Source organism: Pseudomonas sp. ASL4 (assembly GCF_056680395.1).
This window is the reverse complement of the sequence record NZ_CM155280.1, coordinates 6,153,194-6,378,050: the sequence shown is the minus strand read 5'-3', so window position 1 is coordinate 6,378,050 and position 224,857 is coordinate 6,153,194. Positions and strand designations below refer to the sequence as shown.

The window sequence follows — 224,857 nt, the reverse complement described above, 5'->3', positions numbered from 1 at the left end:
TAGTCCTCCCTGACAAACCGAGAAAAAGTGGCAGGCACGACCGGCCGGATCGTACCTGCCGGGATGTCTTACAGAGGCCACATCGCTGTGCCGAACGGAACAATCGCGTCGGCTTGCATCATTTCAACGGCGGCGTCATGGGTCGGCGCTTCAAACCAATCGTCCAGTTGCAGTTCAGTTTCCAAGTCTTTTTCAATTACTTGCATTGTGAATCTCCTAGATGACTTTTGAGTAAGAACAGCGGCGTGCTTTTCAATCAGTGAATAACCCGCCAACTTGCCGGTCGATGCGGCTCGGCAAGTCGCTGAAAACCTAGTTCATCGATTTTTAAAATGCAAAAAAATAATTAAATTAGATTTGTTTGAACTTTTTATTCTGTTTTTTAAAGAGCGAATTCTTATTTAAAAACAAAAAACTAACTCGGCCTTTTCGTTAGGAAGCTTCCTACCGTCAATTTGCAGTCATCCTGCGGCGGGATCTGATCTGGCAAATTTGCGTTACGGGATGTAAAGGAATGTTGACGAAATAGGCTGCAAAACCCATTGGATTGAGTCCTTCCCGGATGCTGTAAGGAAATTCTTCCGACAACCCGCTCAGTCGCCGTCCCACAGGGCTCTGGCGCGCTTGTTTCAGCGGCGTTTGAAGGGTGAGATGCGCCCCATGCCTGTCGTGCAGGTGCATAACAAGAAGGAGGCGCAATGAACGCCGTGACTCATCTCCATCTCTCCCCGTGGGCGGATTGTTTGATCCCCTGCGTCGATGACCTGCAAAGGTCTGACTTCCTTTTTGCAGCCGCCCGAGACCCTCGACGCGGACACAGGCAATCCCGGCAACCGACGCGCTGATCCAGCAGTGTCTGGCAGCAGGGGGTTAGCGGTGTACAATGCGCCGCGTTTTAACTGTGACCTCCTGCGCATCTGCGCAAACTTCAAGGCTACCCGTCTTGTTCATTCCGCCGCGCCACAAGCGTGTCGGGTTCGATTTCGTCACAGATAAAAACAAACAGGTGACGCATGACCGTTGTAAATACGCTGAACTCCTGGTGCTTGCGCTGGGGTTTGATCGGCGCTGCTTGAAATTGCAAATGAGCAGCAACGTCTACTGAACATCATCAAACCTTGCGTGAGACCCTTTTCATGAGTGGACAAAACTCGCATTCAGGCGAGCTTAAACGCGGCCTGAAAAATCGCCACATTCAACTGATCGCTCTCGGTGGCGCGATCGGTACCGGGTTGTTCCTCGGCTCGGCCGGGGTGCTGAAATCCGCCGGCCCGTCGATGATCCTCGGCTACGCTATCTGCGGCTTCATTGCCTTCATGATCATGCGCCAGTTGGGCGAAATGATCGTCGAAGAGCCGGTGGCCGGCTCCTTCAGCCACTTCGCGCACAAATACTGGGGCGGGTTTGCCGGTTTTCTGTCGGGCTGGAACTGCTGGATTTTGTACATTCTGGTGGGCATGTCGGAGCTGACCGCGGTCGGCAAGTACATCCACTATTGGGCGCCGGACATCCCGACCTGGGTCTCGGCTGCCGGTTTCTTCGTGCTGATCAACCTGATCAACCTGGCCAACGTCAAAGTGTTTGGCGAGGCCGAGTTCTGGTTCGCGATCATCAAGGTCGTGGCGATTGTCGGCATGATTGCCCTGGGCAGCTATTTGCTGGTCAGCGGTAACGGCGGCCCGCAAGCCTCGGTGAGCAACCTGTGGTCCCACGGCGGCTTCTTCCCGAACGGTGTCAGTGGTTTGGTCATGGCGATGGCGATCATCATGTTCTCCTTCGGCGGCCTGGAAATGCTCGGTTTCACCGCAGCCGAAGCCGACAAGCCGAAAACCGTGATCCCGAAAGCCATCAACCAGGTGATCTACCGGATCCTGATTTTCTACATCGGCGCCCTGATCATTCTGCTGTCGCTGACACCATGGGACAGCCTGTTGGCCACCCTGAACGCTTCCGGCGATTCCTACAGCGGTAGCCCGTTCGTGCAAGTGTTCTCGATGCTCGGCAGCAGCACCGCGGCGCACATCCTCAACTTTGTGGTCCTGACGGCGGCATTGTCGGTGTACAACAGCGGCACCTACTGCAACAGTCGCATGCTGCTGGGCATGGCCGAGCAAGGCGATGCGCCGAAGGCTTTGGCGAAGATCGACAAGCGCGGCGTGCCGGTGCGTTCGATCCTGGCGTCGGCCGCGGTGACGTTGATCGCTGTGTTGCTGAACTACCTGATCCCGCAAAACGCGCTGGAACTGTTGATGTCGCTGGTGGTGGCTACCCTGGTGATCAACTGGGCGATGATCAGCTTCTCGCACTTCAAGTTCCGCCAGCACATGAACAAGACTAACCAGACGCCGCTGTTCAAGGCCCTGTGGTACCCGTACGGGAACTACATCTGCCTGGCGTTCGTGGCGTTCATCCTGTGTGTGATGCTGTTGATCCCGGGGATCCAGATCTCGGTGTATGCGATCCCGGTGTGGGTCGCGTTCATGTGGATCTGCTACGGCATCAAGAACAAGCGCCGTGCCCAGCACGCGCTCCAGACCGCGGTGAAATAACGCAGCCTGCTGAAACAACAAACCCGGCCATGTGCCGGGTTTGTTGTTTTCTGGGTTCATACAAAACCCTGTGGGAGTGAGCTTGCTCACGAAGGGGCCATAACATTCAACATCATCGCTGAATGTCACACCGTCTTCGCGGGCAAGCCTCGCTCCTACACGGGATCAGTGTTGAACCGGGGATTTGTGATCGACACAAAACCACTGTGGGAGCGTGGCTTGCCCGCGAAGAGGCCAGCACATCCAACAGACATGCTGGCTGACACACCGCTTTCGCGATCAGGCTCGCCCCACATTAAATCGGCGTCAGGCCTTATTTCTGGTCCAGAAAGCTCTGCACCGACGCATTGAAAAATTCCGGGTCCTGGATAAAGGCGAAATGGCTGACATTGGGCAAGATCAGCAGGCCGGCACCGGGGATGGCCGACGCCATGTATTCGGTGTGTTCGCGTTTGATGGCTTCGTCATGGTCGCCGTCAACGATCAAGACCGGGCTTTTGATTTTCGCCAGGTCCTCGGTTGTCCAGTTTGGCTGGCTCGCCCACATATGGCTGATTTGCTCGACGAACGCATCGTACTCTTTGGGGGTAGGTGACAGCTTCGTGTACTCCTTGCCGGCGCGTTCGATGTAGGCGGCGAACGTCGGGTTCTTCTCGACCCCTTCCTTGACACCCGAAGTCTGAGTATTGGCGGCGAAGGCGAACACCTTGCCAACGCGCTGCGGATATCGCATCGCCAAATCAAGCCCAAGAATGGCGCCGTCACTCCAGCCCACGAAGTCGGCCCGTTGGATCTTCAGTTTATCGAGCACCGCGATGACGTCATCTGCCATCAGGTCATAACCGTAAGGTCGCGCATCTCGCGAACTGCGACCGTGGCCTCGGCTGTCGAGGGTGATGACGGTGTGCTTCGCCGCGAGGGCCTTGACCTGATGGCCCCAATAATCGGAGTTGGCCAGACCGCCGTGCAACAGCACGACAGGAGAGCCGTGACCGGTGATCGAGTAGTAAAGCTTGATGCCGTTGACGTCGGCACGGCCGGTTTTTGCACTGGTGATCGGCGCGGGGGTCGCCGGTAATGTTTCCCAGCGTTCTACGGCATGAGCCGCGTTGAATGACAGCAGCAGGCAGAAAGCAGCAAGCAAGCGATGGGGCATGGGTCTCTCCATTAAAAAGGCCTGATCGGCGTGATCCGGACTCTTTAGCGTAGAATCCAACTGTTAGAAGGCCAGGCGTCGCTAGTCGTGGTAACTGCGGCAAGGTTCATGCAAACCTTGTGGGAGCGAGCCTGCTCGCGAAGGGAGCATTACATCCAACATTGATTTCGACTGACACACCGCTCGCTCCTACAGGGTATTCTGGCGACTCTGAATAAGGACGCTTTTTTCCATGCTGGTGATTTCCAACAACGTGCATCTGCCGGATGCCGAGATCGAATTGACCGCCATTCGTGCGCAAGGCGCGGGTGGGCAGAACGTCAACAAGGTCTCCAGCGCGATGCACCTGCGCTTCGACATTCCGGCCTCGTCCTTGCCCGAGTTCTACAAGGAACGGTTGCTGGCGCTGCGTGATAGTCGCATCACCAGCGAAGGCGTGCTGATCATCAAGGCCCAGCAATACCGCACGCAGGAAGCCAACCGTGCTGATGCGCTGGAACGGCTGACCGAGCTGATTCTTAGCGCCACCAAAGTGGAAAAGAAGCGCCGCCCGACCAAGCCGACCCTCGGTTCGAAGAAGCGTCGGCTCGAATCCAAGACCAAGCGCGGCAGCATCAAGGCTGGGCGCGGCAAGGTCGACTTTTAGCGGGCGTTGCGTTCTTCGCGATACTTTGGCGCCTGGCGGTACAAGTAAACGCTCAAAGCCAAACCGCTCAGGGCAGCGAGGGCGGCAAACAGGAAGATCGAAGCAAAACCAAACCCCGCCGCAATCGCACCGGCCAATGGCCCGGTAATCCCCAGCGACAAATCGATGAACAGCGAATAAGCCCCGACCGCCGCGCCACGGCTTGAGGCCGGCACCAGGTTGACCGCTTCCACGCCCAGCGCCGGGAACACCAGCGAGAAGCCGAAGCCGCTCAGCGCCGCACCAGCCAGTGCCCAATGGGCATCCGGTGCCAGCCACAACAGCAGCAACCCCAAGGTTTCTACCGACAGGCAGGCAATCGCCACGCGAAACCCGCCGAGGCGGTTGATCAGGTTGCCGAATAGCAGCCGAGCGCCAATGAAACTGGCACCGAACAGGCTCAAACAGAGCACCGCGTTCGACCAATGCTGCGTGGCGTAATACAGGGTGATGAAGGTGGCAATGGTGCCAAAACCGATGGAGCCCAATGCCAGGCCGCAACCGTGCGGCAGCACCCGACCCAGCACGTGCATGAACGGCAGCCGTTCACCGACGACAATTGGTGCGGCGGTTTTCGGCCAGGCCAGCGCCAGGCCCAGCACGGCCAGCAGCACGATACTGACGCCCATGCTCCACAAGCCCAATTCATTGACTAGCAACACGCCCAGCGGCGCGCCGATGGCGATGGCACCGTAGCTGGCGATGCCGTTCCAAGAGATGACTTTGGCGGTGTTCGCCGCGCCGACCCGGCCGATGCCCCAGCCGATCGAGCCCGAGCCCACCAGACTTTCCGCGCTACCGAGTACCAGTCGGCCGATCAACAAGCTGATCAGGCTGAGCATCGGCAGGCTTTGGGTCCAGGCCGAAATCAGCATGAACACACCACTCAAACCGCAGCCGGCGAGGCCGTACATCACCGCCAGTTTGCTGCCCTTGTTGTCGATGATTCGCCCGGCGTACGGGCGGCTGAGCAGGGTGGCCAGGTATTGCACGCTGATCACCAACCCGGCGATCACCGCGCCGAAGCCCAGGTCGCTGTGGACGTAGCCCGGTAGTACGGCCAGGGGAATGCCGATATTCAGGTAGCCGATGAAGGTGAACAGGACGATGGACACAACTTGCAGCGTGACCGCCAAGGGGCGCTGGTTTTCTGACATGGGTAAAGGTCCACGGGGCAGCAGGATAGATAGGCTGCTTATGATAACGGCGCAACGGGCTGGCGGTCGTGAAAAAGTAAAACTAATTGTTCGGCGGGATGAGTCAGGATTTGGTCGGGGCGACCAATTGCGTGGTGACCAGGGCGGCCAGCGCGTTTTCTTCGCTGCCGAAACGGGCGAGCAGGGCGGCTTGTTTTTCGGGGGAGAGGCGATTCCAGATCTCGATCATTTTCTCGGCAGTGCCGATCAGGACGCTGGCCTGGGTGTCGCTGAAGTCGTCGGTCATGGAGGGAGGCTCGGGTTTCAGGCGGTGTGGAAAGCGCATGTTAGCGCTTTCCACACGGTCTGGCATTGCAGGTGTTTCAGTCTTCGCTGTCAGCCTTGCGACTGTCAGTGGCTTCTTTCGGCACAGGCTGTTGGGCACTGGCTTGTTGCGGGGTTGTCTGCTCAGTTTCGTGCAGGCTTGGGAAGGGGAGATTAGGAATCTCGTGCATGTTTCGCGCTCCTCGCAAAGTCTGGTGATAGATCTGGTAGATCCGCGCTTTTTCAAAGCTTGGGCAGGATACAGCAGGAGAAATGACAAAAAGACTTTTATCTGGGATTTCTGCGACCAATGGCCGCAGGGAGCTTAAAGACGGACATAAAACAAATGTGGGAGCGGGCTTGCTCGCGAAAGCGGAGTGTCAGTCAATATTGATGTCGACTGATACTCCGCTTTCGCGAGCAAGCCCGCTCCCACAGGGGGGATGTGCAGGTGCTTGAGGTTATTTGCAGACTTCTGCGATGGCCTCGGCCAACAGGTCCAGACGCGTCGCATCAATCCCCGCCACGTTCGCCCGGCCCGAGCTGACCATGTACACGCTGTGGTGATCACGCAGCTGTTTAACCTGTTCCGGCGTCAAACCGGTGTAGGAGAACATCCCGCGTTGCACGCCAACGTGCGCAAATCGCTCGCGCAAGCCGTGCGGCTCAAGGGCTTCCACCAGACCGCTGCGCAGCTGGGCGATGCGCAAGCGCATGGCTTCTACTTCGTCGGCCCAAAGGCTTTTCAGCTCCGGGTCGCCAAGGATGGTCGCGACCACGGCGGCGCCGTGATCTGGCGGCGTCGACCACAGGTTGCGGGCGATGTTCGCCAGTTGACTGCGGATATCCACCAGCTTCTCGGCAGTTTTCGCGCAGACAATCAGCGCGCCAGTGCGGTCGCGGTACAGGCCGAAGTTCTTCGAGCAGGAGCTGGTGATCAACACTTCCGGCAGCGCATCGGCGAACAACCGGGTCGACCAGGCGTCCTGTTCCAGGCCATCGCCAAAACCTTGATAGGCGAAGTCGATCAGCGGCAACAGCTCACGGCGGCGAACCACATCCAGCACCCGGCGCCAATCGTCATGGGACAAATCGAAACCGGTCGGGTTGTGGCAGCAGGCGTGCAGCAATACGACGTCGCCCTTGGGGGCTTCATTCAGTACCGCCAGCATCGCTTCGACATCGAGACGGTTGTCGCTGCCCACATACGGGTAGTGACTGACCTTGACCCCGGCCGCGGCGAAAATCGTTTCGTGAATCGGCCAGGTCGGGTTGCTCAGCCAGACGCCACGACCCGGCAACATTTGGGCAATAAAATCGGCGCTCAAACGCAGTGCGCCAGTGCCGCCCGGAGTTTGGGTGACGCCGGCCCGTTGCTCGCTGATCAGCACGGAATCGGCGCCGAGCACCAATTCGTTCATGACCTTGCCGAACGCCGGTTCGCCGTGACCACCGATGTAGGTCTTGGTGGTCTGGCGATCTACCAGGCGCGCCTCGGCGAGTTTCACCGACTGAGGAATCGGCGTCAGGCCCTGGGCGTCTTTGTAGACACCCACGCCCAGATCGAACTTGCGCGGGTTAGGGTCCTGCGCATAGGCCTCCATCAGGCCGAGAATCGGATCGCCGGGGACTCGGCCGATGGCGTCGAAATGCATTATTTGCGGCCCTCGGCGTCTTTGGCTACGTCGTCAGTGCGCGCGGCCATGATGAAATCGTTGCGGTGCAGGCCTTTGATGGAGTGGCTCCACCAGGTCACGGTGACTTTACCCCACTCGGTCAGCAGGCCCGGGTGGTGACCTTCGGCCTCGGAGATTTCACCGACAGCGTTGGTGAACGCCAGGGCGTGCTTGAAATTCTTGAACAGGAAAACCTTTTCCAACTGCATCACGCTGTCGCGCACTTCGATGTTCCAGTCAGGAATCTGCTTGATCAGTACCGGCAGTTCTTCGTCGCTGACCTGAGGGGCGCCGGCTTGGCAGGCTTCGCAGTGGGCTTGGTTCAATGTGGACATGGTCTGTTTCCCGATTCGATTCTTGTTAGACGTTACTATTTTTCAGCGCGTACCGCGACTGCCGGTGCACTCAGGCCGCTTTTGGCTTTGGCGCAAATTTCGGTGCGTGCAAGCCCAACTGCATGCCTTGCTTGACCATGCCCATGATGTCTTCATGAGCGACGTCGAACAGGCGCTTGAGGTTGGGCAGCACAAAGTACAGCGGTTGCAGGATGTCGATGCGATACGGCGTGCGCATGCATTCCAGCGGATCGAAGGCCTGGTGTTCCGGCTCGTCCGACATGCAATAAACGGTTTCTTTAGGCGAGGACAGAATGCCGCCGCCGTAGATGCGCCGGCCCTGCGGGGTGTCGACCATGCCGAACTCGATGGTCATCCAGTACAGGCGTGCGAGGTAGACGCGTTCTTCCTTGGTGGCCTGTAGCCCAAGTTTGCCGTAGGTATGGGTAAATTCGGCAAACCAGGGGTTGGTCAGCAGCGGACAGTGGCCAAAGATCTCGTGGAAAATGTCCGGCTCTTGCAGGTAATCCAGTTCTTCGCGGGTACGAATAAACGTTGCCACTGGAAACTGCTTGTTGGCGAGCAATTCAAAAAAGGTCTGGAAGGGGATCAGTGCCGGGACACGGGCCACTTGCCAACCAGTGGTTTCACCGAGGACCTTGTTGATCTCGCCGAGTTGCGGAATGCGGTCGTGGGGCAGACCGAGTTTTTCGATACCGTCCAGGTATTCCTGGCACGCACGACCTTCGATCACTTTCAGTTGGCGAGTGATCAGCGTGTTCCACACCGCGTGTTCTTCGGCGGGGTAGTCGATAAAACCTTGCGCATCGGGCTCGCGAGCCACGTATTGCGTCTGCTTCATGCTGCTCTCCTGCTAGGGGAATTCGTTCTTGTTATGTCCAGCTATGGACCTAGAAATACCCCAAGGTGTGGGTTGATGCAGCAGGTGGTTCGGGTCGTGCGTAGGAAAAATCTGCGGTTTTCGTAAAGTTTTCGTTACGGAATCGGCGATATGGCGCAGGTATTGAGATTTCCCGGTTTGAAAAGCCTTCCAGCTGTCACATAATCTTGACGACTAACTTTGCGCCTCCGCAGAAAAATCCGTCCGAAGGCACTGCAATACCCATGTGGGAGCGGGCTTGCTCGCGAAGGCGGTCTGTCTGACACATTGATGTTGGATGAACCGACGCTTTCGCGAGCAAGCCCGCTCCCACAGGTTGCGCGCCAGGCATCTATCCCATTCACCGCTTTTTGGGCCTTTTATATGCGTATCAAAGTCCACTGCCAAAACCGCATCGGCATCCTGCGCGACATTCTCAACCTGCTGGTGGAATACGGGATCAACGTCGCTCGCGGCGAGGTAGGCGGTGAGCATGGCAACGCGATTTACCTGCACTGCCCGAACCTGATCAACATTCAGTTCCAGGCGCTGCGTCCGAAATTCGAGGCGATTGGTGGGGTATTTGGCGTCAAGCGTGTAGGGCTGATGCCCAGCGAGCGTCGGCACATGGAGCTCAATGCCTTGCTCGGCGCCCTGGAGTTTCCGGTGCTGTCGATCGACATGGGTGGCTCCATCGTCGCGGCCAACCGTGCGGCGGCGCAGTTGCTCGGGGTGCGGGTGGACGAGGTGCCGGGGATTCCGTTGTCGCGGTATGCCGAGGATTTCGATTTGCCGGAGTTGGTGCGGGCCAATAAGTCGCGGATCAACGGCTTGCGGGTGAAGGTGAAGGGTGACGTGTTTCTTGCCGATATCGCGCCGCTGCAATCGGAGCATGACGACAGCGAGGCCATGGCCGGTGCCGTGTTGACGTTGCACCGTGCGGACCGGGTCGGTGAGCGGATCTATAACGTGCGCAAACAGGAATTGCGCGGCTTCGACAGTATTTTCCAGAGCTCGAAAGTCATGGCAGCGGTGGTGCGTGAGGCTCGACGCATGGCGCCGCTGGATGCGCCGCTATTGATAGAGGGTGAAACCGGCACTGGCAAAGAGCTGCTGGCGCGGGCTTGTCACTTGGCCAGTCCGCGAGGGCAGTCGCCACTGATGGCCCTCAACTGCGCCGGCCTGCCGGAATCCATGGCCGAGACCGAATTGTTTGGCTACGGCCCTGGCGCGTTCGCAGGCGCGCGGGCCGAAGGCAAGCTCGGGCTGCTGGAGTTGACGGCCGGCGGTACGCTGTTTCTCGATGGTGTCGGCGAAATGAGCCCGCGCTTGCAGGTGAAGTTGCTGCGCTTTCTGCAGGACGGCTGCTTCCGGCGTGTAGGCAGTGATGAAGAGGTCTATCTGGATGTGCGGGTGATCTGCGCGACGCAAGTGGACCTGTCCGAGTTATGTGCCCGAGGCGAGTTTCGCCAGGATCTGTATCACCGCTTGAATGTGCTGTCATTGCACATCCCGCCGCTGCGCGAATGCCTCGACGGGCTGACGCCGCTGGTGGAGCATTTCCTCGATCAGGCCAGTCGGCAGATCGGTTGCCCGCTGCCGAAACTGGCGCCAGCAGCGATGGAGCGGCTCAGTCATTACCATTGGCCGGGCAATGTCCGGCAGTTGGAAAACGTGTTGTTCCAGGCGGTTTCCCTGTGCGAGGGCGGGACAGTCAAGGCTGAACACATTCGCCTGCCGGATTACGGCGTGCGTCAGCCCCTTGGCGATTTCTCGCTGGAGGGCGGGCTGGATGCGATTGTCGGGCGCTTCGAGAAAGCGGTGCTGGAGCGCTTGTATTCCGAGCACCCGAGCAGTCGGCAGTTGGGTAAGCGGTTGGGGGTTTCGCATACCACCATTGCCAACAAACTGCGCGAATACGATGTCGGCAAAGAGCCTGGTTCCTGAGTCACAGCACGGGTGTTGTGGCGAGGGAGCTTGCTCCCGCTCGGGCTCGAAGCGGCCGCAAAACCATCCTGCGCGATCTGTCTGTCAGATATCGGCAGTCCTTTTTGGGGCTGCTTCGCTGTCCAGCGGGAGCAAGCTCCCTCGCCACAGGGTACAGCGTCGTCCATGAAGGCTGACACTTGCCACTTACCGGCATAACACCGCCGGTTTTTCGACTTCGACACAATTCCCTCATCCCCTCTAAATCCTTCAAGTCCTTTGTTTGCCGGGCCTCGGGCCGCCAGAAAAAAGTTGGTCTGCAAATTGCTTGAGGCTCAGCAGTACAGCGGTGGGCGGCAAACGTCCGGCATGCAGAGGAAAGAGTGTGGACAAGTACCTTTATGTGGCAATGACCGGCGCCAGCCAGAATGCACTGGCGCAGAAGGCTCATGCGAACAACCTGGCGAACATCTCCACCAACGGTTTTCAGAAGGACCTGGAGCAGGCCCGTTCGATGCCGGTGTTTGGTGACAGCTTTCCGGCGCGTGCCTATGCCATGACCGAGCGTCCGGCCACCGACTTCTCGCCAGGATCGATGGTGGAAACCGGCCGTGATCTCGATGTGGCGGTGACCGGCGACGGCTGGATTGCCGTGCAAAGCCCCGACGGCAGCGAAAGTTACGTGCGCACCGGCAGCCTGAACGTTGACGCCTTGGGCGTGTTGCGCGCCGGCAATGGTATGCCGGTGATGGGCAATGGCGGGCCGATTGCCGTGCCGCCCGAGCAGAAAATCGAAGTAGGTGAGGACGGCACCATCAGCATTCGTTCGATGGGTGAAGGCCCGCGGGTGATTGCTCAAATCGACCGTATCAAACTGGTCAACCCTGACCTGAAGAACATGACCAAAGGCCTGGATGGTTCGATCCACACCATGGACGGCAAGCCGGCGCAAGCCGATGCGGGCGTCAAACTGGTGTCTGGGTTCCTTCAGTCGAGCAACGTCAATGCCGTGGAAGAAATGACCTCGGTGCTGGCGTTGTCGAAGCAATTCGAGCTGCACATCAAGATGATGAACACCGCCAAAGACGATGACCAGGCCATGGCTCAGGTCTTGCAGATCAGCTAATTATCAGAACGTCGCGCCGTAAAACAGGCGCACGAGGAGAATCGAAATGCTTCCGGCTCTATGGGTTGCCAAAACAGGTCTGTCCGCTCAGGACACCAACCTGACCACCATCTCCAACAACCTGGCGAACGTATCGACCACGGGCTTCAAACGTGACCGCGCCGAGTTCCAGGACTTGCTGTACCAGATCAAACGCCAGCCTGGCGCCCAGTCGACCCAGGACAGCGCGCTGCCGTCCGGTCTGCAATTGGGTACGGGTGTGCGCATCGTCGGCACCCAGAAAAACTTCACCGCCGGCAGCCTGCAAACCACCGAGCAGCCGTTGGACCTGGCCGTCGACGGCCGCGGTTTCTTCCAGATTCTGCAGCCGGACGGCACCACGTCTTACACCCGTGACGGCACCTTCCACCTCGACTCCAACGGCCAGATCGTGAACGCCAGCGGTTTCGCTCTGGAACCTGCGATCGTCATCCCGAACAACGCCCAGAGCTTCACGGTCGGTACGGACGGCACGGTGTCCATCACCGTTCCCGGCAACGCTGCCTCTCAAGTGATCGGCAACCTGCAAACCGCCGACTTCATCAACCCGGCCGGTCTGCAAGCAGTCGGTAACAACCTGTTCCTGGAAACCGCCGCCAGCGGCGCGCCGCAAGTCGGCACCCCGGGCCTGAACGGTTTTGGCACCACGCTGCAGAACACCTTGGAAGGGTCCAACGTCAGCACCGTTGAAGAGATGGTCAACATGATCACCACTCAGCGCGCTTACGAGATGAACTCCAAGGTGATCTCCACCGCCGACCAGATGCTCTCGTTCGTAACGCAGAATCTGTAATCAAGTCTATGAGGCGGCATGAAGCCGCCTGCAACACCGTGAGGTAGGGTCATGAATCGCTTTGTATCTGTTCTGGCACTGAGTGGGGTGGTCTCGCTCGCGGGCTGCGTCGCACCGACGCCCAAGCCCAATGACCCTTATTACGCCCCGGTGTTGCCGCGAACGCCGCTGCCGGCTGCCGCCAACAATGGCTCGATCTACCAGGCCGGTTTCGAACAAAACCTGTACGGCGACCGCAAGGCGTTCCGGGTCGGTGACATCATTACCATCACCCTGAACGAGAAGACTCAGGCCAGCAAGGGTGCCAACTCGCAGATCGACAAGACCAGCAAGACCAGCATCGGTCTGACGTCGCTGTTCGGTGGCGGCCTGACCACCAATAACCCGGTGGGCAGTGGTGACCTGAGCCTCAACGCCGGTTACAGCGGCGACCGTGCCACCAACGGGGCCAGCAAGTCCGGGCAGAGCAACAGCCTGACCGGTTCGATCACCGTGACCGTCGCCGATGTATTGCCCAACGGCATCATTGCCGTGCGTGGCGAGAAGTGGATGACCCTCAACTCGGGTGATGAGCTGGTGCGGATTGCCGGCCTGGTTCGCGCCGATGACATCGCCACTGACAATACCGTGTCGTCGACTCGCGTCGCCGATGCACGTATCACCTATTCGGGCACCGGTGCGTTTGCCGATGCGAGTCAGCCTGGCTGGTTCGACCGTTTCTTCCTCAGCCCGCTGTTCCCTTTCTAGGTGGCTACGTTGAATCTTAAACACCTGATGGTGGCCGCCCTGTTGCTGTCCGCAGCCTTCAACGCTCAAGCCGAGCGGCTGAAAGACATCGCCAGCATTTCCGGCGTGCGGACCAACCAATTGATCGGTTACGGCCTGGTGGTCGGGCTTAACGGCACCGGTGACCAGACGACGCAGACCCCGTTCACCCTGCAGACCTTCAACAACATGCTCTCGCAGTTCGGCATCAAGGTGCCGGCGGGTTCGGGCAACGTGCAGTTGAAGAACGTCGCGGCGGTGTCGATCAGTGCCGATTTGCCGGCGTTCGCCAAGCCGGGTCAGTTGGTGGATATCACGGTTTCGTCCATCGGTAACTCCAAGAGCCTGCGCGGCGGCACCTTGCTGCTGACGCCACTCAAAGGTATCGACGGCAACGTCTACGCCATCGCCCAGGGCAACCTGGTGGTCGGTGGTTTCGATGCTGAAGGTCGTGACGGTTCCAAGATCACCGTTAACGTTCCGTCGGCCGGTCGTATCCCGGGTGGTGCGTCGGTTGAACGTTCGGTGCCGAGCGGCTTCAACCAGGGCAACAGCCTGACCCTGAACCTCAACCGTTCGGACTTCACCACCGCCAAGCGCGTGGTCGACAAGATCAACGACATGCTCGGCCCTGGCGTTGCCCAGGCTATCGACGGCGGTTCGATTCGCGTCTCGGCACCTTTGGACCCGAGCCAGCGTGTCGACTACTTGTCGATCCTTGAAAACCTTGAAGTCGATCCGGGTCAAGCGGTGGCGAAAGTCATCATCAACTCCCGTACCGGCACCATCGTGATCGGCCAAAACGTCAAGGTTTCCCCGGCCGCCGTAACCCACGGCAGCCTGACCGTGACCATCACCGAAGACCCGATCGTCAGCCAGCCCGGCCCTTTGTCCAACGGGCAGACGGCGGTCGTGCCGCGCTCGCGGATCAACGCCCAGCAAGAGGCCAAGCCGATGTTTAAATTCGGCCCGGGCACCACCCTCGACGAAATCGTGCGTGCGGTGAACCAGGTCGGCGCGGCGCCGGGAGACTTGATGGCCATCCTCGAAGCACTGAAACAGGCCGGCGCGCTGCAAGCCGACCTGATCGTGATCTGAGGACGGCGACCATGGTGGATATGCGCAATGGCAATACCGTCGGCACCAGTGATTCGGGTTCTTACTCGGACCTCAATCGCCTGAACCAGCTCAAGGTCGGTGACAAGAACAGCGACGCCAACATGCGCAAGGTGGCGCAGGAGTTCGAGTCGCTGTTCCTCGGTGAAATGCTCAAGTCCATGCGCTCGGCCACCGAAACGCTAGGCAAGGACAATCCGCTCAACACGCCAGCTGCCAAGCAGTACCAGGAAATGTACGACCAGCAGTTGGCCGTTTCCATGTCTCGCCAGGGCGGTGGTATCGGTCTGGCCGACGTGTTGATGCGCCAGATGTCGAAGAACAAACCGCTGGCACCGGGTGAGGCTGCGGCTGCATCTGCGGCCAAGCAGGAAGCGGCGAAAGCGGCCGTGCCAACCCCGATAGCCGCTGGCACGACGGCCACCAATGGTCCGTTGTCGCGCCTCAATGGCCAGCGTCCGTTGTGGGCGTCGCGCTCGGGCAGGGTGCCGGCGCACGCCGCCGATCACACGAATGACGTGGCAATGCTCAATCAGCGCCGCCTGGCTCTGCCGACGAAACTGGCGGACCGCTTGCTCGCCGGGCTGGTGCCGTCGGTCACGAATACCGCAGCCACTGCCGCGACCGCGCAGAACAAAATCCAGGTTCCGCAGAACGGCAAGACCGGTGCTGGCCCGCTGTACAACGGCGATTGGCTGGCCTCGCAGACGGACACGTCGTCAAACGGGCAGATGCAGATTTACGGTCGCGCCATGGCGCAGATTCCTCTGGCGCCGGCGAAGAAAGCTTTCAGTTCCGCCGACGAATTCGTCAACACCATGCTGCCGATGGCCAAAGAAGCCGCCGCTCGCATCGGTGTCGATCCGCGTTACCTGGTGGCCCAGGCCGCCCTGGAAACCGGTTGGGGCAAATCGGTCATGCGCGCCCAGGATGGCAGCAGCAGTCACAACTTGTTTGGCATCAAGACCGGCAGCAGTTGGACCGGCGATTCGGCGCGGGCAATCACCAGCGAGTTCAAGGATGGCGCAATGGTCAAGGAGACGGCTGAGTTCCGTTCCTATGCCTCTTACAAGGACAGCTTCCACGACCTTGTAACTTTGCTGCAAACCAATAATCGCTATCAAGATGTGGTGAAGTCGGCCGATAACCCAGAACAGTTTGTACGCGAGTTGCAAAAGGCCGGTTATGCAACCGACCCGAACTACGCGAACAAGATTTCGCAAATAGCCAAGCAGATGACGAGTTACCAAAACTACGCTGCGGCGGGCGTTTCCACCACGCCTCTATAGGCACAAGGCATAAGGTCTGAACCATGAGTTTGCTCAATATCGGGATGTCGGGGCTAGCGGCTAGCTCATCCTCTTTGGCTGTGACGGGCAACAACATTGCCAACGTCGACACCGCCGGTTATTCACGTCAGCAAACGGTGCAGACCACCAACTCCTCACAGCAGGTCGGTAACGTGTTTATCGGCACCGGGACGACCCTGGCCGATGTGCGCCGGGTGTACAACTCCTACCTCGATGCACAGTTGCGCACCGCCACTTCGCTTGACAGTGAAGCTTCGTCGTACCTGGCTCAGGCTACGCCGCTTGACGCTACGCTGTCCGACACCAACACCGGTTTGACCGGCGTGTTGCAGAAATTTTTCACCTCGATGCAGGGCGTTTCGACCTCGGCAACTGACGACACTTCGCGTCAAGGAGTGCTGACCGGTGCCCAGGCGCTGACCAGCCGCTTCAACACCATCGCCCAGCAGTTGAACGATCAGAACACCACGCTCAACGGCAGCCTTGGCGACATGGCGTCCCAGGTGAATAAACTGGCCACCACGATTGCCAACCTCAACCAGAAAATTGGTGAGGTCTCCACCAGCGGTGGCCAACCAAACGACATGCTCGACTCCCGTAACGAAGCGGTGCGTCAGTTGTCCCAACTGGTCGGCGCTCAAGTGGTCGAGCGCGGCTCCAGCTATGACATCTACGTCGGCAGCGGCCAGCCGTTGGTGATCGGCAACACCACCAACACCCTGGGCACTGTGCCGAGCAAAGACGATCCGTCGCGCATGGCGCTGCAGTTGGATCGTGGCTCCAGCACTATCGACATTACCTCGGTGGTCAGCGGCGGCTCGATCGGTGGTTTGCTGAACTATCGCAAAGATGTGCTCGACCCTTCGCTCAATGAGCTGGGGCGTGTGGCGCTGGTCATGGCTGACCAAGTGAACAGCCAACAGGCCCAGGGCATCGACAAGAACGGTGATTTCGGCGCGGCGATTTTCAACAACATCAACAGTGCCGCCCTGATCAGTCAGCGCAGCATTGCCAACGCGGGCAACAGCACCGGTTCCGGCAACCTGAACGTCACCATCAAGGACACAGGCCAGCTGACCACCAGTGATTATCAGGTGACGTTCACCAGCCCGACCGACTACAGCGTCAAGCGCTCCGACGGCACCGACATGGGGTCGTTCAGCACCACCACGACGCCACCGCCGGTGATCGATGGTTTCACCATGGCGCTGGATGGCAGCGGCCCGATGAGCGCTGGCGACAGCTTCAAGGTGACGCCGACCCGTGGCGCGGCGGCGAGCATTCAGACCGTGCTCACCGACCCGAAAAAAATCGCGGCGGCAGCGCCGTTGACCGGCGTGACCAGTGCCAACAACACCGGCACCTACACCCAGCCAACGCTGACCAGCACCATCGACATCTACAACCCGGCTTCCCAGGCGCAAATGCAGACCGGGCTCAAGTACTCGACGCCGGTCAAGATCATTTTCGGTGACGCAGCCGGTGGCAGCCAGCCCTATACCCTGGTTGATGCCAAGGGTGGTCTGCTGAGTTCGGGCAATATCGTGCCGGGTCAGAGCAATACCCTGAACCTGACAGTGCCGATGGTCGATGCCAGTGGTAACCCGATCACCGACGGCGGCACCCCGCCAGTCCAGCAATCGTTCACGATGCAGACCACGGTCGGTGGCTCTCCGGCCAAGAACGAAAGCTTCAGCATTTCGCTGACGGGTGCCGCGTCTTCGGATAACCGTAACGCACAAGCGCTGACGGCGCTGCAAACCAAGCAGACAGTGGATACCGGCACGGCGAGCAAGGGCATCAGCCTGGTCGACGCTTACGGCACACTGGTGACCAATGTCGGCGCGAAGGCTGCGCAGGGCAAATCGGACAGCGACGCCACCACGGCGATCCTGACCCAGGCCACAGGCGCCCGTGATTCGAACTCCGGGGTCAACCTGGATGAAGAAACCGGCAACCTGGTCAAATACCAGCAGTACTACACCGCGTCTTCGCAGATCATCAAGGCTGCGCAGGAAACTTTCACTACGCTGATCAATGCCCTTTAAGGAGTCGTAATTCATGCGCATTTCTACAAGCCAGTATTACGATACAACCGCTGCCAACTATCAGCGTAACTTCAACCAGGCGATCGCAACCAGCGCTGAAGCCAGCAGCATGACGCGCATCAACACCGCCGCCGATGATCCGATCGGTGCCGGGCGTCTGCTCAAGCTCGGCCAGCAGAGTGCGGCGCTTGATCAGTACAGCACCAACATCGACAGCACCAAGAGCTCGTTGAGCCTGCAGGAAACCACGCTGGATTCCATCAACACGGCTTTGCAGCGCGCCAAGGAAATCGCCTTGAGCGCCTCGAGTGGCAATGCCACCGACGCAGACCGTAAAGCTTATGGGGCGGAATTGACTCAGCTCCAGCAGCAGGTCGTTGGACTTATGAATTCCAAGGATTCGAACGGGAGCTATTTGTTTTCCGGTTCGAAAACCGACACTGCGCCCTACTCGCAGAACTCCGATGGTACCTTCACCTACAACGGTGATCAGACCAGCATCAACCTGGCCGTTGGCGATGGTCAGTCGATGGCTACCAACACCACGGGTTGGGATGCCTTTCAGCAGAGCATCAATACCAGCCGCACCCAGGTCAGCATGACGGCTCCGGCAGTGGATGACGGTCGGGTCACCCTGTCAAATGGCGAAGTCTCAAGCAGTACGACTTACAACGCCAAATTTGCCGCAGGCCAACCGTATACCGTGAGTTTCGTTAGCAGCACTCAGCTGAAAATTACCGATTCTCTGGGTAACGACGTGACAGCTGAAGCGAGTCAGGGCGGGGTTGTCAGCAACAGCAACGGTGCAAACCAGTCGGTCAGCTTCCGTGGCATCGACATGAATCTGAACATCAACCTCCAGTCTGGTGATGTCCCGGATACGGTGATTGCCGGTCATAGCTTCCAGTTGACGGCCAAACCGGACACCTTCAACACCGCGCGCAGTCCAGGCAACCCTTCGACAGCGGTGATCACCGGATCGACCGTCACCGATCCGGTGGCCTATAACAATGCATTTCCGGCCGGCGGGGCCGTTCTCAAGTTCACCAGCGCCACCAACTTTGATCTATACGCCGCCCCGATCACTTCGGACAGCAGGCCGGTGTCTTCAGGCACCATGGCTGGCGGCAACGCGACCGCCGCTGGCGTTACATTTGCGGTGGGCGGGACACCGGCAGCCGGCGACCAGTTCACGGCGCAGTCCAACAACCACCAGACCCAGAATGTCCTCGACACGCTGGGCCAGATGGTTAGTGCCATGAACGTGCCGATCGATGCCGATCCGGTGGCCAAACAGAAGTTTCAGGCTGCGATGGATTCCGGGGTCAACAACCTGACCAGTGCCACCGATCAATTGGGCACGGCAATAACCTCAATCGGTGCGCGGGGCAGTTCGCTTGATGATCAGTCCTCCACCAACCAGAGCCTGAGCCTGGCGAACACCACGACCCAGTCGTCGATTCGCGACTCCGATCCTGCCGAGGTAATGACCCGCCTGACGTTGCAGCAAACCATGTTGCAAGCTGCACAACTGGCGTTCAGCAAGATCACGTCGCTGGGCCTGTTCAACAAGATCTGACAGTAGCCGGGCGCCCAGGCGCCCGGTGACTGCTGACCCTCCAATACCTACTGTCTTTTTCCGCGGTTCAAAGGGCTCGCTTTCCTGGGCGAGCTCTCGCCGCCTGCGAGTCCGCCGTGAATTCACTTCCTCTTGTCAGCCTTGTCATTCCCGCCTTCAACCCACGCTTTTTCGACCGGGCGTTGCGCAGTGCCGTGACTCAGGGTTATGGCAATCTCGAGATCATTGTGTGCGACGACAGTCGTGGCACTGAAATCGAAGAAATGGTGGGTTCGCTGGACGGGCAGACCGATGTTGTCGTGCGTTACGTGCGCAACCCGCGGACCCTTGGGCTGGTCGGTAACCTGCAAGCCTGTCTGGAGGAAGCGCAAGGCGAGTTCATCAAGTTTCTTTGTGATGATGACCAATTGTTCGCCACGTGCGTTGAGCGCCAGGCGCAAGTACTCATCGATCGTAAAGACGTCAACCTGGTATTGGCCCAGCGGTTGTTCTGGGATGCCGACGATCTGCCGCTGCCTTCGCGGCTCGAGAACACACCGCTTTCCCCGGTGTGCGGGCTGTTCAAGGGGGAGGACCTGCTGGCGATTTTCGAGAATTTTCCGGTCAATATCCTTGGCGGTTTCAGCAATGCGATGTTCCGTCGTGCCGATGTGTTGGAGTTGTTTCCAGCCTTGACCCAACCCGGTCACTGTTTTGTCGCGACCCTCGATTTCGCCTTGTATGTGTGCCTGCTGCGCCGTGGCAACCTGGTGGTGTCCAACCATGTGCTCAGTGTCGAACGTTTGTATCCGGAGCGTTTGAGCGCCCAGCAATCGATGAAGGATGCGGTCGAGGCCGAACGGCAATGGCTGTTGCAGATGCTCAAGGCCCGCAGCGGCGAATCTGCGCCAGCGCCGGGCTGGGTTCGCTACTTGCCGGTGACCCGTGCCGATGAGCTGCCGCGCGTCTGGGAAGAGTTGCCCTTGAGCCGCACCCTGGGCACCAAACAGACCACTCAGCATTGGCACGTCGGTATCGCCAGTGTCAGCTTTGCCGAGCTTTACGCACAGTGGCTCGCGTGCCGCAGCCTCACTGAGGGGCAGCGCGAACTGTTGCCGGACACACTGGAGAGCTGGCCGCGCAGGCCGAAAATCGTTCCCATTGTTATTGATGAACAGGGCAGCCGGTCAGCGCTGGAACTCACGCTGCAAACCCTCGCCGAACAAGATTACGCGCCTGAACTGACGTTGGTGTTGTCCGCATCGTGTCTGGAGGCCGAGCTGGATGAGCGGGTTTTCCGTTTGCCGCTGCAAGATGACTGGCAGCAGCAGGTCAATGACCTGTTGCCACAACTGGACGGGGCTGACTGGTTCTACTTGCTGCAAGCCGGCGATCGACTGGTAGCGCCGGCCTTGCTGGTGATGGCGGAGCGGATTGCCCTCTCGCGCACGCTCAAGTGCCTTTACAGCGACGAAGGTGGCTTGCGCCAGGGCGAGTCAGCCGAGCCCGCGTTCAAGCCAGACTTCAACCTGGACCTGATGCGCAGCTATCCCTACGTGGGACGGGCCTTGGCGTTTGAGCGCGAAGGTTTTCTGGCGCTGGGCGGTTTCGATTCGGTCTATGGAGAGTTGGGCCCTCACGATGTGCTCTGGCGCCTGGTCGAGAGTGATGGCCCCCAAGTGATCGGGCACATCGCCGAGATTTTGCTGGAGTCTACGTTTGACCTGGCCAAGTGGCTGTCCCAGCCAGAGGTGGTGGAGAACAATCCGCTGGTGGTACAGGCGCACTTGCAACGTATGGGCGTTGCCCATGACATCCGCAACGCCGGTTCGACACTGCTCAACCGTGTTGACTATTACCATGAGGATCGTCCATTAGTGTCGATCGTCATCGTCAGCAAGGACCAGACTAACGCCTTGCAGCGCTGCGTCGAAAGCCTGCTGGAAAAAACCGCTTACGGTGAGTATGAGCTGCTGCTTGTCGACAACGGCAGCGAAAGCGCCGAGGCCCGTGCCTGGCTGGCCGGTATGGCAGCGTTGGGCAGCGAGCGGATTCGCGTGTTGACGTATCCGCAACAAGGCAATAGCGCTGCCGTGCGCAACTTCGCGGTGAAGCAGGCCAGCGGCGACTACGTGCTGATGCTCAATCCTTACACCGTCATCACCCAGAGTGACTGGCTGGATGAGTTGCTCAATCACGCGCAACGACCGGAAGTCGGCGTGGTCGGCGCGAAGCTGTTCAACCCGGATGGTCGGGTGCTGCATGCGGGACTTATTCTTGGTTTGCAAGGGCCGGCAGGCGTGCCGTTTTATGGCGAGTCCCTGAATGCTGCGGGCTATATGTACCGGTTGCAGGTGGCTCACGACTTGAGTGCTGTCGGCGCTGATTGCCTGATGGTGCGCAAAGCGGTGTTTGAGGCGGTCGGCGGTCTTGATGAGCAGAACCTGGCCCAGACGCTGAACGAGGTGGACCTGTGCCTGCGCGTTGGCCAGGACGGCTACCTGGTGGTCTGGACGCCTTATGCCAAATTGGCCCTGGGCGCCCAACCGACGGCCGTGATGCAAGAGGCTGAACAGGCCTTGCGCGCGCAGGAACAGGAAGTGTTCTACAAGCGCTGGCTGCCCATCGTTGCCCGTGACCCGGCCTACAACGTCAACTTGTCGCTGCACGGGTTGGGTGGTTCGAGCTTCAGTCTTGAGCCAGGTCTGCGTGCTGGCTGGAGCCCGTTCTCAAAGGCTCAACTGCCGAAAATCCTCGCACTGCCGGTCAATGCCTCGGCCATCGGTCACTACCGTGTGACGCAGCCGTTGATCGAACTGGAGGCCGCGGGCAGGGCCCACGGACGTATTCACTACAACCTGCCGTCGATCATTGAGGTCGAGCGGCAGTCGCCCGACGTTATCGTCCTGCAAGGGCGTTACTCCGAAGGGCCGATCAATGAGATCCCTGGCCTGAAAACCTATTCCAATGCCCGGCGGATTTACGAGCTGGATGACTACGTCATCAACGTCCCCCATCGCAACGCGCATATCCGCAACATGCCGGGCAAGGATGAGATGGAGAAACTGGTGCGGCGTGCGATCGGTATGTGCGATCGCGTGGTGGTCTCCACCGAGGCACTGGGTAACGCCTTGTCAGATATGCACAACGACATTCGCGTGGTGCCGAACATGCTGGCCAAACACCTGTGGAGCGATATGCGCAGCCAGCGCCGCACCTCGAAAAAGCCACGCGTCGGCTGGGGCGGCGGCACCAGTCACCACGGTGACCTGGCGGTGATTGCCGATGTGGTCCGTGAACTAGCCAATGAAGTCGACTGGGTGTTCTTCGGCATGTGCCCGGATGACTTGCGCCCGTACATGCATGAATTCCACGGTGTGATCGGGCTGGACGTCTACCCGGCAAAACTGGCCAGTCTGAACCTGGACCTGGCATTGGCGCCGCTGGAGTTCCACATCTTCAACGACTGCAAAAGTAACCTGCGCCTCCTCGAATACGGGGCTTGCGGCTATCCGGTGATCTGCACCGACACCGAGGCTTATCAGGGTTATTTGCCTGCCACCCGGATCAAGACCAACACCACCGATGAATGGCTGCAAGCCATCCGTATGCACCTTGCCGACCCGGATGCCAGCTACCGCCTGGGCGATGAATTGCGTCAGGTGGTTCTGCGCGATTACGTGTTGCGTGGCGATAACCTGCGTTACTGGGAAAACGGCTGGCTCGCCGACTGATCTTTTTACGCACCCACAAAAACAGGCGACCTTGAGTCGCCTTTTTTTTGCCTTTTGTTTCATGTGTTCTCGATAGTTTTTCGATGCTGCTAAAGCTTCTGGTTTTGTCGGTCGATAGTTGCCCAAGGATTTTGTTTTTTCACAACAAGGCAAGGAAGAAGACATGGCAGTTATTAACGGAACAAACGGCATGGATACGCTGACGGGTACCCGTGAGGATGACGAAATCAATGGCTTGCGCGGCAATGATGTTTTGATGAGCAGCGCCGGCGCGGACAAGTTCGACGGCGGCGCGGGCTTCGATACGGTGGATTACTCCCTTTCCTCGGCCGCGATAAGCGTTGACCTTCGTAGTGGCGTGAGCAAACCAGGGATTGGTGGCGATGCCGAAGGCGATACGCTGAAAAGCATCGAGAAAGTCATCGGCAGCGAATTCGATGACACCTTTACCACTTCGCTGGCTGGCCGGACCTTTGAAGGCGGATGGGGCAACGACACGTACATCATCAATGCCGTGGGCAGCAAAATCATTGAACAGGACGGTTGGGCGGGCGGCTATGACGACCAGGTTCTTACCAGCCTGAGCCACTACAAGCTGGACGAAAACATCGAACGCCTGAGCTATACCGGGACCGGCAAGTTCACCGGTTACGGCAATGCCAGCGGGAATGTGATCACTGGCGGTGCCGGTAATGATGTGCTGCTGGGCGGCGGCGGTGCCGACCATCTGATCGGCGGCGCAGGTTGGGACACGGCGAGCTACACCGACAGCACTGAGGGCCTGACTTTCGATCTCAAGTACGGTTCCAACACTTCCGGCATCGCGGTCGGCGATACCTATACCGATATCGAAGCGATCCGTGGCTCGAACCACGACGACGTGTTTATGAACGTAGGGGGCTTCAAGTCCCTGGACGGTGCCGATGGTTTTGACACGGTGGATTACTCGATGTCGGAACAGGGCATCACCCTCGATATCCGCAACGGCATGGGCAAGCCTGGCATTGGCGGCGATGCCGAAGGCGTTACGCTGAAAAACATCGAGCACGTCGTTGGCACCATCTGGGATGACGTCTACGTTATCAACACTCGCGGTATCACGATCTCCGAGCTCAACATCCCTGTGGGCAACGACGAGATCCGCACCAGCCTGGCTTCCTACACCCTGGACGCCAACATCGAAGCGCTGACTTACACCGGGAAAGCCTCGTTCACCGGTTACGGCAATGCTGGCAATAACACCATCACCGGTGGCGCCGGCAACGATGTGTTGATCGGTGGCGAGGGTGCGGACCATTTGATCGGTGGTGCCGGCCTGGACACTGCGAGCTATGCCGACAGCACTGAAGGTGTAACCGTTGACCTGATGACCGGCCAGCGGAGCACGGGCGTAGCGCTGGGCGATAGCTACTCCGGTATCGAGCTTATCCGTGGCTCGAACTACGATGACCATTTCTGGGCCAATGACCTGCCGATCGGTTTCGACGGCGGGGACGGCTTCGATACCGTGGACTATTCCTGGTCCAATGGTGCGGTGAACATCGACATCCGCGAAGGTGTCGGTAAGCCGGGCAGTGGTGCTGATGCTGAAGGCGACACGTTGACCAATGTGGAAAAAGTCATCGGTACGTATGGCGCCGACACCTTCAGCAGCAGCGTCGGTGGCGTGACTTTCGAAGGCGGCCAGGGCGATGACGTTTTTAACGTCAGTGCCGAGGGTGTGACAATCATCGAGTTGGACAACGGTGGCAACGATGAGGTGCGTACCAGTCTGTCGGTGGTCACCCTGGACCCGTTCGTCGAGAAGCTGACGTACACCGGCACCGGTGATTTCATCGGTTATGGCAATGACACGTACAACACCATTACCGGCGGTGCCGGCAACGACTTGCTGTTCGGCGGCGATGGCGCGGATGTCTTCATTGGTGGTGATGGCATCGATGTTGTGAGTTATGGCGACAGCAGCGTCGGCGTCACCATCAATCCGTTTGCGTGGGACAGTTCCGGGATCGCCATGGGGGACCAATATCAGGGCATTGAAATCGTGCGGGGCAGTCATTTCAACGACACGCTCACAGGCAATATCGGCGACGACTACTTTGAGGGTGGTCTGGGGGATGACGTGCTTTACGGTAGTTGGGGCGCCGATCACCTCTACGGCGGGTTGGGACCATCGAACGGGCGCACCACTGAGGTCGATACCGGCAGTGTTCCTCAAGCTGACCTGTTGTATGGCGGCGAGGGGGACGACGTTATTGTCACCGCCGTCGATGATCGGGGCAGCTTCGCCTATGGCGAAGGTGGCAATGACACCATCACGGTGGCCAGCGGTACGGCCGATGGCGGTGGAGGCGAAGATGTCTTGACGGGCACGGGCAGTAATTACGTGTTACTGGGCGGTGAGAGCAATGATCAGTTGTTCTTGAACGCCGGTGGTTTCGCCAACGGCGGAGAGGGCGACGACACCTATACCGTCAACACCAGCAATCTGGTAACGATCCGTGATGACGGCCAGGGTATTTTCACCAATGACACACTGATACTGAACAACGTCGCTTCCGCCGCCGACTTGAATCTCATGCGGGTTGGCGATGATCTTTATCTCTACAGTCGCTTTGATAAGCAGGCCGTGGTGCCCGACCACGGGGTGAAACTGCAGGATTGGTACGCAGGCGCCAACACCATCGAAAGTTTCAAGGCTGCCAATGGAGACATCCTGCCGGTTAGCGCGGATGCGTTCAGTATGTTTGGCTAACATCCTCGGCCATTCACCTTCAATGCTTCGTGCTGTTGTAGGTATTTGAGCCGTTACAAGGGGGGAATCCGGTCGTGACTGATCCGGGTTCCCCTTTTTCGTTTTGGCCTGAGTGCCAGGCTGTTTCTTGTCATGGGTTTGCCTTGTACCTGCGCAGTCCTTGGACTCGTGGAGCTGGCGCGTTTCCTGCAAGACCCCTTCATATCGCCATAAAACGAGCACTTGCAGCGTAGCGGGCAGTGCACACAGCGGCGTAGAGCGTTTTATCCAGAAGGCCTGCAAAAGCTTGATACAGCTTGGCTGAGCCCTGTGACGAACAAGAGGGGAAGAGGATGAAGGCAGTTATTTTGGCGGGTGGCCTGGGCACGCGCATCAGTGAAGAGTCGCACCTCAAGCCCAAGCCGATGATCGAGATCGGCGGCAAGCCAATTCTCTGGCACATCATGAAGCAGTACTCCGCGCACGGAATTCATGATTTCGTGATCTGCCTGGGCTACAAGGGCTATGCGATCAAGGACTTCTTCGCCAACTACTTCCTGCACACCTCCGACGTCACCTTCGACATGTGCAACAACCGCATGGACGTTCACCAGAACTACAGCGAGCCGTGGCGCGTCACGTTGATCGACACCGGCGAAGACACCATGACCGGTGGCCGCTTGCGCCGCGCCGCGCGTTATCTGGAGGGCGAACAAGCCTTCTGCTTTACCTATGGCGATGGTGTTTCAGACCTCAACATCGGCGCGCTGGTGGACTTTCACCTGGCCCACGGCAAGCTCGCTACCGTGACTGCGGTGCAACCACCGGGACGCTACGGCGCCCTGGAGCGCGACGGTGACAGCGTCAAAGGCTTCGTTGAGAAACCGCGCGGTGATGGCGGCTGGATCAATGGCGGCTTCTTTGTGCTGTCGCCCAAGGTGCTGCCATACATCGCTGACGACCAGACTTCCTGGGAGTCCGAGCCCTTGGCGGCATTGGCTAGCGAAGAGCAATTGCAGGCCTATCAGCACGACGGCTTCTGGCATCCGATGGACACCCTGCGTGACAAGAATCACCTCGAAGCACTGTGGCTGAGCGGGGAGGCCCCATGGAAACAATGGGACTGAGTCCGGAATTCTGGCGCGGCAAGCGGGTTCTGGTCACCGGGCACACCGGTTTCAAGGGCAGTTGGCTGACGTTGTGGCTGCAAAGCCTGGGCGCTGAAGTCAGCGGGTTCGCGCTTGATCCGTCCACCGAGCCGAGCCTGTTTGAACTGGCGCGGGTGCACGAAGGCATCAACGATCAGCGCGGCGACCTGCGTGACCTGGGCGCCTTGCTTGAAGTCATCGCCGACACCGAGCCGGAGATCGTCCTCCACCTGGCGGCGCAACCGCTGGTGCGTGAAGGTTATCGCGATCCGCTGGGCACCTACTCCAGCAACGTCATGGGCACCCTGAATCTGCTGGAAGCGATCCGTCAGGTTGGCTGCGTCCGTGCCTGTGTGCTGGTGACCACCGACAAGGTCTACGCCAACAAGGAATGGCTGTGGCCGTACCGCGAAGACGAAGCCTTAGGTGGCCACGACCCTTACAGCAGCAGCAAGGCCTGCTGCGAATTGCTGGCGCAGTCTTACGCCGCCTCGTTCTTCCCGGCCGCCAAGCATGACGAACATGGCCTGGCCTTGGCCACGGCCCGCGCCGGCAACGTGCTGGGCGGTGGCGACTTTGCTCCGGAACGTCTGATCCCGGACGTGCTCAAGGCCTGGTCGGCAGACGAGCCAGTGACCCTGCGTTACCCGCAAGCCGTGCGCCCTTGGCAGCACGCGCTGGAGCCGCTGGCCGGCTATCTGCAACTGGCTGCGGGCCTCTACGAACAAGGCCCGGAATACGCCGGGGCATGGAACTTCGGCCCGAGCGAAGCCGACATGTGCAGCGTCGGTGAAGTGGTCGAACTGCTCGCCAGCCGCTGGCCGCAAGCCCGTGGTTTGCGCATCGAGCCGAGCGAGTTGCATGAGGCCGGTCTGTTGCGTCTGGACAGCAGCCGCGCCCGTCAATTGCTCGGCTGGCAGCCGCGCTGGTCGTTGCAGCAATGCCTGACCCAGACCCTCGACTGGCACTTGGCGTGGCAAAACGGCGCCGATATGCGCGCCGTCACCCTCGGTCAATTGAACCTGTACCGAGGCGCGCTGTGAGCGAGTTTTTAGTAACAGCGTTGCCGCTGAACGGCTTGTTCAGCGTGCAGCACAAACGCTTCGAAGACGATCGCGGGCACTTCGCCCGGCTGTTCTGCGAAGGCAGCCTGAGCGCGTTCGGCCAGGCGTTTCATATTCGCCAGATCAACCATTCCTGCACCCGTGCACGCGGCAGTGTGCGCGGTTTGCATTATCAAAACGCCGATGCGCCGGAAGCCAAGTTGATCACTTGCCTGCGCGGTGAAGTCTGGGATGTAGCGGTGGATTTGCGCCCCGACTCCGAGACGTTCCTGCACTGGCACGCCGAACACCTGCGGGCCGGCGACGGGCGCAGCTTGCTGATCCCGGCCGGGTTCGCCCACGGTTTCCAGACCCTCACCGATGACGCCGAGTTGCTCTACCTGCACAGCGCCGATTACGCGCCTGCGCATGAAGGTGGTTTGTCGGTGAACGATCCACGGCTGGCGATTGCCTGGCCGTTGCCTGTCAATAATCTGTCAGCCCGGGACGCCAGCCATCCCTTGCTCGACGAACACTTCGCTGGAGTGCGTCTATGAACTGCCGTGGTTGCGCTACGCCGCTGGCCTTGCCGCTGATCGACCTCGGCACCTCGCCGCCGTCCAACGCTTACGTGCGCGCTGATCAGCTAGAACAAGCCGAGCAGTGGGTGCCGTTGAAAGTGGCGGTGTGTCAGCGGTGCTGGCTGGTGCAGACCGAGGACTACACCAGCGCCGACAGCCTGTTCGACGCCGAGTACGCCTACTTCAGTTCGTTCTCCAGCACCTGGCTGGCCCATGCCGAGCGCTATGTGGCCGAGATGGTCGAGCGCTTCGGCCTGACAGCCGACAGCCGTGTGGTGGAAATCGCCGCCAATGACGGTTACCTGTTGCAGTACGTCGCCGGGCGCGGCATTCCTTGCCTGGGCGTCGAGCCAACCCGCAGCACCGCGCAAGCGGCCCGGGAAAAAGGCCTGGAGATTCGTGAACTGTTCTTCGGTCGCGAGACTGCGTTGCAACTGGTCAGTGACGGCTGGTCCGCCGACCTGATGGCCGCCAATAATGTGCTGGCCCACGTCCCGGACATCAATGATTTCCTCGGCGGTTTTGCGACCCTGCTCAAACCGACAGGCGTGGCGACCTTCGAGTTTCCGCAACTGCTGACGCTGATGGCCGGCCAGCAGTTCGACACGCTGTATCACGAGCACTATTCCTACCTGTCCCTGACCGCTGTGCAGACGTTGTGCGCGCGCAATGGCCTGGAAGTGTTCGATGTCAGTCAGTTGTCGACCCACGGAGGTTCGCTGCGGGTGTTCGTTCAGCGTGCCGATGGCGAGCGTCGCGACATACAGCCAGCCGTTCAGCAACAGTTGCAAGCCGAACTGACCGCAGGCGTGAAAACCCCCGAGTACTACGCGACCCTGGCGTCGGCCGCCGAACGCATCAAGCACGAACTGCTGCGCTTCCTGTTGCAGGCCAAGGCCGACGGCAAACGCGTGGTCGGTTACGGCGCCGCCGCCAAGGGCAACACCTTGCTCAACTACGCCGGGGTCAAGCCAGACCTGTTGGCCTGGGTCGCCGATGCCAACCCACACAAGCAGGGCAAGTATTTGCCGGGCAGCCGCATTCCGATTGTCTCGCCGGCGCAGATCGACCTCGAAAAGCCGGATTACGTGCTGGTCCTGCCGTGGAACCTGTTGCACGAAGTCAGTCAGCAACTGGCTCAGGTTCGCGAGTGGGATGGCCGCTTCGTGATCGCCGTGCCCGAGTTGACCGTCCTGTGAAGGTGCTGGTCACCGGAGCGACCGGGTTTGTCTGCCGGCATCTGGTTGCCGCGTTGCTCGCCCGTGGCTGCGAAGTCCGCGCCGTGGCGCGCAATGCCGAGACCGCTGCGACGTTGCCGTGGATCAATGACGTGGAGTTCATCGCGGCGGATATTCACGCCGCTGACCTGGACATCGCAGCGATGACCGCTGGCGTCGACGCCTTGGCGCATCTGGCGTGGCCCGGTTTGCCGAATTATCAGGCGCTGTTCCATTTCGAGCACAACCTGATGGCCGACTACCGGTTCATCAAGGGTGCGGTCGAGGCGGGCGTGTCGCAGGTGCTGGTCACCGGCACATGCTTCGAATATGGCATGCAAAGCGGTCCGCTCACTGAGCAGACGTCGCCGCAGCCGAGCAATCCATACGGGTTGGCGAAAAATACCCTGCGACTGTTCCTGGAAAATTTGCAGCGGCTTCAGCCGTTCACTCTGCAATGGGCGCGGCTGTTTTACCTGCATGGCGAGGGCCAGAACCCCAACAGTTTGCTGGCGGCGCTGGACCGGGCGATCGATGCCGGAGACGACACGTTCAACATGTCGGCCGGCGAACAGCTGCGCGATTACCTGGCCATCGACACCGCCGCCGGGTACCTGGCAGCGATCCTGCAACAGCGGGATTTCGATGGGCTGGTCAATTGTTCCAGCGGCCAGCCGATATCGGTCAGGACACTGGTGGAACAGCGATTGCGCGAACGCGGCGCTTCCATCGGTTTGAACCTTGGCCATTACCCATATCCGACCCACGAACCGATGGCGTTCTGGGGCGTGGCGGACCGTTTGCAACAGCTGCTGGGAGGCAATCATGAAGCATGAGTTGTATCGGGTCGCTGACCTGCCGGTGCTGCAAAACCGCACCTTCGCCGACCCGGAATCGGCGCGGGCCTCCGCCAGTGCCGACATGGTGCTGGTGCAGGACGAGCAGAGCGGGTTGATCTTCAACCAGGCCTTCGATGCCGACAAGCTCAGCTACGACGCCGATTACCAGAACGAGCAGGCCCATTCCGGTCAGTTCCAGCAGCACCTGAGCGATGTGGAAGGGATCATTGCCCGCCACTTCAAGGGCCAGGAGCTGATCGAAGTCGGCTGTGGCAAAGGTTACTTCCTGGAACTTCTGAAAGGTCTGGGCTATGCCATCACCGGCATCGACCCGGCCTACGAAGGCAGCAATGCCGATGTGATCAAGGCCCCGTTCACTCGCGGCCTGGGCCTGGCGGCGGACGCCATCGTGCTGCGCCATGTGCTGGAGCATATTCAGGACCCGGTGAGCTTTCTCACCGAAATGGCCAACGCCAATCAGGGCGGGCAGATCTACATCGAAGTGCCGTGCTTCGACTGGATTCTGGAACACCGCGCCTGGTTCGACCTGTTCTACGAGCACGTCAATTATTTCCGCCTCGATGACCTGCGCCGGATGTTCGGCACCGTGCATGAGGCCGGTCACCTGTTCGGTGGCCAATACCTGTACATCGTCGCCGACCTGTCGACCTTGCGCCTGAGCCCGGAACAACCGGTACCACGCCTGGAACTGCCACAGAACTTCACCAGCAGCCTTGAACGTGCGGTGCAGATTATTCAGGCGAATCCAGAGCAGGGCTCGGCGATCTGGGGCGCGTCGTCCAAAGGCGTGATCTATTCGCTGTTCCTGCAACGCGCCGGGGTAGCGGTGGATCGCGTGGTAGACATCAACCCGGCCAAGCAGGGGCGTTATCTGCCTCTGAGTGGCGTGCGGGTGTCCTCGCCGCAAGAGGCCATGGATGCGTTGCCCGAAGGCGCCAACCTGTTTGTGATGAACTCCAATTACCTCGAAGAAATCAAGCGGATGACCGGTGGACGCTACGTCTATCACGCCGTCGACAGCGCTTCGTTCCAGTGACTATTGAGACTTTTAACATGACCGACAACACCATCAATAAAGCCTTCGAAGCCGAGTGCCAGGCAGAAATCGCGCGTCAGGGCGATGACCAGAAACTGACCGGTCTGGCCCGGGATTTCTTCAACGAATCGGCCAAGCACAAGTACAGCTACCACTTCTCGTGGATGGGCCGCCCGATCATCCAGTTGCCGCAAGACATGATGGCGATGCAAGAGATCATCTGGCAGGTCAAGCCAGACCTGGTGATCGAATGCGGCATCGCCCACGGCGGCTCGATCATCTACTACGCGTCCCTGCTGGAACTGCAAGGCCACGGCGAAGTACTGGGCATCGACCTGGACATCCGCCCGCACAACCGCGAAGCCATCGAAAGCCACCCGATGAGCAAGCGCATCAAGATGATCGAAGGTTCGAGCATCGATCCGGCGATCGCCTCTCAGGTTCGTGCTGCGGCCGAAGGCAAGAAAGTCATTCTGGTGCTCGATTCCAACCACACCCACGATCACGTACTGGAAGAACTGCGCCTCTACGCACCACTGGTGTCGGTCGACAGCTACTGCGTGGTGATGGACACCGTGGTTGAAGACATGCCGGCCGACTTCTTCCCGGACCGTCCATGGGGCCCAGGCGACAACCCGAAAACCGCCGTGTGGAAGTACCTGGAAGAGAACCAGAACTTCGAAATCGACCAGCAGATGCAAAACAAACTGCTGCTCACCGTTGCACCGGACGGCTACCTGCGTCGCGTTCGTTAATTCGGCACCATCATTAAGCGTTAATCAGGCGTTTCGCCGGTTGTGGGGAGAAGTTATGCAAGGCAAGTCCGTTTCTGAGCACACGTTGCCACTCAATGAGCTGCTGACGGTGGTGTTGATTTCTCACAACCGTCCGGCTTTTTTGCGCAGGGCGATGAAGTTTTACGGTGCCTTGCCTTGCAAAGTCCTGGTGCTCGACTCCGCTACCGAGCACTTCAAGGGCGAAATCCCTGAAGTCGATTACCGGCACGTGCCGCAATTTGCCTACAGTGGCTTCCAGGCGAAGCTGGCCTATGGCGTGGAGCAAGTCACCACGCCTTACATGGTGCTGGCCGCCGACGATGATTTCATCGTGCATGAAGCGCTGATGGAGTCGGTGGACTTCCTCGAAGAAAACCGCGACTACGGCATGTGCCACGGCTATTGCCTGATGTACCTGACCCTCGGCGGCAGCGTCAGCTACTACCGTCGCGACAAGAAGGTCTGCGAGGACTATTCGTCCGAGCGGCCACAGGATCGCGTGGTCGACTACATGCGTCAGTACCTGCCGCCGTTCTATGCGGTGACCCGTACCGCGCTGATGAAATCCTGGTATGCGCTGTTGCCGCCGGGCACCAGTTTCCAGTGGCAGGAAATCGGCCACGTGTATTACATGCTGGCGTGCGCCAAGGCGCGAATCCTGCCGACTGCGTATGTGGTGCGTGAGATCAACTATGGCAACTCCGAACACAACACCGAGGTGTATCACTCGCTGACTTACACCGATGCCAAATCGGTGACCGAGCGTAATGACTTCGCCGAGTTCCTGGCCTCGTTGCCAACCGGTATCCAGGGTCTCGATCCGGCGCAGGGCAAAGCGTTCGTCATGGAAAGTTTCGATGCCATGATCGACAGCTTGCAAACCGGCCGTGCGCTGACGGCAGAGCTCATTTTCCAGTCCATCTGGAACAATGCCCTGAAGGCGCCTGATCGTCGTTTCGGACCACAGCAGTACGTTGAAATGCCATTCTACAATCAGGCATTTTTCGATCAGTTGACGCAATTCGAATTCATGCTTCACGGCATGCCGGCCGGTCGTCTTCAGCTCGAAGTGCTTGAAGGCGTGTGGACTCGCCAGGAACACTTGCTGAGCCCGCGCAACAACGATACGCCGGAAAGTGTGGTCGACCGTTTGTGGCAGGCCTACGACGCCAACGCGTTCAACCGCACGGTGGTCAAGCGTCTGGCGGCGCAACTGGAGGTGCTGGGCGAGGACGAAGAAGCTCAGTCGATGCAGGAGTGGAGCGCACGCCTTGATGCATTGTCGGTCGAGGATCATCACTCGACGTTCGACCGCATGCGCTCGGGTCGCCTGCTCAAATGGCTGGAAAACCGTCAGCCGGACATTGAACAGGCCGAGTCGATTGCCCGGCACCTGGCAGCCAATGACGGTGGCCCGCAGTTCGGCATTCTCTTGCTGGACCTGGATAACAACGTCGACAAATTGCAGATCACCCTCGACAGCTTGCTCGAAGGTCACAGCAAGGCGTTCAAAGTCGTGGTCTTCACCACCGGCGAAGCACCGGCGGCGACCACGGCGCAAAACACCTTGCACTTTGTCCGGGTCACGCCGAGCAATTTTGTCGACAAACTGAACCAGAGTGCCCGTCAGTCGCCGTGCGACTGGCTGTTGCTGGCCGAGGCCGGTGACGAGTTCACCGCCGGCGGCTTGTTGCGTGCCAGTCTGGAACTGTTGTCTGCCGCCGACTGCCGCGCCGTGGCCACCGATGAAATCCAGCGCAACGACCACGGCGCGCTGGTGGATGTATTCCATCCCGGCTTCAACCTTGACCTGCTGCAAAGCCTCCCGGCCTTGATGGCGCGGCACTGGCTGATCCGTCGAGACGTGTTGATCGAGGCCGGTGGTTATCAGCCCGATTTCAGCAAGGCCCTGGAGTTCGACCTGCTGCTGCGCATCATCGAGGAGGGTGGCCTGAATGGCCTGGCCCATCTGGACGAGCCACTGCTGATCACCCAGGCACCGGCGCTGGAAGAAAATGCCCACGAGCGACTGGCGCTGATGCGTCATCTGGGTAACCGTGGCTACAAGGCCAAAATCACCTCGGCAACGCCGGGCACTTATCAGATCGACTACCGCCATACCGAGCGTCCACTGGTCTCGATCATCATCCCGGCCGGTGACGACCTGGCCCTGCTGCAACAGTGTCTGCAAGGCGTATTGCTGCGTACCCGCTACACCCGCTACGAAGTGCTGATCGCGGTTAACCCGAATCAGTCGGCCGAGATCAACGATTGGCTCGGCGTTTACCAGCATGCCAAGGTGCGTGTCCTGCACGCCGACCAGCCGCTGAGCAACGTGGCGTTGTACAACGCCGCCAGTCAGCAAGCGCATGGCGAATACCTGGTGCTGCTGGCCGCGAGCGGCGAAGTGGTCAATCCGAACTGGATCGAGTCGCTGCTCAACCATGCCCAGCGTCCTGAAGTGGGCATCGTTGGCGCCAAGCTGGTTGATCGTGAAGGCAAGGTCACGCAAGCCGGTCTGATTCTGGGGATGAATGGCGGCGTCGGTTCGGCTTTTGTCGGCGATCGCTATGACGCCAGCCACAGCTACCTGCAACGGTTGGTGCTGGAGCAGAACTACTCGGCAGTGTCGAAGGTGTGCCTGATGGTTCGCAAAGAACTGTTCGACGCCCTGGGTGGCCTGGACGACGTGGCATTTGCCGAAGGCTTGAGCGATGTCGATCTTTGCCTCAAGGCAGGGCAAGCCGGTTACCTCACCGTGTGGACGCCGCTGGTCCAGGTCATTCATCCAGGCGTAGTGTCGCAGGCACCACAAGCCCTCGATGCGCTGCGCGAAAAATGGGCCGCTGCCTTCGCTCAGGACCGGGCCTACAACGCTAACCTTGCCTTGACCGGCAAAGGGTTCGCCTTGGGTGAAAGTACCCCGATCAACTGGGCGCAGCTGCTCGCATAAACCTGGCTGACAGGCAAAAGGATTCACGGCATGTTCAACGGTAAATCGATTTTCATCTCCGGCGGCACCGGTTCGTTCGGGCGCAATTTCATCCGTCGTTTGCTGGAGCAGTACCAGCCCAAGCGGGTGGTAGTGTTCTCCCGCGATGAGCTCAAACAGTACGAGATGCAGCAGACGTTCAACGCACCGTGCATGCGCTACTTCCTGGGTGATGTGCGCGATGCCGAGCGTTTGCGCCAGGCCATGCGCGGCATCGATTACGTGGTGCATGCCGCGGCCCTCAAACAAGTGCCGGCCGCCGAATACAACCCGACCGAATGCATTCGGACCAACGTCAACGGCGCGGAAAACATCATCGCTGCCGCCATCGACAATGGCGTCAAGCAAGTCGTCGCGCTGTCCACCGATAAGGCGGCCAGCCCGATTAACTTGTACGGCGCGACCAAGTTGCTGTCGGACAAACTGTTCGTGGCCGCCAACAACATTGCCGGTGAACAACAAACCCGCTTTGCCGTGGTGCGCTACGGCAACGTCGCCGGTTCGCGAGGCTCGGTGGTGCCGTTCTTCAGCAAGTTGATCAACGAAGGCGCGACCGAACTGCCGATCACCGATGAACGCATGACGCGCTTCTGGATCACCCTCGATCACGGTGTGCAGTTCGTGCTCGACAGTTTTGCCCGGATGCACGGCGGTGAAGTGTTCGTACCGAAGATCCCGTCGATTCGCATCGTCGATCTGGCGCTGGGCATGGCCGAGCACTTGCCGCACAAAACGGTCGGGATTCGTCCGGGGGAAAAGCTCCATGAACTGATGGTGCCGCTGGACGATGCGCGCATGACCCTGGAATTCGCCGATCACTACACCATCCAGCCGTCGATCCGCTTTACCAGCGTCGACGTGGATTTTGCCGTGGACAAGTTGGGCGAGCAGGGCAGGCCGGTCAGCGAAGACTTCGAGTACCGCTCCGACACCAACCCGCATTTCCTCTCGGTTGGCCAGATCGCTGATCTACACGCGGAGCTGTCGGCATGATTCCCTATGGTCGGCAGAGCGTCGATCAGGTCGACATCGATGCGGTGGTTGCCGTGTTGCAGTCTGACTGGCTGACTCAGGGGCCGACCATCGAGCGTTTCGAACAGGCCATGGTCGAACGTTGCCAGGCTGATTTCGCAGTGGCGGTGTGTAACGCCACGGCGGCGCTGCACATCGCTTGCCTGGCCGCAGGGCTCGGGCCGGGCGATCGGTTGTGGACCACGCCGAACACCTTTTTGGCCTCGGCCAATTGCGGTCGTTACTGCGGCGCCGAGGTGGACTTCGTCGACATCGATCCGCTGACCTGGAACCTCGATGCCTACGCGCTGAAGGCCAAGCTGGAAGCGGCGGAAGACAACGGCACGCTGCCCAAAGTGTTGGTGGCGGTGGCCTTCGCCGGGCAGAGTTGCGACATGCGCATGCTCGCCGAACTGGCCGAGCGCTACGGTTTCACGATCATTGAAGATGCCTCTCACGCGGTCGGCGCGTCCTATGCCGGCCGGCCGGTGGGCTGCGGTGATTTCGCGGCGATGACGGTGTTTAGCTTTCATCCGGTGAAAATCATCACCAGCGCCGAAGGTGGCATGGTGCTGACCAATCGCCGGGACTTGGCCGAGCGCCTGCAACGCTTGCGCAGCCATGGGATGACCCGCGATCCCGCGCAGATGACCGAACCCAGCCACGGCCCGTGGTATTACCAGCAAGTGGAACTGGGCTTCAATTACCGCATCACCGATTTGCAAGCGGCCCTCGGGCTGTCGCAACTGAACAAGCTCGATGACTTTATCGCACGCCGACGTGAACTGGTGGCCCGCTACGACCGCTTGCTGGCGTACTTGCCGCTGACTTTGCCGAGCGCTCAGCCCGAGGCCGAGTCGGCGTGGCACCTGTATGTGGTGCGCTTGCAGCTTGATCGCATCAGCATCAGCCATCGGCAGGTGTTCGAAGGCTTGCGAGCGGCCGGGATCGGGGTGAATCTGCACTACATTCCGGTGCATTTGCAGCCGTACTATCGTGACCTGGGTTTCGCTGAAGGCGATTTCCCGGAAGCTGAACGTTATTACGCCGAGGCGATCAGCCTGCCGCTGTTTCCGTTGCTCAGCGACGAGCAACAGGACTACGTGGTCGAGCAACTGCGACGGCTGACCGAGTAGCCGCTGCAATCCCTGTGGGCGCGAGCTAATGTGGCGAGGGGGCTTTGCCCCCGTTCGGCTGCGAAGCAGTCGTAAAACCATTACACGCGGTGTTCCTGATACATCGCGTTGGTAGGCTTTGGGGCCGCTACGCGACCCAACGGGGGCAAGCCCCCTCGCCACAGAGCCCGCTCCCACAGGTTCAGTGCTTTAAATGAGAGAGTGCAATGCGTGAACTGAGTGAACAGGAAAAATTCTGGCAGGGCGACTTCGGTAACCAGTACGTCGACCGCAACGTCGGGCAACCGCTGGTAGCGGCCAACCTGGCGTTGTTTGCCAAGGCCTTGACCCGCGCCGGGCGAATCGAAAGCCTGGTGGAGCTGGGCACCAATGCCGGCAACAATTTGCAGGCGCTGCGTCAGCTGTTGCCGCAATGTGAACTGTTCGGCGTGGAGATCAACGAAAGCGCTTGCGCCCAGGCCCAGGGACTGGAGATTGCCCAGATCTGGCACGGCTCGCTGTTCGATTTTCCCCGCGAGCGCACCTTCGACCTGACCCTGAGCAAAGGCGTGCTGATTCATCTGGCGCCGGAGTTGCTGGCGGCCGCGTATGAACAGTTGTATGCGTTGAGCCAGCGTTACATCCTGATCGCCGAGTACTACAACCCGGCGCCGGTCGAGGTGTCGTATCGCGGCAACAGCAGCAAGTTGTTCAAGCGTGATTTTGCCGGTGAAATGCTCGATCGTTATGCTGACCTGCAACTGCTGGATTACGGTTTCGGTTACCACCGTGACCCGCAATTCCCGGTGGACGACATCACCTGGTTCCTGTTGGAAAAACGCCCTTGAACAACGTCGCAATCATCCCGGCCCGCGGTGGCAGCAAACGTATACCGCGCAAGAACCTCAAGCCGTTCGACGGCGTGCCGATGATTGCCCGTTCAATTAAAACCGCCCTTGATTCGGGACTGTTCGCTCAGGTGGTGGTCAGCACCGATGACGAGGAAATCGCCGAGTTGGCTCGGGCTTGCGGTGCGCAAGTGCCATTCATGCGCCCAGCAGCGTTGGCGGATGATTTCACCGGCACGGCGGCGGTGATTGCACATGCCCTGGAAGAACTGCAACGACAGGGCCGCGACTTTGATTTCGCCTGTTGTATCTATGCCACGGCGCCGCTGCTGCAAGCGCGATTTTTGCAAGAGGGTTTGAGCCTGTTGCAGCAGCATCCGGACAGGTCGTTTGCATTCTCGGTGTGTGATTTCGGTTTCCCGGTGCAGCGTGCGTTGATCCTTGATGATCAGGGTGCATTGACCGCTTTGTATCCAGAGTTTCGTCAGACGCGTTCCCAGGATCTGCCGCCGGCTTATCAGGACGCCGGGCAGTTTTACTGGGGCCGTAGCAGTGCCTGGTTGCGTGGCGAGGTGTTGTATTCAAGCCAAAGCCTGCCGGTGATCCTGCCACGTTACCTGGTGCAGGACATCGATACGCTCGAAGACTGGAAACGCGCCGAATATCTTTACGCCGCGTTGAAGGCTGGTGGTGAGTTGCAATGAGAGTGCTGATCCGTGCTGACGCCTCGCCGATCATCGGCAGTGGTCACATCGCTCGCTGCCTGACCCTGGCCAGGGTGTTGCGCCTGCAGGGCGTGCACGTGGCGTTTGCCTGTCGCCGTTTGCCGGGCCATCGGCTCGACAGTCTCGTCGCCGAGGGTTTTGAAACCTTCGCGCTGCCGGAGCGTTACCCCGATGAAGACCCGCAACAGGCCATCGAAGCCATGCTGCCATGGCAGGCAGATATTGCTGCGTTAGGCCAGGCGCTGGAACAGCATCCGGCCTTCGACTGGATCATCGTCGACCACTACGGCCTCGATCATCACTGGCAGACGGCGGCTCGCCGCTGGGCGCCACGGATCGCGGCGGTGGATGATCTGGCGACGCGCACTTACAGCGTCGACTTGCTACTCAATCAGAATCTGTCGGGCACGTCAGCGGCTTACGCTTCGTTGCTTACACCGGATTGCCAGACCTTGCTCGGACCACGCTTCGCCATGTTGCGCGATGAATTCTGCTGCCCAGCGATTGAAATCAAGCCTCAGGCCAAACGTGTGCTGGTGAATTTCGGCGGCTTTGATGCGGCGATGCAAACCCATCACGCGATGTTGGCGCTGGCGGATTTTGATGCGCTGGAAGTCGACTTCGTCGCCGGCGCCGACAACCCTGCCTGGGACAAGATGCAGGCGCTGGCGGTCAATCGTCCGAATTGGCGTTTGCACAGTTTTGTCAGCGACTTTTACCGATTGATGACCGAGGCCGACCTGTTTATCGGCGCCGGTGGCGGTACGAGTTGGGAGCGGGCCGCCATGGGCCTGCCGACGATCTGCATTGCGGTGTCGAATAATCAGCAGGCCAACGGCGAGATCATGGCGACTTCGGGCGCTCATGTGTTCCTCGGGGCGCGTGAGCAGGTCAGCGTCGAGCAGTTGCGCCAGGCCATCGGTTTTGTCGCGGCCAATCAGGGTTTGCGTCAAAGCTTGGCCGAGCGTTCCCGGCAATTGGTCGATGGTCGTGGCGCGCAGCGCGTGGCAGCCGCGTTGGTCGGTGCGGTGTTGCCGTTGCGCGAGGCGACGCTGGACGATGCGCGATTGTTGTTTGATGGGCGCAATGCCGAGGCGGTGCGGCGTTGGTCACTGGATAGTTGCCTGATTGATTGGCCCGCGCATCAGGCCTGGCTGGCCGCCAGCCTGGGCAATCCGCTGCGGTTGCTGCTGATTGCCGACGCGGGCGATGGTCCGGTCGGTGCGCTGCGTTATGACCTTCACGGGTTGAGCGCCGAGGTCTCGATTTATCTGTTCGAAGGCCGTTTCGGCCTGGGCTGGGGCAGGGCGCTGCTGGCTCGTGGCGAAGCCTTTGTGAGCGCCCACTGGCCGCAACTGCAAAGCATCACCGCTCAGGTACTGCCGGCCAACCAGCCGTCGCTGAGTCTTTTTCGCGACGCCGGTTTCACCCAGAGTGCTTGCGCGTTCACCCGCGTTTTAAAGGATCATAGCAATGACTAGCTTCAAGATAGGCGAGCGTTTGATCGGTGCCGATGCGCCACCGTTCATCATTGCAGAAATGAGCGGCAACCATAACCAGTCGCTGGAAGTGGCCCTGCAAATCGTCGAAGCCGCGGCCAAGGCCGGCGCTCACGCCTTGAAGCTGCAAACCTATACCGCCGAGACCATGACCCTGGACCTCGATGAAGGCGCGTTTTTCATCAAGGACCCCAACAGTCTCTGGGCCGGATCTTCGTTGTACGCGTTGTACGAGAAGGCCCACACACCGTGGGAATGGCATGCGCCGATTTTCGCTCGGGCCAAAGAGTTGGGCATGTTGGCGTTCTCCACGCCGTTCGACGACACCGCCGTGGACTTTCTCGAAAGCCTCGACGTACCGGCCTACAAGATCGCCAGTTTTGAAAACACCGACCTGCCGCTGATTCGCCGGGTCGCCGCCACCGGCAAGCCGCTGATCATCTCCACTGGCATGGCCAGCATCGCCGAACTCGACGAAACCGTGCGCGCCGCCCGCGAGGCTGGTTGCAAGGATCTGGTGCTGCTCAAGTGCACCAGCACTTACCCGGCGACGCCGACCAACAGCAATGTGCGGACCATCCCGCATTTGCGCGAATTGTTTGGCTGTGAAGTCGGGCTGTCTGATCACTCCATGGGCGTTGGCGTTTCTGTCGCTGCAGTGGCACTCGGCGCAACGGTAGTGGAAAAACATTTCACCCTCGACCGTGCCGCTGGTGGCGTCGACGCCAGTTTCTCCCTGGAACCGGCAGAACTGGCCAGCCTGGTGATCGAAACCGAGCGCGCCTGGCAGGCGATGGGGCAGGTGCATTACGGCGTTACCGAGGCCGAGCGCAAGTCGCTGGTGTACCGGCGATCGCTTTACGTCACCCAGGACATGGCCGCCGGTGAACCCTTCACCGCTGCCAATCTGCGGGCCATCCGCCCGGGTCTGGGCTTGGCCCCCAAGCACGCTGAAACCCTGCTGGGCCGCCGCGCTCGCCAGGCCATCAAGCGCGGAACAGCGCTGGACTGGTCGTTGGTCGAATAACCCTTGTAGGGCTGATTCGGCAAAATAGCGTGACCTGTGAGTCATAACGCGCATCTTCACTGTATTGTATTGACCGGGAAGATGGCGCCTGACCCTTTATCGGGTCCAGTGATAGCCCTTTACGCTTCCCGCTGTCGCCCGTTGCGGGCGGCTGAAAATCTCTGTTTGTCGGCGCCCCTCGAATCCTTGCGAGCGGTGGTATTGGGCTGTTTATTATTGGGAAGCCGTAATGATTGGCATAAAAAGCATTGCGAGCTACGTTCCTGTAGCCGGCGTGGACAATTACGCACAAGGTGCAAAATTCGAAAAGGATGAAGAATTCATCCTGGGCAAGATCGGTTCGGCCTTCCTGCCGCGCAAAGACGCCGGGCAAGAAACTTCGGACCTGTGTGTCGAAGCAGTCAACGCGCTGTTCGCCAACAACCCGGCTTTGAAACGTGAATCTATCGATGTGCTGATCGTCGTCACCCAGAACGGTGACGAAGAAGGCCTGCCGCACACCGCTGCGATCGTTCAGGACAAACTGGGCCTGCCGACCACCGTGGCAGCGTTCGATATCTCCCTGGGCTGCTCGGGCTACGTCTACGGCATCTACGCGATCAAGGGCTTCATGGAAGCCACAGGCCTGAAGAACGGCTTGTTGGTGACTGCCGACCCGTACTCCAAGATCGTCGATCCGGAAGACCGCAACACCACCATGCTGTTCGGCGACGCCGCCACCGCGACCTGGATGGGCGAAGACGCGCCATGGCAACTGGGCAAGGCCAAGTTCGGCACCGACGGTTCCGGCGCGCCACACTTGAAGGTCACCGATGGCGTGTTCTATATGAACGGTCGTCAGGTCTTCAACTTTGCGCTGCTCAAAGTCCCGGCGCATTTGCATGAGTTGCTCGATGAGTCTGGCCTGAAGGCCGACGATATCGATGCCTTCTGCATCCACCAGGGCAGTGCGGCGATTGTCGATGCGGTGGCCCGTCGGTTCGAAGGCGAGCCGGAGAAGTTCATCAAGGACATGGTCGAAACCGGTAATACCGTGTCGTCGAGTATTCCGCTGCTGTTGGAAAAACACGTGCTGGATTCCAGCTGGAAGCGTGTCGCGTTGAGCGGTTTTGGTGTGGGGCTGTCGTGGGGCTCGGCGATTATCTATCGTCCTTGAACCAGGCTCTTTGATCAGAAGAAGCCCATACAAAAAAAGCGTTCAAGGGTTTACCTTGAACGCTATTTTTTTGCCTGTATGAAAGCGAGGCAGCATGAGCGAATGCTTTGATGACAATGCTCAGGTGATTGAACGTCGCTGGCCGGCGTTGCATACGCGGTTGATGCTGGAAGACAGCACGTCGGTCCAGGCCGAGTTGTCCGAGGGCTTGGGCTCGACGCTGAGCATTGGTGGCATTCAGCTCACCAGTCGGCATGATCGCGTCCACGAAGCCCGGGTGCAGGCCGCCAGTTTGCCGACGGGCAAGGCGCAGTTGCATGTCTACGGCACCGGCCTTGGGGATTTGCCAACGGTCTTGCTGGAGCGTGCCGAGCTTGAGCGGCTGTACGTGCATATCCTCAACGGCGCGCTGTTTGCATTGGTGCTGCAACTGCTTGATCAGCGGCAATGGCTCGACGACCCGCGAGTAGAGTTGCTGTATGCCGGGGATCAAGCGGATATCTACACGCCATTTTTTGCGCTGCCCTCCGAAATGGTGCTGGCGGACGACTTCAACGCGAAGATTCGTGATCGATTGGTCAGCGAAGTCCATTTGAATTTCAACAACCGTGATTTCGACCCACAGTCACCGGCCATTCTGCAGCGTTTACAGGACAGTCTTGAGGTCCTGCTCGCCGATGACGATGTCGCGACGTTATTCGGTAGCTGTGCGGGCCGGGAGATTTATGTCATTGGCACCGGGCCGAGCCTCGAAAGCCATTTCGAACAGTTGGCGGCGGTGCGCAAGCAGGCGCAGCGGCCTCTGTTCATTTGTGTCGACACCGCTTATCGACCGCTGCGTGAGCACGGGATCAAGCCTGATCTGGTGGTGAGCATCGATCAGCGCATCAGCTTCCGGCATTTGCCCTTCGAGGAATCCGACGGTATCCCGCTGGTATACCTGCCCATGAGCGATCCACAGGTGCTGAAGGCCTGGAAGGGCAAGCGCTACGGCGGTTACTCGGCAAGCCCGATCTACGCCTCGTTACGTCGTCAGCACGCCAGGGCGGAGCTGTACGTGGGCGGCAGCGTGATTCATCCCGCGGTGGACCTGGCCGTGAAGATGGGGGCTGAGCGCATTACCTTGTTCGGCGCCGATTTTGCCTTCCCGATGAACAAGACCCATGCCGGCTGGGGTGATGGTGATCTGGGGCCTGGTGTAAATCTGGCGCGGCACTGGGTGCGTGACGGGCATGGCGAGTGGGTCCGGACGCAGCTGAATTTTCGCAGCTACTTGTGTGAGCTGGAGCGTTATATCGCCGGGCATCCCGAGGTGCGTTTCTTTAACAGCAGTCGGGCGGGCGCGATGATCGTTGGTGCGCAGTTCAATCAGGAGTTTGTGCAGTGAGTGCGCTTTTGCAATGCCTCAACGAATGCCGGCAGTGTGCCGGGTTGTTCCGTCTGGGCCGGGACGTAGAAGCCGCGTTGACCATGGTGGATGTGTTCGATGAAGCGCAGCGGCTGTTATTGACGGCGCCTCAAGACGTGCAGCTCAAATGGACACAGGTGCTCACGCACATGCTGGCCTGTCAGGAGCGTCAGGATTGGCTGGGGCTTGCCGACTTTATGGAATACGAGTTGATTGATTTGCTGGAAAACGTTCAGACCGAGGGCGAATAACCGCTCTGGTTGGGGTGTTTGAATGTCGGTCGGTTTTATGGCGTCATTTTTCGGTTAGGGCGGGGCGCTAAGCCCTTGTTTTCTGGGGGATGGCAGGGTGATGGCAATTTTTTTTAAAAAAGCCCTCAAGCAACCTGCTAACCCGACGATAACTATTACGAAGGTTCTCTAGGCCATACCCGGCGGTTGCCAGGGCCGGAAGCCGCAGTACCCAACCAACGAGGAATTCGTCATGGCTTTAACAGTAAACACCAACGTAACGTCTCTGGCTGTTCAGAAAAACCTGAACAATGCTGCTGATGCGCTCTCCACCTCGATGAGCCGTCTGTCTTCCGGCCTGAAAATCAACAGCGCTAAAGACGACGCTGCCGGCCTGCAGATCGCTACTCGTATGAGCAGCCAGATCCGTGGTCAGAACGTTGCGGTTAAAAACGCCAACGACGGTATCTCGATGGCTCAGACCGCTGAAGGCGCACTGCAAGAATCGACCAACATTCTGCAACGTATGCGTGAACTGGCTGTTCAAGCACGTAACGGCACCAACGGCACTGCTGACCAGACCGCAACCAACGCTGAATTCGCTCAGATGTCTGACGAACTGACTCGTATCTCGGCTTCGACCAACCTGAACGGCAAAAACCTGCTGGACGGTTCGGCTGGCACCATGACCCTGCAAGTTGGCGCCAACACTGGTACTGCCAACCACATCGACCTGACCCTGAGCTCCAAGTTCGACGCCGTCAGCCTGTCGGTAGGTAGCGGTACTGTTGTTCTGACCGGTGCTACCAGCGCTGCTGCCGCATCGAACATCGATAACGCGATTACCGCGATCGACGCTGCAATCGCTGCAATCGGTGCAACCCGTGCAAACCTGGGTGCTTCGCAAAACCGTCTGACCAGCACCATCTCCAACCTGCAAAACATCACTGAAAACGTTACTGCTGCTCAAGGTCGCGTACAAGATACCGACTTCGCCGCAGAAACCGCTAACCTGACCAAACAGCAAACTCTGCAACAAGCTTCCACCGCTGTTCTGGCCCAGGCTAACCAGCTGCCATCCGCTGTACTGAAACTGCTTCAGTAATATCGGCTCGGGTTTTGGCGGGGGAGTGCGCTTGCGTGCTCTCTCGCTTTTTACTTTCTAAGAGGTGATGGTCATGGACATGAGCGTTAAGCTGAATTTGTCTTACCCTGCCGCAAAACCGGCGGTCAATGCTACCGATGCGTCGACCGACGTGCCTGGCGTGCAAGATGCCAAGGCGGCCTCTAAGACAAGTGATGCTTCAGATTCGGATAACTCGGATAAGTTGAAGATGGCCGTTCAGGAGATCGAAAAGTTCGTTCAGTCGGTCAAGCGTAATCTGGAGTTTTCCATTGATGAAACGTCTGGCCAGGTCGTCGTCAAAGTCATCGCCAGCGAGTCTGGTGAAGTAGTTAGACAGATTCCGTCGGCAGAAGCCTTGAAGTTGGCTGAAAGCCTTCACAACGCCAGCAACGTTTTGTTCGATGCCAAAGCCTGAGACTGGCATGAAACGTGTTTGTACGATCATTGATCGCTGATAGTGGTCAAAAGACCGGCGACACACAGAAAGGGAGATGCACATGGCAAGTCCAATTTTACCGGGTACGGGTCTGGGTTCCGGCCTCGACATCGGTTCTATCGTCACGGCGCTGGTCAACTCCGATAAGTCGGCCAAGCAGAGCCAGATCACCGATCAGACGACTGTCACAACCGCCAAGATCTCTGCGACGGGTGCAGTGAAGTCGGCTTTGGTGGCTTTCCAGGCGGCCCTGACCACGCTTGGCAGCACGACCACACCGGCTTTTTCGGGCTTTGCAGCGACCTCGGGCACGCCGACATCCCTGACTGTGACTTCAGACAACACTGCGGTTAACGGCAGTTACAATGTCAAGATTGATCATCTTGCCTCTAGCTCGAAAGTAGCTACTGCTGCCTTTTCCGGCGGCACCAGCAGTGCCATTCCGACTGGTACCTTGACCATCAGTCAAAATGGTATTGCCTACCCGGTCACCATTGCATCCGGCGCGACCTTGCAGTCGACCCGTGATGCGATTAACAGCACGCTGCAAGCCAAGGGTATTACCGCCAACATCGTGACCGACGCGAACGGTTCACGGTTAGTCGTGGGTTCGACCACCACAGGTGCAGGCTCTGACATTTCCATGAGCGGTATCGCCGGGCTTGAAGTCAATGGCGCCACCCAGATGGACGGTACGGCGACCGGTGCCGGCTATATCAATGGCTTGGCCCAGGATGCAGCGTATAGCGTTGATGGTCTGAGTATGACCAGCAAAAGCAATACGATCAGCGGCGCAGTCGGTGGTATTAGCATGACCCTGCTGGCTGCAAGTCCAACGGTTCCAATCGTCGTCACGGTGGGCACTAACAGCAGTGGCCTGCAAACCAGTCTTCAGAGTTTTATTGATGCCTACAACAAGGTAATCAGCACGCTGAGCTCCTATACGACGCCAAGCCTGGACAGTGATGGCAATCCCACTGTTTCCAACGCGATGACCGGCGACTCGTTGCCGCGTAACCTGATTCAAGCCATGCGCGATCAACTGACCACCGTTCCCTCCGATGCTGGCGGTAGCCCATTGGCGGTACTGGCACAGTTGGGTATCACGACGGATCAGAAAGCCGGTACCTTGAGTCTCGACACCACCAAATTCAACACCGCGATGACGACTCAGGGGATGAGTGGTCAGGTGCAGGCGCTGTTCAGCGGCACCACAAGCACCAATGGTTTGCTCGCACGCATGAATAGTGCTGTCGATCCTTACGCTCAGACCGGCGGTATTCTGGATCAGCGTACTACCAGTCTGAACGTGAACCAGAAGGACCTGACCAATCAGCAAGCGGATCTGGACCTGCGTGTCACCAACTTGACCGCCTCCCTGACCGCCAAGTACAACGCGATGGACCTGCTGGTCGGCCAGATGAAGGCCACTGCTGCCAACATCACCGGCTTCTTTGCGTCGTTGAATGCTCAGAAGTCCAGCTAGTCATGAGTCGGCGACAAAAACCCGGCTACGCTTTTCGGCGTGCGCCGGGTTTTTGTCTTCTGATCTAAAGTTTTCGGGCTCGCGGGCGATACACTGGTCATACGAGTCATTGTGGCAATGAGGTAAAACATGAATCCAATGTTAGCCCTTCGGCAATATCAGAAGGTAGGCGCCCAGGCGCAGACGTCCGAAGCCAGCCCGCACCGTCTGGTGCAGATGCTGATGGAAGGCGGCCTGGATCGCATCGCCCAGGCCAAAGGCGCCATGGAACGCAACGACATTCCCGGCAAGGGAGCGTCGATCAGCAAGGCTATCGGCATCGTCGGTGGCTTGCGTGAAGGTCTGGATCTGGAAAAGTCCGCCGAAACCGTTGGCGAACTCGACCGTCTGTACTCGTACATGATGAAGCGCCTCGCCGAGGCGAACATCAAGAGCGACCCGCGGATTCTCGATGAAGTCGCTGGTTTGCTGCGCACGGTAAAAGAAGGCTGGGATGCCATCGCCGCGCCAGGTCCGCAGTTTTAAGGAGATCACCATGAGTCTTGTATTGCAGCGAATCGAACAAACCCGTGAAGCGCTGGTCGGTGCCCTGGCCGAGCGCAACTGGGAGGTGATCGGTCAATTGGATCTGGATTGCCGTTCCTGCATGGAAGACGTCTTGAGTGAGGCTTCGCTGGACGAGGTGGCGTTGCGCGATAATCTTGAGGAGCTGCTGCATGTTTACAAGCAGCTGCTTGAGGTGGCGATGGGGGAGAGGCAGGCGATAGTCGACGAGATGTCTCAGATCCAGCAAGCACGAAGTGCCGCAAAGGTTTACCATCTGTTTGGTTAATCCCCGGTTAATCCAAACATAGTGCGCCATAAATTTGACTGTGCACGGTTTTTTGACTTAACTAGTGGCTGGTTCCAGATTTCAGGCGTCTACAGGCATAACGTGCCTGCAAGCGTCTAGCTTGCCCCTTCATTTCGGGCATTGAGTTGACTAGGGAAGTTGCTATTGCATGTGGCGTGAAACCAAAATTCTGCTGATTGATGACGATAGCGTCCGTCGCCGCGATTTAGCGGTGATTTTAAATTTTCTCGGTGAAGAAAATTTACCCTGCGGTAGCCATGACTGGCAGCAGGCGGTCGGCTCGTTGTCATCAAGTCGTGAAGTCATTTGTGTGCTGATCGGGACGGTTAGTGCTCCTGGTGCACTTCTGGGCTTGTTAAAGACACTCTCGACCTGGGATGAGTTCCTTCCGGTTTTGTTAATGGGCGATAATTCTTCCGTTGACCTGCCGGATGACCAGCGTCGCCGGGTGCTTTCGACCCTCGAAATGCCGCCCAGCTACAGCAAGTTGCTCGACTCCCTGCACCGTGCCCAGGTCTATCGCGAGATGTATGACCAGGCCCGCGAGCGCGGTCGTCATCGTGAACCCAATCTGTTTCGCAGCCTTGTCGGCACCAGCCGGGCGATTCAACACGTCCGTCAGATGATGCAGCAAGTGGCCGACACCGATGCCAGCGTGCTGATCCTCGGCGAGTCCGGCACCGGCAAGGAAGTGGTCGCGCGCAACCTGCACTACCATTCCAAGCGTCGTGATGCGCCGTTCGTTCCAGTCAACTGCGGGGCGATCCCGGCCGAGTTGCTGGAAAGCGAACTGTTCGGCCATGAGAAGGGCGCGTTCACCGGGGCGATCACCAGTCGCGCCGGGCGTTTCGAACTGGCCAACGGCGGCACGCTGTTCCTCGACGAAATCGGCGACATGCCGTTGCCGATGCAGGTCAAGCTGCTGCGCGTCCTGCAGGAGCGCACCTTCGAGCGCGTGGGCAGCAACAAGACCCAGAGCGTCGATGTGCGGATCATCGCAGCGACCCACAAGAATCTCGAAAGCATGATCGAGATCGGCACCTTCCGCGAAGACTTGTACTATCGCCTGAACGTGTTCCCGATCGAGATGGCGCCACTGCGCGAGCGCGTTGAAGACATTCCGTTGCTGATGAACGAGTTGATCTCGCGCATGGAGCACGAGAAGCGCGGTTCGATCCGATTCAATTCGGCGGCGATCATGTCCCTGTGCCGTCACGGCTGGCCGGGCAACGTTCGTGAGCTGGCCAATCTGGTGGAGCGCATGGCGATCATGCATCCGTACGGGGTGATCGGTGTGGTCGAGTTGCCGAAGAAATTCCGCTATGTCGATGACGAAGACGAACAACTGGTCGACAGCCTGCGCAGCGATCTTGAAGAGCGGGTGGCCATCAACGGTCATACCCCGGACTTCAGCGCCAATGCGCTGCTGCCACCGGAAGGCCTGGACCTGAAGGACTACCTCGGTGGTCTGGAGCAAGGGCTGATTCAGCAGGCGCTGGATGATGCCAATGGCATCGTGGCGCGTGCCGCCGAACGTCTGCGCATTCGTCGTACCACCCTGGTGGAGAAGATGCGCAAGTACGGTATGAGTCGTCGTGAGGGTGATGAACAGGCGGATGATTGACGCCTGTTTTTCAAGTCCTTCATTTGTAGGCGGTTTTTTTTAGGCACGGGTATTGCTACATCTCTTGCAACGTTCCGTTTCACTGACGGTCAGCCAAGCGAGAGAGCACGATGCCCCAAGCCGCCCAGATGTCTCCTGTCCCTGACGCTTCGGGGCAACCGTCGTCCGTAGAGCAGGCAAGCCGGCTTGGCCTTGAGCAGGCGTTCGCCCTGTTCAACCAGATGTCGAGCCAATTGACTGACTCCTACAGCATGCTCGAAGCCCGGGTCACCGAGCTCAAGGGCGAGTTGGCGGTGGTCAGCGCTCAACGCATGCAGGAACTGGCGGAAAAAGAACGCCTGGCCAACCGCCTGCAAAACCTCCTCGACCTGTTACCCGGTGGCGTCATCGTCATTGATGCCCAGGGCATGGTGCGCGAAGCCAATCCGGCGGCCTGCGAGTTGCTCGGCCTGCCGCTCGAAGGTGAGCTGTGGCGTCACGTCATTGCTCGTTGCTTTGCGCCCCGTGAAGACGACGGTCATGAAATCTCCCTGAAGGACGGCCGGCGCCTGTCGATCGCCACTCGCTCGCTGGATGCCGAGCCCGGTCAGTTGGTGTTGCTCAACGACCTGACTGAAACCCGTCACCTGCAAGGTCAACTGGCTCGCCATGAACGCTTGTCTTCCCTGGGACGAATGGTTGCCTCGCTGGCCCATCAGATTCGTACACCGCTCTCGGCCGCTTTGCTCTACGCCAGTCATTTGACTGAGCAGGAATTGCCGGTCGCCACCCAGCAACGATTCGCCGGTCGCTTGAAAGAGCGCCTGCACGAGTTGGAGCATCAGGTGCGCGACATGCTGGTGTTTGCTCGTGGCGAGTTGCCGCTGACCAATCGCGTGACGCCAAAGGAGCTGATGCAATCGCTGCAAGCCGCAGCCCTGACTCATGTTCAGGAGCTGCCAATCCGCTGGCAGTGCGACAGCCATGCCGGGGAGTTGCTGTGCAATCGCGACACCTTGGTCGGTGCGATTCTGAATTTGATCGAGAACGCGATCCAGGCCAGTAACGGTGCTGTGCGCCTCAAGGTCCACCTGTATACCCGTGGCAACAACCTGCGCCTGTGCATCAGCGACAGCGGCAGCGGGATCGATGAGGCGGTGCTGGCGCGTCTGGGCGAACCTTTTTTCACCACCAAAACCACCGGCACTGGCCTGGGTCTGACCGTGGTCAAGGCAGTGGCCCGTGCTCATCAGGGAGAATTGCACTTGCGCTCGCGGCTCGGTCGCGGCACGTGTGCGCTGGTGACCCTGCCGTTGTTTTCCAGCGCATCGGATGCGGAGTGAAGGACATGGCAATCAAGGTTTTACTGGTCGAGGATGACCGTGCGCTGCGCGAAGCGCTGGCCGATACGCTGTTGCTCGCGGGGCACGATTTCAAGGCTGTCGGTTCCGCGGAAGAAGCGCTGGCGGCGGTCGGTGGCGAGGCGTTCAATCTTGTCGTCAGCGACGTCAATATGCCGGGCATGGACGGCCACCAATTGCTCGGCTTGCTGCGCGCTCGCCAGCCACAATTGCCGGTGCTATTGATGACGGCGCACGGCGCAGTGGAGCGGGCGGTCGATGCCATGCGTCAGGGCGCGGCGGATTATCTGGTCAAGCCGTTCGAGCCCAAGGCTTTGCTCGATCTGGTGGCGCGCCACGCGCTGGGCAGTCTCGGTGCCACTGACGGCGAAGGGCCGATCGCGTTCGAGCCGGCCAGTGCGCAACTGCTGGAGCTGGCCGCACGAGTGGCGCGCAGTGATTCCACGGTATTGATCTCCGGCGAGTCCGGCACCGGCAAGGAAGTGCTGGCGCGTTACATTCACCAGCATTCCCATCGTGCCAGCCAGCCGTTCATTGCCATCAACTGCGCGGCGATCCCCGACAACATGCTCGAGGCCACGCTGTTCGGCCACGAGAAAGGCTCGTTCACTGGCGCCATCGCAGCTCAGGCCGGTAAGTTCGAACAAGCTGACGGCGGGACCATCCTGCTCGACGAAATTTCTGAAATGCCCATGGGCCTGCAGGCCAAGTTGCTGCGTGTATTGCAAGAGCGCGAAGTCGAACGGGTCGGCGCGCGCAAGCCGATCAGCCTGGACATTCGTGTCGTGGCGACCACTAACCGTGATCTGGCCGGTGAAGTGGCGGCGGGGCGTTTTCGTGAGGATCTTTATTATCGGCTGTCGGTTTTTCCGCTGGCCTGGCGTCCGTTGCGCGAGCGCACCGCCGACATCCTGCCGCTGGCCGAGCGCTTGTTGGCCAAACACGTCAATAAAATGAAGCATGCGGCGGCCAGGTTGTCGCCCGAGGCTCAGGCGTGTCTGATCGGTTATCCGTGGCCGGGCAATGTTCGCGAGCTGGATAACGCCATCCAGCGCGCGCTGATTTTGCAGCAGGGCGGGTTGATTCAGCCGCAGGATTTCTGCCTGTCAGGGCCGGTCGCTTGTGCGCCGCTGCCCGCGTTGATGCCGGTGCGTGCCGTGGAGGTCGAGACCGAATCGGCTAGCGCCTTGGGCGACGACCTGCGCCGTCATGAGTTCCAGATGATCATCGACACCTTGCGTTCCGAGCGTGGCCGCCGCAAAGAGGCCGCCGAGCGCCTGGGCATCAGCCCGCGCACGTTGCGCTACAAACTGGCGCAAATGCGCGACGCCGGAATGGACGTGGAAGCTTATTTGTTTGCCACCTGAAAGTTGACGCACCCGATCCAAATGTGGGAGCGGGCTTGCTCGCGAAAGCGGTGTATCAGTCGACATTTATGTATCTGTCGCTCCGCCTTCGCGAGCAAGCCCGCTCCCACAATGGATTTGTGGCCAGCCATGGCTTTTGTGAACTAAGGCCGCGGAGCTGGCACCCTTGTTGCTAACACCTCACTACCCGCCGAGTGAGTGTCAAAAAATTGCGGGTCGCCAGAGAGAGTAGACCATGAGCCAAGGTATTGAATTTAATCGATTGATGTTGGACATGCGCTCCATGCAAATGGATGCCATGTCTGCGTCAAAATCGACTGCCGCAGTCCCTGAATTGGGTGGCAGCAGCTTTGCCGACATGCTCGGTCAGGCCGTCAATAAAGTGAACGACACCCAGCAGGCGTCAAATCAGCTGTCCAGTGCCTTTGAAATTGGCAAAAGCGGCGTTGATCTGACGGATGTAATGATTTCCTCGCAGAAGGCCAGCGTGTCTTTTCAAGCGTTGACCCAAGTGCGTAACAAGCTGGTTCAGGCCTACCAAGACATCATGCAGATGCCGGTTTAAGGACGAGATTGAGTCATGGCAGAAGCAGTCGCCGATAATGTTCCGGCCAAGGCCACTCCGATAGACGGTAAACCGCCGCTGTTCGGGTTGTCCTTCCTGGAAAACCTCTCCGAGATGACCATGTTGCGTCAGGTGGGCCTGTTGGTCGGTCTGGCTGCGAGCGTGGCGATTGGCTTTGCCGTGGTGTTGTGGTCGCAGCAGCCGGACTACCGGCCTTTGTACGGCAGTCTTGCCGGTATGGACGCCAAACAGGTTATGGAAACCCTGGCCGCCGCTGACATCCCTTATACCGTTGAACCCAACTCCGGTGCCTTGCTGGTCAAGGCCGATGATGTGTCCCGTGCGCGGCTCAAGCTCGCGGCGGCTGGTGTCACTCCCAGCGACGGCAACATCGGTTTTGAAATCCTCGACAAGGACCAGGGCTTGGGGACCAGCCAGTTCATGGAAGCGACCCGTTATCGTCGCGGCCTCGAAGGTGAATTGGCTCGCACTATCTCCAGCCTGAACAACGTCAAGGGTGCCCGCGTGCACTTGGCGATTCCGAAAAGCTCGGTCTTCGTGCGCGATGAGCGCAAGCCAAGTGCGTCGATTCTGGTTGAACTGTATTCCGGCCGCTCCCTGGAGCCAGGCCAGGTGTTGGCGATCATTAACCTTGTTGCCACTGCCGTTCCCGAACTGAGCAAGTCGCAGATCACCGTCGTCGACCAGAAGGGCAACCTGCTGTCCGATCAGGCGGAGAACTCCGAACTGACCATGGCCGGCAAGCAATTCGATTACAGCCGCCGCATGGAAAGCATGCTGACCCAGCGCGTGCACAACATCCTGCAGCCGGTGCTGGGCAATGACCGCTATAAAGCCGAAGTCTCGGCCGACGTGGATTTCAGCGCCGTTGAATCGACCTCCGAGCAGTTCAACCCGGACCAACCGGCGTTGCGCAGCGAGCAGTCGACTTCTGAACAACGCACCGCCAGCAATGGCCCGCAAGGCGTGCCGGGTGCCCTGAGCAACCAGCCGCCGTCGCCAGCCTCGGCGCCGCAAAAAACCGGTGGCGCTCCCGCGGCGGCGGCCATGGTGCAGCCAGGCCAGCCGTTGCTGGATGCCAATGGTCAGCAAATCATGGACCCGACCACCGGCCAGCCGATGCTTGCACCTTACCCGGCGGACAAGCGTCAACAATCCACCAAAAACTTCGAGCTTGATCGCTCCATCAGTCACACCAAACAGCAACAGGGCCGTTTGAATCGCCTGTCGGTGTCGGTGGTGGTGGATGACCAGATCAAGATCAACGCGGCCAACGGTGAAACCACCCGCGCGCCATGGAGCGCCGATGAATTGGCGCGCTTCACTCGCCTGGTGCAGGACGCCGTCGGTTTCGACGCCAGCCGTGGTGACAGTGTCAGCGTGATCAACATGCCGTTCTCCGCTGAGCGCGGTGAAGTGATTGCCGATATTCCGTTCTACTCCCAGCCCTGGTTCTGGGACGTCGTCAAGCAAGTGCTGGGTGTGTTGTTCATCCTGGTGCTGGTGTTCGGTGTGCTGCGTCCGGTGCTCAACAACATCACCGGTGGCGGCAAAGGCAAGCAACTGGCCGGTCTGGGTAGCGACGTAGAGTTGGGTGGCATGGGCGGCCTGGACGGCGAACTGTCCAACGACCGCGTCAGCCTCGGCGGCCCGCAAAGCATCCTGTTGCCGAGCCCGAGCGAAGGCTATGACGCACAGCTGAACGCAATCAAGAGTTTGGTGGCAGAAGATCCGGGTCGTGTGGCCCAGGTCGTGAAAGAGTGGATTAACGCAGATGAGTGATAACCGAGCCGCTGTCGCCAAACTGTCCCGGGTCGATAAAGCCGCGATTCTGCTGCTGTCCCTGGGTTCGACCGACGCCGCCCAAGTGCTGCGCCACATGGGGCCTAAAGAGGTCCAGCGTGTGGGTGTGGCCATGGCGCAAATGGGTAACGTGCACCGCGAGCAAGTCGAGCAGGTGATGAGCGAGTTCGTCGACATCGTCGGCGACCAGACCAGCCTGGGCGTCGGCTCCGACGACTACGTGCGCAAAATGCTCACCCAAGCCCTGGGCGAAGACAAGGCCAACGGCCTGATCGACCGCATCCTGCTGGGTGGCAACACCAGTGGCCTCGACAGCCTGAAGTGGATGGAACCGCGCGCCGTCGCCGACGTGATCCGTTACGAGCACCCACAGATCCAGGCGATCGTCGTGGCGTACCTCGACCCGGACCAGGCCGGTGAAGTACTCGGCAACTTCGACCACAAAGTACGCTTGGACATCATTCTGCGAGTTTCCTCGCTGAACACCGTGCAGCCAGCAGCCCTGAAAGAACTCAACCAGATTCTCGAGAAGCAGTTCTCCGGCAACTCGAACGCCTCGCGCACCACTTTGGGTGGTATCAAGCGTGCGGCCGACATCATGAACTTCCTCGACAGCTCGATCGAAGGTCAGTTGATGGACTCGATCCGCGAAGTCGACGAAGACCTGTCCGGTCAGATCGAAGACCTCATGTTCGTGTTCAACAACCTGTCCGATGTCGACGACCGCGGGATTCAGGCGTTGCTGCGCGAAGTGTCCTCCGACGTACTGGTGCTGGCCCTCAAGGGCTCGGACGAAGGCGTCAAGGAAAAGATCTTCAAGAACATGTCCAAACGAGCGGCCGAACTGTTGCGCGACGACCTCGAGGCCAAAGGCCCGGTGCGTGTCAGCGACGTGGAAACCGCGCAGAAAGAAATCCTCACCATTGCCCGCCGTATGGCCGAAGCCGGAGAAATCGTTCTCGGCGGGAAGGGCGGCGAAGAGATGATCTAAGGTCACTATGTCGTCCAAACATGATGAGTCCAACACCGACCTGATCCGTGGCAAAGGGGTCCGTGGTTTCGACGTCTGGTCGCTGCCAAGCTTCGATCCGCATGTGCCGGAGCCCGAGCCGGAACCGGAGCCCGAACCGCCGGAAATGGAAGAAGTGCCCCTGGACGAAGTCCAGCCGCTGACCTTGGAAGAACTCGAAAGCATCCGTCAGGAGGCCTACAACGAAGGCTTCGCCACGGGTGAAAAAGAAGGTTTCCACAGCACCACGCTCAGGGTCCGTCAGGAAGCCGAGGTGGCCCTGGCCGCCAAGATTGCTGGCCTTGAGCAGCTGATGAGTCATCTGTTCGAGCCAATCGCCGAGCAGGACACCCAGATCGAAAAGTCGTTGGTTGACCTCGTGCAGCACATTACCAAACAGGTGATTCAGCGCGAGCTGGCGATCGACTCGACGCACATCGAACACGTCATGCGCGAGGCCCTCAAGCTGTTGCCGCTGGGCGTGGGCAATGTGCGGCTGTACATCAATCCGCAGGATTTCGAACAGGTCAAAGCCCTGCGCGAGCGCCATGAAGAAACCTGGCGCATCGTCGAGGACGAGGCATTGTTGCCTGGTGGTTGCCGGGTTGAAACCGAGCACAGTCGGATCGACGCTACTGTCGAAACCCGCGTCGCCCGGGTCATGGACAAGCTGTTCGATCAGTTGCATGAACAAGCGCTGCACCCGGCCGAGCCAGACATGAGCCTTGAACTGCCGGTCGACGCCGCCAAGCCTGCGGTCGAGCCGACCGAGCCAGGTCTGGAGCCAGAGCCGGAAATCCCCGATGCGCCTTGATCGCACCAGTTTCGCCAAGCGCCTTGGTGGTTACACCGAGGCCACGGAACTGGCCGGCGCGCCAATCCTTGAGGGCCGCCTGCTGCGCATGGTCGGCCTGACCCTCGAAGCTGAAGGCTTGCGCGCCGCCATGGGCAGCCGCTGCATGGTCATCAACGACGACAGTTACCACCCGGTGCAGGTTGAAGCCGAAGTCATGGGCTTCTCCGGCAGCAAAGTCTTTCTGATGCCGGTTGGCAGCGTTGCCGGCATCGCGCCGGGTGCGCGCGTGGTGCCAATGGCCGATACCGGTCGTTTGCCGATGGGCATGAGCATGCTCGGTCGGGTGCTTGATGGCGCCGGTCGCGCGCTGGACGGCAAGGGCGGGATGAAAGCCGAAGACTGGGTGCCGATGGACGGCCCGACGATCAACCCACTCAAGCGTGACCCGATCAGCCAGCCGCTGGACGTGGGCATTCGCTGCATCAACGGTTTGTTGACGGTCGGTCGCGGTCAGCGTCTCGGGCTGTTTGCCGGTACTGGCGTCGGTAAGTCTGTGCTGCTGGGCATGATGACCCGCTTCACCGAGGCCGACATTATCGTCGTTGGGCTGATCGGCGAGCGGGGTCGTGAAGTTAAGGAATTCATCGAGCACATCCTCGGTGAAGAAGGCCTCAAGCGTTCGGTGGTCGTTGCCTCGCCGGCGGACGATGCGCCGCTGATGCGCCTGCGCGCCGCGATGTACTGCACGCGCATCGCCGAGTATTTCCGCGACAAGGGCAAGAATGTCCTGTTGCTCATGGATTCGCTGACCCGTTTCGCCCAGGCCCAGCGGGAAATCGCCCTGGCCATCGGCGAACCGCCGGCGACCAAGGGTTATCCGCCGTCGGTGTTCGCCAAATTGCCAAAACTGGTGGAGCGGGCCGGCAACGCCGAGAAGGGCGGCGGTTCGATCACCGCGTTCTACACCGTTCTGTCCGAAGGCGATGACCAGCAGGACCCGATCGCCGACGCCGCGCGAGGTGTGCTCGACGGGCACATCGTGCTGTCCCGGCGCCTGGCTGAAGAAGGTCATTACCCGGCCATCGACATCGAAGCGTCCATCAGCCGGGTCATGCCGTCAGTGGTCACGCCTGAACACATGATGCGCGCCCAGTATTTCAAGCAGTTGTGGTCGCGTTATCAGCAGAGTCGAGACTTGATCAGCGTCGGCGCCTATGTAGCCGGTGGTGATCGGGAAACCGACCTGGCGATTTCCTTGCAGCCGCAGCTGGTCAAGTATCTGCGCCAGGGCCTGAACGACAGCATCAGCCTGGGCGAAAGCGAAGCCTACCTCGGCACGATCTTCGCCCCTGCGGCCGGCGGTTAACCGGCCATGGCCCAGAGTCGAGCAGGGCGTCTGGCACCGGTGGTCGAAATGGCCGAAAAGGTTGAGAAAGCCGCTGTCCAGCGCTTGGGGCACTTTCAGGGACAGGTTCGGCTAGCCGAAAGCAAGCTCGCCGACCTTGAAGCCTTTCGCCTCGATTACCAGGAACAATGGATCATCCGCGGCAGCAGTGGCGTTTCCGGCCAGTGGTTGCTGGGTTATCAGGGCTTTCTGGCGCAACTGGGCACAGCCATCGATCAGCAGCGCCAAAGCCTGGTCTGGCATCAAAACAATCTGAACAAGGCGCGCGAGGCTTGGCAGAAGGCGTTCGCCCGGGTTGAAGGCCTGCGCAAACTGGTTCAACGCTACATGGAAGAGGCGCGCAAGCTCGAAGACCGGCGCGAGCAGAAGTTGCTGGATGAGTTGTCCCAGCGGTTGCCGCGTCAGGATCCGTATTAAGGCTGATAGACCGCGTTATCGTTCATCGCGAGCAAGCCCGCTCCCACAGGGGATCTGTGCCGATCACAACATTGTGATTCAACTCGGTTACCTGTGGGAGCGAGCTTGCTCGCGAAGGGGGCGCCAGATTCACAGAGGATTGACGAACCACTGATACTTCCCGCCTTGCCCCTATCCTCGGCAGGTGCTAAACCTTGTACACACGTTGTTCAATGACAAGGAAGCCGTTAAATGTCAGTCGTTACAGAAGTCTCCCAAAATGGGCAAAAGCTGACGATTTCGATCAAGGGGCGATTCGATTTTGCCAAGCACCAGGAATTTCGCGAGTCCTACGAAAATCGTGAGCCAAAGCCCGAGTCCTTTGAAGTGAACCTGAAGGACGCCACCTACCTCGACAGTTCTGCGCTCGGCATGTTGTTGCTGTTGCGTGATCACGCCGGTGGCGAAAACGCCGAGATCACGTTGACCCACGCCAACGCCGATGTGCGCAAGATTCTGGCCATTTCCAACTTCGAACAAATCTTCGACGTGGCGTGATCGCCATGCAGTCGTTGTTCGAGCCCCTGACGATCCTGATCGCTGAAGACAGCGCGGCTGATCGCATGCTGCTGTCGAGCATCGTCCGGCGCCAGGGTCATCAAGTGTTGACCGCAGCCAACGGGGCCGAGGCGGTCGAAGCGTTCCGTCAGCAGCAGCCACAACTGGTATTGATGGACGCCATGATGCCGGTGATGGACGGTTTCGAGGCGGCGCGGCAGATCAAGGCGCTGGCGGGGGAAACCCTGGTGCCGATCATCTTTCTGACCTCGCTGACTGAAAGCGAAGCCCTGGCCCGCTGCCTGGAGGCTGGCGGTGACGACTTTCTGGCGAAGCCCTACAACCAAGTGATCCTCGGAGCCAAGATCAAGGCGATGGACCGCTTGCGCCGCTTGCAGGCCACCGTGCTTGAACAGCGTGACCAAATCGCCCGGCACCACGACTATTTGCTCAATGAGCAGCGGGTGGCGAAGGCGGTATTCGACAAAATTGCCCACTCCGGCTGCCTGAATGCACCGAATATTCGCTACCTGCAATCGCCCTACGCGCTGTTCAATGGCGATCTGCTGCTGGCCGCGTTTACCCCGGCTGGCGACATGCACGTGCTACTCGGCGATTTCACCGGTCATGGCCTGCCGGCTGCGGTTGGCGCCATGCCTCTGGCGGAAGTGTTTTATGGCATGACCGCCAAGGGCTTCGGCTTGCCGGAAACCCTGCGGGAGATGAATGCCAAGCTCAAGCGCATCCTGCCGGTGGACATGTTCTGTTGCGCGACCCTGATGTGCCTGAGTTTCCAGCGACGTTCGGTTGAGGTCTGGAATGGCGGGATGCCGGACGGTTACCTGCACAGCTCCGCCAGCGGCGAACGTACAGCGCTGACGGCGCGGCACCTGCCACTGGGGGTGCTGAGCCCGCAAACCTTCGATGACCGCACAGAAGTGTTTCCGATGGCAGTTGGCGATCGGGTATTCCTGCTGTCCGATGGGGTGATCGACACCTGTGACGCCAACGAGCAGTTGTTCGGCATCGAGCGATTAGAGCGAGTGTTTGCGGCCAATCGTCAGCCCGAGGTGTTGTTCGAAGAGATCGAACAGGCCCTGCGCGACTTCCGTGGCGAGGCCCGGGATGATGTGAGCATGGTCGAGGTCAGCCTGCTGGAGGCCGCCCAGATCAGCCCGCCGGCACTGGTGTATTCCGACAGTGGTCAGTCCTGTCCGCTGGACTGGTCGGTGAGTTTCGAGTTCCGCGCCGCCACCCTTAAACGTTTCAATCCGCTGCCGTTTCTATTGCAATTGCTGCTGGAGGTCCATGGCCTTAGGGCGCAAAGTGGCGCCTTGTACAGTGTTCTGGCCGAGCTGTATTCCAATGCTCTGGAGCACGGCGTGCTGGGCCTGGATTCGAGTCTCAAGCGCGATGCCTCGGGTTTTGCGCGCTATTATCAGGAGCGCAATGCGCGCCTCGATCAATTGCGCGATGGCTACGTGCGTTTGCATTTGGTCGTAACGCCAGAGGGCGAGGGCGGTCGCCTGACGATTCGAGTCGACGACAGTGGCAAGGGTTTCGATGTGGCGCAGGTGATGGACCGTCCCCTGGATGGCGTCCGCCTGTCGGGACGGGGCGTCAGTCTGGTTCGTCAACTGAGCCGCAAGGCGAGTTGGTCAGACGATGGTCGTAGTGCGCACGTGGAGTTTTACTGGGAGGCTCTGGCATAATCCGCGAATTCTTGATCAAGGAGTGAACAAGTGGCTGGCACACATCTGGATCGCGACGTGCTGAGCGCGTTGCAGGAAGTCATGGAGGATGAGTATCCGACCTTGCTGGATACCTTCATCGCCGATTCCGAGGAGCGTTTGCTCGTCCTGCGAAAGGCTGAAGATGCCGCGCAGCTCATGAATGCTGCCCACAGTTTCAAGGGCAGTAGCAGCAACATGGGCGCCATTCGACTGGCCGAGCTCTGCGATGAGTTGGAGCAGCGGGCCAGGCAGGAAAGCCTGGCGGGCATCGAGAAGCTGGTCGGAGAAATTGATGGCGAGTTCGCCATCGTCCGCCCGCTTTATGAGGCTGAGCGTCAACGTTCCCTGGCGGAATAACGCACCGGTCGGCGTTTTTTAGCGTCGATCCAGCAAAACTGGCTCGACCCTTGCAGCTATCTCCATTGACTGTACCTACGATCCCAGTGCAGCGGAGACCGCGTTATGCCCGTTACCCCCAACTCGCTTCTTCAGGCCGCCGCAAAGGCCAAGCCTCAAGCCGCCTCCGCCAACACCCCGCTGGTGGCTGCGGTGCCTGTGGATAAGGCGTCCAGCTTCGCCAAGGTCTTCGCCAATCAAGCCCAGAACAAGCCTGCCGTTTGGGCTGAAGCGCCGGTCAAACCCGCTCGGGATAAAACCTCGGACAGCCCTGGCAAAAAGGACGTCGGCCACACCAAGGCTGCCGCCTCGGCCCCGACCGTTGCCGATAGCGGCAAAACCTTGCCCGCCGATCATTCGGTGCCGGCGCCTGCCTCGGCAGACGACAAGACCGCCAGCGATAGCAATACCGACACCGCCAATACCCCGGTAGCCGTCGATACGCCGCCGGTCGATCCGACGCTCGATCCTGCCTTGATGCAAGCGGTTCAGCCGGTAGTGCCCGCACCAGCGCCGGAAACGCCACCCGTGGTTGCCACGGCGCAACCGCAAGTCGAGGCTCCTGTGGCTGCTGCCGTTGCTGCAGCGCCGGCCCCGGCAGCCGCCCCGGCGCCCGCCAATACCGATTTCGATCCAGCGGCCGACCCGCTCGACGCGTTGCCGGCCTTGCGCATGGCCATGGAGCAGAGCGGCCACGTGTCCGCTTCCAGCCAGGCACAACCCAAAGCGGCGCCGACCCAGACGCAAGGCGATGGCGACCTGACCTCGGCGCAAAGCTTCGCCGCCGGCATGGCGACCATGCTTGAGGTGCAAACCGACAAGGACAGCACCAGTCAGGGCGGCGACAAGGCGTTCAGTGGTTTGATCAACGAAGGTCTCAAGGACCTGACGTCTTCCAGCAGCGATACCCGTGTCGATGATTTTGCCAGCCGTCTGGCGGCATTAACCCAGGCCGCCACACCGAAAACCGCCAATGCATTGCCAGTACAGGTCAATCAGCCGATTGCCATGCATCAGAGCGGCTGGACTGACGAAGTGGTAAACCGCGTCATGTATCTGTCCAGCGCCAATCTCAAGGCGGCCGACATCCAGTTGCAGCCGGCTGAACTGGGGCGCCTGGATATTCGGGTGAACATGGCGCCGGACCAGCAGACCCAAGTAACCTTCATGAGCGCTCACCCAGCGGTTCGCGAAGCGCTGGACGGTCAAATGCATCGCCTGCGTGACATGTTTGCGGAGCAGGGCATGGGCCAGGTCGACGTCAACGTGTCCGATCAGTCCCGTGGCTGGCAGGGCCAGGGGCAGGATCAGCAGGCGCAGCAAGGGCAAAGCGGTCGCACCAATGCCAGCGGCGGTCGCGTTGATGGCATTGACGATGAAATTGTGCCGACAGTTGCAGAAGTGGCGGCCAGCACCACCAGCGTCATCGGCTCCAGCGCCGTCGACTACTACGCCTGATCCCTCCCCTGTAGGAGCGAGGCTTGCCCGCGAAGAACGATGATGCGGTTTAACTGATAAACCGCAATGCTTTCTTCGCGGGCAAGTCGGATCGCCGCACCGCTCGCTCCTACATTGATTCCCCAGCACCTCAAATTCCCCCTCCGACACTTCTGGCATAACACTTGCTCTTGCCTTGCCGTGCGACTGTGAAAACCTGAATAGTGACGGATTATTGGCATGGCGAAGAGCGAAGCAGCAGCAGCGGTAAAAGACCCTGCAACCAAAGGCAAACTCAAGCTGATCATTGCGATCGTGGTGGCGGTGCTGCTGGCGATCGGCTTGTCCGTGGGGGCGACCTGGTACTTCATGCACAGCGCCGCCAGTAAACCTGCCGTCGTGGCAGACACCGCCCCGGCTGGCAAACAACCGGCGGTCTTCGAACCCATGGCGCCGGCCTTCGTCGCCAACTACAACCAGAACGGTCGTCAGCGCTACATGCAGGTGAGCATCACCATGCAGGGTCGCAACCAGGCCGATCTGGACGCGCTTAAAGTGCACATGCCGGTCATCCGCAATAACCTCGTCATGCTGTTCTCCGGCCAGGACTTCGCCACACTCGCGACCCCGGTCGGCCAAGAAATGCTGCGTCAGAAGGCCACCGCCAGCGTCCAGGAAGTGGCGCAGAAAGAGCTCGGCAAAGTGGTCATCGAACAGTTGCTTTTCACTAATTTCGTACTGCAGTAGGAACACGACATGGCCGTGCAGGACCTGCTGTCCCAGGATGAGATCGATGCGCTGTTGCATGGCGTCGACGATGGTCTGGTACAGACCGATAACGCTGCTGAACCCGGCAGCGTCAAAAGTTACGACCTGACCAGCCAGGATCGGATCGTCCGCGGACGCATGCCGACCCTGGAAATGATTAACGAGCGTTTCGCCCGCTACACCCGCATCAGCATGTTCAACATGCTGCGTCGCTCGGCAGACGTTGCCGTCGGTGGCGTGCAGGTGATGAAGTTCGGCGAATACGTGCACTCGCTGTACGTGCCGACCAGCCTCAACCTGGTCAAGATCAAACCGTTGCGCGGCACTGCTCTGTTTATCCTCGACGCCAAACTGGTGTTCAAACTGGTGGACAACTTCTTCGGCGGCGATGGCCGTCACGCGAAGATCGAAGGGCGTGAATTCACCCCGACCGAGCTGCGTGTGGTGCGCATGGTGCTGGAGCAGGCGTTCGTCGATTTGAAAGAAGCCTGGCAGGCGATCATGGAAGTGAACTTCGAGTACATCAACTCGGAAGTGAACCCGGCCATGGCCAACATCGTCGGCCCGAGCGAAGCGATTGTGGTCTCGACGTTCCACATCGAACTCGATGGCGGTGGCGGCGACCTGCACGTGACCATGCCGTACTCGATGATCGAGCCGGTGCGTGAAATGCTCGACGCCGGCTTCCAGTCGGACCTCGATGACCAGGACGAGCGCTGGGTCAACGCCCTGCGCCAGGACGTGCTCGATGTCGACGTGCCGATTGGCGCCACCGTAGCCCGTCGTCAGTTGCGTCTGCGCGACATCCTGCACATGCAGCCGGGGGACATTATCCCGGTCGAGATGCCGGAAGAAATGATCATGCGCGCCAACGGCGTGCCTGCGTTCAAGGTCAAGATGGGTTCGCACAAAGGCAACCTCGCGTTGCAAGTGATCGAGCCGATCGAGCGCCGTTGATCGGCGCTTAACTCCCCCATTTAACACTGGCCGCTTCGAGTTGAAGAGCGGTCCGCCGAGGACACATGATGAACGACGATATGAACGCCCAGGACGACCAGGCACTGGCTGATGAATGGGCTGCTGCGCTGGAAGAAACCGGTGACGCCGGCCAGGACGATATCGATGCCTTGCTGGCCGCGGATACCGGTGGCTCGGCGTCCAACCGTCTGCAGATGGAAGAGTTCGGCAGCGTGCCGAAGAACAACGAGCCGGTGACCCTCGACGGTCCGAACCTGGACGTGATCCTCGACATCCCGGTGTCGATTTCCATGGAAGTCGGTAGCACCGACATCAACATCCGTAACCTGCTGCAACTCAACCAGGGTTCGGTCATCGAGCTGGATCGCCTGGCCGGTGAGCCGCTGGACGTGCTGGTCAACGGCACGCTGATCGCTCACGGCGAAGTGGTTGTGGTCAACGAGAAGTTCGGCATCCGCCTGACTGACGTGATCAGCCCAAGCGAACGCATCAAGAAGCTGCGCTAAGTGAAAAAGGTTCTGGGTTCTTTGCCGGGAATGCTGCTGGCGTTGCCGTTCAGCGTGATGGCGGCCGAGCCGATTGCGACGGCCACTGCCGCGGTGAATACCGCGACGGCTGCCGTTGCGCCGGCGGTCAGCAGCGGCGTGGCGGGGCAATTGACGCAATTGGTGTTCGGCCTGTTGTTGGTGCTGGGGTTGATCTTCTTCCTCGCCTGGCTGTTGCGTCGGGTCCAGCAGGCCGGGCCGGCCGGCAAGGGGCAGGTGATCGACATCATCGGTTCCCGTGCCCTGGGCCCGCGTGATCGCTTGATGCTGATCCAGGTCGGCAACGAGCAGATCCTGCTTGGCCTGAGCCCCGGCACCATCACCGCGTTGCATGTGCTCAAGGAACCAGTGCAGGTGCCGAGCGGGACTGAAAAATCGACCCCGGAGTTTGCCCAGCGCCTGATGGAGTTGTTGGGCAAGGATCAGAAGGATAAGAAGTAATGGGTGCGCTACGCATCGTCTTGACGCTGGCCCTGATGCTGGCTGCGCCGCTGGCGCTCGCCGCCGATCCGTTGTCGATTCCGGCAATCACCTTGGGCACCAACGCCAACGGGGCTCAGGAATACTCGGTCAGCCTGCAGATTCTGCTGATCATGACCGCGCTGAGTTTCATTCCGGCGTTCGTCATGCTGATGACCAGCTTCACCCGGATCATCATCGTGTTCTCGATCCTGCGTCAGGCTCTTGGCTTGCAGCAGACGCCGTCGAACCAGATCCTCACCGGCATGGCGCTGTTCCTGACCATGTTCATCATGGCGCCGGTGTTCGACCGGGTGAACAACGATGCCTTGCAGCCGTACCTGGCGGAGAAAATGACCGCCCAGGATGCCGTGCTCAAGGCTCAAGTGCCAATCAAGGACTTCATGCTGGCCCAGACCCGCACCAGCGATCTGGAGCTGTTCATGCGTTTGTCCAAGCGCACTGACATCGCCACGCCGGATCAGGCGCCGTTGACCATTCTGGTGCCGGCGTTCGTGACGTCGGAGCTAAAAACCGCGTTCCAGATCGGCTTCATGATCTTCATTCCGTTCCTGATCATCGACCTGGTTGTGGCCAGTGTGCTGATGGCGATGGGTATGATGATGCTCTCGCCGCTGATCATTTCCCTGCCGTTCAAAATCATGCTGTTCGTGCTGGTGGATGGTTGGGCGTTGATTATCGGTACGTTGGCCAGCAGCTTTGGGGGTGTTTCGCCATGACGCCAGAAGTCGCCGTAGATATCTTTCGGGATGCGTTGTGGCTGACCACCATGATGGTTGCGGTGCTGGTGATTCCGAGCCTGCTCGTGGGCCTTTTGGTCGCGATGTTCCAGGCCGCGACCCAGATCAACGAACAGACCTTGAGCTTCCTGCCGCGCCTGCTGGTGATGCTGGTGACGTTGATCGTGGCCGGCCCGTGGCTGGTACAGACGTTCATGGACTACATCCTGCGGTTGTACGGCAATATTCCAATGGTCATTGGCTAAGTCATGTCTCTGCTGCAACTGACCGATACCCAGATCAGCACCTGGGTGGCGACGTTCATGTTGCCGCTGTTTCGCGTCGGCACTTTGCTGATGGTCATGCCGATTTTCGGCACAACCCTGGTGCCCAGGCGCGTGCGGGCGTATTTCGCGCTGGCGATCACGGTGGTCATCACGCCGGCGTTGCCGCCCATGCCGCCGGTCAATCCGCTGGACTTGAGCGGGCTGCTGCTGATCGGTGAGCAGATCATCATTGGCGCCGTGTTGGGCTTCTCCTTGCAGTTGTTCTTCCAGGCGTTCGTGGTGGCGGGGCAGATCGTTGCGATCCAGATGGGCATGGGCTTCGCGTCCATGGTCGACCCCACCAACGGCGTATCGGTGGCGGTGATCGGGCAGTTCTTCACCATGCTGGTGACGCTGTTGTTTCTGTCGATGAACGGCCACCTGGTGGTCTTCGAAGTCCTCACCGAAAGCTTCACCACGTTGCCGGTCGGCAGCGGGTTTATGGTCGATAACTTCTGGCAACTGGCGGGCAAGCTCGGCTGGGTGCTGGGGGCGGCACTGGTGTTGGTTTTGCCGGCGATCACCGCGTTGCTGGTGGTCAACATCGCGTTTGGCGTGATGACCCGGGCGGCGCCGCAACTGAACATCTTCTCCATTGGTTTTCCGCTGACCCTGGTACTCGGGATGTTCATCCTCTGGATCAGCCTGGGTGACATTCTCAACCAGTACCAGCCGATGGCCGTGGAGGCCTTGCAGTTTCTGCGCGAACTGGCACGGGTGCACTGAGCCATGGCTGAGAGCGAAAGCGGTCAAGACAAAACAGAAGACCCCACGGACAAGCGCAAGAAAGACTCCCGCGACAAAGGCGAGGTGGCGCGCTCCAAGGAACTCAATACCCTGGCGATCATGCTCGTCGGCGCTGGCGCACTGCTGATTTTCGGCGGAGTCCTGGCCCAAGACATGATGGAGTTGATGCGCCTTAACTTCTCGTTGCCGCGGGAGGTGATCCTCGATCAGAAATCCATGGGCAACTACCTGATGCACTCGGGTCAGGTTGCCTTGTGGGCCATTCAGCCGATCATGATCTCCCTGCTTCTGGCAGCGCTCATCGGCCCGATTTCTCTGGGCGGCTGGTTGTTCTCCGCGAGCAGCATGGCGCCGAAATTCAGCCGGATGAACCCGCTCAGCGGCCTCAAACGGATGTTTTCCACCAAGGCCCTGGTCGAGCTGCTCAAAGCGTTTGCCAAGTTCACCATCGTCTTGTTTGTGGCGCTGGCGGTGTTGTCCTCGGACATCGCTGACTTGCAGCGCATCGCCCACGAACCCTTGGAGACGGCGATCATCCACAGCATTCAGGTGGTGGGTTGGAGTACGTTGTGGATGGCTTGCGGGTTGATCATCATCGCGGCGGTCGACGTGCCGGTGCAGTTGTGGGAAAGCCACAAGAAGCTGCTGATGACCAAGCAGGAAGTGCGCGACGAGCACAAGGATTCGGAAGGGCGGCCAGAGGTCAAACAGCGAATTCGTCAGCTGCAGCGCGAGATGTCCCAGCGCCGCATGATGGCGGCGATCCCCAATGCCGACGTGGTCATCACCAACCCGACCCACTACGCCGTCGCGCTCAAGTACGACCCGGAGAAGGGCGGGGCGCCGATGTTGATCGCCAAGGGCAGTGACTTCCTGGCGTTGAAGATGCGTGAAATTGCCGTGGCCAACGAAGTACTGCTGCTCGAATCGCCGGCCCTGGCGCGTTCGATTTACTACTCCACAGAACTCGACCAGGAAATCCCTGGCGGCTTGTACCTGGCGGTTGCTCAGGTACTGGCCTACGTCTACCAGATCCGCCAGCACCGCGCCGGCAAGGGCAAGCGCCCGGACCCGCTCAAGGACGACCTGCCGATCCCACCGGATTTGCGCCGCGATTCCTGATCGATCAAAAGCAAAAGATCGCAGCCTTCGGCAGCTCCTACCGTTGACCGTGTCCCCCTGTGGGAGCGGGCTTGCTCGCGAAGAGGTCGTGTCAGTCAATAGAGATGTCGACTGACACACCGCTTTCGCGAGCAAGCCCGCTCTCACAGGGGATTTGCGTTTTGACTCCGGGCTTGCGTTAGCTTTGCGGGTCGACGTTATCCAGCATGCGGTTCACCGCCAATTCCCCGAGCATGATGATCTGTTGCAGTGCCAGCATTTTGCTGCGCTGCGCCCCCATCATGCCGTCTGCAAAATCGCTGGCCATGACGCTGGCCGAGGCCATTGATTCGCAGGCGTTGGCCAGCAGGGTTTCGTGATCGGCGCCGGGGGTGATGCAGAAGAGGGTGCTGGGTTTGCGTGGGGTTTCTTTCAGAGCTGCGGGGTTGAGGTAGTAGTTGAGCGCGCGGTCGGCGGCTTCCTTGAGCTTTTGGGGTCGAGGGCCGGGTCGTGGGGGATTGAATCGGTTGCTGGTGGGTTGGGTGTAATTTTGAACATAGATGAAACTCCAGGTAAGACATAAGGAGCTATCAGCCTCGCTACCAAACGAAGGGTGGGGGCCATACGCAGGTTGGTAGACCGGTTACCTGGAGCAAAAGCCCGGCGCATCCGAGGACGCCCTACGCATGACCACCATAAAAACAGAAGACGAAGAATCTCTGCATTACGTTGCGTTATGCGACAGGTAAAACGGGCTACCAAACCCGATCGCTGTTTTTCAGCGACCCGGAAACGATAGAGCCCGACCCCTAGACGCACAAGCCGGCCGATTCTGGCGCAGCTGTAGGCCGCTACGCAAGAATGCGTAGGGCGAGAGAGTGTCTGAAAGTTTCGTTTAAACATCGCTGTTTAAGTCCCTCTTGTGGCGAGGGGGATTGCCCCCGTTGGGTTGCGAAGCAACCCCAAAAACCAGCCGCCGCAATTCTCCAGATAGACCGCGTTTACCGGTTTTACGACTGCTTCGCAGCCGAACGGGGGCAAGCCCCCTCGCCACAGGTAATCCCCTCTCTGGCCACAGGCTGTTCTATTCCACGCCCCGGCAAAAGTTGGAAGGCTTCTTGCAGTAGCCGCTCTGCGTCTGTTTCAGGCGTCAAAAGTTTGCTTTAAAGGAACGGGGAAAACCGGTGGATCGCTCTCAGTTAATCAACAGTGCTCGCGCTAACGTCGCCGACTTGAGTCGGGGCAATCTGGGTGTGCCGCTGTTGCTGCTGGTCATGCTGGCCATGATGATGTTGCCGGTGCCGCCGTTCCTGCTGGACGTGTTTTTCACGTTCAACATTGCGTTGTCCATCGTCGTGTTGCTGGTCTGCGTCTACGCCTTGCGGCCGCTGGATTTCGCAGTGTTCCCGACCATTTTGCTGGTGGCGACGCTGATGCGCCTGGCGCTGAACGTGGCCTCCACGCGAGTGGTGATGCTCCACGGTCAGGAAGGGCATGCCGCCGCGGGTAAGGTGATCCAGGCCTTCGGTGAGGTGGTGATCGGCGGTAACTACGTGGTCGGTATCGTGGTCTTCGCGATTTTGATGATCATCAACTTCGTCGTAGTGACCAAGGGTGCCGGGCGGATTTCCGAGGTGAGCGCGCGCTTCACCCTCGACGCGATGCCCGGCAAACAGATGGCCATCGACGCCGACCTGAACGCCGGCCTGATCGATCAGAACCAGGCCAAACTGCGCCGGATGGAAGTCGCCCAGGAAGCCGAGTTCTACGGGTCCATGGACGGTGCCAGCAAGTTCGTGCGCGGTGACGCCATCGCCGGCCTGCTGATCCTGTTCATTAACCTGATCGGCGGCATGGCAGTCGGTATTTTCCAGCACGGCATGAGCTTCGGCGACGCTGGCAAGGTTTACGCGCTGTTGACCATCGGTGACGGTTTGGTGGCGCAATTGCCATCACTGTTGTTATCGACAGCGGCTGCGATCATGGTGACCCGTGCTTCCGGCTCGGAAGACATGGGCAAGCAGATCGGTCGCCAGATGTTCGCCTCGCCGAAAGCGTTGGCGGTGGCAGCCGGCCTGATGGCAGTGATGGGCCTGGTGCCCGGCATGCCGCACTTCTCCTTCCTCAGCATGGCGGCCCTGGCGGCCGGCGCTGCGTACCTGTTCTGGAAAAAGCAGAACGTGGTCAAGGTTCAGGCCTTGCAAGAGGTCAAGCGTCAGCAAGAGCTGCTGCCATCCCCGGCCCGCGCCCAGGAAACCAAGGAGCTGGGCTGGGATGACGTGACCCCGATCGACATGATCGGCCTGGAAGTCGGCTATCGCCTGATTCCGCTGGTGGATCGCAATCAGGGTGGTCAGTTGCTCGCGCGGATTAAAGGCGTTCGTAAGAAGCTCTCCCAGGATTTGGGCTTCCTGATGCCGACTGTGCATATCCGTGACAACCTCGACCTGGCGCCAAGCGCTTATCGCCTGACCCTCATGGGCGTGATCCTCGCAGAAGCCGAGATTTACCCGGATCGCGAGCTGGCGATCAATCCGGGGCAGGTCTACGGCACGCTGAATGGCATTACCGCCAAAGATCCGGCTTTTGGTCTGGAGGCGGTCTGGATTGAAGTCAGCCAGCGCGCCCAAGCCCAGTCCCTCGGTTACACCGTGGTCGATGCCAGTACGGTAGTGGCGACCCACTTGAACCAGATTCTGTACAAACACTCCAGTGAGCTGATTGGCCACGAGGAAGTGCAGCAACTCATGCAATTGCTGGCCAAAAGCTCGCCAAAACTGGCAGAAGAGTTGGTGCCGGGCGTTGTTTCGCTGTCGCAGTTGCTCAAAGTCTTGCAGGCGTTGCTCGCCGAACAAGTGCCGGTACGGGACATTCGCAGCATTGCCGAGGCCATCGCCAACAATGCCGCCAAGAGTCAAGATACTGCCGCGCTGGTGGCCGCAGTGCGCGTCGGCGTATCCCGCGCTATCGTCCAAAGCATTGTAGGGACTGAGTCGGAGCTACCAGTTATCACTCTGGAGCCAAGGTTGGAACAGATATTGCTCAATAGTCTTCAGAAGGCAGGACAAGGCTCGGAAGAGGGCGTTCTGCTGGAGCCAAGCATGGCAGAGAAGCTGCAGCGTTCGTTGATCGATGCCGCGCAGCGTCAAGAGATGCAAGGTCAACCGGTGATTCTGCTGGTAGCCGGTCCGGTTCGCGCGATGCTTTCGCGATTCGGCCGACTGGCAGTCCCGGGTTTGCATGTGTTGGCTTACCAGGAAATTCCTGACAACAAGCAAGTGACCATCGTTGCGACAGTAGGGCCCAACGGCTGAGGTAGTGGTTTATGCAAGTTAAGCGTTTTTTCGCCGCCGATATGCGTCAGGCCATGAAACTGGTTCGTGATGAGCTGGGCGCTGATGCGGCCATTATTGGCAACCGCCGGATCGCCGGTGGTGTCGAGCTGACGGCAGCCCTGGATTACAAATTGTCGGCGCTGGCCCCGCGCGTTCCGAACATGGAACTCGAGGATGAGCTGCGCAAGACCCAGTCGCGCATCGTGACTGCCCAGGCCGAACTGAGCCTGCGCGGCGATGGCGAGACCGACGGTGACAAGACCACCAATCGCCAGTTGTTCGCCGGCTTGCCGTTGACCGCTGCCGAGCCATTGGTTGAGCCGACTTACGCCGCGCCGCGTCGTCAGGCACCGGCGCCTGCGCAAGCCTCCGGCGGCGTTGACCCACGGGCCTTCGATTCGATGCGTTTCGAGCTCAACAGCCTGCGCGAACTGATGGAAGTGCAACTCGGCTCCCTGGCCTGGAATCAGTTGCAAGGCAGCCGTCCGGCCCAGGCGAACCTGTGGCGTCGCCTGCAACGCATCGGCTTGTCCGGCCCGTTGTCGCGCGATCTGCTGGCGCTGATTACCGATATTGAAGAACCTCGTCAGGCCTGGCGCATGTTGCTGGCGCACTTGGCGCGGATGATTGCCACACCGGAAGTCGAGCCACTGGAAGAGGGCGGTGTGATTGCCATGGTCGGCCCTGCCGGCATGGGCAAGACCACCACGCTGGCCAAGCTCGCCGCCCGTTACGTGCTCAAGTACGGCGCGCAAAACATCGCGCTGGTGAGCATGGACAGCTACCGTATCGGTGCTCAGGAACAACTCAAGACATTGGGCCGGATTCTTAATGTGTCGGTGACCCACGTCGATCCGGGCCAGTCGCTGGTTCAGGCGCTGGACCCGCTGCTGCGTAAACGCGTGGTGCTGATCGATACTGCCGGCCTTCAGGCCAGCGATCCGGCATTGCGCATGCAGCTCGAAAGCCTGGCCGGTCGTGGCATCAAATCAAAAAATTATCTGGTCCTGGCAACCACCAGCCAAAAACAGGTTCTAACCGCCGCTTATCACAGTTACAAGCGTTGCGGGCTCGCTGGCTGCATCCTGACTAAACTGGATGAAACGGCGAGTCTGGGCGAGGTGTTGAGCCTGGCTATCAGTCATGAATTGCCGGTGGCTTACCTCACCGATGGTCCGCGTATCCCGGATGATTTGCATCTGCCGCGACGTCATCAGTTGGTCAGTCGCGCGGTCAGCGTGCAAATGCAGGAAGAACCCAGCGAAGAAGCCATGGCTGACATGTTCGCTGATATTTACCACAGCCCGACCAAGCAGGTTGGCTGAGGTACTAATGAACAGTTTTTGTACCTACATCGATGGTCTGCCATGCATTGTTCAGTTGATGAACGCGCAGCCAGTAATGTGGCCTCCGTCTATGCAAGACAAGGTAAAGAAATAACATGGGCAGCATGCATCCCGTACAGGTGATCGCGGTGACCGGCGGCAAAGGTGGCGTCGGGAAGACTAACGTGTCAGTGAACTTGTCCCTGGCTCTAGCTGAGCTCGGCCGGCGCGTCATGCTGCTGGATGCCGATCTGGGGCTGGCGAACGTCGACGTTCTGTTGGGACTGACGCCAAAACGTACCCTGGCCGACGTGATCGAAGGCCGCTGCGAGCTGCGCGACGTTCTGTTGCAAGGCCCGGGCGGTATTCGCATCGTCCCGGCCGCTTCCGGTACCCAGAGCATGGTTCATCTGAGCCCGGCCCAACATGCCGGCCTGATCCAGGCCTTCAGCGATATCGGCGACAACCTCGACGTACTCGTGATCGACACAGCTGCCGGTATTGGTGACTCGGTAGTCAGTTTTGTCCGCGCCGCCCAGGAAGTGTTGCTGGTGGTCTGCGATGAGCCGACCTCCATCACCGACGCCTACGCGCTGATCAAACTGCTGAATCGCGATTACGGCATGAACCGCTTCCGCGTCCTGGCCAATATGGCCCAGAGCCCGCAAGAAGGTCGCAACCTGTTCGCCAAGTTGACCAAGGTCACGGACCGCTTCCTCGACGTCGCCTTACAATACGTCGGCGCCGTGCCTTACGACGAAAGCGTGCGCAAGGCCGTGCAGAAGCAACGTGCCGTCTACGAAGCCTTCCCGCGCTCCAAGTGCGCCCTGGCGTTCAAGGCGATTGCACAGAAGGTCGACACCTGGCCACTGCCGGCCAACCCGCGCGGGCATCTGGAATTTTTCGTCGAGCGTCTCGTGCAACAGACCGCAGGACCCGTCCTATGACAGCCAGTGGCTACAACCTCTACAAGAAGTCGGCACGTGACTCGCAGTACGAGCTGATCGAGCGTTACGCGCCACTGGTTAAACGCATTGCTTACCACTTGCTGGCACGTTTGCCGGCCAGTGTTCAGGTGGAAGACCTGATCCAGGCCGGGATGATCGGCCTGCTCGAAGTATCGACCAAATACGACGCCAGCAAAGGCGCGAGTTTCGAGACGTACGCGGGCATTCGAATCCGCGGCGCGATGCTCGATGAAGTACGCAAAGGGGACTGGGCGCCACGTTCGGTCCACCGCAATACCCGCATGGTCAGCGACGCAATTCGCTCGATTGAAGCTAAAACCGGCCGTGACGCTAAAGATCACGAGGTTGCGGCCGAACTCCAATTGAGTCTCGACGATTATTACGGGATTTTGAACGACACCTTGGGCAGCCGCCTGTTCAGTTTCGACGACCTGTTGCAGGACGGCGAACACGAAGGGCTGCATGAGGACGGCGCCAGTGCTCATCTGGAGCCGTCACGCGATCTGGAAGATGAACGTTTCCAGGCTGCGTTGGCGGACGCGATTGCCAATTTGCCGGAGCGTGAGCGACTGGTGTTGGCGCTGTACTACGACGAAGAGCTGAACCTCAAGGAAATCGGTGAGGTCCTGGGGGTCAGCGAATCGCGTGTCAGCCAGTTACACAGCCAGTGCGCGGCCCGTTTGCGGGGGCGTTTGGGGGAGTGGCGAGCGCGCTGAAGGCAGTGTGGGGGCACTGCGAACGAGGCTGGTGTGGTGTTGAACTGCAGCGGTCTCGATCTGTTGTGCTCCAGACAGTCATTTGAGTGCTTTGCCGGATTGATTGAAGTGGCGTGTCCAGGTGCTGGGCGCGTTTAAGACTGCTTGGAGGTCGAATTGGACAAGAACATGAAAATCCTCATCGTTGATGACTTCTCAACGATGCGGCGGATCATTAAAAACCTGTTGCGTGACCTTGGGTTCACCAACACGGTCGAGGCTGACGATGGCATCACTGCCATTCCGGTTCTCAACAGCGGCAGCATCGACTTTCTGGTAACGGACTGGAACATGCCTGGCATGACCGGTATCGATCTGCTGCGCCACGTGCGCGCCGATGAAAGACTCAAGCACCTGCCGGTGCTGATGGTGACTGCTGAAGCCAAGCGCGAGCAAATCATCGAAGCGGCCCAGGCCGGTGTAAACGGCTATGTGGTCAAACCCTTCACGGCCCAGGCGTTGAAAGACAAAATCGAGAAGATTTTCGAACGCATCGGTTGAGAAACTGCGCCACGGGGGAGCTATGGACCATAACGAATCTTCACAGGGCGACTTTGAGTCGACCCTGAAAAAACATGCCCGCGAACTGGTCGACAGCCTTGAAAAAGGCAAGTTTGGCGACGCTGTGCAACTGATCCATGAGCTCAATCAGACCCGTGACCGCGGCCTGTACCAGGAAGTGGGCAAGCTCACTCGTGAGCTGCATAGCGCGATCGTCAATTTTCAGATTGACCCGCACATGCCGCAAGCCGAGGAAGTTTCGCAGATCACGGACGCCACCGAGCGTCTGGGTTATGTGGTCAAGCTGACCGAGGCCGCAGCCAACCGCACCATGGACCTGGTGGAAAACGCCACGCCGCTGGTCAACGGCCTGAGCAATGAAGCCCAGGCGTTGAGCACCGACTGGGGACGGTTCATGCGTCGCGAAGTCGGGGCTGAAGAGTTCCGTGAGCTGGCGCGGCGGGTCGACGGTTTCCTGACACGCAGCAGCGAAGACAATCGCGTGGTGTCGAGCAACCTGAACGACATTCTGCTGGCTCAGGATTACCAGGACCTCACCGGTCAAGTGATCAAGCGCGTGACCCAATTGGTCACCGAAGTTGAAAGTAACCTGCTCAAGCTCGTGCTCATGGCCAGTCAGGTAGACCGCTTTGCGGGTATCGAACATGACCGTGAAGCGATGCTGGCTGAAAAAGATCCGCAAAAACATCTCTCTCAGGGTGAAGGTCCGCAGATTCATGCCGATAAAAGAGAAGATGTTGTGTCCGGTCAGGACGATGTGGACGATTTGTTATCCAGCCTAGGATTTTAGAGTTTTAGAATTTCAGGTTTTTTAGGTTTTTAGACCTTAGGAGCACCCCCTTAATGAGCTTCGGCGCCGATGAAGAGATCCTTCAGGATTTCCTGGTTGAGGCCGGCGAGATTCTAGAGCAGCTGTCCGAACAACTGGTTGAGCTGGAAAGCCGACCGGATGATGCGGACTTGCTCAATGCAATTTTTCGCGGTTTCCACACTGTAAAAGGGGGCGCCGGCTTCCTCCAGCTCAATGAGCTGGTGGAGTGCTGTCACATCGCCGAGAACGTGTTCGACATCCTGCGCAAGGGTGAACGACGCGTCGACTCGGAACTGATGGACGTGGTTCTCGAAGCGCTGGACGCAGTGAACGGCATGTTCACCGAAGTCCGCGAACGCAGTCCGATCACGGCTGCCACTCCAGAATTGCTTGCGGCACTGGCCCGTCTGGCCGAGCCGCAAAGCGCCGATGCAGCGGCTCCGGTTGCTGACGCGGTGGAAGAACCGGCCGCTGAAAGCGAGTCGGGCGACATTACCGATAACGAATTCGAACAACTGCTGGACTCGCTGAATGCCGTCAAGGCTCAGGCCGAGGCCCCGGCGGCTGCTCCTGCACCGGCCGCCGATGCATCGGCCAGCGACGAAATCACCGACGCCGAGTTCGAGTCGTTGCTCGATCAGCTGCATGGCAAAGGCCAGTTCGCGGTCGATGCCGTGGCCGCGCCTGCTGCCCCGGCTGCCCCGAAAGCGCCGGGCGACAGTTCGGACATCACCGACGACGAATTCGAAGCACTGCTCGATCAACTGCACGGCAAGGGCAACTTTGCTGTGGACGCGCTGGAATCGGCCATTGCCTCGGCACCGGCCCCGGCGGCGCCAACCGCTAAAGCGGCCGGCGGTGATCTGATTTCCGATCACGAGTTCGAATCGCTGCTCGACGAGTTACACGGTAAAGGCAAGTTCACCGAAGTCGGCACCGGGGCAGTGGTTTCCGCGCCAGTCGCCAAGGCGCCTGCCGCTGCCGCGAAACCTGCGGCTAAAGCCCCTGAGCCTAAAGCTGAAGCGCCGAAACCGGCGGCTGCGGCTGCTCCGGCACCTGCTCGCGCCGCACCGGCGGCACCGCCACCGGAAAAACCGGCCAGCGAAGCCGAGACCACCGTGCGGGTTGATACTGCGCGGCTGGACGAGATCATGAACATGGTCGGCGAATTGGTACTGGTGCGTAACCGCTTGGTTCGCCTGGGCGCCAACAGTGCCGACGAGGCCATGTCCAAAGCTGTGTCGAACCTCGACGTGGTGACGGCTGACCTGCAAACCGCGGTCATGAAGACCCGGATGCAACCGATCAAGAAAGTCTTCGGGCGCTTCCCGCGCCTGGTTCGAGACCTGGCTCGCCAGCTCAAGAAAGAGATCAACCTGGAACTGGTCGGCGAAGAAACCGACCTCGACAAGAACCTCGTCGAGGCCCTGGCCGACCCGCTGGTCCACTTGGTGCGCAACGCGGTCGACCACGGCATCGAGTCGCCGGAAGAGCGCGAAGCGTCGGGCAAGGCCCGCGGTGGCAAGGTGATCCTGGCCGCTGAACAGGAAGGCGACCACATCCTGCTGTCGATCTCCGATGACGGCAAAGGTATGGACCCGAACGTCCTGCGTGCCATCGCGGTAAAACGCGGTGTGATGGACAAGGACGCGGCCGATCGCTTGAGCGAAACCGAGTGCTACAACCTGATTTTCGCACCGGGCTTCTCGACCAAAACCGAGATCTCCGACGTGTCGGGTCGTGGCGTGGGCATGGACGTGGTGAAAACCAAGATTTCCCAGCTCAACGGTTCGATCAACATCTACTCGACCAAGGGCCTGGGCTCGAAGATCGTCATCAAGGTGCCGTTGACCCTGGCGATCATGCCGACGCTGATGGTCATGCTCGGCAACCAGGCGTTTGCGTTCCCGCTGGTGAACGTCAACGAGATCTTCCACCTCGACCTGTCGCGCACCAACGTGGTGGACGGCCAGGAAGTGGTGATCGTGCGGGATAAGGCCCTGCCCTTGTTCTACCTCAAACGCTGGCTGGTCAGCTCGGCCGCTCACGAAGAGCAGCGCGAAGGCCATGTGGTGATCCTGTCGGTGGGCACGCAGCGGATCGGCTTTGTCGTCGATCAACTGGTGGGCCAGGAAGAAGTGGTCATCAAGCCATTGGGCAAAATGCTTCAGGGAACCCCGGGCATGTCCGGCGCCACCATCACTGGTGACGGCCGCATCGCGCTGATTCTCGATGTCCCGAGCATGCTCAAGCGTTACGCCGCACGGCGTATTTGATTCTGGCGGGGCGGGGCGACTGAGCCTCGCTCCGTCTAATGGAGTGTTTATGGTAGTCAAAGTCCTGGTGGTGGACGATTCGGGGTTTTTCCGCCGCCGCGTCTCGGAAATTCTTTCAGCGGATTCGAACATCCAGGTTGTCGGTACGGCGACCAACGGAAAAGAGGCGATCGATCAGGCGCTGGCCCTCAAGCCAGACGTGATCACCATGGACTACGAGATGCCGATGATGGATGGCATCACGGCGGTGCGGCACATCATGCAGCGCTGTCCGACCCCGGTATTGATGTTCTCCTCGCTGACGCACGAAGGCGCCCGGGTCACCCTGGATGCGCTGGACGCTGGTGCGGTGGATTTCCTGCCGAAGAATTTCGAAGACATCTCCCGCAACCCGGAGAAGGTCAAGCAACTGCTGTGCGAGAAGATTCTCAGCATTTCGCGCAGTAACCGTCGCGCCAACACCTACACCGCCCCGGCCCCGGTCGCCGCGCCAGCCCCGACGCCTGCGCCTTCGAGCGCCAGCAGTTATGGCAGCAGCGCGCCTGTGCGTCCGGCACCGGCACCGATGCCAACTCGCAGCTATGCGCCTGCGTCGTCCAGCCCGTCGTCACCTGCGCCGAAACGCAAAGCCTACAAACTGGTGGCCATCGGCACGTCCACCGGCGGCCCGGTTGCCCTGCAACGGGTCTTGACCCAGTTGCCGGCCAACTTCCCGGCGCCGATCGTGTTGATCCAGCACATGCCGGCGGCCTTCACCAAGGCCTTCGCCGAGCGTTTGGACAAGCTCTGCCGCATCAGCGTCAAGGAAGCCGAGGATGGCGACATCCTGCGTCCTGGCCTGGCGTTGCTGGCGCCCGGTGGCAAGCAAATGATGATCGATGGCCGTGGCGCGGTGAAAATCCTGCCGGGTGACGAACGTCTGAACTACAAGCCGTGCGTGGACATCACGTTCGGTTCGGCAGCCAAGTCCTACGGCGACAAAGTTCTGGCGGTCGTATTGACCGGCATGGGCGCCGATGGTCGCGAAGGCGCACGCCTGCTCAAACAGGGCGGCAGTGCAATCTGGGCCCAGGACGAAGCGAGCTGCGTGATCTACGGCATGCCGATGGCCATCGTCAAAGCTGATCTGGCGGACGCGATTTACAGCCTGGACGACATTGGCAAGCACCTGGTTGAGGCCTGTATCTGATGGATGTACTCAGCCTGATCGGGATCATCATGGCGTTTGTCGCCATCATCGGCGGCAACTACCTTGAAGGCGGTCACCTCGGCGCACTGGCCAACGGCCCGGCGGCGTTGATCGTCATCGGTGGGACCATCGGTGCGGCGTTGTTGCAATCGCCGATGAGCGCTTTCAAGCGCGCCATGCAGATCCTTGCCTGGATCCTGTTTCCACCGCGTGTGGATCTGGCCGGTGGCATCGATCGCGTCGTGAACTGGAGCTTGACCGCCCGCAAGGAAGGTTTGCTGGGGTTGGAAGGAGTGGCGGACGCCGAACCGGATAACTACTCGCGCAAAGGCCTTCAATTGCTGGTGGACGGCGCGGAGCCGGAAGCGATTCGCAGCATCCTGGAAGTGGATTTCTACACCCAGGAAAGCCGCGACATTGAAGCCGCCAAAGTCTTTGAAAGCATGGGCGGCTACGCGCCGACCATCGGCATCATCGGTGCGGTGATGGGCTTGATCCACGTCATGGGCAACCTGGGCGATCCATCGCAACTGGGCAGCGGCATCGCCGTCGCCTTCGTCGCCACCATCTACGGCGTGGCCAGTGCCAACCTGGTGTTGCTGCCGGTCGCGTCCAAGCTCAAGTCCATCGCATTGCGTCAGTCGCGTTATCGCGAAATGTTGTTGGAAGGGATTCTGTCGATCGCCGAAGGTGAAAACCCTCGCTCTATTGAGTTGAAGCTTCAGGGCTTCATGGATTGATGGGAGACATGGACCATGGCACGTCGTCGCCAACCTGAAGAACACGTCAATCACGAACGCTGGCTGGTGTCCTATGCGGACTTCATCACCTTGCTGTTTGCGTTCTTCGTGGTGATGTACTCGATCTCTTCGATCAACGAAGGCAAGTACAAAGTCATTTCGGAAGCGTTGATCGGCGTGTTCACCGACTCGGATCGCGCCGTCAAGCCGATCCCGGTGGGTGAAGAGCGGCCGATGACGGTGACCCCGGCCAAGCCGTTGGTCAAAGACGCCGAACAGATTAATGCCGGCATCGCCGGTGCCAGCGATCCGCTCAAAAGCATTGCCGATGACATCAGCGCTGCGTTTGGCGACCTGATCAGCTCCAACCAGATGACCGTGCGTGGCAACGAACTGTGGGTCGAGATCGAACTCAATTCCAGCCTGTTGTTCGGCAGCGGCGACGCGATGCCCAGCGACATCGCCTTCAACATCATCGACAAGGTCGCGGCGATCCTGAAGCCGTTCGACAACCCGATCCACGTTGAAGGCTTTACCGACGATCAACCGATCCGCACCTCGCAGTACCCGACCAACTGGGAGCTGTCCTCGGCTCGTTCGGCGAGCATCGTGCGCATGCTGGCGATGCAAGGTGTCAACCCTGGCCGCCTGGCGTCGGTGGGTTACGGCGAATTCCAGCCTGTGGCCAACAACGCCACGGCAGAAGGCCGGGCGCGCAACCGTCGGGTGGTGCTGGTGGTGTCGCGAAATCTCGATGTACGCCGCAGCCTCACCGGTACCGGAACCGCCAATGCGAAACCGGATGCCGCGTTGAAGCGTGCTGGCACACAAACTGCACCGACCCCGGTCAAGTCGCCGGGACGAGAGAGCGCCGTCAATTCTCCGTCACCCGCATTAATACGTTGAGCTATTTCTCGGTCGGCGTTATCGACCGGGAGGAATATCCGAATGAGAGTCTGGGCAGTTGCCAATCAAAAGGGTGGTGTTGGTAAAACCACTTCCTCTATCGCTTTAGCCGGTTTGCTGGCCGAGGCGGGGAAACGTGTGGTCATGGTTGATCTCGACCCACACGGCTCGATGACCAGCTATTTCGGCTACGACCCCGACAGCCTGGAACACAGCAGCTACGACCTGTTCCTGCACAAGGGCAGCGTGCCTCAGGGCTTGCCCGGTCAGTTGTTGATGCCCACCAGTCACGAAAATATTTCGCTGTTGCCGTCGAGCACCGCACTGGCGACCCTTGAGCGTCAGTCGCCAGGCCAAAGTGGCCTGGGCCTGGTGATCGCCAAGAGTCTGGCGCAATTGTGGCAAGACTTTGATTACGCCGTGATCGACAGCCCGCCGTTGCTCGGTGTGTTGATGGTCAACGCCTTGGCCGCGAGCCAGCAGTTGGTGATCCCGGTGCAGACCGAGCATCTGGCCGTCAAAGGCCTTGAGCGCATGGTCAACACCCTGGCGATGATCAACCGTTCGCGCAAACAAGCGTTGCCGTTCACCATCGTCCCGACCCTGTTCGATCGCCGGACCCAGGCGTCCCTCGGGACCCTGCGCGTGTTGCGCGACAAATACCCGGAAGAAATTTGGCAAGGTTACATCCCGGTCGATACCCGTCTGCGCGATGCCAGCCGGGCCGGGGTCACGCCTTCGCAATTCGACGGCAAGAGCCGTGGCGTTCTGGCTTACCGCGCACTGCTCAAGCATCTGCTGACCGCACAACTCGTTCCGGCGGTGGCCTGACATGAACCCAATTCGCGTAGGAGCTGCCGCAGGCTGCGATCTTTTGATCCTGCTTTGTGACACCTTCGAATCCGCCAAAAGATCGCAGCCTTCGGCAGCTCCTACACAGGTGCGCGCATGAACCGGCCGGTGAAGGTCACCTCGCGTCCGCAACTGGCGCTCCAGTCTTATCTGGACAGCTTGCTGATGGAGGCGACTGAAGAGTTGCTGCCGGAAGTCGAGGCGGTTTCTGAAGTCGTTGAGGTTGTCGCAGTCGTCGAGGCCGAGGCCGCACTGGACGAGTTCCAGTTGGCGGTGCTCGAAGAACAGGCCCGTGATGCGCGGCCACCGGCGACCGTTGCCGCGCCAGCCGTTGCGCCCGTCGTTGAAAAAGCACCGGTTGCCGTGATCGAAGCCCCGGCACCGATCCTGGCGCCGGTATCGACCATCGCACCGCTGCTACAAGCCTTGGTGCCGCCGGTGGTCGAAGTCCACTTGCCGCCGAGCAACACGCCGCCACCGGTGGAAACCGATGGCCGCCCGTCTTGGGCTGCCGAGCCGTTCGAATGCCTGTTGTTCGATGTCGCCGGGCTGACCCTGGCTGTGCCGCTGGTGTGCCTGGGCTCGATTTATTCCCTGGCCGGCCACGAACTGACGCCCCTGTTTGGTCAGCCGGAATGGTTCCTCGGGATCCTGCCGAGCCAGGCCGGCAACCTGAAAGTGCTGGATACCGCACGCTGGGTCATGCCGGACCGTTACCGCGATGACTTCCGCCAAGGCCTGCAATACGTTATTTCGGTGCAGGGCTACGAGTGGGGGTTGGCGGTGCATCAAGTCAGCCGCTCGTTGCGCCTGGACCCGAACGAAATCAAATGGAGAAGTCATCGAGGTCAGCGGCCATGGCTCGCCGGCACGGTGATTGAGCACATGTGTGCATTGCTGGACGTTTCCGCACTGGCCGAATTGATCGCCAGCGGTGGGGCAAAGCACATGGGCGGCAGTAAGCCGCTACATAAACCGACATAGCAGCCGACATAACAAGTAGGCGACGGCATTGTTGAATGCCGCCACACAGACACACACCGCCAAGCGCGGTTTTCTAGGGGTCAGGTATGAGCAGTCAAGCGACGAATGCAAAAGGTTCTGAAGATCCGATCCTGCAATGGGTAACCTTCAAACTGGACAATGAAACCTACGGCATCAACGTGATGCGCGTTCAGGAAGTCCTGCGTTACACCGAAATCGCCCCGGTCCCGGGTGCCCCGAGCTACGTGCTGGGCATCATCAACCTGCGCGGTAACGTGGTCACCGTGATCGACACCCGTCAGCGCTTTGGCCTGATGAACGCCGAGATCAGCGACAACACCCGTATCGTCATCATCGAAGCCGACAAGCAAGTGGTCGGGATCATGGTCGACAGCGTCGCCGAAGTGGTTTACCTGCGTCAGTCGGAAATCGAGACGGCGCCGAACGTCGGTAACGAAGAATCCGCCAAGTTCATCCAAGGCGTGTGCAACAAGAACAACGAACTGCTGATCCTGGTCGAACTCGACAAGATGATGAGCGAAGAAGAATGGTCGGATCTGGAGAACATCTGATTGATTCTTGAGGTTGCGGTCATTGTCCTGTTCCTGTTTTGGGCAGGCACGCTGGCGATGTTCCTGGCGTACATTCGCGGTCAGCGGCTGATCGCCGCGCAACAGGCCGAGGGCGATGCGCTGCGCGATCAGCGCATCAAGGACCTGGCCAAGCGCGTCGACAACTACCAGAACGGCAACGTGCGCATGGGTGAAGACCTGCACGAACTGCGTGCGGTGGTCGGCCCATTGCCGGACAAACTCGCTCAACTGGAACAGCGCGATCCTTCGAGCCTGTCGTTTGCCCAAGCGGCGCGACTGGTGGGAATGGGCGCGAGCGTCGATGAACTGACTCAGTCGTGTGGCTTGACCCAGGCTGAGGCGGAGTTGATGAGTAAGCTTCACAAGAGCTGACGCCTGTCAGAGCTCGTTCCCACGCTCTGCGTGGGAACGACTCTGGGGACGCTCCGCGTTCCGCTGTTGAATGTGACGCAGAGCGTCACGGGCTGCATCCCCACGCAGAGCGTGGGACCGATCCTGCCATTCGGGACGGATATATTTATCTGTCCCTGCCTTCCTCCCTGACGAATGCTGATGCCAATTAAACAGCGATGTTTAAAAGACATCTCCAGACATTCTCCGCGGCTACACATCCTTGCGCCGCTGCCTACGGCTACGTCAGAATCCGCCGGCTTGTGCGTCTATAGCCCGAGTCTTATCGTTTGCCTGCCACTGCTAATCAGTGGTCGGGTTTCGCAGCCCGGGTTAATCAAGGCGCATAGCGCCACTGTATCCTTTCAGTCGACGCTTTTTTGTCTACTGCATTGCGTTATGGCGGCTGTGTGCGGGAGATCTTCGGGTCTGCCGGGTTCCTTGATTCCCGGTCTGCGAACCCGCGCATAGCTGCCACCTCTCTTCGTTTCGCAGCGAAACGTGGTAGCTCCATTAATCAAGGAGCTCCAAATGTTCAAGATCACCCCCCAATCCGCCAGAAACCGATGACGTTTCCCCGTACGAAACCGCCGATTCCAAAAAACTCAACGACGCCGCCGATCGCGCTCTCGATTACTACCTCAAACCAGTTATTCCCAAAGACGCCCAACGCAAACCCAGCACGCTTTTTTTTGTCGACCCCGACGCGGATGACGAAACGCTGCTGGCCAACACCTGCGAATCCCTGGCGTCGGCAAGTGTGATGCTCAGTGATGCCGCGGGCTTGTTGGAGGGCACGCAACGCAACACCATCCTGGGGATTCAACAGGTGGTGATGCTGGGTGAGTTGGCGGTGAATCGCATGCTGGACAGGCTTGATCCGCAGCCTTAGCGGTAATTGACAGATCGAGCTCCTACATCGGGATGGCGTACATGGTGTAGGAGCTGTCGAGCGAAGCGAGGTTGCGATCTTTTGAATTCAACCCGGAATCAGTAATCATCCCCACGCTCGGTCACATTCTTCTCGAGCACCGGTGCGTTTGGATCATGCCCCGCCGGGAACTTGCCCTTCAGATTCCACGCAAACGCAATAATCTCGGCAATCGTGCGATATAACTCCTGCGGAATACTTTCCCCCAGTTCCATCCGCGCCAGCAGCCTCACCAGTTCGGGGTTCTCATAGATTGGCACTTCGTAGTCGCGGGCAATCTTCAGAATGGCTTCGGCCAGTGCGTCGTCACCCTTGGCCGTGAGGGTCGGGGCGTGGGTGCCGTCGTACTTGAGGGCGATGGCCTGGCGTGGGGTGTTGGGATTGTTCATGCGGTTTCGTCGACCCAGCGTTGTTCGAGGCGGGTTTTGGGGGGCATCTGGCAAGGCACTAATCGGCTTGGCGTGGCAGCTATATTTATGGCGATACGGAAGGTGAAGGTGATGGAAATTCAGATTGGGTACCCGTCCTCAGACCAAGACTACACTGCCTTAGTCCCTTGCCCACAACTTTGTCGGATCCCGCCGACTTGTAATAGTTGTCCGTCGTCGGTAACTTGATAATCCATTGGATTGGTCGGTTCGTCTTAGCTAACTTAGCTAGTAATACGTCTTAAATAAGAGTTTTGTATTGAGTCGTGGCGTTTAAATAATAGGAGGTGGCTTTTTCAGTGAGTTTGTCTGCTTTCTGTTTTAAGCTGAAATTAATATGTAAGTGATATCCATAGCCTCGTATTGAGAAAATAATAAGGGCCGTTATGTATCTCACTAAGATAAAAGAAATCACTGCTAATATACTTTTTTTGGGCTTTGCAGACGATATAAAAGGCGATGCATCATTCGAGGAAATTGGTTTTTCCTCCATTGACTTCATTGGTTTTTGTTATGAGGTCAAGGCGCAGATAGATCCAAGTATTGAGCCGAATGATATATGGCCATTTACGAGGTTGCTGGTCGATCCACAATTTTATGCTGAAGGCTGCTGGACTGAGGCAGGTAGAAAAATTGTAAATGACCTATTAGGTGTGGACGACAGTGTGGTGGTAGATCCCAAGTCGCTGGATCAATACTGGACGCCAGAATTCTGCGCCCGACGAATTGAGACGGTTCTAAATGCCTAATCTATTCATCACCGGCTATGGCATTGAACAGGCAGCGTTGAATCCATATGACTTGGCTCAGTGCCTGACTGAGCGCCCAGACGATTTGCCAGACAACCAGCCAGGAGAGGCAAAGTTGTTAGCGGCTATTGTTCCGCACATCGCTCGCGAAGATCGGGCGATGCTGACCTCTCAAACGATTTGTAGCTTAAATGTTGGTTTCTTGGCCATGAGCATGGCCCAGCAACATGCTGGTTTCACTTTGGATGAAAAGGACGCCATGTGCGTGTACACCACCTATGAAACGGTCCGTGATTTCCATGAAGTAATTTGGCAATTCAAGTCGTCCAGCGAGCACTACACCAACAAAGATTTTCTGTTCGCCAATCTGGGGAAGTTGCCAACGCTGTGCATCCGTTGCGATTGTTTCGCAAGCTGCCTACCAATGGTCTTTACCATTTATCCAAGCTCTTCGGGCTACGCGGCGGCGGTTATCCGTTGCGCAAGATGTCATTGGGTGGGCTTTCCTTGCTGGAGGAAGCTTTTTATAACCTACCTTGCAGTGAGTCCAGCGGGGCGTTGATCTGTGCCTACGGTGATATGTCGAAAGCCGATAACTCCCAGGTGTTCAAAAAAATGGGGTTGATCAATGCCAAGGAACCCCAGCGCTCAAGCGTTAATGGAACCAGTGGCGCGGTGTCGCTGGTTGTCGAAACCGGAGAACGGATTTCTCGGTTGCACGTCCAACCGCTGGCAGAAGTGTTGCTGGCGGTCAGTCGATTCTCCACCAGCATGTTCGCTTCACACCAGGACTGGGTCGAGGCTTACGCACAGTTGGAACCCTGGGTACGTGAAAGTCATCCGGTTGTGGTGCTTTACGACAACGGTGCACCTGGCATTGGCGAGGCGGAAGTGCAGGCGCTGGAGAGCAGTCTGAACACCTTTGAGTTACGTCGTTACAAACCCTGGTCGCGGTATGCAGTGGCAACCAGCGGTCTGGTAGATCTGGTGTGCGCGTTGGCCGACCCGTCCATTGAGCCGGGGCGGGTGATCATCATCCATGGCGAAGGTGCAGGGATGGGCCTGGGTTTGATCGTGTTGCGCAAGTCATCAATGCCATCGCAGAAGGCCTCGTCATGAATCAGCAAAGGGTTGTCATCAGCGGGTTCGGTTGTTGTACACCGTTGGGCGATCACTATGCAGCCATTGAAGAATCGCTGCGAGATGGCCGCTCCGGGGTGAGAAAAATCGCCAAATATGACACCGCTACATTCAAGAGCCATTTTGCCGGGATTCCGGTGTCGGGAAACTTTCCCACACACGACGTGCGGCGGCGGTTCAGTCACGATGAGTTCTATACCCGTACCGCCATGGAAAATCTGCTGGCGTCGGTGTCCTTTGATCCTGGCTCGATCGGTGAGCAGCGCATTGGTTGTTTCCTGGGGGTTGACGAGCCCGTGGTGGACATTCAGCAAACGGTCGACCTGGCCTACGATCTGAACAAGGTGGACGGGCAGTTTGCCAATCTCGACCCGGCACTCGAAAGGCATTTTCGCGTACAGGACTTCATTCGTTACGACCCGACCAATGCGTTGCGCACGGTGCATAAGTTTGTGCCGTTCAAGGGGCCGGCATCGGTGCATCTGGGGCTGTGTTCCGCTTCCCTGCAAGCCATCGGCACCGGTTTTCAAGCCGTAAGGCAAGGGCGCGTGGATGCGGCGATCGTTGGCGGTATCTCGGCCAAGGTCACCGCCGAACATTACATCGGGTTGGAGTCAGTCGATATCATCGCTACCGATGAACGACTCGACGCCACGGCGCTGTCGCGACCCTTCGATGCGCGGCGTTCGGGTTATCTGCCCGCTGAAGGCGCGGTGCTGTTTCTGCTCGAGTCTCTGGACGCATGTCTGAAAGCAGGGCGGGAACCGTTGATGGAACTGGTGGGTTTTGGCACCAGTACCAACGCCAGCCATATCGTCAAACCCGCACCCGACAGCGGCGAGATGAAACTGGCCATGACCCGGGCCTTGAAAAACGCCGGATTGCAGGCGCGCGATATTGGAATGGTCAATGCGCACGGGACTTCGACAATACTCAATGACTTGCACGAGTCCGCCGCCATTTGCGCGGTACTGGGAGAGCAAGTGCCTGTCACCGCCAACAAGTCTTTGCACGGGCACATGATTGCCGCCGCCGGGGCCATGGAAACCCTCAATACCTTGATCAGCCTGCGTTCGGGGTTCATTCCGGGAACGATCAATCTCGAGTCCAGGGACCCTGACTGCCTGGCCAATGTTTCTCCGTTCACCTTGCAGCGTCCAGTGGACTACTGCCTGAAAAACTCCTTCGGCATGGGCGGCCTGGCCGCGTCGATGATATTTAAAAGAATCGGATAATGACTATAAAAAGCCGCACTTCGTTTGATATCGAAAAATTCAACAAGATGATCGGCGAGTACGCCGAACAGGGTTATCCGCTGGATTTGCCAACGGTCACGGGATATGACGATTTCGTGCACAAATACCCGCCATTGAGCAAAAAAGCACTGATGCAGGTCAGCGATACGCTGATTGATGCTGGCAAGCTACAGCATTGCTACGTCATCTCGACCTCGGGCACCACCTCGGCGCCGCTGGTCCTGGCCAGTCGTATCTTCCAGCGTGTCACCGAGGACAGCTACCCTTATCAGGTGCGCGGTTTCATGGCCGAGCATGTGTTTTGTGCCGAGGACACCGTGGTCAATCTGCTGACCGCCGGCTGCCTGGGTTACAACTATGAAGGCATGTGCCGGATGCTTGAGCCGATCGGCTCGACGGTGTTGCCGGTAGGGCGTCCCGACGTGATGAACAACATGCCGTCGTTACTCGCCACCATGAAGCGTTTCAACGCAAACGTATTGGTGGGCTCACCGACCGGGATCATCCAGGTCGCCCAGGCCGCGGAACAGCTTGACGTGGATCTGGCCATCACCAAGATCGTGTTTGTCGGGGAGGCATTTCACCTGGGCAAGCGCGAATTTATCCAGCGCCTGTGGCCCAAGGCGCAATTCCATAGCCTGTACGGGGCCACGGAGCTGGGGTTCGCGGCGGTGAACACGCCGGCCATGGAGCCGCACCAGCACTTGATATTGTCAGACTGGTTCTTCATGGAGCAGACCGATTCCGGCGAGCTACTGGTGACCGACCTGAAGGCCCCGGTGGTGCCGGTCATTCGCTACCGGATTGGTGATGTCGGTGAGCTGACCCTGAGTGAAGACAACCAGTATTACCTCAAGATCGGCCAACGCGTGGCTGAGGAGTTCAGTCTCGGCGGGCACCGCATCAGCCTGACACTGATTGAGCAGGCATTGGTGGCCGCCAAGGTGCCGTCAGAGGCGTTTCAGGTGCGCCTGTCAACCACTGACGCAGGCAAGGACAGCGTTACGGTCCTTGTCGATGTCGAGCCTTCGGTCATCAATGATGCCTGGGGCGTGCGGCTGCAAGAGCAACTCTTGCTGATTCCAAAGTTGAAGGAGGCAGTGACGCGTGGTGTTGCGGTGGTCAAGTGGGCGAACAACGCAGATTTCTCCTATAACCCACGGGGCAGCCTCAATCGTTTGCTCGACCATCGCAATCAACTTTCGGTTGTTGGCTGATCGTCATTGTTTGTCTCAGGCATGTGCAGTGCCAAGGGGTTTTTATACTGGACATTTTGCGCGGTACACCGCTGTGGGTTTATGCGGTTTTTTTCATCGTGACCTATTACGGCGTCATTGCCTGCTTCACGAATAATAAATCAAAACGCTCGTTGCAAATAACGCCGGTGATCTTCGTCGCCATTTCCCTGGCCTCGCTGAAACTCTCCCAGGGGGTCGTGATTCCGCTGTCGGTTTATGCCCTGGGATTGCTCGCGGGATGGGCGCTGGCCTTGCGCTTTTACTCGTATCACAACGTGGAACGTGAGGGCGAGCGGCTGGTACTGGGCGGCACGATCAAGGTGCTGATGGTGTACTGGTGTTTTTTTGCCTGGCGTTACTACAGCGGTTACCAGGCGGCGATGCATCCGGAGTTGGCCGATGACGTGTCGGTGGCGGCCTGGTCGGCGCTGGGGTCCGGGCTGATTAATGGTCTGATTGTCGGCCGAAGCCTCAGGCTGCTGCGTTTTTTCAAGACCGATAACGTGACCGCGGCGCCGTCCAAATGAAGGCTTACCTGGACATGTGCCCTGCGGTCGAGCCGATGGGAGAGGGCTGGAGCAGCCAAGTGAATGAGGGGCGCTTTGAGCGGTATATCGAACGTTATGGCGCGGTCGTCGTGCTGTCCGAATTGCTCAATCAGTTTGCCGTGCGATGCGTACGCGGGGCTAGCGGTACAGCGCCGTCGACCCATTACGTCCCGGCGCTGATTACCGGTTTGCGCGTCTTGAACCCTCGGCGGATCACGCAATTGACGGGGCGAGTCAGTGTGGACGGCGGCGCAGGGCGTGTCGAAGTCTTCGCCACGCTCGGTCCAGATGCCCAGGCTCATGCGTTGGCGACCATCACGGTGTTGAGCCTGAAGGCGCGCCAGCCATGATCAAACTCATGATTCCCTGGTTGTTGTTTCCCTACCTGATTGACTGGTTCGACGGCAATTTTGCGAAGGCCGCCTTGTCGGTAGCCTTTTTGATGTTCGTCTTGTGTTTCGACACGCTTCGAAGGGGCTTCGTCATTGAATGCACGTTGGTCATTTGCCTGCTCGGTATGGCGCTGATGTCCGTGTATTGGCCAGGTCTCTCTACCTTCGAAAACGTCAAGCTCCTGTTGTATGGCGTGTTGACGGTCATCGGCTGGTCGAGTGTATGGCGCGGGCAACCGTTCACCTTGCAGTACGGCAGTGAAGGCGTTGACGAAGATGCCCGCCAGTCCAGTGCGTTTTTCGACATCAACAACACGATCACCAAGACGTGGTGCATGACGTTCTCGATCAACGCGGTGTTAGCGGGGTTGAGCCTGGGTTTTGAAGCGTACTGGCCGGTGTTCCTGATCGGTTCTTACATGAGCATTTTGGTGGCATCGGTCATGACGGAAGTCTTCCCGGATGCCTACTTCAGCAAAAGGATGTCAGCTAATGGCTGATTTGCAGATTTTTCAAATCGACGCCTCCGTGGCCTCGGCCCAACATTTCGACGCTCGCTTGACTGTCAACGAGGCGGCGCCGATTTTCGCAGAGCACTTTCCCGATTATCCGATTGTGCCGGGCGCTTGCATCATTGGCTTCGTCAGTGACTGCATCGCACGGATGAAGGGGGCGGCCGTCGAAGCGTTTACGGTTTCCCGGGTGGCTATTCTCGAACCCATCGTCCCGCGTTTGTCCCTGTGCCTGGTGATCGACAAAAAAACCGCGGGCCAGGACCCTGGCCACCAATACAGTTTCAGGCTCCATCACGAGGCCATTAACTACTGTCGTGGCGTGATTTCGCTGGAAGGAGAGGGCGTATGAGCGGCATTGCGGTGGTAACGGGTGGCACGCGGGGGATCGGTCGTCGTATCGCCGAACAGTTTCTGGGTGCCGGTTATAAAGTGTTCGTCACTTACGCTCGGGACGAACAGGCTGCGGCCAGTTTCATGGCGGATTGTAATCGCGTTTGACCAGACGGCAGAACGCTTGCTGGGCGGGACGGCATTCAGCGAAGACGGCTGGCGCTCGATTCGTCGTACCTATGATGAGTACTTGGTGGGCTGATAGGCAAAGAGGGGGAACGCCGTCTGGGGGGACGGCGTTTTCTATACCGGGCTAGCGTAGAGGCCACTAATAATCATCCCCACGATCCGTCACATCCTTCTCCACCACCGGCGCATTCGGATCCTGCCCCGCCGGGAATTTCCCCTTCAGGTTCCACGCAAACGCAATAATCTCGGCAATCGTGCGATATAACTCCTCCGGAATACTGTCCCCCAGTTCCATCTTCGCCAGCAGCCTTACCAGTTCCGGATTCTCATAGATCGGCACTTCGCATTCGCGGGCAATCTTCAGAATAGCTTCGGCCAGCTCTTCGTCGCCTTTGGCAGTGAGGGTCGGGGCGTGGCTGCCGTCGTATTTAAGGGCGATGGCCTGGCGTGGGGTGTTGGGGTTTTTCATGCGGTTTCGTCGACCCAGCGTTGTTCGAGGCGGGTTTGGCTGCCCTGGGGCGGCGTGCCGAGGTGGCAATCCAGATCGCCGACGTTCAGGCCGGATGCCAGCAAACGCTCACGCAGCGCTGCCAGGTTACTTTCGATCAGGCTTGCGGTGTATGGCCGTTCGGCCCATAGCTGGCTGGACAGGCTGCCCTGGATCAACTGTGCCTGAACCTGCAGCGGGCCAAGCGGTTCGAGGTCGAATGCCAACTCTACCCGCCATAACTGTTGTTTTGGCTCGCGTTCTTCACGGCGTTCGTTTTGCTGCTCTTTTTCCGGGGCTTCTTCGCGCTGGAACTTGACCTGCAACGGGACGATGTCCTGCATATTGCGCATCGGAATTTCAAGCTGCCAGGTGCTCAGCAGCCGCCCATCGTCGGTGACACCGGTCTGTTCCAGGCTCGACAGTTGGTGGCTTTGCAGGCGCGAAACCGCCGCAGCCGCCAGGCGCAGCAAGAGTTCAAGGTCGCCTTCACCCTCCTGGCTTTGCAACAAGCGTTCGGGCAGCGGAAAACTGGTCGGCAGCGGTTTGGCGCTGACCTGACCGAGCATGCCCAGCGCGCTGCGCACAAAGCTTGGCATTGCCTGGGCCAGGGTATTGGCGGCGATGATCGCGGTGAGGTTGGTGTTGGCCGGGGTCAGTTGCGCGATCAGCTTGAGCAGATCGGCTTTCAGGTCCGGGGCCTGTGTCGGGTTTTGGCCGGTGAGCAATTTCGTTTCGAGGAACAGTCCACTGCTGAGCAACGCCTGAGCCAGGCCTTTGGGCGTGCTCAGTTGCTGAACGTCCGGCAGGCTGGCGAGCAACTTGTTCACGGCGGCTTGCAGGTCGTCGGACGTTTCATCGGACTGCGGCAGGTTCTGCAAAGCGCTGAGCAGACCATCGAGCGAACCCTGGCGACTCTGCTGGGTGTTCAACTGCTGCGACACCGCCAACTGGTCCTGGCGATTGCTCAGCGGCAGGAATTTCAAGGTTTGCGTGTCCTGTACCAACGCGCTGAGCAAGGTGCCGATGCGCAGCGGTTGCGGGCTGTCGATGGTCAGCGTGCTGCCGCTCAGTGCGGTGTTGAGCAGACTCACCAGCGAGCGAAACACAGTCGGCTGGCCCGGCGTCTGCGGCAACACCTGAGAAGTCAGTACTTTGCCTTGCAGCAACGTGCCGACCGGCAGTTGCGCGGTGTCGATGCGGGTGAGGGTGGCCACGCTGGAGGCAATCGCCTGTTGCACCGTAATCGCCAGGTTGCTGGCGGACGGCTGGGTGATCGCCAGGTTGGTGCCTGTTGGTAGCGGTTGTGTGCTGGTGGCCTGGACCGTGGTCTGGCGGCCGCTGTCGAGGGTGACTTTGAGCAGCAATTGAAAGGACTGATCCGCTTGCTTGAGCGACAGCACTTCAGCGTTGGCAGTCTGGCCGGGCGTGATCAGGCCCTCCATCGGCGTCAGCAGCTTGAGCAAGTCGCCACTGACCACCAGCGGGCGGGTGACGGCCGGCGTGGTCTGGGGCAGCGGGAGGATGTTCATTTCGCCTGTCATACGCGGTCACAACCTTGGGAAAATGCGCTCTTTAGAGTAAGGCATGGCATGTATAATGCCGGCCGTCTTTCAGGGAGCGGTGAAAACATTGCAATTGTTTTGACGCAGCTCTCTAAAACAGGCCGCCAATGCATCTATGCTGCATCACTTTAGCGGCCGCGCCACTGCCGACTTGAACCGCCGATTTGAAACGCCGATTTGAAACGAAAAGGCCCGTGATCTCTTGAACAGTCCACTCCTGCAAACCGTCGACCTCGCCTGTGAGCGAGACCTTCGGCTGCTCTTCGAAAATCTCGAATTGAGACTGTCCAGTGGCGAAATGGTGCAGGTCAGCGGTCCGAACGGCAGCGGCAAGACCAGTTTGTTGCGTTTACTGTCCGGGCTGATGCAGCCGACCGCCGGTCAGGTGCTGCTCAATGGCCAGCCGCTGAATGAACAACGCAGCGAGTTGGCGCGCAACCTGCTGTGGATCGGCCATGCCGCCGGGATCAAGGATCTGTTGACGCCGGAGGAAAATCTCAGCTGGCTCTGCGCCCTGCATCAACCGGCGACCCACGAGGCGATCTGGCAAGCGCTGGCTGCTGTCGGACTGCGCGGTTTCGAGGATGTTCCCTGCCACAGTTTGTCCGCCGGCCAGCAGCGCCGCGTGGCCCTGGCACGGCTTTACCTCGACAGCCCGCCACTGTGGATCCTCGACGAACCCTTCACCGCGCTCGATAAACAGGGCGTGGCGCAACTAGAAGAACACCTGGCCGGCCACTGCGAACGCGGCGGCATGGTGGTGTTGACCACCCACCACACGCTGACCCGGATGCCGGCCGGCTATCGCGATATTGATCTGGGGAACTGGGCCGTATGAGTGTGTTCGGCCTGTTGGTCGCCCGTGAGGCTCGTCTGTTGTTCCGCCGTCCTGCGGAGCTGGCCAATCCGCTGGTATTCTTCGCCATCGTGGTGTCGATGTTCCCGCTGGCGGTCGGCCCCGAGTCTCAATTGTTGCAAACCTTGTCTCCGGGACTGGTCTGGGTGGCAGCCCTTTTATCGGTTTTGCTCTCGCTGGACGGGCTTTTCCGCAGTGATTTCGAAGACGGATCGCTTGAACAGTGGGTCCTTTCGCCGCACCCCCTGGCTCTTCTGGTTTTGGCCAAGGTACTGGCACACTGGGCCTTCTCTGGCCTGGCACTGGTTTTGCTCGCTCCACTGCTGGCGTTGATGCTCGGTTTGCCTGCCGCTTGTCTGCCGGTGTTGCTGCTTTCTTTATTGCTCGGTACACCGGTACTGAGCCTGCTCGGTGCGGTGGGCGCGGCGCTGACGGTTGGATTGAAGCGCGGCGGCCTGTTGCTGGCGTTGCTGATTCTGCCGCTGTACATCCCGGTGTTGATTCTTGGCAGTGGCGCCTTGCAGGCCGCACTCCAAGGCATGCCGGCGACCGGTTATCTCCTGTGGCTTGGTAGCCTGACCGCCCTGGCGATAACCCTGACACCTTTTGCAATAGCCGCTGGCCTGAAGATCAGCGTCGGCGAATAATGAGGTCTGGTTGTTTTTTAGCCAGTAAAGACCCTTGGCTCTTCTATAGCGAAGAGCAACCGTGATGGAAACAGTAATGACCTGGACCTGGTTTCATAAGCTCGGCTCGCCCAAATGGTTTTACGGCATCAGTGGCAAACTGCTGCCGTGGCTGAGCGTCGCGGCGTTGCTGCTGATTGGTGTCGGCGTGGTCTGGGGCCTGGCCTTCGCGCCACCGGACTACCAGCAAGGCAACAGCTTTCGCATCATCTATATCCATGTTCCGGCCGCCATGTTGGCGCAGTCCTGCTATGTGATGCTGGCGGTGTGCGGCGTGGTCGGGCTGGTCTGGAAGATGAAACTGGCCGACGTCGCCCTGCAATGCGCGGCACCGATCGGCGCCTGGATGACCGCCGTGGCGTTGGTCACCGGGGCGATCTGGGGCAAACCGACCTGGGGCTCGTGGTGGGTCTGGGACGCACGACTTACGTCCATGCTGATTCTGCTGTTTCTGTACTTCGGTCTCATTGCGCTGGGCAACGCCATCAGCAATCGTGACAGCGCGGCCAAGGCCTGTGCGGTGCTGGCGATTGTCGGCGTGATCAACATCCCGATCATCAAATACTCGGTGGAGTGGTGGAACACCCTGCACCAGGGCGCGACGTTCAGCCTCACCGAAAAACCGGCGATGCCTGCCGAGATGTGGCTGCCACTGCTGCTGACGGTGCTGGGCTTCTACTGTTTCTTCGGCGCGGTGCTGTTGCTGCGAATGCGTCTTGAAGTGCTCAAGCGCGAAGCCCGGGCGAGCTGGGTGAAAGCCGAAGTGCAGAACAGTCTGGAGGCGGCTCGATGAGTTTTGCTTCATTCGGCGACTTCCTCGCCATGGGCCATCATGCCCTGTATGTCTGGTCGGCCTATGGCATCTGCCTGGCGGTACTGGCCCTCAACGTGGCGGCGCCAATCCTGGCCCGCAAGCGGTATCTGCAACAAGAGGCGCGTCGTTTGCGCCGGGAGAACGGCAAGTGAATCCGCTGCGCAAAAAGCGTCTTATCATCATTCTCGCGATCCTGGTCGGTGTCGGCGCTGCCGTTGGCCTGGCGCTGAGCGCCCTGAAAGAGAACATCAATCTGTTTTACACCCCGACCCAGATCGCCAACGGCGAAGCCCCGCAAGACACGCGCATCCGCGCTGGCGGCATGGTCGAGAAAGGTTCGCTGCAACGTTCCGGCGATTCCCTGGACGTGAGATTCATCGTCACTGACTTCAACAAGTCCGTGACCATCACCTATCGTGGCATCCTTCCGGACCTGTTCCGCGAAGGGCAGGGCATTGTGGCCCTGGGCAAAATCAACGCCGATGGCGTGGTGGTGGCCGACGAAGTGCTGGCCAAGCACGATGAGAAGTACATGCCGCCAGAAGTGACCAAGGCCCTGAAAGACAGCGGTCAGTCGGCGCCTACCCAAGCCAAAGAGGGTTGATTTGATGACGTCTGCAAATTTTATCCCAGGGCTTTTAATACCAGAGCTGGGCCAGTTGGCGATGATCCTGGCGCTGTGTTTCGCGCTGGTTCAAGCCACCGTGCCGTTGCTCGGCGCCTGGCGCGGTGACCGCCTGTGGATGAGCCTCGCTCAGCCTGCGGCCTGGGGCCAGTTCGCCTTTCTGGTCTTCGCCTTCGGTAGCCTGACCTATGCCTTCATGACCGACGACTTCTCCGTCGCGTATGTGGCCAACAACTCCAACAGTGCGTTGCCGTGGTACTACAAGTTCAGCGCGGTGTGGGGCGCCCACGAAGGGTCGTTGCTGCTGTGGGCCTTGATTCTCGGCGGCTGGACCTTCGCGGTGTCGGTGTTCTCCCGGCAGTTGCCGCAAGTCATGCTCGCCCGCGTCCTGGCGGTGATGGGCATGATCAGCGTTGGTTTCCTGCTGTTCCTGATCCTGACCTCGAACCCGTTCGCGCGGATCCTGCCGCAGATTCCGGCGGACGGTCACGACCTCAACCCGTTGCTGCAAGACATTGGCCTGATCGTTCACCCGCCGATGCTGTACATGGGGTACGTCGGTTTCTCCGTGGCGTTCGCTTTCGCCATCGCCGCGCTGCTGGGTGGCCGACTTGATGCGGCGTGGGCGCGCTGGTCGCGTCCATGGACCATCGTCGCCTGGGCCTTCCTCGGTATCGGCATCACGTTGGGCTCCTGGTGGGCCTACTACGAACTCGGCTGGGGCGGCTGGTGGTTCTGGGACCCGGTGGAAAACGCTTCCTTCATGCCTTGGCTGGTGGGTACGGCGCTGATTCACTCGTTGGCGGTCACGGAAAAACGTGGCGTGTTCAAGAGCTGGACCGTGTTGCTGGCTATTGCGGCATTCTCACTGAGTTTGCTGGGGACCTTCCTGGTGCGTTCCGGCGTACTGACCTCGGTTCACGCCTTTGCGTCCGACCCTGAGCGCGGCGTGTTTATCCTGATCTTCCTGCTGTTTGTGGTCGGTGGTTCGCTGACGTTGTTCGCCCTGCGCGCTCCGGTCGTGAAAAGCCATGTAGGCTTCAACCTCTGGTCTCGAGAAACCCTGCTGCTGGGTAACAACCTGGTGCTGGTGGTTGCCGCTTCGATGATCCTGCTCGGCACCTTGTATCCGCTGATTCTCGATGCGATGACCGGCGCCAAGTTGTCGGTCGGTCCGCCGTACTTCAACGCGTTGTTCATTCCGTTGATGGCGTTGCTGATGGTGGTAATGGCCGTCGGTATGCTGGTGCGCTGGAAAGACACCCCGGTCAAATGGCTGGTGGGCATGTTGACCCCGGTGTTGCTCGGCAGCGCCGCATTGGCCGTGGTGGCCGGCGTCGCTTACGGCGACTTCAACTGGGCGGTGATCGCGACGTTCATGCTCGCTGCGTGGGTATTGCTGGCCGGCGTGCGGGACATCCTCGACAAGACTCGCCACAAGGGGTTGATCAAAGGCCTGCCGACCTTGACCCGCAGCTATTGGGGCATGCAGGTCGCGCATTTGGGCATCGCCGTTTGTGCGCTCGGTGTCGTGCTGTCGAGCCAGAACAGTGCCGAGCGTGATTTGCGCCTGGCGCCTGGCGAGTCCATGGACCTGGCCGGTTACCACTTCGTCTTCGAAGGCGCCAAGCACTTCGAAGGGCCGAACTTCACGTCCGACAAGGGCACCATCCGGGTGATCCGCAGCGGTCAGGAAGTCGCTGTGCTGCACCCGGAAAAACGCCTCTATACCGTGCAGAACTCGATGATGACCGAAGCCGGGATCGACGCCGGTTTCACCCGTGACCTCTACGTTGCCCTCGGCGAACCGCTGGGCGATGGCGCCTGGGCCGTGCGCGTGCACGTCAAACCGTTCGTGCGCTGGATCTGGTTCGGCGGCCTGCTGACAGGTTTCGGCGGGTTGCTGGCGGCGCTGGATCGCCGTTATCGGGTCAAGGTGAAAAGCCGCGTGCGTGAAGCGCTGGGCATGACGGGAGCCACTGCATGAGACGTTGGTTGATGCTGTTGCCACTGGCGATTTTCCTGGTGGTGGCTGTTTTCCTGTATCGCGGTCTGTACCTGGACCCGGCCGAGTTGCCCTCGGCCATGATCAACAAGCCGTTCCCGGAGTTTTCCCTGCCAGCGGTGCAGGATGGCAAGACCCTGACCAAGGCTGACATCGTCGGCAAACCGGCGCTGGTCAACGTCTGGGGCACCTGGTGCATTTCCTGCCGGGTTGAGCACCCGGTGCTGAATAAACTGGCCGAGAAGGGCGTGCTGATCTACGGGATCAACTACAAGGACGTCAACGCCGACGCCTTGAAGTGGCTGGTGGAATTCCACAACCCGTACCAACTCAATGTCCGCGACGACGAAGGCACCCTGGGCCTGAACCTCGGTGTGTATGGCGCTCCGGAAACCTTCTTCATCGACGCCAAGGGCATCATCCGCGACAAGTACGTCGGCGTGATCGACGAACAGGTCTGGCGCGAAAAACTGGCGGCCAAGTATCAGGCGCTGGTCGACGAGGCCAAGCCATGAAGCGCTGGATAGCCGCCGTTGTATTGGGGTTGAGCATGGCCGGCGTGGCACACGCGGCCATCGACACTTACGAGTTCGCCAAAGAAGGCGATCGCGAGCGTTTCCGCGAGTTGACCAAAGAGCTGCGTTGCCCCAAGTGCCAGAATCAGGACATTGCCGATTCCAATGCACCGATTGCCGCTGACCTGCGCAAAGAAATTTTCCGCATGCTCGGCGAGGGTAAGGACAACCAGCAGATCATCGACTTCATGGTGGATCGCTACGGTGATTTCGTCCGCTACAAACCCGCTCTGAACGCCAAGACTGCCTTGCTCTGGTTCGGCCCTGCCGGCCTGTTGCTGGGCGGCTTCGTGGTTATCGCCGTGATCGTCCGCCGTCGTCGCGTGCAACGCGCTGACACCCCGGACGCGCTTTCCGCCGAGGAGCGCGAGCGCCTCGACCACCTGTTGGATAAAAACCAAGAATGATTGATTTCTGGCTCGCTGCAGGTCTGCTACTTCTGGTTGCCCTGAGTTTTCTGTTGATCCCGGTTTTGCGTGTCCGTCGCGCCCAGCTCGAAGAGGATCGTACCGCCCTGAACGTCGCGCTGTATCAAGAGCGCGTGGCTGAGTTGCAGACTCAGCAGGAAGAGGGTGTGCTCGATGCAGCGCAAATGGATAGCGGTCGCGCCGAAGCGGCGCGTGAGTTGCTGGCTGACACTGAAGGCGTCGCGGTGCCGCGAGTGTCTCGTCTGGGTAAATCGCTGCCGTTGCTGGCGGCGATCATGGTGCCGGTGCTGGGCCTTGGGCTCTACCTGCATTTCGGCGCCAGCGATAAGGTCGAGCTGACCCGTGAATTCGCCCAGGCGCCGCAGTCGATGGAAGAAATGACCCGTCGCCTGGAACGCGCGGTCGCTGCTCAACCGGATTCGGCGGAAGGCTTGTACTTCCTCGGTCGCACCTACATGGCTCAGGATCGTCCGGCCGATGCCGCGAAGATTTTCGAGCGCACCGTGAACCTCGCTGGTCGCCAGCCGGAACTGCTCGGGCAATGGGCGCAGGCTCAGTACTTTGCTGATGGCAAGAAGTGGTCCGACAAGATTCAGGCCCTGACCGACGAAGCGCTGAAAGCCGATCCGAAAGAAGTCACCAGCCTTGGCTTGCTCGGCATCGCCGCGTTTGAAGGCGAGCGTTATCAGGACGCCATCGACTACTGGAGTCGCCTGCTGGCGCAACTGCCACCGGAAGACAACTCCCGGGCCGCACTGCAAGGCGGGATTACCCGGGCTACCGAGAAACTCGAAGCCAGCGGCGGCAAAGTTGTCCAGGCGCCTGCCACCAAAGGAGCCTTGCTCAAGGTTCGTGTCGATCTCGCGGCCGACCTGAAAGCCAAGGTTCAACCGGGCGACAGCGTGTTCATCTTCGCCCGCGCCACCTCCGGCCCTCCGGCACCGCTGGCAGCCAAACGCCTGACCGTGGCTGACCTGCCGGCGACCGTCGAGCTGGGCGATGCCGACGCAATGATGCCGCAGTTGAAACTGTCGAACTTCCCTGAAGTCCAACTGGTTGCACGCATCTCCCGCGCCGGCCAACCGACTGCCGGCGAATGGGTCGGTCACAGCCAGCCTCTGGCCAGCAGCACCACCGCGCCACAAAAACTGACCATCGACAGTCCGGATAAATAACAGGAAGCAACGCCATGACCGCCATCGCTCGTATCACCCTGCTCAGTCTGGTTCTGGGGTTAAGTGCTTGTGCGGTCCATCGGCCTCCTGAACATACATTGCCGCCGATTCCGCCATCGCAGCCCAGCCCGACGCCGTCACCCACACCGACGCCAAGTAAACCGGGCATCCCGGCCAAACCCGCCAAACCCATACCCCGCACCTCCGCCAGCTTCGCCCCGCCACCGGGGGGCAACAGCCATTGGGATGCGAAGCTCGGCGTCTACGTCCTCGAAGACCAGCCCAACACCTTCTACCGCCAGCGCACCTACTACCGCTGGAACAACGGCTGGAGCCGCTCGATCAGCCCGAACGGGCCATGGGAAGACACCGACATCCATGGCGTGCCGGGCGGATTGGGCAGGCAATTCGGGGAGTAAGCAGAAACGGCGATCTTCGGATCGCCGTTTTGCTGTCTGGAATTCGAAAAGATCGCAGCCTTCGGCAGCTCCTACAGGATCGCGTACGACGTTGATCCACAGGTGTACGCGGCTTTTGCAGGAGCTGGCGAAGCCTGCGATCTTTTGATCTTGCTCAAAGAATGGCGCGGTATTTGGTGAGTGCCTCGACCGAACGGACCAAGCCTTGGCGCAACAGAAGATCAAGATAAGCACCGACTTCCATCGGCGGCATTTTCAATTGTTTACGTTGCCGCTGAGCCGCCGTGACAACGGCTGCCGGGTCCAGATCAAACAGGTTGTCGACGAACTCGTCAGGGTGCTGTGCCTCGACGCCAAAAGGCTCCAATGATGCGCACGGGAAGTCTTTTTGATTGAAGGTCACGATGACGCTGGCGTTGCAGCGAATGGCAGCGGCCAGGACATGGCGGTCATTTATGTCTGGCAGTGTTAACCCGTCAATAAGCGCTTCATGGCCGCAGACACAGGCATCAGGAATCGCCTGGTCCATCAGCTCTGATGTGCGATCGAGTTGCTCCGGCGTCAGGTCCGGACGGTTTTTCAGCAGGCTTCGTTTCCATTCGTTATGTATCTCCAGTGACCATCGCGCCCGAAAACGTCCTGATAGCGCAAGCCACATCAGGAAGTCTCTCAAGGGAGCGGGGTACAAAACACATGCGTCATATACAGCGGTAAAAGGGGAGTGCCTCACTCGTATCCTGTCCTTAACGCTTGTGCTTGCTCGGCGAGAAGCGTCATTGCTTGCTCGCTGGCGGTGTCGCGCCGGTTTTTATAATCCATCAAATCGGCAAAGCGCACACGTCGGTGCTTGCCGGTTTTGTGGTAGGACAACTCGCCGGACTCCAGTAGTTTGATCAGGTGCGGACGTGAGACGTTGAGCAGGTCGGCGGCTTCCTGGGTGGTCAGTTCCGCGTGAACCGGGACAACCTTGACCGCATTGCCCTCGGCCAATGCGGCCAGGATGTCGAGCAGTAACCGAAGGGCTGATGTGGGCAATTCGACGCTGTGAGCTTCGTTCTGCTCGTCGAAAATCTGGATGCGCTGGGTTTCGAATTGAGTCGCGAGATAGGCGGCGAGGGCGCGCTGGCCTTCAATAGCGGCCTGAACTTCGCGGGCTATGGGCAGGTTGATCGGTGGATGGATGACTAAGGACATGATGGTTTCCAACATTCTGAGCAAGCGATGCTGAAAGGCTATTCGAATCAAACGAAAATCGCAATAAACGAAAAAAGGCCCTGTTTAAGACTCTTTTGCCAGCAAGACCTGGACGTAATCCACAAACGCCCGAGCCTTGGCACTGGCCATCCTCCCCGTCGGAAACACCGCCCATAGGTCCTGATTCGGCAAAACCCAATCGCTCATCACTTCCACGACCGCACCATTGGCCAACTCCGGCGCAAACATCCATTCCGACGCCATGGTCAGCCCTAGATGCGCCAGCACTGATTCACGCAACCCTTCGGCGGCGTTGACGCGGATTCGGCCACTGATGATCACCGGTTGTTCTTCGCCGGCTTTCTTGAACTGCCAATTGGCGCCGCCGCCCTGGCTGTAAACGACGGCTTGGTGTTTGGTCAGGTCGACAGGGCAGGTGGGTTCGCCGTGTTTTTCGAAGTACGCCGGTGTGCCCAGCACCACGCGCCGGCATTCGGCGATCTTGCGGGCGGTCAAGCCGGAATCGCTCAAGATGCCCATGCGCAGGGCAACGTCGACGCCTTCTTCCACCAGATTGATGTTGCGGTCGTCGAGCATCAGGTCGATGTTCAACTCCGGGTTCTGATCAAGAAACGGCCCCAGGTGCGGCACGATGTGTTGCCGGCCGAAGGTGACGGCAGCGCAGATCCGCAGATTGCCGGTCAGCCCCCTGGCGGCACCGCGAGCGGCGTTGTCGGCCTCGTCGGCTTCTTCGATGGCGCGTTTGGCCCTGTCGAAAAACGCCAGCCCGGCTTCGGTCGGGGTCAGGCCGCGGGTCGAGCGCAACAGCAGTCGTACGGCGAGTCGGGTTTCCAGTTGCGCGATGGTTTTCGAGACGGCGGGCTGGCCGATATTCAGGCGCCGGGCTGCCGCGGAAAACGAGCCGGTTTCGACCACGTAGACGAAGGTTTCCATTGCGCCGAGGCGGTCCATCTTGAGTCCTTGTGAAGATCAAATGTGGGGGCGAGCTTGCTCGCGATAGCGGTCTGACATTCAGCATTGATACTGACTGTTATGGTCTCATCGCGAGCAAGCTCGCTCCCACAGTGGATTGATGTTGTCTGAAAAAACTCATCAGAACGCGGCTTTGCCGATCGAAGCGCCACCATCGACAAACAGCGTTTGCCCGGTGATGAACCCACTCTGTTCGGACAACAAAAAGGCAATCGCAGCGGCGATCTCTTCCGGTTGCCCCAACCGACCCATCGGCACGCCGGCCAGATAGCGTGCTTCACCTTCGCTGCCGATCGGGTTGTTGGCGCGGAACAGTTCGGTTTCGGTAGGGCCCGGGGCCACGGCGTTGACCGTGATCCCGGTTTGCGCCAGTTCCAGCGCCCAGGAGCGGGTGAAACTGATCAGCGCCGCTTTCGCCGCCGCATACGCCGTGCGCTGGGTAATCCCGAGCACCGTCAGACTGGAAATGTTCACCACCCGACCCCAGCCTTTGGCGCGCATGTTTGGCAGCAGTGTCTGCGTCGCTTGCAGGGCTGAATGCAGGTTGACCCGCATCACGTCATCGAAGGTGTCGAGGTCGATTTCGCCCAACACCTGCGGGCGAACCAGACCGACGTTGTTCACTAGTCCATCGAACTCATACGTCCTGGCCAGATCCGCCAACACTTCCTGGGTCAGTACTCGGTCGCTCAGGTCCAGTGGAAACAGAATGCCGGGGAATGTCAGGTCCGGTGTGCGGGCAATCCCGACCACGCGATGACCCGCACGGTCCAGATGCTCGGCCACCGCACGACCGATGCCTTTGCTGGCGCCGGTGATGAGAAAGGTACGTCGGGTCATGGGAACTCCTTCAAAGAACATGCCGCGGGTCAGGCGGCACGTGATCGGTTCAGCCGCGAATCGCATCCAGCATCGCTTCCGGCTCTGGTCGCTGAGTGTAATCCGGGTTGACCTCGGCGTAACGAATCACGCCATCCCGACCGATCACATAACGCGCCGGCATCGGCAGGGTCCAGGACGGATCGTCGTTAAACGTCGGCAGGTCATTGCGCAGGTTCTTGTACAACTCGATCAAATAATCCGGCAATTCGAAACGCAGGCCAAAGGCCTCCGCCACGTCGTTGTGGGTGTCGCTCAGAATCGGAAACGCCAGGCCATTGGTGCGCAGCGATTTGCGGCTGTTGGCGGCGATTTGCGGCGAGATTGCCACAAGGTTAGCCCCGGCCTCCTGCAAGGTCGGCAGGAAGGCCTGAAGGGCTTGCAGCTCCATGTTGCAGTACGGGCACCAGACGCCACGGTAAAACGTCAGCACCAACGGACCTTCGGCCAGCAGATCGGCAGAGGACACGGGTTTGCCGTCGGGATCCTTGAGGGTAAACAACGGCGCTTTGTCCCCGACTTTCAGCGCTTTGTCCGCCGCGCCGGACGCAATCAGTTCAGCGGTGGCACGCTCCATGATCGGATGGATTTCGGCCGGAGCGTTGTAGGGCGGTTTCCCGGCCTTGAAATCGGCTTTGAAGGCATCGAGTTTTGCTTGCAGGGTCATGATCGTAATCCTTGGTGGGGAGGCCGGTTAGCTGGGATCGATGGTGACCTTGTGCGGGAGAGGGCGGAACGCGGGTGGGGGGCATAGGATTCATTCTTGGGAAGAATGGCCTGCCCTTAATCACACTCTGTAAAACAACCGGACGTCGTGCTTTCCATTTTTGTGCTTGAGTAAAGATAACTCTGGAGTTACTTTTGTCTGGGTCAAAGCAAGGAGGCTGTTGGTGCAAAGCAGGTTATTGATCAAGGAACTGGAGGAGGCGGGCTGGACACTGGATCGGGTCACTGGCAGTCATCACATTTTCACTCACCGTTATAACCCGTACACGATTCCCGTCCCGCACCCGAAAAAGGATTTACCGATCGGGACGGTTAAAAGCAGCAGGAGGCGAGCCGGGCTGTATTGCCCGCTAGCCAGCTACGCAGGAGATCCATAATGCAATATCCCATCTGTATCGAGTGGGGCGACGAGAACACCGCCATCGGTATTCAGATCCCCGATATTCCAGGCGCGGTAACCGCCGGGGATACGTTTGAAGACGCCTATAACGCGGCAGTCGAGATAGCCCACATCATGCTGCAGGAGATGGCGGCTGATGGGGAGCCGATTCCAATGCCGACTTCCGCGGCCGCGCACCGCGGCAATCCCGAGTTTGCCAACATGGGCTGGGGAATGCTGGAGTTGGACATCGCGCCGTACATGGGCAAAACCGAGAAGGTCAATGTGACGCTGCCGGGGTACGTGATTCAACGCATTGACCGTTATGTGCGTGAGCACAACGTCAAAAGCCGCTCCTCCTTTCTGGCGGATGCGGCGATGGAGAAGTTGGTTCGTCACTGAGAGCCGACAGTCACATCGTATTCGCGGGCAAGCCCCACTCCCGTAGGCGCGAGGCTTGCCCGCGAAGCTTCTAGCGATTTATGCCGTTGCCAGGGAAGGTTCTTTTGAAACGCTCAAGAATCGCAACAACGCCAACAGCGGAAACGCGCTGCCGACAATCACGATCCACAACCAGCCGCCGTGTTCATACACCGCACTGGCCACCGACGAACCGAAGGCGCCGCCGATGAAGATGCTGGTCATGTACAGCGCATTCAAGCGGCTGCGGCTTTTGGCGTCGAGGGCGTAGACCGCGCGTTGGCCCAGGACCATGTTCATCTGCACGCAGAAGTCGAGCACCACGCCGGTGACGGCCAGGCCGATGACGCTGTAGAGCGGGTGGATGAAGGCCGGCAGGAAGCTCAGGCTGGCGAATATCAGGGCCAGCAGTGAGGCTTTGCGGGTGTGCCCGGCGTCGGCCAGTCGACCGGCAATCGGTGCGGCGATGGCACCGATGGCACCGACCAGGGCGAAGATCGCGATCTGGGTTTGGCTCAAACCGTGGTTACGCGCCAGTTCCAGCGGCACCGCGGTCCAGAACAGGCTGAAGGTGGCGAACATGCAACCCTGGTAAAACGCTCGCTGGCGCAAGACTGGTTGTTGACGCAACAGCGTCCACAGCGAGCCGAGCAACTGACCATAAGAAGCGCTGTGATCAGGCTGGCGCTTGGGAATGGTCAACGCCAGCACGATACTGATCGCCGCCATCAACGCTGCCGCAATGATGAACATCGCCCGCCAGCCGAAGTGGTCAGCCACCAAGCTCGACACCGGACGCGCCAACAAAATACCCAGCAGCAAACCGCCCATGATCCCGCCGACCACTCGACCGCGAGACTCTTCCGGCGCCAGGTGTGCGGCCAACGGAATCAGGATCTGCACCGACACCGAACTGAAGCCCACCAGCAACGAGATCAGCAGAAACACATTCGGTTGATCGGTGAACGCTGCACCCAGCAGGCTGGCAATCGCCACCAGCGTGGTGATGATCATCAACTTGCGGTTTTCCAGCAGATCACCCAGCGGCACCAGAAAGAACAGGCCCAGCGCATAACCAATCTGGGTCAGTGACACGATGAAACTGGCCATGGTGCTGGTCAGGCCGATGTCCGGTGCGATCAGGCCGATGATTGGTTGGGCGTAATAGATGTTGGCAACGATGGCGCCGCAGCAGAAGGCGAACAACATCACCATGCCTTTGGTCATTGTCACGGCGCTGTGGGGCGCCTGAGTCGCTGGGTTCATAACGTGTCTCGCTAAACAGGAGGAATGCGCGAAGGCTAAGGGGCTGACCGAAACGGCGGAAGAGGGATTGGAGTGATAGTAATCATTCCGTTGCGGAATGAGTGACGGACGACTGCGATGTCCATCGATGAACCTTGCGTCAAAACAGTGAGGCTGATGATACATTCACTTACATCTTGTTCGATAGCGTGCTTATGTTCTCTCTTCACGTTTCATAACCGGAAGCCACTTCCATGAATGCGATGTTCCGTCACCTGATTCGCAGCGCCTCAGCGATTACGCTGGTCACCTTATTCTCGGCAGGACTGGCTCAGGCGGACGACGCTCCGGGCCTGCGCATCGGGGTGCGCGGCGAGATTACCGGCGTCAATGCCGATACCCTGAAGGTTCACACCAAAAGCGGCGAAAACGTGGTCATCACCCTGACCAAGGACACCAAAGTCCGAGCCGTGACCCTGGCCAATATCGAAGACATCAAACCCGGTAGCTACATCGGCTCGGCCGCCATCCCCCAGGATGACGGCACCCTCAAGGCACTGGAAGTCCACGTTTTCCCACCGGAACTGGCGGGCAGCGGCGACGGCCATCGGCCCTTCGACCTGGCCAAGGGCAGCAGCATGACCAATGGCAGCGTTGGCGATCTGGTGGTCAGCAATGGCCGCACCTTGACCGTTAACTACAAGGGCGGCCAGCAGAAGATTCTGGTGCCGGAAGACGTGCCGATCGTCAACCTGATGCCGGGGGATCGCACTTTGTTGAAGGTTGGCGTGAAGATCGTGACGTTTGTGACCCAAAGTGCGGACGGGACGCTCACCGCGCAATCCATCTCGGCCGGCAAGGATGGCGTTACACCGCCGATGTAACGACTTGCCGAAATCCCTGTGGGAGCGGGCTTGCTCGCGAAGGCGGCTTCACATTCAACAGAGATGTCTACTGAGACACCGCTTTCGCGAGCAAGCCCGCTCCCACAGGGGATCTTCGGTGAACACAAATTTACTGTTTGGCCACAAAAAAAGGCGACCTCCGCAGGTCGCCTTTTCATTGAGCCTTAGCCTTTACTGCGCATAAATCTGATCAAAAATCCCACCATCATTGAAGTGGGTCTTCTGCACGGTACGCCAGTCACCAAAGGTCTTCTCTACCGAAAGGAAATCAACCTTCGGGAAACGATCGGTGTACTTGGCCAAAACCGCCGGGTCTCGCGGACGCAGGTAGTTTGCCGCTGCAATCTCCTGACCTTCCGGCGACCACAGGTACTTAAGGTATTCGTCAGCAGCGGCGCGAGTGCCTTTTTTGTCGACGACTTTATCGACGACAGATACCGGCGGCTCAGCCTCGGCGGAAACACTTGGGTAGATCACTTCAAACTGGTCACGGCCAAACTCGCGGGCAATCATTTCCGCTTCGTTTTCGAAGGTCACCAGCACGTCGCCGATCTGGTTGGTCATGAAGGTCGTCGTGGCTGCACGGCCGCCGGTGTCCAGCACGGGCGCCTGTTTGAACAGTTTGCCGACAAAGGCTTTGGCCTTTTCGTCGTCGCCGCCATTCTTCAGCACGTAGCCCCAGGCCGAGAGGTAGGTGTAGCGGCCATTACCCGAGGTTTTCGGGTTGGGCACGATGACTTGTACGCCGTCCTTGAGCAGGTCGGGCCAGTCTTTCAGGGCTTTCGGGTTGCCTTTGCGGACGATGAACACGGTGGCCGAGGTGAACGGCGCGCTGTTGTTTGGCAGGCGGGTGACCCAGTTGTCCGGAACCAGTTTGCCGTTGTCTGCCAAGGCGTTGATGTCGGTGGCCATGTTCATGGTGATGACGTCAGCCGGCAGGCCATCGATGACCGAACGTGCCTGTTTGCTCGAGCCGCCAAAAGACATCTGCAGGGTGATGTTTTCGTTGTGCTCGGCTTGCCAGTGTTTCTGGAACGCAGTGTTGTAGTCCTTGTAGAAATCGCGCATCACGTCGTAGGAAACGTTGAGCAGGGTCGGTGCGGCCTGAGCCACGCTGGTCAATGCCAGGCCAGCGGCCAGAAGTGAGGCGCCAAAGAGTTTTTTCACTGCGCATTCCTTGTTCTGGTAGGCGCAGCCTTCGGCAGCTCCTACAGGTTATTTTTCAGTCATTGAAGAGGCGTTGCCACCGTTTTGCCAGCGACTATAGCCGGGCACACATAGTCCTTTAAAGATTAAAAAGCTCTTTGCTTATTCCAATTTTGTAAACAACGCATTGCCACACCGCGAGCAAAACGCGGCACTGGGTTCGTGGCTGTTTTTCTTGCACACCGGACAGTCGTGTTGCTGTTGTTCGCCGCGCATCGCACTGGCCAGTTCAGCGGTAAAAATCCCGGTCGGAACGGCGATGATCGAGTAACCGGTGATCATCACCATCGACGAGATGATTTGCCCCAGCACGGTTTTCGGCACGATGTCGCCGTAGCCGACGGTGGTCAAGGTCACGATAGCCCAGTAGATGCCTTTCGGGATGCTGGTGAAGCCATGTTCCGGGCCTTCGACCACATACATCAGGGTGCCGAACACGGTCACCAGGGTGCAGACGCCGAGCAGGAAGACGAGGATTTTCTGCTTGCTGCCACGCAGGGCATCGAGCAGGTAATGGGCCTGTTTCAGGTAGGGGCTGAGCTTGAGCACCCGGAAAATCCGCAGCATCCGAATGATCCGGATGATCAGCAGGTACTGTGCATCGCTGTAGTACAACGCGAGGATGCCGGGCACGATCGCCAGCAAATCCACCAGCCCGTAAAAGCTGAACGCGTAACGCAGCGGCTTGGGCGAGCAGTAGAGGCGCAGGATGTACTCACCCAGAAAGATGACCGTGAACCCCCACTCGATGCACGCCAGTACGTCGGCGTAGTTCTGATGAACCGCGTCAATGCTGTCGAGGATCACGATCACCAGGCTGGCGAGGATGATCAGCAGCAACGTGCTGTCAAAGCGCCGGCCAGCTACCGTGTCGGTCTGGAAAATCATCACGTACAGGCGATTGCGCCACGTGTCGTTGCCGTTCATTCGAATCGCCCTGAGCATGAAAATCAGCGCAGCCTAGGGTTATTCTCCCCGGTAGCGCAAGGCGCAGTGTCTTTGGCGGCCCCACGCAGTACGCGAATGCCGGCACGGATCAGCCAGCAAGCGAGGATGAACGGCGCGGTCAGCGTGGCCAGGCCTATCGCGGCGAAACCCGGCGTCAGCAGCATCGCCAGCACAATGCCCAGCAGCGGCAGCCAGGGTTGGCGGCGGACCTGGCTGAAGGCGAGGGCGGCGAGCACCGGGTTATAGCTGCTCAAGCCTGACAATGCGCTGGAAGTTTCGTGATGCAACAGAGCGAAGCCCAGACCCGCCAGCGAACCCAGCAACGCCCAGCAAAACCCACGCCGGTCGGCGATCAGCAAACCTGCGGCAATCAGCGCACCCGCCAGCGGATGCCCGAGAAACATCACCTGACCCAAGCCTTTTAATGAAGCGGCGATCACGTTGAGGGTGTTCATTTCAATCAGCGGCGCCGGGTGCTGGGGCGCAGCAAACGCGAGCAGCATCCAGCTCAGGCCAACGAACGGTGCGGTGTAGGCCGGCAGGCACTGATGATCACGGCAGCGCTTGAGCCATTGCTCGGTGAGCATCGCACTCAGGCCACCGCAGGCGATGATCAGCGGCGGCAACATGGCGGACCAGGGGAAATACAGGCTCAGCAACAGGCCGAGCAACACGCCGTTGTAGCTGAACAGCCCGGCCTGACGATCAGCCTTGGCGTAGCCGCGACGTTGCGCAGTCAGCAACCCCGCGACCCCGCCCAGCAGCGCACCGCCGAGCAGGAGCGGCGCGGTAAAAAGAATCGCCAACAGGCACAGCAGGCCACACAGCGGATGGCGCTGGAGGAAGATCTGACTGAAACCGTTGAGCAGGGCAGTGGCCCAGTCGGGGCAGTGGGTATTGAAGTGGTTGGCAGGCATGAAAGTAAATACCAGGGACTTGCACAAAACCCTGTGGCGAGGGGGTTTACCCCCGTTGGGCTGCGAAGCGGCCCCAAATCGGCGAATGCGGTTTCTCTGTGAAAACCATCATGCCAAACAGACGACTGCTGCGCAGCCGAGCGGGAGCAAGCTCCCTCGCCACAAAGGTTGTTTTTTAGATCAGAGTCTCGATGCGCAAAGAGTTAGTCGACCCCGGCTGCCCAAACGGCACGCCCGCGGTGATCAACAACGTGTCGCCACGCTTGGCCATGCCTTGCGCCTGCGCAATCTCCAGCGCCGTCGAGCAGACTTCATCCACTTGGCGCAGCCGATCATTGACCACCGAGTGCACGCCCCACGCCACGGTCAGGCGGCGAGCGGTTTGCAGGTTGGGCGTCAGGTTCAGGATCGGCACGGTCGGCCGTTCCCGCGCGGCACGCAGGCTCGACGTCCCGGACTCGCTGTAGTTCACCAGCACCGCCACCGGCAGCACGTTACTGATGCGCCGGATCGCGCAGCTGATCGCATCGGAAACAGTCGCTTCAGCCTTAGGTCGGCTCACGTCCAGTTGCGCCTGATAGTCCGGACCATTTTCCACCTGGCGAATGATCTTGCTCATCATCTGCACGGCTTCCAGCGGGTATTCGCCGGATGCGGTTTCTGCCGACAGCATCACCGCATCCGCACCTTCAGCCACGGCGTTGGCAACGTCAGTCACCTCGGCGCGAGTCGGCGCCGGGGAGAAGCGCATCGACTCCAGCATCTGGGTCGCTACGACCACCGGCTTACCGAGTTCGCGGCAAACGGTGATGATGTTCTTCTGAATCTGCGGCACGCTCTCGGCCGGCACTTCCACGCCCAAATCACCGCGAGCCACCATGATCGCGTCGCTCAATTCGGCGATTTCCCGCAGTTGCGTGACCGCCGACGGTTTCTCGATCTTGGCCATCAAAAACGCTTTGTCACCGATCAACGCGCGGGCTTCTTGAATGTCTTCCGGACGCTGCACGAACGACAGCGCGACCCAGTCCACGCCCAGCTCCAGACCGAAGCTCAAATCGCGACGATCCTTGGCGGTCAGCGGGCTGAGGTCGAGCACCGCTTGCGGCACGTTCACGCCTTTACGATCTGACAGTTCTCCGCCATTGAGCACGGTGGTGTCGATCGCGTCGGAGTACTTGGTGACTACGCGCAGACGCAACTTGCCATCGTCCAGCAGCAGGTCCATGCCCGGCTCCAGCGCAGCGATGATTTCCGGGTGCGGCAGGTTGACCCGGCGTTCGTCGCCCGGGGTCGGGTCGAGGTCCAGGCGCAGGGCCTGGCCGCGATGCAGTTGCACCTTGCCGCCGGCAAACTTGCCGACCCGCAGTTTCGGGCCTTGCAGGTCCATCAGAATCCCGAGCGGGTAATTCAGTTGGCGCTCGACTTCACGAATCCACTGATAGCGCTGGGCATGGTCAGCGTGATCGCCGTGGCTGAAATTCAGCCGGAAGATATTGACCCCGGCCTGCACCAGTTCGCGGATGTCATCGATCCCGTCGGTGGCAGGGCCGAGGGTGGCGAGGATTTTGACCTTTTTATCAGGCGTCATGGTGTGTGCTCTCGAGAATCAGGATGGCGCGGAAGTCGTTGACGTTGGTGCGCGTCGGTTCGGTGACGATCAGGGCGTCCAGCGCCTCGAAATAGCCGTAGCCATTGTTGTTGTCCAACTCGTCGCTGGCGCTCAAACCGAGGGCGGCGGCGCGGGCGTAGCTGTCCGGGGTCATGATCGCGCCGGCGTTGTCTTCGGAGCCGTCAATGCCGTCAGTGTCACCGGCCAGGGCGTAGACGCCGGGCAGGCCTTTGAGGCTGTCGGTCAGGCTCAGCAGGAATTCGGCGTTGCGCCCGCCGCGACCATTGCCGCGCACGGTGACCGTGGTTTCGCCGCCGGAAAGAATCACGCACGGCGCCGCCAATGGCTGGCCATGCAGGACGATCTGCCGCGCGATGCCGGCATGGACTTTTGCCACTTCCCGGGATTCGCCTTCCAGGTCACCGAGGATCAGCGGACTGAAACCGGCCTGACGGCACTTCACCGCCGCCGCTTCCAGGGATTGCTGCGGACGGGCGATCAATTGGAAATGACTGCGGGCCAGGCTCGGGTCGCCTGGTTTGACGGTTTCCGATTCCGGGCTTTGCAGCCAGGTGCGCACCGAGGCCGGGACTTCGATGCTGTAGCGCTTTAGGATCGCCAGGGCTTCGGCCGAGGTACTCGGGTCGGCCACGGTCGGGCCGGAGGCGATGACGGTGGCGAGGTCGCCCGGTACATCGGAAATCGCGTAGGTATAAACAGTGGCGGGCCAGCAGGCTTTGCCGAGACGGCCGCCCTTGATCGCCGAGAGGTGCTTGCGCACGCAGTTCATCTCGCCGATGGTCGCGCCGGATTTGAGCAGGGCTTTGTTGATGGATTGCTTGTCGGCGAGGGTAATTCCCGCCGCCGGAAGTGCGAGTAGCGCAGAGCCGCCGCCGGAGAGCAGGAAGATCACGCGGTCGTCTTCGGTCAGGTTGCTGACCAGTTCCAGCACGCGTTTGGCCACGGCCAGACCGGCCGCATCCGGCACCGGGTGCGCGGCTTCGACCACTTCGATTTTTTCGCACGGGGCGCCGTGGCCGTAGCGGGTCACCACTAAGCCTGAGACTTCACCCTGCCAGCAACGCTCGACCACTTGGGCCATGGCCGCTGCGGCTTTGCCGGCGCCGATGACGATCACGCGACCGCTACGATCTTTGGGTAAATGGGCTTCGAGGACTTGTTGCGGATGGGCCGCGTCGATGGCTGTGGCAAACAGCTCGCGCAGCAGATGTTGCGGATCGACCGACATGGCGGGCTCCCGGAATTCTTGTTATTTGAAGGGTAACTCGGCCCCCTGTGGGAGCGGGCCCTGTGGCGAGGGGGCTTGCCCCCGTTTGAGTGCGTAGCACTCACAAAATCTTTAATGCGTCAGAGATTTCGGGGCAGCTTCGCAGCCCAACGGGGTGGTGCGGCATTCCGACAAGCCCCCTCACCACAGGTCGCTCCTACAGGGGAGCGGGGGGTAAGGCTTACTTCTTATCGCGAATCGAGAAATTCGCCATGTGTTCCAGGCCTTTGATCAGCGCCGAGTGATCCCAGTTGCTGCCACCGATGGCCGCGCAGGTGCTGAACACTTGCTGGGCGTTGGCGGTGTTCGGCAGGTTGATGTTCAGTTCGCGGGCACCTTGCAGGGCCAGGTTCAGGTCCTTCTGGTGCAGGCTGATGCGGAAGCCTGGGTCGAAGGTGCCTTTGATCATGCGATCACCGTGCACTTCGAGGATCTTCGACGAAGCAAAACCGCCCATCAGCGCTTCACGAACCTTGGCTGGATCGGCACCGTTTTTCGAGGCGAACAGCAGGGCTTCAGCGACAGCCTGGATGTTCAGCGCAACGATGATCTGGTTCGCCACTTTCGCGGTTTGACCGTCGCCATTGCCACCGACCAGGGTGATGTTCTTGCCCATGGCCTGGAACAGCGGCAAGGCGCGTTCGAAGGCATCGGCATCGCCGCCGATCATGATGCTCAGGCTCGCAGCCTTGGCGCCCACTTCACCGCCGGACACTGGCGCGTCGAGGTACTGGGCGCCTTTTTCGTTGATCTTGGTGGCGAAAGCTTTGGTAGCGGTTGGCGAGATCGAGCTCATGTCGATCACCACTTTGCCTTTGCCAACACCGGCGGCGATGCCGTCAGCGCGGAACAGCACGTCTTCGACCTGCGGGGTATCCGGCACCATGATGATGATGAATTCGGCTTCCTGGGCGACTTCTTTCGGGTTGGCCAAGGCGATGGCGCCACCGGCAACCAGGTCAGCCGGGGCGGGGTCGTGGTGCGCCGACAGGAACAGGCTGTGACCGGCTTTCTGCAGGTTCAACGCCATTGGGTGGCCCATGATGCCGGTGCCGATAAATCCGATTTTAGCCATGAGAAAATCCTCTTGTTTTTGTTTGGCTCCCGGCTCTGGACCGATGAGCTCTTTGTGGCGAGGGGGCTTGCCCCCGTTGGGTCGCGAAGCGGCCCCAAATGTGTTTTTGCGGTCAGTCAGATAGAACACATGTGCAGGTTTTGCGACTGCTTCGCAGCCGAACGGGGGCAAGCCCCCTCGCCACACAAGCTCGCTCCCACAGGTTCCGTGTCAAATTGCGTTATGGGTTTTCAACCAGCCCAGACCCGCTTCAGTGGTGGTCAGCGGTTTGTATTCGCAGCCAACCCAACCCTGATAACCAATGCGGTCCAGGTGTTCGAACAGGAAGCGGTAGTTGATTTCACCGGTGCCCGGTTCGTTGCGCCCCGGGTTGTCCGCCAACTGCACGTGGTTGATCTCGCCCAGGTGCGATTGCAGGGTGCGGGCCAGGTCGCCTTCCATGATTTGCATGTGGTAGATGTCGTATTGCAGGAACAGGTTGGCGCTGCCGACCTGTTCGCGAATCAACAGGGCTTGCGCGGTGTTGTTCAGGTAGAAACCCGGGATGTCGCGAGTGTTGATCGCTTCCATCACCAGTTTGATACCCGCCGCTTGCAACTTGTCGGCCGCGTACTTGAGGTTGCTGACGAAGGTTTTTTCCACGGTGGCGTCATCGACGTTTTGTGGACGAATCCCGGCCAGGCAGTTGATCTGGGTGTTGCCCAGCACTTTGGCGTAAGCGATTGCCAGGTCGACCCCGGCGCGGAACTCTTCGACCCGATCCGGCAGGCACGCGATACCGCGTTCGCCCTTGGCCCAGTCACCGGCCGGCAGGTTGAACAGCACCTGAGTCAGACCGTTGGCGTCGAGCTTGGCCTTGATCTCGGCGGAGCTGAAGTCGTAAGGGAACAGGTATTCGACACCACTGAAACCGGCCTTGGCGGCCGCTTCAAAACGGGCAAGAAAATCCTGTTCGGTGAACAGCATGGACAGGTTGGCTGCGAAACGCGGCATGGTGGTCTCCCGTATGTGTGTGGTCCCCTGTGGGAGCGGGCTTGCTCGCGAAAGCGGTATATCAGGCGACATCAATGTTGACTGTGCCGACGCCTTCGCGAGCAAACCCGCTCCCACAGTGGGAACGATCAGCAGTTAATCGAGCAACGAAATCGCGGTTGGCGCATCGTTACCGACCAACGCCAGGTCTTCGAATTCGTTGACCGCGTTGATCTCGGTGCCCATGGAAATGTTGGTCACGCGCTCCAGGATAATCTCGACGATCACCGGCACCTTGAACTCTTCCATCAGTTCCTGAGCCTTGCGCAGGGCAGGCTGGATCTGAGCCGGCTCGAACACTCGCAGTGCCTTGCAACCGAGGCCTTCGGCAACTGCGACGTGGTCAACACCGTAACCGTTGAGTTCCGGAGCGTTGAGGTTATCGAAGGACAGCTGCACGCAGTAGTCCATGTCGAAACCGCGCTGGGCCTGACGGATCAGCCCCAGGTACGAGTTGTTCACCACCACGTGGATGTACGGCAGTTTGAACTGCGCGCCCACCGCCAATTCTTCGATCATGAACTGGAAGTCGTAGTCGCCCGACAATGCCACAACCTTGCGGGTCGGATCAGCCTTGACCACGCCCAGCGCTGCCGGAATGGTCCAGCCCAACGGGCCGGCCTGGCCGCAGTTGATCCAGTGACGCGGTTTGTAGACGTGCAGGAACTGCGCGCCGGCAATCTGCGACAGACCGATGGTGCTGACGTAGCAGGTGTCTTTGCCGAACACCTGGTTCATCTCTTCATACACGCGCTGCGGCTTGACCGGCACGTTGTCGAAGTGAGTCTTGCGATGCAGGCTGGCTTTGCGCTGCTGGCAATCTTGCAGCCAGGCGCTGCGGTTTTTCAGCTTGCCAGCAGCTTGCCATTCACGAGCGACTTCGATGAACACGGTCAGCGCGGCAGCGGCGTCGGAAACGATGCCCAGGTCCGGGGTGAACACGCGGCCGATTTGCGTCGGTTCGATGTCAACGTGAATGAACTTGCGGCCTTCGGTGTAAACGTCGATCGAGCCGGTGTGGCGGTTGGCCCAACGGTTACCGACGCCCAATACCACGTCCGATTTCAGCATTGTTGCGTTGCCGTAACGGTGCGAAGTTTGCAAGCCAACCATGCCGACCATCAATGGGTGATCGTCCGGGATGGTGCCCCAGCCCATCAGGGTCGGGATCACTGGAATGCCGGTCAACTCGGCAAACTCCACCAGCAACTCGCTGGCGTCGGCGTTGATGATGCCGCCACCGGCGACCAGCAATGGGCGCTCAGCCTGATCGAGCATGGCCAGGGCCTTCTCGATTTGCACGCGGTTAGCGGTGGGCTTGGCCAGTGGCAGTGGTTCGTAGGCATCGATGTCGAATTCGATTTCAGCCATCTGCACGTCGAACGGCAGGTCGATCAGCACTGGGCCTGGACGACCGGAGCGCATTTCGTAGAAAGCTTTCTGGAACGCGTAAGGCACTTGGCCCGGTTCCATGACGGTGGTCGACCACTTGGTCACTGGCTTGACGATGGCCGTGATGTCGACGGCCTGGAAGTCTTCCTTATGCATACGGGCCCGTGGTGCCTGGCCGGTGATGCACAGAATCGGGATCGAGTCGGCCGAGGCGCTGTAAAGCCCGGTGACCATGTCAGTGCCCGCCGGGCCGGAAGTGCCGATGCACACGCCGATGTTGCCAGCCTTGGTGCGGGTGTAGCCCTCGGCCATGTGCGAAGCGCCTTCAACATGGCGTGCGAGGACGTGATCGATGCCACCGACCTTCTGCAAGGCGGAGTACAGCGGGTTGATCGCGGCGCCCGGGATGCCAAAAGCGGTATCAACCCCTTCGCGGCGCATCACCAGAACGGCGGCTTCGATTGCTCTCATTTTGCTCATGGTTTTGGTGCCTCTTACGTTTTGTAATTGTATACAAGTGGCTTTGCGCAGAGTGTATTCACGGCGGACGGCGCAGGTCAATCCATTTTCTCAAGCGACTGTTTCATTCGTCGGAAGCCCGTTCTGCTGTGGCTTTTCGTCGCATGCGGCGCTTTTCGAGAATTATTGTATACAAATAAATAATCTATTGTGTTCTATTTGTTGCATCGGACTGCGGCATTACGAAGCAGTGCAACGGCTTTCCCAAAAACAAAATGAGGACGGCACCATGAGCGCTTTAACCTTGAAAGTCGCAGTCAGCCTGACCAGTCAGGCCATCGCCGCAGGGCGTGCAATCTGCGCAGCTCCACTGACCATCGCTGTATTGGATGCCGGCGGGCATCTTCTTTCTCTACAGCGAGAAGACGGCGCCAGCCTGCTGCGCCCGCAAATCGCCATCGGCAAAGCCTGGGGTGCGATTGCGCTGGGCAAAGGCTCGCGGCTGCTGGCACTGGATGCCCAGCAACGCCCGGCGTTTATTGCTGCATTGAATAGCCTGGGGCAGGGCAGCGTCGTGCCGGCACCGGGCGGTGTATTGATTCGGGATCAGGACGGGAATGTGCTGGGAGCGGTGGGGATCAGCGGCGATCTGTCGGATGTGGATGAACAGTGCGCGATCAGCGCGATTGAGGCGCAGGGGTTGCGGGCGGATGCGGGGGTTACTGCTTGATTTGTGGTGAATGAACTACCGCTATCGCGAGCAGGCTCACTCCCACAGGGGGCTGTGTGGACACAACATGTGTGAACACCGCCAATCCACTGTGGGAGCGGGCTTGCTCGCGAAGGCAATCTCCCAGACACATCCAGCTAAAAGTCTACCCTCCAGTCTCGGATGTCCTGATCTAGCCTTCTCATGAGTTCATTCAGGAGAGAGGCAAAGGAATGCCTGAGCTGTCAGCGTCACATCGTCTTCGAATCGGTCGCCATACCGAACAAAATCGCATCTACCTTCTGACGGCCAATACTCTCAAGCGGGAGCCTGTTTTCAGGGATTACACCTTGGGCAGGAAGGTCGTACACCAATTCAAACAAGCACAGGATCAGGGGTTTGCAGACTCCTTGGCTTTTGTCGTCATGCCTGACCATTTTCACTGGCTGATTCAATTGCAAAAAGGATCACTGGGCCAATTGATGTGCCAGACCCAATCGTTAAGTACTCGATCAATCAATGCCGCCACTGGCAGAACGGGCAGTCTCTGGCAGCAGATCTTTCATGATCATGCGCTGCGTCGTGAGGAGGACTTGGTGAAACTTGCTCGTTATGTTGTCGCCAACCCATTGCTCGCGAATAGCCGCGCCGCGGTCTTTCAGTCCGGCTCACACCCCTTCAACACCAACCGAATAATCGTCTGCGCCGCCGCTTCGTAATCCGCCTCGTCCAGCTTCGCTTTACCGGTCACCGCCGAGATCTGCCAGTCAAAGTCGGCATAGGTCTGGGTCGCGGCCCAGATGCTGAACATCAGGTGGTTGGGGTCGATGGCGGCGATCTGGCCGCGGTCGATCCAGGTCTGGATGCAGTCGATGTTGTGTTTGGCCTGGCCGTTGAGTCGTTCGACCAGGTCGGCGCTCAGGTGTGGGGCGCCGTGCATGATTTCGCTGGCGAACACCTTGGAGGCGAAGGGCAGATCGCGGGAGATGCGGATCTTGGAGCGGATGTAGCCGCTCAGCACTTCGCTGGGCACGCCATCGGCGTTGAAGGGCGTCGAGGCCTGCAGGATCGGCTCGATGATGCTTTCCAGGACCTCGCGGTAGAGGTTTTCCTTGGATTTGAAGTAGTAGTAGACGTTGGGCTTGGGCAATCCGGCCTTGGCTGCGATATCACTGGTTTTGGTCGCAGCGAAGCCCTTGTCGGCAAATTCTTCACTGGCGGCACGCAGGATCAGTTCTTTGTTGCGCTCGCGGATAGTGCTCATAAACCAGGGGGTTCCTTGCCTGTTCTGGCGGTTGCGCATGGTAGCACCGGCCTCGCGCGGCGCTCAAGAATGCCTGTAACCGAACGGTTACTGACAATCTCTGTCGGTACGCTGAACAAGTTTGCGGATGTTCGGGTGAACCGCCGACCCACTGCTAGAGTTCAAGGCAGCGATCAGCCATTGGCACTATTGATCTTGAGTGGCCGGGCTTCACTTTCAATCGCCGCGCATCACTGTCGGCCTGTTCGAGTGAACACTGTGGAGAAAAGCAGACGAAGCAAAATCGGCCTGGCAGTCGGGGTACTCCTGCTGGTGCTGCTGGCGGTCGTGCTTTGGTATTTCCTGGTGCAAGGGCGCCACAAGGTTAAACCGCCGCCTCCCGCCGAGCCCGTTGCGGCGGCGGCCGTCAAGTTGCAGGACGTGCCGGTGTACATCGATGCCTTGGGCACGGTCACGCCGACCCGCAGTGTGACGGTGATCACTCAGGTCGATGGGATTCTCAGCTCGGTCGAGTTCAAGGAAGGCCAGCAGGTGCACAAGGGACAGGTCATCGCCCGTATCGACGACCGCGCGCTCAAGGCGCAACTGGCGGTAGCCAAGGGCACGCTCATGCATGATCAGGCGTTGTTGAGCAACGCAGTGCGGGACCTGGCGCGTTATCGCGAGCTGATCAAGGTCGGTTCCACCACCCAGCAAACCCTCGACACCCAGGCCTCTCTGGTACTGCAGCTGCAAGGCACGGTCGCCTCCGATCAGGGCAGTGTGCAGAACCTGGAAGTGCAGTTGAGTTATTGCACCATCACCTCACCGGTCGATGGCGTGGTCGGTTTGCGCCAGGTCGATCCCGGCAATTACGTCACCACCGCGAGCACCACCGGTATTGCGGTGATTACTCAGATGACTCCGGCGACCGTGGTCTTCGCTGTGCCCGAAGATGATCTGGGGGCGATCAATCAGGCCATGGCCAAAGGCGCGGTGACGGTACTGGCCTACGACCGTAACAAGCACAACCTGTTGGGCACCGGCAGCCTGCTGGCGCTGGACAATCAGGTCGATACCAGCACCGGTACGATCAAGGTCAAGGCGCAGTTCGATGACTCGGGCAAGGCGCTGTTTCCCAATCAGTTCGTCAACGCCCGGCTCAAGGCCGATACCCTGACGCAAATCACGGTGGTGCCGACCCGGGCGATTCAGCACGGCAGCAAGGGTGATTTCGTGTTTGTGGTGGTCGACCCCGGCAACAAGGTCAGCCTGCGTAACGTCAAGACCGGGCCGGCCACGGGCGATGTTTCGGCGATTCTCGACAATGGCGTGAAACAGGGCGAGCAGGTGGTCACCGAGGGCGCGGACAAACTGGATGACGGTTCTGCTGTGAAGGTCGTCACGCAGTGAGGGATGGCCAGTCATGAACGTCTCGCGGCCCTTTATCGAACGCCCGGTGGCCACCACATTACTGATGGTGGCCGTGCTGTTGCTGGGCATGCTCGGTTATCACTTGCTGTCGGTGTCGGCGCTGCCGGAAGTGGATTATCCGACGATTCAGGTTTTCACCCAGTACCCCGGCGCCAGTCCGGAGGTGATCAGTTCGTCGATCACCGCGCCGCTGGAACGTCAGCTCGGCGAGATGCCGGGCCTCAAGTCGATGAACTCCACCAGTTCCGACGGCGCGTCGGTGGTGACCCTGCAATTCGATTTGTCGCTGTCGCTGGATGTCGCCGAACAGGAAGTGCAAGCCGCGATCAACGCTGCCGGGACTTTCCTGCCGGCCAACCTGCCGTATCCGCCGGTCTACAGCAAGGTCAACCCGGCCGATGCCCCGGTGCTGACGCTATCGCTGACGTCCGACGTGCTGCCGCTGACCAAGGTCGAGGACCTGGCCGACACCCGTCTGGCGCAGAAGATTTCGCAGATCACCGGGGTTGGCCTGGTCACCATCAGCGGCGGCCAGCGCCCGGCGGTGCGGGTCGAGGCCAACACCTCGGCGCTGAACAATCTGGGGTTGTCCATCGACGACCTGCGCACCTCGCTGGGCACCGCCAACGTCAACCAGGCCAAGGGCAATATTGACGGCAAGTTCCAGGCCTATTCCATCGGCAGCAACGACCAGTTGCAGTCGGCCGAGGAATACCGTGATCTGGTGATCGCCTACAAAAACGGCGCGCCCATTCGTTTGTCGCAGATCGCCAGCTCGACCCAGGGTCCGGAAAACCCGCGTCAGGCGGCCTGGACCGACAGCACGCCATCGATTGTCCTTAATATTCAGCGCCAGCCCGGTGCCAACGTGATCGACGTCGTCGACCGGGTGCAGCAACTGTTGCCCAAACTGCGCGCCAGTTTGCCGGCCACCCTCAAGGTCGCCGTACTCACTGACCGCACGCAAACCATCCGCGCTTCGGTCACCGACGTGCAGTACGAACTGGGCGTAGCGGTGCTGCTGGTGGTAATCGTGATTTTCCTGTTCCTGCGCAATTTACCCGCGACGATCATTCCAGCCGTGACCGTGCCGCTGACGCTGATCGGCACTTTGGCGGTGGCCTATGGGTTTGGATTTTCGCTGAACAACCTGACGCTGATGGCGCTGACCATTGCCATCGGTTTTGTGGTCGATGACGCCATCGTCATGATCGAAAACATCACTCGCTACATCGAGGCCGGCGACTCGCCGATGGAAGCCGCGCTCAAGGGCTCGGAGCAGATCGGTTTCACCATTATTTCGCTGTCGATAGCGTTGATAGCGGTGATGATTCCGCTGCTATTCATGGGGGATGTGGTGGGACGGCTGTTTCGCGAATTCGCCATGACGGTGGCGGTGACCATCGTCATCTCGGCGCTGATTTCCCTGACGCTGACGCCGATGATGTGTTCGCGGATGCTCAAGCATAAAAAGGAAGAGCGCCGGGTCGATTTCTTCGACCGCATCAACGGCTATTACGTCAAAGGCCTGGACTGGGTGCTGGTGCATCGGGGCCTGACGTTGATCTCCGTGGTGATCACTGCGGTGCTGACCCTGCTGATCATTGTGATCATGCCAAAGGGCTTCTTTCCCGAGCAGGACACCGGGCTGATCCAGGGTATTTCCCAGGCGTCACCGACCATCTCCTTCCAGCAGATGCAGGTTGAACAACAACGGTTGGCGGCGCGGATTTTGAAGGACCCGGCGGTGGCGAGCCTGTCATCCTTCGTCGGCATCGATCAAACCAACCCGACGATCAACCAGGGCAACCTGCTGATCAACCTCAAGCCCCACGGCGATCGTGACAACAGTGCAGCGGTGATTCGCCGGCTCTCCGACGCCAATGCCGACGACGCCGGGATTCGCTTGTACCTGCATAGCGTGCAGGACCTGACCCTCGATGCCACGGTATCGACCACCAGTTATCGCCTGGGCTTGCAGGCCACCGATCCTGACGAGCTGGAGCAGTGGACCACCAAACTGCTGGCGGCGATCAAGCAGGACCCGATGTTCACCGATGTGCAAAGCCAGGCGATGCAGTTCGGCAATCAGCTCCAGCTCAACTTCGACCGCGCCACCGCGTCGCGCTTGGGCGTCACGCCGCAGGCCATCGACGACGTGCTGTACGACGCCTTCGGCCAGCGTCAGGTCTCGACCATCTACACCCAGCTCAACCAGTATCACGTGGTGATTGCCACCGATCATCCGCCACGCAATCTGGCGGACTTGCTGACCGGACTGTACGTGGACATCCCGTCCGGCGGCGTGGCGCCACTGTCGAGCATGGCGACCATGCAAGTGATCCGCACGCCGGTCACCATCAATCGTCTGGGGCAATTCCCCTATGCCGATGTCTCGTTCAACCTGGCCCCCGGCCAGACCCTCGGCGCTGCCGTCACCCGGCTCAAGGACATCGAAGCCCAGGCCGGGCTGCCGCTGTCGGTGCAGGCAAACCTGGAAGGGGCGGCGGCAACCTTTGAGGCGTCGCTGTCCAACCAGGTGTTTCTGGTGCTGGCCGCTGTCGTCGTGGTGTACCTGATGCTGGGGATTCTCTACGAGAGTTTCGTGCACCCGATAACGATTCTCTCGACCTTGCTGTCCGCTGCACTGGGGGCGTTGCTGGCGTTGCTGATCACCGGCACGCAGTTCGACATCATTGGCCTGATCGGCATTGTGTTGCTGATCGGGATCGTGATGAAGAACGGCATCATGATGGTCGACTTCGCCCTGGAACTGGAGCGCGAGGGCGGGCTGGACCCGGTGGCGGCGATTCGTCAGGCCGCCGAGTTACGGTTTCGACCGATCCTGATGACCAGCATGGCCTCGCTGTTTGGTGCGGTGCCTTTGGCGCTGGGCACCGGGATCGGCTCTGAACTGCGCCATCCACTGGGGATCGCGATCATTGGCGGGCTGCTGTTGAGTCAATTGCTGACGCTGTTTTCCACGCCGGTGATTTTCCTCGCCATGCACAGTCTGGAGCGGCGTTTCAGTCGGCGCCAGCCGGTGGTCGAGGCCTATCGCGATGAACCTTAGCGCGCCCTTTATCCAGCGTCCCATTGCCACCACATTGCTGGCAGTCGGGTTGGCGCTGTTTGGTGTGCTGGCGTTCAATCTGTTGCCGGTGGCGCCGCTGCCGCAGGTGGATTTTCCGACCATCAGTGTGCGCGCATCATTGCCGGGAGCAGACCCGAGTACCGTGGCGTCGTCGGTAGCCACGCCACTGGAACGCCAGTTCGGGCAAATCGCCGGGGTCACCGAGATGACGTCGTCCAGTTCGCTGGGGGCGACGCGCATCACCCTGCAATTTGACCTTAATCGTGACATCGACGGCGCCGCCCGGGATGTTCAAGCGGCGATCAACGCGGCGCGCAGCAGCTTGCCCAGCGACTTGTCCGGCAACCCGACCTACCGCAAGGTCAACCCGGCCGACTCGCCGATCCTGATCCTCAGCCTGACCTCCGACAGCGCCACCCGCGGGCAAATGTATGACGTGGCCTCGACCTTGCTGGAGCAGCGTTTGCTGCAGACTACCGGGGTCGGCGATGTGACGGTGGGGGGCGCGTCTTTGCCGGCGGTGCGGATTGATCTCAATCCGGACCGGCTCAATCGCTACGGCGTCAGCCTGGAGCAGGTGCGTCAGGTGATTCAGGCGGCCAACGTCAACCTGCCCAAGGGCACGGTGTCGGTGGGCGATCAGTCTTACGGCCTGAAAGCCAACGACATGCTTTACCAAGGCGCGGACTACGGGCCGTTGGTGGTCAAGCAAAGCAACGGCGATCTGGTGCGTATCTCGGACTTGGGCGATGTCACCGAGGATGTCGAGGACCTGCGCAACTTCGGTCTGTCCAACGGCAAACCGGCGGTGCTGCTGGTCGTGTTCAAGCAACCGGGGGCCAACGTCATCGACACCGTGGATGCGGTGAAGGCTGAGCTGCCGTTTCTCCAGAGTTCGATTCCGTCGTCGATCAAGATCAACACCCTGATGGACCGCACCACCACCATCCGGGCGTCGCTACGGGATGTCGAGTTGACGCTGATGATCTCGATTGCCTTGGTCACGTTGGTGACTTTCGCGTTTTTCCGCGACTGGCGCAGCACGCTGGTGCCGGCCATCGTGGTGCCGCTGTCGCTGCTTGGCACGTTTGGCGCGATGTATTTTCTGGGCTACAGCCTGAACAACTTGTCGCTGATGGCGCTGACCATTTCCACAGGCTTTGTGGTGGACGATGCCATCGTGGTCGTCGAGAACATCATGCGTCACCTGGAGAAGGGCGAAAGCCGGATGCAGGCGGCACTGGCCGGCGCGCGGGAAGTCGGGTTCACCGTGATGACCATCAGCGTCTCGCTGGTGGCGGTGTTCATTCCGTTGCTGCTGATGGGCGGGATTGTCGGGCGGTTGTTTCGCGAGTTCTCGATTTCGCTGTCGGTGGCCATCGTTATTTCGATGGTGGTTTCGCTGACGGTGACGCCGATGCTGTCCAGTGTACTGCTGCGTACTAAAGAGCAGGCCGCCAGCGACAGTGATCACCCGGATTCGCGCTTCCATCGCTTCTATGACCGCACCCTCGGCTGGGTGATCGAGCATTCGTTTCTGATGGGCCTGACCACTTTGCTGGTGATCGTGCTGGCGTGTGTGCTGTATGTGCTGGTACCCAAGGGTTTCTTCCCACAGGAAGACACCGGGCGCATGTCCGGCAGCATCATTGCTTCCCAGAGTATTTCGTTCGGTGCGATTCAGTCGAACTTCAGCGACATCAACCGCAAGGTCCTGAGCAACCCGAATGTCGAGACGGTCGGCGGGTTTGTCGGCGGTGGCGGGGGGATTGGCGGGGCGGTCAACAGTGCGCAGTTGTTCATCACCCTCAAATCCCTGTCCGACCGCAAGGACAGCGCCGATCAGGTCATGGCCCAGGTGCGCAAAACCCTCGGCGACATGCCCGGCACCCGCCTGTATTTACAGTCGGCCCAGGACATCACCGTAGGCGGCCGGCAGAGCGGGGCGCAGTATCAATACACCATGACCGCTGATGATCAGAGCACCCTCGACGAATGGGTGCCCAAGGTGGTGGCGGTGCTGCACACCTTGCCCCAACTGACTGACATCAACACCGATCAGCAGGACAACAGTCTAATGGCCAGCGTGATCGTCAATCGCGACGCGGCGGCGCGTTTGGGGGTGAGCATGTCGGCCATCGATCAGACGTTGTACGACGCTTTCGGCCAACGTCAGGTCTCGACCATCTACCGCTCAGCCAACCAGTATCACGTGGTGATGGAAGTGGCGCCGCCGTACTGGTCCGACCCGGCGGCGCTCAAGGGGATTTATGTGCCCGTCGGCAAGGCCGCCGCCACTACCAAAGGCAGTGCGGCGGCGCCTAACCTCAGTGCCACCGCCAAGCAACAGTTGGTCCCGCTGTCGGCGATTGCCGACTATTCGGTGGGCCGCACGGCGATTTCCATCAGCCATCAGGGCACCTTTCCGGCGGTCACGGCCTCGTTCAACCTCGTCTCCGGCGTGTCCATCGGTCAGGCGACGGCGCTGGTGGAGAACGCCGTGGCGCAGTTGCGAATGCCAGCAAGCATCGTTGGCCAGTTCGCCGGCACGGCGCAGGTGTTCCAGTCGTCGGTGGCCAATGAACCGTTGCTGATCGTCGCGGCGCTGCTGTCGGTGTATGTCGTGCTGGGCATGCTTTACGAGAGCCTGGTGCACCCGTTGACGATCCTCTCGACCCTGCCGTCCGCCGGGGTCGGTGCGCTGATTGCATTACTGCTGACCGGTACCGAACTGTCGATCATTGCGCTGGTGGGGGTGATTTTGCTGATTGGTATCGTCAAGAAAAACGCGATCATGATGATCGACTTCGCCATCACCGAGCGCCGGGAGTCCGGCCTGAGCGCCAAGGAAGCGATTCGCCGTGCGTGCCTGATCCGTTTTCGGCCGATCATGATGACCACCCTGGCGGCGATTCTCGGCGCATTGCCGCTGGTGCTGGGCATCGGCTATGGCTCCGAATTGCGCCGGCCCTTGGGGATTTCGATTATTGGCGGATTGGTGTTCAGCCAGTTGCTGACGCTCTACACCACTCCGGTGATTTACCTCTGGCTCGACCGGGCGTCCCAGCGCCTGCGCCGCAAGGAGCAATAAATGAAGCTTCATGCATCCCTCGTAGAAACTGTCGAAAACCCTGTGGGAGCGAGCTTGCTCGCGAAGGCGCCAAATCAGTCGACATCTATGTTGAATGTTCAGCCGACATCGCGAGCAAGCTCGCTCCCGCAGGGGATTGTGGTGTTCATTCTGGCGGGTGTTTTCAGTCTGGCGCTGAGCGGTTGCATGGTCGGCCCCGATTACCACAAGCCAACCATCGAGCTGCCGATGACCTTCAAGGAAGGCAGCCAATGGCAGCGGGCGGCGGCCAATCCGCAGGGTGCGCTGGACAGCCAGTGGTGGCTGGCCTATCAGGATCCGGTCCTGAACGACCTGATCGCCCGTTCGGCCAAGGCCAACCAGTCGATCATCGCCGCTGAAGCCGCGTATCGCCTGGCGCAGGCGCAAGTGGCGTCGAGTCGCGCCGGGTTGTGGCCGACAGTGGGGGTCGGGCTTTCCGGGACGCGGGGTGTGGGCGGCAGCAGTTCCAGTTCCAGCACGACGACCACTGGCGTCAGCAGCAGTGGCGGTAGCGCCGGCGTTTCGCAATCGGTCAGCGCCACCCTGAGCGCCAGTTGGGAACCGGATTTGTGGGGGCTGGTGCGACGAGGCATCGAGTCGAGCCAGGCCTCGCTGCAGTCGTCCGATGCGTTGCTGGCCGGGGTGCGCCTGTCCATCGATGCCAGCGTGGCCACCAACTACCTGGGATTGCGGCAACTGGACATGGATGTCGACCTGTTGCAGAAACAGCAGACCATCAATCAGCAGTTGCTGGAGATGATTCAAGCGCAAACGGTCCAGGGCACGGCAACCAACGACCAGTTACTGGTTGCTCAGGACCAGTTGGCCACGGTAATCGCCGACCTGCAAACCTCACAACGCTCGCGCGAACAGGCCGAACATGCACTGGCGGTGCTGGTGGGTGTGGCACCGGCGCAGTTCAATCTGCCCGCCGTGGACAGCTACAATTTTGTGCTGCCAATGCCGCCGCGAACCCTGCCATCAAGCCTGTTGCAACGACGCCCGGATGTGGTGTCTGCCGAGCGCGTGGCGGCGGCGGCGAACGCGAAAATCGGTGTCGCCGAAGCGGCGTTTTTCCCGACGCTGGACCTGACTGCCGAAGCCGGCTATCGCGGCACCGCGCTGGGGGGATTGTTCTCCGTGCCTAACCGCATCTGGACCCTCGGCCCGGCGCTGGCCGAAACCATTTTCGACGGCGGCGCGCGGGAGGCGGCGAAACAACAGGCCCAGGCCAGCTACGATCAGGATGTGGCCAACTATCGGGGGACAGTGCTCAGTGCCCTGCAAAACGTCGAGGACAATCTGTCGGCGATCAATCATCTGCACACCCAGGCCCAGGCCTTTGAACAGATGTATCAGCGCAATCAGCAGTTGTTCGGCAGCCAGGAGGCGCAACAACGCGCGGGTATTGTCAGTCAGCAAGCGGTGCTGACCCAGCAGTTGGTATTGCTGCAAGCCGAACAGAACTGGCGCGACACCCAAGGGTTGCTCAGTCAGGGCAGCGTTGCGCTGTTCCAGAGCCTTGGCGGCGGCTGGCAAGTGCCCGCGGATCACTGAGGCGCCTCGCTTCCCCTGCATCGCGCGCGTTATGCTTCGCGCACTTTTTTATGTAGGGAAGCCTGACCCATGGCAGGAAGCAGTTTGCTGGTGCTGATCGACGATATTGCCGCCGTACTCGATGATGTAGCGTTGATGACCAAAATGGCCGCGAAGAAAACCGCCGGCGTGCTCGGCGATGACTTGGCGCTCAATGCCCAGCAGGTCAGCGGCGTACGCGCCGAACGGGAAATCCCGGTGGTTTGGGCAGTGGCCAAGGGCTCGTTTCGCAACAAACTGATTTTGGTGCCCTCGGCGCTGGCCATCAGCGCGTTCGTACCGTGGCTGGTCACGCCGTTGTTGATGGTCGGCGGTGCGTACCTGTGCTTCGAAGGGTTCGAAAAACTGGCCCACAAGTTTCTCCACAGCAAGGCTGAAGATGACGCCGGGCATGCCCAATTGGTCGAAGCCGTGGCTGATCCGGCGACCGATCTGGTGGCGTACGAACAGGACAAGATCAAAGGCGCGATTCGCACCGACTTCATCCTCTCGGCGGAAATCATCGCCATCACCCTCGGCACCGTGGCCGACGCCTCGTTGACCCAGCAAGTGATCGTGCTGTCCGGCATCGCCATCATCATGACCATCGGCGTCTATGGGCTGGTGGCGGGCATCGTCAAACTCGACGATCTCGGCCTGTGGCTGACCCAGAAACCGGGACAAATGGCCAAAAGCATCGGCGGGGCGATCCTGCGGGCGGCACCGTACATGATGAAAAGCCTGTCGGTGATTGGTACCGCTGCGATGTTTTTGGTCGGCGGCGGGATCCTGACCCACGGCGTGCCGGTGGTGCATCACTGGATTGAAAGTGTCGGCGCGAGTGCGGGTGGGGCAGGGTTTATTGTGCCGGCGTTGCTGAATGCGGTGGCGGGGATTGTGGCAGGGGCGGTGGTGTTGGTGGGTGTTATGGCCGCCAGCAAAATCTGGAAATCCGTGAAAGGCTAAAGCCTGATTATTTCGAGAGACCACCACAATCAAATGTGGGAGCGGGCTTGCTCGCGAAAGCGGTGTGTCAGTCAACATCTCTGTTGAATGTGAAGCCGCCTTCGCGAGCAAGCCCGCTCCCACATTGGGCTTGTGGTGTGGCCGGAAATGAAAAAGGCCATTCGATTCGCATCGAATGGCCTTTTTTGTTGCCGTCAGATTTTGTGCCGCCAGAGTTACTCGGCGATCTGCAACTTGCGGGACTCGGTGTAGACGTAACGCACCTTCTCGTACTCGAACGGCGAGTTCAATTGGCCGTAGCGGAAGCTGGTCTGGTAGCGCTTGTCGATACCGCGCAGGACCCAGATTTCCGGGTGGTTTTCGCTGACTTTGGAGACGTTCAGGAAGTTGATCGCCGATTCTCCGGTGTAGTCGACGGCCAGGCCTGCGGTGTCGCGCAGGTTGGACGGGCCGAGGATCGGCAGGACGAAGTAGGCGCCGCCCGGTACGCCGTAGAAGCCCAGCGTCTGGCCGAAGTCTTCGCTTTGGCGCGGCAAGCCCATGGCGGTGGCCGGGTCCCAGAGGCCGGCGACGCCGATCGTGGTGTTGAGCAGCAGTCGCCCGGTAGTCTCCAACGAGCGATGACCCTTGAGCTGCAACAGACTGTTGAACAGGTTCGGCACGTCACCCAGGTTATTGAAGAAGTTGCTCACGCCGGTGCGCAGGAAGCTCGGGGTGATGTAGCGATAACCGTCGACCACGGGCAGGAACACCCATTGGTCGAAGCGGTAGTTGAAGTGGTAAACCCGGCGGTTCCACTCTTCCAGCGGGTCATAGACCGCCAGTGCGTTGAGCGTAGAGCGTTCGAATTCGCGTTGATCCAGCCCCGGGTTGAACTTGAGTTTGCTCAGCGGTTCCTTGAAGCCATCGTTGTCGATAACGACCGGTGCGTTGGCTTTGCTGTTGTCGGCTTGGGCGACGCCTGCACAGAGTAACGCTGCGAAAAGCAGGAGATATTTAGCCACGGAAGAACTCCAGCATGGCGTCGCTGTTGACGCGATAGTTAAGGTTGCCGCAGTGGCCGCCCAGTGGGTAAACGGTCAAGCGATCACCGAATGTCTTGCGCAGGAAACCCAGGTCGCCAGGGCCGAGGATCACGTCGTCGGCGTTGTGCATGACCGAGATTTTCGGGCTGTCATGCAGATAGTCCTTCAGTGCATACAAGCTGACCTGGTCGATCAGTTGCAGCAGGCTGCCGCCGTCGGTGCGGGCGCGCCACATCGGAATGACCTGTTCGGTGATGTAGCAGTCGAAGTCGCATTGCAGCGCACGCTTGAGGAACGGCGTGAGGCTGGTGCCTTCGGTGATCGGGTATTTCGGCGGGGTGATCAGGCCACGGCGGTTGATCAGGTCCGAGGTGAAGGCAATGTCGGCCGCCGAGAAGCGGAACGAGGTACCGATCAGCATGGCCATCTGTTCGTTGGTCAGGTGCTGCTTGGACTGCTGGAAGTCATAGAGCAGGGCATCGTTGAGGTCGATGTAGCCTTTCTGCTGGAAGTAGCGGGTCAGTTTGTTCAGCACCAGTTCATAGAAGGTGGTGCTGTTGTTGATGCCCTTGACCTCGGTCTGGACCAGCTTGTCCAGGTTGGTGATCGAGGTGTAGAGGTTGACCGGTGGGTTCAGCAGCAGGACTTTCTTGAAGTTGAAGCTGCGGCGGGTTTCGTCCAGGTGCGCGACGAAGGCGGCATCCAGAGCGCCCAGGCTGTAACCGGTCAGGAAGTACTCGGTGACCGGCGTTTTCGGGTTTTGCGCCCGTACGGCCTGCATCACCCGGTACATGTCTTCGGCGTCTTCCTTGGTGATACCGGGCGTGGCGAAGCGAGAAGCGGCGCTCATGAAGTCAAAGCTGGTCGGCGACGACAGTTGCACCACGTGATAGCCGGCCTTGTAGTAGAGCTTTTTCAGGTATTCGTTGAGGCTGCTGTCATAGCGCGCACCGGTACCGGCGATCAGGAAAATCAGTGGGGCGGCGTGATCCTGGGTGGCGATGCGGTAGGTGAGTTTTTTCACCGGCCAGAAATTGTCCGGCAGGCTGAATTCACGCTCCGGGCGCAATCGGACACTGCGGTCCTGCTGATTGATGTCCTCGTTGGAGGGCAACTCCGGGCGTAACTCCGGCGGTGTTGTTGCAATGGTCGCTTCGAACGGGTTGGTCAAAGGGTAGCCATAGCTGGCGGCGTCAATGTCGACCGCCAGTGCGGACGCACTCAAAATAAGGCCGCCAAACAAGGCGGCGAAGCGCAAGGAACGGAGCATGACTAAATCCCTTAGAGAAAGGTGCCGAATGAAGTTCGCAGGCTATGACCACGGGGGCGGCGTCAAAGTGCCATGGATCGGCACCAATCAGGCCTGATTTCGGAGTAATGGTAGCCGGACGATACACTTTGCAGTGATTGGCTGCCTAGTTAACTGTTGTTAACGCTTGCACACGGCTGCCGGGAGATTAAGCTGGCCGCCGTTTTCGTTTATTGGAGTGCTTCATGTCCCGCCGTCTGCCCGTGATTCTGCTGCTTGTTTTGCTGCCGTTATGGCTGGCCGCCAGTTATGGCGCGCGTTATGGCTTCATGGAGGATGCGCGGTGGGTCGGCCTCTGCGTGGATGAGGCGAGTCGCTGGGAATGCCAGGTTCGGTCGAACCTTGGGCTGATGATTCACTTCGCAGTCCTGGGTTGGGGCGCAGTGGCCGCGGCAGTCATCGGTTTTGTCGTACCGGGCCGGGCAGGTTGGTGGCTGGCGGTGTTGGCGCTGGTGCTGGGGTTCCCGGCACTGGCGTTGTACAACACGACGCTGGCGGTGTTTGCGGTGGTGATTGCGGGGTTGCGGTTGGTTCGGGGTTCTCGTAGCGCCTGATAGTCAGTCTTCGCGGGCAAGCCTCGCTCCTACGGATCAATCACAATCATCGTGTTCGACCCGTAGGAGCGAGGCTTGCCCGCGAAGAGGCCGGCAGCAGCGCTGAAGATCAGCCTTTGCGAACCCGTAAACTGCGCCACAACGCGGCAACCATCAACACACTCACCAGCGCCCAACCCCAGGCCTGCTGGTTCTGCAACCCTTCACGGAATAGCTGCGGCGCAATGCCGGCACCGATGATGAAGGTCAGCAAGGCAATCTCCCGACGCGGCACATTCACCGGACGGCACAGATACACCAGCGCCGGCAGGATGAACGCGACACTCGGGAAGCTGCGATAACGCGGGTCGAACACCAGTTCCAGCATCATCACCGCCGCCGCAAAGCCTGCCGCCGCCAGAAGCCAGCCGGCCCGACGTTCCAGCACGTTGAACGCGCGTTCACGCCATCCGGTGCGAGCACTCAAGGTCAGCGCGGCATGGGCCAGCACCAACAGATTCAACGCCGTCAGCAGGCCAACCCACAGCCATTCACTGGCGAATCGGGTGGTCACACGCGCCAGGTCGCCCCAAGCGCCGATCGAGCAGGCGGCCAGTGCGCCTAGCAGCGGCAGAATCAACGCCGAACGTGTGCTGCGAACCCGACCGCCCAGCAGCAACGTGCCGAGGAATATCAAACCGCCCACCGCCAGCCATTGCGACCAGTACGGCACGTTCGTCACTGGACCGGCCAGTACGCCCTTGTCCTGGCGATCGGCATCGAATAGGCCCCAATAACCACCGACTGCTCCTTCACTGGCGCGTTTCCACGGCTGGTCAAAGGCTTCGATCAGGTTGTAGTGCCAGCCTTGTTGCTCGGCCATGGCGACAAACCCACGAATGAACTTGGCCTCGTTGACCCGGCTCGGCAGGGCTGTTTCACGCTGGCGGCCTTCGCTCGGCCAGCCGGTTTCGCCAATCAGGACATCCTTGGGTGCGAACTTGTTGCCGAACACCTGGCGGACCTCAGCCACATGCTGCAGCGCGGCGTCGATGTTCGATGGATCATCTTCCCAGTACGGCAGCAAATGGATGGTCAGGAAATCCACCGCTGGCGCGACTTCCGGGTGTTTAAGCCAGAATTCCCAGACGTCGGCGTAAGTGACGGGCTGCTTGATCTGGCTTTTGACTTTATTAATCAGTGTCGCCAACTGCGCGCCGGTGACTTCCTTGCGCAGCAAGGCTTCGTTGCCGACGATCACCGAGGTCACCACGTCCGGGTTGGCATTGGCCGAGGCGATCAGCAGGTCGACTTCCTTGGCGGTGTCCACCGGGTTGCTGTTGACCCAGGCGCCGATCATCAGCTTCAAGCCGTGCTTGCGCGCCAGGTCAGGCAGGGCCTCGAGGCCGGTCATGGAATAGGTGCGGATGCATTCGAAGCGGGTGGCCAACAGCGCGAGGTCGGCGTCCATGCGCTCGGGGCGCAGCTTGAACGGCTGATCGAATGGCGACTGGTCTTTGTCGAATGGGGTGTAGGAGGCGCATTGCAGCTTGTGCGAAGCACTGGCGACGTCCGGCAGGATCACCGGTTTACCGAGGCCGTACCAGAAGCCGCCGAGAGCAAACAGCCCCAGCAGGCAGGCGAAGAGATAAGCAAAGAAAGGAAAGCGTGATGTCGCGGGCATGATCAGGCCGTCTGGGAGCAAAGGCGCGCATGTTACCTGCATTTGTCCCGCGCTAGGTGGCCTGCATGATTTAGACATGCAAAGTTCGGGCGGATCGGGCGGGGCATTTGCAGCGGTCGCGATTAATGGCGTTCTGATGTCGTTTCTCGATGCCTTGAGGTCGCTGGCAGAGCAGGTCGCTGTTGTCGCGAGGTTGATTATCGAAGTATCAGTACTCCGCTGATGATCGAACGAGTTTGCGGTGAGGCGTGATGGGGGCGCTGTGCACCATAACAATACGTTGACGCCGCTCGGCATCCGTCGGGCGCAGCACTTTCGGGGAAGTAACGATGAAGATGCGACGACTTTTAGGCGCCAGTGCCGCTCTGGTACTTGCGATTGGCTCCACATTTGCCAATGCCGAGAGCAAAACCCTGAGCATCGGCTACGTCGACGGTTGGTCCGACAGTGTCGCGACCACCCATGTCGCGGCTGAAGTGATCAAGCAGAAACTCGGTTATGACGTGAAGCTTCAAGCCGTCGCCACCGGGATCATGTGGCAGGGTGTGGCCACCGGTAAACTCGATGCCATGCTGTCCGCCTGGCTGCCCGTGACCCACGGTGAATACTGGGCCAAGAACAAGGATCAGGTCGTCGATTACGGCCCGAACTTCAAGGATGCAAAAATCGGCTTGATCGTGCCGGAGTACGTCAAGGCCAAGTCCATCGACGACCTGAAAACCGATGACAGCTTCAAAGGTCGTATCGTCGGCATCGACGCCGGTTCAGGCGTGATGCTCAAGACTGATCAGGCGATCAAGGACTACGGCCTGACCAATTACACCCTCAAGGCCAGTTCCGGCGCCGGCATGATTGCCGAGCTGACCCGTGCCGAGAAGAAAAACGAATCCATCGCCGTCACCGGTTGGGTGCCGCACTGGATGTTCGCCAAGTGGAAACTGCGCTTCCTCGACGACCCGAAAGGCGTGTACGGCGCGGCTGAAACCGTGAACAGCATCGGTAGCAAAGAACTGGCAACTAAAGCACCGGAAGTGGCCAAGTTCCTGAAAAACTTCCAGTGGGCTTCAAAAGACGAAATCGGCGAAGTCATGTTGGCGATTCAGGATGGTGCCAAACCTGAAGTTGCAGCCAAGGATTGGGTGGCCAAACACCCGGATCGCGTGGCTGAATGGATCAAGTGATTTGAGCGCAAGCGTCTAGTCAGTACCTTCCAGAGCCCCTTGGCATTTATGCCAAGGGGCTTTTTCGTTTCCGTGTGTTTACGGGGTGCAAAGCAGGCTAATTATTATTTTCTGAAAAGTGGCAAAACCGTCATGTCGTTCTAATACTAAGGTCGTCTGGAACCAGTTCCGCAGCCGCATAAAGTGGATACGTTCTAACAATAATCTGTGCTGCGAGGATAAAAACAATGAACGACAGCATTTACCTCTCGATTCAAAACAGCCCGCGTTTCAAGGAGCTGGTTAGTAAGCGAGAAAAGTTCGCCTGGATACTCTCCGCGATCATGCTTGGGCTTTACTCCGGATTCATCCTTTTGATTGCTTACGGGCCGCATATTCTGGGGGCGAAAATCAGCCCCGAATCTTCGATTACCTGGGGGATACCGATTGGTGTCGGGCTGATTCTCTCGGCCTTTATCCTGACTGCAATCTACGTACGACGCGCCAATGGCGAATTTGACGACCTGAACAATCTGATTCTCAAGGAGGCTCAGCAATGATCCGGCGTCTAATGGCTCTATTGAGCATCGCAGCCTTTGCACCCGGCGCCTGGGCGGCTGAAGCCCTGACCGGCGAAGTGCACAAACAACCCCTCAACGTTTCCGCGATCCTGATGTTTGTCGCATTTGTCGGCCTGACCCTGTGCATTACCTACTGGGCCTCCAAGCGCAACAACTCCGCAGCCGACTACTATGCGGCGGGTGGCAAGATCACCGGCCTGCAAAACGGTCTGGCGATTGCCGGTGACTACATGTCAGCGGCGTCCTTCCTGGGTATTTCCGCCTTGGTGTACGCCTCCGGCTATGACGGCCTGATCTACTCGATCGGCTTCCTGGTGGGCTGGCCGATCATTCTGTTCCTGATCGCCGAGCGTCTGCGTAACCTGGGTAAATACACCTTTGCCGACGTGGCGTCCTACCGCCTCGGGCAAACCCAGATCCGCACGCTGTCTGCTTGCGGTTCGCTGGTGGTGGTGGCGTTCTACCTGATTGCGCAAATGGTCGGTGCCGGCAAGCTGATCCAACTGCTGTTCGGTCTCGACTACTACGTTGCGGTGATCCTGGTCGGCATCCTGATGTGCATGTATGTGCTGTTCGGCGGCATGCTGGCGACCACTTGGGTGCAGATAATCAAGGCTGTGTTGCTGCTGTCTGGTGCCTCGTTCATGGCGCTGATGGTGATGAAACACGTCAACTTTGACTTCAACATGCTGTTTTCCGAGGCGATCAAGGTTCACCCTAAAGGTGAAGCGATCATGAGCCCGGGCGGTCTGGTGAAAGATCCAGTCTCGGCGTTCTCCCTGGGCCTGGCACTGATGTTTGGTACGGCTGGCCTGCCGCATATCCTGATGCGCTTCTTCACCGTGAGTGATGCGAAAGAAGCGCGTAAGAGCGTGCTGTACGCCACTGGCTTCATCGGCTACTTCTACATCCTGACCTTCATCATCGGTTTCGGCGCAATCCTTCTGGTCAGCACCAACCCGGCCTTCAAAGATGCGGCTGGCGCGCTGTTGGGCGGTAACAACATGGCGGCGGTGCATCTGGCTGACGCGGTGGGCGGCAGTATTTTCCTGGGCTTCATCTCGGCGGTAGCGTTCGCGACCATTCTGGCCGTTGTGGCCGGTTTGACCCTGGCCGGTGCGACGGCGGTATCTCACGACCTTTACGCCAGCGTGATCAAGAAGGGCAAGGCCAACGACAAGGATGAGATCCGCGTCTCGAAAATCACCACCATCGCTCTGGGCGTGCTGGCGATTGGTCTGGGCATTCTGTTCGAAAGCCAGAACATCGCGTTCATGGTGGGCCTGGCGTTCTCCATTGCGGCGAGCTGTAACTTCCCGGTGCTGCTGCTTTCCATGTACTGGAAGAAGCTGACCACTCGCGGTGCGATGGTCGGTGGCTGGATGGGGTTGATCAGCGCGGTGGGCTTGATGGTGCTTGGGCCGACCATTTGGGTGCAGATCCTGCATCACGAGAAGGCGATCTTCCCGTACGAGTACCCGGCGCTGTTTTCCATGGCGATTGCGTTTGCCGGGATCTGGTTCTTCTCGATTACTGACAAGTCGGCGGCGGCTGATAAAGAGCGGGCGTTGTTCTTCCCGCAATTTGTGCGTTCGCAGACTGGGTTGGGGGCGAGTGGGGCTGTTTCGCACTAAGGTTTCAGGCTTGTCTATATAAGCTGCGTTAAACAGAAATGCCCCGGTCGAGAGATTGGGGCATTTTTATTGGTTTTGGTTTTGGTTTTGGTTTTGGTTTTGGTTTTGGTTTTGGTTTTGGTTTTGGCTTTGGCTTTTGTAGGAGCGAAGCTTGCCCGCGAAGGCGGCCTGATAGCCGACCTTTATTTTGTTGATCGAGTACATATCCATTTCTGCGGTAACGGCTACTTAGGGTTTCGCCCTTACGGCGACTCACTTTTTTTTCAAACGCCAAAAAAAAGTAAGCAAAAAAAGGCTCGCCCCGAGCGTCCGGCCCCTCGCTTAGGCTCGGCGTTCCTTCGTTACGGTATTCATCCGGGGGCATTGCCCTCCGGTCTGCTTCGCTACGACCTACATGCAATGTGTTCGACTGCGTCGAACAGCGCTGCGCGCCAATCCCCGGATGAACACCTCCGCTCAGCCTCCCGAAGGGGCGGGTAGATCAAGATCAAAAGCCAAAGCAACGGCAACAGCAAGATCAAAAGATCGCAGCCTTCGGCTGCTCCTACAGGGGGAACGCGTATGCTTGAAATCAGGCCGGCAGGCACGCCGAGCCTGAGCGAGGCACCGAACGAAAGGGGCATGAGCGCTTTGGTTACTTTCGCCTGGTCCGGCATTCCGGATTTTCGAAAGTGACTCGCTGTAAGAGCGAAACCAATAGCGGTCGTTACCGAAGAAACAGATATGTTCAAAAATCGCACAAACAAAAACGGCCTCAATATAGAGGCCGTTCCCGGTACAACTTAAGACGTTATCGCAAGACAAATCTTATTTGCGGTCTTCCAGCTTGGTAATGTCACGCGACTCGTAGCCGGTGTACAGCTGGCGCGGACGGCCAATCTTGTACGGGCTGGAGAGCATTTCTTTCCAGTGGGAGATCCAGCCCACGGTCCGCGCCAAAGCGAAGATCACGGTGAACATGCTGGTTGGAATGCCGATCGCCTTGAGGATAATCCCCGAGTAGAAGTCGACGTTCGGGTACAGCGAGCGTTCGATGAAGTACGGGTCGGTCAGGGCGATCTCTTCCAGGCGCATGGCCAGTTCGAGTTGCGGATCGTTTTTGATACCCAGTTCTTTCAGTACTTCGTCGCACGTCTTCTTCATAACTGTGGCGCGTGGGTCGCGGTTTTTGTAAACCCTGTGACCGAAGCCCATCAGTTTGAACGGATCGTTCTTGTCCTTGGCCTTGGCGATGTATTTGTCGATGTTCGAAACATCGCCAATTTCGTCAAGCATGGTCAGAACAGCTTCGTTCGCGCCGCCGTGGGCAGGGCCCCACAGTGCAGCGATACCGGCGGCGATACAGGCGAACGGGTTGGCGCCCGACGAACCTGCCAGACGTACGGTAGAGGTCGATGCGTTTTGCTCGTGGTCGGCATGGAGGATGAAGATCCGGTCCATGGCCTTGGCGAGTACCGGGCTGATCGGTTTGATCTCGCACGGGGTGTTGAACATCATGTGCAGGAAGTTTTCCGCGTACGTCAGGTCGTTGCGCGGGTACATCATGGGTTGCCCCATGGAGTACTTGTAAACCATCGCTGCCAGGGTCGGCATCTTGGCAACCAGGCGGATCGCGGAGATTTCGCGATGCTGCGGGTTATTGATGTCCAGGGAGTCGTGGTAGAAGGCCGAGAGGGCGCCGACTACACCGCACATGACGGCCATTGGGTGGGCGTCGCGACGGAAGCCGTTGAAGAAGGTCTTCAACTGCTCGTGAACCATGGTGTGGTTCTTCACGGTGCTGACGAACTGGGCCTTCTGTTCTGCGGTCGGCAATTCGCCGTTGAGCAGCAGATAGCAGGTTTCCAGGTAGTCCGACTTTTCAGCCAGCTGTTCGATCGGGTAGCCGCGGTGCAGCAGGATGCCGTTGTCGCCGTCGATATAGGTGATCTTCGACTCGCAGGAGGCGGTCGACATGAAGCCAGGGTCAAAGGTGAAACGGCCCGTGGCCGTCAGGCCCCGAACATCAATTACATCGGGACCAACGGTGCCGGTTAAAATGGGCAGCTCGACGGGGGCTGCGCCCTCGATGATCAACTGCGCTTTTTTGTCAGCCATGTGGCCTCCTATTTATGCTTGAAATCATCAGACAGACCCCCCACGCAGGGCCCGCACCACTATAGTGAGATAAATTCGAATGTCAATTTGCCTAAAGTCTTGCTCCAGAAGGCTTTAACCGGACTTTTTCCTCGAAATTACCTGCCATTTACGCCTTTTATCCGACTTGTGCAATGAGCTATTAGGGGGAGGCGAACGCGTTGTCATTAGTAGCCTAACTGTCTATACTCGGCCACCGACCGCCAGGGGCTTTTGGGCCTGCTTTATTGGGGGTCGCATCCCTGGGTGGTGGTTACCTGACCAGTGCACTCCCCAACAACTTTGCCCTGATTGTTAGGGGCTCTTCAGTGTGAAAAAAGCCGTGAAAAGCCAACGACCTGTAAACCTAGACCTAAGGACCATCAAACTCCCCATCACCGGCGTTACGTCGTTTCTTCACCGTGTTTCCGGCATCATCCTCTTCCTGGGCCTTGGCATCATGCTTTATGCATTGGGCAAATCCCTGGGTTCCGAGGAAGGTTTTGTCGAGGTGAAGGCATGCTTGACCAGTCCGCTGGCCAAGTTCGTAGCATGGGGCCTCCTGTCCGCCTTGCTGTATCACATGGTAGCCGGCGTGCGCCATCTGATCATGGACATGGGCATCGGTGAGACGCTGGAAGGCGGCAAACTGGGCTCGAAAATCATTATCGCCGTGTCTGCGGTGCTGATCGTTCTGGCGGGAGTTTGGATATGGTAACCAGCGTAACGAACCTGTCGCGTTCCGGCCTCTATGACTGGATGGCGCAGCGTGTGTCTGCGGTTGTTCTCGCGGCTTATTTCATTTTCCTGATCGGATACCTCGCAGCGCACCCTGGCATTGGCTACGCCCAATGGCATGAGCTGTTTGCAAGCAACGGGATGCGTATCTTCAGTCTGCTGGCCCTGGTGGCCCTTGGCGCTCACGCCTGGGTTGGCATGTGGACCATCGCGACCGACTACCTGACGCCGATGGCGCTGGGCAAGTCCGCGACTGCAGTACGTTTCCTCTTCCAGGCAGTATGCGGCGTTGCGATGTTCGCCTACTTCGTCTGGGGTGTGCAGATTCTTTGGGGTATCTGATTCATGTCTACTACAGTTAATACGCTTTCGTTCGACGCCATTATTATTGGCGGCGGCGGTGCTGGCATGCGCGCTGCGCTGCAACTGGCACAAGGTGGTCACAAGACTGCCGTGGTAACCAAGGTTTTCCCGACTCGCTCGCACACCGTATCCGCTCAGGGTGGCATCACCTGCGCCATCGCCTCGGCAGATCCGAACGATGACTGGCGCTGGCACATGTACGATACCGTCAAGGGTTCCGACTATATCGGTGACCAGGACGCTATCGAATACATGTGTTCCGTAGGTCCGGAAGCGGTTTTCGAGCTCGAGCACATGGGTTTGCCGTTCTCCCGTACCGAACAGGGCCGCATTTATCAGCGTCCGTTCGGCGGTCAGTCGAAAGACTTCGGTAAAGGCGGCCAGGCTGCCCGTACTTGCGCTGCTGCCGACCGTACCGGTCACGCACTGCTGCACACCCTGTACCAGGCCAACCTCAAGGCTGGCACCGTATTCCTTAACGAATACTACGGCGTCGACCTGGTGAAAAACGAAGATGGTGCCTTTGTCGGCATGATCGTCATCTGCATCGAAACTGGCGAAACCTCCTACGTCCGCGCGAACGCCACCGTATTGGCGACCGGCGGTGCAGGCCGTATCTACTCGTCCACCACCAATGCCCTGATCAACACCGGTGACGGCGTCGGCATGGCTCTGCGTGCTGGCGTGCCGGTACAAGACATTGAAATGTGGCAGTTCCACCCGACCGGCATCGCCGGCGCTGGTGTACTGGTTACTGAAGGCTGCCGCGGTGAAGGCGGTTACCTGATCAACAAGCACGGCGAGCGTTTCATGGAGCGTTATGCTCCGAACGCCAAAGACCTGGCTGGTCGTGACGTAGTTGCTCGCTCGATGGTTAAAGAAATCATCGCCGGCAACGGTTGCGGTCCGGATGGCGACCACGTAATGCTGAAACTCGATCACCTCGGTGAAGAAGTTCTGCACAGCCGTCTGCCAGGCATCATGGAACTGTCCAAGACCTTCGCTCACGTCGATCCAGCCGTGTCGCCGATCCCGGTCGTTCCAACCTGCCACTATATGATGGGCGGCGTGCCGACCAACATTCATGGTCAGGCAATCACTCAGGACGCTGAAGGCGTTGACCAGATCATCCCGGGCCTGTTCGCTGTAGGCGAAGTGGCTTGTGTATCGGTTCACGGTGCCAACCGTCTGGGCGGTAACTCGTTGCTCGACCTGGTGGTATTCGGTCGTGCTGCCGGCCTGTTCCTGGAACAGACCCTGAAAGAAGGCGTTGACTACGCTCGCCCTCGCCAGTCCGACATCGACGCTGCCCTGGCACGTCTCGATGGCCTGAACTCGCGTACCGAAGGTGAAGACGTCGCCACCCTGCGTAAAGAACTGCAAAGCTGCATGCAGAACTACTTCGGTGTATTCCGTACCGGTGAATACATGCAGAAGGGTATTGCTCAGTTGGCTGATCTGCGTAGCCGTATCGCCAACGTCAAGATCAACGACAAGAGCCAGGCGTTCAACACCGCTCGTATCGAAGCGCTGGAACTGCAGAACCTGCTGGAAGTGGCCGAAGCTACCGCCATCGCCGCAGAGATCCGCAAAGAGTCCCGCGGTGCTCACGCCCGTGAAGACTTCGAAGAGCGCGATGACGTTAACTGGCTGTGTCACACCCTGTATTTCCCGGGTGAGAAGCGCGTTTCCAAGCGTGCCGTGAACTTCTCGCCAAAAACAGTCCCGACCTTTGAACCAATGATTCGGACTTATTAAGGGTGGCCGCCATGTTGAAAGTCAGTGTTTATCGCTACAACCCTGATCAGGACGCTGCGCCGTTCATGCAAGAATTCCAGGTCAATACCAACGGTAAAGACCTGATGGTGCTGGACGTGCTGGCCCTGATCAAAGAGCAGGACGAGGGTTTCTCCTATCGTCGCTCTTGCCGTGAAGGTGTTTGCGGTTCCGACGGCATGAACATCAACGGCAAAAACGGTCTGGCGTGCGTTACGCCGCTGTCCGCTGTCGTAAAAGGTAACAAGCTGATCGTTCGTCCTCTGCCAGGTTTGCCGGTTATCCGTGACTTGGTCGTCGATATGAGCATCTTCTACAAGCAATACGAGAAGGTTAAGCCATTCCTGCAGAACGACACGCCGGCTCCGGCCATCGAACGTCTGCAGACCCCTGAAGAGCGTGAAAAGCTTGACGGTCTGTACGAGTGCATCCTGTGCGCTTGCTGCTCGACCTCTTGCCCGTCCTTCTGGTGGAACCCGGACAAGTTCCTGGGTCCAGCTGCTCTGCTGCAAGCGTATCGCTTCCTGGCAGACAGCCGTGACACCAAGACTGCCGAGCGTCTGGCTTCGCTGGATGACCCGTTCAGCGTATTCCGCTGCCGCGGGATCATGAACTGCGTCAACGTCTGTCCGAAAGGCCTGAACCCGACTAAGGCCATCGGTCACGTACGTAACATGTTGCTGCAAAGCGGCGTGTGATTCAGCGGCTGTAACCCGGCTGTTGTAAATGTAGTACCGCTGTACCTGTAGATGCTACGGCGCAGGCTTCAACCGGCGCCGTAGTTTTAACCTGAGCAGCAGCTCATAAAGCTGCAGCTCTTATTTTGAAGAAATGAGACAAGCAGGGGCATCCGGGCTGGTACCCGGACTATCAGCGTGATCCTAAGTGGCTTGTTTTAGTCGCTGCATTCGGACTTCTGCAAGTTTGCTCGGTGTCGACGCCGGTGGTGTTCCCCTAACCGAGGGTGACCAAGCATGCAAGAAAGCGTGATGCAGCGCATGTGGAACAGCGCCTACCTATCCGGTAGTAACGCTGCCTATGTGGAAGAGCTCTACGAGCTCTACCTGCACGACCCTAACGCTGTGCCAGAAGAGTGGCGCACCTACTTTCAGAAGTTGCCTGCTGACGGCAACACTGCCACCGATGTTTCGCACTCCACAATTCGCGACCATTTCGTCTTGCTGGCAAAGAACCAGCGCCGCGCACAACCGGTTTCCGCCGGCAGCGTGAGCAGTGAGCACGAGAAGAAGCAAGTTGAAGTGCTGCGATTGATCCAGGCCTACCGTATGCGTGGCCACCAGGCAGCCCAGCTTGACCCGCTGGGGCTGTGGCAGCGTCCTGCACCTGCAGACCTGTCGATCAATCATTACGGCTTGACCAATGCCGATCTTGATACGACCTTCCGTGCCGGCGACCTGTTCATCGGCAAAGAGGAGGCGAGCCTACGCGAAATTCACGAAGCGTTGCAGCAGACATATTGCCGCACCATCGGCGCTGAATTCACGCATATCACCGATTCCGAGCAGCGTCACTGGTTCCAGCAGCGTCTGGAAAGCGTGCGCGGCCGTCCGACGTACTCCGCCGACATCAAGAGCCACCTGCTCGAACGCGTCACTGCCGGCGAAGGTCTGGAAAAATACCTGGGCACCAAATACCCGGGTACCAAGCGTTTCGGTCTGGAAGGCGGCGAGAGCCTGATTCCGATGCTCGACGAGCTGATCCAGCGTTCCGGTTCCTACGGCACCAAGGAAATCGTTATCGGCATGGCCCACCGTGGCCGTCTCAACGTGCTGGTCAACACCTTCGGCAAGAACCCGCGCGAGCTGTTCGACGAGTTCGAAGGCAAGAAGAAGGTCGAGCTGGGTTCCGGTGACGTTAAATACCACCAGGGCTTCTCCTCCAACGTCATGACCGCCGGCGGTGAAGTTCACCTGGCCATGGCCTTCAACCCGTCCCACCTGGAAATCGTTTCTCCAGTGGTCGAAGGTTCGGTCCGTGCCCGTCAGGATCGTCGTAACGACCCTACCGGTGAAAAGGTTCTGCCGATCTCCATCCACGGTGACGCGGCATTCGCCGGTCAGGGCGTGGTGATGGAAACCTTCCAGATGTCGCAGACCCGCGGTTTCAAAACCGGCGGTACCGTGCACATCGTGATCAACAACCAGGTCGGTTTCACCATCAGCAACCCGGAAGATTCGCGCTCTACCGAGTACGCAACCGACGTCGCGAAAATGATCCAGGCGCCGATCCTCCATGTAAATGGTGATGATCCGGAAGCCGTATTGTTCGTGACCCAGCTGGCCATCGACTACCGCATGCAGTTCAAGCGTGACGTGGTAATCGACCTGGTTTGCTACCGTCGTCGCGGCCACAACGAAGCTGACGAGCCTAGCGGCACCCAGCCTCTGATGTACCAGCAGATCACCAAGCAGCGCACCACCCGTGAGCTGTACGCCGAACGCCTGACCCAGGCCGGTGTGGTTGATGATGCACGCGTACAGGCCAAGATCGACGAATACCGCAACGCGCTGGACAACGGTCTGCATGTTGTGAAAAGCCTGGTCAAAGAGCCGAACAAAGAGTTGTTCGTGGACTGGCGTCCGTACCTGGGCCACGCCTGGACTGCACGTCACGACACGAGTTTCGATCTGAAAACCTTGCAGGAACTGTCCGCCAAGCTGCTGGAAATTCCAGAAGGCTTCGTGGTTCAGCGCCAGGTTTCGAAGATCTACGAAGACCGTCAGAAAATGCAAGTCGGCGGCCTGCCGATCAACTGGGGTTACGCCGAAACCATGGCGTACGCGACCCTGGCGTTCGAAGGTCACCCGATCCGCATGACTGGCCAGGACATCGGCCGCGGTACGTTCTCGCACCGTCACGCTGTGTTGCACAACCAGAAAGACGCCGGCAGCTACATTCCGCTGCAGAACCTGTACAAAGGTCAGCCACGTTTCGACTTGTACGATTCGTTCCTGTCCGAAGAAGCCGTACTGGCGTTCGAATACGGTTACTCGACCACCACGCCTGAGGCGCTGGTGATCTGGGAAGCCCAGTTCGGCGACTTCGCCAACGGTGCCCAGGTGGTTATCGACCAGTTCATCACCAGTGGCGAGCACAAGTGGGGCCGTCTTTGCGGTCTGACCATGCTGCTGCCGCACGGTTATGAAGGTCAGGGGCCGGAGCACTCTTCGGCTCGTCTGGAGCGTTACCTGCAACTGTGCGCCGAGCACAACATTCAGGTAGCCGTGCCGACTACGCCGGCTCAGATCTACCACTTGCTGCGTCGTCAGGTGATTCGCCCGCTGCGCAAGCCGTTGATCGTGCTGACACCGAAGTCGCTGCTGCGTCACAAGCTGGCTATTTCGACCCTGGAAGATCTGGCCGAAGGTTCATTCCAGACCGTGATCCCGGAAATCGATGCCCAAGACCCGAAAAAGGTCGAGCGCATTGTTCTGTGTAGCGGCAAGGTCTACTACGACCTGCTGGAAAAACGTCGTGCCGAAGGTCGTGATGACATCGCCATCGTGCGTATCGAGCAGCTGTACCCATTCCCTGAGGACGACTTGAACGAAGTCCTGGCTCCTTATACCAACCTCAAACATATCGTTTGGTGTCAGGAAGAGCCGATGAACCAGGGTGCCTGGTACTGCAGCCAACACCACATGCGCCGCATCGTTGGCAATCACAACAAGGCGCTCGTTCTCGAGTACGCCGGCCGTGATGCTTCTGCTGCACCTGCTTGTGGTTATGCATCGATGCACGCTGAGCAGCAGGAAAAACTGCTGCTAGACGCCTTTACTGTTTAACGCCTTCGCGCACCTGAAACCGAATTTAAGGACCCACTGATAATGGCTATCGAAATCAAAGCCCCCACTTTCCCGGAATCGGTTGCCGATGGCACCGTTGCCACCTGGCACAAAAAACCAGGCGACGCCGTCAAGCGTGATGACCTGATCGTCGATATCGAAACCGACAAAGTGGTACTGGAAGTATTGGCTACTGCTGACGGCGTGCTGGGCGCTATCGTCAAGAACGAAGGCGACACCGTTCTGTCCGACGAAGTCCTGGGCTCCATCCAAGAGGGCGGCGCTGCTGCCGCTCCAGCTGCTGCCGCTGCTCCGGCCGCTGCACAAGCTGCTGCTCCAGCTGCCGACGGCGAAGACGATCCTGTTGCTGCACCGGCTGCTCGCAAGCTGGCTGAAGAAAACGGCATCAACATCGCTTCCGTTGCCGGCACCGGCAAAGGCGGTCGTGTGACCAAGGAAGACGTAGTCGCTGCTGTTGCTGCCAAGAAAGCTGCTCCGGCCGCTGCTCCTGCCAAGGCTGCTGCTCCGGCTGCCGCTGCTCCTGTGTTCGCCGCTGGCGACCGCATCGAGAAGCGCGTACCGATGACCCGCGTGCGGGCCACCGTTGCCAAGCGTCTGGTAGAAGCTCAGTCGAACATGGCGATGCTGACCACTTTCAACGAAGTCGACATGACCGAAGTCATGGCCCTGCGTTCGAAGTACAAGGACCTGTTCGAGAAGTCCCACAACGGCGTACGCCTGGGCTTCATGTCGTTCTTCGTCAAAGCAGCTACCGAAGCGCTGAAACGCTTCCCGGCTGTCAACGCGTCGATCGACGGTGCTGACATCGTTTACCACGGCTACGCCGACGTTGGTGTTGCTGTTTCCAGCGACCGCGGTCTGGTTGTACCGGTTCTGCGTAATGCCGAACTGATGAGCCTGGCTGAAATCGAAGGCGGCATCGCTGCTTTCGGTAAAAAGGCGCGCGACGGCAAGCTGTCGATGGACGAAATGACCGGTGGTACGTTCACCATCACCAACGGTGGTACTTTCGGTTCGATGATGTCGACCCCGATCGTCAACCCGCCGCAAGCGGCCATCCTGGGCATGCACAACATTCTGCAGCGTCCTATGGCGATCAACGGTCAGGTCGTTATCCGTCCGATGATGTACCTGGCTCTGTCCTACGATCACCGTCTGATCGATGGCAAAGAAGCTGTGACCTTCCTGGTTACCATCAAGAACCTGCTGGAAGACCCGGCTCGTTTGCTGCTGGATATCTGATAGAAGCAGCCGCAGGTTTCAAGTCCAAAACTGCAAGTAATTGCAGCTTGGCTTGAGGCTTGCGGCTTCAAGCTTGTTGCTAAAAGAGGATTTTTTGAATGTCGCAGAAATTTGACGTAGTAGTGATCGGCGCGGGCCCTGGCGGCTACGTAGCTGCCATCAAAGCAGCGCAACTGGGTCTCACCACTGCCTGCATCGAGAAATACACCGACAAGGAAGGCAAACTGGCCCTGGGCGGTACTTGCCTGAACGTCGGCTGCATTCCTTCCAAGGCGCTGCTGGACAGCTCCTGGAAATACAAGGAAGCCAAAGAAGGCTTCGCGATCCACGGTATCAATCACGCTGGCGTGACCATGGACGTGGCTGCAATGGTTGGCCGTAAAGCCAACATCGTCAAAGGCCTGACCTCTGGCGTTGCAACCCTGTTCAAGGCTAACGGCGTTACTTCCCTGCAAGGCCACGGCAAACTGCTGGCCGGCAAGAAAGTTGAACTGACCAAGCCAGACGGCACCGTTGAAATCATCGAAGCCGAGAACGTGATTCTGGCGTCGGGCTCGCGTCCGATCGACATTCCACCGGCTCCGGTTGACCAGAATGTGATCGTCGATTCGACTGGCGCGCTGGAATTCCAAACCGTACCTAAGCGTCTGGGCGTGATCGGCGCTGGCGTGATCGGTCTGGAACTGGGTTCGGTATGGTCCCGCCTGGGCTCCGAAGTCGTGGTTCTGGAAGCGCTGGAGAAGTTCCTGCCAGCAGCTGACGAAGCGGTTTCCAAAGAAGCTTACAAAACCCTGACCAAACAAGGTCTGGACATCAAGCTGGGCGCTCGCGTTACCGGTTCCAAAGTGAACGGCGACGAAGTCGTTGTGAACTACACCGATACCAACGGCGAACAGAGCATCACGTTCGACAAGCTGATCGTTGCCGTTGGTCGCCGCCCAGTGACCACCGAGCTGCTGGCAGCTGACAGCGGCGTTAACATCGACGAACGTGGCTTCGTTTTCGTTGACGACCAGTGCGCAACCAGCGTTCCGGGCGTTTTCGCAATCGGTGACGTGGTTCGCGGCATGATGCTGGCGCACAAGGCGTCCGAAGAAGGCATCATGGTTGTAGAGCGCATCAAGGGCCACAAAGCCCAGATCAACTATGACCTGATCCCGTCTGTTATTTATACTCACCCGGAAATCGCGTGGGTCGGTAAAACCGAGCAAGCCTTGAAAGCTGAAGGCGTTGAAGTTAACGTCGGCACTTTCCCGTTCGCAGCCAGTGGCCGTGCCATGGCAGCCAACGATACCGGCGGTTTCGTGAAAGTCATTGCTGATGCCAAGACTGACCGCGTATTGGGCGTCCATGTGATTGGCCCGAGCGCTGCAGAACTGGTTCAGCAGGGCGCAATCGGCATGGAATTCGGCACCAGTGCCGAAGACCTGGGCATGATGGTTTTCTCCCATCCGACCCTGTCCGAAGCCCTGCACGAAGCTGCTCTGGCAGTGAATGGCGGCGCCATTCACATCGCCAACCGCAAGAAGCGTTAAGACAAGACAATAAGAAACCACGGCGGAAGGCCCGTCGTGAGCCTTGCGTGCAAGACTCACCGCGGAATGTCCGCCGGACGCAGCCTTGCGTAGTCTCACCGGTTATCCGGAACACCTACGCAAGCAGCAGTCACAGGTGGTGCGGCACTTGATCGAGTGCAGCACCGAATGCGCAGTACCTAACGAAGACGGTAATAAGCATGAATCTTCACGAGTATCAGGGTAAGCAGCTGTTCGCTGAATACGGCCTGCCAGTATCCCAGGGTTTCGCCGTAGACACCCCGGAAGCAGCAGCAGAAGCGTGCGACAAAATCGGCGGGACCGAATGGGTTGTCAAAGCCCAGGTTCACGCAGGTGGTCGCGGTAAAGCGGGCGGCGTTAAGCTGGTTCGCAGCAAAGAAGACGCCAAAGCATTCGCTCAACAGTGGTTGGGCAAGCGTCTGGTGACTTACCAGACTGATGCCAATGGTCAGCCAGTCACCAAGATCCTGGTTGAATCGTGCACTGATATCGCTAAAGAGCTGTACCTGGGCGCTGTCGTTGACCGTTCGAGCCGTCGCATCGTGTTCATGGCTTCCACCGAAGGTGGCGTGGACATCGAGAAAATCGCTCACGACACCCCTGAGAAAATCCTCAAGGCCACTATCGATCCACTGGTTGGCGCTCAGCCATTCCAGGGTCGCGAGCTGGCATTCCAGCTGGGTCTGGAAGGCAAGCAAGTTGCTCAGTTCGCCAAGATCTTCGTAGGTCTGGCCAAGCTGTTCAAGGATCACGACCTGGCTCTGCTGGAAGTGAACCCGCTGGTGATCAAGGCTGACGGCGATCTGCATTGCCTCGACGCCAAGATCAACATCGACGCCAACGCCATGTACCGTCAGCCTAAGCTGAAAACTTTCCACGATCCGTCGCAAGACGATCCGCGCGAAGCGCACGCTGCCAAGTTCGAACTGAACTACGTAGCACTGGAAGGCAACATCGGTTGCATGGTCAACGGTGCTGGCCTGGCCATGGGTACCATGGACATCGTCAACCTGCATGGCGGCAAACCAGCCAACTTCCTCGACGTGGGCGGCGGTGCTACCAAAGAACGCGTTACCGAAGCGTTCAAGATCATCCTGTCCGACACTAACGTCGCTGCAGTATTGGTCAACATCTTCGGCGGCATCGTTCGTTGCGACATGATTGCCGAAGGCATCATCGGTGCAGTGAAAGAAGTCGGCGTGAAAATCCCGGTTGTTGTTCGCCTTGAAGGTAACAACGCTGAACTGGGCGCTAAAGTACTGGCAGAAAGCGGTTTGAACATCATCGCTGCTACCAGCCTGACCGACGCTGCTCAACAAGTTGTCAAAGCTGCGGAGGGCAAATAATGAGCGTCCTGATCAATAAAGACACCAAAGTTATCTGCCAGGGTATTACCGGTTCGCAAGGTAGTTTCCACACCCAGCAAGCCATCGAATACGGCACCAAGATGGTTGGTGGCGTTACTCCTGGTAAGGGCGGCACCGAGCACCTGGGTCTGCCAGTGTTCAACACCGTGAAAGACGCTGTAGCTGCCACTGGCGCCACCGCCAGCGTGATCTACGTTCCAGCTCCTTTCTGCAAAGACTCCATCCTGGAAGCAGCATTCGGCGGCATCAAGCTGATCGTTTGCATCACTGAAGGCATTCCTACCCTGGACATGCTGGATGCCAAGGTCAAGTGCGACGAACTGGGCGTAGTCCTGATCGGTCCTAACTGCCCAGGCGTGATCACTCCAGGCGAATGCAAGATCGGCATCATGCCAGGTCACATTCACTTGCCAGGCAAGGTCGGTATCGTTTCCCGTTCCGGCACCCTGACCTACGAAGCTGTTAAGCAGACTACTGACGCCGGTTTCGGTCAGTCGACTTGCGTCGGCATCGGCGGTGACCCGATCCCGGGTTCGAACTTCATCGACATCCTGAAACTGTTCCAGGAAGACCCGAAGACCGAAGCGATCGTTATGATCGGTGAGATCGGCGGTTCGGCTGAAGAAGAAGCGGCTGCCTACATCAAGGCACACGTGACCAAGCCGGTTGTTTCCTACATCGCTGGTGTGACTGCCCCTGCTGGCAAGCGCATGGGCCATGCTGGCGCAATCATCTCTGGCGGCAAGGGCACAGCAGACGAGAAGTTTGCTGCCCTGGAAGACGCAGGCGTTAAAACCGTGCGTTCGCTGGCAGACATCGGCAAGGCTTTGTCCGAGCTGACCGGTTGGGCTGTCAAGTAAGCCTCGCGCTTAGCTGACGCTTCACCAAACAAAGGCCACCTTCGGGTGGCCTTTGTTGTTTCCGGGATTTGAGCCATTCGCAGGGTTTTTGTGGCGAGGGGGCTTGCCCCCGTTTGGGTTGCGAAGCGACCCCAAAACAGGCGATTGCGTTACGTCAGGTAGATCACATTTGTTTGATTTGCGACTACTTCGCAGCCGAACGGGGGCAAGCCCCTCGCCACAGGATCCTGTGAAGGTAAATTAGATATGTAAACGCGACATCGAAATGTCGCGTATCGGATACTTCGCCCCCTAACAGTGCGTTTGTCGTGCAAATTCGTTAGGCTAGCAGCCATTTTTGCGTCCGCTGCCCACAAGGTCGCTACGCGCTAAACGGGTTGGTCCTATACAGACCGACAGCATTTCCCTCACCCATAGGGAAATCCCTCTCTAAATTCCGATTCAGTAGTGTGGTATTTCCTTAATGAAAGTGTTGAAAGGCCAGGACATCCTGGCACTTGGTTTTATGACGTTTGCCCTGTTTGTCGGGGCTGGCAACATCATCTTCCCGCCTATCGTCGGTTTGCAGTCCGGGCCTCATGTCTGGATGGCGGCGCTGGGTTTTCTGATCACTGCAGTCGGTCTGCCGGTGATCACCGTTGTCGCCCTGGCCAAGGTCGGTGGGGCAATGGATGCGTTGAGCAGCCCGATCGGTAAAGTCGCTGGTGGCCTGTTGGCCGCGGCGTGCTACCTGGCTGTCGGCCCGCTGTTTGCGACGCCGCGCACCGCCACCGTGTCCTTCGAAGTAGGCCTGGCGCCGCTGACCGGTGAGAGCCCGCTGGCGCTGTTCCTCTACAGCTCGGTGTACTTCCTGTTGGTGTTCTTTATCTCGCTGTATCCGGGCCGCCTGCTGGATACCGTAGGACGTTTCCTTGCGCCGCTGAAGATCATCGCCCTGGCCGTGCTCGGCATCGCCGCGTTCGCCTTGCCGGCCGGTGATATCGGCGTGGCCACGCCTGAATATGTGGCGGCACCGTTCTCTCAAGGGTTTATCAATGGTTACCTGACCATGGATACCCTGGGTGCTCTGGTGTTCGGCATCGTTATCGTTAACGCGATCCGCTCCCGTGGCGTCGAGTCGCCAGCGTTGATCACCCGTTACGCGATCATTGCCGGTTTGATTGCCGGCGTCGGTCTGGCGCTGGTGTACGTCAGCCTGTTCCGCCTCGGTTCGGGCAGCCATGAAGTGGCCGCCGGTGCCGCGAATGGTGCGGCCGTCCTGCACGCCTACGTGCAGCACACCTTCGGTTCGCTGGGCAGCGGTTTCCTGGCGGTGTTGATCTCGCTGGCGTGCCTGGTGACTGCGGTCGGCCTGACTTGCGCCTGCGCCGAATACTTCAGCCGGGTGTTGCCTCTGTCCTACAAGACACTGGTCATCATCCTGGCGGTGTTCTCGCTGTTTGTGTCCAACCTGGGCCTCACCAAGCTGATCGCGTTCTCGATCCCGGTGCTGACCGCGATCTACCCGCCGTGCATCGTCCTGGTCGCCCTGAGCTTCTGCAAAGACTTCTGGCGTGAACAGGGCCGCATCGTTGGCCCGGTGATGCTGGTGTCGTTCATTTTCGGCATGATTGACGCGCTTAAAGGTGCCGGTCTGGCGGACTGGATGCCGACGCAGCTGTCGCACCTGCCGTTGAGCGAACAAGGTCTGGCCTGGCTGGTGCCGTCGGTCATGACCCTGGTAGTGGCCGCCGTTTGCGATCGCATGCTCGGCAAGCGCGCCGAAGCCCTGGCTTAAACCTGACCGTCCGCCACAAGCGGGCAGCAGGCCAAAACAGAAATGCCCCGTATCAATCGATACGGGGCATTTTTTATGGGCGTGAGGCAGTGTCTTTTTCCGTCAGCTAGCGTCGAACCACTGCCAAAACCACTTCTGGGGGCGAACCTTTGTGGCGAGGGGGCTTGCCCCCATTGGGGCGCGAAGCGGCCCTGCGCGTTTCGGGGACTGCTGCGCAGTCCAGCGGGGGCAAGCCCCCTCGCCACAAAAGCCCGTTCCCACAGGTTTTCGGTTTTCCGCACCCACATCACAAGGACCTGCATGTCGTTCATCCACGCCAACCTGATCCACCTTCTCGCCGCGCTCTGGTTTGTCATCTGCTGGGGCGGCTACACCCGTTATGCGACGTGGAAGGGCCGTGATACCGCGTGCCTGGCCAGCGTGCTGCATCTGTACCGCGAAGACTGGATGCGCCGCATGCTGCTGCGTGACAACCGCATCGCCGATGCCAGCGTGATCGGCAACCTGGAACGCAACGCCTCGTTCTTCGCCTCCAGCACCTTGATTATCCTGGCGGGTATTCTCACCCTACTCGGCGCCTCCGAAAGGGCTGTGTCGTTGCTGGCAGACATTCCCATGGTCCAGCAGGCTTCTCAGGGTATGTCGGAGATCAAGTTGCTGTGTCTGGCGATGGTGTTTGTCTACGCGTTCTTCACCTTCAGTTGGTGCATGCGTCAGTACAACTTCGCGGCCGTGCTAGTTGGCTCGGCACCGATGATCGGCGAGCGGCATGTTTCCGAGCAGGAGCGTAAAGCCTTCGCCGCACGTGCGGCGCGGGTGATCTCGATGGCGGCCAACCAGTTCAACTTCGGCCTGCGCTCTTACTACTTCGGCATGACCATGCTGGCCTGGTTCGTCAGCCCATGGCTGTTCATGTTGATGAGCACCGGCGTGGTGCTGGTGTTGTATCGTCGGGAGTTTCACTCCGACGTTCTCGACGTGATGGTCTATACCCCTACAGAGGCGCCATTGCCCGAAGCCAACAAAGAGGCCGCTTGATGAGTATTCCGTTCTGGTGTGTGTTTATCAGTGCATTGCTGATTTACGTGGCCCGCATGCCCGTGGCCAAAGCCATGAAAGAGCAGGGCGGTTACAACAATCACCTGCCACGCCAGCAACAGGCGCAACTAACCGGTTTGGGCGCCCGTGCATTGGCGGCTCACCAGAACAGTATCGAAGCCTTCATCTTGTTTGCAGTGGGCGTGTTGATGGCGCACACCACGCAAACGGCGGGGTGGCTGATCGACTCGCTGGCGATCATCTTTGTGGTCGCGCGCATTCTCTATTTGTTGTGCTATTTGAAGGATCTTGCCTGGCAGCGCAGTCTGGTGTGGATCGTCGGGTTAGTCTGTTCGTTATTGCTGATGATTAGTCCGACTTTTAAAACCGTTTTGCTCTAACGCAGCAAATAACAGGCAAAAGAAAACCCGCACTTGGCGGGTTTTCTTTTATCACGCTAAAAACTGTTTTAGTTTTTAGGTGCTTCGGTTGGAGCGACCGGGGTGGCCGGAGCCGACTCCTGGGCTGCCGCTTTATTCGATTCAGCCTGATCTTTGGCGGCTTCGGCGTTTTCTTTCGCCGCGTCGTTCACTTTATCCTGAGCTTCGTTCATTTTTTGCTGGGCTTGCTCAGCATGTTGGTTAGCATCTTGAGCTTTGTCCTCGGATTTTTTATCGCAAGCAGCGAGACCGAGGGAAGCGGTCAACATCAAGGCAATAGCTAAAGTCTTACGCATGGGGTGTTTCTCCTTATGGAAAATATCTACTGGCCTTTCGAGCACAACCGCCGACGATAAGTTCCTCATTTCATACAGATATATATGTTTTTAACGATACGGAACTTTTGCCTGATTCACCTGAGGCTTTGGCTGGATACTAAGAAGAGATTTACCTAATGGCCGACAACCCCATTTTTGAGCGTGCAACACGATTTCTATCGGCACTGCGACATTGTCAGGTACTCGGTTTACGCGTGCACAGCGCAAGCAATGAAGGGCTGACAGTGATCCTGCCCTACAGCCCGCAAATTGTCGGAAACCCGCAAACCGGTGTCATCCATGGTGGCGCCCTGACGTCGCTGATGGACACCGCGTGCGGCATGTCCACCCTGTGCGTGTTGCCGGAATTCGAAGTCTGCCCGACCCTCGATTTGCGCATTGACTACATGCACGCGGCCCAGCCGCATAAGGATGTCTACGGTTTCGCCCAGTGTTACCGGGTGACCACTGACGTGATCTTCGCCCGAGGCTTTGCCTACCAGGACGACCCCGAGCACCCCATCGCCCACGTGGTCGGCACTTTTATGCGCATGGGCAAGGGCATCAAAGGCACTAAAGGCTTTGGCGGCACGATCGCCGGAGGTGCGAAATGACCGATTCGTTCAAGGAACAACTTCAACAGGCCCACGCGCAAGGGGACTACGCCTCGCTGCTGCACCTGATCCCGTACGCCAAGTTGATTGGTGTCGAGTGTTCGCGAGTCGGGGATGAGTTGCTGTTCCGCTTGCCGGCCAACAAGGACAACATTGGTAACCCTTTATTGCCGGCGATCCATGGCGGCGTGATCGCCGGGTTCATGGAGCTGTCGGCGGCACTGCACCTGTTGATCTTCACCGGCTCGCCCGGTGTGCCGAAGATTATCGACTTCTCCCTCGACTATCTGCGCGCCGGGCAATTTCGCGATACCTGGGCGCGTTGCCAGGTTTGCCGCCAGGGGCGGCGGGTGGCCAACGTGGCGATAACGGCCTGGCAAACCACCGAAGCCGAGCCGATTGCCACGGCCCGGGGGCATTTCAAAATTGAAGACCCCTTGAAATCCTGAACTCAGCCCCAAACTCTGATGACAACCCGCCGCCGACCCTTCAGGTCGCGGCCACTGCCATCTGATTGGAGTTTGATGACCATGAGTGTGGAAACTCAAAAGGAAACCCTGGGCTTCCAGACCGAGGTGAAGCAACTGCTGCACCTCATGATCCATTCGCTGTATTCCAACAAGGAAATCTTCCTTCGCGAATTGATCTCGAACGCCTCTGACGCTGTCGACAAATTACGTTTCGAAGCCCTGTCCAAGCCTGAGTTGCTGGAAGGTGGCGCCGAACTGAAAATCCGTGTGAGCTTCGACAAAGACGCCAAAACCGTCACCCTCGAAGACAACGGTATCGGCATGAGCCGTGAAGAAGCGATCACCCACTTGGGGACCATCGCCAAATCCGGTACGGCCGATTTCATGAAGCACCTGTCCGGCGATCAGAAAAAAGATTCGCACCTGATCGGTCAGTTCGGTGTGGGCTTCTACTCTGCATTCATCGTCGCCGACAAAGTCGACGTGTTCAGCCGTCGTGCCGGTGATGCTGCCAGCGAAGGCGTGCACTGGGCGTCCAAGGGTGAAGGCGAGTTCGAAGTCGCCACCGTTGAGAAAGCCGAGCGTGGCACCCGTATCGTCCTGCACCTGAAGGCTGCTGAAGACGAATTCGCCGATGGCTGGCGTCTGCGCAACATCATCAAGAAATACTCCGACCACATCGCTCTGCCGATCGAGTTGCCGAAAGAAGCGGCAGCCGCTGAAGGCGAAGAGCAGCCAGCCGTTGAATGGGAAACCGTCAACCGCGCCAGCGCCCTGTGGACCCGTCCTCGCACTGAAGTGAAGGATGAGGAATACCAGGAGTTCTACAAACACATCGCCCACGATTTCGAGAACCCGCTGAGCTGGACCCATAACAAGGTCGAAGGCAAGCTGGAATACACCTCGCTGCTCTACGTGCCGACCCGCGCTCCGTTCGACCTGTACCAGCGTGAAGCGCCGAAAGGCCTGAAGCTGTACGTGCAGCGTGTGTTCGTGATGGATCAGGCCGAGTCGTTCCTGCCGCTGTACCTGCGCTTCATTAAAGGTGTGGTCGATTCCAACGACCTGTCGCTGAACGTGTCGCGGGAAATCCTGCAGAAAGACCCGATCATCGATTCCATGAAGTCGGCGCTGACCAAGCGCGTACTCGACATGCTGGAAAAACTGGCGAAGAACGAGCCCGAGCAATACAAAGGCTTCTGGAAAAACTTCGGTCAGGTCATGAAAGAAGGCCCGGCTGAAGATTTCGCCAACAAAGAAAAAATCGCAGGCCTGCTGCGCTTTGCATCCACCAACGGTGATGAAGGCGAGCAAGTGGTCGGTCTGGCTGAATACCTGGCCCGCGCCAAGGAAGGTCAGGACAAGATCTACTACCTGACCGGCGAAACCTACGCACAAGTCAAAAACAGCCCGCACCTGGAAGTCTTCCGCAAGAAAGGCATCGAAGTGCTGCTGCTGACCGACCGCATCGACGAGTGGCTGATGAGCTACCTCAGCGACTTCGACGGCAAGAGCTTTGTCGACGTGGCACGCGGAGACCTGGACCTCGGCAACCTGGATTCGGAAGAAGACAAGAAAGCCGCGGAAGAAGTCGCCAAGTCCAAAGAAGGTTTGGTTGAACGTCTGAAAACTGCACTGGGCGACTCGGTTGCTGAAGTGCGGGTTTCCCACCGTCTGACCGATTCCCCGGCGATCCTGGCCATCGGCGAGCAGGACCTGGGCTTGCAGATGCGTCAGATCCTCGAAGCCAGCGGGCAGAAGGTGCCGGATTCGAAGCCGATCTTCGAATTCAACCCGGCTCACCCACTGATCGAGAAGCTTGACGCTGAGCAGAGTGACGAGCGCTTTGGCGACCTGTCGCACATCCTGTTCGATCAGGCGGCCCTGGCGGCTGGTGATAGCTTGAAAGACCCGGCGGCCTACGTGCGCCGTCTCAACAAGCTGTTGGTTGAACTGTCGGTTTAACTGAGTTGTACAAAAACCCGCTTCGGCGGGTTTTTTTATTCTTGAGTCTTAGGAGTCTGAAATGAGCCAAGTCACTGTGCGTTCCGTGGTCTATCAACTGGATGGCCAATCTTACGAAAGCCGTCTGGCCTTTGATGCCGACCATAAAGGGCCACGTCCGGGTCTGTTGATGGCACCGAACTGGATGGGCGTCAGCGCTGGCGCCGAAGAAATCGCCAAGTCGGTGGCGGCCAAGGGTTACGTGGTGTTGCTTGCTGACCTTTACGGCCAGTCGGTTCGCCCGCAGAACGGCGATGAGGCGGGCGCGGCGATGATGCCGTTGAAGAATGACCGCGCATTGCTGCGCAAGCGCATGGCGGCAGCGTTCGAGCAATTGCAGACTCAGGGCGAGGCGGCGGTCGATACCTCGAAGCTGGCGACTTTCGGTTTCTGCTTTGGCGGTTGCTGCGCGCTGGAACTGGCTCGCACCGGTGCGCCGGTGAAAGCGGCGGTCTCGTTCCATGGCTCGCTGGATACACCGAACGTGAACGATGCGAAAAACATCAAGGGCTCGGTGTTGGTGCTGCACGGTGCGTCCGATCCGCTGGTGCCAAAAGAGCAATTGCCGGCGTTTGAAGATGAAATGAACGCGGCGGGCGTGGATTGGCAGCTGCTGAGCTACGGCGGTGCGGTTCACTCGTTTACCGATCCGCATGCGAACGTGCCGGGCAAGATGATGTATGACGCGAAAACGGCCACTCGGGCGTTTGTGTCGATGCATAACTTGCTGGATGAAGTCTTTAAAGGCTGATTGCTGCTTTTTGCCCTGACATCGTTGGTGTTAGTGCTGGCCTCATCGCGAGCAGGCTCGCTCCCACATTGGAATGCATTCCCCTGTGGGAGCGAGCCTGCTCGCGAAAGCGGTTTAACTGATGCTGAAGACCTTAAGGCAGTTCGATCCGCTCACTTTCCCCCGGCACCGTCGGCCAATCCCCGGCCGCCCAGCGTCGCCTCGCTTCATCGATCATCGCCGGATCGCTCGCGACAAAGTTCCAGTTGATCCGCCGTGGCCCATCCAGCGGCGCACCGCCGAACAACACGGCGTGGCAGTCGCTCTCGGCAAACAACGTCATCTCTTCCCCGACCGGCAACACCACCAGCGAATGCGGTTCTACCGGCTCGCCGTCGAGTTGTACCTCGCCATCCAGCACATACAGTGCTCGCTCTTCATGCTCGGTCGGAATCAGCAAGGTCGTCGCGGTTTGCAGGTTCAATTCGGCGTACAGCGTAGGAGAAAGCACCGGCACCGGCGATTCCAGGCAAAAGCCTGTCCCGGCAATCATCCGGATCTTCACGCCGAGGTTATCGCTGACCGGCAACGTGGACGCAGGGTGATGGCTGTAGTGCCCCGGACCTTGTTCATGATCCTTGGGCGAGGCGAGCCAGATCTGCACGCCGTGCATCGTGAAGCCGCTATTTTTCAGCGCCTCGGGCGTGCGTTCAACGTGGGCAATCGCGCTGCCCGCCGTCATCCAACTCACATCGCCGGTGCCCACCACCTGATCAGAACCGAGGCTGTCCTTGTGCTGGATCTGCCCCTGGAACAAATAGGTGAGGGTCGACAGACCGATGTGCGGGTGTTGTCGGATGTTCATGCCTTTACCCGGCGGATAACGGGTTTCGAGCATGTGGTCGAAAAACACGAAAGGCCCGACGCTGCGGCATTTGGCTGACGGCAACGGACGAAGAATCGGTTGACCTTCGACATCTTCGGCGCGGGGGCTGATCACGAGTGGAGTGTTCATGCTGCATTCCAGGCTGAGCGGGTAATGCGTGGAGCATAACCCGCTTGCACTGCCCTTGCCGCTATTGGCTGAAGGCGCCTTCGGACAGGTGGGTCTCGATGCTGACCTCGGTGGTGGTCATCAGTTTGTGCACCGGGCAACGGTCGGCAACGCGGTGCAACTCCTCGCGCTGGGCGTCAGTGAGCACACCCTTGAGGGTCAGTTTGACGTGCAGGGCGTATTTGCCTTTCTGCTCCTCACTGTTGTCGCGTTTGACCTCGACCGTAACGCCGGTCAGCGGGATGTCCTTCTTCTTGGCGTACATCTTCAGGGTCAGGGCCTTGCAGGCACCGAGGGCGGCGTCGAAGTAGTCGTGAGGCTCCGGCGCCGAGCCTTCGCCGCCGGCGGAGGTGGGCACATCGGCAAACAGTTCGTGGTCGTCGATCTGGACGCTGTGACGAAAGCCTTCACTGGAAACGGTATTGACGGTAACAGTCATGGGAAACCTCATCGGCAGTAGGAAAAGTCATTCGATCAAAATTGGACCCTGAAGGTATAGAGCATGCGTGCTGTGGCGCGTTCCCAAAAAGATCGCAGCCTTCGCCCACAGGCGCGTAGGAGCTGCCGAAGGCTCGGGCCGCGTTCGGACGATCTTTTGATTTTGCTTGGCTCGGCTGAATCGTTACCGCCCGTTGATCGAAGTATTAAGGCGTTTTGATATCACGTTTTGGTCTTACGCAAAATTTCTGCGGGCCGATACCGTCTAAAGCAACCCGCTGCAGGGATATGCAGTGCCTAATTGGAAGGAACCAGAGCAATGAGTATCCGAAGTCTCAATATTGCGCCGCGCGCGGGGCTGGGTTTTGGCCTGCTGGCGTTGATGGTGTTCGGGTTGGGGGCGTTCGCCCTGCAACAGATGTCGAACATGCGCGCCGAGTCCGATCAGGTCGATAACAACTGGCTGCCCAGCGTGATGGCGGTGGGGGAGATGAGTCAGGACATGCTTCGCTTGCGCGCCCTGACCATGCGCCTGTTGATTAACCGTGATCCCCAGGCGCTGGCGCAGAACGTCAGCAAACTCAATGAACTCAAAGGCACGCTGGGCGACGCTCAACAGCGCTATGACGCGTTGATCGTGCTGCCGGAGGAGCGCTCGCTGTTTGATCGCTTCAAAATGTCTGAGCAACAGTACCTGCAATTTCAGGGGCAAGTGATGAGCCTGTCCGCCCAAGGGCAAGTCGACGACGCGGCGGTCATCGTCAATGGCGAGATGAGCCCGCTGGCCGATGAAATCTCTGTCACCCTTAAAACCCTGGTCGAGCTGAACAAACACAACGCCAACCTGGCGACCGAGGCGGCGCGTCGGGTGTTCAGTACTTCGCGGGTGTGGGTCGGGGTGATGGTCGCGATTGCGGCGCTGATGACCATCGGCCTGGCATTGCTGCTGACCCGCAGCATCGTCTTGCCCTTGTCCCAATCGTTGCGGGTCGCTGAGGTGGTGGCGGGTGGCGATCTGACCGGCGACATAAGCATCACCGGCAAAGACGAGCCGGCGCGGCTGCTGCATGCGCTCAAGAGCATGCAGCAAAGCCTGCGCGAGACCATTCGACAGATTTCCGATTCCTCCAGCCAATTGGCCTCGGCCTCGGAAGAACTCAGTTGCGTCACCGAGGACGCCACCCGTGGCTTGCATCAGCAAAGTCTGGAAATCGAGCAGGCCGCGACGGCGGTCAACCAGATGACGGCGGCGGTGGAAGAGGTGGCGAGCAACGCGGTGGCCACCTCCGAAGCATCCCGTGAGTCTGACCGGATCGCCCAGCATGGTCGTGAGCAGGTGCATCAGACGGTATTGTCGATTGAGTCTCTGGCGGACGATGTCACCGCCAATGCGACCCAGGTCGAGGATCTGGCGCAGAAGGTTTATGGCATCAGCAAGGTGCTGGACGTGATTCGCTCGATCGCCGAGCAGACCAATCTGCTGGCCTTGAACGCGGCGATCGAAGCAGCGCGTGCCGGCAATGCCGGACGCGGCTTCGCCGTGGTGGCGGATGAAGTGCGGGCGCTGGCCCACCGGACGCAGCAGTCGACCCAGGAAATCGAGCAGATGATCAGCGGTATCCAGCAGGGTACCGACTCAGCCGTCAGCTCGATGCAGCAGAGCAATAGTCGGGCGCGCTCGACCCTGGAAGTAGCGAAAGCAGCGGGCGTTGCGCTGGAGGAGATTGCCTCGGCGTTCACCTTGATCAACGAGCGCAACATCGTGATCGCCAGTGCCTCGGAGGAGCAAGCGGCTGTGGCGCGGGAAGTGGATCGCAACCTGATGAATATCCGTGACCTGGCGTTGCAGACCTCGGCCGGGGCGAACCAGACCAGTGCGGCGAGTCAGGAGTTGTCGCGGTTGGCGGTGGACTTGAACACCATGGTGGCGCGGTTTTCGGTTTAGCCCGTCTGTTGAGCGCAACACTGAACTCTGTGGGAGCGAGCTTTTGTGGCGAGGGAGCTTGCTCCCGTTGGACTGCGCAGCAGTCCCGCTCTTTTGGGGCCGCTTCGCAGCCCAGCGGGAGCAAGCTCCCTCGCCACAGGTTATCTATTGTTCATTCAGTTGCATTACTCCCCGACAAATCATCAGGCAAAAAAAAGCCCCGCAATTGCGGGGGCTTTTCATTTCGAGCCGGATCAGCTGCCTTTGACAGCCTTGCCATTGACCGTACCGTCCAGGAGCATGATGTTGTACTCCTTGCCGTCGGTTTCAACCTGTTGCAGACGGACCAGCAGGTAATCCCAGTCCTTGGCGAACCACATGACAGTGGTGCGCTTGGTTTGCGTCGGGTCGCGCACGCGCTCGACCTTGATCGCATCGATCTGGCCGGCCTTGGTGTCGACTTTTTCCGAACCCAGCACGCGGAAGTCGTAGGTATCGACATCACCGCCATCGACCACCTGGTAGCTCATGCTTTTCTTGCCGGCTGCCACGTCATGCTGAAGAGCAAGCTGGTAGGTGGATTTGTCGACCATACCACGGTTCAGCGGAACCTTGACCGGGTCACCACGATCAGTGCCGGTGACCATTTTTGTGGTCCAGTCGAAGTCCAGATCGGCTTTCTTGGCTTTGCCCAGGCCGCCACGTTCGAAGTGGTAGGACTGGGGCAGCAAAGTGTCCTTGTCCAGCGTCAGGGTACTTTCTTCATTCAGGCTGGCGATCATCATCGATGCCTTGAAGCTGAGTTTCCAGACGCCGTTCGCTTCCTTGGTCAGGCTGCGTTCCGCGGTGCCGCTCATTGGAAGTTGTTTCCAGTCGGCGGTGTAGCTGGCGGAGAACGGTTGAAGGTCTGCAGCCTGTGCCAGAGGCAGGGCGAACAGAGCGCAAGCGAAGAGCAGGGCGCGACGCATAAAATCTCCTAGGTTCGAATCAAGTGGCCGCTGGCCGCGAGTAACTTTTCATCCAGTAAAGCACCTTGTTCGCCGAGTGATAAACGACCTTCGGCAAACCAGCGCACAGCCATCGGGTAGATCAGGTGTTCCTGAACGTGTACCCGCTGAGCCAGACTCTGCGGCGTATCGTGCAACTCTACCGGTATTACTGCCTGTACGACCAGTGGTCCGCCATCGAGTTCCTCGGTGACGAAGTGCACGGAGCAGCCGTGCTCGGTGTCGCCGGCCTCCAGAGCGCGCTGATGAGTGTGTAACCCTTTGTATTTGGGTAGCAGCGAGGGATGGATGTTGAACAGGCGACCCTGGTAGTGCCGCACGAAGTCAGCGCTGAGAATGCGCATGAAACCGGCGAGTACCACGAGTTTGGGATTGAAGGCGTCGATCAGTTCGATCAGCGCGGCATCGAAGGCCTCGCGGCTATCGAAAGCCTTGTGATCCAGGGCGCGGGTATCGATACCCGCGTCCCTGGCGCGTTGCAGGCCGTAGGCGTCGGCGCGGTTGGAAATCACCGCAGCAATGCGGACCGGGCTGTCGCCGGTCCGCGTGCTGTCGATCAAGGCCTGCAAGTTACTGCCGGTGCCGGAGAGCAGCACCACGACATCACAGGTGGCGGACATTAATGAGCCTTGAGGTTCTTCAGTTCAACCTGAGCCGCGCCTTCGGCAGCGGTGGAGATCTGACCGATGACCCATGGCTGCTCGCCGGCTTCACGCAGAACGTTCAGAGCGGTTTCAACGTGCTCTTGAGCAACGCAGATAACCATGCCGACGCCGCAGTTCAGTACGCGGTGCATTTCGTTTTCGTCGACGTTGCCTTTCTCTTGCAGCCAGTCGAATACGGCCGGGCGAGTCCAGCTTGCCACGTCAACCACCGCTTGAGCGCCTTTTGGCAGAACGCGCGGGATGTTGTCGAGCAGGCCGCCACCGGTGATGTGGGCCATGGCTTTGACGGCGCCGGTTTCTTTGATCAGCTTGAGCAGCGGCTTCACGTAGATACGGGTCGGGGCCATCAGCAGGTCGGTCAGCGGTTTGCCGTCGAGCTGAATATTTTCGATGTCTGCACCGGAGACTTCGATGATCTTGCGGATCAGCGAGTAGCCGTTGGAGTGCGGGCCGGAAGACGGCAGGGCGAGCAGGGCATCGCCGGCAGCGACTTTGGAACCGTCGATGATTTCGGATTTTTCCACGACACCGACGCAGAAGCCTGCCAGGTCGTAGTCTTCGCCTTCGTACATGCCAGGCATTTCAGCGGTTTCACCGCCGACCAGGGAGCAGCCGGACAGCTCGCAGCCTGCGCCGATGCCGGTCACGACCTGGGTCGCGGTTTCGACGTTCAGTTTGCCGGTAGCGTAGTAGTCGAGGAAGAACAGCGGCTCGGCGCCGCACACCACCAGGTCGTTGACGCACATGGCGACCAGGTCGATGCCGATGCTGTCATGCTTGTTCAGGTTCAGCGCCAGGCGCAGCTTGGTGCCGACGCCGTCAGTACCGGAAACCAGCACTGGCTGCTTGTAGCCGGCCGGGATTTCGCAGAGGGCGCCAAAACCGCCCAGGCCGCCCATGACTTCCGGGCGCGCAGTGCGCTTGGCGACGCTCTTGATGCGTTCGACCAATGCTTCACCGGCGTCGATGTCTACACCGGCGTCCTTGTAGCTCAGGGAGGGTTGCTTGCTCATGATCCAGGCCTTTAGGGGGGATTCAGGGGTAACGACCGAGTCCAGTGGGACCGCCGAAACAAACGAAGGCGAGTGCCTTGCGCGAATTTCAGGGTGCCCGGCTGTTGCCGGTCTGCGAAGGCGCGCGATTTTATCAGGCTTGAGAGGCAGCGGCCATCCTCGCGCCGACGGCAGGGCCATATAGGCTGAAAAAAACCATTATTGTCCCAGTGAGTGACGTCTCGCATAGCTGTATAAGGTATCCCCATTAACCGTCTATCGTTATGACAGCGCTAAAAACTTATCGAGGCCGGGTGAATGTTTTGCGTGGGGCGATGGTCACAGCCTTGCTCAATGTCTTCATGCGGCCAGTTCCAGCCGCTCTCGTCGTCAGGAATCTTCCATGCGTTTTTTTTCTAGCTATCTATTTGTGGGCTGTTTGTCTCTTGTCAGCCTGACGAGTCATGCCGAAACCGTGAAAAACCTTTATCAGGTCCGCCAACCTGTCAGCGGTCAGAGCGCGGAGGTACGCGATCAGGCGACCCAGGCGGCGCTGGATACGTTGGTGTTGCGCCTGACCGGTGACCCGAAAGCGCCACAGAATCCGGGGCTGGCGGCGATCCGCAAGGACCCGCAACAAATCATCAGCCAGTACGGCTTTGATGCGGGGCCGCCGGAAGTGTTGAAGGTCGATTTCGACCCGGCCACTACCGAGCAGGCGCTGCGCCGTGCCGGATTGTCTTTGTGGGGCGCCAATCGGCCGTCGATCCTTGGCTGGTGGCTGAGTGACTCCACCGAAGGCTCAGGCCTGGTCGGTGATGCTCAGGCCAGTGCGGCACCGTTGCGTCGTGCCGCGCAACACCGTGGTTTGCCGTTGCGCCTGCCGTTAGGTGACCTGAGCGAACAACTCGTCGCGACGGCGCCAACCCTGGAAGGCAATGACCCTGCGCCGTTGCATAACGCGTCGGAGCGCTATGGGGCCGACGCCTTGCTGGCGGTGCATGCCCGTGAAGAGGGTGGTCAGTGGCAAGCCAAGTGGCATCTGTGGTTGGGCGATCAGAAAGAGGCTGGCAGTGTGCAGGGCGCCGACGTGCCTGCCTTGGCCGATGCGGTGATGCTGGCGGTCAGCGAGCGCATGGCGCCGCGATTTGTCGTCAAACCGGGCGTTGCAAGCGAGCAGTTGCTGGAAGTGCAGGGCATGACGCTGGAGCGTTACGCGGCGCTCGGGCATTTGCTGGAGCCTTTCGGTGGGCACCTGGTCAGTGTTGACGGTGATCACATTATTTACCGGGTTAACGGCAGCGCCGAACAGTTGAAGGCGCAGTTGTCCCTGGCCAAGTTGCAGGAGGTGCCGGCGGGTGAAGCCCCAGTGCCAGTCGCCCCGGCTCCGCCGGCGGCCGATGGCGCGGTACCCGCTGTAGCACCGGTCCTGGCGCCGGTGCCGCAGTTGCGATTCCGTTGGTAAGGTTTTCTTTCTTTATATAGAAGCATAGGGAGTTGTAGATGGCCGATACGCGGCGTTGGTTCTGGTTGGGCGGGGTGGTCCTGCTCTGCGTGTTTGTCTGGTTGTTGCATCCGATCCTGACGCCATTTTTGGTGGCGCTGCTGCTGGCCTATCTGTTCGATCCGCTGGTGGATCGGCTGGAGAAGCTTGGCCTGTCTCGGACCTGGGGCGTGGTGACGGTGTTCGCGCTGTTCACCTTGATCTTCACGACGCTGCTGCTGGTGTTGGTACCGTTGCTCGCCAAGCAGTTGTTCCGCTTGTACGAGTTGGCGCCGCAGATGCTGGATTGGTTGCAGCACACTGCCTTGCCGTGGGCGCAATCGAAATTCGGACTGTCGGATAATTTCTGGAAGTTCGACAAGGTCAAGGCTGCGATCAGCGAGCACATGGGCCAGACCACCGACATTGTCAGTGTGGTACTGAGTCAGGCGACCGCGTCCGGTCTGGCGCTGATTGGTTGGCTAGCCAACCTGGTGCTGATCCCGGTGGTGAGCTTCTACCTGCTGCGCGATTGGGACCTGATGATGGCCAAGATCCGCAGCCTGTTGCCTCGTGATCGCGAAGAGCGCGTGGTGTCACTGGCCGGTGAATGCCATGAAGTGCTCGGGGCATTTGTTCGCGGGCAATTGCTGGTGATGCTGGCGCTGGGCGTGATCTATGCCGCGGGCCTGATGCTGGTCGGGTTGGAGTTGGGGCTGTTGATCGGTCTTATCGCCGGTCTGGCGGCGATCGTGCCTTACATGGGGTTTGTCATCGGGATTGGCGCGGCGTTGATTGCTGGCCTGTTCCAGTTTCACGGTGACTTGTATCCGATGCTCGGCATCGTTGCGGTGTTTATGGTTGGGCAGGCACTGGAAGGCATGGTGCTGACGCCGTTGCTGGTGGGCGACCGGATCGGCCTGCACCCGGTGGCGGTGATTTTCGCGATTCTGGCCGGTGGCGAGCTGTTCGGTTTCACTGGCGTGCTGCTGGCGTTGCCGGTGGCGGCGGTGATCATGGTGCTGGTGCGTCATGTGCATGATTTGTATAAAGATTCGGATATGTACAGCGGCGTCGACGAGCCTGAGCTTTAAAGTCGACTGATCGCTTGTAGCGGGCGGCCTGGATTCTTGCCTGGTCGGCCCGCTTCTCCCTCGCGGCTGTCACATGCGCCGCCAAAGAAACTGTCATAAAACCAGTGCGTTAACGCAAACCTTTGATTTTGCTTGTGGTCTGCTGCATTGTGCGGGCTGTCTCACGGGTATAAACTTCGCAAACTTTACACAGAGGCCACTAACGGTTCCTTTGGAACTGTTCAGTCAGCATGAAACCGATTCAGCTGCCCCTAGGTGTGCGTCTGCGTGATGACGCTACCTTTATCAATTACTACCCAGGCGCCAATGCCGCTGCACTCGGCTATGTCGAGCGGCTATGCGAAGCCGACGCCGGCTGGACCGAAAGCCTGATTTACCTCTGGGGCAAGGACGGGGTAGGGCGCACGCACTTGTTGCAGGCTGCCTGCCTGCGTTTCGAGCAAATGGGCGAGCCGGCGGTGTACTTGCCGTTGGCCGAGTTGCTGGATCGCGGCATCGAAATTCTCGACAACCTCGAACAATACGAACTGGTCTGCCTCGATGATCTACAGGCCGTCGCCGGGCGAGCGGATTGGGAAGAGGCGTTGTTCCACCTGTTCAACCGTCTGCGTGACAGTGGCCGACGTCTGCTGATTGCTGCGTCGACCTCGCCGCGTGAACTGCCGGTGAAGCTGGCGGATCTCAAATCGCGCCTCACCTTGGCGTTGATCTTCCAGATGCGCCCACTGTCCGATGAAGACAAATTGCGTGCCCTGCAATTGCGTGCGTCCCGTCGCGGTTTGCACCTGACCGATGAAGTCGGGCATTTTATTTTGACCCGCGGTACTCGCAGCATGAGTGCGCTTTTCGAGCTACTTGAACGCCTCGATCAGGCCTCCCTTCAAGCTCAGCGCAAGCTGACAATTCCCTTCCTGAAAGAAACCCTCGGTTGGTAGCTAGCCCCAGTAAATAAAGGCCTGTAGCGGGTTTCGGCATATTTCAGGCGTCAGAAAATCCGCTTTCCTGCAAGGTTGCAGGCTGCGCGAATGTTTAAAATGGGCTTAAGCGCTTAGATGTAAACGAGAAACCGAGAAGTCACAAAAAGATCGATTGAATTTGCAAATGAGGTTGATAGCGGGCATAGTCTCGCCTTCTTTACAACTATCAGCCACGGTCGTGCCCATGCTAAATCGCTTCGCACCCCTCGTGCCTCTCGCACTCGTCACCCTGTTGTTTGGTTGCGCTGCTCACTCTCCAGTGTCCCAGCAAGAGCAACAACAGCAGGTTAGAAACTCTGCTACCGCCCAATCTTCCGTTCTGTATCAGGAAGAAGTGGCCACCGAAAAAGAACTGGCAGACTTCGCCGATGGCAAGTCGTACCAGCTTCCGGTTCTGGCCGACAGCATCCTCGAACGTGGCATGTCCCTGATCGGTACCCGTTACCGTTTCGGCGGTACCTCTGAAGCCGGTTTCGACTGCAGCGGCTTCATCGGCTACCTGTTTCGTGAAGAGGCCGGCATGAATCTGCCGCGCTCCACTCGCGAAATGATCAACGTGGATGCCCCGTTGGTAGCGCGTAACAAGCTCAAGCCTGGTGATTTGCTGTTCTTCGCGACCAACGGTCGTCGCGGTCGCGTCAGTCACGCCGGTATCTACCTGGGTGATGACCAGTTCATCCATTCCAGCAGCCGCAAAAGCGGTGGCGTGCGGGTTGATAGCTTGGGCGACAGCTACTGGAGCAAGACCTTCATCGAAGCCAAGCGCGCACTCGCGATGGCCCCAACTGTGGTCACTGCTCGCAAGTAAGCACACTTTATGTAAGGCGAACTTAAAGTCTTACTTGAAGTTTGCCGCATAGGCGCTAGAATCCTGATCTATTATTGATGGCAAACCGCCTGCGTCCTGCGCAGGCGGTTTTCTTTTCTGTCTTTCCGGCAGAAAAAGCCGCAGCCAGATCAGGATGTTCTGCTTATGACGATGTCGGCCCGCCTCGCACTCATGTTCTTCGCAGCGCTGCTCAGCGCCTGCGCCAGCCGTCCACCGCCCTCAGCGCCGGTGGTTCGCGCGCCGATTATTTTCGGTTCCTCCCAAGCATTCTCCCCGGAAGCAGAAGACGTGTTGTTTCGCGCCCTCGGCCTGGTGGGCACGCCGTATCGCTGGGGCGGCAACACACCGGATTCGGGATTCGATTGCAGTGGCCTGATCGGTTACGTCTACCGTGACGTCGCCGGCATTTCCCTGCCGCGCACCACCCGCGAGATGATCAGCATGCAAGCTGCCAATGTCGGCAAGGAAGGCCTGCAAACCGGCGACCTGATCTTCTTCGCCACCAATGGCGGCTCCCAGGTCAGCCACGCCGGGATCTACGTCGGTGAAGGCCGCTTCGTCCACGCCCCGGCCACGGGCGGCACGGTGAAGCTCGACAGCTTGTCCAAAGCCTATTGGCAGAAAGCCTACCTGAGCGCCAAGCGCGTCTTGCAGCCTGAGCACCTGGCGCGTAACCCGTAGATTGCTGAGGTTGCTGTCATGACCACTCGCACGCTCAATCTCGACGATTCCCTGTACCACTACCTGCTCGACGTTTCCCTCAGGGAAACGCCGCTGCTCAAGCGTTTGCGTGACGAAACCCAGATGCTGCCCATGGCGCGCTGGCAGATCGCGCCAGAGCAAGGGCAGTTCCTCGCGTTGCTGGTCAAACTCACCGGCGCCAGGCGTTTGCTGGAAGTCGGCACCTTCACCGGTTACAGCGCTTTGTGCATGGCGGCGGCATTGCCGGACGACGGCTTGCTGATCTGTTGCGATATCCAAGGCGATTACAACGCCACTGCATTGCGTTACTGGCAGGAGGCGGGCTTGGCCGAACGTATCGATCTGCGTCTGGCACCTGCGTTGGAAACCCTGGCTCTGTTGGAGCAGCCAGGGCAATTTGATCTGATCTTCATCGACGCTGACAAGGCTAACTACTCGAGTTATCTGGAGCACGCCCTGCGTTTGCTGCGGGTCGGTGGTTTGGCGGTGTTTGATAACACGCTGTGGAGCGGGCGGGTGCTTGAGGAAAATCCGGAGAGCGCAGACACCCGAGCGATACAGGTGCTCAATCGAGCTTTGAAGGATGACGTGCGGGTGGATCTGTCGATGTTGCCGATAGGTGATGGTTTAACCCTTTGCCGCAAAAGGTAAGCGCTGACACCGATTAAAAATGTGGGAGCGGGCTTGCTCGCGAAAGCGGTGTAACAGTCAACGGAGATGTTGAATGTCATGACGCCTTCGCGAGCAAGCCCGCTCCCACATCTATGGTTCCCCCCTTTTCTGCAATACTGTTTTTGATGATGTGTTTGGCTTGCTTTCATCTATCCGGCGTCTGAGTGGAGGTTGGTCCATTCGCGCCTTGATGAGAATCGATGCCCGGCGATCCTAATTACTTGGACGGCCTTTCAGCCGTGTGGGAGCTCAGGGTTTTCGTCAGGCCGGTTGGCCGTTCACGTCATCTGTTATCCAGCATCGCAAACCAGGTGGGTGGTGCTCGGGTGACTGCGGGGTTAGGCGTTCATCGCGCCTGGCCCCGCATCGAATTCGGTGTGGTGTGCTGCAATCGCCCAGGCGATTCTCGCCAGTTTGTTGGCCAGTGCGCAGACCACATGATTGGAGTGATGGTTGTCCCATAGCCGTCGGACCCAGTCCGCCAGCGCTCCTTTCTGTCGATCCAACTGCATCAGATAGACGCGGGCACACTGGATCAGCAGACGTCTCTGGTTTCGGTCACCCCGCTTGCTGATGCCTAAAAGTACGGTTTTTCCGCCCGTGGAGTGTTGTTTGGGCACTAGCCCGATCGAGGCCGAATAGCCTCGGCCGCACTTGAACTGTTTGCCATCGCCCAACTCGGCAGCCAGGACGCTGGAGGTGATCGGGCCGACACACGGCATCGTCATCAAGCGAACAGCCAGATCATCTTCAGCGGCTTGGCACTCCACTTCCTTATCCAAAGCCTTGACCTGCTCGTGCAAGTAATTGAAGTGCTCACGCAGCCTGGTCAGTAGTTTTTTGATGGAATCGGGAAGTGGATGCGCTTCAAGCAGCGCTGGAAGATCTTTGATGGACTTGAAGCCTGGGGCCAAGCTGATTCCGACTTCCAGGAGGGCTGCGTGAATCCGATTGACGGTAGCAGTACGTTCTTTGATGAACGAATCACGTGTCGAGTTGAGCATGGCCAGCGCCTGCTGAGCCTGATTCTTAGGCGGCACAAAGCGCATTGTTGGACGAGTTGCAGCCTCGCAGATCGCTTCGGCATCAGCGAAGTCGTTCTTGTTGCTTTTCACATACGGACGCACGAGATGCGGAGCAATGAGTTTGGGTATATGCCCCAGTCTTGAGACTTCCTGCGCCATGAAGTGGGCTCCGCCGCAAGCTTCCATCGCAACGGTGCAGGGTTCGAGATTGGCCAGATGCTGGATGAGCGCCGCCCGATTAAACTTTTTGCGGTAAAGCTCATGACCACGATCATCTTGTGCATGCAGATGAAAGCTGTGTTTTCCCAGATCGATGGCGACAATAGCTACTTTGTTCATGGCAACGGTCTCCGATGAGCCCCCTGTGAAAGCTTAGTGGGCGATCACAGGGGGCGGCGGGGGGAGCTATTTCATTATTTGTTATGTGTGTTGGCGTTGGAGGCTTATTTAGCCGCCGAAACCCGCCAAATCTTGTTCCCTACATCATCCGCCACCAGCAAATCTCCCTGCTGATCAATCACCACACCCACCGGCCGACCCATGGCATTTTCATCTTTATCAAGGAATCCGGTCAGCACATCCACCGGCTGCCCGGTCGGCTTGCCTGCCGCGAACGGCACGAAAATCACCTTGTAGCCGCTATGCGGTTTGCGGTTCCACGAGCCGTGCTGGCCGACGAATGCGCCGTTGGTAAACGGTGCAGGCAGTTTGCTGCCTTCGGCAAAGGTGAACCCCAGCGAGGCGGTGTGCGGGCCAACGGCGTAATCCGGGGCGATGGCTTTGGCCACCAGCTCCGGGTTCTGCGGCTCGACGCGCACATCGATGTGTTGCCCGTAATAACTGAACGGCCAGCCATAAAACGCGCCGTCCTTGACCGAGGTGATGTAGTCCGGCACCAGATCACTGCCGATTTCATCCCGCTCGTTGACCGAGGTCCAGAGCGCACCGCTGTTCGGTTCCCAGTCCATGCCGTTCGGGTTGCGCAGGCCCGAGGCGAAGATCCGGTGATTGCCGGTGGCACGATCCACTTCCCAGATCGCCGCGCGACCTTCTTCGGCCGCCAGGCCATTTTCGCCGACGTTGCTGTTGGAGCCCACCGTCACGTACAGCTTGCTGCCGTCCTTGCTGGCGATGACGTTTTTGGTCCAGTGATGGTTGATCGTGCCGCCCGGCAGATCGGTGACCTTAATGGGCTGTGACTTGATCGTCGTATCGCCGGTTTCATAGTGGAAGCGCAGCAGGCGATCCGTGTCGGCGACGTACAGGTCATTGCCGACCAGGGTCATGCCGAATGGCGAGTTGAGGTTTTCCAGGAATACCGTGCGGGTTTCGGCCACGCCATCGTGGTCCTTGTCCCGCAGCAGCGTGATGCGGTTCGGACTCGGTACGCCGGCACCAGCGCGGCCCATGACTTTCGTCATCACCCAGCCGCGAATGCCTTTGCTGTCATCGGGTTTGGGCGGTGCGTTGGTTTCGGCCACCAGCACATCGCCGTTGGGCAGCACGTAGAGCCAACGCGGGTGATCGAGGTTTTCGGCAAATGCCGCGACCTGCGTCCCTGCGGCCGCAATGGGTTTGGCGCCGGCCGGCCAGCCGATCGCCGGGGCGATGTTGACTGTCGGGATCAGGGTCTTGTTCGGTTCTGGCAGCTTGGGCGACGGTCCGGTGCCGTCCGAGACTTGCAGGCTGGAGGATTCACCACAGGCGGCGAGCCCTCCGGCGAGCGCTATGACGAGAACGAACTGAAGCTTGAGCATGCTGATCTTCTTCCCTATGAATGCATTGTCTTAATTATAGAGAAGAGAAAAGACGCGATGGTTCAACCCGTCAACCACGGGCCTCTTTGAACAGTACGGCGATACCAGGGTGATAGTTGCCGGCTTCGTTGCGCAACTTGCGATAGGCGTAAGGGAAATACCAGGCCACGGCGCAGGTGTGTTCCTTTTGCAGGTCGTCGACCATGTCCTGGAGTTCTTCCGGGGTGGCGCTGTGCTGGGCTTTTTGTGGCGCGGCGAACAGGCAGCCGAGTTTCAGGTCGCTGGCGTGGCTGATTCGCTTCGCCTCGCTGGTGATATCGGCCAGGGCTTGCGTCAGATTCAGGCTATTGACCCTTGGCCAACGCTGGGTGGCCTGAATAAAAGCGCGAGCTTCGCTGCTGGCAATCAACAAATCGGCTCGGGCATTGCGTTCGCCTTCTTCGGTCTGTTTGCGGCTCGGCGTCTGTTGCAACGTGACCATTTCGGCCATCCACGCGGCGGCCGAGAGCAGCCCGAGGTTGGCTTTTTCGTCGAACCAGTAAGGTGTGTCGTTATCGCCGCGCACGGCGTTGTAACGGTCGATACAGTCAAACCAGCGTTCCAGCAGCGGGCGCAGGAATTCCAGCTTCGGATTGCTGATGATCATGCCTTGCATGTGGCTCACCCTTGTTATTGTGTTGTGAGTTGTGGCTCTTTGATATCACTGCTGGGAGTGTGGCGCAAGATTGGCGTCAGTAAGTTGATCGACGGCAGTTTTTCGCCGGATGGCGCCCCGGCTTTAATTGACGCTCCACCCCCAACCCTCTAACCTTCGCGGCTTGTTTCAGGTGCTCTGTGACCGCGGTCGACAGAGTGAAACAGGGAAGCCGGTGAGTGATTTCTTCCATAGATGAAGAACCACGATCCCGGCGCTGCCCCCGCAACGGTAAATGAGAGAAAGCTGCGCCTGAGCCACTGTGTCTTAACTCGACATGGGAAGGCGCGCAGCCAGGCGTAATGCCGCTCATGAGCCCGGAGACCGGCCTGATCCATCCAGCGGCATCACGGTGGGCGATGCCAGGCTTCTTGCCATCTATTCTTGTGCCTGCCCGCCGTTATCCAGCCTCAACGGAGAGCTCCCCATGACTGATACCCCCGATCGTGACGAACGCCACCTGGCGCGCATGCTGCGTAAAAAAGCCGTGATTGACGAACGCATCGCCAATTCGCCGAACGAATGCGGCCTGCTGCTGGTGCTGACCGGCAACGGCAAAGGCAAAAGCAGCTCGGCCTTCGGCATGCTCGCCCGTTCCATGGGCCATGGCATGCAGTGCGGTGTGGTGCAGTTCATCAAGGGGCGCAACAGCACAGGCGAGGAGTTGTTCTTCCGCCGCTTCCCGGAGCAAGTGCGTTTTCACGTGATGGGCGAGGGCTTCACCTGGGAAACCCAGGACCGCCAGCGTGACATCGCCGCCGCCGAAGCCGCGTGGGCCGTGTCCCGCGAGTTGCTGCGCGATCCGTCGATTGGCCTGGTGGTGCTTGATGAGCTGAACATCGCCCTCAAACACGGTTACCTCGATCTCGATCAAGTCCTCAGCGACTTGCAGGCCCGTCCGCCGATGCAACACGTGGTGGTCACCGGTCGCGGCGCCAAGCCGGAAATGATCGAGCTGGCCGACACCGTCACCGAAATGAACGTGATCAAACACGCGTTCCAGGCCGGGATCAAAGCGCAAAAAGGCGTCGAGCTGTGAATCAACCACGTCATTGCCCGGCGGTACTGATTGCCGCGCCGGCCTCCGGTCAGGGCAAGACCACTGTCACTGCTGCGCTGGCCCGTTTGCATCGCAATCAGGGGCGCAAGGTGCGCGTATTCAAATGCGGCCCGGACTTTCTCGACCCGATGATTCTCGAGCGCGCCAGCGGTGCGCCGGTCTATCAACTGGACATGTGGATGGTCGGCGAGCAGGAAAGCCGTCGGCTGTTGTGGGAAGCGGCGGGTGAAGCGGACCTGATTCTGATCGAGGGGGTCATGGGCTTGTTCGACGGTACGCCATCCAGCGCTGACCTGGCGCGACACTTCGGTGTGCCGGTGCTTGGCGTGATCGATGGCACCGCCATGGCTCAGACCTTTGGTGCGTTGGCCCTGGGCTTGGCGCGTTATCAGCCGGACTTGCCGTTTGCCGGCGTGTTGGCTAACCGCGTCGGCACCTTGCGTCATGCGCAATTGCTTGAAGGCAGCCTGACCGAAGGCTTGCGTTGGTACGGTGCGTTGTCCCGGGAAACCGGGATCGAACTGCCGAGCCGTCACCTCGGGTTGGTGCAGGCCAGCGAGTTGAATGATCTCGATCTGCGCCTCGATGCGGCGGCCGATGCGTTGGCCAGTAGTTGCGAGGTGGCGCTACCACCGGCCGTCGAATTCGCCGCCCCGGATGTGATCAGCGCCGAGCCGTTGCTGGCGGGTGTGCGCATCGCCGTGGCCCGTGACGAAGCGTTCGCCTTCACCTACGGTGCGAGCCTGGATTTGCTGCGGGCGATGGGTGCCGAGTTGGCGTTTTTCTCGCCGATCCGCGACACCGAGTTGCCGGAGGCAGACAGCCTCTATCTGCCCGGCGGCTACCCTGAACTGCACCATGTCGCCCTGTCGCAAAACACTTCGATGCTCAACGCTATTCGCGCACACCATGCGGCGGGCAAGCCATTGCTGGCCGAGTGCGGCGGCATGCTGTATCTGCTCGATTCCTTAACCGATGTCGACGGCACTCGCGCTGAACTGGTCGGCTTGCTGGCGGGGGATGCGGTGATGCAAAAACGTCTGGCGGCGTTGGCGTTGCAAGCGGTCGAGTTGCCCGAAGGTTTGTTGCGCGGGCACACCTATCATCACTCGTTGACCAGCACTGAGCTTGAGCCGATTGCCCGGGGCCTGAGCCCGAATGGCGGGCGCGGGGCGGAGGCGGTTTATCGTGAGGGGCGGATGACAGCCTCTTATGTGCACTTTTATTTCCCGTCGAATCCGTCGGCGATTGCCGCTCTGTTTGCGCCTGATCTTGAGGCCGCCTTCGCGAGCAAGCCCGCTCCCACAGTTGACCGCGTTTCGTCAGGCAGCACGCCATCTAATGTGGGAGCGGGCTTGCTCGCGAAGCGGCCATGACCGACAACGCCTTCTCCGAAGCCGAACGCGCCGCCGTCTACCGCGCCATCGCTGAACGCCGCGACATGCGCCACTTCAGCGGCGGCACTGTCGAGCCTGAATTGCTGCGGCGCCTGCTCGAAGCCGCGCACCAGGCACCCAGCGTCGGCCTGATGCAGCCATGGCGCTTCATCCGCATCAGCGATCGAGCCCTGCGCGGCAAGATCCAGTTATTAGTAGAAGAAGAACGCATCCGCACTGCCGAAGCCCTCGGCGAGCGCACCGACGAGTTCATGAAGCTCAAGGTCGAAGGCATCAACGACTGCGCCGAAGTGTTGGTAGCAGCGTTGATGGATGATCGCGAACGCCACATTTTCGGTCGCCGCACCTTGCCGGAAATGGACATGGCGTCGCTGTCCTGCGCGATCCAGAATTTGTGGCTGGCGTCCCGCGCTGAAGGGCTGGGGATGGGCTGGGTGTCGCTGTTCGAGCCGCAAGCTCTGGCGGACCTGCTGGGTTTGCCTGTCGGTGCCAAACCGCTGGCGGTTCTTTGCCTGGGTCCGGTCAAGGAATTCTATCCGGCGCCGATGTTGGTACTCGAAGGCTGGGCGCAGGCGCGCCCGCTCAGTGAATTGCTGTATGAAAACTATTGGGGAGTGAGTCAATGAGTGTGGCGTTATTGAGTGTCGCCGCGGTTGCGCTGGATGCGCTGCTGGGTGAACCCAAACGCTGGCATCCGCTGGTGGCGTTCGGCCGTTTTGCCGATCGCATCGAGCAACGTTTCAACTCCGGCGGTCGCGGTTGGCGCAGTCACGGCGTCACCGCGTGGGTGATCGCGGTGTTGCCGCTGACCTTGTTGGTTACGGCGCTTTCCTGGGCGCCTTATGTCGGTTGGGTGGTCGAGATTCTGGCGCTGTATTGCGCCCTCGGCATGCGCAGCCTTGGCGAACACGTCGAGCCGGTGGCCAAGGCCCTGCGCAGCGATGACTTGGACGAAGCGCGTAAACGCGTGGGTTATCTGGTCAGCCGCCAGACCAGTGAGCTGGATAAAACCGAAGTCGCCCGCGCCGCCACCGAATCGGTGCTGGAAAACGGCAGTGACGCGGTGTTCGCTGCGCTGTTCTGGTTTGCCGTGGCCGGTGCGCCGGGCGTGGTGCTCTATCGACTCAGTAACACCCTCGACGCCATGTGGGGCTATCGCAACGAACGCTTCGAACGGTTCGGCTGGGCGGCGGCGAAAATCGACGACGTCCTCAACTACATTCCCGCACGTTTGGTGGCGTTGACCTACGCACTGTTGGGCAAAACCCGACTCGCATTGAAATGCTGGCGTACCCAGGGCCCGACCTGGGACAGCCCGAACGCTGGCCCGGTGATGGCGGCCGGTGCCGGTGCGCTGGGTGTCGAGCTGGGCGGGGCGGCGATTTATCACGGTGAATTGCATCAGCGTCCACAACTCGGTGAAGGCGCGCCAGCGGATGCCGACTCCATCGACCGTGGCTGGCAATTGGTCCAGCGCGGCGTATGGTTATGGCTGCTGATTCTCTGCGTGGGGGCTGAATTCTATGCTTGAGCACGGTGGCCGGTTGCGTAAGGCGGCGCTCGAATACGGCATCGCCGAAGCCGATTGGCTCGACCTGTCCAGTGGCCTGGCACCCTGGCCATTTGCGATTCCTGAAATTCCGTTACGAGCCTGGGCGCGGTTGCCGGAAACCGATGACGGTCTGGAGCAGGCTGCTTGTGATTACTACGGCGCCGCCCAGGTGTTGCCGGTCGCCGGTTCGCAGATGGCGATCCAGTTGCTGCCGCGTCTGCGCCGGGCCGGTAAGGTCGGCGTGCTGTCGCCGTGTTATGCCGAACACGCCGAGGCGTGGCGTCGTAACGGTTACATCGTGCGCGAAGTGCTGGAGCAGGAAGTCGACTTCTTTCTCGACAGCCTCGATGTGTTGGTAGTGGTCAACCCGAACAATCCCACGGGCCTGAGCCTGAGCCCGAATCGTCTGCTCGACTGGCACTCGCGGCTGGCCCAGCGCGGTGGCTGGCTGGTGGTGGACGAAGCGTTCATGGACAACACGCCGCACCTGAGCCTGGCCGCGTTTGCCAATCAGGTCGGGCTGATCGTGCTGCGCTCTTTCGGCAAATTTTTTGGCCTGGCCGGGGTACGGCTGGGTTTCGTCCTGGCGGAGCGCAAGTTGCTCAGATTGCTCGCTGAGCAAGTCGGACCGTGGGCGGTCAGTGGCCCGACCCGGGTGCTGGGCCAGGCCTGTTTGCAGGACACTGAAGGGCACGCCCGGCAACGGGTGCGCAGCGACGAGGCCAGTCAGCGCCTGGCTGCGCTGCTGGAACGATATGACCTTAAGCCGCAGGGCGGTTGTGCCTTGTTTCAATGGCTGATCACTGAGCGCGCCGAAGAGCTGCATGCATTTATGGCTCGGCGCGGGATCTTGCTGCGGTTGTTCACCCACAACAGCAGCCTGCGTTTTGGCTTGCCGGCTGATGCAACTGAAGAGGCTCGCCTCGAGCAAGCCCTGCAAGCCTTCGCCAAGGAAACCCGATGACTACGTTGATGGTGCAAGGCACTACGTCCGACGCCGGTAAAAGCACGCTGGTGACGGCGTTGTGTCGCTGGGTCACGCGCCACGGTGTCAGCGTTGTGCCGTTCAAGCCGCAAAACATGGCGTTGAACAGCGCCGTGACCGCTGATGGTGGCGAGATCGGCCGCGCGCAAGCGGTGCAGGCTCAGGCCGCCAACCTTGAACCGCACACCGACATGAACCCGGTGCTGCTCAAACCCAACAGCGACACCGGCGCCCAAGTGATCATTCATGGTCGCGCCGTCACCACCATGAACGCGGTCGCCTATCACGACTACAAAGCCATCGCGATGCAAGCGGTGCTGGCCTCACATGAACGGCTGAGCGCGGCTTATCCGGTGGTGATGGTCGAAGGCGCGGGCTCGCCGGCCGAGATCAATCTGCGCGCTGGTGACATTGCCAACATGGGCTTTGCCGAAGCCGTGGACTGTCCGGTGGTGCTGATCGCCGACATCAATCGCGGCGGGGTTTTCGCCCATCTGGTCGGTACGCTTGAGCTGCTGTCGCCGAGCGAGCAGACGCGGGTCAAAGGTTTCATCATCAACCGTTTTCGCGGTGACATTGCCCTGCTGCAACCGGGCCTCGACTGGCTCGAAGAACGCACCGGCAAACCGGTGATCGGCGTCCTGCCCTACGTCATGGACCTGCACCTGGAGGCTGAAGACGGCATCGATCAACGCCAGACCGACAAGGCTGACCAAGTGCTGAAAGTGGTGGTGCCGGTACTGCCGCGCATCAGCAATCACACCGATTTCGATCCACTGCGCCTGCATCCGCAAGTGGACCTGCAATTCATCGGTCCCGGCCAAGCGATTCCGGCCGCTGACCTGATTATTCTTCCGGGCTCGAAAAGTGTGCGCAGCGACCTCGCGTACCTGCGGGCCAACGGCTGGGACACCGCGATCTCCCGACACTTGCGCTACGGCGGCAAAGTGTTGGGGATCTGTGGCGGTCTACAAATGCTTGGTGAGCAGGTTCACGATCCGCTGGGCCTCGAGGGCGCGCCGGGTTCCAGTGCCGGTTTGGGTTTGCTGGCGTTCGAAACCTTGCTCGAAGCAGAGAAGCAGTTGCGCAATGTGCGCGGGCGTCTGGCGTTGGAAAATGCCGAGGTCAGTGGCTACGAAATCCATGCCGGCGTAACCACTGGACCGGCGTTGGAAAACGCTGCTGTGCAGCTGGACGATGGTCGCTGCGATGGCGCGCAAAGTCTCGACGGGCAGATTTTCGGCACCTACCTGCATGGGCTGTTTGAGTCACCGGCGGCGAGCAGTGCGCTGTTGCGTTGGGCCGGATTGCAGAACGTGCAGGCGGTGGATTATCACGCCTTGCGCGAACGCGATATCGAGCGGTTGGCGGATTTGGTGGAGAAGCATTTGGATGCCGCGCTGTTGCGTGAACTTTGTGGGTTTTAGGGTGGGTTTGATGGCCCCTTCGCGAGCAGGCTCGCTCCAACATTGGAATGCGATCAACTGTGGGAGCGGGCTTGCTCGCGAAGGCGTAATTCGCCTCACCGCCCATATAAAGGAATAAACCATGCTCCAACTAATCCTCGGCGGCGCCCGCTCCGGCAAAAGTCGCCTGGCTGAAAAACTCGCCACTGACAGCCAGCTCCAGGTGACCTACATCGCCACCAGCCAACCGCTGGACGGCGAAATGAACGAACGGGTGGCTCATCACCGCGCCCGTCGCCCCGTCGAATGGGCGCTGATCGAAGAACCGCTTGAGCTGGCCCGCGTCCTGCGCGAAAACGCCAGTGCCGAGCGTTGCCTGCTGGTGGATTGCCTGACCCTGTGGCTGACCAATCTGCTGATGCTCGACAACCCCGAGCGCCTGACGGCCGAGCGTGATGCCTTGCTGGACTGCCTGGCGTCGCTGCCGGGCGAAATTATTTTTGTCAGCAACGAGACCGGAATGGGTGTCGTGCCGCTGGGCGAATTGACTCGCCGCTATGTCGATGAAGCCGGTTGGCTGCATCAAGCCTTGGCTGAGCGCTGTCAGCGAGTCGTCCTGACCGTCGCCGGCCTGCCCCTGACTCTTAAAGGTAATGCGTTATGACTCAATCCTGGTGGCTCAACCCGTGCAAGCCGATCGATGCAGCAGTCGTTGAGCAGGCTGAAGCCCGTCAACAGCAACTGACTAAACCGGCCGGTTCCCTCGGTCGGCTGGAGTCGGTCGCCGTGCAACTGGCCGGATTGCAAGGGCAGGTCAAACCGAGCCTCGATCAACTGTGGATCGCGATCTTTGCCGGTGATCATGGTGTGGTCGCTGAAGGGGTGTCGGCGTTTCCCCAGGAAGTCACCGGGCAGATGCTGCACAACTTCGTCACCGGCGGCGCGGCGATCAGTGTGTTGGCGCGGCAGTTGGGCGCCTCCCTTGAAGTGGTCGACCTCGGCACGGTTACACCGTCCTTGAACCTGCCGGGCGTGCGGCATCTGAATGTCGGCCCGGGCACGGCCAACTTTGTGAACGGCCCAGCCATGACCGTCGCCCAGGGCGAACTGGCCTTACAGGCTGGTCGCGACAGCGTGTTGCGCGCCATCGCGGCGGGCGCGCAGTTGTTCATCGGCGGCGAAATGGGCATCGGCAACACCACGGCAGCCAGCGCTTTGGCCTGCGCCTTGCTGGATTGCCCGGTGGTGCATCTGACCGGGCCGGGCACTGGGCTGAACGCTGCGGGTGTCAGCCATAAAGCGCAAGTGATTGAGCGTGCGTTGGCCTTGCACGGCGCTCAGCGAGGGGATGCGCTGCAAACCCTGTTCAACCTCGGTGGTTTTGAAATTGCGGCGTTGGTCGGTGCGTACCTGGCGTGTGCCCAGGAAGGCATCGCGGTGCTGGTGGATGGCTTTATTTGCAGCGTCGCCGCGTTGGTCGCGGTGCGTTTGAATCCGCAATGCCGCCAGTGGTTGCTGTTCGGCCATCGCGGTGCCGAGCCGGGCCATCGCCATGTGCTGGAAACCCTGAACGCCGAGCCGTTGCTGGACCTCGGTTTGCGTCTGGGCGAGGGCAGCGGTGCCGCGTTGGCGGTGCCGTTGTTGCGTCTGGCGTGCGATCTTCACGGGCAGATGGCGACCTTCGCCGAAGCCGCTGTGGCGGATCGCCCGGCATGACCTTGCGCCTGGACCTGTTGCGCCACGGCGAGACCGAACTCGGTGGCGGCTTGCGCGGCAGCCTCGACGACGCACTGACCGACAAGGGCTGGGCGCAATTGCGTGCGGCAGTGATCGGGCAGGGGCCTTGGGATCGACTGGTCAGCTCGCCGTTGCAGCGTTGCGCACGGTTCGCCGAGGAACTGGGCGGGCAACTCGGCTTGCCGGTTCAGCTGGAAAAAGACCTGCAAGAACTGCATTTCGGTGCATGGGAAGGGCAGAACACGGCGCAGCTGATGAAAACCAGCGCCGAGGCATTGGGGTTGTTCTGGACCGATCCGTATTCGTTTACCCCGCCTGAGGGTGAGCCGGTAGCGGACTTTTCGGCGCGGATATTGGCGGCGGTCGAGCGGTTGCACGCGACCTACGCGGGCGAGCGCGTGTTGCTGATCACCCATGGCGGCGTGATGAAATTGCTGCTGGCCCAGGCTCGAGGCTTGCCCCGCGAACAGTTGCTCAATGTCGAAGTCGCCCACGCGGCGTTGTATTCGCTGTCGGTGGGTTCCGGCCTGTTGCTGCGGGAAGCGCTCTGATCATGTTGCCTTTCTGGATCGCCCTGCAATTTTTGAGCAGTCTGCCGATTCGACTCCCGGGCATGCCGGCGCCTCAGGAATTGGGGCGCTCGCTGCTGTTTTATCCGCTGGTCGGGCTGCTGTTCGGCGGGCTGTTGTTTGCGCTGAACGGGTTGTTGTCGGGCGCGCCGTTGTTGCTGCACGCTGCATTGTTGCTGACTGCTTGGGTGTTGCTCAGCGGCGCGCTGCACCTGGATGGCCTGGCCGATAGCGCTGATGCGTGGCTCGGTGGGTTTGGCGACCGGGAACGCACACTAACCATCATGAAAGACCCGCGCAGCGGGCCGATTGCGGTGGTGACCTTGGTGTTGGTGCTGCTGCTTAAATTCGCCGCGTTGCTGGCGCTGATCGAGCAGGGACACAGCGTAGTTTTGATCGTCGTTCCGTTGATTGGCCGTGCGGCGCTGTTGGGGTTGTTCCTGACTACGCCTTATGTGCGTGCCGGTGGGTTGGGGCAGGCGCTGGCTGATCATTTGCCGCGCAAGGCCGGTTGGCAGGTGTTGGCGGTCAGTGCGCTGGCGTGTGGTTTGATTGCTGGGCTGAGCGGCGTGTTCGCTATCGTGCTCGCGGCGGTGGTGTTTGTCTGGTTGCGGCAAGTTATGCAGCGGCGATTGGGTGGCACGACCGGCGATACGGCAGGGGCGTTGTTGGAGTTGTTGGAAATGGTGGTGTTGGTGGGGTTGGCGTTGGTCTGCTGACTGTTGGGGTGGATGTGCTGGCCCCTTCGCGAGCCTGCTCGCGATGGCGATCTGCCTGATAACGATATTCTTGAACCTTGCTTTCATTCAACCGCGGGTATATACACGCACGATGCTCGATTCCCAATGTTTATGTATCAACCTGCGTCGCGCCGCTCGTGGCGTCAGCAGGCATTACGACGGCGCTCTCGACGGCTTCGGGATCAACGTTGCCCAGTATTCTTTGCTGTGCAATCTGCAGCGTCTGGATCAACCGAGTATTTCCACCCTGGCCGAAGCCATGGGCCTGGACCGCAGCACCCTGGGGCGCAATCTGCGGGTGCTGGAAGGCGAGGGGCTGGTGGCGCTGAACGAGGGCGAGGATATGCGCAATCGCATCGTCAGGCTCACCGAGGCTGGCGCTGAGCGCCTGGCAGCGGCGTTGCCGGCCTGGGAAGCGGCGCAGCAGCGGCTGATTGATCGTCTGGGCGCCGAAAAACGTGAAACCTTGCTGAAGTTGCTGGACGAACTGGCTTGATGCCAGTTTGTTCGATCTTAAGCGGGTATATACCCGCTACCGGAGAATAAGAATGACATCGATGTGGCGTACGTGCGGTTGGGTGTTGGTGGGGAGTGCGCTGATTCTGGCGTTGTCTCTGGGCGTGCGGCATGGCTTCGGGCTGTTCCTGGCGCCGATGAGCGCTGAGTTCGGCTGGGGGCGCGAGACCTTTGCGTTTGCCATCGCCTTGCAGAACCTGATCTGGGGCCTGGCACAGCCGTTCACCGGCGCCCTGGCCGACCGCTTCGGTGCCGCAAAAGTGGTGTTGGTCGGTGGATTGTTGTACGCGGGGGGCCTGGTCTGCATGGGCTTGTCTGACTCGGCGGTGACCTTGTCCCTGAGTGCCGGTCTGTTGATCGGTATCGGCCTGTCAGGCACCTCGTTCTCAGTGATCCTCGGCGTGGTCGGGCGTGCGGTGCCGCCGGAGAAACGCAGCATGGGCATGGGCATCGCCAGCGCTGCCGGTTCTTTCGGCCAGTTCGCGATGTTGCCCGGTACGCTGGGGCTGATCGGCTGGCTCGGCTGGTCCGCCGCTTTGTTGGTGCTGGGCTTGCTGGTGGCGTTGATCGTGCCGTTGGTGAGCATGCTCAAGGACAAGCCGCTGCCGGTGCTTGGTCATGAGCAAACCTTGTCCGAAGCCCTGCGTGAAGCCTGTTCCCATTCCGGGTTCTGGCTGCTGGCGTTCGGATTTTTTGTCTGCGGGTTTCAAGTGGTATTCATCGGCGTGCACCTGCCGGCCTATCTGGTGGATCAACACCTGCCGGCCACCGTCGGCACCACGGTGTTGGCGCTGATCGGGTTGTTCAATATCTTCGGTACTTACACGGCAGGCTGGCTCGGCGGGCGGATGTCCAAGCCGCGCTTGCTCACGGGTTTGTACCTGTTGCGAGCGGTGGTGATCGGGCTGTTCCTGTGGGCGCCGGTCACAACGACCAGTGCTTATCTGTTCGGCATGGCGATGGGCTTTCTGTGGTTGTCCACGGTGCCGTTGACCAATGGCACCGTGGCAACCTTGTTCGGTGTGCGAAACCTGTCCATGCTCGGTGGGATTGTTTTCCTGTTCCACCAGCTCGGATCGTTCCTCGGTGGCTGGTTGGGCGGGGTGGTGTATGACCGTACCGGGAGCTACGACTTGATCTGGCAGGTAGCGATTCTCTTGAGTCTGTTGGCGGCAGCCCTGAATTGGCCAGTGCGTGAACGGCCGGTAGCGCGGCTGCAAACCCAGATGAGCGCGATATGAACAGTCTCTGGCCGCGAATAGTTGTAGCCGGTGTCGGCGCCTTGCTGCTGGCCCTGGCGTGGTGGGGTTGGCATCAGGGCGGGCTGGCGCTGATGCAATTGGGCATGGGCGCTTGCTAGCAGGATGTGAGGACGAGTAAGTTCGCTTTCTGACGATTCCTCAAGGATGCACCGACATGCTGATGCGCTGGCTCGCAGTCCCCGCGTTGCTGATGGCGTTTACCGGATTGGCCCAAGCGGCCGAGTGTCCGGAGCTGTTGCAGGGCTCGCTGCCCAAGTTGCGGGCCAAGGAATCGATCGATCTGTGCCAGCGTTATGCGGGCAAGCCGCTGGTGGTGGTCAATACCGCCAGCTTCTGCGGCTTCGCCCCACAGTTCAAAGGCCTTGAGGCGCTGTATCAGCGTTACAAGGACCAAGGGCTGGAGGTGCTCGGCGTTCCGTCCAATGACTTCAAACAAGAGGCCAAGGACGGCGCTGAGACGGCCAAGGTTTGCTACGTCAACTATGGCGTGACCTTCACCATGACCGAGCCGCAGAAAGTCCGCGGCGACGAGGCGACTCATCTGTTCAAAGTTCTCGCCGAGCAGAGCAGCGCGCCGAAGTGGAATTTCTATAAGTACGTCATCGATCGCCAAGGCAAAGTGATTGCCAATTTCTCCAGCCTGACCAAACCTGACAACCCGGAATTCATCGAGGCCGTAGAGAAAGCCATCGCCTCGAAGCCCTGATCGACGGCCACTAAAAAGCCCCTCCTCTGTGCAAGAGAGCGGGGCTTTTTTTGATTCAGGTGGCGAGGCGTGAACCTCGCCGTGAATCATCAGAAGCGGTAGGTTGCGCCTACACCGAAACCGCTCGCCCAGTTTTGATACTTGGCGTTGTAGGTCTGGCCTTGGGCATTGCTGTTGGCAACCTGGACGGACTCTTCACGCAGGTACGAGTACGCGAGGTCGATGGTCAGGTCATCAGTCGGGCTCCAACCGGCGCCGAAGCTGATCGCTTTGCGATCACCTGTCGGGATGCGCGGGGAGCGATCGACGTTGTTGGTTGGCGACTGGTCAACCGACAGACCGGTACGCAGTACCCATTCCTTGTTCAGCTGATACGAGGCACCGATGGCGTGAGCCCAGGTGTCGTGCCAGTTTTGTTCTTCGGTGATGGTACCGAATTGACTGCTCAGGCCAGCCGGAACATCTTTGTTGTTGACAGTGATTTCTTGCAGGCGGCTCCAGCGAGTCCAGGTGCTGCCCGCGTAGACGGTCCACTTGTCGTCGATCTGGTGAGTGACCGAGAAGTCCACAGATTCAGGCGTGGTCAAGCCCAGCGAGGCGTCGTACTTTTGGTTTGGGTTTTGCTGTACGGCAGCCAACAAGCCGTAGTAGACCTTAGTGTCACCTTCGAGCTTGTACTTCACTTTCGAGTGATAGGTCAGGCCGACGCGAGTGCTGTCGGTCAACTGAGCCAATATCCCGATGTTGTAGCCCAGAGCGGTATCGTTACCTTTGATCTTGACCTGGCCATCCGGCGCTGCCTGAGTGACCGACAGGTTCGATTCCAGGGTGCCGTCGATGCGGTTGATGGTCGGGCCGAAACCGATGGACACCTTGTCGTTGAAGGCGTAGCTGACAGTCGGCTGCATGGTCACGACTTTAACGTCGCTCTTGCTGCCGAAGTAACGGCCGGCAAAGTTGCTTTCATAGTCGGTTACCAGGCCGAACGGTGCGTAAACACCGATACCGAATGCCCAATGATCATCGATAGGCTTGACGTAGTAGCCCATCGGCACGGCGATGAACGGAACCATGTCACCTTTGTTGGTGCCGCTGTTCGGGCTGGAGCTGGCTTGGCTGATATCGGTGTGCGCGTCGAGCATTGCAAAACCGCCGGTAACTTGTTCCCGCTTGATGCGGGACATGCCGGCAGGGTTGCCATAAATTGTGCTTGCGTCATCGGCAGAGGAAGATCGCCCGGCAAAACCTGTACCCATCCCGCTGATACTTTGTTCGTTGATGGCAAAGCCAGCTGCGAAAATTTGGGTGGATGCCAAGGCAACGGCGAGGCTAAGGGTGGTTTTGAGCATTACTTTTTTCATTATTAGAACTCCTGGTGATCACCGGGGCGAAAATTACCAAGATTTTCGTCTCGGCGCTATAGCCTGTATGGGTTGAGTTAGAGCGCTTTTGTAGGACAATCCGACCAGATTCGCGACCTGTTGCAAGATCTTGTGAAACGGGCCGGTCAGCAAGCGACTTGATTCAGGGATGAAACACAGGTTTGCCAGGCGCAGGTAAAATCGCGAAGGCGTCCTTGCGGTTGAAAGGTCTGGCGCCATATTCGGGCCATTCCCAGCACATCGTCGGGGTCAGGGAGGGGAGTGTTTTGTTCTTCTACTAACAGCCAGGCGATGGCCGTGGCGTAGCGCAGGTTGACGGTCAATTCCAGGTGCGGACTGCTTAAAAAGGCGTGCTGGCTGGCCAGGCCACGAACCAGGCTCGCCCGCTCCGGGTCCAGTGCCAGGTAGTCATCCCAGAGTGCCCGGTGACGGGGCTCGGCGATTCGGTACAGGCCGTGTCCACGGCGGTCATGCAGGGCGGAGCCAAGGGCTGACTGGCTGGCGGCGATGCCCAGCAGCAGGGATTCGGCAGTTGCGCTATGGCGCCCGAGGTAAATCAATGTCGGGCGGATCACATAACGGCACAGTTCGCTGGCAGCGATACCCATAAAGCCCTCGAAACATGAAATGGGCGGCGACACCTGAAGGGGGGGCTTGGCAGCAGTGAATCGACTCAGGCTCGCCGGAAGCGGATCAAGCCGCTTGAGTTGAAGTGTAGTGTCATATTCGCGCTGTAAAGGACTGTTTTTAAAATATTTCCGGCAGGCAGTTATAACCGTTATATCGGTTAGTGCTTAAGCGTTGAGGGTAAAAAGAGAAATATCAGGCAATAAAAAGCCCTGCTTTTTGAGCAGGGCTTTTGAGGTTTTCAGTCTTTCTGGCGTCTCAGGCAACCAGTGCCTGGCGAGTACGATCGATCACGGCCTGCAGCGGTTCAGCGCTGGAGTATTGATCGGGGTACAGGCGTTCGCTGTGACGAGCGATGCCGTGTTCGTTGACCAGAGTGAAGCTGAAGCAGCCTTTGCGAGCGGCCATGATCAGGCAGTTCATTGGTGCAAAAGCGTTAGTTAGGGTGCGAATGGCATCCTGAGTGTGGATTTGAGTAGACATAGTTATTGGGTGTTCCTACAAGCGACACGGATAAGATCCGTGCAAAATTAAAACGTTCCAGTGACGACGACCACCATTGGTCGAACGAAGAACCCGACTGGAACAAAGCAGCCAGTTTGAAGCGCTGATAATTGGCGCGCTTGGGCTGGCAGGTAGGTACTTAGGAGGGCAGGCAACACATCAAGGGCAAAGGTTCTGGGCCCGGGGTGAAGATCCTGATCAATTTGCAGGCTGGTTCGGTCAGAGTAAGTGAGCTTCGCAACACCCTTTGCTTTCATTTCAAAGGCAGTGTTGACGCAAGGTTTACCTGGAAACCATCGAGGTGGTCGATCCCGCTTTGTCGGTGGAGGCTTCTCAGGGAAGGCTGACCGTGGGGATTTGTTCGACCAGAATTGACTTTCAGCTTGGTACTAACGCCGCGGATACTAACTGATTGAATTTTAGAAAGGAAGTGTGTTAGCAAAAAAAGATCTTGTGCAGGGCCTTTTAGGTGCTTTCGCCAAGCGCTTCGAGGGATGTAAACACTGGGCTTGCCCTGTAATCGCCGAGGTTTTTACCGTTTGTCGCCGCGCTGGCATGGCCCTGAATGGGTCTGGATCAGGAGTTTGTCACGGCTTATCCCCAGGCCTGGTCTGCAAAACGCGCCGAAAAAGCGCATTGATATAACCGCCGCAAAGGTACTTGTGCACATTAGTTGCGCAGGTTGTCACGCCACTGTCACGTTGGCTTCAAACGCAGTGGGTGCCTGTAATGAAAATTTAAGTCAATGAAAAACATCGCTTTTTTTAACTGGTGAAAAAATCGTCAGTTTGACTGCGAGCCCCATTCCACAGGGCTTTGCGAGAGTTCAAGGGCGGTTGTCCACTGAGTTATCCACAGCTTCTGTGGATTGTCCCGAGCGCTTGCTCTAGGACGGGCGTGCCGGGTTTTTTTCGACTTTACCTGTAGGAAAAAAAGAGTAGAGTGGCGCGCCTTCCGATCTGCCCCACAGTGCTTTATGAAGTTTCGCTCAGTATCAACCTCTGTTACCGACACGCCCCCTCCTGTTACCCCACCCAAGCGCTTTTCCATGCGTGTGGCCGAGTGGCTACTGGACAGTCCGCGCCTGGGCGATAACCCCAACGTCAAACACTTTGCCGGACGCTTGCTCAAGCAACCGGCCCGGGAAGGCGTGGTGGCCGCCCAAAGTCGTCTGGGGCAGTTGATGTGCCGCGAGTGTGGCAATGCGCGGGATCGGCGCATCGGCCACGATTTGCTGCGTCAGGCCGCCCGCGCAGGTGACCGTCGCGCTCAGCAGGAACTGGGGTTGATCGAAGACTGAGCTGTCCAAGACCTGACGCCTTGGTTAACCTTCAAGCTTTATCTCATCGGCAGGAGTGGCTATGGCTATGGACTTGACCAGCATATTGCTCGGTCTGGCGGGCGCTGCATTGCCATTGCTGGCACTGGCCTGGCAAATCCAGCGCCGGGCGAGCGCCGGGCAGGCCGACGTGGCGTTGCTGGAAGAGCGGTTGGCCACGGCCCAATTGGCTCAGGACGGTTTGAACGCCCAGCTCGATGCGTGCCGCGACGAAATCGGCGACCTGAGCCAGGCCAATTCCGCCAAGCAGGCCGACCTGGCCGCTGTACGCCGTGAAGTCGAGTTGCTGCAAATCGAGCGCGACGATGCCCGCGACGCGTCCCACGCCTGGAATATCGAGCGCGCCGGCAAAGAGGCTGAGTTGCGTCGCCTCGACGCGCAGGCTGCATCCCTCAACGCCGAGCTGCGTGAGCAACAGGAAAGCCATCAGCAGCGCCTCAACGACCTCCAGGGCTCGCGCGACGAGCTGCGGGCGCAGTTCGCCGAGCTGGCGGGGAAAATCTTCGACGAGCGCGAGCAGCGTTTCGCCGAGACCAGTCAGCAGCGCCTGGGGCAGTTGCTCGATCCGTTGAAGGAACGCATCCAGTCCTTCGAAAAACGCGTCGAAGAAAGTTACCAGGCCGAGGCGCGAGAACGCTTTTCCCTGGCCAAGGAACTGGAGCGCCTGCAGCAGTTGAACCTGCGCCTGAGTGACGAAGCCACCAACCTGACCCGGGCCTTGAAAGGCCAGAAAACCCAAGGCAACTGGGGTGAACTGATTCTTGAGCGAGTGCTTGAGCACGCGGGCCTGGAGAAGGGCCGTGAGTACCAGACTCAGGTCACCCTCAAAGGCCCGGACGGCGAGCGTTTCCAGCCGGACGTCATCATTTATTTGCCCGGCGACAAGCAGGTGGTGGTCGACTCCAAGGTCAGTCTCACGGCTTATCAGCAATACGTGGCGGCCGAAGACGATGCCATCGGCCAGGTCGCCATCAAGCAGCACGTGCTGTCGCTGCGTAATCACGTCAAAGGGCTGTCCGGCAAGGATTACAAGCGACTGGATGGCTTGCATAGCCTGGATTTCGTTCTGCTTTTCGTGCCTATCGAAGCCGCGTTTTCAGCGGCATTGCAAGCCGAGCCGACGCTGTTTCAGGAGGCCTTTGACCGCAACATCGTGATCGTCAGCCCGACCACGTTGCTCGCCACGTTGCGGGTCATAGACAGCCTGTGGAAGCAAGAGCGTCAGACTCAGAACGCCCGGGAAATCGCCGAGCGAGCCGGATGGCTGTACGACAAGTTTGTGCTGTTCATCCAGGATCTGGACGAGGTGGGCAATCGCTTGCAGCAGCTGGATAAAGCCTACAGCTCGGCGCGCAATAAGCTGACAGAAGGGCGCGGTAATCTGGTCAGTCGCAGCGAGCAACTGAAGCTGCTCGGGGCGCGGGCGAGCAAGAGCTTGCCGGCGGATTTACTGGAGCGGGCAATGACCGATGTGGATGGCTTGGCCGAGTTGCCGGAGTAACTGCTTTTGTGGCGAGGGAGCTTGCTCCCGCTCGGCTGCGCAGCAGCCGCAAAGCAGGCAGCGCGGTATGCCTGACAGCCAAAGTGGCAGCATTTGGGGGCTGCTTCTCAGCCCAACGGGAGCAAGCTCCCTCGCCACAGGTTTTGGGTTGGCCCGTAGGCCTCATTTACAACGGCAAATGCCGACTCAACAACGCCCGCAACGCCGCCGGCTTCACCGGTTTCGCCAGATAATCCAACCCCGCCGCATGCACCTGCGCCACCGTCTCCGGCCGCCCATCCGCACTGATCACCACGCCCGGAACCGGTTCACCCAAACGGGTACGCAGCCAGGCCATCAACTCGGTTCCGGTTTCACCGTCGTCCAGGTGGTAATCCACCAGTGCCAACTGCGGCCGTACACCATCGCCGAGCAATGCGGCACACTCTTCACGGTTGCGCGCGGTCCAGACCTGGCAACCCCAGCGCGTCAGCAGGCTGTTCATGCCGATCAGGATGCTGTCCTCGTTATCGATGCACAGCACCTGCGCGCCCGTCGGCAATTTACCGTTCAGTTCGGTGACGTTATGCGGCGCCGCTACAGTCTGCGCCCTAGCCAGCGGCACGCTGACGCTGAACACGCTGCCATGCCCTGGCCAGGAACGCACGCGCAAGGTATGGCCCAGCACCCGACACAACCCATCGGCAATCGCCAAGCCCAGACCCAGGCCTTTCTCGGCGCGGGTCTGGTGGCTGTCGAGGCGTTTGAACTCTTCGAAAATCACTTTCTGTTTATCTTCCGGTATCCCTGGGCCACGGTCCCAGACTTCCAGGCACAGTTCGCCGTTTCGCCGCCGAACCCCCAGCAGCACCGGGCCTTTGGCATAACGGAACGCGTTGGTCAGGAAGTTCTGCAGGATCCGGCGCAACAGCTTGATGTCGCTGTTGACCCGCAACGTGCTGCCGCGCAGACGGAATTTCAGCCCTTGTTCCTGCGCCAGTGCCTTGAACTCGGCGCCGAGGATGTCGAACAGTTCATTAAGCACGAACGGCTTGGGATCCGGGTTGATCTTGCCGTTTTCCAGGCGGGAAATGTCCAGCAAGTCGCTGATCAAGTCCTCGGCGGAACGCAGTGAAGTGTCCAGGTGCTGGATCAGCTTCTGTGCTTCGCTGGACAAGCCATCATCCTGATGAGTCAGGGCCGCAGAGAACAATCGCGCGGCGTTCAGCGGTTGCATCAAGTCATGGCTGACTGCCGCCAGAAAGCGGGTTTTAGACTGGTTGGCCGACTCGGCGGTGCCTTTGGCTTCGGTCAGGGCGACGTTGAGTTGCGAGAGTTCGTGGGTACGTGCGGTCACCCGTTGCTCCAGGCCTTCGTTGGCCTCGGTCAATGCCTGCTCGGCCTCGCGGAACGCGGTGATGTCGGTGAAACTCATGACGAAACCGCCGCCGGGCATCGGGTTGCCGATCAGCTCAATCACACGACCATTGGGGAAAAGTCGTTCAGAGGTGTGGGCACGACCCTGACGCATCCAGTGCAGGCGGCGGGCGACGTGGACTTCCGCTTCGCCGGGACCGCACAGCCCGCGCTCGGCGTTGTAGCGAATGATGTCGGCAATCGGCCGACCGACGCTGATCAAGCCGTCCGGGTAGTTGAACAACTCCAGGTAACGCCGGTTCCAGGCCACCAGTTTCAGCGACTGGTCGACCACGCTGATGCCCTGGGTGATGTTCTCGATCGCCCCTTGCAGCAAGGCGCGGTTGAATTGCAAAACTTCCGACGCTTCGTCGGCGATACGGACGACGTCCTCAAGCTGCATTTCCCGACCTTCGATGGCGGCTTTTACTACAGCACGCGTCGAAGATGCGCCGAGGACACCGGCCAGCAAGCGTTCGGTATGGGCGATCCATTCACCGTCGGCGTTCTGGTTCGGATTGAAGCCTTTGCCCTGGCGGTAGGCGAAGCGGATAAAGCTTTGGCGGGCGCGTTCTTCACCGACAAAACGTGCGGCCAGTTGCAGCAGATCGTCGATTTGCACCGAAAGCATCGAGCGAGCGCTGGGCCGGGCGCTGATTTCCTGACCAATGAACCGGCCAGCCTGCCAGTGCTCTGACACTCGTGTGCGTGACAGCACCGAGACCCAGGCGAACAGAGTGAAGTTGCCCGCCAGCGACAGCACCACGCCTTGGGTCAGTGGGGTGATGGGCAAGTGCAGTGGGTTGCTGTGCAGCCAGGCCAGTCCGGGAAAACTACTTAGCGACCAACCCAGGCTGAGGGCGGTAATTGGCAAAATCAACGTGTAGAACCAGAGGAGCGTCCCGGTGGCGAGCCCGGCAAATACGCCGCGACGGTTGGCCTGTTTCCAGTACAGCGCACCGAGCATGGCTGGGGCTAATTGGGTCACGGCGGCGAAGGCGATCTGGCCGATGGTCGCCAGGCTGGCGGTAGAGCCGAGCAGGCGATAGCTGACGTAGGCGAGCAGCAAAATCACCACGATGCTCACCCGGCGCACCGAGAGCATCCACTGGCGGAACACTTCGAACGGTCGCTCGGCGTTGTTGCGGCGCAGCAGCCACGGCAACAACATGTCGTTGGAGACCATGGTCGACAGCGCCACGCTGGCCACGATCACCATGCCGGTGGCCGCCGAAGCTCCGCCGATAAACGCCAGCAACGCCAGCGCCGGGTGGGCCTGGGCGAGGGGCAGGCTGATGACGAAAGAGTCCGGTAGCACCGAGCTCGGCAGCAACATCTGACCGGCCAGCGCGATAGGGACTACAAACAGCGCCGCCAATGCCAGGTAGGCCGGGAACACCCACTTGGCCAGGCGCAAATCCTGAGGTTCGATGTTCTCCACTACCGTGACGTGGAACTGTCGTGGCAGGCAGATGATCGCCATCATTGCGACGCCGGTTTGCACCACCATCGAAGGCCAGTTGATGGTTTCCTTCCAATACTCTTCCAGGCGCGGGGCGAGCATGGCTTGGTCGAACAGGTCGTCGAAACCGTCGTATAAGCCGTAGGTCACGAACGCGCCGACCGCCAGAAAAGCGAACAGCTTGACCAGTGATTCAAAAGCAATCGCCAGCACCATGCCGCGGTGGTGTTCGGTGGCGTCGAGGTTGCGCGTACCAAATACGATGGTGAACAGCGCCAACACCAGCGAGACGATCAGCGCCGTGTCCTGGGCGCGGGTGCCCATGGCGTCGGCACCGGCTCCGATCAGCAGGTTCACCCCGAGCACGATGCCCTTGAGCTGCAAGGCGATGTAGGGCAACACGCCGACCAGGCAAATCAGCGCCACCACCACGGCCAGCGACTGCGACTTGCCATAGCGCGCGGCGATAAAGTCGGCGATGGAGGTGATGTTCTCCTGCTTGCTGATCATCACCATTTTTTGCAGGACCCACGGCGCGCACACCAACAGCAGGATCGGCCCGAGGTAGATCGGCAGGAATGACCAAAGCTGTTCGGCGGCCTGGCCCACGGCACCAAAGAACGTCCAACTGGTGCAATACACGGCCAGCGACAGGCTGTAGACCCAGGCACGCACACGCGGCGGCAACGGCGCGCTGCGACGGTCGCCGTAGAAGGCGATGGCGAACATGATGGCCATATAGGCCAGGGCAACGGCGGCGATCAGCCCGCTGGACAGCGACATGGAAACTCCAGACAAAAGACATCCGGGACTCCTGCCCGGTCAGACAGTCTCGCACGATGGCCGGGGTTCGTCAGTGTCGACCAAGGTCGTGGCGTGGCGGGGTGTCGCAGGCTTTGTGTCAGTTGCAGGTGGGCTGTGTTCACTGGCCCCTTCGCGAGCAAGCCCGCTCCCACATTGGATCTTCTGTGAACACATAAATTGTGAACACCCAAGAGCCAATGTGGGAGCGGGCTTGCTCGCGAATGGCGGTATCACTGACTCAACGCAATCTCGATCAACCGATGCAACTCCTCAACCTCCAGCGCCGCCGCCGAGAACAGGATGCGAAACACCGTCGGCGCCACCACCATGTTGATCAGCCGATCAACGCTCGGCTTGGGCTGATCCGGGTAACGATCCAGAATCGTCTGCAACTGCGCGCCAATGATGGTCACGCAATAGCCCGGCGTTGCGCTGCATTGCACATCGCGCAAAATGTTGCGGCCAGGCTCGGAGCTCATTTCGTCCAGATACTGCTCGGCCCAGGCCCGCACATCACCGCGCAGGCTGCCGGTGTTGGCCGGCTCGCTGTCGGGGCGCAGGCGGGCGAGGGCGACATCCGCCAGCAACACCGACAGATCGCCCCAGCGCCGATAGATTGTCGACGGCGTAACCCCCGCGCGCGCGGCGATTTGCGGCACGGTCACGCTCGCGCGGTCCTGCTCTTCGAGGAGCGCGCGGACCGCCGAATGAATCGACTCTTGCACCCTGGCACTGCGGCCACCTGGGCGTAAACTAGGACCTGTCATCACTTATTTCCTGCGTCGCGCCGGGTCTGCTGTTGCGCAGGCCAAGGCGCGAGGAGTGTGGTTTGGTTTTTCCAAATGAACGACGAGCAACGCAGGCCTGCGCAACAGCAGGCCCGGCCCTTCGGGTTGCCACCTGAAAGCTGGCCATGCTGCGTTGCAGTCCTTGGCAAGGAAACGACATTACCTACGGACTGCGCCTTGCCTGGCCAGCTTTCAGGTGGCAACGCGACGCAGGAAATAAGTGATGACAGGTCCCTAATAGCCATGCGGCGGACCTTAACACAAAGAATTTGCTTTAAGCGCTAGCGAGTAGCACACTCCGCAAAAGCAAAAACTTAGCTTTTGTGGAGTGTGCCCATGCCTCATCCAACCTCAAACCGATCGAGCCTGTGGTTTCTGGCGATCACTTTACTCAGTTTTCTCGCCGCCTCCACTGCGCCGACGCCGTTGTATCACCTGTATCAGGAACGCCTTCATTTCTCGGCAGCGACCCTGACCCTGATTTTCGGCGTGTACGCTCTCAGCTTGCTGGCGGCGCTGTTGACCGTCGGCTCACTCTCGGATTTCCTCGGGCGTAAACCGGTGATTTTCACCGCGCTATTGCTGAACATGCTCGCGATGTTGCTGTTTATCAATGCCGACAGCGTCGCCTGGCTGATCAGTGCCCGGGTGCTTCAGGGCTTTGCTACCGGGATGGCCACGGCGGTTTTGAGTGCCGCGCTGCTGGATACCGACCGCCAGCAAGGTCCATTGGTCAACAGTGTTGCTCCGTTGCTGGGCATGGCGGCGGGGGCGATGGGCTGCGGTTTGCTGGCCGAGTTTGCGCCGCTGCCGTTGCAACTGACTTTTTGGGTATTGTTCGGGCTGTTTGTGCTGCAAGCACTGTACGTCTGGCGCCTGCCGGAAAGTGTCAGTCGGCAGCCGGGTGCCTGGGCTTCGCTGCGCCCGACCTTGCATGTGCCAGTCCAGGCGCGGCGGGCCTTGTGGTCGGTGCTGCCGATCAACACCGCGGTGTGGGCGCTAGGCGGTTTCTTCGCTTCATTGGCGCCATCATTGATGCGGACAGCCACCGGCTCGACTTCAAACCTGATTGGCGGCGCGACGGTCGCAGCGTTGACGCTCACCGGTGCGCTGATGATCTACACCTCGCGCAATCGGCCGGCGGTCAAGGTGTTACGCCTGGGCGCCAGTTTATTGCCGGCAGGTGTCGCGCTGATTCTGGTCGCTGTTCACATCGCCAGTCTGCCGCTGTTTTTCATCGGCACCCTCATCGCCGGCTGCGGTTTCGGTGCCGGTTTCCTCGGCGCGGTGCGCACCCTGGTGCCGTTGGCCTTGCCCCATGAGCGGGCCGGGTTGATGTCGGCGTTTTATGCGCTGAGTTACCTGGCTTTTTGCTTGCCGTCGTTGCTGGCCGGGACTTTGACCCGCAGCTTTGGGCTGATCGCGACCACCAATGGTTATGGCGCAGTGCTGATCGTCCTGGCGGTGGGGGCATTGCTGGGCTTGGTGCGCCAGCGGTCTGTGAAAGTCTGTGGCGCCGATGTTCGCTGACCGATAGCCTTGGCACCGCCATTCACTATTCATTTCGACGGACCGTACGATGAAGATCATTCGCAGCAAATCCTTCACCGCCGAGCGTGCCTGGGGCGCACTGGACATCGCCAACATGAACGGCATCACCACCCGTTTGCACTGGACCGACCAACCGTACAAGTGGCACGTCAACGATGGTCAGGAAGTGTTCGTCGTGCTCGATGGCCAAGTGCAGATGCACTATCGTGAAGAGGGCATCGAGCAGCAGGCATTGCTCGACGTCGGCGATATTTTTTATGCGTCGGTAGGCACCGAGCATGTGGCGCATCCGCTGGGTGCGGCGCGGATTCTGGTGATCGAGTCTGAAGGCAGCGTATAGGCCTGTATCTGCAAAACAGATAACAGTTAGAGATATTACCCGTTATATAGATATTCGATTCAGTTCTACCATGGGTTCCACCTCACCAGAGGACAGGAGTTCGCCATGACATGCCCCAACACTGCCAAACCCGGTTTCAAACCTTTCAGTCATCTACCACGCCCGCTGGAAGCGATTCGCCAGTTCACCCCGAACTGGTTCGCCGCCACCATGGGTACCGGCGTGCTCGCTCTGGCGCTGGCGCAATTGCCGGTCGCGATTCCCGGTGTGCACGCGGTTGCCGAAGCCCTGTGGCTGTTCAACATCCTTCTGTTTGTATTGTTCACTGGGTTGTATGCCGCTCGCTGGGTGTTGTTCTTCGATGAAGCGCGGCGGATTTTCGGGCACTCCACGGTTTCGATGTTTTTCGGCACCATTCCCATGGGCCTGGCGACCATCATCAATGGTTTTCTGCTGTTCGGTTTGCCGCGTTGGGGCGATGGGGTGATTCAGATCGCCGAAGTGCTGTGGTGGCTGGATGTGGCGATGTCTCTGGCCTGCGGCGTGCTGATCCCGTACATGATGTTTACCCGCCAGGAACACAGCATCGACCAGATGACCGCTGTCTGGCTGTTGCCGGTAGTGGCCGCAGAAGTGGCGGCCGCCAGCGGTGGTCTGTTGGCGCCGCACTTGGTCGGAGCCCATTCACAACTGGTGGTGCTGGTTACCAGCTACGTGCTGTGGGCATTTTCCCTGCCGGTGGCGTTCAGCATTTTGACCATCCTGTTGCTGCGCATGGCGCTGCATAAATTGCCTCACGAGAACATGGCCGCATCGAGCTGGTTGGCGCTTGGGCCGATTGGTACCGGGGCGCTTGGTATGTTGCTGCTGGGCGCCGATGCGCCAGCGATCTTTGCCGCCAACGGTTTGCCAGGTATTGGTGAAATCGCCGCGGGGCTAGGCCTAGTGGCCGGGATCACGCTGTGGGGCTTCGGGCTCTGGTGGATGCTGATCGCGGTGCTGATCACCGTGCGTTACCTGCGCGCCGGCATCCCGTTCAACCTTGGCTGGTGGGGTTTTACCTTCCCGTTGGGTGTTTATTCCCTGGCCACGCTGAAGCTGGCCAGCACTTTGAACCTGATGTTTTTCAGTGTGTTTGGCGGCGTATTGGTGGCGTTGTTGACCGTGATGTGGCTGATCGTCGGCAAGCGGACAGTGCAGGGCGCATGGCGCGGAGAGCTGTTTGTCTCGCCTTGTATTGCAGGATTAAAGAAATAACCTGCAAAGATTAGGTAATGTGTGGCCTGGATCCACGTTCGATATTCCAATAACAGTATCCAAGCCACTCTCAACGCCAATCAGGGACACACGGAAGATGAGTCATCCCTCACAGTTCACCTTGCTCCGCACCCGGCGTTTTCTGCCGTTTTTCGTGACACAGTCCCTTGGGGCCTTCAACGACAACATCTTCAAACAGTCGCTGATCCTCGCCATTCTGTACAAATTGACCATCGACGGTGATCGTTCGATCTGGGTCAACTTGTGCGCGCTGTTGTTCATCCTGCCGTTTTTCCTGTTCTCGGCACTGGCCGGGCAGTTTGGGGAAAAATTCGCCAAGGACGCGCTGATTCGTCTGATCAAGCTTGGCGAAATCGCCATCATGTCGGTGGGCGCGGTCGGTTTCCTGTTCGATCACCTGTCGCTGATGCTGGTGGCGTTGTTCGCCATGGGCACGCACTCGGCGCTGTTCGGGCCGGTTAAGTATTCGATCCTGCCCCAGGCCTTGCGTGAAGATGAGTTGGTCGGTGGCAACGGCCTGGTGGAAATGGGCACCTTTTTGGCGATTCTCGCCGGCACCATCGGTGCCGGGATCATGATGTCGTCCGGTCACTACGCGCCCCTCGTCTCCACGGCGATCATCGGTGTCGCGGTGCTCGGTTACCTGGCCAGTCGCAGCATTCCTCGCGCGGCGGCCGCTTCGCCGGAGATGCGCCTGAACTGGAATATTTTCACTCAGTCCTGGGCCACTTTGAAACTGGGCCTGGGGCAAACCCCGGCGGTGTCGCGCTCGATTGTCGGCAACTCGTGGTTCTGGTTTGTCGGGGCGATTTACCTGACGCAAATCCCGGCCTACGCCAAGGAATGGATGCACGGCGACGAGACCGTGGTGACGCTGATCCTGACCGTGTTCTCGGTCGGTATCGCCCTCGGTTCGATGCTTTGCGAGAAACTCTCCGGGCGCAAAGTCGAGATTGGTCTGGTGCCGTTCGGCTCGTTTGGTCTGACGGTGTTTGGCTTGCTGCTGTGGTGGCATTCCGGCGGAATTCCGGACAGCGTGACTGGCCATGGCTGGATCGAAGTGCTTGGTTTTGGCCACACCTGGCTGGTGTTGATCGACATCCTCGGGCTCGGGGTTTTCGGTGGTTTCTACATCGTGCCGCTGTACGCGCTGATTCAGTCGCGCACCGCCGAGAACGAACGGGCGCGGGTAATTGCCGCCAACAACATTCTCAACGCACTGTTTATGGTGGTCTCGGCGATTGTCTCGATCGTGCTGCTGAGCGTGGTCAAGCTGTCGATCCCGGAGCTGTTCCTGGTGGTGTCAGTGCTGAACATCGGCGTCAACGCCTACATCTTCAGCATCGTTCCCGAGTTCAGCATGCGCTTCATGATCTGGCTGCTCAGCCATTCCATGTACCGCGTGGAGCACCGCAACCTGGACCTGATTCCCGATGAAGGCGCGGCGCTGCTGGTGTGCAACCATGTGTCCTTCGTCGATGCCTTGCTGATTGGCGGTGCTGTGCGTCGGCCGATTCGCTTTGTGATGTATTACAAAATCTACAACCTGCCGGTGCTGAACTTTATCTTCCGCACCGCTGGGACTATTCCTATCGCCGGACGGCAGGAAGACATTCAGATTTACGAAAAAGCCTTCAAGCGGATTGCCCAGTATCTGAAGGACGGTGAGTTGGTATGCATCTTCCCTGAAGGAAAACTGACCGCTGACGGTGAGATCAACGAGTTCAAGGGCGGGCTGACGCGGATTCTCGAAGAGACACCGGTGCCGGTGATTCCGCTGGCGTTGCAAGGGTTGTGGGGGAGTTTCTTCAGCCGCGATCCGGGCAAAGGCTTGTTTCACCGGTTGTGGTCGCGGGTGACGTTGGTGGCGGGGCCGGCGGTGGCCGTTGAAGTGGCGGAACCGGCCGCATTGCAGGCGTTGGTTGGGGAGTTGCGCGGGACTGTCAGGTAGTTAGTGACTGGGCGGGCCTCATCGCGAGCAAGCTCGCTCCCACAGGGAAATGTGTTGTGTCACAAATAGTAGGCACACCATCCATCCACTGTGGGAGCGAGCTTGCTCGCGATAGCGGTCGAAAGATCAGGCGCTGATCTTGAGTCCAACCAACCCGGCAATAATCAACGCCACACTGGCCAGCCTGAACAACGCCATGGATTCCCCAAACAGAATAATCCCAGCGATCACCGTACCCACGGCCCCCACGCCGGTCCAGATTGCGTAGGCCGTGCCCAGCGGCAATTCCTTCATGGCAAGGCCCAGTAAACCAAGGCTGATAGCCATGGCGGCGACGGTTAATGCAGTGGGGAGCGGGCGGCTAAAGCCGTCAGTGTATTTCAGGCCGACGGCCCAGCCGACTTCGAACAGGCCGGCGAAAAACAGAATGATCCAAGACATGAGAGACCTCCATCGATTGACGGGGTCGTCCCCAGATTAATGACTCGATCGAGCCGCGAGGTCGTCCCCGCGTTGCGCAATAGAGTGCCCAGCATTAACCCGGGGATCAAGTTTTACGCTTACTCAGTCGCTTGCCGAGCAGCCGCTTCCCGGTCTTCTTTCTCGCTCATCCTGCGGAAATAGGTCGAGAGCAGCGCCCCGGAAATATTGTGCCACACACTGAACAACGCGCTTGGCACCGCGGCCAGTGGCGAGAAGTGCGCACTGGCCAGCGCGGCACCCAAGCCCGAGTTCTGCATGCCGACTTCCAGTGCCAGGGATTTGCGCTGGGGCAGCGGCAGCTTAAACAGGCGCCCGGTGAAATAACCCAGCAAGTAGCCGAAGCTGTTGTGCAGCATCACCACCGCCATGATCAGCAAGCCGGATTCGGCAATCTTCGCCTGACTGGCCGCGACCACCGCGGCGACGATGATCACGATGCTCACCACCGACACCAGCGGCAACACTTCCACCGCGTGGCGAACCTTGTTGCCGAGCAGCCGTTGCGCAACCACGCCGAGCACGATAGGCAGCAGCACCACTTGCAGGATCGACCAGAACAACTCCATGAATGACACCGGCAACCATGCAGAAGCCAGCAGCCAGATCAGCGCCGGGGTTAGCAGCGGGGCGAGGAGGGTGGTAACGGCGGCGATGGCCACTGACAGCGCCAGGTCGCCGCGAGCCAGCCAGGTCATCACGTTGGACGAAGTGCCGCTCGGGCAACAGCCAACCAGGATCACGCCGACGGCGATTTCCGGCGGCAGGTGAAACGCCTGGCAGAGCAACCACGCCATACCGGGCATGATCACGAAATGCGCAACCACGCCCAACGCCACGCGCCACGGATGGCGAGCGACTTCGGCGAAGTCTTCGAGTTTGAGGGTCAGGCCCATGCCGAACATCACCAGCCCCAGCAGTGGGACGATGGCACCTTTCAGGCCAATGAACCACGTAGGTTCCAGGAACGCCAAAACGGCGAAAACCAGTACCCAGTAAGCGAAGGTGTTGCCGACAAAGCGGCTTAAAGCGGCGAGGGCGCGCATGGCCTGATCCTTATTATGTAATTAGCACCACAAAAACAACTGTGGGAGCGGGCTTGCTCGCGAAGACGGACTGACAGTCAACATTGATGTTGAATGTTATGACGCTTTCGCGAGCAAGCCCGCTCCCACAGTTGATCCGGTTTCCTCAGCGGGAACCGGTTGTTAGATCCCTTGCGGAGTCTCTTCACCACCCAACGCTTCAACCAGTGCCGGCAGGAAGTCGCCGAAGGTCAGCATCATCAGGGTGAAGCTGGCGTCCAGTTGGCCCAGGGCCTCTTCGCCGCCGTCCTGTTCCGCCTGATCCTGCAGCAAGTCTTCGAACTTCAGGCGCTTGACGGTCATCTTGTCGTCGAGCATGAACGACAACTTGTCCTGCCAGGCCAACGACAGCTGAGTGACGACTTTGCCGGTGCTCAGGTGCAGCTGGATTTCGTCGCTGGTCAGGTCCTGACGCTTGCAACGCACGATGCCGCCGTCTTCGTGGGTGTCGCGCAGTTCGCACTCGTCCAGTACAAAGAAGTCGTCCGCAGCTTTCTGGGTTTTGACCCAGTCAGTCATGGTGGCGGTCGGGGCCATTTTCACGGTCAGCGGACGCACTGGCAGCGAGCCGATCACTTCACGCAGGGTCGACAGCAGGTCTTCGGCGCGTTTCGGGCTGGCCGAGTTCACCAGGATCAGGCCTTGTTTCGGCGCGATGGCGGCGAAGGTCGACGAACGACGTATAAAGGCACGAGGCAGGAACGCCAGGATGATTTCATCCTTGATCTGATCGCGTTCCTTCTTATAGACCTTGCGCATTTGCGTGGCTTCGATCTCTTCGACCTTTTCCTTCACCGCGTCACGCACGACGCTGCCCGGCAGAATGCGTTCTTCTTTACGGGCAGCGATCAGCAGGAAGTCGCCGCTGACGTGCGCCAGCGGAGCATCTTCGCCCTTGCCGAACGGCGCGACGAAACCGTAGGTGGTCAACTCCTGGCTTGCACATGGACGCGCCAGTTTGGTCGCCAGTGCAGTTTCCAACGCCTCGGCATCAAAAGGCAGATCTTGGGTCAGGCGATAGATAAGCAGGTTTTTGAACCACATGAGGCGAGTCTCTCCTTTATACAAAGGGGGGCATTATTCTCTTCGCGGCGCCATAGGCCAACCCTTCTCTAAGCCTTTGGAAGGCCTGAGAAAATTATTTAAAAAAGTGCTTGCCAGAGGTTGGGTCGCTCCGTAGAATGCGCGCCACACCGAAGCGAAGGGTGATTAGCTCAGCTGGGAGAGCGTCTGCCTTACAAGCAGAATGTCGGCGGTTCGATCCCGTCATCACCCACCATTCGTTTTTAGTGTTACGCGCAGCGGTAGTTCAGTCGGTTAGAATACCGGCCTGTCACGCCGGGGGTCGCGGGTTCGAGTCCCGTCCGCTGCGCCATATTCGGTAACCTGGAATGCTGAACGCCAGGTCACCACGGAAAAGCCCGCTAACGCGGGTTTTTTTCTGTCTGTTGTTCCTGCGGGATGTGTCATTTCACCGGTTTTCGGATTTATTTGAAAAAATATTCAATTAAATCAACACGTTACGAAAACTTGTGGCATAATGCGCCCCGTAACGAAGGTACTGGGTGATTAGCTCAGCTGGGAGAGCGTCTGCCTTACAAGCAGAATGTCGGCGGTTCGATCCCGTCATCACCCACCATTACTTTCAATGCTACGCGCAGCGGTAGTTCAGTCGGTTAGAATACCGGCCTGTCACGCCGGGGGTCGCGGGTTCGAGTCCCGTCCGCTGCGCCATATTCGGTAATCTGGAACGCTGAACGCCAGGTCACCACACAGAAAGCCCGCTTAATGCGGGCTTTTTGCTGTCCGGGATTTGAGTAATCGATAGATTCTGGCCACGGCATAGAATATGAGCACTTTTTCTCGCCGCAAGACATGCGGGTGGGGCTGGATCGATTGCTTGTCGCTCCAGACTATTGTTTGTACCTGTCGACCTGGGGCGGTGCAGTACTGAGTTTTTGCAGCAAACAGACTGAGCAGTTACGAAAACTGATTGCCCAGCTGACCTCGCCAACACAGGGCCAAAGCGAAATCGAGCAGGCGATTGCCGAGGGCCGGATGGTGCCGGGAGCGTTCATCGATCTGGTGGCGGCAGCGGGGGAGTTGAGGGTTGAACTCCCCGGCGCGGGCTGGCCAGTTTCCGGGCGGGTTCTTCCAGACTAACGATTTATTGTTCGGCGTTGCGGCTGTGCCGATAGTCGCTGACCGCTTCGTACACCGCTTTGCGCAAGCGATTGATCCCGCCAATCGGGCGATGCGCCTCGAGGCCGAACCACGGGTTGAACGACTGATTGTCGCATTGCAGATTCAGCGCAGGAGTGTCGAAGTCCTGGGCGGGGACATTGATCCGCGCCACGGTTTCAAAGGGTGCATCGCTTTCGCGCCATTCAACGCTGGTGTCTTCGATTGGCATGTATTTGTTGGCATCCTGGCGCTGGATCTGCAAGACGAAACACGCCGGTACCCGGTCCGTCGACAGCTGCTGGTTCAGCGCATTACGCAGGAAGTTCGGCAGAGCCAGATTTTGCTTGGGCAACGCGTAGGTCGGGCAGCTCTCGGGGTCCGGCATGACGCGGAACTTGGCATTGGCATCGCCGAATTTGTAGGGCGAAACCGAAAAGTAGGTAGTCCGGGTCGGGCTTTCGGGGGCGGGGGAGAGTGTCGCCAGCGCGATAAGCAGGTGACGAGCCTGCCAACTGCGCGGGTCCCAGCTCGGGAAGAACGCCATGACCTTTTTGCCGTCAGCCTGGGCCGCCACATTCTGACGATACTCGGCGACATCGCTGACGAAGAAATTCGGATGGCTGAACATCACAAAGTCCTGCTCGTTGCGCGCCGGTTGGTCGGCCAGCAATTGTTTGCCGGGCACATCGAGCAACTTGATGGCCATACCACGGGCATCGCGGATGCTGTCGAATTGCGGGTAGGCGTTGCCATTGGACAGTCGAATGTTTGCTTGCCAGATTTTGCCGGGTTCGCTGAACACACCTTGACGCAGTTCTGCTGCCAGATCCGGCAATACCTGAACCTCGGCCTTCACACAGCCATGGGCCTTGGCGTGGGCGTCGCGCAGGTAGCGAGTGCTTTCCCGGTGCTGGTCGACGATGCGCACAGCAGTCTGAATAATGTCCTGGGTCATCGCTGATTCACCGTCCGGGATCATTTCCTGCGCGGAGACCGGGCCGCTGTGCTGCCAGGCAAACCATGCGGTGGCCAGCGCCCAGCCCAGCAACCCCAGGCCGAGCAACCAGAGCAGGGTCTTGGCTAGAAACGCGCCGAGGCGCAGCCACAGGGTGATCAGCATGGGTAAGTCCTTTTGACTGAAGGGGCGGTCATGGCAATTGCGCCTCCAGTGGGCCGCCCAGCACTTTCAGGTATTCGAGCAGCGCCCAGCGTTCCTCCGGTTGCAGCAGGCGCCCGATGACGCCATTACCGCGCTCGCCGGCGCGAAATTCATGTCCGCTGTTGTGATTGCCGGTGATGCGGGTGTCGAACACAAAGCCGTTAGTAAAGGCTTCGGTGCGATAGCCCAGGTGCTTGGGGTCGTACTCGAAGGTGCCTTTGTAGAACGTGGTCGCACGTTCGTCCTGGGGCGAGAGCAGTTGATAAATACTCGGCACCGAACCGTTGTGCAGGAAGGGCGCCGTGGCCCACACGCCGGTCAGCGGCCTGGCCTTGTAGACGCGCAATTCCTGGACACCGATCGGCAGACCGAAGCCATCGATGTCCGGTCGCTCGGCCGGCGTGACGTTGGCCTCGCGGTAAGCATGGTTCTCAACGAACGCCGTGACATACGCGAGTCCCTTGGCCACCGAGAGCTTGCTCAGGTCCAGCGGCTCGGTGGGTTTGGGATGTAACTGAACGTCGAGTGTCGCCAACTCCGCCGGGTCCCATTGCAGGGCCGTCAGATCGAAACGATGGTCGGCAATGTTGTTCGCAGCGGTGGGGTCGGTACCTATCGCCGCGACCGGCAGCAGTTTGAGTTGTTGTACCGCACGTCCATCGACCTGCTTAACACGCGGCACATGGCAACTGGCGCAGTTCTCGGCAAACAGCGCACGACCTTTGGCGGCCAAGGGTTTGTCGACGCTGCCGAGCAGGTCTTCCGGCCACGCCGGCGGCTTGAGCCGTTGCAGGGTTTGTTCGATCAGTTGCAAGTCGCGCACACGGACACTGGAGGGGTAGCGTGCATCACCTTTGAGCGGCTGCCCGTCGGCGTCGAAGAAATTCAGCGTGGCGCCAACACCCAGCGCCTCGCCGATATTGCGCGCCATCGGTTGCTGTGCCGAACCGGTCCACTGCACCCAGTCGAAGGTCCACATGTCCCACAGTTGTGGATAGTCCACCGGGGCGTTGGCCACGCGGTAGTTATCCGGCGAAATCGCATCGCCGAAACTGGCATTGGCGATGCGGCCGAACGCGTCGGTGCGGCCGGGGCCTTCTTCGGTCGGATAGAGCCCGCGATGGGTGTCATTCCAGGCGACTTTCAGGAAGGTATCGAGCGAGCTCTTGAAGTCCTCGCGTAGGACTTGATGCTGGGCGTCGTAGTCCGAACCCAATACGTTGCGTGCGAAACGTTCGAATTTCCAAGGGTTGTAATAAGTTGAGGCAAGACTGGCCACAAGTGCCTGGCCAAAACTGCCTCCGCGCAGGGTCGGCACGCTGGCCGGCAGAACATGCTGCGCCGAGCCACCATCGATACGCACGGCCTGGCCGTTAAAACGCAGTTCGCCGGTGTGGCAGGCGGCGCAAGTGATATCGAGGAATTGGTCCTTGCTGTCGGGGTTTTGGTGCCGGGCGAAACCTACGGGCAAGTTGCCGGGATTATTCGGTGTGGCTTTCTGAGCGGGATCGATCAGAAAACCAAAGCGCGCCATGTATTCGGGGGCGGCGAAGCGCTCTTGTGAAAAAGGCAATTCCAGTGCCGCGAACCAGTCATAGCGCAAGCCTTTGACCTGGGTGCCTTGAGGGGTGAAGTAGTAAGTCTGACGGTCGGCCGCGCTCCACTGCTCCAGGTAATGCACCTGTTGCGCAGGGGTATAGACGGGCAGTTTAGGGTTGGCGATGTAGTACAGAACCACGGCCAGGCCCAGCCCCAGCAGTACGGCGATCAGACCCAGCAGGCGGAGTAAGAGGCGCAAGATAAACGTCCTTGTCAATTTATGGCTCTCTTATGCCTCAGCTCCTTAGGTGGCGGCAAGTGGCCATTACGCCAAGTGTTGTAGGATCCGGCATCGGCGTCTGTGAGAGCAAGATGACAGAAACTTCATCCAGCCCATTCCCGAAATGCTTTAAAAGACCTGAACTTATCAGAAGTTTCCTGCTCTCATGCCGGTAGCCATTGGTCGTGGCCGCCTGATAAGCTCGCGGCTTTATTCGATTGCCCTTTAGGCGCATGAACAAGGAAATAGCATGAAACAGCATCGGTTGGCGGCGGCGGTGGCCCTGGTAAGCCTGGTACTTGCGGGTTGTGACTCGCAGACCAGCGTAGAGCTGAAAACCCCGGCGCAAAAAGCTTCCTACGGGATTGGCCTGAACATGGGCAAGAGCCTGGCTCAGGAAGGCATGGATGATCTCGATTCCAAGGCCGTAGCCCAAGGCATCGAAGATGCCGTCGGCAAGAAAGAACAGAAGCTGAAGGACGACGAACTGGTCGAAGCCTTTGCAGCACTGCAGAAACGTGCTGAAGAGCGCATGGCGAAGATGAGCGAAGAGTCGGCAGCCGCCGGCAAAAAATTCCTCGAAGAAAACGCCAAGAAAGCCGGTGTGGTGACCACTGCTTCCGGTCTGCAGTATGAAGTCGTGAAGAAAGCTGATGGTCCTCAGCCTAAGCCGACCGATGTGGTGACTGTTCACTACACCGGCAAGCTGACCAACGGCACTACCTTTGACAGCTCGGTTGATCGCGGTAGCCCGATCGATCTGCCAGTCAGCGGTGTGATCCCTGGTTGGGTCGAAGGCCTGCAACTGATGCACGTTGGCGAGAAGTACAAACTGTACATCCCTAGCGACCTGGCTTACGGCGCGCAAAGCCCAAGCCCGGCAATTCCAGCCAACTCGGTGCTGGTGTTCGATCTGGAGCTGTTGGCGATCAAAGATCCAGCGAAACAAGACGCCGCGAAGTAATCGTCGTCTGATGCAAAAACAACGCCCCGCATTATGTGGGGCGTTGTTGTATCTGGCGTTTGGCAAAGTACAAACAAAGCGAACGGATGCTGTAGGGTGGAGTCATAGCCAGTGAAGACACCTGTGCTAGACGTACTGCACAGCCAAGTCAATGAAATCTTGGGTTTTTTTATGTGAGTAAAAAACGCCCGATCTGAGTTCAGCCCTTATAAAACGGGGCTTCCAGCCGTGAAATGCAGCTCTGTTCACAAGGTTATCCACAATTTGTGTGGATAACATTTCAGCGGGAGGAAAAGATGAAAGCACCCTGGAATTTCGCTCGATTCCTGCCACTGGCCGGTCGCTTGTTGGCCAGAGGTCGATTGCCGACCCTGCTGTTTGCCGTGGCCAGCAAAAGTGCCAGCCAGGGCGGTCGCCTGGGTAAGCTCAAGGATGACCTGCGCCTGTTGCAGGCCCTGTGCCTGGCCTACTGGCGCGGCGAGTACCGGGCCATCAGCCGCAAATCGATGCTGATCGTGGTGGCTGGCCTGATGTACTTCCTCAGCCCTTTGGACGCCATTCCGGATTTCATCCCGGTTTTCGGCATGCTCGACGACATCGCAGTGCTCGCCTGGGTCATGAAAACCCTCGACGACGAACTCAATGCCTTCCGTGCCTGGCGCGATCGTCAGCTGCCGGAGAAGCTGGCGTCGGTCGAGCGACTGCCCGATACCCCGGAGCAACTTCAGCTTCAGGGCCCCAAAGATGACTGAGTTGTTTCAGTTTCAGCCATAGTTTCATGCCCCCGCGACCTTGGCCGCTGTTAGGATTACACTTCAAGGGAAAAGTGCCGACTCGCTAAGTGTCGTTGTCCTACGGGGAAGTCATGGATATTCAGATAATCACACGCGAAGGCGAGCCCGAATATGCGGTTCTACCTTGGGCTCAGTACCAGGCTTTACTGAAAGCAGCAGGCATCGAGCAACAACCGCCAAGGGCCGCCGTAGAGCGTCCGGCAGTCGTTGCAGACCAGATCCTTCCGGGTCTGGATCAACTCCGTAAATTGCGCGAAGGGAAGGGCATCGCCATTGAGGCGCTCGCCCGCACGGTAGGCATCAGCCCGTCTTATCTGGCCTTGATCGAAAGTGGCGAGCGTCAACCCGACGCTGCGATTCGCCGCAGCCTGGCCTGGGAATTGACGGTGCCAGGGTGGAGGGATGAATCGTGAGCGTACGCATCAGTCGTCAACATTGGGACGGGTTGCTGGGTGAACTGGATCAGGCGCGCCGCCAGCGCCATCTGCTGACTTACCGAGCGCTGCTCGAGCGATTGCAGTTGCCGACGCCGGCCATGCAAACCCTGACCGCAGCCCTTGAACACCTCGCCGCACTGGACGCCAAGGCCGAGCAGCCACTGCGCAGTTCGCTGGTGATCAGCCAGGGCGCCAGTCGCCTGCCACGCACCGGCTTCTTCGAATGCGTCGAACGCCTGGGGCGTTTCTCCGGCCCGTCCGACGGCGTCGCCGCCGCGTCCTGGCATGCGTCGGAAGTAGTGCGCGTGTTCGAATACGAGTACCCAGAATCAGCGGAGGCCTGAGTGTTTTTACGCCTCAAAGCGCGGGCCGGTTACTGGCTGGCCCGCCGGTTGTTTCATTGGTCATGGTTTGTGCGACAGCCCCGAGGCTGGAAATGGCTCGAGGGCCAATTCGCCCGCATGGCCAACCTCGGCAATGTCGGCGCCCAGAGCTTCTATGGCCACATCCTGACCTTTCGCGGTGTTGGGCTTGGTGCTCGTGAGGAAGGCGTGCGATTGCTGCGTTTGGCGGCGTTGGCGGGGGATGGCAAAGCGGCGTATCAGATTGGGGTGATCAGTTTGGCGGGGACGCCGAGCAAAGCGCCGGACCCGGTGGAGGCCGCGCGGTTTTGGCGGATTGCGGTGCAGGCTGGGCATCCGTTGGCGGAGATCAAGTTGAAAGGGTTGGTGAGTGGCGATACTGCGCATTAATTGATCGTTCCCACGCTCCGCGTGGGAATGCAACCCGTGACGCTCCTCGTTACATGCCGCTGCTGATTTCGAGTACTACATCCACCTAGCCACTGCCCCGATTCACGCTTACCATACGCCCAACTCGTATTACCGCGGCTGCTGAACCCGGTACTCACGAGGACAGGACCATGGAAAGAACCCGCGCCTGGAGACGCTCACAGGCCAATAAACACGGCAGTGACAGAGCGGTTCCTCCGCTGAAAATCAAGCCAGAAAAGCACTGGAAGCTGATGTACATCCGTGCCGCCAAGCTACTCAGGGCACGCCAACTCGGCATGAGCTATCCCATCCGCACCACCCGCCAACTGTTGGATCAAGAGTGACTAACCTCCTGTTCGTCTGCAGCCGTAATCAATGGCGTAGCCCCACTGCGGAAGCGATCTGGCGCCGCCGCCCCGGCTTCGATGCTCGCTCGGCGGGCACTAGCCCAAGCGCACGTAAACCCATCGGCCCGGCGGATATCCGCTGGGCCGATGTAATCTTCGTCATGGAGCGAAAACACCTGCATCGTCTTCAGGCAGGATACGCCCGGTTGCTGGAATACAAGCGGATTTACTGTCTGGATATTCCTGATGATTACCAATTCATGGATTCGGAATTGGTGGACATGCTTGAGGAAGCGGTGACGGCCTGCCTTGCTAAATAGACTTCGTGCGAAAACTACTGTCGCGGGATAGTAGCGTGTATGCCAGTTAGACGACCGCATAACAATTGCCGTAGATTTAACTGCACTGGGCTGATGGCTCACTGTCGTGGAGGTCTGCTATCGGCCAGAAGCAATGGTCACTGGGATGCGCCTGGAAAACGAGTTGATTCAATGGGTATCAGAAATGACTGTGTGTGCCGATACGATGGCTGATATTTTTCCCGCGTACCAAATCGGGTCCAATCGACGCTGATCCATCAAGGAAGATAAAAACAATGAAAATATTATTCATCGCTTCGCTAGGGGTTTTATCGCTAATTCAAACATCACTATCCTTCGCGGATAATGTTAATGGAAAAAATCTCTATTTGCAGCGATGCACCATGTGCCACGGAGTAGATCTCAAAGCAACAGGACCATTGGCTAATAAAAGCAATCCTCCAACACCTGATCTAACAACATCCGCTTTCAAAAAACGATTAAATGATTATCCGGGCGTGATTGTTTCGTCGATAATACTTCGTCCAAATGGAGACTTGATTCCAAAAACTTTGCGAGAGAATGGTGTAAAGCTATCGCCGTACTCATGGAGGATTAATGATCTGCGCGATTTAAACCAATACATGAATGGTGTGATTTCAAAAAATCGATGATTTTTGAATTGAGAGGTAGGCACAGAAATCTAAGAGCTATTTCAGGTTTGAGGGCTTGTGGGACAATGCCGGTGAGCCCGTCGACCTCTCGCGGGCACATCGCCATGAACAATCTCGGATTAATACAAGTTAAAAAAGTGGACGGATCTATTCTTCAGTGAAAAATAAATACACTCCCTTGTTTTTTGCACTTTTTCCTAGACCCCACAGGAAAGGTTTATTTAACCTCCGACACCAAAAGCCAAGCTCATGCCATAAGTTTTTGTTCTAATTCCGCGTATCTTGTCCACCATTATAGTTCGTGCTGCTGCGGGACGAACGGCCGTCGCTGTAGGTTGTATCCTGCCCGCCGTTATAGTTTGCGCTGCTGCGAGACGAAAGGCCGTCGCTGTAGGTTGTATCCTGCCCACCGTTATAGTTTGCGCTGCTGCGAGACGTGCGGCCATCGCTGTAGGTTGTATCCTGTCCGCCATTATAGTTCGCACTGCTGCGGGATGAACGGCCATCGCTGTAGGTTGTATCCTGTCCACCATTGTAATTCGCGCTGCTGCGAGAAGTTGTTCCATTATCGTAATGACAGTCTTGTCCGCCATTATAGTTTGCGCTGCAACTATCGGCAAAGGCTTGATGCAATGGCGAAGCAAACAGAATCGAACTCAGCAGAAAAACCTTCAGCTTCATGATAGTTCCTTGAGAGGTCTCGAGATCACTGGCGAAAATAATTAGGAAAACGATTGATGTATTTCATGCAAGAGTATTTGTGAGTGGCTTTTTGTCTAGAGCTCCTCAATCAGGCTAGGAAGAAAAGTCTGCTTTGCACAGCTGATCAAATCAAAAAATGGTGGCGGCCTGCCATTACTAATACAGACTGAGCATCCCAAACTAAGTTTCCGCCACGAGAACTTATTTTTAGTAAGCGCAGCGTGAACGGTGCATGCAGTAAGTATTCCCCGCCAGGACGAGACGCAGCCCATTCGATGACGTTCGTCTTGGGTCAAAAGCGGTCACCCAACGGGTGAAGGAATCAAACTCGGCTTCAGTAAAAGCTTTCGCCACATCTACTTTCTTTTTTTGGCGAATTTCTGGGCAAGGTCTTCGGAAATTTCCTTCAAGTCGTAGCGGTTTTGATGAACTGGTGCGCGGTGGATTCAATCGGTAGGCTTTGGTGGTCACTGCATTTTCAGTGACAGGGTGTAGGAACCCTTCCAGACCATGAGAAACGCTTTGGCGTCGATCCTGATTTGCGGCCGTTAACGTGCGCCCGTAATATCAGCAGCGGCGGCTGTGCGCGGGCACGCTTCGGTGTGGTCGAGTTCTCTGGTCTCGATATTCCTACCCCGCGTATAGCTGCCACCCAAGCCTGTAGGAAGGCTGATGGTAGCTCCACTGACTACCAGAGGTTAAAAGCATGAAAAATCTTCACCCCGACCCGCCGTACGAAAAACACATTCCCCACCCCAAAAACCGCTTCATGGCACTCACCAGCAACTGCAGTGAAATGCCCACCTTGTTCGTCGACACCCATGCGCCAGTTGATGTTCTGTATGACGCCGCCAACTACCGAATCCGCGCCGTCACCCAGGTGTTAGAGAACCTGTCCATGCGCGGTTCGATTGACTGTGAATCCTTCATCCTCAGCGACTTTGCTTTGCTCTGTGCCATTCCGCTGCGCGATGGGTGTGATGTGCTGGATGTGATTGGGCGGCGGTTGCGGGCGATGCCTTCGGAGTAGCGTCTAGCGCTGTTTTTGTGGCGAGGGCGCTTGCTCCCGTTCGGCTGCGCAGCAGCCGTCAAACCAAGCACTGTGGTGTGCCTGGAAAGTCTGGGGTGCTGGTTTTGGGGCTGCTGCGCAGCCCAGCGGGAGCAAGCTCCCTCGCCACAGGGTTTAGGGGTGCTGAGATATTTTTGGCGGCTTCGCAGGCTTGCGGGGCAGGTCCCTTGCCACCAGATCAAGATCAAAAGATCGCAGCCTTCGGCAGCTCCGGGATGTACACCATTGTTCTGTAGGAGCTGCCGAAGGCTGCGATCTTTTTTTGTGGCGATCACCGATGCCCGGCAACCAACGCTTCTTCGGCCATTGGCACCGCCAGGCTATCAATCACATGCACGCTATACCCCGGCACATTCTTCGCGTGGTGTTTGGCCTGTGATGCCATCTCCGCCAGCAGGCTTGCATCAAGCCCGGCACAGGCCTCAGGGTGCAAATGCACCACGCCAATCGACAACGACAACAACGGAAATTCTTGCCGTACGCCTTGGCGGTTGGGCGCGATGAAGCAGCCGGCTTCGAGGTGTTCACTGCGGTAGAAGCGCCGACATTGGCTTTGGAAATCGTCGAGCAGTTGGTTCAGGCGTTTGCGCCAGTCTTCCGGACCCAGCACCATCAGGAAGTCGTCGCCGCCGATATGTCCGACGAAGTCGCGGGACGGGTCGACGCGGTCGTTCAGGCATTGCGCCAGGCAGAGTAGGACTTCATCCCCTCGGCCGTAGCCGTAGATGTCGTTGAAGGGTTTGAAGCTGTCGATGTCGACGTAGCAGATCACCGATTCCCGCGCCTGTTGCAGCAGCCGCGTCAGGCATTGCTGGATTGGCACGTTGCCGGGCAGCAGGGTCAGTGGGTTGGCGTAGCGGGCTTGCTGGATTTTCAATTCGGTAATCAGTTTGAGCACGTCGATAACCCGGCCCAGTCCCAGGTAACCGCCGTTGAGGGTGATGATGAAGTCTTCTTCGATGCGTTGCCGGGCGCGGCTGGTGATCAGGCGGCTGACTTGTTGCAGCGACTGGCTCATCTCGACCGCGAGGAAGTCGTCGTTCATCAAGCGGCTGATGGGTTTGCGGGCGAACAGGTCGGTGGCAAACGGCTTGAGCAGTGCGTCAGAGAGCGAATGCCGATGAACGATGCCGCACGGCTGACCTAGCTCGTCGAGCACCGCCAGGGAGTTCAGGTTGGCTTGGCGGCGGAAGGCTTCCAGCACGGCGGCCGTCGGGGTGTCGCGGTCCACGGCGGGTTGGTCGTTGAGCAGGGCGCTGAGGTCGCTGCCTTCGTCGTTCAGCGCGACGGTGGTGCTTTCCTGTTTGGGCATCAGCGTGCGGGCATCCCGTGGCGGATGTTCCTGCGGGCGGCAGAGCAGATAGCCTTGCACCAGGTCCACACCCATCTCGGTCAGCACCGCGAGCTCTTCCGGCAGTTCGATGCCTTCGGCGATCACTTGCGCACGGGACGCCTTGGCGATTTGCAGGATCGAGCCGACGAACTCACGCTTGAGCGCGTCTTGGTGGATGCCGTCGATGAAGTGCCGATCAATCTTTACGTAGTCCGGCCGCAGTTCCGACCACAAGCGCAGACTTGAATACCCTGCGCCGAGATCATCCAGCGCGATGGAAAACCCCATCGCCCGATAGTGATGCAAGGCATTTTGCAGCAGCTGGAAATCGTCTGTCGGGGTCTGTTCGGTGAGTTCGATCACCACTTGGCTCGGCGGTATGCCGAAATCCTGCAGCAGTTGCAGGGTGCGACCGGGTTGGTGAGCGGCTTCGAGCAGTGATTCGGGAGAGACGTTGAGAAACAGTTTGCCCGGCAGTTGCTGTTCGTTGAACCGGCGACAGGCACTTTCCCGGCAAGCAATTTCCAGTTCATTGAGGCGCCCGGCCTGACGGGCCACGGCGAACAGCGCAATAGGGGAGTGCAGCGGACTGTTGGAGGGGCCACGGCTAAGGGCTTCATAGCCGACGATGCGTCGTTCAGAGAGGGAGATGATTGGCTGGAACAGACTGTGCAAACCGCTTTGAGCCAGAATTGAACTCAAGGCACTCAGCTGTTCGGTTGTGGTCATGGCGTTCTCTGGCGATAAAAAAAGGACTGGGCGCGCTCTTGGTTAAAGAGGGCGCCCAGTCCTGTATTTCACGACAGAATGATGACTATTTGATGACGCTCCGGGGAGCGTCAGCATTAAATTGCCATCATCTTAGTGCTTGGCCACCTGATTGCTCAGTTTCAAGTAATCCAGCAGCACCCGACCGGTTTCGCTCAGGTATGCATCGTCTTCCGGTTTGATCTTGTCCGGCTCGGCCGCGATCGCATCTTCGTCTTCTTTCTTCAGCTCTTTGAGCGGTTCTTCGCCCTTGGCTTTGCGACGGATGTTTTCCATGACCAGCTGCTTGGCTTCGATGTCGGTGTGTTGCGCGCGACGATCGGCTTCGTTGAGGCTGACGGTTTTTTCTTCCATCAGTTTCTGGGCCAAGGCCAACTTGTCGCGGATAAACACGAACTCTGCGTCTTTGGCCGAACGTACGTCGTGCTCGGATTTGAGCTCGGCGATGTAAGGCTTGAACGGGTCGACCGCAGGCTTGATGGCAGCCTTGATGGTGTCCCACGGCATGGCTTCCGGCAGGGCGCTCTCGCCGATTTCCTTGGTGTCGATGATCGACGGGAAATCAACGTCCGGCAGTACGCCCTGATGCTGGGTGCTCTGGCCGGAAACCCGGTAGAACTTGGCCAGGGTCAGTTTCAGTTCGCCATGGTTCAGCGGCTGAATGGTCTGCACGGTGCCTTTACCGAAGGTCTGGCCGCCGATGATCAATGCGCGGTGGTAGTCCTGCATGGCGCCGGCGAAAATCTCCGAAGCCGAGGCGGACAAGCGGTTGACCAGCAATGCCATCGGGCCTTTGTAGAACGCGCCCGGGTTCTCATCTTCCAGCACATCGACGCGGCCATCGGCGTTACGCACGAGTACGGTCGGGCCTTTGTCGATGAACAGACTGGTCAGCTCGGTGGCTTCCTGCAAGGAGCCGCCGCCGTTGTTGCGCAGGTCGATGACCACGCCGTCGACTTTGTCTTTCTGCAACTCGGTCAGCAGTTTCTTGACGTCGCGAGTGGTGCTCTTGTAGTCCGGATCGCCAGCGCGGAACGCTTTGAAGTCCAGGTAGAAGGCCGGAATCTCGATGACGCCGAGCTTGTAGTCCTTGCCGTCCTGTTTCAGGTTGAGGATCGACTTCTTAACGGCCTGATCTTCAAGCTTCACGGCTTCACGAGTGATCGACACGATCTTGCTGGTCTGGTCGCTCGGCGCATTGCTGGCCGGAATCACTTCCAGACGCACCACGGTGCCTTTTGGCCCACGGATCAGCTTGACCACTTCGTCCAGGCGCCAGCCGACCACGTCGACCATCTCTTTGTTGGCCTGGGCCACGCCGATGATCTTGTCGGCCGGTGCAACCTGCTTGGTCTTGTCGGCCGGGCCTGCCGGCACCAGACGCACGACTTTCACCTGGTCGTTATCGCTCTGCAACACGGCGCCGATGCCTTCGAGGGACAGGCTCATGTTGATGTCGAAGTTCTCCGCGTTATCCGGCGACAGATAGTTGGTGTGCGGGTCGTAGGACATGGCGAAGGTGTTGATGTACGCCTGGAAGATATCTTCCGGACGGGTCTGGTCCAGACGCGACAACTGGTTCTTGTAGCGCTTGGTCAGGGTTTCCTGGATTTGCTTGGAATCCTTGCCGGAGATCTTCATCCGCAGGACTTCGTCCTTGACGCGTTTGCGCCACAGGTCGTCCAGCTCTGCGGTGGACTTGAGCCAAGGGGCATCCTTGCGATCGATCAGCAAGTTTTCCTTGGTGGTGAAGTCGATCTTGTCGACGCCCTTGTTCAGCTCTGCAAGGGCGAAGTCCAGACGCGATTTGACTCGATCCAGGTAGCGCTTGTAGATGGTGAACCCGGCGTTCAGGTCGCCGCTTTTGAGGAAGTCGTCAAACTGGGTTTTCCACTTGTCGAATTCGGCAATGTCGCTGGCCATGAAGTAGCTGCGCGACGGATCCAGCAGCTTGAGGTAGCTGTCGTAGATGATCACCGAGCGCGCATCGTCGAGCGGCGGCTTGCTGTAGTGATTGCGCTTGAGCAACTCGACGACGTTCAGACTGGCGATTACTTCGTCACGATCAGGCTGAAGGTTGTCCCAGCTATTGGCTGCAAACGTATTGCTCGACACCGGCAAAAGGCCGATACCAATAAATAGGGCGAGGGCGGTGCTGGGGAACAGATGCTTCATGCTGATTCGACGCGGGGACAATTGATCACGCATATTAGGCCGTCTTTGAAGTCGCCGGTCCGTGAAGAGCCGGTCGCATAATGCAAGAAAGCCCGGCGCTACAGCTACGGGCTCAGTCCAGACTCACTATGGAGGCACTGTGAAAGCATTGCAAGGCGTTGAAGGTCGAGTGGAGTGGCTTGAAGAGCCGAGTCCTACGTGTGATGTAGGACAAGTTCGCATTCGAGTGGCGGCAGCGGGGCTCAATAGGGCCGATTTATTACAAAAAGCTGGCCTTTATCCACCACCGCCTGGGGCCAGCCAGGTGCTGGGTCTTGAGTGTTCCGGGGTGATCAGCGAGGTCGGTCCGGGCTCGTCCTGGCAGGTGGGAGACCGGGTCTGCGCCTTGCTGGCCGGGGGCGGGATGGCCGAAGAGGTAGTTGTCGACGGACGGCATGTGCTGCCGGTGCCTGAAGGTTTGTCGTTGGCCGAGGCGGCTGCGTTGCCGGAGGTGTACGCCACTGTTTGGTTAAATTTGTTTCATCTTGCCGGGCTCAAACCGGGTGAGAAAGTTCTGCTGCACGCCGGAGCAAGTGGAATCGGTTCAGCTGCCATTCAGTTGTGCAAGGCCTTTGGCAACCCGTGCTGGGTGAGCGTCGGTTCTAACGAACGCTTGGCTTATTGCGAAGCGCTGGGGGCGCAGGGTGGCGTTGTGCGCACCGGGGATCTGGACAGCCTGAATGATCTGGGGCCGTTCGATGTGATCCTGGATCCGGTGGGCGGCAATTACGCGGCACTGAACCTCAAGCTGACCGCGCTCGATGGTCGATGGGTGCTGATCGGTTTGATGGGTGGTCGCGAGGCGAAACTGGACTTGGCGCAGGTATTGGGCAAACGCGTGCAGTTATTGGGTTCGACGTTGCGCAGCCGTAGTGATCAGTTCAAGGCGGATTTGTTCAGTGATCTGAGCCAGCATGTGTGGCCGCTGTTTGCTGAAGGGCGGTTGAGCCCGCAGTTGGCCAAGACCTTCCCGATCAAGGATGCCGAAGCGGCGTTTGCGGAGTTGGCGAGCAATAAGGTGTCCGGGAAATTGGTGCTGGTGATCGACGACAGCCTGACCTGATCCATGTGGGAGCGGGCTTGCTCGCGAAGGCGGTGTGTCAGTCACACATGTGTTGAATGTGAATCCGCTTTCGCGAGCAAGCCCGCTCCCACAGGGGGATCCGGGTTACTTCCAGATATGGATCGGCCAGTTGGCCTTTTGCGCGTGCTCCAGTAAAACCGGGTCCGGGTTGACCACGTGCGGGAAATCCACCTTCAGCAGCAACGGCAAGTCATTGCGCGAGTCCGAGTAGAAACTCGCGCCTTCAAGGTTCTCCTCTTCAGCATCCAGCCATTCCAGCAACCGGGCGATCTTGCCTTCGCGGTAGGTCAGGGTGCCGACGGTATGGCCGCTATATACGCCATGCGCGACTTCCAGTTCGATGCCGAGAATCTCGTCGATCCCCAGGCGATCAGCAATCGGCCGGACCAAGTGCGTGCCCGAGGCCGAGATCACCAGGATCCGGTCACCGGCCTTGCGGTGGGCGGCGATGGCTTTGGTCGCATCGCTGAAGATAATCGGTTCGATGAAGTCTTCCACCCACGGGCCGACCAAGTGGTCGACCTCTTCCGGCGTGCGGCCGATCATCGGCTCCAGGCTGAAGGTCATGTAGTCCTCCATCCGCAGTTTGCCGTGGCTGTAGGCGTCCATCAGTTCGTTGTTCTGCCGCATGAACGATTCAGGATCGACCCAGCCCAGCCGGCCCATCTGTTCGCTCCAGAGGGTGGCGCAGTCGCCGTGGATCAGGGTTTCGTCCAGATCAAAAATTGCCAGGGCCATCAGTGCAGTTCTCTCTTCAACATCAGCAAAGGCATCAGGCTACCTCACACAGGGCCGTTGGATCGATGGAAAGTGCCAGGCGCTGACCATCGGGATGCAGATCGGCCGCCGAGCGGTTCAGCACATCCACCACCAATTCCACGCCACGGGCTTCAACCCGATAGCGAATCACGTTGCCCAGCAAGCTGTGGCTGCGGACCTGCGCATCGAGCTCGCCGTTGAGGCTCAGTTCGATGGCTTCCGGGCGAATCGCGATGCGCCCGCTGATCGGCCGTTGCAGCAGTTTCGTCGCGCTGTCGGCATCCAGCAGGTTGTAGTTGCCGATGAAGCCGGCGGCAAAGACATCGATTGGCGCGGTGTAAAGGGTTTCGGCATCGCCGCTTTGTACGATCTTTCCCTGATTCATCAGGAAAATCCGGTCAGACATGGTCAGGGCTTCTTCCTGGTCATGTGTGACGAAGATCGTGGTCAGGCCGAGTTCGCGCTGGATTGCGCGGATCTGTTCGCGCAAGTGCTTGCGAATCCGCGCATCCAGGGCCGACAACGGTTCATCCAGCAGCAACAGTCGCGGCCGGGTGACCAGCGAACGGGCCAGCGCAACCCGCTGGCATTGGCCGCCGGACAGTTGATGCGGATAGCGGGCGGCGAAGTCGTTCAGCTCCACCAGTTTCAGCACTTCGGTAACGCGCCTGTGACTGTCGTCAGCGTTGACCTTTTGCATGCGCAAACCGAAGGCGACGTTCTGTTCCACGGTCATGTTCGGGAACAGTGCATAGCTCTGGAACACCATGCCGATCCCGCGTTTCTGCGGACTCAATGGCACGATGTCGACGCCATCGAGCAGGATCTTGCCGCCATCCACCGAGGTCAGCCCGGCGATGCAGCGCAGCAGCGTGGACTTGCCGCAACCGGACGGGCCGAGGAGGGTGACGAATTCACCCTTCTGAATTTCAGTGTTGATGTCGCTGAACACCGTGGTGCCGGCGTAGTTTTTCTGTAGGTGTTGGACGCTGACATAGCTCATTCGCTTTTGTCCTTGTTCAAGATATTGGCCGCCCAGGTCAGAACCAGCACGAAGAAGAAGTAGGAAATCACCAGTGCACTGGTGAAGTGGCCGCTGCTGTTGCGCATGTTGTTGAGGTAGACCTGCAGGGTTTCGTAGCGGGTGCCGACGAGGATGTTGGCGAACACGAACTCACCGAACAGGAACGAGAACGACAGCAGCAGCGCCACCATCAAACCTTTGCGCAGGTTCGGCAGCACCACCAGGAACGCCGCTTGCCAGGTGCTGGCACCGAGCAGTTGGGCGGCGTCCATCAGGTCGCGCAGGTTGATCGCTTGCAGGTTGTTGGTGATCGCCCGGTACATGAACGGCAGCGCCACGGTGAAGTAGCAACCGATCAGAATCCACGGCGTACCGACCATTGCAAACGGCCCGGAGCCATAGAGCTGCAGCAGCCCAACCGACGACACCACCGGCGGCACCGCAAAGGGCAGTAGGATCAGGATGTTCATCAGCGCATCCAGTTTGGGGAAGTGGTAATGCACCACAAACAGCAGCGGCAGAATGAGCACCACCGACAGGATCAGTGAGCCGACACACACCAGCAGTGACTGGCCAAACGCGTCGAGAAACCGCGGATCACTCCACAGCTGGATGTACCACTTGAAGGTAAAACCGCTGGGCAGAATGGTCGCCGACCAACTGCTGGCAATCGAGTAAATCAAGGTGCCGGCTAGCGGTAGCAACAGAATGGCAAACAGCAAATACACCACGACCCGGTGATAGACACCGACCGGGCCTAATTCAGCGCGAGACATGGTAGCTCCTCTTCAACAGCAGCTGATGCACGATGGTCACCAGGGTCATCAACGCCACCAGCACCACGGCCAGGGCACTGGCCATGTTCGGGTCCAGGGAAATATCGCCGGAGACCATCGCCGCGATGCGGATCGGCAGCACGTTGAAGTTGCCGGTGGTCAGGGCATACACCGTGGCGTAGGCGCCGAGGGCGTTGGCCAGCAGGATCACGAAGGTGCCGAGCAGCGCCGGGGTCAGCACCGGCAAACCGATGTGGCGCCAGAACTGCCAGCCACTGGCGCCCAGCAGTTCGGCGGACTCACGCCAGTCTTCGCGCAATGCGTCGAAGGCCGGATAGAGCAGCAGCACGCCCAGGGGAATCTGGAAGTAGGTGTAGAGAATGATCAGTCCGGTTTTCGAGTACAGGTTGAAGTCCTGAATGACCCCGGCCTGCTTGAGCATGATGGTGAAACTGCCGTTGAAGCCCAGCAGAATGATGAAGGCGAAGGCCAATGGCACGCCGGCAAAGTTGCTGGTCATGTTGGCGAAGGCGTTGACGAAGTTGCGCAGTTTCGAGTCGACCCGGCGCAGCGAGTAGGCGCCGAGCACCGCGATGATGATCCCGAACACGCTGGACCAGAAACTGATCTCCAGGCTGTACTGGATCGCCTGCAAATAGAACTTCGAATTGAAGATCTTGGTGAAGTTTTCGATGCCCCAACCGAACTCTTCCGATTGCACGCTGTTGATCATCACCCAGCACAGCGGGGCGATCTCGAACACGATAAAGAAAATCGCGAAGGGCACCAGGCATAAGGCTGCCAGCCATTTACCACGGGTCATGGCGTTCACTTGAGCAGCTCCTGGCACACAGGTTTGTCGTGGGCCACGCCCAGCAGTTCGCAGACGGTCCCGCAGATTTCCGTCTGTTTCGGTGCGGCGCCGGCGTTGAAACTGAAGGCGTCGCCGAGGACGAACAGCGGCACTTCGCGTTCCTCTGGCAACAGGCCGTTATGGGAGCGGTCGTTGTTCATGCCGTGGTCGGCGGTCACCAGCACCTGGTAACCGGCGTCGAGCCAGGTTTGCAGGTAGTCGGCCAGGATGATGTCGGCCGAGCGGGCGCTGTTGCGGTATTGCGGGGTGTCGAGGCCGTGCTTGTGCCCGGCGTCGTCGATATTCATGGGGTGTATCAACAGAAAGTTCGGTGCATGACGCAGGCGCAGGTTTTCCGCGTCGGCGAACAGGTGCGAGTCGGGGTAGTGATCGCTCCAGTAGAAATGCCCGTGCTGGATCGGCAGTTCCGGGTTGTCGGTGTGACGATCCCGAGCGGCCACGAACGGCGAACGGTTGTACAGCTCGCTGACCCAGTGATAGGCCGCCGCGGCGGTGACAAGGCCGGCGTCGCGGGCGTAGTGATAGATGCTGCGCTGGTTGGACAGGCGCGAGACGTTGTTGTGGACGATGCCGCTGTCGATCGGCGCAACGCCGGTCAGGATGCATTCATACAGCGGTCGGGACAGGGCCGGCAGTTCGCACTCCAGTTTGTAGAGCGCTGCGCGTCCTGCGCCGACGTAAGCCTGCAGGTGCCCCATGGCGTGGCGCGCGACCTCGTAGTTGAGGCCGTCGAGCACGACAAGGATGACGTTGTGCTTCATAGGGGCGATGACTCCGCAAAACAGGTAATTCGAAAAGCTCAGGTTTTACTCGGTCCAGTGTGGGAGCGGGCTTGCTCGCGAAGACGGTGTGTCAGTCAACACATGTGTTGAATGTGAAACCGTCTTCGCGAGCAAGCCCGCTCCCACATTAGATCCCCAGTGTTTGGGCTACCGCGTTATTGCATATTGATAATGACTTCTTCCTGCCACTTCTGAGGAAGGGCCTTGGAGGTCTTCTCCCATGCGTCGGCGTCTTTGATCGGCGTTACTTTTTTGTACTGCTCGTTCGGCAGCAGTTTGGCTTTCACGTCTTCCGGCAGGGTCAGGTGCTCGGCACGGATCGGACGGGCGTTGCCGCGCGCCAGGTTGGTCTGGCCGGCGTCGCTGAAGATGTACTCGCGGGTCAGCTTGGCGGCGTTCGGGTGCTTGGCGTATTTGTTGATGATGGTGGTGTAGCCGGAGATCACCGAGCCATCGGACGGGATCAGCACCACGTAGTCATCCGGGTTGGTCATCTTGGCCTTGTAGCTCAGGCCGTTGAAGTCCCAGACCACGCCCACTTCCACTTCACCTTTTTCCATGGTGGCGATGGTCGGGTTAGCCAGCGACAGGCGACCTTGCTTGGCGATCTCGGCAAACATCAGCAATGCAGGCTGGATGTTCTTTTCGTCGCCGCCGTTGGCCAATGCTGCGGCCAGGACGCCGTTGGCGGCTTGAGCGGCGGTGCTCACGTCGCCGATGGAGACTTTGTATTTGCCGGTTTTCAGGTCAGCCCA

The 224,857-nt window shown here is 59.2% G+C and carries 216 protein-coding genes, 4 tRNA genes, 2 pseudogenes and 1 riboswitch (1 of these 223 only partly in view); of the genes and pseudogenes, 162 read left to right on the top strand and 60 right to left on the bottom strand.

Features of this window, described 5'->3' with window-relative positions:
• Positions 1–68: 68 nt before the first annotated feature.
• Entirely contained in the window at positions 69–206 is a 138-nt protein-coding gene (locus tag AC1MEW_RS29205) for a hypothetical protein (RefSeq protein ID WP_201201684.1), read from the bottom strand.
• A gap of 930 nt (positions 207–1,136) precedes the next feature.
• Here AC1MEW_RS29205 and AC1MEW_RS29200 point away from each other — a divergent pair.
• Positions 1,137–2,549 carry an amino acid permease gene (locus AC1MEW_RS29200; RefSeq protein ID WP_201255429.1) on the top strand — a complete coding sequence of 471 codons (1,413 nt, stop codon included), beginning with the start codon at positions 1,137–1,139 and terminating at the stop codon, positions 2,547–2,549.
• A gap of 313 nt (positions 2,550–2,862) precedes the next feature.
• Here AC1MEW_RS29200 and AC1MEW_RS29195 read toward each other — a convergent pair whose 3' ends face one another.
• Positions 2,863–3,705, bottom strand: a complete 843-nt coding sequence (locus AC1MEW_RS29195; RefSeq protein ID WP_201255430.1) for an alpha/beta fold hydrolase — start codon at positions 3,703–3,705, stop codon at positions 2,863–2,865.
• Positions 3,706–3,937: 232 nt separating this feature from the next.
• Between AC1MEW_RS29195 and arfB the strand changes: the two genes are divergently transcribed.
• On the top strand, positions 3,938–4,351 hold the full coding sequence (gene arfB, locus AC1MEW_RS29190; RefSeq protein WP_007902485.1) for an alternative ribosome rescue aminoacyl-tRNA hydrolase ArfB: 414 nt from the start codon (positions 3,938–3,940) through the stop codon (positions 4,349–4,351).
• On the opposite strand, the gene AC1MEW_RS29185 is transcribed toward arfB, so the two are convergent.
• The 6 genes from AC1MEW_RS29185 to phhA all read right to left on the bottom strand — a co-directional run bounded on the left by AC1MEW_RS29185 (position 4,348) and on the right by phhA (position 8,723).
• Positions 4,348–5,547, bottom strand: a complete 1,200-nt coding sequence (locus tag AC1MEW_RS29185) for an MFS transporter (protein WP_201255431.1) — start codon at positions 5,545–5,547, stop codon at positions 4,348–4,350. The two genes, arfB and AC1MEW_RS29185, sit on opposite strands and share 4 nt — an antisense overlap.
• 103 nt (positions 5,548–5,650) lie before the next feature.
• Complete coding sequence (locus tag AC1MEW_RS29180) at positions 5,651–5,833, bottom strand: hypothetical protein (RefSeq protein ID WP_201205171.1); 183 nt, start codon at positions 5,831–5,833, stop codon at positions 5,651–5,653.
• A gap of 76 nt (positions 5,834–5,909) precedes the next feature.
• Positions 5,910–6,041, bottom strand: a complete 132-nt coding sequence (locus AC1MEW_RS29175; protein WP_274610064.1) for a hypothetical protein — start codon at positions 6,039–6,041, stop codon at positions 5,910–5,912.
• 270 nt (positions 6,042–6,311) lie between these two features.
• Positions 6,312–7,505: an amino acid aminotransferase gene (locus AC1MEW_RS29170; protein WP_480424513.1), complete on the bottom strand. Its 1,194-nt coding sequence runs from the start codon at positions 7,503–7,505 to the stop codon at positions 6,312–6,314.
• Positions 7,505–7,861 carry a 4a-hydroxytetrahydrobiopterin dehydratase gene (locus AC1MEW_RS29165; RefSeq protein WP_123509107.1) on the bottom strand — a complete coding sequence of 119 codons (357 nt, stop codon included), beginning with the start codon at positions 7,859–7,861 and terminating at the stop codon, positions 7,505–7,507. The genes AC1MEW_RS29170 and AC1MEW_RS29165 overlap by 1 nt, the downstream gene beginning before the upstream one ends.
• Before the next feature lie 70 nt (positions 7,862–7,931).
• Positions 7,932–8,723, bottom strand: a complete 792-nt coding sequence (gene phhA, locus AC1MEW_RS29160; protein ID WP_201201703.1) for a phenylalanine 4-monooxygenase — start codon at positions 8,721–8,723, stop codon at positions 7,932–7,934.
• Between the two features lie 402 nt (positions 8,724–9,125).
• Here phhA and AC1MEW_RS29155 point away from each other — a divergent pair, with 402 nt between their 5' ends.
• The 53 genes from AC1MEW_RS29155 (at position 9,126) to flhB (ending at position 68,598) form a co-directional block, all read left to right on the top strand.
• A complete protein-coding gene (locus tag AC1MEW_RS29155) occupies positions 9,126–10,688 on the top strand; it encodes a sigma-54-dependent transcriptional regulator (protein ID WP_322267736.1) in 1,563 nt (520 codons plus the stop codon).
• A 364-nt stretch (positions 10,689–11,052) separates the two neighbouring features.
• Entirely contained in the window at positions 11,053–11,793 is a 741-nt protein-coding gene (locus AC1MEW_RS29150; RefSeq protein WP_201201706.1) for a flagellar basal body rod protein FlgF, read from the top strand.
• A gap of 46 nt (positions 11,794–11,839) precedes the next feature.
• Positions 11,840–12,625, top strand: a complete 786-nt coding sequence (gene flgG, locus AC1MEW_RS29145) for a flagellar basal-body rod protein FlgG (protein WP_201201708.1) — start codon at positions 11,840–11,842, stop codon at positions 12,623–12,625.
• Between the two features lie 51 nt (positions 12,626–12,676).
• Positions 12,677–13,372: a flagellar basal body L-ring protein FlgH gene (gene flgH, locus AC1MEW_RS29140; protein ID WP_201201710.1), complete on the top strand. Its 696-nt coding sequence runs from the start codon at positions 12,677–12,679 to the stop codon at positions 13,370–13,372.
• A gap of 27 nt (positions 13,373–13,399) precedes the next feature.
• On the top strand, positions 13,400–14,488 hold the full coding sequence (locus AC1MEW_RS29135; RefSeq protein ID WP_201205176.1) for a flagellar basal body P-ring protein FlgI: 1,089 nt from the start codon (positions 13,400–13,402) through the stop codon (positions 14,486–14,488).
• 11 nt (positions 14,489–14,499) lie between these two features.
• Complete coding sequence (flgJ, locus tag AC1MEW_RS29130) at positions 14,500–15,795, top strand: flagellar assembly peptidoglycan hydrolase FlgJ (protein WP_480424508.1); 1,296 nt, start codon at positions 14,500–14,502, stop codon at positions 15,793–15,795.
• A gap of 23 nt (positions 15,796–15,818) precedes the next feature.
• Entirely contained in the window at positions 15,819–17,864 is a 2,046-nt protein-coding gene (gene flgK / locus AC1MEW_RS29125) for a flagellar hook-associated protein FlgK (RefSeq protein ID WP_323570180.1), read from the top strand.
• 13 nt (positions 17,865–17,877) lie between these two features.
• Positions 17,878–19,443, top strand: coding sequence for a flagellar hook-associated protein 3 (locus tag AC1MEW_RS29120; protein ID WP_322267741.1), 1,566 nt, complete (start codon positions 17,878–17,880; stop codon positions 19,441–19,443).
• A 116-nt stretch (positions 19,444–19,559) separates the two neighbouring features.
• Positions 19,560–23,156 carry a glycosyltransferase gene (locus tag AC1MEW_RS29115; protein WP_480424505.1) on the top strand — a complete coding sequence of 1,199 codons (3,597 nt, stop codon included), beginning with the start codon at positions 19,560–19,562 and terminating at the stop codon, positions 23,154–23,156.
• A gap of 163 nt (positions 23,157–23,319) precedes the next feature.
• Entirely contained in the window at positions 23,320–25,911 is a 2,592-nt protein-coding gene (locus AC1MEW_RS29110) for a beta strand repeat-containing protein (RefSeq protein ID WP_323570178.1), read from the top strand.
• Positions 25,912–26,243: 332 nt separating this feature from the next.
• Positions 26,244–27,017, top strand: a complete 774-nt coding sequence (rfbF, locus tag AC1MEW_RS29105) for a glucose-1-phosphate cytidylyltransferase (RefSeq protein ID WP_322267745.1) — start codon at positions 26,244–26,246, stop codon at positions 27,015–27,017.
• Positions 26,999–28,081 carry a CDP-glucose 4,6-dehydratase gene (gene rfbG, locus AC1MEW_RS29100; protein WP_201201718.1) on the top strand — a complete coding sequence of 361 codons (1,083 nt, stop codon included), beginning with the start codon at positions 26,999–27,001 and terminating at the stop codon, positions 28,079–28,081. Before rfbF ends, rfbG begins: the two co-directional genes overlap by 19 nt.
• On the top strand, positions 28,078–28,638 hold the full coding sequence (locus AC1MEW_RS29095) for a dTDP-4-dehydrorhamnose 3,5-epimerase family protein (RefSeq protein ID WP_201201720.1): 561 nt from the start codon (positions 28,078–28,080) through the stop codon (positions 28,636–28,638). The genes rfbG and AC1MEW_RS29095 overlap by 4 nt, the downstream gene beginning before the upstream one ends.
• Entirely contained in the window at positions 28,635–29,861 is a 1,227-nt protein-coding gene (locus AC1MEW_RS29090) for a methyltransferase domain-containing protein (RefSeq protein ID WP_480424501.1), read from the top strand. Before AC1MEW_RS29095 ends, AC1MEW_RS29090 begins: the two co-directional genes overlap by 4 nt.
• The gene (locus tag AC1MEW_RS29085) at positions 29,858–30,715 is read left to right on the top strand and encodes an NAD-dependent epimerase/dehydratase family protein (protein WP_480424499.1); all 858 of its coding nucleotides are present in this window, start codon (positions 29,858–29,860) and stop codon (positions 30,713–30,715) included. The genes AC1MEW_RS29090 and AC1MEW_RS29085 overlap by 4 nt, the downstream gene beginning before the upstream one ends.
• The gene (locus AC1MEW_RS29080) at positions 30,705–31,775 is read left to right on the top strand and encodes a class I SAM-dependent methyltransferase (RefSeq protein WP_201201725.1); all 1,071 of its coding nucleotides are present in this window, start codon (positions 30,705–30,707) and stop codon (positions 31,773–31,775) included. The genes AC1MEW_RS29085 and AC1MEW_RS29080 overlap by 11 nt, the downstream gene beginning before the upstream one ends.
• Positions 31,776–31,792: 17 nt before the next feature.
• Positions 31,793–32,530 (top strand): cephalosporin hydroxylase family protein, encoded by a 738-nt coding sequence (locus AC1MEW_RS29075; RefSeq protein ID WP_480424498.1) that lies wholly within the window; start codon positions 31,793–31,795, stop codon positions 32,528–32,530.
• 55 nt (positions 32,531–32,585) lie between these two features.
• On the top strand, positions 32,586–35,504 hold the full coding sequence (locus AC1MEW_RS29070) for a TIGR00180 family glycosyltransferase (protein WP_480424496.1): 2,919 nt from the start codon (positions 32,586–32,588) through the stop codon (positions 35,502–35,504).
• 30 nt (positions 35,505–35,534) lie between these two features.
• Positions 35,535–36,536 carry a UDP-N-acetylglucosamine 4,6-dehydratase (inverting) gene (pseB, locus tag AC1MEW_RS29065; protein ID WP_201201737.1) on the top strand — a complete coding sequence of 334 codons (1,002 nt, stop codon included), beginning with the start codon at positions 35,535–35,537 and terminating at the stop codon, positions 36,534–36,536.
• Positions 36,533–37,690, top strand: coding sequence for a UDP-4-amino-4,6-dideoxy-N-acetyl-beta-L-altrosamine transaminase (pseC, locus tag AC1MEW_RS29060; RefSeq protein WP_201201744.1), 1,158 nt, complete (start codon positions 36,533–36,535; stop codon positions 37,688–37,690). The genes pseB and pseC overlap by 4 nt, the downstream gene beginning before the upstream one ends.
• Positions 37,691–37,896: 206 nt before the next feature.
• Positions 37,897–38,517, top strand: a complete 621-nt coding sequence (locus AC1MEW_RS29055) for a pseudaminic acid biosynthesis-associated methylase (protein WP_480424495.1) — start codon at positions 37,897–37,899, stop codon at positions 38,515–38,517.
• The gene (pseF, locus tag AC1MEW_RS29050) at positions 38,514–39,221 is read left to right on the top strand and encodes a pseudaminic acid cytidylyltransferase (RefSeq protein ID WP_201201746.1); all 708 of its coding nucleotides are present in this window, start codon (positions 38,514–38,516) and stop codon (positions 39,219–39,221) included. Before AC1MEW_RS29055 ends, pseF begins: the two co-directional genes overlap by 4 nt.
• Positions 39,218–40,723, top strand: a complete 1,506-nt coding sequence (gene pseG / locus AC1MEW_RS29045; RefSeq protein WP_480424493.1) for a UDP-2,4-diacetamido-2,4,6-trideoxy-beta-L-altropyranose hydrolase — start codon at positions 39,218–39,220, stop codon at positions 40,721–40,723. The genes pseF and pseG overlap by 4 nt, the downstream gene beginning before the upstream one ends.
• Positions 40,716–41,768, top strand: coding sequence for a pseudaminic acid synthase (gene pseI, locus AC1MEW_RS29040; protein WP_201201751.1), 1,053 nt, complete (start codon positions 40,716–40,718; stop codon positions 41,766–41,768). The genes pseG and pseI overlap by 8 nt, the downstream gene beginning before the upstream one ends.
• A 229-nt stretch (positions 41,769–41,997) precedes the next feature.
• Positions 41,998–42,924 (top strand): ketoacyl-ACP synthase III, encoded by a 927-nt coding sequence (locus tag AC1MEW_RS29035; RefSeq protein ID WP_201201753.1) that lies wholly within the window; start codon positions 41,998–42,000, stop codon positions 42,922–42,924.
• 94 nt (positions 42,925–43,018) lie between these two features.
• Complete coding sequence (locus AC1MEW_RS29030; RefSeq protein WP_480424489.1) at positions 43,019–44,311, top strand: motility associated factor glycosyltransferase family protein; 1,293 nt, start codon at positions 43,019–43,021, stop codon at positions 44,309–44,311.
• Positions 44,308–44,583, top strand: coding sequence for a hypothetical protein (locus AC1MEW_RS29025; RefSeq protein ID WP_480424487.1), 276 nt, complete (start codon positions 44,308–44,310; stop codon positions 44,581–44,583). The genes AC1MEW_RS29030 and AC1MEW_RS29025 overlap by 4 nt, the downstream gene beginning before the upstream one ends.
• A gap of 232 nt (positions 44,584–44,815) precedes the next feature.
• A complete protein-coding gene (locus AC1MEW_RS29020) occupies positions 44,816–45,667 on the top strand; it encodes a flagellin domain-containing protein (RefSeq protein WP_322267758.1) in 852 nt (283 codons plus the stop codon).
• Between the two features lie 73 nt (positions 45,668–45,740).
• Entirely contained in the window at positions 45,741–46,103 is a 363-nt protein-coding gene (locus tag AC1MEW_RS29015) for a flagellar protein FlaG (protein WP_322267760.1), read from the top strand.
• An 82-nt stretch (positions 46,104–46,185) separates the two neighbouring features.
• The gene (gene fliD / locus AC1MEW_RS29010) at positions 46,186–47,610 is read left to right on the top strand and encodes a flagellar filament capping protein FliD (protein WP_322267762.1); all 1,425 of its coding nucleotides are present in this window, start codon (positions 46,186–46,188) and stop codon (positions 47,608–47,610) included.
• Between the two features lie 129 nt (positions 47,611–47,739).
• Positions 47,740–48,135, top strand: a complete 396-nt coding sequence (gene fliS, locus AC1MEW_RS29005) for a flagellar export chaperone FliS (RefSeq protein WP_480424485.1) — start codon at positions 47,740–47,742, stop codon at positions 48,133–48,135.
• 10 nt (positions 48,136–48,145) lie between these two features.
• Positions 48,146–48,442, top strand: a complete 297-nt coding sequence (gene fliT / locus AC1MEW_RS29000; RefSeq protein WP_201201764.1) for a flagellar protein FliT — start codon at positions 48,146–48,148, stop codon at positions 48,440–48,442.
• A 169-nt stretch (positions 48,443–48,611) separates the two neighbouring features.
• A complete protein-coding gene (locus tag AC1MEW_RS28995; RefSeq protein WP_322267764.1) occupies positions 48,612–50,087 on the top strand; it encodes a sigma-54 dependent transcriptional regulator in 1,476 nt (491 codons plus the stop codon).
• A gap of 128 nt (positions 50,088–50,215) precedes the next feature.
• Positions 50,216–51,409 carry a sensor histidine kinase gene (locus tag AC1MEW_RS28990; protein ID WP_201201767.1) on the top strand — a complete coding sequence of 398 codons (1,194 nt, stop codon included), beginning with the start codon at positions 50,216–50,218 and terminating at the stop codon, positions 51,407–51,409.
• 5 nt (positions 51,410–51,414) lie between these two features.
• Positions 51,415–52,794: a sigma-54-dependent transcriptional regulator gene (locus tag AC1MEW_RS28985; RefSeq protein ID WP_201255259.1), complete on the top strand. Its 1,380-nt coding sequence runs from the start codon at positions 51,415–51,417 to the stop codon at positions 52,792–52,794.
• A 235-nt stretch (positions 52,795–53,029) separates the two neighbouring features.
• On the top strand, positions 53,030–53,359 hold the full coding sequence (gene fliE, locus AC1MEW_RS28980) for a flagellar hook-basal body complex protein FliE (RefSeq protein WP_201201769.1): 330 nt from the start codon (positions 53,030–53,032) through the stop codon (positions 53,357–53,359).
• Positions 53,360–53,374: 15 nt separating this feature from the next.
• The gene (fliF, locus tag AC1MEW_RS28975; protein ID WP_201201770.1) at positions 53,375–55,162 is read left to right on the top strand and encodes a flagellar basal-body MS-ring/collar protein FliF; all 1,788 of its coding nucleotides are present in this window, start codon (positions 53,375–53,377) and stop codon (positions 55,160–55,162) included.
• Complete coding sequence (gene fliG / locus AC1MEW_RS28970; protein ID WP_003184041.1) at positions 55,155–56,174, top strand: flagellar motor switch protein FliG; 1,020 nt, start codon at positions 55,155–55,157, stop codon at positions 56,172–56,174. The genes fliF and fliG overlap by 8 nt, the downstream gene beginning before the upstream one ends.
• A gap of 7 nt (positions 56,175–56,181) precedes the next feature.
• Positions 56,182–57,006, top strand: coding sequence for a flagellar assembly protein FliH (gene fliH, locus AC1MEW_RS28965; protein WP_201255260.1), 825 nt, complete (start codon positions 56,182–56,184; stop codon positions 57,004–57,006).
• A complete protein-coding gene (gene fliI / locus AC1MEW_RS28960) occupies positions 56,996–58,354 on the top strand; it encodes a flagellar protein export ATPase FliI (protein WP_201195013.1) in 1,359 nt (452 codons plus the stop codon). The genes fliH and fliI overlap by 11 nt, the downstream gene beginning before the upstream one ends.
• A 6-nt stretch (positions 58,355–58,360) precedes the next feature.
• Positions 58,361–58,810: a flagellar export protein FliJ gene (gene fliJ, locus AC1MEW_RS28955; RefSeq protein ID WP_480424483.1), complete on the top strand. Its 450-nt coding sequence runs from the start codon at positions 58,361–58,363 to the stop codon at positions 58,808–58,810.
• Between the two features lie 231 nt (positions 58,811–59,041).
• Positions 59,042–59,347 (top strand): STAS domain-containing protein, encoded by a 306-nt coding sequence (locus AC1MEW_RS28950; RefSeq protein ID WP_201195011.1) that lies wholly within the window; start codon positions 59,042–59,044, stop codon positions 59,345–59,347.
• A gap of 5 nt (positions 59,348–59,352) precedes the next feature.
• Positions 59,353–61,059, top strand: a complete 1,707-nt coding sequence (locus AC1MEW_RS28945) for a fused response regulator/phosphatase (RefSeq protein WP_201255261.1) — start codon at positions 59,353–59,355, stop codon at positions 61,057–61,059.
• 30 nt (positions 61,060–61,089) lie between these two features.
• Positions 61,090–61,437 (top strand): Hpt domain-containing protein, encoded by a 348-nt coding sequence (locus tag AC1MEW_RS28940; protein WP_480424481.1) that lies wholly within the window; start codon positions 61,090–61,092, stop codon positions 61,435–61,437.
• Positions 61,438–61,542: 105 nt separating this feature from the next.
• Entirely contained in the window at positions 61,543–62,934 is a 1,392-nt protein-coding gene (locus tag AC1MEW_RS28935) for a flagellar hook-length control protein FliK (protein ID WP_480424479.1), read from the top strand.
• Positions 62,935–63,153: 219 nt separating this feature from the next.
• The gene (gene fliL / locus AC1MEW_RS28930; protein WP_201201779.1) at positions 63,154–63,660 is read left to right on the top strand and encodes a flagellar basal body-associated protein FliL; all 507 of its coding nucleotides are present in this window, start codon (positions 63,154–63,156) and stop codon (positions 63,658–63,660) included.
• Positions 63,661–63,669: 9 nt separating this feature from the next.
• Complete coding sequence (gene fliM, locus AC1MEW_RS28925; RefSeq protein ID WP_201201780.1) at positions 63,670–64,638, top strand: flagellar motor switch protein FliM; 969 nt, start codon at positions 63,670–63,672, stop codon at positions 64,636–64,638.
• A gap of 68 nt (positions 64,639–64,706) precedes the next feature.
• A complete protein-coding gene (fliN, locus tag AC1MEW_RS28920; RefSeq protein WP_416195329.1) occupies positions 64,707–65,165 on the top strand; it encodes a flagellar motor switch protein FliN in 459 nt (152 codons plus the stop codon).
• On the top strand, positions 65,166–65,645 hold the full coding sequence (gene fliO, locus AC1MEW_RS28915) for a flagellar biosynthetic protein FliO (protein ID WP_201201782.1): 480 nt from the start codon (positions 65,166–65,168) through the stop codon (positions 65,643–65,645).
• Positions 65,645–66,403 (top strand): flagellar type III secretion system pore protein FliP, encoded by a 759-nt coding sequence (gene fliP / locus AC1MEW_RS28910; protein WP_201195000.1) that lies wholly within the window; start codon positions 65,645–65,647, stop codon positions 66,401–66,403. The genes fliO and fliP overlap by 1 nt, the downstream gene beginning before the upstream one ends.
• Complete coding sequence (gene fliQ, locus AC1MEW_RS28905; RefSeq protein ID WP_201201791.1) at positions 66,400–66,669, top strand: flagellar biosynthesis protein FliQ; 270 nt, start codon at positions 66,400–66,402, stop codon at positions 66,667–66,669. Before fliP ends, fliQ begins: the two co-directional genes overlap by 4 nt.
• A 3-nt stretch (positions 66,670–66,672) precedes the next feature.
• Positions 66,673–67,455, top strand: a complete 783-nt coding sequence (gene fliR, locus AC1MEW_RS28900; RefSeq protein ID WP_201201793.1) for a flagellar biosynthetic protein FliR — start codon at positions 66,673–66,675, stop codon at positions 67,453–67,455.
• A gap of 3 nt (positions 67,456–67,458) precedes the next feature.
• Positions 67,459–68,598: a flagellar biosynthesis protein FlhB gene (gene flhB, locus AC1MEW_RS28895; RefSeq protein ID WP_201201795.1), complete on the top strand. Its 1,140-nt coding sequence runs from the start codon at positions 67,459–67,461 to the stop codon at positions 68,596–68,598.
• A gap of 178 nt (positions 68,599–68,776) precedes the next feature.
• On the opposite strand, the pseudogene AC1MEW_RS28890 reads toward flhB, so the two are convergent.
• Positions 68,777–69,135 (bottom strand): annotated as a pseudogene (locus AC1MEW_RS28890) (DUF6124 family protein).
• 626 nt (positions 69,136–69,761) lie between these two features.
• Here AC1MEW_RS28890 and flhA point away from each other — a divergent pair.
• The 15 genes and pseudogenes from flhA (at position 69,762) to AC1MEW_RS28815 (ending at position 85,115) form a co-directional block, all read left to right on the top strand.
• The gene (gene flhA, locus AC1MEW_RS28885; RefSeq protein WP_201201798.1) at positions 69,762–71,891 is read left to right on the top strand and encodes a flagellar biosynthesis protein FlhA; all 2,130 of its coding nucleotides are present in this window, start codon (positions 69,762–69,764) and stop codon (positions 71,889–71,891) included.
• 11 nt (positions 71,892–71,902) lie between these two features.
• A complete protein-coding gene (flhF, locus tag AC1MEW_RS28880; RefSeq protein WP_201201799.1) occupies positions 71,903–73,237 on the top strand; it encodes a flagellar biosynthesis GTPase FlhF in 1,335 nt (444 codons plus the stop codon).
• A 116-nt stretch (positions 73,238–73,353) separates the two neighbouring features.
• Positions 73,354–74,184 (top strand): flagellar synthesis regulator FleN, encoded by an 831-nt coding sequence (gene fleN, locus AC1MEW_RS28875; protein WP_003222917.1) that lies wholly within the window; start codon positions 73,354–73,356, stop codon positions 74,182–74,184.
• The gene (gene fliA / locus AC1MEW_RS28870) at positions 74,181–74,921 is read left to right on the top strand and encodes an RNA polymerase sigma factor FliA (protein WP_085716996.1); all 741 of its coding nucleotides are present in this window, start codon (positions 74,181–74,183) and stop codon (positions 74,919–74,921) included. The genes fleN and fliA overlap by 4 nt, the downstream gene beginning before the upstream one ends.
• Positions 74,922–75,089: 168 nt before the next feature.
• On the top strand, positions 75,090–75,461 hold the full coding sequence (locus tag AC1MEW_RS28865) for a chemotaxis response regulator CheY (protein ID WP_201194993.1): 372 nt from the start codon (positions 75,090–75,092) through the stop codon (positions 75,459–75,461).
• Positions 75,462–75,483: 22 nt separating this feature from the next.
• Positions 75,484–76,272, top strand: a complete 789-nt coding sequence (locus tag AC1MEW_RS28860; protein WP_322267775.1) for a protein phosphatase CheZ — start codon at positions 75,484–75,486, stop codon at positions 76,270–76,272.
• 53 nt (positions 76,273–76,325) lie between these two features.
• On the top strand, positions 76,326–78,569 hold the full coding sequence (locus tag AC1MEW_RS28855) for a chemotaxis protein CheA (protein ID WP_322267776.1): 2,244 nt from the start codon (positions 76,326–76,328) through the stop codon (positions 78,567–78,569).
• A 49-nt stretch (positions 78,570–78,618) separates the two neighbouring features.
• A complete protein-coding gene (locus AC1MEW_RS28850; RefSeq protein WP_201201802.1) occupies positions 78,619–79,758 on the top strand; it encodes a protein-glutamate methylesterase/protein-glutamine glutaminase in 1,140 nt (379 codons plus the stop codon).
• A complete protein-coding gene (locus AC1MEW_RS28845; protein ID WP_201201803.1) occupies positions 79,758–80,498 on the top strand; it encodes a flagellar motor protein in 741 nt (246 codons plus the stop codon). The genes AC1MEW_RS28850 and AC1MEW_RS28845 overlap by 1 nt, the downstream gene beginning before the upstream one ends.
• Positions 80,499–80,513: 15 nt before the next feature.
• Complete coding sequence (motD, locus tag AC1MEW_RS28840) at positions 80,514–81,404, top strand: flagellar motor protein MotD (protein ID WP_480424474.1); 891 nt, start codon at positions 80,514–80,516, stop codon at positions 81,402–81,404.
• Between the two features lie 42 nt (positions 81,405–81,446).
• Complete coding sequence (locus tag AC1MEW_RS28835) at positions 81,447–82,235, top strand: ParA family protein (RefSeq protein ID WP_201201806.1); 789 nt, start codon at positions 81,447–81,449, stop codon at positions 82,233–82,235.
• 117 nt (positions 82,236–82,352) lie between these two features.
• Positions 82,353–83,240 (top strand): CheW domain-containing protein, encoded by an 888-nt coding sequence (locus AC1MEW_RS28830; RefSeq protein WP_201201807.1) that lies wholly within the window; start codon positions 82,353–82,355, stop codon positions 83,238–83,240.
• Between the two features lie 86 nt (positions 83,241–83,326).
• Positions 83,327–83,812: a chemotaxis protein CheW gene (locus tag AC1MEW_RS28825; RefSeq protein ID WP_010456928.1), complete on the top strand. Its 486-nt coding sequence runs from the start codon at positions 83,327–83,329 to the stop codon at positions 83,810–83,812.
• Positions 83,813–84,205 (top strand): DUF2802 domain-containing protein, encoded by a 393-nt coding sequence (locus AC1MEW_RS28820; RefSeq protein ID WP_201256231.1) that lies wholly within the window; start codon positions 83,813–83,815, stop codon positions 84,203–84,205.
• Positions 84,206–84,754: 549 nt separating this feature from the next.
• Positions 84,755–85,115, top strand: a pseudogene (locus AC1MEW_RS28815) (DUF6124 family protein).
• Positions 85,116–85,213: 98 nt separating this feature from the next.
• On the opposite strand, the gene AC1MEW_RS28810 reads toward AC1MEW_RS28815, so the two are convergent.
• On the bottom strand, positions 85,214–85,543 hold the full coding sequence (locus tag AC1MEW_RS28810; protein WP_201256232.1) for an EscU/YscU/HrcU family type III secretion system export apparatus switch protein: 330 nt from the start codon (positions 85,541–85,543) through the stop codon (positions 85,214–85,216).
• A 425-nt stretch (positions 85,544–85,968) separates the two neighbouring features.
• On the opposite strand from AC1MEW_RS28810, the gene AC1MEW_RS28805 reads away from it, so the two are divergent.
• The 10 genes from AC1MEW_RS28805 to AC1MEW_RS28760 all read left to right on the top strand — a co-directional run bounded on the left by AC1MEW_RS28805 (position 85,969) and on the right by AC1MEW_RS28760 (position 91,918).
• On the top strand, positions 85,969–86,331 hold the full coding sequence (locus AC1MEW_RS28805; protein WP_201256233.1) for a hypothetical protein: 363 nt from the start codon (positions 85,969–85,971) through the stop codon (positions 86,329–86,331).
• Positions 86,324–86,893, top strand: coding sequence for a hypothetical protein (locus AC1MEW_RS28800; protein ID WP_201256234.1), 570 nt, complete (start codon positions 86,324–86,326; stop codon positions 86,891–86,893). The genes AC1MEW_RS28805 and AC1MEW_RS28800 overlap by 8 nt, the downstream gene beginning before the upstream one ends.
• A gap of 53 nt (positions 86,894–86,946) precedes the next feature.
• A complete protein-coding gene (locus AC1MEW_RS28795) occupies positions 86,947–87,450 on the top strand; it encodes a hypothetical protein (RefSeq protein WP_201256235.1) in 504 nt (167 codons plus the stop codon).
• The gene (locus AC1MEW_RS28790; protein ID WP_201256236.1) at positions 87,447–88,706 is read left to right on the top strand and encodes a beta-ketoacyl-[acyl-carrier-protein] synthase family protein; all 1,260 of its coding nucleotides are present in this window, start codon (positions 87,447–87,449) and stop codon (positions 88,704–88,706) included. Before AC1MEW_RS28795 ends, AC1MEW_RS28790 begins: the two co-directional genes overlap by 4 nt.
• Positions 88,706–89,944: a phenylacetate--CoA ligase family protein gene (locus tag AC1MEW_RS28785; protein WP_201256237.1), complete on the top strand. Its 1,239-nt coding sequence runs from the start codon at positions 88,706–88,708 to the stop codon at positions 89,942–89,944. The genes AC1MEW_RS28790 and AC1MEW_RS28785 overlap by 1 nt, the downstream gene beginning before the upstream one ends.
• A 98-nt stretch (positions 89,945–90,042) precedes the next feature.
• Positions 90,043–90,492: a hypothetical protein gene (locus AC1MEW_RS28780; protein WP_416195261.1), complete on the top strand. Its 450-nt coding sequence runs from the start codon at positions 90,043–90,045 to the stop codon at positions 90,490–90,492.
• Entirely contained in the window at positions 90,489–90,863 is a 375-nt protein-coding gene (locus AC1MEW_RS28775) for a hypothetical protein (RefSeq protein WP_201256238.1), read from the top strand. The genes AC1MEW_RS28780 and AC1MEW_RS28775 overlap by 4 nt, the downstream gene beginning before the upstream one ends.
• Positions 90,860–91,405 (top strand): hypothetical protein, encoded by a 546-nt coding sequence (locus AC1MEW_RS28770; RefSeq protein ID WP_322267783.1) that lies wholly within the window; start codon positions 90,860–90,862, stop codon positions 91,403–91,405. The genes AC1MEW_RS28775 and AC1MEW_RS28770 overlap by 4 nt, the downstream gene beginning before the upstream one ends.
• Positions 91,398–91,769 (top strand): ApeI family dehydratase, encoded by a 372-nt coding sequence (locus AC1MEW_RS28765; RefSeq protein WP_201256240.1) that lies wholly within the window; start codon positions 91,398–91,400, stop codon positions 91,767–91,769. The genes AC1MEW_RS28770 and AC1MEW_RS28765 overlap by 8 nt, the downstream gene beginning before the upstream one ends.
• Positions 91,766–91,918, top strand: coding sequence for an SDR family NAD(P)-dependent oxidoreductase (locus AC1MEW_RS28760; RefSeq protein WP_201256241.1), 153 nt, complete (start codon positions 91,766–91,768; stop codon positions 91,916–91,918). Before AC1MEW_RS28765 ends, AC1MEW_RS28760 begins: the two co-directional genes overlap by 4 nt.
• Before the next feature lie 160 nt (positions 91,919–92,078).
• On the opposite strand, the gene AC1MEW_RS28755 is transcribed toward AC1MEW_RS28760, so the two are convergent.
• Together AC1MEW_RS28755 and fliK are read right to left on the bottom strand one after the other, a co-directional pair.
• Positions 92,079–92,408: an EscU/YscU/HrcU family type III secretion system export apparatus switch protein gene (locus AC1MEW_RS28755; protein ID WP_322267785.1), complete on the bottom strand. Its 330-nt coding sequence runs from the start codon at positions 92,406–92,408 to the stop codon at positions 92,079–92,081.
• Entirely contained in the window at positions 92,405–93,970 is a 1,566-nt protein-coding gene (fliK, locus tag AC1MEW_RS28750; protein ID WP_322267786.1) for a flagellar hook-length control protein FliK, read from the bottom strand. The genes AC1MEW_RS28755 and fliK overlap by 4 nt, the downstream gene beginning before the upstream one ends.
• 223 nt (positions 93,971–94,193) lie before the next feature.
• Here fliK and ccmA point away from each other — a divergent pair, with 223 nt between their 5' ends.
• From ccmA to AC1MEW_RS28700, 10 genes are all read left to right on the top strand, one after another.
• Complete coding sequence (ccmA, locus tag AC1MEW_RS28745; RefSeq protein WP_201201811.1) at positions 94,194–94,829, top strand: cytochrome c biogenesis heme-transporting ATPase CcmA; 636 nt, start codon at positions 94,194–94,196, stop codon at positions 94,827–94,829.
• Positions 94,826–95,494 carry a heme exporter protein CcmB gene (gene ccmB, locus AC1MEW_RS28740; protein WP_201194979.1) on the top strand — a complete coding sequence of 223 codons (669 nt, stop codon included), beginning with the start codon at positions 94,826–94,828 and terminating at the stop codon, positions 95,492–95,494. Before ccmA ends, ccmB begins: the two co-directional genes overlap by 4 nt.
• A gap of 76 nt (positions 95,495–95,570) precedes the next feature.
• On the top strand, positions 95,571–96,326 hold the full coding sequence (locus tag AC1MEW_RS28735; protein ID WP_201201812.1) for a heme ABC transporter permease: 756 nt from the start codon (positions 95,571–95,573) through the stop codon (positions 96,324–96,326).
• The gene (gene ccmD, locus AC1MEW_RS28730; protein ID WP_008145547.1) at positions 96,323–96,499 is read left to right on the top strand and encodes a heme exporter protein CcmD; all 177 of its coding nucleotides are present in this window, start codon (positions 96,323–96,325) and stop codon (positions 96,497–96,499) included. Before AC1MEW_RS28735 ends, ccmD begins: the two co-directional genes overlap by 4 nt.
• Entirely contained in the window at positions 96,496–96,951 is a 456-nt protein-coding gene (ccmE, locus tag AC1MEW_RS28725; RefSeq protein WP_201201813.1) for a cytochrome c maturation protein CcmE, read from the top strand. Before ccmD ends, ccmE begins: the two co-directional genes overlap by 4 nt.
• Before the next feature lie 4 nt (positions 96,952–96,955).
• The gene (locus tag AC1MEW_RS28720) at positions 96,956–98,959 is read left to right on the top strand and encodes a heme lyase CcmF/NrfE family subunit (protein ID WP_201201815.1); all 2,004 of its coding nucleotides are present in this window, start codon (positions 96,956–96,958) and stop codon (positions 98,957–98,959) included.
• On the top strand, positions 98,956–99,492 hold the full coding sequence (locus AC1MEW_RS28715) for a DsbE family thiol:disulfide interchange protein (RefSeq protein ID WP_201201817.1): 537 nt from the start codon (positions 98,956–98,958) through the stop codon (positions 99,490–99,492). Before AC1MEW_RS28720 ends, AC1MEW_RS28715 begins: the two co-directional genes overlap by 4 nt.
• Entirely contained in the window at positions 99,489–99,959 is a 471-nt protein-coding gene (locus AC1MEW_RS28710) for a cytochrome c-type biogenesis protein (RefSeq protein ID WP_201201819.1), read from the top strand. The genes AC1MEW_RS28715 and AC1MEW_RS28710 overlap by 4 nt, the downstream gene beginning before the upstream one ends.
• Entirely contained in the window at positions 99,956–101,155 is a 1,200-nt protein-coding gene (ccmI, locus tag AC1MEW_RS28705; RefSeq protein WP_480424465.1) for a c-type cytochrome biogenesis protein CcmI, read from the top strand. The genes AC1MEW_RS28710 and ccmI overlap by 4 nt, the downstream gene beginning before the upstream one ends.
• 14 nt (positions 101,156–101,169) lie before the next feature.
• A complete protein-coding gene (locus AC1MEW_RS28700) occupies positions 101,170–101,574 on the top strand; it encodes a hypothetical protein (protein ID WP_480424464.1) in 405 nt (134 codons plus the stop codon).
• A 154-nt stretch (positions 101,575–101,728) separates the two neighbouring features.
• Here AC1MEW_RS28700 and AC1MEW_RS28695 read toward each other — a convergent pair whose 3' ends face one another.
• From AC1MEW_RS28695 to AC1MEW_RS28675, 5 genes are all read right to left on the bottom strand, one after another.
• Positions 101,729–102,304, bottom strand: a complete 576-nt coding sequence (locus AC1MEW_RS28695; RefSeq protein ID WP_323570175.1) for a PIN domain-containing protein — start codon at positions 102,302–102,304, stop codon at positions 101,729–101,731.
• Positions 102,301–102,768, bottom strand: a complete 468-nt coding sequence (locus tag AC1MEW_RS28690; RefSeq protein ID WP_201201831.1) for a helix-turn-helix domain-containing protein — start codon at positions 102,766–102,768, stop codon at positions 102,301–102,303. The genes AC1MEW_RS28695 and AC1MEW_RS28690 overlap by 4 nt, the downstream gene beginning before the upstream one ends.
• Positions 102,769–102,852: 84 nt before the next feature.
• Complete coding sequence (locus tag AC1MEW_RS28685) at positions 102,853–103,740, bottom strand: LysR family transcriptional regulator (protein WP_480424461.1); 888 nt, start codon at positions 103,738–103,740, stop codon at positions 102,853–102,855.
• 141 nt (positions 103,741–103,881) lie between these two features.
• Positions 103,882–104,601, bottom strand: a complete 720-nt coding sequence (locus AC1MEW_RS28680) for an SDR family oxidoreductase (RefSeq protein WP_323570173.1) — start codon at positions 104,599–104,601, stop codon at positions 103,882–103,884.
• A 49-nt stretch (positions 104,602–104,650) separates the two neighbouring features.
• Entirely contained in the window at positions 104,651–105,307 is a 657-nt protein-coding gene (locus tag AC1MEW_RS28675) for a peroxiredoxin-like family protein (RefSeq protein WP_322267790.1), read from the bottom strand.
• A gap of 223 nt (positions 105,308–105,530) precedes the next feature.
• Between AC1MEW_RS28675 and AC1MEW_RS28670 the strand changes: the two genes are divergently transcribed.
• Both AC1MEW_RS28670 and AC1MEW_RS28665 read left to right on the top strand, forming a co-directional pair.
• On the top strand, positions 105,531–105,743 hold the full coding sequence (locus tag AC1MEW_RS28670; protein WP_480424460.1) for a type II toxin-antitoxin system HicA family toxin: 213 nt from the start codon (positions 105,531–105,533) through the stop codon (positions 105,741–105,743).
• Positions 105,743–106,147, top strand: a complete 405-nt coding sequence (locus AC1MEW_RS28665) for a type II toxin-antitoxin system HicB family antitoxin (RefSeq protein WP_201201838.1) — start codon at positions 105,743–105,745, stop codon at positions 106,145–106,147. Before AC1MEW_RS28670 ends, AC1MEW_RS28665 begins: the two co-directional genes overlap by 1 nt.
• 78 nt (positions 106,148–106,225) lie before the next feature.
• Here the strand turns inward: AC1MEW_RS28665 and AC1MEW_RS28660 are convergent, their stop codons facing one another.
• Positions 106,226–107,431: an MFS transporter gene (locus tag AC1MEW_RS28660; RefSeq protein WP_201201839.1), complete on the bottom strand. Its 1,206-nt coding sequence runs from the start codon at positions 107,429–107,431 to the stop codon at positions 106,226–106,228.
• Between the two features lie 233 nt (positions 107,432–107,664).
• Between AC1MEW_RS28660 and AC1MEW_RS28655 the strand changes: the two genes are divergently transcribed.
• On the top strand, positions 107,665–108,294 hold the full coding sequence (locus AC1MEW_RS28655) for a DUF5666 domain-containing protein (RefSeq protein ID WP_322267791.1): 630 nt from the start codon (positions 107,665–107,667) through the stop codon (positions 108,292–108,294).
• Between the two features lie 192 nt (positions 108,295–108,486).
• On the opposite strand, the gene AC1MEW_RS28650 is transcribed toward AC1MEW_RS28655, so the two are convergent.
• The 8 genes from AC1MEW_RS28650 to gcl all read right to left on the bottom strand — a co-directional run bounded on the left by AC1MEW_RS28650 (position 108,487) and on the right by gcl (position 118,265).
• Positions 108,487–109,482, bottom strand: coding sequence for a sulfate ABC transporter substrate-binding protein (locus AC1MEW_RS28650; RefSeq protein WP_201194961.1), 996 nt, complete (start codon positions 109,480–109,482; stop codon positions 108,487–108,489).
• A gap of 141 nt (positions 109,483–109,623) precedes the next feature.
• Positions 109,624–110,448, bottom strand: a complete 825-nt coding sequence (locus tag AC1MEW_RS28645; protein WP_201201842.1) for an ion transporter — start codon at positions 110,446–110,448, stop codon at positions 109,624–109,626.
• Between the two features lie 23 nt (positions 110,449–110,471).
• Positions 110,472–111,386 (bottom strand): urea transporter, encoded by a 915-nt coding sequence (locus AC1MEW_RS28640; protein WP_201201843.1) that lies wholly within the window; start codon positions 111,384–111,386, stop codon positions 110,472–110,474.
• 175 nt (positions 111,387–111,561) lie between these two features.
• Complete coding sequence (gene pyk, locus AC1MEW_RS28635) at positions 111,562–112,977, bottom strand: pyruvate kinase (protein WP_201256248.1); 1,416 nt, start codon at positions 112,975–112,977, stop codon at positions 111,562–111,564.
• Positions 112,967–114,247, bottom strand: coding sequence for a glycerate kinase type-2 family protein (locus AC1MEW_RS28630; protein ID WP_201201845.1), 1,281 nt, complete (start codon positions 114,245–114,247; stop codon positions 112,967–112,969). The genes pyk and AC1MEW_RS28630 overlap by 11 nt, the downstream gene beginning before the upstream one ends.
• Positions 114,248–114,467: 220 nt before the next feature.
• Complete coding sequence (locus AC1MEW_RS28625; RefSeq protein ID WP_480424457.1) at positions 114,468–115,361, bottom strand: 2-hydroxy-3-oxopropionate reductase; 894 nt, start codon at positions 115,359–115,361, stop codon at positions 114,468–114,470.
• 210 nt (positions 115,362–115,571) lie between these two features.
• Positions 115,572–116,354 carry a hydroxypyruvate isomerase gene (hyi, locus tag AC1MEW_RS28620; RefSeq protein WP_480424455.1) on the bottom strand — a complete coding sequence of 261 codons (783 nt, stop codon included), beginning with the start codon at positions 116,352–116,354 and terminating at the stop codon, positions 115,572–115,574.
• Between the two features lie 135 nt (positions 116,355–116,489).
• Positions 116,490–118,265 (bottom strand): glyoxylate carboligase, encoded by a 1,776-nt coding sequence (gene gcl, locus AC1MEW_RS28615; protein WP_201201851.1) that lies wholly within the window; start codon positions 118,263–118,265, stop codon positions 116,490–116,492.
• Between the two features lie 268 nt (positions 118,266–118,533).
• Between gcl and AC1MEW_RS28610 the strand changes: the two genes are divergently transcribed.
• A complete protein-coding gene (locus AC1MEW_RS28610; RefSeq protein ID WP_201194945.1) occupies positions 118,534–118,974 on the top strand; it encodes a GlcG/HbpS family heme-binding protein in 441 nt (146 codons plus the stop codon).
• Positions 118,975–119,186: 212 nt separating this feature from the next.
• A complete protein-coding gene (locus tag AC1MEW_RS28605) occupies positions 119,187–119,672 on the top strand; it encodes an REP-associated tyrosine transposase (protein WP_480424454.1) in 486 nt (161 codons plus the stop codon).
• On the opposite strand, the gene AC1MEW_RS28600 is transcribed toward AC1MEW_RS28605, so the two are convergent.
• The gene (locus AC1MEW_RS28600) at positions 119,612–120,217 is read right to left on the bottom strand and encodes a TetR/AcrR family transcriptional regulator (RefSeq protein ID WP_201201861.1); all 606 of its coding nucleotides are present in this window, start codon (positions 120,215–120,217) and stop codon (positions 119,612–119,614) included. The two genes, AC1MEW_RS28605 and AC1MEW_RS28600, sit on opposite strands and share 61 nt — an antisense overlap.
• A 258-nt stretch (positions 120,218–120,475) precedes the next feature.
• On the opposite strand from AC1MEW_RS28600, the gene AC1MEW_RS28595 reads away from it, so the two are divergent.
• The 5 genes from AC1MEW_RS28595 (at position 120,476) to AC1MEW_RS28575 (ending at position 130,377) form a co-directional block, all read left to right on the top strand.
• On the top strand, positions 120,476–121,609 hold the full coding sequence (locus AC1MEW_RS28595) for an efflux RND transporter periplasmic adaptor subunit (RefSeq protein WP_480424451.1): 1,134 nt from the start codon (positions 120,476–120,478) through the stop codon (positions 121,607–121,609).
• A gap of 13 nt (positions 121,610–121,622) precedes the next feature.
• Positions 121,623–124,703, top strand: a complete 3,081-nt coding sequence (locus AC1MEW_RS28590; protein WP_201256251.1) for an efflux RND transporter permease subunit — start codon at positions 121,623–121,625, stop codon at positions 124,701–124,703.
• Positions 124,693–127,815 carry an efflux RND transporter permease subunit gene (locus AC1MEW_RS28585; RefSeq protein ID WP_201256252.1) on the top strand — a complete coding sequence of 1,041 codons (3,123 nt, stop codon included), beginning with the start codon at positions 124,693–124,695 and terminating at the stop codon, positions 127,813–127,815. Before AC1MEW_RS28590 ends, AC1MEW_RS28585 begins: the two co-directional genes overlap by 11 nt.
• Positions 127,816–128,001: 186 nt before the next feature.
• Positions 128,002–129,393, top strand: coding sequence for an efflux transporter outer membrane subunit (locus tag AC1MEW_RS28580; RefSeq protein WP_480427364.1), 1,392 nt, complete (start codon positions 128,002–128,004; stop codon positions 129,391–129,393).
• Positions 129,394–129,462: 69 nt separating this feature from the next.
• Positions 129,463–130,377 (top strand): DUF808 domain-containing protein, encoded by a 915-nt coding sequence (locus AC1MEW_RS28575; protein WP_480424449.1) that lies wholly within the window; start codon positions 129,463–129,465, stop codon positions 130,375–130,377.
• Between the two features lie 215 nt (positions 130,378–130,592).
• Here the strand turns inward: AC1MEW_RS28575 and AC1MEW_RS28570 are convergent, their stop codons facing one another.
• Positions 130,593–131,381 carry an MlaA family lipoprotein gene (locus AC1MEW_RS28570; protein WP_201201869.1) on the bottom strand — a complete coding sequence of 263 codons (789 nt, stop codon included), beginning with the start codon at positions 131,379–131,381 and terminating at the stop codon, positions 130,593–130,595.
• Complete coding sequence (locus AC1MEW_RS28565) at positions 131,374–132,672, bottom strand: serine/threonine protein kinase (RefSeq protein ID WP_201201870.1); 1,299 nt, start codon at positions 132,670–132,672, stop codon at positions 131,374–131,376. Before AC1MEW_RS28565 ends, AC1MEW_RS28570 begins: the two co-directional genes overlap by 8 nt.
• 224 nt (positions 132,673–132,896) lie before the next feature.
• Between AC1MEW_RS28565 and AC1MEW_RS28560 the strand changes: the two genes are divergently transcribed.
• Positions 132,897–133,265: a hypothetical protein gene (locus tag AC1MEW_RS28560; protein ID WP_322267799.1), complete on the top strand. Its 369-nt coding sequence runs from the start codon at positions 132,897–132,899 to the stop codon at positions 133,263–133,265.
• A gap of 109 nt (positions 133,266–133,374) precedes the next feature.
• On the opposite strand, the gene AC1MEW_RS28555 is transcribed toward AC1MEW_RS28560, so the two are convergent.
• On the bottom strand, positions 133,375–134,970 hold the full coding sequence (locus AC1MEW_RS28555) for a glycoside hydrolase family 17 protein (RefSeq protein WP_480424447.1): 1,596 nt from the start codon (positions 134,968–134,970) through the stop codon (positions 133,375–133,377).
• A gap of 287 nt (positions 134,971–135,257) precedes the next feature.
• On the opposite strand from AC1MEW_RS28555, the gene AC1MEW_RS28550 reads away from it, so the two are divergent.
• The 3 genes from AC1MEW_RS28550 to AC1MEW_RS28540 all read left to right on the top strand — a co-directional run bounded on the left by AC1MEW_RS28550 (position 135,258) and on the right by AC1MEW_RS28540 (position 138,303).
• Positions 135,258–136,109 carry a glycine betaine ABC transporter substrate-binding protein gene (locus tag AC1MEW_RS28550; protein ID WP_201194927.1) on the top strand — a complete coding sequence of 284 codons (852 nt, stop codon included), beginning with the start codon at positions 135,258–135,260 and terminating at the stop codon, positions 136,107–136,109.
• Between the two features lie 227 nt (positions 136,110–136,336).
• Positions 136,337–136,648, top strand: a complete 312-nt coding sequence (locus AC1MEW_RS28545; protein WP_059407499.1) for a DUF485 domain-containing protein — start codon at positions 136,337–136,339, stop codon at positions 136,646–136,648.
• The gene (locus AC1MEW_RS28540; RefSeq protein WP_201194925.1) at positions 136,645–138,303 is read left to right on the top strand and encodes a cation acetate symporter; all 1,659 of its coding nucleotides are present in this window, start codon (positions 136,645–136,647) and stop codon (positions 138,301–138,303) included. The genes AC1MEW_RS28545 and AC1MEW_RS28540 overlap by 4 nt, the downstream gene beginning before the upstream one ends.
• A 28-nt stretch (positions 138,304–138,331) precedes the next feature.
• Here AC1MEW_RS28540 and AC1MEW_RS28535 read toward each other — a convergent pair whose 3' ends face one another.
• Positions 138,332–138,667 (bottom strand): hypothetical protein, encoded by a 336-nt coding sequence (locus AC1MEW_RS28535; RefSeq protein WP_480424445.1) that lies wholly within the window; start codon positions 138,665–138,667, stop codon positions 138,332–138,334.
• A gap of 443 nt (positions 138,668–139,110) precedes the next feature.
• The gene (gene gltA / locus AC1MEW_RS28530; RefSeq protein ID WP_201194923.1) at positions 139,111–140,400 is read right to left on the bottom strand and encodes a citrate synthase; all 1,290 of its coding nucleotides are present in this window, start codon (positions 140,398–140,400) and stop codon (positions 139,111–139,113) included.
• Between the two features lie 349 nt (positions 140,401–140,749).
• Between gltA and sdhC the strand changes: the two genes are divergently transcribed.
• The 12 genes from sdhC to AC1MEW_RS28470 all read left to right on the top strand — a co-directional run bounded on the left by sdhC (position 140,750) and on the right by AC1MEW_RS28470 (position 155,363).
• Complete coding sequence (sdhC, locus tag AC1MEW_RS28525) at positions 140,750–141,136, top strand: succinate dehydrogenase, cytochrome b556 subunit (RefSeq protein WP_201194921.1); 387 nt, start codon at positions 140,750–140,752, stop codon at positions 141,134–141,136.
• Positions 141,130–141,498, top strand: coding sequence for a succinate dehydrogenase, hydrophobic membrane anchor protein (gene sdhD / locus AC1MEW_RS28520; RefSeq protein WP_123510546.1), 369 nt, complete (start codon positions 141,130–141,132; stop codon positions 141,496–141,498). Before sdhC ends, sdhD begins: the two co-directional genes overlap by 7 nt.
• A 3-nt stretch (positions 141,499–141,501) precedes the next feature.
• Positions 141,502–143,277: a succinate dehydrogenase flavoprotein subunit gene (gene sdhA, locus AC1MEW_RS28515; protein WP_201201873.1), complete on the top strand. Its 1,776-nt coding sequence runs from the start codon at positions 141,502–141,504 to the stop codon at positions 143,275–143,277.
• Between the two features lie 11 nt (positions 143,278–143,288).
• Positions 143,289–143,993 carry a succinate dehydrogenase iron-sulfur subunit gene (locus AC1MEW_RS28510; protein WP_201194917.1) on the top strand — a complete coding sequence of 235 codons (705 nt, stop codon included), beginning with the start codon at positions 143,289–143,291 and terminating at the stop codon, positions 143,991–143,993.
• Between the two features lie 276 nt (positions 143,994–144,269).
• Complete coding sequence (locus AC1MEW_RS28505) at positions 144,270–147,101, top strand: 2-oxoglutarate dehydrogenase E1 component (protein WP_201201879.1); 2,832 nt, start codon at positions 144,270–144,272, stop codon at positions 147,099–147,101.
• 42 nt (positions 147,102–147,143) lie between these two features.
• Positions 147,144–148,364 (top strand): 2-oxoglutarate dehydrogenase complex dihydrolipoyllysine-residue succinyltransferase, encoded by a 1,221-nt coding sequence (gene odhB / locus AC1MEW_RS28500; protein WP_201201881.1) that lies wholly within the window; start codon positions 147,144–147,146, stop codon positions 148,362–148,364.
• Between the two features lie 98 nt (positions 148,365–148,462).
• Positions 148,463–149,899, top strand: coding sequence for a dihydrolipoyl dehydrogenase (gene lpdA / locus AC1MEW_RS28495; protein WP_201201882.1), 1,437 nt, complete (start codon positions 148,463–148,465; stop codon positions 149,897–149,899).
• Between the two features lie 200 nt (positions 149,900–150,099).
• Positions 150,100–151,266: an ADP-forming succinate--CoA ligase subunit beta gene (gene sucC, locus AC1MEW_RS28490; protein ID WP_008148602.1), complete on the top strand. Its 1,167-nt coding sequence runs from the start codon at positions 150,100–150,102 to the stop codon at positions 151,264–151,266.
• A complete protein-coding gene (gene sucD, locus AC1MEW_RS28485; RefSeq protein ID WP_003210566.1) occupies positions 151,266–152,147 on the top strand; it encodes a succinate--CoA ligase subunit alpha in 882 nt (293 codons plus the stop codon). Before sucC ends, sucD begins: the two co-directional genes overlap by 1 nt.
• Positions 152,148–152,610: 463 nt before the next feature.
• Complete coding sequence (gene brnQ / locus AC1MEW_RS28480; RefSeq protein ID WP_201201884.1) at positions 152,611–153,924, top strand: branched-chain amino acid transport system II carrier protein; 1,314 nt, start codon at positions 152,611–152,613, stop codon at positions 153,922–153,924.
• Between the two features lie 300 nt (positions 153,925–154,224).
• Entirely contained in the window at positions 154,225–154,962 is a 738-nt protein-coding gene (locus AC1MEW_RS28475; RefSeq protein ID WP_201201886.1) for a DUF599 domain-containing protein, read from the top strand.
• Positions 154,962–155,363, top strand: a complete 402-nt coding sequence (locus AC1MEW_RS28470; RefSeq protein WP_201256258.1) for an MAPEG family protein — start codon at positions 154,962–154,964, stop codon at positions 155,361–155,363. The genes AC1MEW_RS28475 and AC1MEW_RS28470 overlap by 1 nt, the downstream gene beginning before the upstream one ends.
• A gap of 68 nt (positions 155,364–155,431) precedes the next feature.
• Here the strand turns inward: AC1MEW_RS28470 and AC1MEW_RS28465 are convergent, their stop codons facing one another.
• Positions 155,432–155,698 carry a hypothetical protein gene (locus AC1MEW_RS28465; RefSeq protein ID WP_201256259.1) on the bottom strand — a complete coding sequence of 89 codons (267 nt, stop codon included), beginning with the start codon at positions 155,696–155,698 and terminating at the stop codon, positions 155,432–155,434.
• Positions 155,699–155,856: 158 nt separating this feature from the next.
• On the opposite strand from AC1MEW_RS28465, the gene AC1MEW_RS28460 reads away from it, so the two are divergent.
• From AC1MEW_RS28460 to AC1MEW_RS28445, 4 genes are all read left to right on the top strand, one after another.
• On the top strand, positions 155,857–156,333 hold the full coding sequence (locus AC1MEW_RS28460) for a PaaI family thioesterase (protein ID WP_201201888.1): 477 nt from the start codon (positions 155,857–155,859) through the stop codon (positions 156,331–156,333).
• The gene (locus tag AC1MEW_RS28455; RefSeq protein WP_201201889.1) at positions 156,330–156,782 is read left to right on the top strand and encodes a PaaI family thioesterase; all 453 of its coding nucleotides are present in this window, start codon (positions 156,330–156,332) and stop codon (positions 156,780–156,782) included. Before AC1MEW_RS28460 ends, AC1MEW_RS28455 begins: the two co-directional genes overlap by 4 nt.
• An 81-nt stretch (positions 156,783–156,863) precedes the next feature.
• Entirely contained in the window at positions 156,864–158,768 is a 1,905-nt protein-coding gene (htpG, locus tag AC1MEW_RS28450) for a molecular chaperone HtpG (RefSeq protein ID WP_201256260.1), read from the top strand.
• Between the two features lie 61 nt (positions 158,769–158,829).
• The gene (locus tag AC1MEW_RS28445) at positions 158,830–159,558 is read left to right on the top strand and encodes a dienelactone hydrolase family protein (protein WP_322267804.1); all 729 of its coding nucleotides are present in this window, start codon (positions 158,830–158,832) and stop codon (positions 159,556–159,558) included.
• A gap of 133 nt (positions 159,559–159,691) precedes the next feature.
• On the opposite strand, the gene AC1MEW_RS28440 is transcribed toward AC1MEW_RS28445, so the two are convergent.
• Together AC1MEW_RS28440 and AC1MEW_RS28435 are read right to left on the bottom strand one after the other, a co-directional pair.
• A complete protein-coding gene (locus AC1MEW_RS28440; RefSeq protein ID WP_480424439.1) occupies positions 159,692–160,552 on the bottom strand; it encodes a pirin family protein in 861 nt (286 codons plus the stop codon).
• A gap of 61 nt (positions 160,553–160,613) precedes the next feature.
• On the bottom strand, positions 160,614–161,030 hold the full coding sequence (locus AC1MEW_RS28435) for an OsmC family protein (RefSeq protein ID WP_201201893.1): 417 nt from the start codon (positions 161,028–161,030) through the stop codon (positions 160,614–160,616).
• 318 nt (positions 161,031–161,348) lie between these two features.
• Between AC1MEW_RS28435 and AC1MEW_RS28430 the strand changes: the two genes are divergently transcribed.
• Positions 161,349–162,974 (top strand): methyl-accepting chemotaxis protein, encoded by a 1,626-nt coding sequence (locus AC1MEW_RS28430; protein ID WP_480424437.1) that lies wholly within the window; start codon positions 161,349–161,351, stop codon positions 162,972–162,974.
• Positions 162,975–163,207: 233 nt separating this feature from the next.
• On the opposite strand, the gene AC1MEW_RS28425 is transcribed toward AC1MEW_RS28430, so the two are convergent.
• Genes AC1MEW_RS28425 through purM form a run of 3 tightly spaced genes read right to left on the bottom strand, consistent with a single transcriptional unit; the run spans position 163,208 to position 165,638 of the window.
• Positions 163,208–163,921 (bottom strand): DUF3108 domain-containing protein, encoded by a 714-nt coding sequence (locus AC1MEW_RS28425; RefSeq protein ID WP_201201896.1) that lies wholly within the window; start codon positions 163,919–163,921, stop codon positions 163,208–163,210.
• An 8-nt stretch (positions 163,922–163,929) separates the two neighbouring features.
• A complete protein-coding gene (gene purN, locus AC1MEW_RS28420; RefSeq protein WP_322267807.1) occupies positions 163,930–164,580 on the bottom strand; it encodes a phosphoribosylglycinamide formyltransferase in 651 nt (216 codons plus the stop codon).
• Positions 164,580–165,638, bottom strand: a complete 1,059-nt coding sequence (purM, locus tag AC1MEW_RS28415) for a phosphoribosylformylglycinamidine cyclo-ligase (protein WP_008148639.1) — start codon at positions 165,636–165,638, stop codon at positions 164,580–164,582. Before purM ends, purN begins: the two co-directional genes overlap by 1 nt.
• Before the next feature lie 382 nt (positions 165,639–166,020).
• Between purM and AC1MEW_RS28410 the strand changes: the two genes are divergently transcribed.
• The 6 genes from AC1MEW_RS28410 (at position 166,021) to AC1MEW_RS28385 (ending at position 171,353) form a co-directional block, all read left to right on the top strand.
• Complete coding sequence (locus tag AC1MEW_RS28410) at positions 166,021–167,082, top strand: DUF2066 domain-containing protein (RefSeq protein WP_480424434.1); 1,062 nt, start codon at positions 166,021–166,023, stop codon at positions 167,080–167,082.
• Positions 167,083–167,120: 38 nt separating this feature from the next.
• Positions 167,121–168,194: an AI-2E family transporter gene (locus tag AC1MEW_RS28405; RefSeq protein ID WP_201201898.1), complete on the top strand. Its 1,074-nt coding sequence runs from the start codon at positions 167,121–167,123 to the stop codon at positions 168,192–168,194.
• Between the two features lie 230 nt (positions 168,195–168,424).
• Complete coding sequence (gene hda / locus AC1MEW_RS28400) at positions 168,425–169,129, top strand: DnaA regulatory inactivator Hda (RefSeq protein WP_054049492.1); 705 nt, start codon at positions 168,425–168,427, stop codon at positions 169,127–169,129.
• Between the two features lie 226 nt (positions 169,130–169,355).
• Positions 169,356–169,979, top strand: coding sequence for a C40 family peptidase (locus AC1MEW_RS28395; RefSeq protein WP_201201899.1), 624 nt, complete (start codon positions 169,356–169,358; stop codon positions 169,977–169,979).
• Positions 169,980–170,144: 165 nt separating this feature from the next.
• Complete coding sequence (locus tag AC1MEW_RS28390) at positions 170,145–170,681, top strand: C40 family peptidase (protein WP_201194887.1); 537 nt, start codon at positions 170,145–170,147, stop codon at positions 170,679–170,681.
• A gap of 18 nt (positions 170,682–170,699) precedes the next feature.
• On the top strand, positions 170,700–171,353 hold the full coding sequence (locus AC1MEW_RS28385) for a class I SAM-dependent methyltransferase (protein WP_322267809.1): 654 nt from the start codon (positions 170,700–170,702) through the stop codon (positions 171,351–171,353).
• Positions 171,354–171,712: 359 nt separating this feature from the next.
• On the opposite strand, the gene AC1MEW_RS28380 is transcribed toward AC1MEW_RS28385, so the two are convergent.
• From AC1MEW_RS28380 to AC1MEW_RS28370, 3 genes are all read right to left on the bottom strand, one after another.
• Positions 171,713–172,738, bottom strand: a complete 1,026-nt coding sequence (locus AC1MEW_RS28380; RefSeq protein WP_322269892.1) for an IS110 family RNA-guided transposase — start codon at positions 172,736–172,738, stop codon at positions 171,713–171,715.
• Positions 172,739–172,842: 104 nt separating this feature from the next.
• Complete coding sequence (locus AC1MEW_RS28375) at positions 172,843–174,156, bottom strand: PQQ-dependent sugar dehydrogenase (RefSeq protein ID WP_201201900.1); 1,314 nt, start codon at positions 174,154–174,156, stop codon at positions 172,843–172,845.
• 70 nt (positions 174,157–174,226) lie between these two features.
• Positions 174,227–174,811 carry a hypothetical protein gene (locus AC1MEW_RS28370; protein ID WP_201201902.1) on the bottom strand — a complete coding sequence of 195 codons (585 nt, stop codon included), beginning with the start codon at positions 174,809–174,811 and terminating at the stop codon, positions 174,227–174,229.
• Positions 174,812–174,964: 153 nt separating this feature from the next.
• Positions 174,965–175,197: riboswitch (cobalamin riboswitch) on the top strand.
• A gap of 80 nt (positions 175,198–175,277) precedes the next feature.
• Between AC1MEW_RS28370 and cobO the strand changes: the two genes are divergently transcribed.
• The 14 genes from cobO to AC1MEW_RS28300 all read left to right on the top strand — a co-directional run bounded on the left by cobO (position 175,278) and on the right by AC1MEW_RS28300 (position 186,780).
• A complete protein-coding gene (cobO, locus tag AC1MEW_RS28365; RefSeq protein WP_054049504.1) occupies positions 175,278–175,889 on the top strand; it encodes a cob(I)yrinic acid a,c-diamide adenosyltransferase in 612 nt (203 codons plus the stop codon).
• A complete protein-coding gene (locus AC1MEW_RS28360) occupies positions 175,886–177,286 on the top strand; it encodes a cobyrinic acid a,c-diamide synthase CobB (protein WP_480424429.1) in 1,401 nt (466 codons plus the stop codon). The genes cobO and AC1MEW_RS28360 overlap by 4 nt, the downstream gene beginning before the upstream one ends.
• Positions 177,283–177,933 (top strand): 5,6-dimethylbenzimidazole synthase, encoded by a 651-nt coding sequence (gene bluB / locus AC1MEW_RS28355; protein WP_201201907.1) that lies wholly within the window; start codon positions 177,283–177,285, stop codon positions 177,931–177,933. The genes AC1MEW_RS28360 and bluB overlap by 4 nt, the downstream gene beginning before the upstream one ends.
• Positions 177,930–178,838, top strand: coding sequence for an adenosylcobinamide-phosphate synthase CbiB (gene cbiB / locus AC1MEW_RS28350; protein WP_201201908.1), 909 nt, complete (start codon positions 177,930–177,932; stop codon positions 178,836–178,838). The genes bluB and cbiB overlap by 4 nt, the downstream gene beginning before the upstream one ends.
• The gene (gene cobD / locus AC1MEW_RS28345) at positions 178,831–179,823 is read left to right on the top strand and encodes a threonine-phosphate decarboxylase CobD (RefSeq protein ID WP_201201909.1); all 993 of its coding nucleotides are present in this window, start codon (positions 178,831–178,833) and stop codon (positions 179,821–179,823) included. The genes cbiB and cobD overlap by 8 nt, the downstream gene beginning before the upstream one ends.
• Complete coding sequence (locus AC1MEW_RS28340) at positions 179,820–181,271, top strand: cobyric acid synthase (protein WP_480424426.1); 1,452 nt, start codon at positions 179,820–179,822, stop codon at positions 181,269–181,271. Before cobD ends, AC1MEW_RS28340 begins: the two co-directional genes overlap by 4 nt.
• A gap of 121 nt (positions 181,272–181,392) precedes the next feature.
• Positions 181,393–181,914 (top strand): bifunctional adenosylcobinamide kinase/adenosylcobinamide-phosphate guanylyltransferase, encoded by a 522-nt coding sequence (gene cobU, locus AC1MEW_RS28335; RefSeq protein ID WP_480424424.1) that lies wholly within the window; start codon positions 181,393–181,395, stop codon positions 181,912–181,914.
• A complete protein-coding gene (gene cobT, locus AC1MEW_RS28330; protein ID WP_201201912.1) occupies positions 181,911–182,966 on the top strand; it encodes a nicotinate-nucleotide--dimethylbenzimidazole phosphoribosyltransferase in 1,056 nt (351 codons plus the stop codon). The genes cobU and cobT overlap by 4 nt, the downstream gene beginning before the upstream one ends.
• Positions 182,963–183,538, top strand: a complete 576-nt coding sequence (locus AC1MEW_RS28325; protein WP_201255959.1) for a histidine phosphatase family protein — start codon at positions 182,963–182,965, stop codon at positions 183,536–183,538. Before cobT ends, AC1MEW_RS28325 begins: the two co-directional genes overlap by 4 nt.
• A gap of 2 nt (positions 183,539–183,540) precedes the next feature.
• On the top strand, positions 183,541–184,275 hold the full coding sequence (locus AC1MEW_RS28320; RefSeq protein WP_322267813.1) for an adenosylcobinamide-GDP ribazoletransferase: 735 nt from the start codon (positions 183,541–183,543) through the stop codon (positions 184,273–184,275).
• 112 nt (positions 184,276–184,387) lie between these two features.
• Positions 184,388–184,792 carry a MarR family winged helix-turn-helix transcriptional regulator gene (locus AC1MEW_RS28315; protein ID WP_201194864.1) on the top strand — a complete coding sequence of 135 codons (405 nt, stop codon included), beginning with the start codon at positions 184,388–184,390 and terminating at the stop codon, positions 184,790–184,792.
• A 52-nt stretch (positions 184,793–184,844) separates the two neighbouring features.
• Positions 184,845–186,053 (top strand): MFS transporter, encoded by a 1,209-nt coding sequence (locus tag AC1MEW_RS28310; protein WP_480424421.1) that lies wholly within the window; start codon positions 184,845–184,847, stop codon positions 186,051–186,053.
• Positions 186,050–186,172, top strand: coding sequence for a hypothetical protein (locus tag AC1MEW_RS28305; RefSeq protein ID WP_274610069.1), 123 nt, complete (start codon positions 186,050–186,052; stop codon positions 186,170–186,172). The genes AC1MEW_RS28310 and AC1MEW_RS28305 overlap by 4 nt, the downstream gene beginning before the upstream one ends.
• A 56-nt stretch (positions 186,173–186,228) precedes the next feature.
• A complete protein-coding gene (locus AC1MEW_RS28300; protein WP_201255958.1) occupies positions 186,229–186,780 on the top strand; it encodes a glutathione peroxidase in 552 nt (183 codons plus the stop codon).
• 89 nt (positions 186,781–186,869) lie between these two features.
• Here AC1MEW_RS28300 and AC1MEW_RS28295 read toward each other — a convergent pair whose 3' ends face one another.
• The 3 genes from AC1MEW_RS28295 to AC1MEW_RS28285 all read right to left on the bottom strand — a co-directional run bounded on the left by AC1MEW_RS28295 (position 186,870) and on the right by AC1MEW_RS28285 (position 189,272).
• Entirely contained in the window at positions 186,870–188,141 is a 1,272-nt protein-coding gene (locus AC1MEW_RS28295) for an OmpP1/FadL family transporter (protein WP_201255957.1), read from the bottom strand.
• A gap of 146 nt (positions 188,142–188,287) precedes the next feature.
• Entirely contained in the window at positions 188,288–188,770 is a 483-nt protein-coding gene (locus AC1MEW_RS28290; protein ID WP_201201921.1) for a hypothetical protein, read from the bottom strand.
• A 277-nt stretch (positions 188,771–189,047) separates the two neighbouring features.
• Positions 189,048–189,272 (bottom strand): hypothetical protein, encoded by a 225-nt coding sequence (locus tag AC1MEW_RS28285; protein ID WP_003214941.1) that lies wholly within the window; start codon positions 189,270–189,272, stop codon positions 189,048–189,050.
• Between the two features lie 997 nt (positions 189,273–190,269).
• Here AC1MEW_RS28285 and AC1MEW_RS28280 point away from each other — a divergent pair.
• Entirely contained in the window at positions 190,270–190,593 is a 324-nt protein-coding gene (locus AC1MEW_RS28280; protein ID WP_201201922.1) for an SEL1-like repeat protein, read from the top strand.
• A gap of 175 nt (positions 190,594–190,768) precedes the next feature.
• Positions 190,769–192,133 carry a DNA recombination protein RmuC gene (locus AC1MEW_RS28275; protein WP_201255961.1) on the top strand — a complete coding sequence of 455 codons (1,365 nt, stop codon included), beginning with the start codon at positions 190,769–190,771 and terminating at the stop codon, positions 192,131–192,133.
• 166 nt (positions 192,134–192,299) lie between these two features.
• Here the strand turns inward: AC1MEW_RS28275 and AC1MEW_RS28270 are convergent, their stop codons facing one another.
• Both AC1MEW_RS28270 and AC1MEW_RS28265 read right to left on the bottom strand, forming a co-directional pair.
• A complete protein-coding gene (locus AC1MEW_RS28270; RefSeq protein WP_480424415.1) occupies positions 192,300–195,773 on the bottom strand; it encodes a hybrid sensor histidine kinase/response regulator in 3,474 nt (1,157 codons plus the stop codon).
• A gap of 251 nt (positions 195,774–196,024) precedes the next feature.
• Complete coding sequence (locus AC1MEW_RS28265; protein ID WP_201201926.1) at positions 196,025–196,561, bottom strand: TetR/AcrR family transcriptional regulator; 537 nt, start codon at positions 196,559–196,561, stop codon at positions 196,025–196,027.
• Positions 196,562–196,918: 357 nt separating this feature from the next.
• Between AC1MEW_RS28265 and AC1MEW_RS28260 the strand changes: the two genes are divergently transcribed.
• The 4 genes from AC1MEW_RS28260 (at position 196,919) to AC1MEW_RS28245 (ending at position 201,702) form a co-directional block, all read left to right on the top strand.
• Positions 196,919–198,112, top strand: a complete 1,194-nt coding sequence (locus AC1MEW_RS28260; RefSeq protein WP_480424412.1) for an MFS transporter — start codon at positions 196,919–196,921, stop codon at positions 198,110–198,112.
• Between the two features lie 49 nt (positions 198,113–198,161).
• Positions 198,162–198,473 carry a cupin domain-containing protein gene (locus AC1MEW_RS28255; RefSeq protein WP_201201928.1) on the top strand — a complete coding sequence of 104 codons (312 nt, stop codon included), beginning with the start codon at positions 198,162–198,164 and terminating at the stop codon, positions 198,471–198,473.
• Between the two features lie 105 nt (positions 198,474–198,578).
• Positions 198,579–199,730, top strand: a complete 1,152-nt coding sequence (locus AC1MEW_RS28250) for a TDT family transporter (RefSeq protein WP_322267817.1) — start codon at positions 198,579–198,581, stop codon at positions 199,728–199,730.
• 97 nt (positions 199,731–199,827) lie between these two features.
• A complete protein-coding gene (locus AC1MEW_RS28245) occupies positions 199,828–201,702 on the top strand; it encodes an MFS transporter (RefSeq protein WP_201201930.1) in 1,875 nt (624 codons plus the stop codon).
• Between the two features lie 126 nt (positions 201,703–201,828).
• Here the strand turns inward: AC1MEW_RS28245 and sugE are convergent, their stop codons facing one another.
• From sugE to rdgC, 3 genes are all read right to left on the bottom strand, one after another.
• Positions 201,829–202,143: a quaternary ammonium compound efflux SMR transporter SugE gene (gene sugE / locus AC1MEW_RS28240; protein WP_123599434.1), complete on the bottom strand. Its 315-nt coding sequence runs from the start codon at positions 202,141–202,143 to the stop codon at positions 201,829–201,831.
• Positions 202,144–202,262: 119 nt separating this feature from the next.
• Positions 202,263–203,228 (bottom strand): bile acid:sodium symporter family protein, encoded by a 966-nt coding sequence (locus AC1MEW_RS28235; RefSeq protein WP_480424409.1) that lies wholly within the window; start codon positions 203,226–203,228, stop codon positions 202,263–202,265.
• 162 nt (positions 203,229–203,390) lie between these two features.
• A complete protein-coding gene (rdgC, locus tag AC1MEW_RS28230) occupies positions 203,391–204,311 on the bottom strand; it encodes a recombination-associated protein RdgC (RefSeq protein ID WP_201201932.1) in 921 nt (306 codons plus the stop codon).
• A 159-nt stretch (positions 204,312–204,470) separates the two neighbouring features.
• Between rdgC and AC1MEW_RS28225 the strand changes: the two genes are divergently transcribed.
• From AC1MEW_RS28225 to AC1MEW_RS28205, 5 genes are all read left to right on the top strand, one after another.
• A tRNA-Val gene (locus AC1MEW_RS28225) sits at positions 204,471–204,546 on the top strand.
• Positions 204,547–204,565: 19 nt separating this feature from the next.
• Positions 204,566–204,642 (top strand) — tRNA-Asp (locus AC1MEW_RS28220).
• Between the two features lie 188 nt (positions 204,643–204,830).
• A tRNA-Val gene (locus tag AC1MEW_RS28215) sits at positions 204,831–204,906 on the top strand.
• A gap of 18 nt (positions 204,907–204,924) precedes the next feature.
• Positions 204,925–205,001 (top strand) — tRNA-Asp (locus AC1MEW_RS28210).
• 162 nt (positions 205,002–205,163) lie between these two features.
• Entirely contained in the window at positions 205,164–205,430 is a 267-nt protein-coding gene (locus AC1MEW_RS28205; protein WP_480424407.1) for a hypothetical protein, read from the top strand.
• Between the two features lie 4 nt (positions 205,431–205,434).
• Here AC1MEW_RS28205 and AC1MEW_RS28200 read toward each other — a convergent pair whose 3' ends face one another.
• A complete protein-coding gene (locus AC1MEW_RS28200) occupies positions 205,435–206,571 on the bottom strand; it encodes a catalase family protein (protein WP_480424405.1) in 1,137 nt (378 codons plus the stop codon).
• A 28-nt stretch (positions 206,572–206,599) separates the two neighbouring features.
• Positions 206,600–208,408 carry a di-heme-cytochrome C peroxidase gene (locus AC1MEW_RS28195; protein WP_480424403.1) on the bottom strand — a complete coding sequence of 603 codons (1,809 nt, stop codon included), beginning with the start codon at positions 208,406–208,408 and terminating at the stop codon, positions 206,600–206,602.
• A 271-nt stretch (positions 208,409–208,679) separates the two neighbouring features.
• On the opposite strand from AC1MEW_RS28195, the gene bamJ reads away from it, so the two are divergent.
• From bamJ to AC1MEW_RS28155, 8 genes are all read left to right on the top strand, one after another.
• Positions 208,680–209,393, top strand: a complete 714-nt coding sequence (bamJ, locus tag AC1MEW_RS28190) for a BamJ family beta-barrel-assembly machinery protein (RefSeq protein WP_201194840.1) — start codon at positions 208,680–208,682, stop codon at positions 209,391–209,393.
• A 296-nt stretch (positions 209,394–209,689) separates the two neighbouring features.
• Entirely contained in the window at positions 209,690–210,145 is a 456-nt protein-coding gene (locus AC1MEW_RS28185; protein WP_201201937.1) for a YkvA family protein, read from the top strand.
• Between the two features lie 113 nt (positions 210,146–210,258).
• A complete protein-coding gene (locus AC1MEW_RS28180) occupies positions 210,259–210,600 on the top strand; it encodes a helix-turn-helix domain-containing protein (protein WP_201201939.1) in 342 nt (113 codons plus the stop codon).
• On the top strand, positions 210,597–210,968 hold the full coding sequence (locus tag AC1MEW_RS28175; RefSeq protein ID WP_003223109.1) for a hypothetical protein: 372 nt from the start codon (positions 210,597–210,599) through the stop codon (positions 210,966–210,968). The genes AC1MEW_RS28180 and AC1MEW_RS28175 overlap by 4 nt, the downstream gene beginning before the upstream one ends.
• Positions 210,969–211,376, top strand: a complete 408-nt coding sequence (locus AC1MEW_RS28170) for an SEL1-like repeat protein (RefSeq protein WP_201255954.1) — start codon at positions 210,969–210,971, stop codon at positions 211,374–211,376.
• A 170-nt stretch (positions 211,377–211,546) separates the two neighbouring features.
• Positions 211,547–211,741 carry a hypothetical protein gene (locus AC1MEW_RS28165; protein WP_480424399.1) on the top strand — a complete coding sequence of 65 codons (195 nt, stop codon included), beginning with the start codon at positions 211,547–211,549 and terminating at the stop codon, positions 211,739–211,741.
• On the top strand, positions 211,738–212,064 hold the full coding sequence (locus AC1MEW_RS28160; protein ID WP_201255953.1) for a low molecular weight protein tyrosine phosphatase family protein: 327 nt from the start codon (positions 211,738–211,740) through the stop codon (positions 212,062–212,064). Before AC1MEW_RS28165 ends, AC1MEW_RS28160 begins: the two co-directional genes overlap by 4 nt.
• A gap of 275 nt (positions 212,065–212,339) precedes the next feature.
• Positions 212,340–212,717, top strand: a complete 378-nt coding sequence (locus tag AC1MEW_RS28155) for a c-type cytochrome (protein WP_201255952.1) — start codon at positions 212,340–212,342, stop codon at positions 212,715–212,717.
• 267 nt (positions 212,718–212,984) lie between these two features.
• On the opposite strand, the gene AC1MEW_RS28150 is transcribed toward AC1MEW_RS28155, so the two are convergent.
• The gene (locus AC1MEW_RS28150) at positions 212,985–213,398 is read right to left on the bottom strand and encodes a hypothetical protein (protein WP_201255951.1); all 414 of its coding nucleotides are present in this window, start codon (positions 213,396–213,398) and stop codon (positions 212,985–212,987) included.
• Between the two features lie 727 nt (positions 213,399–214,125).
• On the opposite strand from AC1MEW_RS28150, the gene AC1MEW_RS28145 reads away from it, so the two are divergent.
• On the top strand, positions 214,126–214,449 hold the full coding sequence (locus AC1MEW_RS28145) for a hypothetical protein (RefSeq protein WP_201255950.1): 324 nt from the start codon (positions 214,126–214,128) through the stop codon (positions 214,447–214,449).
• 310 nt (positions 214,450–214,759) lie between these two features.
• Here the strand turns inward: AC1MEW_RS28145 and AC1MEW_RS28140 are convergent, their stop codons facing one another.
• Positions 214,760–216,550: a bifunctional diguanylate cyclase/phosphodiesterase gene (locus AC1MEW_RS28140; protein WP_201255949.1), complete on the bottom strand. Its 1,791-nt coding sequence runs from the start codon at positions 216,548–216,550 to the stop codon at positions 214,760–214,762.
• Between the two features lie 132 nt (positions 216,551–216,682).
• On the bottom strand, positions 216,683–218,764 hold the full coding sequence (locus tag AC1MEW_RS28135) for a carboxy terminal-processing peptidase (protein ID WP_201205182.1): 2,082 nt from the start codon (positions 218,762–218,764) through the stop codon (positions 216,683–216,685).
• Between the two features lie 139 nt (positions 218,765–218,903).
• Between AC1MEW_RS28135 and AC1MEW_RS28130 the strand changes: the two genes are divergently transcribed.
• Positions 218,904–219,866 carry a zinc-binding dehydrogenase gene (locus tag AC1MEW_RS28130; protein ID WP_201201944.1) on the top strand — a complete coding sequence of 321 codons (963 nt, stop codon included), beginning with the start codon at positions 218,904–218,906 and terminating at the stop codon, positions 219,864–219,866.
• Between the two features lie 105 nt (positions 219,867–219,971).
• Here the strand turns inward: AC1MEW_RS28130 and AC1MEW_RS28125 are convergent, their stop codons facing one another.
• The 6 genes from AC1MEW_RS28125 to AC1MEW_RS28100 all read right to left on the bottom strand — a co-directional run.
• Entirely contained in the window at positions 219,972–220,625 is a 654-nt protein-coding gene (locus AC1MEW_RS28125; RefSeq protein ID WP_201201945.1) for an HAD family hydrolase, read from the bottom strand.
• 34 nt (positions 220,626–220,659) lie between these two features.
• Positions 220,660–221,649 (bottom strand): ABC transporter ATP-binding protein, encoded by a 990-nt coding sequence (locus tag AC1MEW_RS28120; RefSeq protein WP_323570334.1) that lies wholly within the window; start codon positions 221,647–221,649, stop codon positions 220,660–220,662.
• Positions 221,646–222,446: an ABC transporter permease gene (locus AC1MEW_RS28115; protein WP_008005677.1), complete on the bottom strand. Its 801-nt coding sequence runs from the start codon at positions 222,444–222,446 to the stop codon at positions 221,646–221,648. The genes AC1MEW_RS28120 and AC1MEW_RS28115 overlap by 4 nt, the downstream gene beginning before the upstream one ends.
• Positions 222,433–223,269 (bottom strand): ABC transporter permease, encoded by an 837-nt coding sequence (locus AC1MEW_RS28110; protein ID WP_201205184.1) that lies wholly within the window; start codon positions 223,267–223,269, stop codon positions 222,433–222,435. The genes AC1MEW_RS28115 and AC1MEW_RS28110 overlap by 14 nt, the downstream gene beginning before the upstream one ends.
• 5 nt (positions 223,270–223,274) lie before the next feature.
• Positions 223,275–224,081 carry an alkaline phosphatase family protein gene (locus AC1MEW_RS28105; protein WP_480424393.1) on the bottom strand — a complete coding sequence of 269 codons (807 nt, stop codon included), beginning with the start codon at positions 224,079–224,081 and terminating at the stop codon, positions 223,275–223,277.
• 176 nt (positions 224,082–224,257) lie between these two features.
• Positions 224,258–224,857: the 3' portion of an ABC transporter substrate-binding protein gene (locus AC1MEW_RS28100; protein WP_201255948.1), read on the bottom strand. The gene runs 468 nt beyond the window's last position; the window shows 600 of its 1,068 coding nt (coding positions 469–1,068); the start codon falls outside the window, past its right edge — the gene reads right to left on this strand; the stop codon is at positions 224,258–224,260.

What these genes read in the sequence shown, in the direction of transcription:
- ccmD (WP_008145547.1), top strand. Translation starts at nt 96,323, where the DNA reads ATGAGTTTTGCTTCATTCGGCGACTTCCTCGCCATGGGCCATCATGCC.
- purM (WP_008148639.1), bottom strand. Translation starts at nt 165,638, where the DNA reads ATGAGCAAGCAACCCTCCCTGAGCTACAAGGACGCCGGTGTAGACATC.
- AC1MEW_RS28260 (WP_480424412.1), top strand. Translation starts at nt 196,919, where the DNA reads ATGCCTCATCCAACCTCAAACCGATCGAGCCTGTGGTTTCTGGCGATC.
- AC1MEW_RS29035 (WP_201201753.1), top strand. Translation starts at nt 41,998, where the DNA reads ATGATTGGCATAAAAAGCATTGCGAGCTACGTTCCTGTAGCCGGCGTG.
- AC1MEW_RS28640 (WP_201201843.1), bottom strand. Translation starts at nt 111,386, where the DNA reads ATGCCTGCCAACCACTTCAATACCCACTGCCCCGACTGGGCCACTGCC.
- AC1MEW_RS28645 (WP_201201842.1), bottom strand. Translation starts at nt 110,448, where the DNA reads ATGAACGGCAACGACACGTGGCGCAATCGCCTGTACGTGATGATTTTC.
- AC1MEW_RS28465 (WP_201256259.1), bottom strand. Translation starts at nt 155,698, where the DNA reads ATGCGTAAGACTTTAGCTATTGCCTTGATGTTGACCGCTTCCCTCGGT.
- motD (WP_480424474.1), top strand. Translation starts at nt 80,514, where the DNA reads ATGGCACGTCGTCGCCAACCTGAAGAACACGTCAATCACGAACGCTGG.
- AC1MEW_RS28390 (WP_201194887.1), top strand. Translation starts at nt 170,145, where the DNA reads ATGACGATGTCGGCCCGCCTCGCACTCATGTTCTTCGCAGCGCTGCTC.
- hyi (WP_480424455.1), bottom strand. Translation starts at nt 116,354, where the DNA reads ATGCCGCGTTTCGCAGCCAACCTGTCCATGCTGTTCACCGAACAGGAT.
- AC1MEW_RS28835 (WP_201201806.1), top strand. Translation starts at nt 81,447, where the DNA reads ATGAGAGTCTGGGCAGTTGCCAATCAAAAGGGTGGTGTTGGTAAAACC.
- AC1MEW_RS28675 (WP_322267790.1), bottom strand. Translation starts at nt 105,307, where the DNA reads ATGACCCTGCAAGCAAAACTCGATGCCTTCAAAGCCGATTTCAAGGCC.
- AC1MEW_RS28950 (WP_201195011.1), top strand. Translation starts at nt 59,042, where the DNA reads ATGTCAGTCGTTACAGAAGTCTCCCAAAATGGGCAAAAGCTGACGATT.
- AC1MEW_RS28320 (WP_322267813.1), top strand. Translation starts at nt 183,541, where the DNA reads ATGTTGCCTTTCTGGATCGCCCTGCAATTTTTGAGCAGTCTGCCGATT.
- AC1MEW_RS28425 (WP_201201896.1), bottom strand. Translation starts at nt 163,921, where the DNA reads ATGCGTCGCGCCCTGCTCTTCGCTTGCGCTCTGTTCGCCCTGCCTCTG.
- AC1MEW_RS28440 (WP_480424439.1), bottom strand. Translation starts at nt 160,552, where the DNA reads ATGAACACTCCACTCGTGATCAGCCCCCGCGCCGAAGATGTCGAAGGT.
- AC1MEW_RS28145 (WP_201255950.1), top strand. Translation starts at nt 214,126, where the DNA reads ATGAAAAATCTTCACCCCGACCCGCCGTACGAAAAACACATTCCCCAC.
- AC1MEW_RS29030 (WP_480424489.1), top strand. Translation starts at nt 43,019, where the DNA reads ATGAGCGAATGCTTTGATGACAATGCTCAGGTGATTGAACGTCGCTGG.
- fliH (WP_201255260.1), top strand. Translation starts at nt 56,182, where the DNA reads ATGTCGTCCAAACATGATGAGTCCAACACCGACCTGATCCGTGGCAAA.
- AC1MEW_RS28830 (WP_201201807.1), top strand. Translation starts at nt 82,353, where the DNA reads ATGAACCGGCCGGTGAAGGTCACCTCGCGTCCGCAACTGGCGCTCCAG.
- rfbG (WP_201201718.1), top strand. Translation starts at nt 26,999, where the DNA reads ATGGAAACAATGGGACTGAGTCCGGAATTCTGGCGCGGCAAGCGGGTT.
- AC1MEW_RS28560 (WP_322267799.1), top strand. Translation starts at nt 132,897, where the DNA reads ATGTCCCGCCGTCTGCCCGTGATTCTGCTGCTTGTTTTGCTGCCGTTA.
- rdgC (WP_201201932.1), bottom strand. Translation starts at nt 204,311, where the DNA reads ATGTGGTTCAAAAACCTGCTTATCTATCGCCTGACCCAAGATCTGCCT.
- AC1MEW_RS28685 (WP_480424461.1), bottom strand. Translation starts at nt 103,740, where the DNA reads ATGGACCGCCTCGGCGCAATGGAAACCTTCGTCTACGTGGTCGAAACC.
- AC1MEW_RS28375 (WP_201201900.1), bottom strand. Translation starts at nt 174,156, where the DNA reads ATGCTCAAGCTTCAGTTCGTTCTCGTCATAGCGCTCGCCGGAGGGCTC.
- AC1MEW_RS28475 (WP_201201886.1), top strand. Translation starts at nt 154,225, where the DNA reads ATGTCGTTCATCCACGCCAACCTGATCCACCTTCTCGCCGCGCTCTGG.
- AC1MEW_RS28605 (WP_480424454.1), top strand. Translation starts at nt 119,187, where the DNA reads ATGCCTGAGCTGTCAGCGTCACATCGTCTTCGAATCGGTCGCCATACC.
- cobU (WP_480424424.1), top strand. Translation starts at nt 181,393, where the DNA reads ATGCTCCAACTAATCCTCGGCGGCGCCCGCTCCGGCAAAAGTCGCCTG.
- AC1MEW_RS28455 (WP_201201889.1), top strand. Translation starts at nt 156,330, where the DNA reads ATGACCGATTCGTTCAAGGAACAACTTCAACAGGCCCACGCGCAAGGG.
- AC1MEW_RS28790 (WP_201256236.1), top strand. Translation starts at nt 87,447, where the DNA reads ATGAATCAGCAAAGGGTTGTCATCAGCGGGTTCGGTTGTTGTACACCG.
- ccmB (WP_201194979.1), top strand. Translation starts at nt 94,826, where the DNA reads ATGAGTGTGTTCGGCCTGTTGGTCGCCCGTGAGGCTCGTCTGTTGTTC.
- AC1MEW_RS28800 (WP_201256234.1), top strand. Translation starts at nt 86,324, where the DNA reads ATGCCTAATCTATTCATCACCGGCTATGGCATTGAACAGGCAGCGTTG.
- AC1MEW_RS28565 (WP_201201870.1), bottom strand. Translation starts at nt 132,672, where the DNA reads ATGCTCCGTTCCTTGCGCTTCGCCGCCTTGTTTGGCGGCCTTATTTTG.
- AC1MEW_RS28720 (WP_201201815.1), top strand. Translation starts at nt 96,956, where the DNA reads ATGACGTCTGCAAATTTTATCCCAGGGCTTTTAATACCAGAGCTGGGC.
- AC1MEW_RS28600 (WP_201201861.1), bottom strand. Translation starts at nt 120,217, where the DNA reads ATGAGCACTATCCGCGAGCGCAACAAAGAACTGATCCTGCGTGCCGCC.
- fliD (WP_322267762.1), top strand. Translation starts at nt 46,186, where the DNA reads ATGGCAAGTCCAATTTTACCGGGTACGGGTCTGGGTTCCGGCCTCGAC.
- flgG (WP_201201708.1), top strand. Translation starts at nt 11,840, where the DNA reads ATGCTTCCGGCTCTATGGGTTGCCAAAACAGGTCTGTCCGCTCAGGAC.
- AC1MEW_RS29015 (WP_322267760.1), top strand. Translation starts at nt 45,741, where the DNA reads ATGGACATGAGCGTTAAGCTGAATTTGTCTTACCCTGCCGCAAAACCG.
- flgJ (WP_480424508.1), top strand. Translation starts at nt 14,500, where the DNA reads ATGGTGGATATGCGCAATGGCAATACCGTCGGCACCAGTGATTCGGGT.
- AC1MEW_RS28370 (WP_201201902.1), bottom strand. Translation starts at nt 174,811, where the DNA reads ATGCAAGGCATGATCATCAGCAATCCGAAGCTGGAATTCCTGCGCCCG.
- AC1MEW_RS28385 (WP_322267809.1), top strand. Translation starts at nt 170,700, where the DNA reads ATGACCACTCGCACGCTCAATCTCGACGATTCCCTGTACCACTACCTG.
- AC1MEW_RS28310 (WP_480424421.1), top strand. Translation starts at nt 184,845, where the DNA reads ATGACATCGATGTGGCGTACGTGCGGTTGGGTGTTGGTGGGGAGTGCG.
- AC1MEW_RS28380 (WP_322269892.1), bottom strand. Translation starts at nt 172,738, where the DNA reads ATGAACAAAGTAGCTATTGTCGCCATCGATCTGGGAAAACACAGCTTT.
- AC1MEW_RS29135 (WP_201205176.1), top strand. Translation starts at nt 13,400, where the DNA reads ATGGTGGCCGCCCTGTTGCTGTCCGCAGCCTTCAACGCTCAAGCCGAG.
- purN (WP_322267807.1), bottom strand. Translation starts at nt 164,580, where the DNA reads ATGTCCGCCACCTGTGATGTCGTGGTGCTGCTCTCCGGCACCGGCAGT.
- AC1MEW_RS28200 (WP_480424405.1), bottom strand. Translation starts at nt 206,571, where the DNA reads ATGCTGATCACCCTGTGGCTGCGCCTCGGCGCGTTTCTAGCCAAGACC.
- ccmI (WP_480424465.1), top strand. Translation starts at nt 99,956, where the DNA reads ATGATTGATTTCTGGCTCGCTGCAGGTCTGCTACTTCTGGTTGCCCTG.
- AC1MEW_RS28995 (WP_322267764.1), top strand. Translation starts at nt 48,612, where the DNA reads ATGTGGCGTGAAACCAAAATTCTGCTGATTGATGACGATAGCGTCCGT.
- AC1MEW_RS28135 (WP_201205182.1), bottom strand. Translation starts at nt 218,764, where the DNA reads ATGAAGCATCTGTTCCCCAGCACCGCCCTCGCCCTATTTATTGGTATC.
- AC1MEW_RS28935 (WP_480424479.1), top strand. Translation starts at nt 61,543, where the DNA reads ATGCCCGTTACCCCCAACTCGCTTCTTCAGGCCGCCGCAAAGGCCAAG.
- pseB (WP_201201737.1), top strand. Translation starts at nt 35,535, where the DNA reads ATGTTCAACGGTAAATCGATTTTCATCTCCGGCGGCACCGGTTCGTTC.
- gcl (WP_201201851.1), bottom strand. Translation starts at nt 118,265, where the DNA reads ATGAGCAAAATGAGAGCAATCGAAGCCGCCGTTCTGGTGATGCGCCGC.
- AC1MEW_RS29155 (WP_322267736.1), top strand. Translation starts at nt 9,126, where the DNA reads ATGCGTATCAAAGTCCACTGCCAAAACCGCATCGGCATCCTGCGCGAC.
- AC1MEW_RS28155 (WP_201255952.1), top strand. Translation starts at nt 212,340, where the DNA reads ATGAAAATATTATTCATCGCTTCGCTAGGGGTTTTATCGCTAATTCAA.
- AC1MEW_RS28510 (WP_201194917.1), top strand. Translation starts at nt 143,289, where the DNA reads ATGTTGAAAGTCAGTGTTTATCGCTACAACCCTGATCAGGACGCTGCG.
- fliL (WP_201201779.1), top strand. Translation starts at nt 63,154, where the DNA reads ATGGCGAAGAGCGAAGCAGCAGCAGCGGTAAAAGACCCTGCAACCAAA.
- AC1MEW_RS28105 (WP_480424393.1), bottom strand. Translation starts at nt 224,081, where the DNA reads ATGAAGCACAACGTCATCCTTGTCGTGCTCGACGGCCTCAACTACGAG.
- gltA (WP_201194923.1), bottom strand. Translation starts at nt 140,400, where the DNA reads ATGGCTGACAAAAAAGCGCAGTTGATCATCGAGGGCGCAGCCCCCGTC.
- AC1MEW_RS29120 (WP_322267741.1), top strand. Translation starts at nt 17,878, where the DNA reads ATGCGCATTTCTACAAGCCAGTATTACGATACAACCGCTGCCAACTAT.
- fliT (WP_201201764.1), top strand. Translation starts at nt 48,146, where the DNA reads ATGAGTCTTGTATTGCAGCGAATCGAACAAACCCGTGAAGCGCTGGTC.
- AC1MEW_RS28865 (WP_201194993.1), top strand. Translation starts at nt 75,090, where the DNA reads ATGAAAATCCTCATCGTTGATGACTTCTCAACGATGCGGCGGATCATT.
- rfbF (WP_322267745.1), top strand. Translation starts at nt 26,244, where the DNA reads ATGAAGGCAGTTATTTTGGCGGGTGGCCTGGGCACGCGCATCAGTGAA.
- flhB (WP_201201795.1), top strand. Translation starts at nt 67,459, where the DNA reads ATGGCTGAGAGCGAAAGCGGTCAAGACAAAACAGAAGACCCCACGGAC.
- sucC (WP_008148602.1), top strand. Translation starts at nt 150,100, where the DNA reads ATGAATCTTCACGAGTATCAGGGTAAGCAGCTGTTCGCTGAATACGGC.
- AC1MEW_RS28410 (WP_480424434.1), top strand. Translation starts at nt 166,021, where the DNA reads ATGCGTTTTTTTTCTAGCTATCTATTTGTGGGCTGTTTGTCTCTTGTC.
- phhA (WP_201201703.1), bottom strand. Translation starts at nt 8,723, where the DNA reads ATGAAGCAGACGCAATACGTGGCTCGCGAGCCCGATGCGCAAGGTTTT.
- brnQ (WP_201201884.1), top strand. Translation starts at nt 152,611, where the DNA reads ATGAAAGTGTTGAAAGGCCAGGACATCCTGGCACTTGGTTTTATGACG.
- AC1MEW_RS28185 (WP_201201937.1), top strand. Translation starts at nt 209,690, where the DNA reads ATGAAAGCACCCTGGAATTTCGCTCGATTCCTGCCACTGGCCGGTCGC.
- arfB (WP_007902485.1), top strand. Translation starts at nt 3,938, where the DNA reads ATGCTGGTGATTTCCAACAACGTGCATCTGCCGGATGCCGAGATCGAA.
- AC1MEW_RS28845 (WP_201201803.1), top strand. Translation starts at nt 79,758, where the DNA reads ATGGATGTACTCAGCCTGATCGGGATCATCATGGCGTTTGTCGCCATC.
- AC1MEW_RS29075 (WP_480424498.1), top strand. Translation starts at nt 31,793, where the DNA reads ATGACCGACAACACCATCAATAAAGCCTTCGAAGCCGAGTGCCAGGCA.
- AC1MEW_RS28405 (WP_201201898.1), top strand. Translation starts at nt 167,121, where the DNA reads ATGGCCGATACGCGGCGTTGGTTCTGGTTGGGCGGGGTGGTCCTGCTC.
- AC1MEW_RS28665 (WP_201201838.1), top strand. Translation starts at nt 105,743, where the DNA reads ATGCAATATCCCATCTGTATCGAGTGGGGCGACGAGAACACCGCCATC.
- htpG (WP_201256260.1), top strand. Translation starts at nt 156,864, where the DNA reads ATGAGTGTGGAAACTCAAAAGGAAACCCTGGGCTTCCAGACCGAGGTG.
- sdhD (WP_123510546.1), top strand. Translation starts at nt 141,130, where the DNA reads ATGGTAACCAGCGTAACGAACCTGTCGCGTTCCGGCCTCTATGACTGG.
- pseG (WP_480424493.1), top strand. Translation starts at nt 39,218, where the DNA reads ATGAGAGTGCTGATCCGTGCTGACGCCTCGCCGATCATCGGCAGTGGT.
- AC1MEW_RS28765 (WP_201256240.1), top strand. Translation starts at nt 91,398, where the DNA reads ATGGCTGATTTGCAGATTTTTCAAATCGACGCCTCCGTGGCCTCGGCC.
- AC1MEW_RS28860 (WP_322267775.1), top strand. Translation starts at nt 75,484, where the DNA reads ATGGACCATAACGAATCTTCACAGGGCGACTTTGAGTCGACCCTGAAA.
- odhB (WP_201201881.1), top strand. Translation starts at nt 147,144, where the DNA reads ATGGCTATCGAAATCAAAGCCCCCACTTTCCCGGAATCGGTTGCCGAT.
- AC1MEW_RS28120 (WP_323570334.1), bottom strand. Translation starts at nt 221,649, where the DNA reads ATGAGCTATGTCAGCGTCCAACACCTACAGAAAAACTACGCCGGCACC.
- AC1MEW_RS29055 (WP_480424495.1), top strand. Translation starts at nt 37,897, where the DNA reads ATGCGTGAACTGAGTGAACAGGAAAAATTCTGGCAGGGCGACTTCGGT.
- cobT (WP_201201912.1), top strand. Translation starts at nt 181,911, where the DNA reads ATGACTCAATCCTGGTGGCTCAACCCGTGCAAGCCGATCGATGCAGCA.
- AC1MEW_RS28700 (WP_480424464.1), top strand. Translation starts at nt 101,170, where the DNA reads ATGACCGCCATCGCTCGTATCACCCTGCTCAGTCTGGTTCTGGGGTTA.
- fliG (WP_003184041.1), top strand. Translation starts at nt 55,155, where the DNA reads ATGAGTGATAACCGAGCCGCTGTCGCCAAACTGTCCCGGGTCGATAAA.
- AC1MEW_RS28305 (WP_274610069.1), top strand. Translation starts at nt 186,050, where the DNA reads ATGAACAGTCTCTGGCCGCGAATAGTTGTAGCCGGTGTCGGCGCCTTG.
- AC1MEW_RS28140 (WP_201255949.1), bottom strand. Translation starts at nt 216,550, where the DNA reads ATGACCACAACCGAACAGCTGAGTGCCTTGAGTTCAATTCTGGCTCAA.
- cbiB (WP_201201908.1), top strand. Translation starts at nt 177,930, where the DNA reads ATGAGTGTGGCGTTATTGAGTGTCGCCGCGGTTGCGCTGGATGCGCTG.
- AC1MEW_RS28575 (WP_480424449.1), top strand. Translation starts at nt 129,463, where the DNA reads ATGGCAGGAAGCAGTTTGCTGGTGCTGATCGACGATATTGCCGCCGTA.
- fliI (WP_201195013.1), top strand. Translation starts at nt 56,996, where the DNA reads ATGCGCCTTGATCGCACCAGTTTCGCCAAGCGCCTTGGTGGTTACACC.
- AC1MEW_RS28115 (WP_008005677.1), bottom strand. Translation starts at nt 222,446, where the DNA reads ATGTCTCGCGCTGAATTAGGCCCGGTCGGTGTCTATCACCGGGTCGTG.
- cobD (WP_201201909.1), top strand. Translation starts at nt 178,831, where the DNA reads ATGCTTGAGCACGGTGGCCGGTTGCGTAAGGCGGCGCTCGAATACGGC.
- hda (WP_054049492.1), top strand. Translation starts at nt 168,425, where the DNA reads ATGAAACCGATTCAGCTGCCCCTAGGTGTGCGTCTGCGTGATGACGCT.
- pseC (WP_201201744.1), top strand. Translation starts at nt 36,533, where the DNA reads ATGATTCCCTATGGTCGGCAGAGCGTCGATCAGGTCGACATCGATGCG.
- AC1MEW_RS28660 (WP_201201839.1), bottom strand. Translation starts at nt 107,431, where the DNA reads ATGAACCCAGCGACTCAGGCGCCCCACAGCGCCGTGACAATGACCAAA.
- AC1MEW_RS28460 (WP_201201888.1), top strand. Translation starts at nt 155,857, where the DNA reads ATGGCCGACAACCCCATTTTTGAGCGTGCAACACGATTTCTATCGGCA.
- fliQ (WP_201201791.1), top strand. Translation starts at nt 66,400, where the DNA reads ATGACGCCAGAAGTCGCCGTAGATATCTTTCGGGATGCGTTGTGGCTG.
- AC1MEW_RS29090 (WP_480424501.1), top strand. Translation starts at nt 28,635, where the DNA reads ATGAACTGCCGTGGTTGCGCTACGCCGCTGGCCTTGCCGCTGATCGAC.
- AC1MEW_RS28760 (WP_201256241.1), top strand. Translation starts at nt 91,766, where the DNA reads ATGAGCGGCATTGCGGTGGTAACGGGTGGCACGCGGGGGATCGGTCGT.
- AC1MEW_RS28110 (WP_201205184.1), bottom strand. Translation starts at nt 223,269, where the DNA reads ATGACCCGTGGTAAATGGCTGGCAGCCTTATGCCTGGTGCCCTTCGCG.
- AC1MEW_RS28470 (WP_201256258.1), top strand. Translation starts at nt 154,962, where the DNA reads ATGAGTATTCCGTTCTGGTGTGTGTTTATCAGTGCATTGCTGATTTAC.
- AC1MEW_RS28755 (WP_322267785.1), bottom strand. Translation starts at nt 92,408, where the DNA reads ATGAAAAACCCCAACACCCCACGCCAGGCCATCGCCCTTAAATACGAC.
- AC1MEW_RS29195 (WP_201255430.1), bottom strand. Translation starts at nt 3,705, where the DNA reads ATGCCCCATCGCTTGCTTGCTGCTTTCTGCCTGCTGCTGTCATTCAAC.
- AC1MEW_RS28985 (WP_201255259.1), top strand. Translation starts at nt 51,415, where the DNA reads ATGGCAATCAAGGTTTTACTGGTCGAGGATGACCGTGCGCTGCGCGAA.
- AC1MEW_RS29170 (WP_480424513.1), bottom strand. Translation starts at nt 7,505, where the DNA reads ATGCATTTCGACGCCATCGGCCGAGTCCCCGGCGATCCGATTCTCGGC.
- AC1MEW_RS28795 (WP_201256235.1), top strand. Translation starts at nt 86,947, where the DNA reads ATGGGGTTGATCAATGCCAAGGAACCCCAGCGCTCAAGCGTTAATGGA.
- AC1MEW_RS28535 (WP_480424445.1), bottom strand. Translation starts at nt 138,667, where the DNA reads ATGCCCCCGGATGAATACCGTAACGAAGGAACGCCGAGCCTAAGCGAG.
- AC1MEW_RS29020 (WP_322267758.1), top strand. Translation starts at nt 44,816, where the DNA reads ATGGCTTTAACAGTAAACACCAACGTAACGTCTCTGGCTGTTCAGAAA.
- AC1MEW_RS28430 (WP_480424437.1), top strand. Translation starts at nt 161,349, where the DNA reads ATGAGTATCCGAAGTCTCAATATTGCGCCGCGCGCGGGGCTGGGTTTT.
- AC1MEW_RS28850 (WP_201201802.1), top strand. Translation starts at nt 78,619, where the DNA reads ATGGTAGTCAAAGTCCTGGTGGTGGACGATTCGGGGTTTTTCCGCCGC.
- AC1MEW_RS28245 (WP_201201930.1), top strand. Translation starts at nt 199,828, where the DNA reads ATGAGTCATCCCTCACAGTTCACCTTGCTCCGCACCCGGCGTTTTCTG.
- AC1MEW_RS28545 (WP_059407499.1), top strand. Translation starts at nt 136,337, where the DNA reads ATGAACGACAGCATTTACCTCTCGATTCAAAACAGCCCGCGTTTCAAG.
- AC1MEW_RS28265 (WP_201201926.1), bottom strand. Translation starts at nt 196,561, where the DNA reads ATGACAGGTCCTAGTTTACGCCCAGGTGGCCGCAGTGCCAGGGTGCAA.
- AC1MEW_RS28555 (WP_480424447.1), bottom strand. Translation starts at nt 134,970, where the DNA reads ATGCAGGTAACATGCGCGCCTTTGCTCCCAGACGGCCTGATCATGCCC.
- AC1MEW_RS28585 (WP_201256252.1), top strand. Translation starts at nt 124,693, where the DNA reads ATGAACCTTAGCGCGCCCTTTATCCAGCGTCCCATTGCCACCACATTG.
- AC1MEW_RS28540 (WP_201194925.1), top strand. Translation starts at nt 136,645, where the DNA reads ATGATCCGGCGTCTAATGGCTCTATTGAGCATCGCAGCCTTTGCACCC.
- lpdA (WP_201201882.1), top strand. Translation starts at nt 148,463, where the DNA reads ATGTCGCAGAAATTTGACGTAGTAGTGATCGGCGCGGGCCCTGGCGGC.
- flgK (WP_323570180.1), top strand. Translation starts at nt 15,819, where the DNA reads ATGAGTTTGCTCAATATCGGGATGTCGGGGCTAGCGGCTAGCTCATCC.
- AC1MEW_RS29175 (WP_274610064.1), bottom strand. Translation starts at nt 6,041, where the DNA reads ATGCACGAGATTCCTAATCTCCCCTTCCCAAGCCTGCACGAAACTGAG.
- AC1MEW_RS28270 (WP_480424415.1), bottom strand. Translation starts at nt 195,773, where the DNA reads ATGTCGCTGTCCAGCGGGCTGATCGCCGCCGTTGCCCTGGCCTATATG.
- fliP (WP_201195000.1), top strand. Translation starts at nt 65,645, where the DNA reads ATGGGTGCGCTACGCATCGTCTTGACGCTGGCCCTGATGCTGGCTGCG.
- AC1MEW_RS28285 (WP_003214941.1), bottom strand. Translation starts at nt 189,272, where the DNA reads ATGTCTACTCAAATCCACACTCAGGATGCCATTCGCACCCTAACTAAC.
- AC1MEW_RS28945 (WP_201255261.1), top strand. Translation starts at nt 59,353, where the DNA reads ATGCAGTCGTTGTTCGAGCCCCTGACGATCCTGATCGCTGAAGACAGC.
- fliM (WP_201201780.1), top strand. Translation starts at nt 63,670, where the DNA reads ATGGCCGTGCAGGACCTGCTGTCCCAGGATGAGATCGATGCGCTGTTG.
- AC1MEW_RS28505 (WP_201201879.1), top strand. Translation starts at nt 144,270, where the DNA reads ATGCAAGAAAGCGTGATGCAGCGCATGTGGAACAGCGCCTACCTATCC.
- AC1MEW_RS28775 (WP_201256238.1), top strand. Translation starts at nt 90,489, where the DNA reads ATGAAGGCTTACCTGGACATGTGCCCTGCGGTCGAGCCGATGGGAGAG.
- fliF (WP_201201770.1), top strand. Translation starts at nt 53,375, where the DNA reads ATGGCAGAAGCAGTCGCCGATAATGTTCCGGCCAAGGCCACTCCGATA.
- AC1MEW_RS29165 (WP_123509107.1), bottom strand. Translation starts at nt 7,861, where the DNA reads ATGTCCACATTGAACCAAGCCCACTGCGAAGCCTGCCAAGCCGGCGCC.
- AC1MEW_RS28150 (WP_201255951.1), bottom strand. Translation starts at nt 213,398, where the DNA reads ATGAAGCTGAAGGTTTTTCTGCTGAGTTCGATTCTGTTTGCTTCGCCA.
- AC1MEW_RS28690 (WP_201201831.1), bottom strand. Translation starts at nt 102,768, where the DNA reads ATGTCCTTAGTCATCCATCCACCGATCAACCTGCCCATAGCCCGCGAA.
- AC1MEW_RS28165 (WP_480424399.1), top strand. Translation starts at nt 211,547, where the DNA reads ATGGAAAGAACCCGCGCCTGGAGACGCTCACAGGCCAATAAACACGGC.
- AC1MEW_RS28250 (WP_322267817.1), top strand. Translation starts at nt 198,579, where the DNA reads ATGACATGCCCCAACACTGCCAAACCCGGTTTCAAACCTTTCAGTCAT.
- AC1MEW_RS28340 (WP_480424426.1), top strand. Translation starts at nt 179,820, where the DNA reads ATGACTACGTTGATGGTGCAAGGCACTACGTCCGACGCCGGTAAAAGC.
- AC1MEW_RS28125 (WP_201201945.1), bottom strand. Translation starts at nt 220,625, where the DNA reads ATGGCCCTGGCAATTTTTGATCTGGACGAAACCCTGATCCACGGCGAC.
- fliA (WP_085716996.1), top strand. Translation starts at nt 74,181, where the DNA reads ATGACAGCCAGTGGCTACAACCTCTACAAGAAGTCGGCACGTGACTCG.
- AC1MEW_RS28550 (WP_201194927.1), top strand. Translation starts at nt 135,258, where the DNA reads ATGAAGATGCGACGACTTTTAGGCGCCAGTGCCGCTCTGGTACTTGCG.
- AC1MEW_RS28295 (WP_201255957.1), bottom strand. Translation starts at nt 188,141, where the DNA reads ATGAAAAAAGTAATGCTCAAAACCACCCTTAGCCTCGCCGTTGCCTTG.
- AC1MEW_RS28715 (WP_201201817.1), top strand. Translation starts at nt 98,956, where the DNA reads ATGAGACGTTGGTTGATGCTGTTGCCACTGGCGATTTTCCTGGTGGTG.
- flgH (WP_201201710.1), top strand. Translation starts at nt 12,677, where the DNA reads ATGAATCGCTTTGTATCTGTTCTGGCACTGAGTGGGGTGGTCTCGCTC.
- AC1MEW_RS28855 (WP_322267776.1), top strand. Translation starts at nt 76,326, where the DNA reads ATGAGCTTCGGCGCCGATGAAGAGATCCTTCAGGATTTCCTGGTTGAG.
- cobO (WP_054049504.1), top strand. Translation starts at nt 175,278, where the DNA reads ATGACTGATACCCCCGATCGTGACGAACGCCACCTGGCGCGCATGCTG.
- fliE (WP_201201769.1), top strand. Translation starts at nt 53,030, where the DNA reads ATGAGCCAAGGTATTGAATTTAATCGATTGATGTTGGACATGCGCTCC.
- AC1MEW_RS28280 (WP_201201922.1), top strand. Translation starts at nt 190,270, where the DNA reads ATGAAGTTTCGCTCAGTATCAACCTCTGTTACCGACACGCCCCCTCCT.
- fleN (WP_003222917.1), top strand. Translation starts at nt 73,354, where the DNA reads ATGGGCAGCATGCATCCCGTACAGGTGATCGCGGTGACCGGCGGCAAA.
- pseI (WP_201201751.1), top strand. Translation starts at nt 40,716, where the DNA reads ATGACTAGCTTCAAGATAGGCGAGCGTTTGATCGGTGCCGATGCGCCA.
- AC1MEW_RS28180 (WP_201201939.1), top strand. Translation starts at nt 210,259, where the DNA reads ATGGATATTCAGATAATCACACGCGAAGGCGAGCCCGAATATGCGGTT.
- AC1MEW_RS29070 (WP_480424496.1), top strand. Translation starts at nt 32,586, where the DNA reads ATGCAAGGCAAGTCCGTTTCTGAGCACACGTTGCCACTCAATGAGCTG.
- AC1MEW_RS28290 (WP_201201921.1), bottom strand. Translation starts at nt 188,770, where the DNA reads ATGGGTATCGCTGCCAGCGAACTGTGCCGTTATGTGATCCGCCCGACA.
- AC1MEW_RS28235 (WP_480424409.1), bottom strand. Translation starts at nt 203,228, where the DNA reads ATGCGCGCCCTCGCCGCTTTAAGCCGCTTTGTCGGCAACACCTTCGCT.
- AC1MEW_RS28315 (WP_201194864.1), top strand. Translation starts at nt 184,388, where the DNA reads ATGCTCGATTCCCAATGTTTATGTATCAACCTGCGTCGCGCCGCTCGT.
- bluB (WP_201201907.1), top strand. Translation starts at nt 177,283, where the DNA reads ATGACCGACAACGCCTTCTCCGAAGCCGAACGCGCCGCCGTCTACCGC.
- AC1MEW_RS28710 (WP_201201819.1), top strand. Translation starts at nt 99,489, where the DNA reads ATGAAGCGCTGGATAGCCGCCGTTGTATTGGGGTTGAGCATGGCCGGC.
- fliS (WP_480424485.1), top strand. Translation starts at nt 47,740, where the DNA reads ATGAATCCAATGTTAGCCCTTCGGCAATATCAGAAGGTAGGCGCCCAG.
- AC1MEW_RS28990 (WP_201201767.1), top strand. Translation starts at nt 50,216, where the DNA reads ATGTCTCCTGTCCCTGACGCTTCGGGGCAACCGTCGTCCGTAGAGCAG.
- AC1MEW_RS28590 (WP_201256251.1), top strand. Translation starts at nt 121,623, where the DNA reads ATGAACGTCTCGCGGCCCTTTATCGAACGCCCGGTGGCCACCACATTA.
- fliR (WP_201201793.1), top strand. Translation starts at nt 66,673, where the DNA reads ATGTCTCTGCTGCAACTGACCGATACCCAGATCAGCACCTGGGTGGCG.
- sugE (WP_123599434.1), bottom strand. Translation starts at nt 202,143, where the DNA reads ATGTCTTGGATCATTCTGTTTTTCGCCGGCCTGTTCGAAGTCGGCTGG.
- AC1MEW_RS29080 (WP_201201725.1), top strand. Translation starts at nt 30,705, where the DNA reads ATGAAGCATGAGTTGTATCGGGTCGCTGACCTGCCGGTGCTGCAAAAC.
- AC1MEW_RS29185 (WP_201255431.1), bottom strand. Translation starts at nt 5,547, where the DNA reads ATGTCAGAAAACCAGCGCCCCTTGGCGGTCACGCTGCAAGTTGTGTCC.
- AC1MEW_RS29200 (WP_201255429.1), top strand. Translation starts at nt 1,137, where the DNA reads ATGAGTGGACAAAACTCGCATTCAGGCGAGCTTAAACGCGGCCTGAAA.
- AC1MEW_RS28655 (WP_322267791.1), top strand. Translation starts at nt 107,665, where the DNA reads ATGAATGCGATGTTCCGTCACCTGATTCGCAGCGCCTCAGCGATTACG.
- AC1MEW_RS28810 (WP_201256232.1), bottom strand. Translation starts at nt 85,543, where the DNA reads ATGAACAATCCCAACACCCCACGCCAGGCCATCGCCCTCAAGTACGAC.
- AC1MEW_RS28325 (WP_201255959.1), top strand. Translation starts at nt 182,963, where the DNA reads ATGACCTTGCGCCTGGACCTGTTGCGCCACGGCGAGACCGAACTCGGT.
- pyk (WP_201256248.1), bottom strand. Translation starts at nt 112,977, where the DNA reads ATGACGCCTGATAAAAAGGTCAAAATCCTCGCCACCCTCGGCCCTGCC.
- AC1MEW_RS28395 (WP_201201899.1), top strand. Translation starts at nt 169,356, where the DNA reads ATGCTAAATCGCTTCGCACCCCTCGTGCCTCTCGCACTCGTCACCCTG.
- AC1MEW_RS29110 (WP_323570178.1), top strand. Translation starts at nt 23,320, where the DNA reads ATGGCAGTTATTAACGGAACAAACGGCATGGATACGCTGACGGGTACC.
- AC1MEW_RS28255 (WP_201201928.1), top strand. Translation starts at nt 198,162, where the DNA reads ATGAAGATCATTCGCAGCAAATCCTTCACCGCCGAGCGTGCCTGGGGC.
- AC1MEW_RS29180 (WP_201205171.1), bottom strand. Translation starts at nt 5,833, where the DNA reads ATGACCGACGACTTCAGCGACACCCAGGCCAGCGTCCTGATCGGCACT.
- AC1MEW_RS28825 (WP_010456928.1), top strand. Translation starts at nt 83,327, where the DNA reads ATGAGCAGTCAAGCGACGAATGCAAAAGGTTCTGAAGATCCGATCCTG.
- fliJ (WP_480424483.1), top strand. Translation starts at nt 58,361, where the DNA reads ATGGCCCAGAGTCGAGCAGGGCGTCTGGCACCGGTGGTCGAAATGGCC.
- flhF (WP_201201799.1), top strand. Translation starts at nt 71,903, where the DNA reads ATGCAAGTTAAGCGTTTTTTCGCCGCCGATATGCGTCAGGCCATGAAA.
- AC1MEW_RS28435 (WP_201201893.1), bottom strand. Translation starts at nt 161,030, where the DNA reads ATGACTGTTACCGTCAATACCGTTTCCAGTGAAGGCTTTCGTCACAGC.
- AC1MEW_RS29205 (WP_201201684.1), bottom strand. Translation starts at nt 206, where the DNA reads ATGCAAGTAATTGAAAAAGACTTGGAAACTGAACTGCAACTGGACGAT.
- AC1MEW_RS28785 (WP_201256237.1), top strand. Translation starts at nt 88,706, where the DNA reads ATGACTATAAAAAGCCGCACTTCGTTTGATATCGAAAAATTCAACAAG.
- AC1MEW_RS28770 (WP_322267783.1), top strand. Translation starts at nt 90,860, where the DNA reads ATGATCAAACTCATGATTCCCTGGTTGTTGTTTCCCTACCTGATTGAC.
- fliN (WP_416195329.1), top strand. Translation starts at nt 64,707, where the DNA reads ATGAACGACGATATGAACGCCCAGGACGACCAGGCACTGGCTGATGAA.
- sdhA (WP_201201873.1), top strand. Translation starts at nt 141,502, where the DNA reads ATGTCTACTACAGTTAATACGCTTTCGTTCGACGCCATTATTATTGGC.
- AC1MEW_RS28630 (WP_201201845.1), bottom strand. Translation starts at nt 114,247, where the DNA reads ATGTCGGTCGATCCGCAACATCTGCTGCGCGAGCTGTTTGCCACAGCC.
- AC1MEW_RS28445 (WP_322267804.1), top strand. Translation starts at nt 158,830, where the DNA reads ATGAGCCAAGTCACTGTGCGTTCCGTGGTCTATCAACTGGATGGCCAA.
- bamJ (WP_201194840.1), top strand. Translation starts at nt 208,680, where the DNA reads ATGAAACAGCATCGGTTGGCGGCGGCGGTGGCCCTGGTAAGCCTGGTA.
- AC1MEW_RS28580 (WP_480427364.1), top strand. Translation starts at nt 128,002, where the DNA reads ATGGTCGGCCCCGATTACCACAAGCCAACCATCGAGCTGCCGATGACC.
- AC1MEW_RS28735 (WP_201201812.1), top strand. Translation starts at nt 95,571, where the DNA reads ATGACCTGGACCTGGTTTCATAAGCTCGGCTCGCCCAAATGGTTTTAC.
- fliK (WP_322267786.1), bottom strand. Translation starts at nt 93,970, where the DNA reads ATGACAGGCGAAATGAACATCCTCCCGCTGCCCCAGACCACGCCGGCC.
- AC1MEW_RS28805 (WP_201256233.1), top strand. Translation starts at nt 85,969, where the DNA reads ATGTATCTCACTAAGATAAAAGAAATCACTGCTAATATACTTTTTTTG.
- AC1MEW_RS28680 (WP_323570173.1), bottom strand. Translation starts at nt 104,601, where the DNA reads ATGACCCGACGTACCTTTCTCATCACCGGCGCCAGCAAAGGCATCGGT.
- AC1MEW_RS28300 (WP_201255958.1), top strand. Translation starts at nt 186,229, where the DNA reads ATGCTGATGCGCTGGCTCGCAGTCCCCGCGTTGCTGATGGCGTTTACC.
- sucD (WP_003210566.1), top strand. Translation starts at nt 151,266, where the DNA reads ATGAGCGTCCTGATCAATAAAGACACCAAAGTTATCTGCCAGGGTATT.
- AC1MEW_RS28610 (WP_201194945.1), top strand. Translation starts at nt 118,534, where the DNA reads ATGAGCGCTTTAACCTTGAAAGTCGCAGTCAGCCTGACCAGTCAGGCC.
- AC1MEW_RS28625 (WP_480424457.1), bottom strand. Translation starts at nt 115,361, where the DNA reads ATGGCTAAAATCGGATTTATCGGCACCGGCATCATGGGCCACCCAATG.